Here is a 163101-nt window from a genome sequence, read left to right as displayed (position 1 = left end):
GTCCGATTTGTGACCCGCCTCAGTGGCGTGTCCCTCGAACGAGATGCGCATTCTACAGAGCCACGCGTATGTGTCAACGAGGTTACCGAACTATTTTTACACTGTCTCGGTTAGCACCTATACCGCTGATCAAACCGCGATCAAGATGCCTGTTTTCTGACCTTAATTTACGCCGACTGGCCTTCAGACTTACGCGATTTTCTGTAAAGTGCCAATACCGGTCCCGACAACGCGTAAGCAAGAAAACCGATAAACAGAACCGTTGCCGGGTCAAGGGCGACAACCACGAACACCAGAACCACCAGAAGAATGGCAGCGAATGGCACCCGACCTCGCATATCGAGGTCTTTGAAGCTCTTGTAGAGAATGTTGCTGACCATCAGCACCCCACAGCCACCGACGATGATGATCGTCATCAAGGTCAACCAGCTGGCCGGCTCCACTGAATGGAAACACCAGACCAGTCCGGCAACGCAAGCAGCCGCAGCAGGACTGGCCAGGCCAACAAAGAACTTTTTATCCACCGAACCGATCTGGGTATTGAATCGTGCCAGCCGCAGAGCAGCACCAGCCACGTAGATAAACGTTATCGCCCAGCCAACCTGGCCGAGGTTGTTCAGTGACCAGAAGAAAGCCACCAGACCCGGCGCTACGCCAAAGGCGACCATATCAGCGAGGCTGTCGTACTCTTCGCCAAACTTGCTCTGGGTATTAGTGAGCCTGGCGACGCGACCGTCTAGGCCATCCAGGATCATGGAGACAAAGATCGCAATGGCCGCGTTGTCGAATACGCCGTTGGCGGCGGCGACAATAGCATAGAAGCCGGAGAACAGTGACGCGGTAGTCAACGCATTGGGCAGAAGGTATATGCCCTTGCGACGCACCGGGGCACCTTCAACAAGCTCTTCCTCGACCACCTCCCCGGCCTCAATATCGAGTTCGTGCCCGGTAAGCCGACCCGACTCCTGGGCATCGTTTTTTTCAGTCTGCTTCTTCTCGTCAGTCATACCACTCACTCCGGAAAGCATTTAGGCGGAGTATATACGAAAAACGCGGCCACCCGGGCCGCGTTTTTCAAACCAGACCGGGTAACCGGCTCAGTTTTTCTCTTTGTCCACGATCTTGTTCGCAGAGATCCAGGGCATCATGGAGCGCAGCTTTTCACCTACGGTCTCGATCTGGTGCTCGGCATTGATGCGGCGACGGGCCGTCATCGACGGATAGTTGCTGCTGCCTTCCTGAATGAACATCTTGGCGTATTCACCGGTCTGGATGCGCTTGAGTGCATTGCGCATGGCTTCACGGGACTGCTCGTTGATGATCTCCGGGCCAGTCACATACTCGCCATACTCCGCGTTGTTGGAGATGGAGTAGTTCATGTTGGCGATGCCGCCCTCGTACATCAGGTCAACGATCAGCTTGAGCTCGTGCAGGCATTCGAAGTAAGCCATCTCGGGCTCGTAACCGCCATCAACCAGGGTTTCGAAAGCCGCTTTGACCAGCTCGACCGTACCACCACACAGGACGGCCTGCTCACCGAACAGATCGGTTTCGGTCTCGTCCTTGAAGGTGGTTTCGATGATACCGGTACGACCACCGCCAATACCGCTGGCATAGGACAGGGCGAGGTTCTTGGCACTACCGGATGCGTCCTGGAAGATCGCGATCAGGTCAGGAATACCACCGCCGCGGGTGAATTCCGTCCGCACGGTGTGGCCCGGCGCCTTGGGTGCGATCATGATCACGTCCAGATCCTTGCGTGGCACGATCTGGTTGTAGTGAATTGAGAAACCGTGGGCGAACGCCAGCGTGGCACCCTGCTTGAGGTTGGGCTCGATCTCCGCGTTGTAAAGCTGTGCCTGGAACTCGTCCGGTGTCAGAACCATAACCACATCTGCAGCGGCAACGGCGGCGGGCACGTCGCTGGTTTTCAGGCCATAGGCTTCTGCCTTGGCGATGGAAGAAGAACCCGGGCGCAGACCAACCGTGACATCAACACCGGACTCTTTCAGGTTGCACGCATGCGCGTGACCCTGTGAGCCAAAACCGATGATGGCAACTTTCTTGCCCTGAATGATGGAAAGATCGCAATCCTTATCGTAGTAAACCTGCATGTATAACCTCTATATATTTTGTATTGGCCTGTTGGTGGCCGTCATTGTACAGAATGATGTCAACGCCTGTTACAGGCTCAGTACCTTCTCGCCACGGGCTATGCCGGAGACGCCACTGCGGACGACCTCAAGTACACCGGATGTTCCGATGGCCTGAATGAAGCCATCCAGCTTTTCGCTATTGCCGGCCAGCTGGACGGTGTAAACAGAACTGGTGACATCCACAATCTGGCCGCGGAAGATATCAACGGTACGCTTGATCTCGGCCCGCTGGGAGCCGGTCGCCTTGAGCTTGACCAGCATCAGCTCACGCTCGATGTGCGCGCCTTCCGTAAGGTCCACCAGCTTCACCACCTCGATCAGCTTGTTGAGCTGCTTGGTGATCTGCTCGATAACCCTGTCGGAGCCACTGGTGGTGACCGTCAGGCGCGAGAGGGTCTCATCCTCGGTAGGCGCCACCGTCAGCGTTTCTATGTTGTAGTTGCGCTGTGAAAACAGCCCCACCACGCGGGACAGGGCCCCAGGTTCGTTCTCAAGCAAAACAGAAATGATTCGACGCATGATCAGACCCTCTCCGTCTTGCTGAGCCACATATCCTTCATCGAGCCGCGCGCCACCTGCATCGGGTAGACGTGCTCGAACCGGTCAACGTAGATATCAACGAATACCAGATCATCCTTCATCGCCAGCACTTCTTTGAGCTTGGGCTCCAGATCCTCCTTGCGGTCGATACGCACACCGACGTGGCCGTAGGCTTCTGCCAGCTTGATGAAATCCGGCAAGGATCCCATATAGGACTCGGCATGACGGGACTCATAGTTCATATCCTGCCACTGCTTGACCATGCCCAGAGCCTGGTTGTTCAGATTGATGATTTTTACCGGCAGGTTGTACTGCTTGCAGGTGGACAGCTCCTGAATGTTCATCTGGATACTGCCCTCACCGGTAATGCAGAGCACATCATCGTCCGGGTGCGTCAGTTTGACGCCCATGGCAGCCGGCAGCCCGAAGCCCATGGTGCCGAGGCCACCGGAGTTGATCCAGCGATTGGGCTTGTCGAATTTGTAGTACTGGGCCGCAAACATCTGGTGCTGCCCCACGTCCGAGGTCACAAACGCCTCACCGTTGGTGAGCCTGCAGAGCGCTTCCACCACTTCCTGCGGCTTGATCACATCCGGACTGGTCTCGTAGCGCATGCCGTGGAAAGCCCGCCACTCTTCAATCTGCTTCCACCAGGCAGCGATCGCGTCCGCATCCGGCGTTTCCTTGCTCTCCCTGACGAGGGTGATCATTTCCTTGAGCACCGCATCCACGGGACCAACAATGGGAACGTCCGCATCAATGGTTTTGGAAATGGAGGCCGGATCAATATCGATATGAACGATGCGGGCTCCGGGACAGAATTTCTCGGTGGCGTTGGTCACCCTGTCGTCGAACCGCGCGCCTACACACAGGATCAGGTCGGAGTGGTGCATGGCCATGTTGGATTCATAGGTACCATGCATCCCCAGCCAGCCCAGGTGCTGCTTGTCGGAAGCCGGATAGCAACCGATGCCCATCAGGGTATTGGTAATCGGGTAACCCAGCATCCGGACCAGCTCGGTCAGCTGGTCCGTGGCCTTGCCAAGAATGACGCCACCGCCGGCATAGATAATGGGGCGTTTGGCCGCCATCAGCATATCAACCGCTTTTTTGATCTGACCTGCGTGCCCACGAATGGCCGGGTTGTAAGAACGCAGCTTCACCTTCTTGGGAAAAACGTATTCGTAGCGCTCGTTGGGGGTGGTCATATCCTTGGGGATATCGACGACCACCGGGCCGGGGCGACCGGTTGCGGCGATGTAATAGGCCTTGCGGATGATTCCCGGGATTTCCTCCGGGTGACGAACGCTCAGATTGTGTTTCACGACCGGGCGGGAGACGCCGATCATGTCGGTCTCCTGGAACGCATCTTCGCCAATCAGCGTTGATGCAACCTGACCGCAAAGAACCACCAGGGGAATGGAATCCATAAATGCGGTGGCAATGCCGGTAATGGTGTTGGTGGCTCCAGGACCCGAGGTCACCAGTACGGTGCCCGGCAATCCGGTGGCACGGGCGTAGCCGTCGGCCATATGGACCGCCGCCTGCTCATGACGCACCAGAATGTGTTTGACTTTGTCCTGCCTGAACAGCGCATCATAAATATGCAGCGCTGCACCACCCGGATAGCCATATATGTATTCGATGCCTTCATCTTGAAGGGACCGGATCAGCATATCGGCGCCAGACAATAACTCCACGATGTTCTACCCTCTTCTACGAGTGAATGAGCCGGGAAAAGCCCCGGGTGCCTGGATGTCCGGGAATCAGGCTTCTTGTGAAAGCTGAACCGGATACTCCACCACACCAGCCGTAAGAGGTTGTCTCCTGGCCAGCCGCCCTCCTGAGGGTTGCGGAGAACGGCCAATCAACGGGTTGCATATAAGCAACAACCAGTCCGCGATCTGCGCGGGGCATTCAGTGTGGTCATTAACGGGGGATACTCGCACGGGATTGCCTGCCGTATTGGCCCCTGTCTTCAGGCGATCTGCAATTTTGACAGCGCGAAACTACCTGTCAATAGTGACGGCGGTATTTCTGCCTGTCACTGACAAAGGTCTAACCTGCTTTGCGCAAGTATTTGAACCAGCGCCAGGAATCTTACCTTTACAAATGGCATGATAAACATAGGCTAAACAGACGTGGTGCTGTTTAATGCAGCAATCCGACAAGGCTAACGTGGAATGAGTAGAGGTATGAACAGAAAAATTCTCACCCTGGCAGTACTTCTGGTTGCGGCACCAGCCATGTCTTCGGCTGCCTCCGTCTACAAATGGACCGATGAAAACGGGGTTACACACTTCGGCGACCGGCAGCCAACCGGGCAGCAGGCGGAATCCGTGAGCATACGAACCGGGAAACGCTCCGAAAACAGCCGCCCCAGCCCGCAGGAGCAGGTCGAAGCGCTTGAAAGCCAGGAAGCCGAAAAGGCTGAGCGGCAGCAGGAAAACGCCGTCGAAAAGGCGCGACGCAAACAACGAGAAGCAAACTGTGAAACCGCACGCAGCAACCTGGGCATCCTCAAGCGTAACAGCCGCATACGGGTGGAAGAGGATGGCGAACAGCGGTATTTGTCACCGGAAGAGATAGACGAGCAACGCGTAAAGTTTGAGGAAATCGCCGAAGAAAATTGCGGGCAACCGTCAGAAGCCTGAAGCGGGCCAGCGGTAGCAAGACATCAAGACGAAAAAGGCGGAGCAGGTTGCTCCGCCTTTTTTGCTTCAGTCATCACGCCTTGGAGAATTCCAGGGCGTGATCCTTCACCGTGCCACGAATGGTATCCCCGGAGAGGAAATCTCCCTGAAGCAGCCTTTGCGACAGCGGGTTCTCTATCATCCGCTGGATTGCACGCTTCAGGGGGCGAGCACCGTAGACCGGGTCATAGCCGACTTCCGCCAGAAGTTCCATGGCTTCATCGTCCAGCTCCAGCTTCATGTCCTGTTCTTGCAGACGCTTGTTGAGGATCTCGATCTGGACCCGGGCAATGCCCTGGATCTGGCCTTTCGCCAGCGGATGGAACACAACCACTTCATCCACCCGGTTAATAAACTCGGGCCGGAAGTGAGTGCCTACTTCGTCCATAACTGCCGACTTCATAGCCTCGTAGTTCTCTTCACCCGCTTTCTGCTGGATGATGTCGGAACCCAGGTTGGACGTCATCACGATGACCGTATTCCTGAAGTCGACGGTTCTGCCCTGGCCATCCGTTAAACGGCCATCCTCCAGTACCTGCAGCAGTATGTTGAAAACATCCGGATGTGCCTTCTCAACCTCGTCCAGCAACAACACCGAATAGGGCCGGCGACGCACGGCTTCGGTCAGGTAACCACCCTCTTCGTAGCCGACATAACCGGGAGGCGCACCAATCAGTCGGGCAACCGAGTGTTTCTCCATGAACTCGGACATATCGATTCTGACCATGGCCTCTTCGGTATCGAACAGGAACGATGCCAGCGCCTTGCAAAGCTCTGTCTTACCCACCCCGGTGGGGCCCAGGAACAGGAACGAACCGTTCGGACGGTGAGGATCTGAAAGCCCCGCGCGGGAGCGCCGGACTGCGTTGGATACCGCCTCGAGAGCTTCATCCTGACCAATGACACGGTCGTGCAGCGCCTCTTCCATGCGCATGAGCTTATCGCGCTCGCCTTCCAGCATCTTCGAGACCGGAATACCGGTCCACTTGGAGACAATTTCGGCGATTTCCTCATCGGTCACGCGGTTGCGGAGCAGTGTCATCTCCATCATTTCCGCCTGGCTTGCCATATCCAGCTGGCGTTCCAGCTCCGGAATCTGGCCATACTGCAATTCGGACATGCGGCCAAGATCGCCGGCACGGCGAGCGTTCTCGAGGTCAATCCGGGCCTGCTCGAGCTGGCTCTTGATCTTCTGAGAGCCGTGCAGAGCAGCCTTCTCCGTGTTCCATACCTCTTCCAGGTCCGCGTATTCGCGTTCAACGCCGGTGATCACATCGGAAAGCTCTGACAGGCGTTTCTTGGAAGCCGGATCGGTTTCCTTCTTCAGCGCCTCACGCTCGATTTTCAACTGGATCAGCCGGCGCTCAAGGCGATCCAGCGCTTCCGGCTTGGAGTCCATTTCCATGCGGATCTGGCTCGCCGCCTCGTCCACCAGATCAATGGCCTTGTCCGGCAACTGGCGGTCGGCAATGTAACGATGGGACAGCTTGGCAGCCGCGATGATCGCGCCGTCTGTCACTTCCACACCGTGGTGGACTTCGTAGCGCTCCTTGAGGCCACGAAGGATCGCGATGGTGTCTTCCTCGTTGGGCTCGGACACCAGCACCTTCTGGAAGCGGCGTTCAAGGGCCGCGTCTTTCTCGATGTTCTCGCGGTATTCATCCAGAGTGGTTGCGCCCACACAATGCAATTCGCCACGCGCCAGCGCGGGTTTAAGCATGTTGCCGGCATCCATGGAGCCTTCGGCTTTGCCAGCGCCCACCACGGTATGGATTTCATCGATAAACAGAATGATCTGGCCTTCCTGCTTGGCCAGCTCGTTGAGCACGGCCTTCAGGCGCTCCTCAAAGTCGCCACGGAACTTGGCACCCGCAATCAGCGAGCCCATATCCAGCGACAGTACACGCTTGTTCTTGAGACCTTCCGGCACCTCGCCATTCACGATGCGCTGGGCAAGCCCTTCCACAATGGCCGTCTTACCGACGCCGGGCTCACCAATGAGTACCGGATTATTCTTCCGGCGGCGCTGCAGTACCTGGATGGTGCGGCGGATTTCATCATCACGGCCGATAACCGGGTCCAGTTTGCCCGCCTCTGCACGCTCGGTAAGGTCAATGGTGTATTTGGACAGGGCCTGGCGATTTTCCTCCGCGGAGGCATCGTCTACCGGCTCGCCACCGCGAACTTCGTCGATGGCGCTTTCCAGGGCAGACTTGTCGACGCCCTGCTCCCGCAGCACCCGCCCGAGGCTGCCCCGGTCGTCCAGCGCGGCCAGCAACATCAGTTCACTGGAAATGAACTGGTCACCGCGCTTCTGTGCCAGTTTGTCAGCAATATTGAACAACCGCCCCATGTCGTTGGACATGGAGACATCGCCGGCCGAGCCGCGCACTTCCGGCAGGTTTTCGATCTCTTGGGCCACTGCCTGACGGACCCGGCCGGGCTCCGCGCCCGCCTGTTTCAGCAAGGGCTTAATGGAACCGCCCTGCTGGTCCATCAGTGCCTGCATCAAATGCACGGGCTCAATGAAGTTGTGATCCTTACCCACCGCCAGGGACTGGGCGTCCGCCAGTGCGGTTTGCAGTTTACTGGTCAGTTTGTCGATTCTCATGGTGCTGGATTCCCTAATATCTGTCGTGCCGCCCGGAATGTTTCTGGAAAGGCGGCATTTGGTCTGCTTTGACAGTTAATGTAAGGGCAATCGGCGGGACTTCAAGCGGCCAGACCGAAGAAGTGTCAGAAAATTGACGGGCATCATGAAATGTAGATCAGGCTTGCCATCCGTCCGGTTTGCCCGTCCCGACGGTAGGAAAAGAAGCGCTCATGGTCTGTCACGGTGCAGAAATCTCCGCCATATACCTCAAGCACACCGGCGGCCGCGAGTCGTTGCCTGGCCAGTTGGTATATATCCGCCAGGTAGTGCTTTTCCCGGCCAGGGCTGGGCACAAACGCAGAGGTCGCCAGCGGATCATTCAGCAAAAACGTCTCCCGCACCTCGGGGCCAACTTCGAACTGATCAGGACCAATGGCCGGGCCCAACCACGCCATCACCGAGGCAGGGTTTGCGAACCGGGCAACCACTTGCTCGAGTACACCGTCAGCCAGTCCCCGCCAGCCGGCATGGGCCGCCGCAACCTGGCCCGTTGAGGGGTCACAGAACAGAACCGGCAGACAGTCAGCGGTCAGGACCACGCAGATGTTCCCCGGCTGCGATGTCACACTGGCATCGGCGCGAACCGCCCCGGCTTCAGGCAACTCGACTACATCCGTTCCATGTACCTGGTTGAGCCAGCCAAAGCGCTCGTCCACGAACCCGAGGCGTTGATGCAGAACGTGGCGATTGCGCTCCACATCCTCTGGTGAATCGCCGACGTGAGTGCCGAAATTCAGGGTATCCCATGGGGGCCTGCTTACGCCGCCGGCCCTGGTGGTAGAGGCGGCTTTGACCCACGAAGGTGCAGGCCAGTCCGGAATAATGAGAGGCACCTCAGAAGTCATGATGCTCCATATCCTTGACGTGCTTGCGAAGCGCCGCCAGTAGCGTTTCCATGTCCTCGGGCAGGGGCACCTCCCAGGTCATTGTCTCGCCGGTTTGCGGATGCTGCAGTGTCAGCTGCCGGGCGTGGAGCGCCTGGCGCTGGAAACCCGCCAGCACATCGCGGAGCTCGTCGGTGGTGCCTTTCGGGAGACGAAGCCGTCCGCCATACTGCGGGTCGCCAACCAGGGGATGTTTGACATGGGCCATATGCACCCGTATCTGATGGGTGCGGCCACTCTCAAGCTTGCACCGCACATGGGTATGGGCAGCGAAGCGCTCGACCAGACGATAATGGGTAACCGCCGGCTTGCCCGTTGGCACCACCGCCATTTTCTTGCGCTCACGGGGATGACGGCCGATTGGTGCGTCTACCGTGGAGCCCCCGGTCAGTGTGCCCACCACGATGGCTTCGTACTCCCGCCCCATGGTGCGAGTCTGCAACTGGTCGACCAGAGACGTGTGAGCAATCAGGCTGCGCGCCACCACCATGATTCCGGACGTGTCCTTGTCAAGGCGGTGAACAATGCCGGCCCTTGGCAGGTTTTCCACTTCCGGGGCATGGTTGAGCAGGGCATTGACCAGGGTACCGTCGGCGTGGCCTGCGGCAGGATGAACAACCAGGCCTGCCGGCTTGTTGATCACCAGCAGGTGCTCGTCTTCATAGACGATATCCAGGGAGATCGATTCCGCCTGCCAGCTGACCTGCGCCTCCGGCTCGGCGTCCAGTTCAAGCCTGTCCCCCAGCATGACCTTGTCCCGAGGCTTGCAGGCTTTCCCGTTGACCGTCAGTACCCCGCTTTTGATCCAGCCCTGTAAGCGGGACCGGGAGTGCTCCGGCATCAGCTCCGCCGCAGCCTGATCCAGGCGGCGGTCGCTGTGTTCCGGCGGAACAGAAAAGCTGGCGATAATACGGTTTTCAGATGACATTGAGCCCCCGGGGCCGGTGTTAAGTGTTACGTTTGGGTCAGAAATTTCCATTCCACAGCGAGAGCCACTGCACAAGGGCATGGATCCCCGTTACAATGGCTCACCATTCGATTTTCGCCATTATACGGGATTCCGGCATGAGATCAGTTGTTCGATTACTGCTAGTGACTACTGCAGCACTGTTGATCAGTGCCTGCGCCTCAAATGAGCAGGAAGAAGTGCTGCCGGAAGAAACCTATTACGAAAACGCCCGGGACGCCATGAACTCGGGCAATTTCAACGAAGCGGAACTCAATCTCGACTACCTGGAAACCTATTACCCGTTTGGCCGCTATGCGGAACAGGCCCAGCTGGACCTGATTTATGCCCGCTATCAGAACCTGGATCTCGAGGGTGCCCGCGCTGCGGCTGATCGCTTTCTTCGCCTGAACCCGCAAAGCGATCATGCAGACTATGCACTCTATATGCGCGGCCTGGCATCCTACAACCTGGATATCGGTTTGGCGGCAAGATACTTCCCCATCGACGTTGGCGCCAGAGACCCCGGCGAGCAACGACAGGCCTTCCGTGATTTTTCCGAACTGCTGAACCGGTACCCGTCCAGCGAATACGCCCCTGATGCCCGCCAGCGCATGATAGCCATCCGCAACCGCCTGGCCGAACTGGAACTCTTTGCCGCCGAGTATTACATCAGCCGCGAGGCCTATATTGCAGCCAATAACCGGGCTCGCTTTGTGGTGGAAAACTATTCGACCACACCCTCCGTTGAGGATGCGCTGATCATCATGGCGGAAACCTTCCGCTTCCTGGATCTCAAAAAGGCTTCCGCGGATGCTGTTGCCATGCTCGAGGATAACTTTCCCAACAGCAGTGCATTTAACGAGGACGGAGAGTTTCAGGCGGACATTCTCAAACGCAAGGACCGTTCCTTGTCCAGCGTGGTCACCTTTGGCCTGATGGGCGACGAGTAAACCACTCAGTCACGGGCTGCGCCAGGCAGCCCGTGTTTTCTAATTACCGCTTTTCCAACCATTGGTGATCGGATAGCGGCGGTCCTTGCCAAACCCCCTCTCGGTTATGCGCACACCAATTGGCGCCTGTCTGCGCTTGTATTCGTTGATGTCCACCAGCCTCACGACCCTGTCCACGTCCACCTTGTCAAAACCCTGGGCCACGATGGCGTCAGCGCTCAGGTCACGCTCCACATACAGGTTCAGAATCTGGTCGAGCACGTCATAGCCCGGCAGGCTGTCCTCGTCTTTCTGGTCGGGCGCCAGCTCTGCTGACGGTGGGCGAGTAATAACCCGCTCGGGGATCACCGGGGAGAGACTGTTGCGGTACCAGGCAAGACGAAACACCAGGGTTTTGGGCACGTCTTTGAGGGCGTCAAAGCCGCCGGCCATGTCGCCATAGAGGGTCGAATAGCCCACCGCCATTTCGCTTTTATTGCCGGTTGTCAGCACCATTGATCCGAATTTGTTGGACAGGGACATCAGCAATACGCCCCGCAGCCGCGCCTGCAGGTTTTCCTCGGTCGTATCCGGCCGGGTGCCTTCAAACGGGCCTGCGAGGGTTTCCATAAACGCATCGTACAAGGGCTCAATGGAGTACACGTCATACCGAACACCCAGGGCAACGGCCTCCGCTTCAGCGTCTTCAATACTCATGCTGGCGGTGTACCGGAAAGGCATCATCACTGCCCGCACGCGGTCCGCGCCCAGGGCATCGACCGCTACCGCCAGGGTCACGGCGGAATCAATGCCCCCGGAGAGCCCCAGCACGACCGACTTAAAGCCATTTTTATTGACGTAGTCCCGCACGCCCAGAACCAGCGCCTTGTAGACATTCTCCTCCAGGGAGGGCTCGGCGATCGCAGGCTGTGAAATCGGCTGGCAATGGTGCTGAACGATGAAATCAACCGGGTAGAGCCCTTCACTGAACTGTGGCGCTTCGGCCGCAAGCACGCCGGAGTGATCGAAGACCATTGAACCGCCGTCAAAGACCAGCTCGTCCTGGCCGCCCACCAGGTTCACATAGGCAATACTGACACGGTTTTCACAGGCCTTGCGCTCGATCAGAGCCTTCCGGCGTGCCTGCTTGTCGATATCGTAGGGAGACGCATTGAGGTTGACGATCAGTTTCGCGCCGGCAGCCGCAGCGTCCTCCACCGGGCCGTCGCTCCAGATGTCCTCGCACACGGTCACACCCACGGGAACCCCATGAATGTCCACGACAAGGGTTTCGGTGCCATCGGCAAAATAGCGCTTCTCGTCAAACACCTGATAATTGGGAGGAAACTGCTTGAAGTAGCGGCCGGTTATTTCCCCACGCTCCACAATCACCGCGGCGTTATAGAGCAAAGCCCCTTCCCGTAACGGGGCTCCCACGATAATTGCGGGACCGAGCTTCTCTTCACGCAGGACTTCCAGCGCCTCTGCAATGCGCACCTCCATACTCGGGCGCAGCAGAAGATCCTCGGGAGGGTAGCCCGTCAGACACAGCTCGGGGAAAACCACCAGGTCCGCCTGATGCTCTCTCTCCGCGCGGCGGGTGGCCTCAATCACCTTGGCGGTGTTACCGGGAATATCGCCCACCAGAAAATCAAGCTGGGCCATAACCACTCTCAGTTTTCCCGGTACCTGGCCGCCGGGTGACTGATGCTTTTCCACGGACATAACGCAGCTCCTGTAACTCATTGCCATTAAAAGGCTATTATAACCCCGCAGGGCAACAGAATTCTCGCGGGATACCCATCGGATTATGGCAAAAACATCGACAACTGATCTTCAGCCCTACGCGGACGCCCCTCCCGCGAGTCAGAGGGGCAGACTGTTTCGCATCTACAATCATTACAGGGTGGTCGTCAGCGTTATCCTCGTCGCGCTGTTGTTCGTCGATCCGATCAACTTCGACTCCCGCTTCCGGGCCATGGACTATTACCAGGCCGGCGTCATCAGCTACCTGGCCATCAACGGTTTTCTCGCCATGGTCATGCTGGCGGGGTTCCAGCCACGAAGCCGTCACATCACCATCTCGATCCTGATGGATATTCTGATCCTGCATGGTCTTCTGCTCACCAGTACCGGCATTACCAACGGCCTGGCCAACCTGGTCATCGTTTCCGTGGCCGCTGGCAACATCCTGACACCGACCCGGATTGGCACCTTCTACGCGGCACTGGCTGCAATCTGTTCCCTGAGCATCTCCAGCTGGTCAGTGATGGTATTTGGCGACTCGGCTGATGAAATCGTCCGGGCCGGCTCGCTCGGCATCCTCTACTTCGCAGCCGCCTTCATCCTCCAGTACATTTCCCGGCGCATGCTGCGCAGCGAGGCATTGGCCAGCTCGCGAGCCCGGAGTATTGCGGAACTGGAACAGATCAACCGCCAGATCATACAGCGCATGCGCACGGGGATTCTTGTTCTGGACCGTTTCGGACACATTCGCCTGGCCAACGCGGCCGCCGAGGAACTGCTTTTCGGCATTGCCAGCGAGGAGGCCAGCCACCAGACCAGCCGCGGGCGCACCCTGCCCCAGCCGCTTCGCATGGGCCTGGAAGCCTGGCTGAAAGACCCCAGCCGCCGAACAGAGCCGTTCCAGGCCACACCCACCTCCCCCATGGTTCAGGTAAATTTCACCCAGCTTGACCAGGATCGCGGGGACCAGATCCTGGTGTTCATCGATGACATGAGCAAGGTGACACAGCAGGCACAGCAGATGAAGCTGGCCTCACTGGGGCGACTGACCGCCGGTATTGCCCACGAAATCCGTAACCCCCTCGGCGCCATCAGCCACGCCTCGCAGCTAATGGGGGAATCCCCCAACCTTGATCAGGGCGACCGCAAGATGCTGGACATCATTGAGCGGCACTCCCGCAGGGTCAACGGCATCATCGAAAACGTACTGGACCTGTCCCGGCGCCGGGCGGCCAATTCCGATCTCATCGACATCAGCCACTGGCTTTCAGCATTTCGTGATGATTACCTCCAGACCCAGGATAATGACCATCACCAACCGCCCCATATTGAATTGCGAACGGCCGCTAACCTGCCACAGGCGCGTTTCGATGTGAGCCAGATCGAACAGGTAATGGTGAACCTCTGCGATAACGGTTTGCGGTACAGTGAACAGGCCACCGGCGAGCGCAAAATCGTGATCTATGCCGGAGCAACCGCCGATGGTGAAAGAGCCTTCGTGGATGTTCGGGATTTTGGCCCCGGCATCGCACCGGAGCACCGGACTTCCGTTTTTGAGCCGTTCTTCACAACTGACAAAAGCGGGACAGGCCTTGGCCTTTATCTGGCACGGGAACTGTGCGAGGCTAATCAGGCTCACCTGTCCCTGGTGGACGACAACCAGCCCGGCTGTTGTTTCCGCATTACCTTTGCCCATCACGGGCGAATGATATGACCAATCCGGACACCGGTAGTCTGAACAACGACATGGACCCAACAACAATCCAATGACCACTCACACAGCGCTGATCGTAGACGACGAACCCGACATCCGGGATCTGCTGGAAATCACCCTCACCCGCATGGGCATTAACACGCTGACCGCGCCGGACGTTACCAGCGCCAGGAAACTTCTGGGTGAGCACCGACCACAGCTCTGCCTGACCGACATGAACCTGCCGGACGGCAACGGCATCGAGTTGGTGCAGTGGATCCAGCAGCATTCGCCAAACACCCCGGTGGCGGTCATCACGGCCTATGGCAACATGGACACGGCGATCGAATCCCTCAAGGCCGGCGCTTTCGATTTTGTTTCCAAACCCGTTGAGCTACCGCGCCTGCGCGAACTGGTCAACAGTGCCCTGAAGCTCTCGGAACCGGATTCCGGGACCGAAGCCTCCGCCGACGAGCCTGGCCTGTTGTTGGGCAATTCCGCTGAAATCAAACGCCTGAGAACCCAGGTACGCAAGCTCGCCCGCAGCCAGGCGCCAGTGTTCATCAGTGGCGAGTCAGGCAGCGGCAAGGAGCTGGTGGCACGCATGATTCATCTGCAAGGCCCGCGCCGGGACAAGCCCTTTATCGCGGTCAACTGCGGCGCAATACCGTCCGAGCTCATGGAAAGCGAGTTCTTCGGCCACAAGAAAGGCAGTTTTACCGGCGCCGTGGACAACAAGGACGGCCTGTTCCGATCGGCCGACGGCGGCACGCTGTTTCTGGACGAAGTCGCCGATCTGCCACTGGCCATGCAGGTAAAACTGCTGCGAGCCATTCAGGAAAAAGCCGTTCGGCCGGTTGGCGACACCAAAGAGGTGGCGGTGGATATCCGCCTGCTCAGCGCCACCCACAAAGACCTGCCGGGGCTTGTCCAGAACGGCGAGTTTCGCCAGGACCTGTTTTACCGCATCAACGTCATCGAGCTATCGGTACCCGCGCTACGGGACAGACCGGACGACATCAGCCTGCTTGCAAACCACATACTCCAGCGCATTGCCCGGGAATACGAGTGCGAACCCGCAGCGCTGACTCCGGATGCCATCGACCGCCTGAAAGATCATGACTTTCCGGGCAATGTGCGGGAGCTGGAAAACATTCTGGAGCGTGCCTTTACCCTGTGCGACGCCGACCTGATCGGCCCGGAAGACCTTCACATCGGCAACGGCCCTGCGCCCAGTGGATTATCGGGTGCAGGTAGCACGGGAACACCCGCCACAGAACACGAGCCGCTGACCCTGCCCGAAGGTGAGATTGATCTGGAAAACTACCTGGAATCCATCGAGCGCCAGGCCATTGAAAAAGCCCTCGCGGCAACCCGCTGGAACAAGACGGCCGCGGCCAAACGATTGGGGATCAGTTTTCGGGCGTTGAGGTATCGATTGAAGAAACTGGGGATGGAGTGAGAGAAATCCTACAGCTAGATAGTCGAAATGCCGCTGTAATAACAAAGCAACATCGGTAAATTGTTCACCGACGGTTTATGGCCGTCCGCAACGGAAATGCTCTCAACAGGAGTCATGGATGATTCCCTCTCATATTCAGCGTGGATTTACGCTGCTAGAACTTATGATTGTTGTCGCCGTGGTCGCGGTAATCACCGCCAGTGTGTCCGGGACCTGGAAAGCCCTGATAGAGCGGCACACTCGCTATGCGGTTCAGTCGACGCTCTCCCAAGCCTTTGCTTCAGCCCGCAGCAGTGCCGTGACAGTAAACGAGATCACCACCGTGTGCCCGCTTGACGAGAACCAGAACTGTTCCCAGAACTGGGACCTCCCGATAACGGTATTCCTGGATCCAATGAATGCGCGGGCTTTGACCGTTGGCACAGAGGTTATTCGAGTCTTTGACGTTCCGGACAATGGCTTTCTTACCGCCAGCAACTCAGGCCAGTCAGAAAGACGCTATTTTCAATACAATGCCAATGGTACTGCCAGGGGTACGCTAGGTAATCTGATCTGGTGTCCAATCAGTCATAACCCATCCGGGGCAATTCAGCTCAGAATGAATTTCGGAGGCAGGATTACGTGGGCCCGAGATTCAGATGAGGATGGCGTAAAAGAAAATTCTCAGGGACAACCTCTGGTGTGTCCGTGATCAACACGCGAAAACTATTGCCAACAACCGGTTTCTGAAGCAGTACGATTACCCTGCTCGTCGATTGTCATGGTGCCGCAGTCATCGCTCGACTGAATCGATCGGGGCACTGCCTGTAAGGTAAAGGAATCTGTTGTAACGTTCCCCGAGAATGATATGTCGTAAGCGGCTGGGTTTCCCTCTCTCGGCGAGACAGTGAAGGGAAGATCCGGTGCATTGCCATCTGCTTTTCGGTAATCAAACCCGTTCGAGTAGCGACGCTCCATCAGCTGAACAAGCTCAAGCAAGTCTGCCTGAGCCTGGCCTCGTCGGGTTTTCTCGACGTAGCTTTGGTAGGAAGGATAGGCGATTGCCGCCAGTATGCCGATGATGGCAACCACAATCATCAACTCAATCAGCGTAAATCCCTGCTGCTTCTTTGCCCTGTGATACATTTTTTTAAGACCTCTCAAATGAGCATTGCCGGCGACAACACCACCTGCCGGCAATGCTCCGGAGTTAGCGAATCTGTTCCCAGTTCTGCCGGCCGCGACTGATTGAGCCGGCTTCTGGCACGCTTATGATCTGGCCGGATGAGCCGGTGAAAATCTTTCGTTCATCACCAGTCTGTGGATCTGTCAAAACCGTTGGAGTGTTGATTATACCAATGTCGGGATCAAGACCAGACGGCGGAACCGTGAATTCTTCACCATCGATCGCGATGGTCACGAAGTCATTACTGTCGAATTTTCCATCGTTATTAATATCGAAAACCGAGTAGGACAGCCGACTTCCGCTCAGAGTATTAACTTCATAGAGCCAACTGGTGCCGCCGGCAGAGCATGCATCTGAAGACGGGATAAGACTGGTGAAGATCACACGATCACCTCTGACGAGCGCTCGGGATGTCACACGTTCGCCTTGGGGGCCGGGGCCGCCGTTCGCCGAATCCCAGACCAAGTCAATGTGCCAGCCCCTTTCATTAGTCAGCTGATTGTCAGAGATAAAGGTCAAGCCAACATCAAAGATGACGGGATTACCGTCTTCATCGGTTTGCTCAACCTCATCAACTCGCGTAAGTATCTCCTGTTCAAGCAGATCGCTCACCTCCAAGGTTTCTGGTGATTCATCATCATCAATGATGCCATAGAACGCCTGAATCTGAGGATCCACACCAACGACATTATCACCCTGGCGAAGGAAACTGCCCGTTCCGAAAAACACCATGTGTTCGCCTTCCTTGTTGAATGCCGAAGTCAGCGGAGCTGTGATTGGTTGACCAGACGGTGCAGTAAACAGTGGAACCAGTTCAGAGCTTACCCGGAGATCATTCGGAACCCCCCAATTGGATGGGCTCGTTCCCTCAGTATCGATTCGCCAGAGCTTGCCCAACGAGTCTCCCACGTAAATTCGATCCACGACCCGGTTGTTGTCCAGGTCGACGGCCAGCGGAGACCCAAGCTGACCGCTGTTAGGCAAAGAAAAGGTTTCAATCGGTCGTCCTGTTGCAGCATCGAGCACCCATATCTTGCCGCTGCCGGCAGCCGCCGAATCGGAAAACCCACTTGAGACAATGACTGCGAACTGGCCATTCGGCATCGGCGCAATGGACGGCTGCTGAAGCGTACGACCCATATCCGGGTGCGAGAACTCCCAGAGGAACTGATTTTCCGAGACGTTTTCCGGGGCGGTAATGTCCAACGCAAAAACGCTTTCACCACCGGCACCGGTCGAGCCGACTGCCAGGGTTCTCCAACCCAGCGTTGAGCCGAGCCACGCGTCCGCAACGCGTGGAGAACCGTCAACATAGTATCTATGGGTGTAGCCATTTTCAGTCAACTCAGCCAGATTCCCCATGATGTCGGATGGAACGTAAGCAAAGAGTTCTTTACCGGCATCTGCGCCTGAAGAAGCATTGAATCCATGCAGCATACCGTCATTGGCGCCAACGACCACCACAGGCGGACGGCTCTGATAGGCGGCAGATGCCCGGAAAGCGTTGTAGTCGGTCACCGTGGAGAAAGCAGAGATATTATCGAGGCCCGCATAGCCAAAGTTCTGCCGGAAAACGTACTGTGGATTGGAGTTGATGATATCTCCAAGTCGACTGTCTCGCTCCCTGAAAACACCACTCGGATTGGTCAGTGTTTGCTCATTAGAGCGGTCGCCACGAAGGTAATTAACCCGCTGCTCACCAATCGTTTCACTGGTCTGGGTACCGTCCAGGTTCTGGCGCAACGCAAGCTTCTGATCGGCATCCAGCTCATCCCACAGGAACGCCTTACCGGAGGCAGACAAAAGCTCCCCATCGACTGCATCCACATCGGACACAGGATCGTTGGTAATGATGTTCCTCGTATTTACTTCACCCAGGGAGAGGTTGTCCAATTCAGTGGCTGCGCTCCAATCAAAGATGTCGGCAACAGTACCATCCGACTCGATCGAGAAAGCACGCAGATCACCGCTCCAGTTTTCACTGTTGAATGAGGCCTGATAAACCGCCGTATCCGTGCTCAGGCTTGAGGAGCTTGCCGCTACTGACGCTGCGGCAGAAGAAGAACGCAGGATATCAGCAAAGACCAATTCCAGATCCGTGGCCAGCTTCGATGGGTCAATCGCAAAATAATAGTTGTCCGGCAGGCCGTCATTGTTGGCGTCCCAGGATTCAGGATCGGTCGGGAAATTCGCCTGCTTGTCGTACCCGCCCCATTTGGCAGCGTAAAACATCGGGTTTTGCAGAAGACCATCCGACGCACCACTAGTGTTCAGGTCGTAGGTTACTAACGTAGCCTCATCGTTAACCTGACAGTCATCGCATCCAAGCACGCCCGTCGGATCGGTGTAGTCGAATCCCAGAATACCGGAGTGCGCATGAAAACCGTCCTGAGTGGTACCACTGAGCACGTAACCAAAACCGAGTCGCCCGGATGTGGACTCCTGAGCGGTCCTGGTTGTAACCGCCAGCGTGCTATCAGTGATGGTGTAATCAATGACGCCCCACATGTCCTGGTCGTAGTCACCGCCCTGCTCACTGTCTTCCCAGTTCACCAGGAACTTCCCGGTGCCATTTTCCAGATCCTGGCGCACCACCTTGAAGTCCACAATGGCACAGTTACCACCAATGGAAGCGTTACGACACGCCGGCAATATAGTGACGGCGGTCTCCGACGTGCCGGGCAGAGGAATATCGATCCGGGGAACAGCCGGCGCCAACGCCACCGCAAAGGTTTTGATGTTCTGATCGCCCTGCAGAACTGGGCGCAAGTCTTCGGTATAGGCATGATGGGCCAGACCAACGGCGTCATAGCCACCTGACAGCCGGGGCGCTTCCGGACACAGACCAACGGCGTCGGCAAGGCTCCCCAAGGTTTTGGAAGTACAAAGCTGGTTGGTATCGGTGTCGTTTTCGCCGATAAACCAGTTGTTCCCGTTTATGCCTTCCGAGGCACCAATCTCATCGACAATACTGCGAAGTGATGCCACGTCTGTGAGCCCGGGAATGTCAGACACCGAACCCAGTTGATCTCGGTCATAAGAAGCAACGCTTCCATTGAAGTTGATTATATTCAGAGGCGCGCAATAATTGTCGGTGGAAAGAGTGTCGTTCCAGGACTGAACATTCAAACCAGTCAACTGGTCTGTGGTCCCAATGTCTTGGGTAAACGCCGGGCTGGGGTCACTTCCGGTAAAATACCGCACGGCTTCCAGAAAAATCTCGGACTGGGGGTTTCCCCATCCCATGCAGACGCCATCCTCGAAGGAGGCCAATTGGAATGGGCAGTTCTCAGAATCACGATCGTAAACACCATCTGTAGCGTACCCGTACATTCTGAGAACGCTCAGGGAGTCAACGATGTTACCGAGTGATGGAGGTGTCGTGAAAGTCCCGTCAGTGCCCACATTCACTTCATCACTGAATTCGGACACGTTCTTTCTGAGCACACCGCCCGATTTGTTTCTCTCGTAACTGCCGCTCAGTAGACCAAACAGGATTTCCTCGTCATCGCCATACTGCTGAAGCAGACCAACCGGCTTGTAATTGCCCCCCGGATACTGTTTGCAACGCTCCTTATGGATCAGGTCAGAATCGCAAACTTCAACTCGAACGGTGTAATCCTTTTCTCCCAAACCGACATCGTCTCGATCAGGGCTCCGGGCATTGGCGGCGAATTCTGAAATGCCGATGTTATTGCCGTTTACTCCCTGGTTACCCGAAACCTCACTAGACCAACGACACTGATATCGCTCGTTAGCATTCCAAAGACTGTAGTTGCCGCTGGCAACACTCATCCTTGGTGGTCTATCAGCAGGAACACGCTCACCATCATTCAGCGAAGAGTTGTTGGTGGTATTGCAGAAACTCACCCCACTGCGTGACAGGTTCACAACGGTCCAACCTGTAAAATCAGAGCCACTCTGATTGACACCCTTAACCTCAACGGTGATCCGATTGTTGCCAGAATCAGTTCCCGTTAATCGTCCCAACATCAGGGGCGTTGCGCCGGGATCTCCCAAGTCTGGTCTGACGACTCCAGATGTAGTTCCCTGATAGGCCAGTATCTGATCTCCGGTCTCGACGGAATCGAAAAATTCGGTCCGGTTAGTATCCAATGTTATGGTTTTGCTTCCAGTCCCGACGGTGAGCGTCGAAGCACTGGTCGAGATAACTTCATTGGGACTGGTGAACGGCGAAAGCTGGTTCAAGTCACTGCCATTGTAATAGCGAACCCAGGAGTGACCGTCGGTAGGAATATAGGCGCGTTCAAGTACAGTGAGTGAATCAGTATCTGTGCGGCGGAAGCCTCCGAAAAGAATTTTGCGCACCACATCCATTCTGGACATGGTCAGATAGTTGAGAAAGTTACCACTCCAGTTACCACTGACTGAATCACAGTATTTGTCGCTGGTGATGGCCGCAGGCTCGTACCGTGACGTACTGGCATCGTAGTTGTAGCACTTATAGCTGTCGAAATAACCGTAATAGTCGTTGTCATGATTGTAGGTCTGGTCCGCCTGCCCATTGCCGTCGAGATCCAGGTAGTCCGGATAGGCTTCGAAGAACAGCTGGTGGTCGTTGGACAGAGAGAGCATGACTTGGGGCTCTACGCCCTGAGTCAGGAACAGCGGGGTCTGAGCGACCGTTGCATTCGCCGTAGAGAAGGACGTCAACAAAAGCGCGGCGGCTGCGACCAATCCAGTCAGGGCGTGACCCGCTCTCATATAGATTGTTCGATTATCCATCACGAAATTCCTCTTCAAAGGTTTGCCGCCTCTGTCACTGAGTACGGTACACACTTGTTAAGACCACCTGCGTTGAGGCTGACCCGCCAGTGCCCAATGCCGTAATCCTGAAAAATGGCGGCGGCGGTGTAGCCGTGCCTGCTTCCGTTTCTGTTCCAGAGGGCTGCACAGTGCTGATTTCTTCAATATAATATTGTGGTTGCGCGGCCACACCCGGGAAATTACCTGCGTAAGTTTTTGCACCGTTGCCTGGGGCGGTGTTACGCGTGCTCCAATCCGGTGTGTTAATGGCATTTATCTGGTATAGCCCGTTGCTATTGTCGTAGATCGTCGCCGGTGTTGGATTATTCCGAATGAACGCTTCTGCCTCACGAAGCGCAGCTTCCGCTGCTTGGAATGCGAGATCCCTGTCCCGAAGGTTGCCCGTCATACGCTCCTGCAGGATGGTGCCTTGCATGCCCGCGACCGCGACAAGCGTAAGCAACAAAAGCATGATCAATGAAACCAGGAGCACACTCCCCTTCTGGCGCGCCATCGAACTATTCCACCGACACAAAAACCGATTCTGCATTGCGTTACTCCAACCTGTTCCGAATACCAACGGTAGACAAACCAACTACTCGTGACCGTCGGTCAGACTGCGTGGTAATTTCCGTCCCCGCAAGATTGAACGCGCGTGCCGATTCTTCGTCGGTAATGCGGTCGCCTGTGCGGAACAACAGAGCCATGCGTACACTGACGACCTGATCCCAATTGGTCACATTGGCTGCAGTCACGTAACGATCGGCTGCACGATCAGCGCCCGTCGCGACACCATAAAGAATCTGCATATTCTCGACGCCTTCGGCGAGTTCCACTGCGCCAGTGGCGCCCGCATCCAGGCGTTCACGGAACAGGGCAGGCTCTCCGCTGGCGCCTTCACCGATGAAATATGCGGTGCTGCTAAATATATAGATGCCGGCCTCGTCGTCATAATCACCATTAAATTTTTCATTGACGGGGGTAACGTTGCCTGGACTTCCACCGGAGCCTTTTGTGAGCCCACCAGAGTTGGTGTTGTTTGTTTTTTGAAAAAGGTCGCCTCCACTGCAGTCACTGGCGACGACCGTAAGAATTGTCCCAGCCGGAATATTGGAGTTGCCATCAGTTCCGAGAGTGTTACCGTCACCACCCGGATTACCATCCAGGTCGACATCAGCCCGTTGACCGCCGCTCAGCACCAGGAAATCAGTCCCCGGGATGATTTGACCCTGGATATCGGTAGGAATGGTATCGCCGGTCCCATTCGACCAGGCAGACCCACTCGCTTCGAGAGTGGTTATGGTGAATTCGTCGCCAAGTCCAGTGCTTGCCGCATCCCAGCCGATCACTGCACCGTTCTCATAGATAGTCGGATCATACGCAGCATCAGTCTGGTCCAAATTATTGAACGGTTCTCCAATCAAACAGCCGAAATGCCCAGCCATACGAGCGTCGAACTGCAGAGTGCCCAGCGAGAATCGAACGTTTTCCTGAACTTTGCCGAGAGCATCACTCAGGCGATAGGTCTGGCTGGAGCCCAGGAAAATCTGCACCACGCCTAGCGTCAAAACTAGACCCAGAGCCAGAGCGATCATCAGTTCGATCAGCGAGAGACCGGACTGACGCCGGGCGCCAACCAATGGTTTAGGAATTGTTTTCACAACGCGACCTCCAGAGTCAGCGCACCGTCATCCAGATCAGCCACGTCCTCTCGCGAGCTCCACATCAAATCCACGGTGACCCTGTTGCCATTCACAGACACTTCGCCGTTCCCCCCTGGTAATAAACAAGCAAGCGAGTTGCGCCATTCATCAAGGTCATCTTCTGCGACTCCGGAATTATCAATAGCAAAACCGGTGTTGCAGGCCACGGCATCGGGGTCTATAAGTGCATAATCGTTTATGTTCTGGCGATTTGCCCTGATGCGCTCTACGAGATCCTCCGCGAGAAAAATAGCTTGCGTTCGCGCTTGGCTGCCAGTTGTCTGCTGGAGGCTGGCAGTCTGTAGAGACGCCATACCTAGCAGCCCGATAGCAAGAATAAGTAGGGCTACCAATATTTCAATCAAACCAAAGCCGGATTGCTGAGTGGAAACAAAACGCAACGCGTGCCTACTTCTGCGAAAATTTTGACTCATGTACAGTCCCCCGCCTGAATCGACGCACGCCCGGACAGTGAGACCGTGACAGTTCGCATTTTGTCCGTTTCTCCTGTTTCACAGCCTACTGGTTCAAGACTCACCTGAAAGGCAGCATTGGTCATTTCACCCCGAGCATTAAACGTCAGCGTGCTTGCGCTTGCGGTGTAATCCAGTTGATTACCCGCATCAAATTGGCGAAGGATGTCAGTGCCCGAACAATCAGCGCCCAGATGCACGCACCAACCGGCGTCAAAACCGCCGGTCCTAGCACTCAGTGACACGTCATCACCAACCCGCACGGCTTCACTGCGGGCGAAACTCATTGCAGAAAAAAGGCGGTTGGATTCTGTGGCCAGGCGATTGTTCTCAATGACTTGCCGAAAAGACGGCACAGCAACCGTCGCAACAATTGCCAGAACAGCAACAACCACCATCAGCTCGATGAGAGTAAAACCTCTTAGGGCACTTCGGTCAGTCATGGCAGCATCCTAAATTTATCTTAATGGAGCATAAAAGAGCGGACATTCACTGACGAGGGCATTGCGACGAGCGGCAAAAGATAAAAGATAAGCGGTAGGAACTCACACTTATTTGTGAGCAGCATCAAATTTGGGGAGACAATTCGAATGAAGCGCTGGCATAGGCATGCCCAACCGGGCGGCTGGGCATGTAGTTATCTTATTGCACCTCTACCGCATCAATCCTGAGCTCCCGAGGCATGGAAAACACAATATTTTCCTCACGCCCGGCGATTTCTTGCGGTAGCTCCCCACCGAGCTCACGAAGCCTGGCAATCACATCATTCACCAACACCTCCGGTGCAGAGGCACCGGCCGTCACGCCAATAGAGGTTTTACCCTCCAGCCATTGCGGTTCAATCTGTGAGGCCTCGTCGATCAGGTAGGCGGGCGTGCCCATGCGCTCCGCCAGCTCACGCAGGCGGTTGGAGTTGGAGCTGTTCGGGGAGCCCACCACCAGCATCAGGTCGCAGTCGCCGGCCAGCTGTTTCACCGCGTCCTGGCGGTTCTGGGTGGCGTAACAGATGTCATCCTTGCGGGGGCCCTGGATCTCAGGGAACTTATCCCTGAGGGCATCAATCACGCGGGCGGTGTCGTCCATGGAAAGCGTGGTCTGGGTGACATAGGACAGTTTTGCGGGGTCTTTGACTGCCAGCTCGGCGACGTCTTTCTCATCTTCCACGAGATATATCTCACCACCGTTGCTGTGGTCATACTGCCCCATGGTGCCCTCCACTTCCGGGTGGCCATGGTGGCCAATCAGAATGCACTCGCGCCCCTCGCGGCTGTACTTCATTACTTCCAGGTGCACTTTGGTCACCAGCGGGCAGGTCGCATCGAACACCTTCAGCCCGCGGCGAGCTGCTTCGTTCTGAACCGCCTGAGACACCCCGTGAGCACTGAAGATCACCAGTCTGTCGTCCGGCACTTCTTCCAGCTCATCCACAAAAACGGCACCGCGCGCGCGCAGGTTATCCACCACAAACTTGTTGTGCACCACTTCATGGCGCACGTAGATCGGCGCGCCAAACACATCCAGGGCACGGTTCACAATTTCGATGGCACGGTCGACACCGGCACAGAAGCCACGGGGATTAGCGAGTCGAATTTGCATAAACATTGCCCTGAGATATCGAAAAAGTCGGCGAAAGCAAGTGGGGAGAGCTTTCAGGGATCGTCAAAAACAAGGATGTTTTTGTCGAGCGTACACGGACGTATTCACAGCGTATCCCTGAAAGCTCTTCCCACTTGCTGACATGAGCCAAGGCCGAGAGACCAGTCACTTAATGGGCAGCCCCCACAGGCTCCACATCAATAATTTCCACTTCAAACGTCAGTGTACGCCCCGCCAGAGGGTGATTAAAGTCCACCTCAACCTGGTCCCCCTCCACGCGGCTGACCATGCCCGGCAACTCACTCTGGCGAGCATCGGCAAACGAGATCATAACGCCCTTCTCCAGCACCATGTCCGCACTGAACTCGCTGCGTTTGAAGGTCTGCACATTGTTCGGGTTATGCTGGCCAAATGCTCTCTCCGGAGGCACTTCGTAGCTGTTCCGGTCGCCGGCCTTCATGCCCATGAGATAGGCTTCGAAATTCTCGGGCAGATTCTCGTCACCGATCTCCAGCGTTGCTGGCTCTTTCTCGAAAGTGGAATCAATGATCTCACCGTCACTGAATTTCAGTGCGAAGTTGAGTGTGACGCGGGTACCCTGATCTACGGGAAGTTCTTTCATTGGCAGCTATCGCTCCTGTCTTCCTTCACTCCGGATTACCATCTGGTTCCCGGGGCTTGCGGAAAATATCGAGAATCATCATGCAGGCACCAATGGTGATTGCGGTGTCGGCAATGTTGAAGGCGGGAAAGTGGTAGTTGTTCCAGTAGAAATGCAGGAAATCCACCACATAGCCATGAACAATGCGGTCATACACGTTGCCCAGGGCGCCACCGAGGATTAATACGATGGCAATGGCCGACCAGGTTTCATACCGGCGCAGGGATTTTAACCAGAACACCAGCACAACACTGACCACCAGCGCCAGGGTAATAAAGAACCAGCGCTGCCAGCCCGCCGCACCGGCCAGGAAACTGAACGCGGCTCCCGTATTGTGAAGCAACGTCAGATTGAACATGGGCATCACCGGCACCGGGTTGCCATAGCTCAGCATCGCGGTGGCCATGGCCTTGGTCCCCAGGTCCAGCACGATCACCAGAACCGCCAGCCAGAGCCAGCGGAGTTGGGAGCCGGTGGTTTCTGTATCCTTCATTACGCTTTCCACAGCCCGGCTTCCATCAGGCAAAAGAACGGGACTCGCCCTGCCCTTCCACGTTAATGACACAACGGCCGCACAGATCGCTGTACTTCTCGTTCTGACCAACATCCGGCCGATGATGCCAGCAGCGCTCGCACTTGGCATAGGTAGCCGGGGTCACTTGCACCCACAAACCTTCATGGGCGGTCTGTTCTGCATCAGCGGCTTCAGCCGCCGGTTTCACCGTGGCTTCAGAGGTAATGAGCACAAAGCGCAACTCTTCGCCCAGATAGTTGAGGTCGTTCGCCAGATCACCGTCGCAATACAGTGTGACTTCCGCACTGAGCGAACCCTTGATTTCACCACGGCCGCGGGCCTCTTCCAGGCGCTTGTTCACGGCTTCCTTGACGCTGGCGATACGGCTCCAGTAATCACGGCCGAGCTCCGCATCCGCCGGCAGCGGGGTCAGCCCCTCATACCAGGTTTCGTAGAACACGGTATCGCCTCGACTGCCCGGCAGGTGCTGCCAGATCTCGTCGGCGGTGAAGCTGAGGATCGGCGCAATCCAGCGCACCAGGGCTTCCGCCACATGATAAAGGGCGGTCTGGCAGGAGCGGCGCTCGCGGCTGTCGGCCTGGGTGGTGTACTGGCGATCCTTGATGATGTCCAGGTAGAAGCCGCCCAGGGTGGCCTCGCAGAAGTTGTACACTTTCTGGTAAATGCGCAGGAACGCGTAGTTCTCATAATCCTCATGCAGCTCCGCCTGCAGCTGCAGGGCCTTGTCGACCATCCAGCGATCGAGGGCAATCATGTTCTCCGGGGCCACGGAGTGCTGCTCCGGATCGAAACCGGTCAGGTTGCTGAGCAGGAAGCGGGCGGTGTTACGGATGCGGCGATAGCCGTCGGCCGTCTGTTTGAGGATATCCTTGGAAACCGTCATTTCACCGCTGTAGTCGGTGGCTGACACCCACAGGCGCAGGATATCCGCACCCAGTTCGTTCATTACTTCCTGGGGCGCAATCACATTACCCAGGGACTTGGACATCTTGCGGCCCTTGCCGTCCACGGTAAAGCCATGGGTCAGCACCTGCTTGTACGGGGCCACGCCGTTCATCGCAATGGAGGTTTTCAGGGACGACTGGAACCACCCCCGGTGCTGGTCAGAGCCTTCCAGGTAAAGGTCCGCCGGGAACTGGCCCAGCTCCTTGCGGGGGCGCAGTACGGACTCGTGGGTCACACCCGAATCAAACCATACGTCCAGGGTATCGGTGACCTTTTCATACTGCTCGGCGTCGCTGCCCAGGAGTTCTGAGGTGTCGATATCGTACCAGGCGTCAATGCCGCCCTTCTCGATTTCCTTCGCCACCGCCTCGATCAGGTTGCGGGTGTCCGGATGCAGTTCCTGGGTTTCCTTATGGATAAACAGGGTGATCGGCACGCCCCAGGTGCGCTGACGCGAGACGCACCAGTCCGGTGATTGCCTGAACATCGCCTCGATGCGGTTCTGCCCCCAGGCGGGAACCCAGCGCACGCCCTTGATCGCTTCCAGGGCGTCGTCACGGAGGTTTTCCTTATCCATGCTGATGAACCACTGGGGCGTGGCACGATAGATCAATGGCGTCTTGGTGCGCCAGCAGTGGGGGTAGCTGTGGCTGAACTTCTCGGCCCGGACCAGCTTGCCCTCCCTCTCCAGAGCGGAACAGACCGGGTCATCAGCCTTGTACACGTGCACACCTGCAAACTCACCGGCGGCCTGGGTGTAGGTGCCGTCAGCCTTGACCAGGCTGATGGTGCCAATGCCGTAGGCCTTGCCCACTTCAAAGTCTTCCATGCCGTGATCGGGCGCGGTGTGAACAACACCGGTACCGGCGTCCGTGGATACGTGATCACCGAGAATCAGCGGCACCTGCTTGTCATAAACAGGATGCTGGAGGGGCAGTTTTTCCAGACTGGCACCGGGAACCGTCGCCAGAACCTCATACGTCTCCACACCCCAGCGCGACATGATGTCATCGACCATTTCCGCCGCCACGATCATCCGCTCGGGGCCCTGGCCAGCATCTACCTGCACCAGGGCGTATTCCAGCTCCGGGTGGATGGAAACCGCCTGGTTGGCCGGGATGGTCCAGGGGGTGGTGGTCCAGATCACGACCGATACATCGCCCTCACCTTTATCCGTACCAAACAGGTCCAGCACCCGCGCCTGATCCACTACCGTGAAGCGAACGTCAATCTGTACCGAGACCTTGTCCTGGTACTCCACTTCGGCTTCCGCCAGCGCAGACTGACCCACCACGCTCCAGTAAACCGGCTTGAAACCGCGAACCAGGTGGCCTTTGGCAACGATTTTACCCAGGGCCCGCACAATACCCGCTTCCACTTTCGGGTCCATGGTCAGGTAGGGCTTGTCCCACTCACCCATCACACCCAGGCGGATAAAGTCCTCTTTCTGGCCGGCAATCTGCCTGGTGGCGTAGTCACGGCAGGCCTGGCGGAAGGTCTTGTAATCCACCTTTACCCCGGCCTTGCCAATCTCCTGCTCCACCTTGTGTTCGATAGGCAGGCCATGGCAGTCCCAGCCGGGCACGTAGGGCGCGTCAAAGCCCATGAAGCTGCGGGACTTGACGATCATGTCCTTGAGAATCTTGTTGACCGCATGACCGATATGAATGCTGCCGTTGGCGTAGGGAGGGCCATCGTGAAGGATGAACTTTTCCCTGCCTTCCCGCTGCTGGCGCAGGGTGCCGTAGACGTCCAGGTCCTGCCAGCGCTTGAGCATGTCCGGCTCCCGCTTGGCGAGGTTACCGCGCATGGGAAAGGCGGTTTCAGGCAGATTCAGGGTGTGCTTGTAGTCGCTCATGGTAAAGGTGCGTAGCTCAGGTTGTTAAATGTCGGTCAGTGTCCGGTGGCTGAGGAGCCATGGTTTGCAATCCACGCCCGGGCGTCGTCGAAATCACGGGCAATCTGCTGTTTCAGGTCATCCACCGAGTCGAATTTCACTTCGTCCCGCAGGGCATGGCGGAAGACCACATCCAGTCGCTGGCCGTAAAGTGTGCCAGCAAAGTCAAACAGGTGCACTTCCAGCGAGGGCTGTTTGCCGTCCACCGTGGGGCGCAGCCCGATGTTGGCAACGCCGTCCACGACCCGCCCGTCCGCCAGGGTCGCGCTTACCACGTAAACACCTTGCAAGGCCGGCATGTGCGGCAGCAACAGGTTCGCAGTCGGCGCGTCGATCTCGCGCCCAAGCTGGCGCCCGTATACCACCCTTCCGCGGATGCGGTAAGGATGGCCCAACAGCGCTTCGGCTTCTTCGATCCGGTTCTCAGCCAGCACCTTGCGGATGCGGGTGCTGCTGACTCGCTCACCATCAACGGTGACGGTGCGGGTGTTTTCAACCGTGAATCCCCGTTGCTCACCCACTTCCCGCAACAGCGCAAAGTCACCGGCGCGATCGCAGCCGAAACGGAAATCGTCCCCGACCACCAGGTGGCGGACACCGAGGCCGTCGATCAGAACATCCTCAATGAATCCCATGCCGGAATAACTGCGAAAGCGCTCGTTGAATCGCAGGCAAAGGACGATATCAATACCCGACGCCAGCAGCGCTTCAAATTTCTGCCTGAACGCCGTCAGCCTTGGAGGTGCCTCCCGGCCCTGGAAAAACTCCCGCGGCTGGGGTTCGAATACCATCACCACCGAGGGCACGCCCAGCTCCAGGGCTTTCTCGTGTACCTGGTCGATAATTGTCTGATGCCCCAGGTGTACGCCGTCGAAATTCCCGATGGTGGCAACACACCCGTTAGCCAGCGGCCCATCGGCCTGCTGTGCAAAGTGTTTCAGGTTGGTCAGGCCCCGGATCAGACGCATGTAAAGCGAACCCTTGTTTTGCCAGCGGTGCATGGTTTCACTGGTGAGAAAACGCGCGATTATAACCTACCTGTGACGGAAATGTCTTACCCGGACCCCGGCCAGTGCCAACACGGTAAAATACACCGCAACGCCCGAGACTACGAGAATACCCATATCCGTGGCCCGCTGGAGGCCACCCGCACCCAGCCACCGGTCAACCGGCGGCTGCAGCCAGAGAATGGCGCCAGCCAGCGCCGCGTTGGCAAATCCGATCTGCATCAGGAAACGGGGCCAGCCCGGCTGCCACTTCCAGGCGCCTTCCCTGATCAATCCCCGCCACAACAGCCCCGTATTCAGCCAGGCCGACAGCGATGTCGCCAGCGCCAGTCCTGCGTGGGCCAGCGGGAAGATCAGCGCCAGGTTGAACACCATATTAGCCACCATGGCAATGATGCCGATCTTGACCGGGGTTTTGGTGTCCTCGCGGGCGAAATAGCCGGGCGCCAGCACCTTGATAAGCATGAAGGCAAGCAGCCCTGCGGAATAGGCACGGAGGCTCTGGGCCGCCATGGTGACATCCCGGTCGGTGACTTCGCCATAATGGAACAGGGTTGCGACAAGAGGTTCCGCCAGCAGCGCCAGGGCCAGCGCCGCCGGCAGGCCGATCAGCAGTACCGCCCTCACCGCCCAGTCCAGCGTTGCCGAGAACTGGTCCGCCGATGCGGCGGCGTGCTTGCGGGACAGGCTGGGCAGTATCACGGTGGCAATAGCTATACCGAACACGCCCAGGGGTAGCTCGGCCAACCTGTCCGAGTAATACAGCCAGGAGACGCTGCCGGTCTGCAGAAATGAAGCGAGCACTGTGTCCAGCAGCAGGTTGATCTGGCTGACCGAGACCCCGAACAGCGCCGGAACCATCAGCTTCAGTATGCGGCTCACCCCCTCGTGCTTGTAGTCCACCTTTGGACGCGGCATCAGCCCCAGCTGCATCAGGAAGGGAATCTGGAAGAACAACTGCAACGCGCCGGCGATGAACACGCCCCAGGCCAGGGCAATGATGGGGGTTTCCATCAGCGGGGACAGGAAGATCGCGGCGCCGATCATTGCCAGGTTCAGCAATACTGGCGTGAACGCAGGTATGGCAAAGCGGTCGTAGCTGTTGAGGATACCGCCGGCGAAGGCCGTCAGCGAGATCAGCAACAGGTAGGGGAAGGTGATCCGCAGCATGTCGCTGGCCAGACCAAACTTGAGATCATCATCCAGGAAGCCCGGCGCGAAAACCGCGGTCAACAGCGGTGCGCCCACCATGGCAACGACGGTCACCCCGAGCAGGACCAGGCCCAGGGAACCGGCAACCGCATTGACCAGGCGCCGGACCTCGGTAACGGACTCCTGCTCCCGATAGGAGGAGAGCACCGGCACGAAGGCCTGGGAAAAGGCCCCCTCCGCAAACAGGCGGCGCAGGAAGTTGGGGATCTTGAAGGCGACAAAAAAGGCATCGGCACTGGCGCCGGCGCCAAAATAGCGGGCAATCACCATGTCCCGCACCAGGCCAAGGACCCGTGACAGCATGGTCATAATGCCCACCACACCGGACGACCTCAGCAGTCCCGGCGGCTTGGGCAGCGCCTTCTGTAGTTTTTCGGTCTGCTCAGGTTCGGATGACATTCGTGGCCTGGACAATGAATTGGAGGATTCTGGAGTTTTCCGGCATACCACGACCCTGGTTTCGGTATTTACGTAACCTCTGATGAGGGCGCTCCGGCAACGAGCGGCGAGTTTACCACAGGCCTTGTGGATACCGGGATGAAATAGCGTTGAGCCTTGACATTTTGGGGCGTTGGCGGCATAGTTCCGCGTCATTTATTTCGACGCGCTGGTTTTGGCGCGCCCGCGATTTTTACGAATCGTTTCACACGAATTTCGGATTTCACAGATCTCAGGAGTTATACGGTGGCAAATTCCCCGCAAGCCAAGAAGCGCGCACGTCAGAACGAGACAAACCGCAAGCATAACGCCAGCCTGCGTTCCATGGCGCGCACTTACATCAAGAAGGTCCAGGCCAACATCGAAGCTAACAAGCCGGAGGAAGCGCAAGCTGCTTTCCTGAAGGCCCAGCCGATTATGGACAGCATGGTTAACAAGGGCGTGTTCGCCAAGAACAAGATTGCTCGCCAGAAGAGCCGTCTGAGTGCCCGCATCAAGGCTCTGAAGAGCGCGTAAATCGCTTTATCAGAACTTGAATGAAAAAACCGGCCATCTGGTCGGTTTTTTTGTGCCTATTTATTGAGTCGCCTGCTCACCTGGGAGAACAGGCGGGGCCGACAGGGTTCTCCGAAAACACGCCGTGAACCCATCCATGGGGGCTCGGCATTGCCATCCCTGGCAATGCACGGTTTTCGGAGAACCCTGTCGGCCCCGCCTACCTTCACTCGGGAAAACGCTAGACGATCACCATGTTGTCGCGGTGGATCATTTCTTCGTCGGAGATATAGCCCAGTACTTCTGTGATGCGATCGCTGGAGCGGCCGGCGATGGCTCTGGCTTCGTCGGCGTCGTAGTTGATCAGGCCGCGGGCGATTTCTTTGCCAGTTTCGTCAACGCAGGAGACCATTTCGCCGCGGCGGAACTGGCCGGAGATGCTTTTTACCCCAACCGGCAGCAGGCTGCGGCCGCCCCGGCAGAGGACGTTGACGGCGCCCTGGTCGAGGGTGAGTTTGCCGCGGGTCTGGAGGTGGCTGGCCAGCCATTGTTTGCGGGCGGCGATTCGGCCCTGTTCGGGGAGCAGGAGGGTACCGATACTTTCGCCGTCGCGCAGGCGAGCGATAGCATTTTCGATGCGGCCACCAACGATGACAGTAAAGGCGCCGGAACGTGCGGCCAAGCGGGCGGCGCGGACTTTTGTCTGCATGCCGCCGCGGCCAAGGACTCCGGCTCCGCCCGCGGCCATGGCATCAAGCTCGGAGTCGCTGGCGCGGCGTTCGTCAACCATTTGCGCGTCGGGATTCTTGCGCGGGTCTTTGTCGAACAGGCCGAGCTGGTCAGTGAGTATGATCAGCCCGTCGGCCTCGATCAGGTTGGCAACCAAAGCACCCAGGGTATCGTTGTCACCAAAGCGGATCTCGTCGGTGACGACGGTATCATTCTCGTTGACGATGGGAACCACACCAAAATCGAGCAATGCCCTCAGGGTACTGCGGGCATTAAGGTAGCGCTTGCGGTCGGACAGGTCGTCGTGAGTCAGCAGAATCTGCGCAGTATGGCGGTTGTGGCGTTTGAACTGGGCCTCCCACGTCTGCACCAGGCCCATCTGGCCGACGGCCGCTGCGGCCTGTAGCTCGTGCAGCTGTTCAGGACGAACAGTCCAGCCCAGGCGGCTCATGCCCTCGGCAACAGAGCCTGAGGAAACAATGACTACTTCAACGCCAGCACTGACCAGTTCTGCAATCTGGTCCACCCACAGCCCGAGGGCAGCCACATCCAGCCCCCTGCCATCATTGGTGAGTAGTGCACTTCCTATTTTTACGACCAGGCGGCGAGCCTGGCGCAGCTGGATGCGTTTGCTCATTGTATTCCAGTCCACGGGGCGGGCGGGCAGGTACCCATGTCGGTGGATACGCTGTGAATACGTCCATGTTCGCTCGACAAAAACATCCCTGTTTTTGACGATCCACCGACATGGCACCTGCCCGTCCGACGATACTTTGGCGTTAGATCAAACAAAAACCCCTTACTCTGGGGCGTAAACCACTTCAACGTCGTAATCGTCATCATCGAAGTCGTCATCATCGTCATCCTGACGGGCTTCGCGACGGATCTGGCGCTCTGCTTCGATTCTTGCCCTTGCCTCTTCGTCCATCTGGCGGCGACGGGCAGCCTCGCGCTCGGCGAATTCTGGATTTTCCGCCTCTTCCCGGGCCTGATCCTCGATCCAGCGCATAACGGCCTGCGTGAGTGGCTTGGTGCCTTCGCCGCTAAGCGCGGAGATGCTGAACACGGGGCCTTTCCAGTCAAGCTCGTCGATGATGGCCTGGCAATGGGCGTCACGCTCTTCTTCCGCGACCATATCCACTTTGTTCAGCACCAGCCAACGCTCCCTGCCGGCCAGGGTTTCGCTGAACTTTTCCAGTTCGTGCTCTATGGCACGAACGCAGTCAACCGGTGAAGATCCGTCGTAGGGCGCCACGTCCACAAGGTGCAACAGCAGGCGGGTGCGAACCAGATGCTTGAGAAAGCGAATACCCAGACCAGCGCCTTCCGCCGCGCCTTCAATCAGGCCCGGGATGTCAGCAATAACAAAGCTCTGGTGCGCCTGCACGCTGACCACACCGAGATTCGGCACCAGGGTGGTGAACGGATAGTCTGCCACTTTGGGCCGCGCCGCTGATACGGAACGGATAAAGGTGGACTTGCCGGCGTTGGGCATGCCCAACAAGCCAACGTCCGCCAGCACTTTCAGTTCCAATCGCAGGTTGCGAAGTTCGCCTTCAGAACCCTTGGTGGTCTGGCGCGGAGCACGGTTTACCGAGGACTTGAAGCGGGTGTTACCCAGCCCGTGAAAACCCGCCTGAGCCACTTTCAGGCGCTCGCCGGCCCGGGTCAGGTCACCCAGTACTTCGTGGGTATCCATGTCCACAACCGTGGTACCTACCGGCACCGGCAACACCAGATCCTCACCCTTGATGCCGGTGCAGTTACGGCCGGAACCCGGCTGTCCGTTCTCGGCCTTGTGCTTGCGCTGGAAGCGGTAGTCGATCAGCGTATTGAGCGCGCTGTCAGCCTCCAGGTACACGGAACCGCCGTCGCCGCCATCACCACCATCGGGGCCACCTTTGGGCACGTATTTTTCACGGCGGAAACTCAGGCAACCATGGCCGCCCTTGCCCGCCTCAACAATGATGGTGGCTTCGTCTACGAACTTCATCAATCAACCCTTTGCGCACTGCGCATAAACTAAAAAGCCCCGCAGCCTCATGGAAGCTATGCGGGGCTCCAGGGGAACTCTGATATCAGATGATATCAGGGCCGCCCCAGGTTCGACAGAACCCGAGATCGCCGCTGCTTACGCAGCCGGAACGATGCTCACGAACTTGCGGTTCTCCGGACCCTTTACCTCAAAGATCACCTGGCCGTTTGCGGTTGCAAACAGGGTATGGTCTTTGCCGAGGCCAACGTGATTACCCGGATGGAAACGGGTGCCGCGCTGACGAACAATAATGCTGCCTGCAGTTACAGTCTCGCCGCCGAAGCGCTTCACACCAAGTCGTTTCGACTCGGAATCGCGACCGTTACGGGTACTACCTGCTGCCTTTTTATGAGCCATTACAAGCCTCCTTATATAGGGGGTTATTCGAGGGTCTTAACCCTGGATACCCGTGATCTTGACTTCAGTAAACCACTGGCGGTGGCCCTGACGTTTCATGGAATGCTTCCGGCGACGGAACTTGATGATCTGGATCTTGTCGTGACGGCCGTGGCTAACCACTTCTGCTGTCACTTTAGCACCATCAACAACCGGCGCACCAACCTGAACCTTCTCACCATCGGCGATCAGCAGAACGCGGTCAAACTCGACGTTGCCGCCAGTTTCCACTTCCAGCTTTTCCAGCTTCAGAGTTTCGCCTTCTTTTACACGGTGCTGCTTACCACCGCTAACAATAACTGCGTACATTAACGTTCTCCGCGATTGACCCATCCCTGCTCTTATCCACCTGGTTCTAAGGGAAGCGCTTTGGCAACCCTATAGCAGGGAGCGCAGGTTGGGATGAGTTGGGCGCGTGATTGTACGAAAACCGCTACTGCTTTACAAGCCAAGTTGACACTGATCACCGCAATACCTAGCATTGCGGCTCCTACCTATTTTCCAACGGAAACACCAGACAAGGGATCGGACCAGCCGCATGACAGCCCAGCCCATCTACGACACCGTCGCGGACGACTTCAGTCGCGTCAACGATCTGATCATCAAGCGGCTGTCATCAGACGTTCCCCTGGTGGAAAAAATCGCCCAGTACATCATTGAAAGTGGCGGTAAACGCCTGAGGCCACTGCTGGTTTTGCTCTCGAGCCGGGCACTGGGCTATAACAGGGATGATCATCTCAAGCTCGCAGCGGTGATCGAATTCCTGCATACCGCCACGCTCCTGCACGACGACGTGGTGGACACTTCCGACATGCGCCGGGGCCGCAGCACCGCCAATGCCCGCTGGGGCAATGCTCCCAGTGTACTGGTAGGTGATTTCCTCTACGCCCGGGCATTCGAGATGATGGTGGAACTCCAGGATCTGCGCATTATGGACGTACTTTCCCACGCCACCGCAGTCATCGCCGAAGGCGAAGTCCTGCAGCTGATGAACGTGAAGAACCCGGACCTCAGTGAAGACAAGTACATGGAAGTCATCCATAACAAGACCGCCATGCTGTTCGAAGCAGCCTCCCACACCGGCGCTCTGCTGGCCGGCGCAGATGAAACCCGGGAGCAAGCCCTCAGAGATTATGGTAAACATCTGGGACTGGCCTTCCAGCTGGTGGACGACGTTCTGGACTATCGCGGCGACGTCGAAGCCATGGGCAAGAACGTGGGTGATGACCTGGCGGAAGGCAAAACCACGCTGCCCCTGATTCACGCCATGGCCAAGGGCAGCGATGACGAAAAACAGCTGATCCGCCAGGCCATCCGTAAAGGCGGGCTGGATGAACTGCCGGCCATCCTGAAGATTGTGGCCAGTTCCGGGGCACTGGAGTACACCATGGCCAAAGCCAGGGAACAGGCCGCTCTGGCAGCTGCCTGTCTGAATACCCTTCCCGAATCAGATCATAAAGAAGCGCTGGCGTTGTTGACCGAAATTGCTGTTGCGCGGGTTAGTTAGCACCCCGTCGACAGCCATTTGACGGATTACGGCCCTTCGGGCTTAATCCGACAAGATTTACCCCAGAGCTTCCCTGCCATGAGGCGCCTCAAAATCCAGCGCCGGCCCTACCGGCACGATCTGCGTCGGATTGATCGTGCGCTGGCTTACAAAGTAATGACGCTTGATCTGCCGGATATCCACTGTCTCCGCCACGCCCGGCACCTGGTAAAGATCCCGCACATAGCCGGACAACGCCGGAAAATCCGAAATCCGCTGACGATTGCACTTGAAGTGGCTGTAATACACCGCATCAAACCGGATCAGCGTGGTAAACAGCCGCCAGTCCGCCTCCGTCAGACGGTTACCGGCCAGATAACGCTGCTCTGACAGCCGCTCTTCGAGCCAGTCCAGGGAATCAAACAGCGCTCCATAGGCCTCTTCATACTTATCCTGCGCTGTAGCGAACCCCGCCTTGTACACCCCATTGTTGACGGTGTGGTAAACCCTCTCATTCACCTCGGCAATCTCGCCCTGCAGCTCCTGCGGATGAAAATCCAGATCATTTCGCACCCCCTCAAGCCCATCGAATGCCGAGTTGAACATCCGGATGATATCCGCCGATTCGTTGCTGACAATCGTCTGCTTCTGCTTGTCCCACAGCGTCGGCACTGTCACCCGCCCGGAATAATCCGGCGCAGCCTTCAGGTACACCTCATACATATACCGCATGCCGTTAACATCATCCCGATGCGCCGCCTCATCCGGCCGGAACTCCCAGCCGTTCTCCACCATATCCGGATGCACCACCGACACCGAAATATGCTTTTCCAGACCTTTCAGAACCCGGAAAATCAACGTCCGATGCGCCCACGGACACGCCATGGACACATACAGGTGATACCGCCCCGACTCGGCCGGAAAACCACCCTCTCCGTTCGGCCCGGGCGAACCATCCGCCGTCACCCAGTTGCGAAATCTCGCGGCCTCACGCTCAAACTTGCCACCGGTTTTTGAGGTGTCGTACCACTGATCGTGCCATTTACCGTCGACAAGGAGTCCCATAACATCTCCGATTATCAATTTTAAAGGAAGAATACCGGCCACCCTGCTACGCTCTCAAACAATCAATTCTGGCCAACACAATCAGATAATTCGAACATGCACACAGCCATCACCATAGATGCCCTCAAAGTCCTCGATGCCATCGATCGCAAAGGCAGCTTTGCGGGAGCCGCCAACGAGCTCTTCCGCGTGCCTTCCGCTATCAGCTACACCGTCCAGAAACTTGAGGAAGACCTCAACGTTGCCATCTTCGACCGCACCGGGCACCGGGCTGCCCTCACCCCGGCCGGCCGTTACCTGCTGGAAGAAGGTCGCACCCTGCTGGAGGCCGCTGAAAACCTTGCTCATACCACCCGCCAGGTGGCCCAGGGCTGGGAAACCCGGTTGCGCATCGGATTCAATTCCCTGCTGCCCGCCGAATGCCTGTTTCCTGCGGTGAAAGAGTTTTACGAGCTCTGCGTGCCCGTGGAAGTGCAACTGGTGGAGGAGGTCTTTGCCGGTTCCTGGGATGCCCTGCAAAGCCGACGGGTGGACCTTGTGGTCGGTGCCGACCAGATCAGCAAACCGGCCGGCTCGTTCACGACGACACCGCTTGGGGAAATGCGGTTTGTCTATGCCGTGGCCTCCGGTCATCCCCTGGCGAGCGCGAGCCAGCCGCTGACCGAGGGGGACATCGCACGCTTTCCCGCGGCCGTGGCTGCCGACACATCGCGGTCACTACCGCCGGGCCATGCCGGGATATTCCGGCGACAGAGAACCATTACCGTCGCCAACATCGATCAGAAAATTGCCATTCAACAGGCCGGTCTGGCCGTTGGCTGGTTACCGGAAACCCGCATTCGCGAGCATTTGGCGAAAGGCACCCTGGTTGCACTGGATGTTCATGAACCCCGCCAACCCATCATGCTCCATCTCGCCAGACACTCCGAGGACCAGGGCAAAGCACTGATGTGGTTCTGGGAGAATCTGGGCAAATCAACCGCCATTGCGGCCTGGCTGGAAGCCTGACCCAAGCCAACGGGCGCTCTGGGCCCCGTTTCAGAAGCCCCTCGGATAAAACAGCCACCGGATTTCCCTTCGATTCGTCTATACTGCCCTCATTCAAGAAACTGTGAACGGAGTTCAAACCATGCGGCAGCTGTCTGAGCTGGATGCCTCATTCCTCTACCTGGAATCCGAAACCGCGCCCATGCACATTGGCGGCGTGTATCTCTTCGATGCCCGGGAAAGGGATGAGCCATTGGCCTTCAGTACCTTCGTGGACTACCTGCGCAGCCGCCTTCATGTGGTGCCGCAATTCCGTCAACGGCTCAAGGAAATCCCGCTGAGGCTCGGGCGCCCCTACTGGATTGACGACCCGGATTTCAGCATTGAGCGGCACCTTGCCTATGTGAACCTTGGCGAAAACGGTCAGGCGGGAAGTCTGATGGGGCTTGCTTCCCGCATTCTGGAGGAGCCGCTGAAAAGAGATCGCCCACTCTGGCACATTACCTTTGTCGATGGTTTTCAGCTCGATGAGGATGACCCCGGCCGCAGAAGCTTTGCGCTGATCGTCAAACTACACCATGCCGCCATTGATGCGTTCAGCGGTGAGGAGATCATGGGCAAGTTGCTGGAGTACACCCCGAGCGCCCGCCCCATAGAGCAGCCCCGGCCATGGACCCCACGACCGGAACCCTCGGAAGAGCGGGTCATGCTTCAGGCTGGCGCCAACCTGCTCCGCAAGCCGCTTCAAATGACCTCTCTGGCGGTTAACGCCGCCGAGGCAACAGCGCGCGGGCTGATCCAGAGACAGATGCGGAAACTGCCACTGCCGTTTCCATTTTTCTCCGCCCCCCACAGCCCCTTTAATCGCCAGATCACTGCCAACCGCCAACTGGTGTCTACCAGCCTCGACCTGGCGCGGCTCAAGGCCGTCAAGGCAACACTAGGGAATGTCACACTGAACGACGTGGTTCTCGGCCTCTGCGCTGAAACCCTGCGCCGATATCTGGCCAACCATGACGTCAGGACCGACCGCTCATTGGTTGCCATGACTCCCATTTCGGTTCGCTCCAGCAGCCTGCGTAAAGCGACCGGAAACCAGATGTCCGCGATGCTGCTGGACCTGGCCACCAGAGAACCCGACCCTGCAAAGCGGATTTACCGCATACACTGGAATGCGGTGGAATCGGAACCCTACCGGGAAGCCATTGCCGCAGACCGACTGACGGAACTGCTGCCTTCCACCATGCTGGCACTCTCGGCGCGGCTCTATTCGGAACTGCAGATAGCCCAGCGTTACCAGCCGGTATTCAACCTGCCCATCACCAACGTGCCAGGGCCTCAGGTTCCCCTGTACCTCCAGGGAGCGAGACTGGTTCGTCAGTTTAACTCTGCGCCGCTGTTTGACAGCCTGGGTCTGGTTATCGTGGCCGTCAGCTATCAGGGCAGCCTAACCGTCAACTTTACGCTCTGCCCTGATGTGGTGGCCGATGGCGACTCATTGACCGGCCTGCTTCAAGACAGCCTGTACGCTATCGAGGCCGCCGCCATCACTCTTACGCCAGAGAGCGAGGGACCGGATTACCATCCCGACAACCATAAAACCCTGACGGATGAAGCTCTCACGCTGATGGAAGGCACACTGAGAAAGGTGTTCAAAAACTTCCGGAATTAACCATTGGCGGGAAAAGCAGGGGCGGCATCAGAGCCGCCCCGGAAGGGTTATTCGAAAGCCCAACGTAAAAAGGTCCGTCGCTCCTCTTCACTGGCCTGGCCCCAGAGCGCTTTGAGCTCTTCCAGGGTATCCTGCCCCTCGGCCCCGTCGCTGCTGGAGCTCCCGGCTTCGCCAGTGCCGGAGCCAACAGGCGCCCTGGCAACCGCGGTCCTTCCTGCAGAACGTTCATCCCAGGCCCCGGCACTGGCGACAACCTCACCGGATGCGTTCACGATCTCTGCTGAAAAATCATTGGCAAAGACTTCTGCTTCAGTTCTGCTCGCTGGCGCTTCGAAACTGAAACGATAGGTCTCACCTGGCTGGGCATCGATGGTCACGGCCTGCGGCGCTGTTTCGATGACATGCACCTTGGATTCGCCATTTCGGACCACCCCGCTTTTCGCCCAGATGGTTTTATAGGTAAAGAGCACCTGGTTTTCGCCGGGCAGCAGCTCAAAGTCCAGCGCCAGGTCGTCCATCAGGAAATTGGTCAGCTTGAGGTCATTAACCTGCAACACGTCTATCTCGGAGGGAGACTTGAGTACAGCAGTGCGGGAGGCGTCTGCGTCCCCTTCCCAGGTTTTGACATTGCTCATGGTGGAGCTGCATCCGGAAAAAACGAGCAGCGCTGCCAGGGCTATTGCCGGGTAGCGTGCTTTGCTGAAAAACGCCGAGACGTGATTGATGTTCATGCTGGATCCTTTGCTGTTCAGGGATAATGCTCGATGAATGGTCGCCCGTGGTAGTTGGGCATTTTGAAGAGTGGCGAGACCAAGAGCAAGACATGCCTCTTTTTTACAGCCGCCAGATGACACTGCCATGACGCAACCAGGGCCGTGCAGGACCGATAAATGTAAAAAAATGTTGAATTCGGCGGGAATTGATTTAATTTTAGACAATCGGCCAACAAAAATTCCACTGCCCGCCACGAAAAAAACCATAAAGGGCCCAGGAGAAAACATGGACACCCAACGTCGGTCCGGAGAAGACGGTCGCGCGCCCTTCCGAAGCAGTCGGTTCTTCTGTGTTGGCAGCAAATGGTACTTCACCACCCGGGAGGGTTTTGACAGTGGCCCCTTCGCCTCGCGTCAGCGTGCTGAGACCGGCCTGCGACGTTTCCTGCACGTTGTGCGATTGCTACCGGAAGAGCAGCGGGTTCACTGAACCGGACTAACTACCCGCTTGAGGCTCATGCGCCAGCTCAGGTTCTGAAATGGTCATAGCCACCAGCGACCGGGCCTTCTGACTGACCGTCGCGCGTGAGGGCAAGGCCCTCCCCGGATCGCACTTCACCGATGATGGTTAACTGCCCGCGAGTGTCCTCTGGCAGATCCTCCCAGGCTTCCGGGCTAATGGTGATGCATAACTCGTAATCGTCGCCGGCGTTCAGCGCCTGGTTGACGGCGCCTTCGCTGCCAACAAGACGTTTCAGCGCGGCGAGCACCGGAAGCCTCGCAACATCAATGCAAGCACCCACTCCGGACGCTTCCAGTATATGCCCCAGATCCGCCACCAGGCCGTCGGAAATATCCACCGCAGCAGAGGCATGGCCACGCAGGCTGGCGCCAAGGTCCAGCCTTGGCTGCGGGTAATGATAGCGGGCCAGAAGCGCCTGTTCGTCAGGGCCCGGGTTATCGCTATCCAGATAATTCAGTGCCGCTCCAGCCTCCCCCAGGGTGCCCGAGACACAGACATAATCTCCCGCCTTTGCGCCGGTGCGTCGAATCGCCTGGCCCCGGGGAACAGTACCGTGAACCTGCAGACTCAGGGTCAGTGGCCCGCGGGTGGTGTCACCCCCGGCCAGCGCCAGGCCGAAATGCGCCGCTGCTGCTGCCAGTCCGCGGGCAAAAGCCTGAAGCCAGTCTGGATTGGCATCCGGGAGCGTTAAAGCAAGGGTAAAGCAGACGGGATCTGCTCCCATGGCGGCCAGGTCGCTCGCAGCAACTGCGAGGCCCCGCCAGCCCAGTTTTTCCGGATCATAATCAGGCGGAAAATGGACCCCCTCGACCAGAGCGTCCACCGAGAAAACCAGATCCAGACCCGGCTCGACCCGCTGAATGGCGCAATCATCGCCGGGCCCCAGGAGAATCGCAGAGGTGTTTCCCGCCTCGGCAATCGGAAAGAAATAGCGGCGGATCAGCTCGAATTCACCCATCACTCAGCGCGGGCGAATCTCGGCCAGCCGCAACCGGTGGCTGAGCTTGTCCAGCAGGCTGTTGACGAATTTATGGCCTTCGGTACCACCAAATCTCTTGGCCATTTCGATGCCCTCATTGATCACCACCTTATAAGGCACGTCCAGCCTGTGCTTGAGCTCGTAGGCACCAAGACGCACGATGGCCAGCTCAATGGCATCCACTTCGTGAATAGGGCGGTCCAGAAAAGGCTCCAGCAAACGATCCAGCTCGGCCTGCTCCCGGTGGACACCCCGAAGGAGATCGCGGAAGTAGGCGGTGTCCACCTTCGACATGTCATTGTCGACAATAAACTCGGACTCAATATCTGTGATCGAGCTCTTGCTGAAGTGGCGCTGATACAGGCCCTGCATGGCCAACGCCCGGGCCCTTCGCCTGTCGCCAGCCTTGGGCTTGCCCGAGGGGGCCGGCTGCACCGTGCTGTCTTCCGATGTGTTCATCATTCACCCAGCTTTTTGAAAAGGCTGACCATTTCCAGGGCCGTGATCGCCGCTTCGGCGCCCTTGTTACCAGCCTTGGTGCCGGCTCGTTCGATCGCCTGCTCAATGGAGTCAACGGTCAATACGCCGAACGCGACCGGCACGTCAGTCTCCAGGCTTACCGCGCCCAGGCCGCTGGATGCTTCTCCGGCGACATACTCGAAGTGGGGCGTGCCACCACGGATAACAGCTCCCAGCGCAATGATCGCATCGTGATTACCCGTTTCAGCCACGCGCTTGACCGCCAGCGGCATTTCATAGGCTCCGGGCACCCGCACAATGGTAATGTCGGCATCAGCAATGCCATGGCGTCGCAGGGTATCCACCGCGCCCTCGACCAGACTTTCCACCACAAAACCGTTGAAACGCCCCACAACCAGCGCGTATTTGCCGCTGCAGTGGGTGAAATCACCTTCAATTACTTTGATATCTGCCATGCATGGCTCCTTCGTTGGTAGCCCCGCCCTTTTGGTACGGCGCTGCCGGGGTTCATTATTCGGGGGTATAGGGCACGTATTCCACCACTTCCAGTTCGAAACCGGAAATCGCGGAGAACTTGATGGGCGGGCTCAGCAGCCGCATTTTCCCAACGCCAAGATCCCGCAGGATCTGTGAGCCGGTGCCAACGGTAAAATAGACGCCGGAACTGCCCTTGCCTGCCGATTTTTTGTCCTGCTCAAAGAATTCGTGGATCCGGTCTTCGAGGTTGTAGCTGTCTTCCGCGCTGTTCAGCAGTACCACCACGCCGCGTCCTTCATCGGCAACCTTCTCCAGGGCATGATGGAGCGGCCAGCTTCGGGAATCGGCACGACGGGCGCCGAGCAGATCACGCAGGGTATCTGTGATGTGCACGCGCACCAGCACCGGATCATCGGGAGAGATGTTCCCCATTACCATGGCCAGGTGAGTAGACCCCTGGATGCTGTCGCGATAGGTGCGCAGATTGAAGACGCCGTATTCGGTGTCGAGATCGTACTGCTCCACACATTCAATGGTACGCTCATTCAACGTACGGTAGTGAATAAGATCCGCAATGGTGCCAATTTTCAGGCCATGCGCCTCAGCGAACTTTTCCAGGTCCTCACGACGGGCCATGGAGCCGTCATCATTCATGATCTCGCAGATCACGCCAGCCGGCTCACAACCGGCGAGGGCCGCCAGGTCGCAGGAGGCCTCGGTATGGCCGGCACGACTGAGAACGCCGCCGGGATCCGACATCAGGGGAAAGATATGCCCCGGCTGGACCAGGTCGGATGCAGTGGCATTGCGGGCAACGGCGGCCTGGACCGTACGGGCACGGTCGGCGGCGGATATGCCGGTGGTTACACCCTCGGTGGCCTCAATGGACAGCGTGAACTTGGTGCCAAAGCCCGAGGCGTTCTGCTGCACCATCAACGGCAGGCCAAGTTGCTCGCAGCGCTGGCGGGTCATCGGCATACAGATCAGGCCACGACCAAACCGGGCCATGAAGTTGATGGCTTCCGGTGTACAGTGTTCGGCAGCCATGACCAGGTCGCCTTCATTTTCCCGGTCTTCATCGTCCATCAGGATGACCATCTTGCCCTGACGAATGTCTGCGATAATGTCTTCAATACTGTTCAGTGCCATACCGTTTTTGCACCCTTTTGGTCTGACCGCGCTGATACCGGCACCGGCCTACCATGAATTTAATACCCGTTAAGCCGGTGCCAGAATCAGTCTTTGATCCTCACCCAACTGACGGCGATCCAGCACTTTCCATTGTACCTTGTCCGCCATGGACTCCAGTGGCAGATTGGCCGTTGGCCGGCCGGTACTGCCAAGAAACACCGGCGCCTGGTAAAGCCAGAGTTCGTCCACCAGGCGCTCGTTAATAAAGGTTCCCGCCAATGTGGGACCGGCTTCCACCAGTAATTCGTTAATGCCCAGCTCGCCCAGGGAATCGAGCAGCTCGCGGACATCAATACCATTGTCTTTCCAGGCGACTCCGTTCAGGCCCACACCGAGTGCGGCAAGGTCCTGCGCGGGGGCTGTTGCCAGTGTCGGCGACGCACAATAAATCTGAACGTTACCACCCTGCAGGATTGTGGCCCCGGGTGGCGTGCGCGCATCACGGTCCGCAATGACCCGCAGCGGCTGGCGTGACGGCTCGGTTGCATCGCCGATATCCCCCAGCTCGCCCCTGCGCACTGTCAGCGAGGGGTTATCCGCCAGCACCGTTCCCACCCCCGTCAGAATGGCATCGCTGATCGCCCGCAGACGCTGCACATCACGGCGAGCTTCGGCACCGGTGATCCACTGACTCTCGCCCGAGGCCATGGCGGTCCTGCCATCCAGACTGGCAGCCATTTTAAGCCTGACGTAGGGCCGGCCAACGTTCATGCGCTTCATGAACCCGGGGTTAAGCCGCACCGCCTCTTCTGCCAGCAGGCCCTCGGTCACCCTAACCCCGGCCTCCCGCAGCATATCCAGGCCGCGGCCGGACACCGACGGATTGGGGTCCTTGGTGGCGGCAAACACATGGGCGACACCGGCTTCCACCAGGGCCTTGGCACATGGCGGGGTGCGACCGAAATGGCTGCAGGGCTCCAGCGTGACATAGGCGGTTGCACCTCTGGCATCCGGTCCGGCCTGGCTTAGCGCCCGGATTTCAGCGTGCGCCTCACCGGCACGCTCATGCCAGCCCTCGCCGAGAACTTCGCTGCCCCGGGCAATTACACAACCCACACGGGGATTGGGATGGGTGGAATAACGGCCGCGCCAGGCGAGCTGCAGCGCCCGCGCCATGAAAGCCGTATCCTGGGCGTCGATCATGCCTGCCCTTTGGGCGAATGGTTATCCGCCAGAGCCTTGGCCACGTCCACGGGGTCATCACCCGAGGTTGCGGAAAGCCGCTCAATCTCTTCCTTGAATTCGTTGACATCCTGGAAGCTGCGATACACCGAGGCAAAGCGCACATAAGCAACTTTGTCCAGCTGCCGCAGCTCGGTCATCACCTCTTCACCAAGCTGCATCGACTTCACTTCCCGCTCGCCGGTAGCCCGCAACCGGAACCGGATACGGTTAAGAGCCGCCTCGATTTCCTCAATGCTGACGGGGCGCTTCTCCAGGGCTTTCATCAGGCCGGCCCTCAGCTTGTCCTCGTCAAAGGGCTGACGGGTGCCATCCTGCTTGACGACACGGGGCATCACCAACTCGGCCGACTCAAAGGTGGTAAAACGCTCGCGGCAGGACAGACACTCCCTGCGGCGTCGCACCTGATCGCCCTCGGCCACCAGCCGCGAGTCAATCACTTTGGTATCCGCTTCACCACAGAAAGGACAATGCATACTCCGAAACTCCTGCAATCCGTCAGGCGTTGCTCTGCAAAGCGCCTGACGCTGCTTTGAGACTGATTAGCCGGCGTAGACCGGGAAACGCGAGCACAGGCTTCCTACCTGCTCACGGACCCGCTCATTGGTGGCGTCGTCTTCCAGGTTATCCAGGATATCGCACATCCAGCCCGCCAGATCTCGACACTCGGACTCTCCAAAGCCCCGGGTGGTTACGGCCGGGGTGCCAATACGCAAACCAGAGGTCACAAATGGCGAGCGTGGGTCGTTCGGAACCGCATTCTTGTTCACTGTAATGTGAGCGCGCCCCAGGGCAGCGTCGGCTTCTTTGCCGGTGATGTCCTGCTTGATCAGGCTGACCAGGAACAGATGGTTTTCCGTGCCCCCGGAAATCACGTCAAATCCGCGGGAGACAAATACCTCGGCCATCGCCTTGGCGTTCCTGATAACCTGTTTCTGGTAGGCCTTGAACTCGTCGCTCATGGCTTCTTTGAAGCAAACCGCCTTGGCGGCGATGACATGCATCAAGGGACCACCCTGGCCACCCGGAAATACCGCAGAGTTGAGCTTCTTCTGCAGGTCCGCGTCGTCACAGGCCAGGATCAGGCCGCCCCGGGGACCCCGCAGTGTCTTGTGGGTCGTGGTTGCGAGCACGTGGGCATGTGGCACCGGGTCCGGATACACACCGGCGGCGACCAGGCCGGCCACGTGTGCCATATCCACAAACAGGTAGGCGCCGACCTTGTCTGCAATCTCACGGAAACGGGCAAAGTCCAGCTTCTGGGAGTAGGCCGAGAAGCCGGCAATAATCATCTTCGGCTTGTGTTCAAGCGCCAGGCTTTCCACTTCATCGTAGTCAATCAGGCCGGTTTCCGGGTTGAGGCCGTACTGCACGGCGTTATAGATCTTGCCGGAAAAGTTCACACTGGCACCGTGGGTCAGGTGGCCACCGTGGGCCAGGCTCATCCCCAGCACAGTATCACCGGGTTTGAGCAGCGCCATGAAAACCGCGGAGTTGGCCTGGGAGCCGGAGTGGGGCTGAACATTGGCGTAAGCGGCACCGAACAATTCCTTGGCGCGGCTGATGGCCAGGTCCTCGGCGATGTCGACAAATTCGCAGCCACCGTAATAACGCTTACCGGGATAGCCTTCGGCGTACTTGTTGGTCAGTACACTGCCCTGGGCTTCCATCACCCGCGGGCTGGTATAGTTTTCAGACGCAATCAGCTCGATATGAGCTTCCTGGCGCTTCTCTTCCGCCTGCATGGCGTTCCAGAGCTCGTCGTCAAAGCCGGCGATTTTCATATCACGATTAAACATTGATGCGCTGCCTCTGTGTGCGTAGCTACCCGAAAAAATGGGCCGCTATTCTAGCTTACAAATGGGTGAAAAATCATCCTTTATGCCGTCCGCAGATACCGACACGCTGCCCGCTACGGTTTTCGCTCAATTGCTATCCCTAATCTGTTTCGATACCTTACTGGATCACGAGTACACAACCAGATTGAAAACAGCGGGGCAGACCTCCAGAGATTGTCAAAATCAGGGATGATTTTGTCGAGCGTACAGGGATGTAGTCACAGCGTATCCCTGAAGACCTGCCCCGCTGCTCGCGCCACCGGCGCCAGAACTCATCAGCCTGTTTTTAAAGAGGTTTAGCCAACATGGCCCAGTACGTATTTACCATGAACCGCGTGGGCAAAGTGGTCCCGCCCAAGAACCAAATTCTCAAGGACATCTCCCTGAGTTTCTTTCCTGGCGCCAAGATCGGCGTGCTGGGCCTCAATGGTTCCGGCAAGTCCACCCTGTTACGTATTATGGCCGGCATAGATCAGGATTACATTGGCGAGGCGCGCGCCCAGCCGGGCATCAATATCGGTTACCTGCCCCAGGAACCTGAGCTGGACGATAGCAAGACGGTCAAGGAGATTGTCGATGAGTCGGTCTCCGGCATTCACGATGCCCTGGCCGAGCTGGACCAGGTTTATGCGGACTACGCCGAACCGGATGCCGATTTCGACGCCCTGGCGAAAAAACAGGGCGAGCTGGAAGCCTTTATCCAGGCCAGTGACGGCCACGACATTGAGCGCAAGATGGAAGTGGCTGCCGATGCGCTGCGCCTGCCTGCGTGGGATGCCGCGGTCAAGAACCTCTCCGGCGGTGAGCGTCGCCGCGTAGCCCTCTGCCGCCTGCTGCTGTCCAGTCCGGACATGCTGTTACTGGATGAGCCCACCAACCACCTGGATGCAGAATCCGTCGCCTGGCTGGAGCGCTTTCTTCACGACTACACGGGCACCGTGGTTGCGGTTACCCACGACCGCTACTTCCTGGACAACGTCGCCGGCTGGATTCTGGAACTGGACCGCGGCCAGGGCATTCCTTTTGAAGGCAACTACAGCCAGTGGCTGGAAAACAAGGAAAAACGCCTGGAAGTTGAAGCCAAGCAGGAAGTCTCCCGCCAGAAGAGCATCAAGCACGAGCTGGAGTGGGTGCGCAGCAACGCCAAAGGCCGCCAGTCCAAGAGCAAGGCCCGCCTGGCCCGCTTCGAGGAAATGAGCTCCCAGGAATTCCAGAAGCGCAACGAAACCAATGAACTCTATATCCCGCCCGGCCCCCGACTTGGCGACAAAGTGATCGAGGTGGAAGGGATCAGCAAGTCCTTCGGCGATACCCTGTTATACAAGAATGTGTCTTTCAGCGTACCGCCCGGCGCGATTGTGGGCATTATCGGCGGTAACGGCGCAGGCAAATCCACCCTGTTCCGGATGATTGCCGGGTATGACGAGCCGGATACCGGCAGCATCACCGTAGGCGAGACCGTCAAGTTGGCCTATGTGGACCAGATGCGGGACCTCAACGGCGACAACACCGTGTGGGAAGAGCTCAGCGACGGTAACGACATCATCAAGATCGGCAATTACGAGACACCGTCCCGGGCTTATGTGGGCCGCTTCAACTTCAAGGGCTCTGACCAGCAGAAGCGTGTGGCTGACCTTTCCGGTGGCGAGCGCAACCGCCTGCACCTGGCGAAACTGCTCAAAGAAGGGGGCAACGTACTGCTGCTGGACGAACCCACCAACGACCTGGACGTGGAAACCCTGCGTGCCCTGGAAGAAGCCCTGCTCAACTTCCCCGGCTCAGCCCTGGTAATCTCCCACGACCGCTGGTTCCTGGACCGCGTGGCCACCCACATCCTGGCGTTTGAGGATGACGGCGAGGTGGTGTATTTCGAGGGTAATTTCAGCGAATACGACGAGGACCACAAGAAACGCAAAGGCGATTCAGCCATGGTGCCCCAGCGGATGAAGTACAAGAAGCTGGCATAATGGCAAAAGCGAGAACAGCCTACGTCTGCACCGAGTGCGGTGCCGACTATTCCAAATGGCAGGGCCAGTGCACAGCCTGCCAGGCCTGGAACACCGTCAGCGAGGTTCGCGGCGTCAGTGGCGCCAACGCCAAGGGTGCCCGCGGAGCGCGCTTTGAGGGCTTTGCAGGCAGCCTGTCAGAGGTCAAGAGCCTCGACGACGTCAGCCTTGCCGAGCAGCCTCGTATCAGTTGCGGCATGCAGGAGTTCGACAGGGTACTTGGCGGCGGTTTGGTGGAAGGCTCGGCCATCCTCATGGGCGGCCACCCTGGTGCCGGCAAGAGCACCCTGCTGCTGCAGGCCGTCTGCCATCTGGCATCCAGTGTTCCGGCACTCTACGTCACCGGCGAGGAATCACTGCAACAGGTCGCCATGCGTGCCAAACGGCTGGGCCTGCCCACCAAAGACCTGAAAATGCTGTCGGAAACCAGTGTCGAGCGGGTCATGCAGGTGGCGGAAATCGAAAAACCACGCATCCTTGTGGTGGACAGTATCCAGGTAATGCACGTAGCCGAAACCGAGTCCGCCCCGGGCAGCGTCACCCAGGTCCGCGAAAGCGCAGCCTACCTGACCCGCTTTGCCAAGCAGACCGGCACCATTCTGTTCCTGGTGGGCCACGTCACCAAGGACGGCAGTCTGGCCGGGCCCAAGGTGCTCGAGCACATGATTGACTGCTCCATCCTGCTGGAAGGCTCCAGTGACAGCCGCTACCGCACCCTGCGCGGCATCAAGAACCGCTTTGGTGCAGTCAATGAGCTGGGCGTATTCGCAATGCTGGAGCAGGGCCTGAAGGAAGTAAAAAATCCCAGCGCAATCTTTCTGAATCGTGGCGAGGAAGCCGCCCCCGGCAGCGTCGTCATGGTGGTGTGGGAGGGCACGCGGCCCATGCTCGTGGAAATCCAGGCGCTGGTAGACATGGCCCAGGGAGGCTACCCGCGGCGCGTTGCCGTGGGGCTGGACCAGAACCGGCTGGCAATGCTTCTGGCAGTACTGCATCGCCACGGAGGCATGCATGTGTCGGATCAGGATGTGTTTGTGAATGTGGTGGGCGGCGTCAAGGTCAACGAGACCAGTGCCGACCTGGCGCTGCTGGCGGCCATCGTGTCGTCATTCCGCGACCGTGCCCTGCCCCAGGATCTGGTCATTTTTGGCGAGGTTGGCCTATCCGGTGAAATCCGTCCTGTACCCAGTGGCCAGGAACGCATCTACGAGGCTGCCAAGCACGGCTTCACCCGCGCGCTGGTACCCAAGTCCAATGCGCCTCGCAAGGCTATTGACGGCATGAAGGTTATTCCCGTGACCAAGCTTAGCGATGCATTATCGGCTCTGGAGGAGCTTTAGGCTCTGGGGCCTCACTCAATCAAATGCGCAAACTCCCTCTCCAATAACGCCTGATCCCCCAGGTTCAGCTCCACCAGTCTCTTCAGATGCGTCGCACTCTCAAGATCAATATACTGGCACCGGAATCCCAACCGTTGATCCTCGATGTGCCGCAACTCAACCGCCATCACGATCGCGGTTTTATGATCGTCGAGGTGGATAATCACCTCGCACGGCTGCTTCAGCGGGGCTGCCCATCCGCTGGGCCGTTTTACCAGAACGCCTTTCAGTGATATGTCCAGCACTTCACTAGCCCACACTTCATCCTGGCAGTGCAACTCGCAATCGGCATCGAATGAGATTCTGTGGAAACGACGTTTTTCGGGGGATTTTGCGGGCAAGGGTTGCTCCTGTTTACCGGTCTTGTCTGATATGACTATAGACCGCACAGGAGCATGTATCTAGCGTTACAAGCAGTTCCCGGGCATCAGTCCTGCTGGTGGTACTCGGGGCTAAGCTCAGTTACGGCGCGAATAAACGCCCCTGCATGCTCAGGATCAACGTCCGGGGTAATACCGTGCCCAAGGTTGAAGATGTGCCCCGGCCCGGAACCGTAGCGGGACAAAATGTACGCCACTTCCTGGCGAATGCGCTCGGGCGACGCATGCAGCATGGCGGGGTCCATATTGCCCTGCAGGGCAACACGGTCACCAATGCGGGCACGGGCATCGCCAATGTCCGTTGTCCAGTCCAGGCCGACAGCATCAGCCCCGGAATCCGCGATCGACTCCAGCCACTGCCCGCCGTTCTTGGTGAACAGGATCACTGGCACGTGACGGCCGTCGTTCTCACGAATCAGGCCCGCCACGATTTTCTTCATGTAGTTGAGTGAAAACTCCTGGTACGCCCAACTGCTCAGCACGCCGCCCCAGGTGTCAAAAATCTGCACCACCTGGGCGCCGGCGCGAATCTGGCCGTTAAGGTAATCGATCACCGAATCCGCCAGATGGTCCAGCAGCTGATGCATGACCTCAGGCTGTCCATACATCAGTTTCTTGGCTTCGCGGAAATCCTTGGAAGAACTGCCCTCAATCATGTAGGTGGCCAGGGTCCACGGGCTGCCGGAGAAACCAATCAGCGGGACACTGCCATTGAGTGCGCCGCGGATGGTAGACACCGCGTTCATCACGTAATCCAGATCCACTTCCGCCTTGATCGTCGGCAGGGCGGCCACATCCGCTGCAGACCGAATGGTATGGCGGAATTTGGGACCTTCGCCGGTTTCAAAGTAAAGGCCAAGCCCAAGGGCGTCCGGAATGGTAAGGATGTCCGAGAACAGGATCGCGGCGTCCAGCGGGAAGCGCTCCAGTGGCTGCAGGGTCACTTCGCAGGCCAGTGGTGTATTCTTGCAGAGGCTGAGAAAATCGCCGGCTTTGGCACGGGTAGCGCGATATTCCGGCAGGTATCGGCCGGCCTGACGCATCATCCACACCGGTGTGCGATCAACAGGCTGACGCATCAGCGCGCGCAGGATTCGGTCATTTTTCAGCTCGGTCATAGAATTCCCAGTCTGCTATCGGTCAAAAGTTTGGAAGGCAATGATACCCGGTTTGTGGCAATAAAAAAGGGCGACCCGCCTTCAGCAAGCCGCCCTTCTGACCACGATCAAATCTTCTCAGGCCAGAAATACAGGCATAGTCAGATATCCAGGTAGTCCATGATACCTTCTGCTGCCTGGCGGCCTTCCCAGATAGCCGTTACGACCAGATCAGACCCGCGGACCATGTCACCGCCGGCAAAAATCTTGGGATTGCTGGTCTGGAAACCGAACTCCGTCTCCTCCGGTGCGGTGACGCGGCCAGAATCATCGGTTTTTACCTTCTGCTCGTCAAACCACTCAGCAGGGCTGGGGCGGAAGCCAAAGGCCACCAGCACCGCGTCTGCAGGGATGACTTCCTCACTGCCGGCAACCACTTCCGGACGCCGGCGACCGTTCTCGTCGGGCTCGCCAAGACGGGTCTGAACCACTTTCACGCCCTCGACCCGGTCCTCGCCAATAATGGCGATGGGCTGGCGGTTGAACATGAACTTGACACCTTCTTCCTTGGCGTTCGACACCTCCCGGCGGGAGCCCGGCATGTTCTGCTCGTCGCGGCGGTAGGCACAGGTGACACTCGCTGCCTGCTGGCGAATTGACGTTCGGTTGCAGTCCATGGCGGTATCGCCACCACCGAGTACCACCACGCGTTTGCCTTTCATATCAACGAAATCTTCGGCGTCTTTTTCGAATCCGAGCCGGCGGTTGACGTTGGACACCAGGAACGGCAAGGCATCATGCACACCTGGCAGGTCCTCTCCCGGAAAACCACCCTTCATGTAGGTGTAGGTGCCCATGCCCATGAACACGGCATCAAACTCCCCGAGAATCTCTGCCATCGCCACATCCTTGCCCACTTCCGTAGACAGGCGGAACTCTACTCCCATTTCCTCGAAGATCTTGCGGCGACGACTCATCACCGACTTCTCAAGCTTGAACTCGGGGATGCCAAAGGTCAGCAGGCCACCGATTTCCGGATAAATGTCGTAAACCACCGGCTTGACGCCGTTACGAACCAGCACATCGGCACAACCAAGACCCGCCGGCCCGGCACCAATCACGGCAACCCTCTTGTCTGTCCATTTCACCGCCGACATGTCGGGTTTCCAACCCAGAGCGAACGCGGTATCCGTAATGTACTTTTCCACGGACCCGATGGTTACCGCGCCGTAGCCGTCGTTGAGGGTGCAGGCACCTTCACATAAACGGTCCTGTGGACAGACACGGCCACAGACTTCGGGCAGGGAGTTGGTCTGGTGACACAGCTCCACGGCCTTCATGATGTTGCCTTCGGACACCAGCTTCAGCCAGTTCGGGATGTAGTTGTGTACCGGACACTTCCACTCACAATACGGGTTACCGCACTCCAGGCAGCGATGTGACTGCGATGCAGCGTGGTCCTGGGTGAACTGATGATAGATTTCACCAAATTCTTTCTTGCGCTTCCTTGCCGGTACTTTTTTCGGGTCAACACGCCCTACTTCAACAAACTGGAAGTCGTTACTCAGTCGTTCTTTCATTATGAAGCTCTCATCAGACTCAATTTCGACGCCAGCGTTGCCTCACAGGCAACGCCCCTGATCGTTCCATCCGCCATTACTCAGGACGTGCCCGGGTGCTGGCCAGCAGGCTGCGAAGATTCGCCGCCTTGGGTTTGACCAGCCAGAAACGGCCGATGTAGTCGTCGAAATTGTCAAGAATATGCTCTGCCCATTCGCTCGCAGTCTCGGAAATATGCTCCCGCACAACACCCCGGAGGTGATTCCGGTAGGATTCCATGTCCTCGCTGGAGATCCGCTGGATTTCCACCAGTTCGTGGTTGTATTTGTCCACAAAGGTGTTGTTCAAATCCAGCACATAGGCGAAGCCACCGGTCATACCGGCACCAAAATTGTGGCCGGTGCTGCCCAGAACGGTTATCAGGCCACCGGTCATGTATTCACAGCAGTGGTCGCCTGTACCCTCCACAACGGCATGGGCGCCGGAGTTGCGTACACCGAAACGCTCACCGGCGGTACCGGCAGCAAACAGTTTGCCTCCGGTTGCGCCGTACAGACAAGTATTACCCACAATCGAGGTGTCCTGGGACTTGAAGGCGCTACCGGAGGGCGGGCGAATCACCAGCTTGCCGCCGGTCATACCTTTACCCACATAATCGTTGGCATCCCCCTCCAGGAGCAGGTTGAGGCCCCCGACGTTCCAGACTCCGAAGCTCTGCCCGGCAGTGCCGGTCAGCTCGAGCGTCACCGGGGCCGAGACCATGCCCTGATTACCGTGGAGCTGGGCAATCTCACCGGACAGGCGGGCACCAATGGAGCGGTCGCAGTTGGTGACCCGGTAAGACCAGGTCCCACCAGCTTTGGCATTGATGGCTTCCGCAGTGTCCCTGACCATCTGCTCGGCCAGCTTGCCCTCGTCGAACGGGTGGTTGCGCTCGACCTGACAGGTGTTGGGCTTGTCTGCCGGTATATGGTCATTGGACAGCAGGCGGGTCAGGTCCAGCTTCTTCTGGCGCGGGGTATCACCCGGCAGGCGCTCCAGCAGGTCAACACGACCCACAAGCTCCTCCAGGCTGCGCACACCCAATTTCGCCAGCCACTGGCGGGTCTCTTCCGCCACAAAGCGGAAGAAATTCATGGCCATTTCCACCGTGCCCTTGAAGTGCTCTTCCCTCAGATGTTCATTCTGGGTGGCGACACCGGTTGCACAGTTGTTGAGGTGACAGATCCGCAGGTACTTACAACCCAGGGCCACCATCGGCGTGGTACCAAAGCCGAAGCTTTCGGCACCCAGGATTGCGCCCTTGACCACATCCAGGCCGGTCTTGATACCACCGTCGGTCTGCAGCCGGATCTTGCCGCGCAGGTCGTTGGCCCGAAGCGCTTGCTGGGTCTCACTGAGACCCAGCTCCCAGGGCGATCCCGCGTAACGGATGGAGGTCAGCGGGCTGGCCGCGGTGCCACCATCATAACCGGACACAGTGATCAGGTCGGCATAGGCCTTGGCCACACCGGCAGCGATGGTACCAACGCCAGGCTCCGATACCAGCTTCACCGACACCAGCGCGTTGGGATTGACCTGCTTGAGGTCGAAGATCAACTGCGCCAGATCCTCGATCGAGTAGATATCATGGTGCGGAGGCGGTGAAATCAGCGTTACGCCAGGTACTGAATAGCGCAGTCGTGCGATCAGGTCATTGACCTTGCCACCGGGTAACTGGCCACCTTCACCGGGCTTGGCGCCTTGGGCTACCTTGATCTGCATGACGTCGGCACTGCGCAGGTATTCCGCGGTCACGCCGAAGCGCCCGGAAGCCACCTGTTTGATCTTGGAGCGCTTCTCGGTGCCGTAGCGGGCGGGATCTTCACCACCCTCGCCGGAGTTGGACCGGCCGCCGAGAGTGTTCATGGCCACTGCCAGGGCTTCGTGAGCCTCTGGTGACAGAGCGCCGAGCGACATGGCCGCAGAATCAAAACGCGGGAAGATTTTCTCCACCGGCTCCACTTCCGCGAGATCGATCGGCTTGATGTCCTTCCGGAAACCCAGCAGATCCCGCAGCGTCGCTACCGGACGCTCGTTAACCAGCCCGGCATACTCCATGTAGTGCCCGTAATCACCACTGGTGACCGCCTCCTGCAGCTTGGCAATCACATCGGGATTGAAGGCGTGGTATTCCTGGCCGTGGACATACTTCAGCAGCCCGCCCTGTGAAATCGGCTTGCGATGTTTCCAGGCAACGGCCGCCAGTTGCTCCTGATCCTGCTGGAAATCAAAGAATCCGGCACCCTGGATGCGGCTGGGCACCCCGGTGAAGCACAGGTCCACCAGGTCATCCGCCAGGCCGATGGCCTCGAACAACTGGGCACCCCGGTAGGAGGTAATGGTAGAGATCCCCATTTTCGACAGGATCTTCAGCAGGCCCTTGTTGATGCCCTTGCGATAATTGTTCTTGGCATCGATCGGATCCATCATCAATTCGCCGGTTCGGATCAGGTCGTTGAGTACCTGGTACGCCAGATACGGGTAGACCGCAGTGGCACCAAAACCGAAAAGCACAGCGAAGTGGTGCGGATCCCGCGCCCAGCCGGTTTCGACCAGGATGTTCGAATCACACCGTAACCCTTTCTTGACCAGATGATGGTGCACGGCACCGGTTGCCATTAATGCATTGGCTGGCAGTTCACCTTCTTTCAGGTCCTTGTCCGTCAGAATCAGGATGACCTTGCCGCTGCGAACCGACTGCTCGGCATCGTCGCATATTTTCCGGACCGCCTGCTCAAGCCCCATTTCCGGGCTGTAGCTCATGCTGATACGGGCGACTTCGAAGCCGGGCCGATCGTTATTGGCGATCTTCAGGAACTTGGCCGGCGACAGTACCGGAGTTGTCAGGATGATGCGATTGGCGTGCTCCGGCGTTTCCTCAAACACGTTACGCTCGGCGCCGATGCAGGTCTCCAGGGACATCACGATGGATTCCCGCAAGGGATCGATAGCCGGGTTGGTTACCTGGGCGAATTTCTGACGGAAATAGTCCGCCACATGCCTGACCCGGCTGGACAGCACCGCCATGGGCGTGTCATCGCCCATGGAACCCACAGCCTCCTGGCCATTCTCGGCCAACGGCCGCAGCACTTGATCGCGCTCTTCGTAGGACACCATGAACATTTTCTGATGGACATGGAGCTCGTCTGACTGCATCAGTTTGAACTCGGGCGTGTCCTGGTTCAGGGTTGTCTCGACCCGAAGGGAGTTCTCCCGCAACCAACGCTTGTACGGCTGGGCGGATTTCAGGCGATTGTCCACATCTCTGGTATGCAGGACTTCTCCGGATTCGGTATCGATGGCCAGCATCTGGCCGGGGCCCACGCGACCCTTGGCGACAACATCTTCTGGCTTGTAACCGTAGGTGCCGATTTCAGAGGCCAGGGTAATGAAGTCATCTTTTGTGATGACCCAGCGTGCCGGGCGCAGGCCATTACGATCCAGCATGCAGACTGCATAACGGCCATCGGAGAGAACCAGGCCAGCCGGGCCGTCCCAGGGCTCCATGTGCATGGAATTGTACTCGTAGAAGGCTCGCAGCTCGGAATCCATGGTGTCCACGTTCTGCCAGGCAGGCGGAATCATCATCCGCACGGCACGGAACAGGTCGACACCGCCAGCCAGCAGCACTTCCAGCATGTTGTCCATACTGGAGGAGTCTGATCCGGTCAGGTTGACCAGGGGCTGGAGGGTCTGCAGGTCCGGCAACTGCGGTGCACTGAACTTGGCAGCACGGGCAATGGCCCAATTGCGGTTGCCGTCAACGGTGTTGATCTCACCGTTGTGGGCAAGGTAGCGGAACGGCTGGGCCAGCGGCCAGCGCGGCATGGTGTTGGTCGAGAAGCGCTGGTGGAATACGCAGATGGCCGTCTGCAGGTCCGGATCGCCCAGATCCTGATAGAAATTCGCCAGGTCTGCCGGCATCATCAGGCCCTTATAGGCCAGCGTGCGGTGGGACAGGCTACAGATATAGAATTCGGAATCGTCGGCCATGTCGCGCTCGGCATGGCGACGACCAACAAACAGGGCAATGGCAAATTCCTGCTCTGTCTTGCTGGCAGGCACCACAAATACCTGCTCAATCCATGGCAGGCAATCCAGTGCCATCGGGCCGAGGCAGCTGTCGTCGGTGGGCACCTTGCGCCAACCCATAATTTCCAGACCCTGCTCCGTCAGGCGCTTTTCCACGGCGGCCCGGCCTGCAGCGGCCTTGCCCTCCTCCGGGCTCAGGAAAACCTGGCCCACGGCAAACTGCCCGTCAGGTTCCTTGCCAAACTCAGCTTTCGCGGCCTTGCGCAAGAAGGCATCGGGGCTCTGGATCAGGAGACCACAACCATCGCCGGTCTTTCCGTCTGCAGCGATACCACCACGGTGGGTCATGCAGGTCAGAGACTCGATGGCAGTTTGCAACAACTTGTGGCTGGCCTCGCCCTTCATATGGGCGATCAGGCCGAAGCCACAGTTGTCCCTGAATTCATCGGGATGATACAAACCTGTCATCATAAGCGTTCTCTCACGTAGAAATGCTTTTCAATCAAAGGGTTATTTTTAATCGGACGATAGCTCCACCCTTTGACACTGAAAATGGGGGCTGGCCATTTTACACGCGTACAAATACGTACTCAAACCAAAGAGTTTTTATTTTAGGGCGCCAGGAGGCTGGTTGCGAGTATTGCCGCTGGCATCACCTGTACAACAGACTCACTTCAGGCAATTGTTTTTATTGGGATTAAAAGGCAAACAGGGGGCCGCGGCACGATCAGAAATCGCGCATTTGCCGGATCCAGGGGGACTGGTCCCGCAAAGCCTTGGGAAGACGCTCAACCGCCCTCCGGGCCTCTTCACGGGAGCTGAAGTTGCCATAGAAGCCAACAAACCAGTCCTGTTCCTGCCTCTTGGTATGGGTGTAACGAATACCTGGGACAGACTGGTACCGGTCAATAAGGCTCAAAACAGTTTGCTCGCGATTGCCGGCGATCAGCTGAACGGCCCAGCCCTCGCGGCCCTTAACCTCGTCAAGACTGATAAAATGAGACGGTCTTGAGGGTGAAAACTCTGGCTCTGGCTCTNGCTCTGGCTCTGGCTCTGGCTCTGGCTCTGGCTCTGGCTCTGGCTCTGGCTCTGGCTCTGGCTCTGGGACAGGCTGTGCCTCGGGCGCCTCCACCGTCAACCCGGCGGAAGGCTCCAGCGGCTCCGCTACCGGATCGATGGCCTCTGGCTCGGGATTATCGGGCCCGATGGTTATGCTCCTGCGGACGGTTTCCGGCTCGGTGACTGCCTGCCCCCTGGCTACGGAGTCATTGTACTGCTGAGCAACGAGCCACCAGGAGCCTGCCAGAAGCACCAACGCCAGCGCTGGCCATCGGAGGTTGAGCGCTACGGGAAATGATCGTCCGCGTCCGCTCCCACTTCCGGACGAGGTCATGTCCATCCACACCGCTGGCGTCACACGCTTCAGCCGTGAAAAGCTTCCCTGGCTGAGACTATGTATTCGCGACAGCCTGGCGGGCGCCAACAGAGCCTTGGCATCGCCGCCCGCTCGATGAATTCTGGGTGCCAGATAGGCTGCAATCTCTTCTTTGTTGAGGGGGCGAAGATGGATCTGATGCACCCTGTCACCATCACCCGAAAGCCCCAACATCTCAATCAGTTGGGCACTGCCACTGAATACCGGCACGGCGGCGGCCGAGCGATCAGCAGACTCGAAAGCCGCCAACAACAGCCTGACAACCTCCGCAGGCGCCCGATCCGCGTCGTCAACAAGCAGGACCATGCGCTGACCTTTACGGGCCCTGCTCTCTGACCAGCGAAAGAAGCCGTACACCGAGTCACGGACGCCCTCACCCGGCGTCAGCCCCTTGTGGGCTATGGCAAGTAATGCGCGGGCAAGCGACTGGGTGCTGGTCAGTGCGGCGGCGGGAAGCCGGTGAAAATCCAGGCGGGAAGATTCACTTCTGACCAACTCGGCCAGTAACCGGCTTTTCCCGGCACCCGCCTCGCCCGTCAGCAAAAGTGCAAGGTCACCAAACCCACAGAGGTGGCGAAGTGTTTCCAGAGCATGGTGACGGGACGCATCCGGGAAAAACGGCGTTTCCATGTCCAGGGGGTCTGCCTTTAATCCGTACCTTTCCTGCAACCGCGGAAAAAGGCCACCGCCATCAAGACTGTTAAGCCCCTGATCTGTCACTGTCATTCCCTTTGGGCGCCCCTGTGTGAGCGACTCTGGATTCGATTGCAATTCAGCCGTTCACGCCTTCTGAGGCCACGCAGAAGGCCCGCAGTGTTGCATCCAGCTGCGATACGTCTACCTGATCCGTCACCACGGCGTCCCCCAGAGCCCTGAGCAGAACCAGCCGCAGCGAGCCGTCGACATTTTTCTTGTCCACTGCCATCAGGCGACGGAAATCGTCCGGCGTCATTCCTTCCGGCGCCCTGGCGGGAAGGCTCGCGCGGTCAATAATACGTACCGCCCTGGTGCGATCTTCTTCGCTGATCATTCCCTGACGCAGGGAAAGATCGGCCGCCATCATCATGCCCGCCCCCACAGCCTCGCCGTGCAGCCAGTTTCCATAACCGGCGAAGGTTTCAATGGCATGACCAAAGGTATGCCCAAGATTGAGGATGGCTCTGACACCCCCTTCTCTCTCATCAAGGGCAACAACATCAGCCTTGCAGGCGCAGGACCGATAGATGGCCTCTACAAGAGCCGCGGTTTGCAGTTCAACGAGCGAGGCGATTTCCCGCTCTAGCCAGCCGAGAAATTCGGTATCCCGGATCAATCCATACTTGATGACTTCCGCAAGGCCAGCTGAAACTTCCCGGGACGGGAGCGTTTTCAGGGAATCCGTATCAATCAGCACCACTTCCGGCTGATGAAAGGCCCCAATCATGTTCTTGCCGAGGGGATGATTGATGCCTGTTTTGCCACCAACTGAAGAATCGACCTGTGACAGCAAAGTGGTGGGCATCTGTATAAAGGGCACACCTCGCTGGTAAGAGGCCGCAGCAAACCCGGTCATATCACCTACTACGCCACCGCCCAATGCTACCAGGGTGGTTTTTCGCGAATGGCGTTTTTCCAGCAAACCGTCAAATATAAGGTTCAGTGTTTGCCAATCCTTGTATTTCTCACCATCCGGCAGTACCACAGTGTCTACCTGCCTGCCGGGGAAGCAGGCCTTTGCGGACTCAAGATACAGGGGCGCGACCGTCTCGTTGGTCACAATCATTACCTGGCTTCCCTGAACGAAGGGGGTCAGGTCGTAACTCCCGAGCAGTCCCTGCCCAATGATAATCGGATAGGTTCTCTCGCCCAGATCAACGGTTAGCTCCCGCACTGAGTTACGCATGATTTCTGCCTTCCTTCCGTATCTGTCTTTGGTGCCGCGGCGTTTTGGGATTGATGCGGTTCACCAGCTGTCGCACCACCAGCCTCGGACTTTTACGATCAGTAAACATCACGATATCGGCAAGTTCGGTATAAATCGGGTCGCGGATGGCAAACAGGTTCCTGAGGACGGTTTCCGGGTCATCGTTCTGCAGTAGGGGACGATTTCTGTCCCGCCGGGTTCTTTCCACCTGCTGCTCAATCGAGGTTTTAAGGTATACCACGGCCGCATCCCGCTTCAGGAGGGCGTGGTTTTCCTCGCGCATGATGGCCCCGCCACCGGTTGCGAGAACCGTTTGTGGATGTTCCGATAACTCCGCCAGCATGGCAGTTTCACGCTGCCGAAAACCGTCTTCGCCCTCGACATCAAAAATCCAGGGGATATTCGCCCCGCAACGCTCCTCGATGATCCGGTCGGAATCCAGAAAACGATAGCCCAGCTCTCTGGCCAGCATGCGACCAATTGTGCTTTTGCCTGCCCCCATCGGGCCTACCAGGACAATTCGTTTTGGCAAGGACATAACTTCCGCTCATCTGTGTTCAGGCGGGTGAGAATAGCACAGGGTACCGTTTTCCATAAGTTTGGGAAAACCAACGGCCAAAAAAAACCGCCGCCCGGAGGCAGCGGTTTTTCTTGATTGCGACCGGATTACTGAATCAGATCGCTCTTGATGATCTTCGGTGTGATGAAGATCAGTAGTTCGCTGCGCTCATCGATTTTTTCCGTGCGCTTGAACAAACGTCCCAGGTAAGGAATATCACCAAGGAAAGGCGTCTTGGTCGTGGTGGTCGAAACCTCTGACTGGAAGATGCCGCCAAGCACTACCGTTTCGCCATTTCCAACCAGAACCTGGGTGGTTACCGAGTTGGTGTTGATCGCAGGAATGCCCGCCGTCACTTCGCCACGGGAGTCCTGGTTAACCACCAGGTCCATGATAATCTTGTCATCCGGGGTGATCTGCGGCGTCACTTCCAGTGACAGCGCAGCTTCCTTGAACGAGACCGAGGTTGCACCACTGGATGATGCCTCCTGGTAAGGAATCTCTTCGCCGGACTTGATCGAAGCAGTCTGTCGGTCAGCGGTTACCACGCGGGGCTGGGAAACCACTTCCGCCCGGCCATCACTCTCAAACGCCGAGAGTTCAAGGTCGATCAGCAAGTCGGTACCAATGTAGCCAAACGCCACCGAGGAAGAGTTTGCGCGAGTAACTCCCAGATCAACATTGAGATCAGAGGGGAAGGTTAGAGGATTACCATTGGTGTTGATGCTGCCCAATGTGCCTTGGGATCCACCAACCACGAAATCATCAGTGCCGCCATCAGCAGTCCCACGGCCTTGCGCGCCCCAACGAACACCCAGTTCTTCAGCCAGATTGTTCTGAGCACGAACGATACGCGCTTCAATCGAAACCTGACGCACCGCCACGTCCCAGGTTGCCACCAGTCGCCGGATCTGCTCCAGTTTCTCCGTGGTTTCCCGCACACTGATTGTGTTGGTGCGAGGGTCCGAGGACACAAATCCGCGGGATGAAATAAGCTCTTCGTCTGCCTTGATGAGCTCGACGATATCTGCCGCTCTGGCGTAATTGACCTGAATGATATCGAGGCGAACCGGCGCCAGCTCCGCAATCTGTTTACTGGTTTCCAGCTCAAGCCTTTCCCGGGCTGCAATCTCATCCGCTGGCGCAACCAGAAGCACATTGCCAATCTGGCGCTTATCCAGCCCCTGGGTTTTCAGAATCAGGTCCAAAGCCTGGTCCCAAGGGACGTTCTGAAGCCGCAAGGTGATGCTGCCATCGACTGTATCACTGGCCACCAGATTGAGACCGGTGAAGTCAGCGATCAGCTGCAATACCGATCGAACCTCAATGTCCTGGAAGTTAAGAGACAGCTTCTCGCCCGTGTAAGGGAACTTCTCCTCCCGGCGGGACTCGGCCTCTTCCTCAGTTAGCTTTTCAACGCTGACTGTAAACCGGGAACCAGACTGGTAGGCAATATAGTCGTAGTTGCCTTGCGGCCGGATTTCGACAACCGCATTACCATCCTCTGTGAAGGTGTCAATACGGTTCACCGGCGTTGCGAAGTCGGTCACATCGAGTCGGCGGCGGAGGTTGTCCGGGACACTGGTGCCATCCATCGTCAAACGAATTCGACCGCCCAGCTCAGAAAGATCAACCGGTGTTGTGGGGCTGCCAAGATCCACGATTACTCGGCCCTCACCATTCTCGCCCCTACGGAAATCCACACCCTCAAGGCTGTCTTCAGGTGCAGAAGAAGACGAGTCGGACTGCCCGTAAGATACTGAGGAGGTCGCAGTCGACGCCGGGGGCTCTCCCGCACTATCAGCGCCGATGGTCACAACCAGACTGTTCTGGTTGCGGACTGTCTGGTAGGGAGTCAATTCCGCGAGGTTGAAGATCAGCCGGGTACGATCCTTGGTTTCAACCACCGTCATGCTCTGGGCATTTCCGGAGCCCAGGGATATGTTGCGGCTGTCGAGCCCGCTGGTGGTGTCCCGAAGATCCACTGCGATCCGCGCCGGCCGCTCTATGGTGTAACCACTCGGTTCCGGTGGCTCACCGTCAAACTGTAGCGTCACTTCGACCCGGTCCCCGGATAGCGACGAAAACGACACGTCTTCCAGCGTGACCGCATTGGCCAGCCCGGACAACAACCCAAAAGCAATCACGCCGACGTATACATTGAGTTTTCTGAACATCGCTAGCCTCGACCCCAAACTTTTTTGTTCATGCATGTTTCTTTGAATAGTCATACTGCCGCTCCTTAGCCTTCATTCTCGTCAAGCGAAAGCGAGCGTGGACGCTCGACCCATCCGCCCCGGCCATTGGGAACGATCTCGATCAGTTCTACCCGGGTTTCGTTAACACCGATAATCCGTCCATAGTTCTGCCCCATGTAGTTACCCGTGCGCACCCTGTGAATACCGCCGGTGTTGTCCCTGATCAGGGCAAACAGGCTTCCTGAGGTATCACTCAGGGTCCCCACCATGGTGAGCTCCTTCAGATCAAAGTTCTCGAGGACTTCTCTTGGCCGATCCAGATCCGGCTCGACATCGCTCACCGGATCCTGGTCAACCATAGTGAGCTGAACGTCGATGGGTGGCTCAAAGGGCGCCCTGCGATCCGCCGCCGAATAACTGAAAGCCTCGTATGCCTTGAACTCCGGCAAAGGCTCCACGTATCCACGGGGCTTGGCCCGCGTGTCTGCCATAAACTGATCCAGATCGGAAAACCCGTTTCCCTGGGAACACGCCGTCAGAAAAGACACCAGACAAATACCCATCCAGGCTTTTGCCGCATGCTGTTTCACCATGCTCATTCTCCAGCCCGGTAGCGGTAGGTGCGCGCAAGAACCTGCATGTTGAGCTGCTCTCCATCACCGCCAGTTGGTGTTATCGTCAAATCGTGCAACGTCACGATACGCGGCAGGCTTGCCACGCTGCTGACGAAACTCGCCAGCTCATGGTAAGTCCCGGTTACCCGGATATTGATCGGAAGTTCCGCATAGAAGTCCCGTTGCTGTTCACCCTGAAGTTTGACTTCTTCCAGGTCCAGACCATTGCCCAATGCCGTATTGGTTATGTCCTCGAGCAGCCCCGGCACTTCGGTTTCGCTGGGAAGCTGTCTCACCAGGGCACCGAAGGTCTCTTCCATTTCTTCCATCTGGGCCTTGAAGACTTCAAGGTTGGCAACCTGGTAGGCCTTGTCCTCGTAGCGCTTACGAAGCTCCTGCTCGGTGTTTTCGACCCTTTCCAACTGGGCGTACTGGTCCTTGATAAAGAACCAGTAGCCACCGCCGAGAATCAGCCCGAACACGATGAGGACGACAATGGCCTTGATGGGCGCCGGCCAGATGCCGGCGTTGTTGACGTCCAGATCGTTGATATCAAATTCATTGAGACTTTTAAGTGAGTCCGCGAGGCTCATTACTTATCCTCCCCTTCGGGCTCTGGTGTTTGTTGTTGAACCGACAGGTTGAACTGGCTGTAACCGGCACGCGCGTTGTCGGCCGAAGCGACGTTCGAGAGATTGGGATCGGTAAACCAGTCGGAATCCTCAAAGCGCCTCATCAGCGACGATATGCGGCTGTTCGACTCCGACATGCCGACAATGTCCACGCGCTCTGCGTTTTTCTTGAGATTGGTGTAGTACAGACCGTCGGGAAGTGTGCGAACCAGCTCATCGAACACCCGCACAATGACCGGGCGCTTGCCTTGCAGGTCCTGAATCACCTGCATACGGGAAAGCAGCTCGTCACGCTTGCGCTTGAGGTTCTCGATTTCCTTGATCTGCTTGTCGAGCTGCCTGGTTGCGGTCTCGATGTAGGCGTTCCTGGACTCCTGGTAGGCGATACGGTTGTCCATATCCGTCTTCCAGAGAAAAGCCAGGCCGCCAGCAATGATCGCCGCACCCAGAATCATGACCACGAACTGTTTCTGTTTCTCTGCGCGGAGTTCTTCGCGCCAGGGCCTGAGGTTGATCTTTGCCATCAGTCAAAGCTCCTCATTGCCAGCCCGCAGGCGATCATCAGTGAAGGGGCATCGTTGCTCAACGCCGATGCATTCACCCGGGAGCCAACGGCCATATCTGCAAACGGGTTTGCAACCAGCGTTGGCGTGCCTGTCTTTTCCTCAACCATTTCTGTCAGCCCCTGGATAGATGCCGTACCGCCAGCCAGGACCACATAGTCGACCGCATTGTACTGACTTGCACCGAAGAAGAACTGGAGTGCCCGGGCTACCTGCTGGACAACCGCTTCACGGAAGGGCATCAGCACCTCGGATTCATAGTCGTCCGGAAGACCTCCCTGCTTCTTGGCAAGGCCCGCCTCTTCCAGAGACAGCCCGTAGCGACGCTGGATTTCTTCGGTAAGCTGCTTGCCCCCAAAGATCTGTTCGCGGGTGTAGACCGTCTTACCCTCCGCCAGCACACTGAGCGTGGTCATGGTTGCCCCCACATCAACGATGGCGACCACCAGCTCCTCGCCCTGGGAATCGAGTTGAGGCTCGATCAGATCAAAAGCGCGCTCAAGCGCGTAGGCTTCGACATCCACAATCCTGGTGGTCAGCCCGGCAATCTCGAGGGCATCTTCACGGATATCGACGTTCTCCTTTCTGCAAGCTGCAAGCAGAACGTCGACCTGATCAGGATTGGTTTCAGACGGCCCCTGGACCTCGAAGTCGATGGCCACTTCGTCCAAGGGGTACGGGATGTACTGATCAGCCTCAAGGGTGATCTGATCTTCCATCTCGAACTCGTTAAGACCACCATCCATCTGGATCAGCTTGGTAATAACGGCAGAGCCAGAGACAGCCACAGCGACCTGTTTGACGCTTGTGCGGGACTTGGATGCGACGCGCTTGAGTACCTCACCCACCGCCTCAACATCCGTGATGTTTTTTTCTACGACAGCGTTTGCCGGCAACGGCTCGACCGCGTAGCTCTCGACCTTATAGCGGTCGCCCTGCTTTGACAGCTCCAGAAGCTTGACCGAGCTGGAACTGATATCCACACCCAAGACAGCACTGGATTTCTTTCCGAACAATCCGAACACGCGCTCACCCTATACCTGGTTACATGCACCGGGTTATGAAAACTCCTGACGGAGTTCTTTCATATGTGTTTTTTATTTAAGAGAATTTCTTCAGTTTTCCGTCTACAATGCGTTTTCTTCTTTAATTGGGACATTGTACCCGGGAAGTGGCTCGCCCTTCCTAAAGCAATTTCTCAAATGATAGACCTATATCCAACTGTTGTCAGAAAAAAATGTCTCATCTACTGCGTACATCTCGCCTGTTTGCATGGCTCTTTCTCACTGGATTCAGTCTCGCCACAATCGTGGCATCAGGATTTTATCTGTATCTTCGTCCGGGGCTACCTCCTGTTGACCAGCTCCTGGACATCAAGCTGCAGACCCCTCTGCGGGTGTACAGCGCAGACGACAGATTAATAGCAGAATTCGGTGAAAAGAGAAGGGCACCGGTCACAATCGAACAGATCCCTACAATCCAGTTACATGCCTTCCTGGCGGCTGAAGATGCCCGTTTTTACGAACACTTCGGGGTCGACTTCAAAGGCCTGATGCGGGCTGCCATCGAACTGGTCTCCACCGGAGAGATCCAGTCGGGGGGCAGCACCATCACAATGCAGGTTGCAAAAAATTACTTTTTGTCACGCGACCGGACCTTTATCCGCAAGTTCAACGAAATACTTCTGGCTCTTCAGATCGAGCGTGAACTGGATAAAGATCGCATTCTTGAGCTTTACCTCAACAAGATTTACCTCGGCAATCGCGCCTACGGCATTGCCGCCGCCGCCCAGGTGTATTACGACAAGTCAGTAGCTGAACTCTCTCTGGCCCAGATGGCCATGCTGGCCGGCCTGCCAAAGGCTCCCTCCGCCTACAACCCCCTTGCCGACCCTGCTCGCGCAAAAATTCGCAGGAACTGGATACTGGGCCGCATGCGGGATTTGGGATACATAACGCCTGACGCCTACGAGCTGGCATCGGCAGCGCCGCTGACAGCAAGCTTCAACGCCGCTTCCACAGAGGTAGACGCCGACTACGTGGCGGAAATGGCGCGCGCAGACATGGTACGACGATTCGGAGATGCGGCCTATACCGATGGCTATTCCGTGCAGCTGACCGTGGACAGTGAAAAGCAGCGCGAAGCTACCGTGGCGTTACGGAAAGGCCTTGAAGAGTACGATCGGCGCCATGGCTTCCGCGGCCCCATCGGCCAGGTTGGTGAAGACGAGCTGGCCCCGGACAACCTCGATAACCTGATGGCCAATTACCCTCAGGTGGCAGAGCTTGTTCCTGCGGTTGTAACCAACGTAAGGGACCAAGACGGCGAAGTCGATCTTCATGCCCGCGGGCTCGGTGAGTCAGTCATGGCCTTCAGCACCATGACCTGGGCCAAGCGCTACAAGACCGAAAACCTGACCGGCCCTGAACCGGAAAAGCCTTCCGATGTCGTCGCACCGGGCGATATCGTTTACGTCAAACCCATGGTCATCATGACCCCTGAGCAGCAGACCGGAGAGAACACAGAGGATTCGGAAAACGAAGGGGAACGGCGCGTCGCTGAGATCCCGGACGTCAGGCGAGTGGCCCTGTCACAGGTTCCCCGAGTTCAGGGTGCACTGATATCACTTGACGCCAAAACCGGGGCCATTGAGGCTCTTGCCGGCGGCTACAGTTTCAGCCAGAACAAGTACAACCGGGCGACCCAGGCCAAAAGACAGCCCGGCTCAACCTTCAAGCCGTTTCTCTATCTGAGCGCGCTTGAACAGGGAATGACGCCGGCAACAATCTATAACGACGCACCGATTGTGTTTGACGACTCCGAGCTGGAGACCACTTGGCGCCCGCAAAACTCCTCCGGACAGTTTTACGGCCCCACCCGCCTGCGGGAAGCCCTGTATCGGTCCAGAAACCTGGTTTCCGTCCGCCTGCTGAGGGATCTGGGGGTACAGAACACCATTGATTACCTGGATCAACTGCAGATTCCCACGGAAGACATGCAGAAAGACCTGTCCCTGTCACTGGGAAGTGGCTTGCTGACCCCCATGGATCTGGCTCGGGGGTTTGCGGTCATCGCCAACGGCGGTTATGACGTTGACCCCTATCTCGTCAGCAGCATCACCGATGTCAATGACAAGAAGGTGTTCGAGGCGCCTGAGGTCATTCTTTGCGATAGCAACTGCGAGCGGGTGCAAGAGGAAATCAACGAAGAAGATCGCAATGCCCGCGTCGCCAGAAGACTCGCGGACGAGCGCTCGGTGTATATCCTCCACTCCATGATGCGGGACGTTATCAGACTGGGCACGGGCAGACGGGCCCTGGCGCTGGGAAGGGATGACATCAGTGGCAAGACCGGCACCACCAACGAGCAGCGAGACACCTGGTTTGGCGGCTTCAACCACGATATAGCCACGACGGTGTGGGTCGGTTTTGATCAACCACAGCCGCTTGGGCGCCGCGAGTTCGGCGCGAGCACAGCGCTGCCGGCCTGGCTTGATTACATGGAGGTCGCCCTCGAGGGCCAGCCTTCCTCGTTGATGGCAAGGCCCAATGGCATCGTGAACATCCGCATCGACCCGGAAACCGGTAAGCGCGCGCGTCCCGGGCAGGAAGGTGCAATGTTCGAACTGTTCAAAGAAGAGGATGCCCCACCACTACTCCCCCCCCAGGATGAGTCAGGTGGCGGCAGTGAAAACAGCGAAGACGGAGGTCTCTCCAGACAGATCTTCTGACCGCCCTGCAGGCCCTTCTCGGGACCACAAAAAAACCGGCGGGTTTCACACCGCCGGTTTTTTTGTGCCTGAAGCCTGGAGTCGTTATATCAGATGATATCGTCCATGGACTTAAGCGGGTAATGCGCCGGGTAGCCGTTGCGCGCAACACCCGAATCAACGGCAGCTCGCGCAACCGCGGCTGGAACAACTTCCAGCAGCCGCACATCCATCGGCTTGGGAATGATGTATTCGCGGCCAAACTCGAAGCTTGCAACGTCATAGGCTTCACAGATTTCCTGCGGAACCGGCTCTTTGGCCAGTTCGCGAATCGCGTGAACCGCCGCCACTTTCATTTCTTCGTTGATCGCCGTTGCCCGTACGTCCAATGCACCCCGGAAGATAAACGGGAAGCCCAGAACGTTGTTTACCTGGTTGGGGTAATCGGAGCGACCAGTTGCCATAATCAGGTCATCACGGGCAGCCAGGGCCAACTCGGGGGAGATCTCCGGATCCGGGTTGGAACAGGCGAACACGATCGGGTTCGGCGCCATCAGCTTGAGCTGATCAACTGTCACCAGATCCGGACCAGAGAGACCCAGGAACACATCCGCGCCGTCCATCGCATCGTCAAGCGTGCGCTTGTCGGTGTCATTGGCAAACATGGCCTTGTACTGGTTCAGGTCATCACGCCCAGAGTGGATTACGCCCTTGCGATCGAGCATGAAAATGTTCTCTGAGCGAACCCCACAGCTGATCAGCAGCTTCATGCAGGCAATCGCCGCGGCACCGGCGCCCAGGCATACAACCTTCGCTTCCTCGATCTTCTTGCCCTGAAGCTCAAGAGCATTGATCATGCCGGCTGCCGTTACAATGGCGGTGCCGTGCTGGTCATCGTGGAAGATGGGTACGCTGCAGCTCTCGATCAGGGCACGTTCGATTTCAAAACACTCAGGCGCCTTGATGTCCTCGAGGTTGATGCCACCGAAGGTATCGGCAATCCGCTCAACCGTTTCGATAAACGCCTGCGGGCTTTCGGAATTGACCTCGATATCAAACACATCAATTCCGGCAAAGCGCTTGAACAGTACGCCTTTGCCTTCCATGACCGGTTTGCTCGCCAGAGGACCGAGATTACCCAGGCCAAGAATAGCGGAACCGTCAGAAATAACGGCTACCAGGTTACCCTTGCCGGTGTATTTGTAGGCATTTTCGGGGTCCTTCGCGATCTCGCGGACCGGCTCGGCAACCCCGGGGCTGTACGCCAGAGAAAGGTCGCGGGAGGTTTTGGTGGGCTTGGTGATTTCAACACTCAGCTTACCAGGCCGCGGCTTGGCGTGATATTCAAGGGCTGCTTCTTTCAGATCTTGAGACATTGCCACTGTTCCGTTTGTCACGTTGTAAGAGGTAAAAGCCACCGGGCCTTGCCCAGCGGAGCGCGACATTATGGCGCGAAGGTCAGTATCAGACAAGGCCCGGCCGGTCATTTCTCGATCAGTCAATAAGCCTTTTTGCGTACACACGTGCAAAAAAGGGGGTTCACCAGGACAATCTCCGGACACAAAAAAAGCGCCTCGAAGGACGCTTTTTTTGAAGCCGGTGTGTAGATCAGCTTTTCTTGCCGCCGATACGACCACCGAAACGCTTCTGGAAGCGATCGATACGGCCACCGGTATCCATGACTTTCTGCTTGCCAGTGTAAAACGGATGACACTGGGAACACACATCGAGCTGCAGATCATGGGTATAGGTCGAGCGTGTTTTGAATTCGTTACCGCATGAACAGGTAACGTTGATTTCTTCGTACTTGGGGTGAATACCTTCTCTCATGGCGAACCTCGGTCGGGTCATGCCGCTACCAGATCACGGGAACTGTAAACGCTCCAGGTGTCGGGCACCGCATGTTTGAATCAATTGACAAGACGGGGCACAATCATGCCCTGCCGGAAACAGACCGCGAATCTTACTTGCAATTGTGGTATCAGGCAAGCCCCGAACCGCCTTATCATTCCGTCCTGGGACGCGGCTGGGCGACGCACAGGCATTAAGCCGGATAGGCAGATACCGTAACACCCTCATCCCCATGGAGCAGCATGTGCCCCGAACCGCGCGCATAGCACTGAACCGCCCTATCCGGCGGCTGTTTGATTACCTGGTACCGGACCACATCACACTGCAAAAGGGCCAGCGCGTGACGGTGCCATTCGGACCGCAATCTGCCACCGGACTTGTCGCCGACACAGACGCTCCCCCTCCGGAGGGCATCATCCTCAAACCCGTCAAGGCGGCCTGTGAACATTGGCCGGCATTGCCAGCGGAAACCTTCCAGCTGCTGAGCTGGGCGGCAGATTACTATCAACACCCTCTCGGCGAGTGCCTGTTTACAGCGCTGCCTCCGGCCCTTCGCCGCGGAAGAGCGGCGCTGGAACGAAAAGAAGCCTACTGGCAGGCCTGCGGCGATCCTGCAGTACTCGCCGGCAACGCGACACGCCAGAGAGAGCTCCTGGCCTGGCTGCAACGACAGCCCGGAAGCGTCAGCGGCAAACAGATCGTTCGGGCCGGCTTTACCCAGTCGCAGGTGAAAAGCCTTCTTGGCAAGGAGCTGATCTGCGAGGCACCGCCACCGGACCCAGCCGGTGTTCCTGAAGATGTCCGCAACCGCATCCCCGAGCTCTCTCCGGCACAGCGTGATGCAGCAGACCAACTCCCGCTGCCGGCAGATGGTTTTGCGGCCTCCCTGCTGTTTGGCATTACCGGCAGCGGCAAAACCGAACTGTACCTTTATTACCTGAAGCATTACCTGGGCGACGGGGATCAGGCCCTGGTCCTTGTGCCGGAAATAAACCTGACCCCCCAGACCGTTGCCCGCTTCCAGCATTACTTCGGTTCACGCATTGCCGTGTGGCATTCAGCACTGAACGATGGTGAGCGGCTCTCTACCTGGCTGAAAATCCGCAATGGCGAGCCGGTCATACTGATCGGCACACGTTCGGCGGTATTACTGCCCTTTACCGGCCTCAAAACGATCATTGTGGACGAAGAACATGACAGCTCCTACAAGCAGGGAGAAGGCTTCCGCTATTCAGGACGGGACACTGCGGTCTATCGCGCCCATCTCAACAACTGCCCGGTCATTCTTGGTTCTGCCACGCCCTCCATGGAGTCCTATCACAATGCCCTTAGCGGCAAATATTCCCTGATCAGGCTGGAAGAGCGGGCAGGCAACGCCAAACCACCTCATATCAAACTGCTGGATATCCGCAGCCGGCCGCTGGAAGGCGGACTGTCCCGCCCCGCCCTACAGGCGATCGAAAAGTGCCTGCAGGCCGGCCAGCAGGCGCTGGTGTTCGTGAACCGCAGGGGGTTTGCACCGGTGATGATGTGTTTTGACTGCGGCCACATGGTCGAGTGCCCCCGCTGCGACACCCGGCTTACCTACCATCGTCGCGATCGCGCCATGCGCTGCCACCACTGTGACTTCCAGACCGCCGCCACGGAACATTGCCCAAAGTGCAACAGCGATGCCTTCAAGCCCGTAGGCCAGGGCACCGAGCGCACGGAAGACATCCTGACGACACAGTTCCCTGACACGCCTGTGGTGCGTGTCGACCGTGACAGTACCCAGCGCAAAGGCAGCATCCAGGGCATTCTTGAAAAGGTGAACAGCGGCCGCCCCTGCATTCTGGTGGGCACGCAAATGCTGGCCAAGGGTCATGACTTTCCCAATGTCACCCTGGTGGTCGCAGTCAACGCCGACGGGGGGCTGTTCAGCGTGGATTTTCGCGCCCCAGAACAGCTGATTCAGACCTTGCTTCAGGTCAGTGGACGAGCGGGACGGGGTGAAAAACCCGGTGAAGTGCTGATACAGACCTGTCACAGCGACCACCCTCTGCTCAGGTCTCTGGCAGAGGGATCCTACCTCCCGGTCGCTGACCAGATGCTTGCCGAGCGGAAAGCCGGGCAATTGCCACCCTTCCGCGCGATGGCCATTTTCAGGGCAGAGGCGGAAACCATGGAGAAGAGCCTGAAGCTGCTGGACACCATCAAACCGCAGGCTCTCTCCAACAAGATTGAAATCTGGGGCCCCCTGCCCGCACTGATCGCTCGCCGGGCTGACAGACACCGGGCACAACTGGTCCTGCTCTGCAACAACCGCAGACACCTGAACCGCCAGCTTGCCCGGGTATGCGAGACGCTGGACCAGAGCAAGCAGCCGACGGGACTGAAATGGATGATTGACGTGGATCCGCAGGAGACCGGGTAATTCCATTACCGTCGGACTCGCGGCTTTTGCTTGCAGGCACACTTTCCGCGATAATAGCGCCCTTCGATTCTACGGCACGCTGCTTGCCGCCGAACTCCAATTCTCTTGCAAACCGAGTCATCCGACAGCATGAAAGAGACCGTATCCGAGCTTCTCCAGTCTGCGCTGGCAACCCTGCAATCCGAAGGCACACTGCCGGCAGATCAGACCTTTACACCACAGGTAGGCAACACCAAGGACAAATCCCACGGCGACTACGCCTGCAACATTGCCCTGGTAGCGTCGAAGGCAGCCGGGTGCCCGCCACGAAAGCTGGCGGAGGTTCTGGTGGAAAGGCTTCCGGACAGCGCTGCGGTGCATAAGGTAGAAATTGCAGGGCCGGGGTTCATCAACTTTTTCATGAGCACGGCCAGTGCATTTGAGGTGGTCAACACCATTCTTGATGAAGCCGGGCAGTATGGCCGCAACCGCAATGGCAAGGGCGAAAAGGTTCAGGTGGAGTTTGTGTCCGCAAATCCCACCGGGCCGCTGCACGTGGGTCACGGTCGCGGCGCCGCTATCGGGGACTGCCTGAGCCGCCTGCTGGAGGCCAATGGCTACGACGTTACCCGTGAGTTTTACTACAATGACGCCGGTGCCCAGATCAACAATCTGGCGCTGTCGGTTCAGTCACGGGTAAAAGGACTGTCGCCGGAGGACGAAAACTGGCCCGCCGACGGCTATCGTGGCGCATACATCACAGATGTCGCCAATGCCTATATGGCCGGCGAAACCGTCACCGCCGACGACCGGGAAGTAACCGGCAAGGCCGACCCGGAAGACCAGCAGGCCATCCGGGAATTCGCTGTTGCCTACCTGCGCCGCGAACAGGATCTGGACCTTAAAGCCTTTGGCGTTGAATTCGACGTGTATTTCCTGGAGTCGTCCCTGTATGAGGACGGCAAGGTGGAGCAAACGGTCAAGCGTCTGCAGGAAAACGGCTATACCTATGAACACGAAGGCGCCATGTGGCTGAAAACCACCGAATTCGGTGACGACAAAGATCGCGTCATGCGCAAAAAAGACGGTGGCTACACCTACTTCCTGCCCGATGTGGCCTACCACCTGGACAAGTGGCAGCGCGGGTTCACCACCGTGATCAACGAACAGGGCGCAGACCATCATTCCACCATTACCCGGGTTCGCGCAGGCCTGCAGGCACTGAAGGCTGGCATTCCCCAGGGCTGGCCAGACTACGTACTGCACCAGATGGTTATGGTGACCCGTTCCGGCCAGGAAGTGAAAATCTCCAAGCGTGCGGGCAGCTATGTGACCGTCCGTGATCTTATTGACGAAGTGGGCCGCGATGCCACCCGCTTTTTCCTGGCGGCACGGCGGGTGGACTCCCAGCTGACCTTCGATATCGACCTGGCCCGCTCCCAGACCAATGAGAACCCGGTCTATTACATCCAGTATGCCCACGCGCGGATCTGCAGCGTGCTGAGGAAACTGAAAGAGGAAGGCGTTGATCGCGGATTGAATGAGTGCGCGGGGGACCTGTCTCTGCTGACTCTCGATGAAGAGAAGGATCTGGCGAACCAGCTGGCCAAGTACCCCGAGCTGATCGAGAGCTCCGCCAGGCTGCGGGAACCCCATCACCTCACCCATTATCTGCGGGACCTTGCCGGGCAGTTCCACACCTACTACAACGCCCACAAGGTGTTGATCGAGGATACCGCCGTGCGGGATGCCCGGGTATCGCTGTACCTTGCCATCAGGCAGGTGATTGCCAATGGGCTTGCGCTGCTTGCCGTCAGTGCGCCGGAAGAAATGTAAGAGTTACGGCTCCGTGCCACAGATCTGATCACCCAGGCAAGCAACAGGAAACCATCCGGCATGTCCCGAGATTACGCCCGCAAACCCAAACCGGCCAGCAAGTCGGCAACGCCGACAAAACCCGCAAAGCCGGCACGGAAGCAGAAACAGCCGTCAAAGCGTCCGGCAGCAGCCAGAGCACAGCAAGGCGGCCTTTCGCTGCGGTGGATATTGTCCCTGGCAGCCGTCGGTGGCTTTATTGGCTTTATTGCCTATCTGAATTCACTGCCAGCCCCGGATCAGCGGCAGGAATCGAAAACAGCGCCGGCGCAACCGCCAGCAACAGAAAAACAGGTGCCAGACACCACCGCCAGCGATGAAAAGCCCGGCTTCCGCTTCTACGACATGCTTCCTGATTCGGAAGTGATTCCTCCGGAAGTCGAGGAGTACACCCCGGGGCCGGCGAGCCAGCAGACGTTCGATTATCTGGTGCAAACCGGCTCCTTCCGCCAACAGCAGGACGCTGAAAGGCAGCGTGCCGAGATTGCGTTCCAGGGCCTGCGGGCCAAAGTCCAACGCATTGATCTTGACAGCGGCAGTATCTGGTATCGCGTCAATGTGGGTCCGTTCAGCTCCCGCAGCCAGATGAATGCCGCCATCGACAAACTGGTCAACCTGAACATCCAGCCCCTGGTCCGGAAAATCCCCAAGGAGGGCTGAACCGCCCTCCGCCTTCTCTATTGCCTGCCGCCCTTGAAAACCGGACGCCAGCCTCCATAACTGCTGGGTACTCTTTTCTAACAGTCATGTTTTCTATCAGGCAAGTGGAGCCAGAATGACTACCATACTTTCTGTCAGGCGTGGCGACGAAGTTGCCATGGGCGGCGACGGCCAGGTCTCCCTCGGCAATACCGTAATGAAGGGCAACGCCCGCAAGGTGCGCCGACTCTATAATGACCAGGTGCTGGCCGGCTTTGCCGGCGGTACCGCCGATGCCTTTACCCTCTTTGAGCGCTTCGAGGCCCAGCTGGAAAAGCACCAGGGCAACCTGACCCGGGCCGCGGTTGAGCTGGCAAAGGACTGGCGAACGGACCGGGCCCTGCGCCGGCTGGAGGCCCTGCTGGCTGTCGCCGACAAAACCGCCTCACTGATCATCACCGGCAACGGCGACGTCATCGAACCGGAACAGGGCCTGATCGCCATTGGCTCCGGCGGCCCGTTTGCCCAGGCGTCGGCCCGGGCCCTGCTGGAGAACACCGACCTGAAGGCCAGCGAGATTGTGGAGAAGGGCCTGGATATCGCGGCCGACATCTGCATCTACACCAACCACAATCGCACCCTTGAAGTGCTTTCAGCCAACGACTGATCCGGAGCTAGCATGTCTGCAATGACCCCCCGTGAGATTGTCCACGAGCTCAACAAACACATCGTGGGCCAGGAAGAGGCCAAGCGTTCCGTCGCCATCGCCCTGCGCAACCGGTGGCGCAGGATGCAGCTGGAGGAAGGGCTGCGCGACGAAATCACGCCGAAGAACATTCTGATGATCGGCCCCACCGGTGTGGGCAAAACCGAGATAGCGCGCAGGCTGGCCAAACTGGCGGACGCCCCCTTCCTGAAAGTGGAGGCCACCAAGTTTACCGAGGTGGGCTACGTGGGCCGGGATGTGGAGTCCATCATCCGCGACCTGGCGGACATGGCCATCAAGATGCTGCGGGAAAAAGAGATGAAGCGCCACGAGCATCGCGCCATGGACGCGGCTGAAGAGCGCATCCTTGACGCCCTGCTGCCGCCACCCCGTGATCTCAAGGAAGACAGCCAGAGAACAGATGACTCCTCTACCCGCCAGCTGTTCCGCAAGAAACTGCGCGAGGGCGAGCTGGACGACAAGGAGATTGAAGTTGACCTGCGCAATAGTGGGGCCGGCGTGGAAATCATGGCACCTCCCGGCATGGAGGAGATGACCAGCCAGCTGCAGAACATGTTCTCGAACATGTCCTCCGACAAGCGCAAGACCCGCAAGATGAAGGTGGCCGATGCCCTGAAGCGGGTTCGCGACGAAGAAGCGGCCAAGCTGGTCAACGAGGAAGAAATCAAGCAGAAAGCCATTCTGAGTGTCGAACAGAACGGCATTGTCTTTCTCGACGAGATCGACAAGGTGGCCAAGCGCTCTGAAAACACCTCCTCGGACGTTTCCAGGGAAGGCGTGCAAAGGGATCTGCTGCCGTTGATCGAGGGCAGCACTGTCAGCACCAAGTATGGCGCGGTACGAACCGACCATATCCTGTTCATCGCGTCCGGTGCGTTCCACCTGTCCAAGCCGTCCGACCTGATTCCGGAGCTGCAGGGTCGGCTGCCGATCCGAGTTGAACTTCAGGCGCTGACTCCCGACGACTTCAAGCGCATCCTGACCGAGCCGGATGCGTCACTGGTGCAGCAATACGAAGCCCTGATGGGTACCGAAGGCGTGAAGCTGAGCTTTACAGAGGATGCCATTGCCCGTATCGCGGAAGTCGCCTACAAGGTCAACGAGACCACCGAGAATATCGGTGCTCGGCGCCTGCATACCGTACTGGAGCGATTACTGGAAAGTCTGTCCTACGAGGCGGGTGACCAGGTGACCGACAGCTTCGAGGTCACTGCGGCGTTTGTCGATGAAAAGCTGGGCGAACTGGCCGAAGACGAAGATCTGAGCCGCTACATTCTCTGACGCAAGCGTCATTCAGGCGGGGCGCACCTTTCCCGGGGCGCCCCGCCTGCTCTCTCTGATCCTTCCCTGACGCCCTACAACGCCTTGCTGAAAAGTTCCGTTACGTTATCAAGCCCGGTCGCCAAACGGCCTTTCTGAGCCTTCTTCTTACGACCCTTGGCCACATAAAGCGGAAGCATCTCGCCATACAGGCTGGTGCTGATCGTCCGCTGCTCATCCTCAAGACGGTCGCGGCGCAGGCGGATACCATACTTCGCCAGTTTCGGCTCCAGCTCATCCGCGCGGTTCAGCAGATCGCGCCGGGTCATCTGGTAGGCGTGCTCACAGATCATGCGCCGGGACTGGAAGCTGAATACGTTCGAGAAAAACAGTTTGGCATCGTCCCGGGTAGGCTCGAACAACAGAATGTCCTTGTCGGGGTAATCCCGCGCGTACTGGGCAATACCGGACTGCATACGGGAATAGACCATGGTGCGGAACATCTGGGATAACAGATGGGGCATACCGGAGCGGGTCAGCTCTCCCGGGGCCATGGTGCCGGCACGGACCGCCGCACTGGCATCGATCGGCACCTGGGGATTGACTGCGAACACCAGGTCGGCACCGTCCTCGAAAGCCACGGAGGCATGCAGGCCTTTTCTCAGAGTGCCATCCACGTAGTAACGGCCGTCAATGGTGACCGGCACATAGATGCCCGGGGAAGACATGCTGGCCTGGATCGCCCTGGAAATGGGCACATGGTCAAAACCCGGTGCTCCGAAGCAGACTGCCTCGGTACTCTCCACATCCGCTGCCACAATATACAGGCTGCGCCGCAGCTGCCTGAAGTCATTGGTACGGCCCAGCATGGTAAAGGCCCGCCGCAGGTATTCATGCAGGCCCTCGTTGTCGAACAGACCAGCCGGCGCCGCCTGCGCAAGAATGGTCATGGCTTCCAGCAGGCTCTGGTCATAGGGGTTGTTCACAAACCGGCGAACCGCAGTGGTGACCAGGCCCGGCACTGCCAGCATTCGGTTGGCAAATTCCCGGAACGCCGGACGATAGAACACTTCGGGATGGAACGGGTGCACTTCAGCCTCGTTGCGCACAAAAATCCGGCACAACTGGGCGGTGGTCATCTGGTTGGCCAGGTTGGCAGCCACGAAAGATCCGGCATTCACTCCCACATAGACGTCAATATCGTTGAAATCGAGCCCGTCCAGCGCTTCATCAAGCGCACGCAGTGCCCCGATTTCGTAGATTCCGCCCAAGGCACCGCCGCCGCCAAGTGCCAGGCCGATACGGGGGCGGGGCTTGATTGCTGTCGTCGTTGCCATTATTGGTTATCCCTTTGCGGGTGCTGTTGGCTCATGGTTGTTACCGTAGCAGTCCGTTTTAGAGTACACACCCTATATGGACGCCGCTGATGGCCAGCCATCAGGAAAGGGCCTTCTCGGCATGGGCGATAGCACCGGATTTACCGGGGCGCAGATAACGTCCGAAACCGGCGTTGCGTAGCGCCAGGTCCACACAGCTCTTGATCACGTGTGGCGAATCCAGAAGCAGTACGTCCTCAAGCAGCTGGACCGCCCATTCGCGACTGACACTGCGGATCACAGACTTGACCTTGGGCAGGCTGGCTGCGTTCATGGACAGGGAGTCGTACCCCATCGCCATCAGCAACAGCGCACCACCAGGGTCACCCGCCAGCTCACCACAGATGCCAACAGGCTTGCCTACAGCATGAGCATCCTGGGCAACCCGAACCAGCGCCTGCAGTACCGCCGGATGATAGGAGTGATACAGCTGGGCCACGCGAGGGTTGTTGCGATCCACCGCCAGCAGGTACTGGGTCAGGTCATTGGAGCCCACCGACAGGAAGTCCACACGATCCGCCAATTCACGGATCTGGTACACCGCTGCCGGAATCTCGACCATTACCCCGACCTTGGGCATATGGATGTTGTAACCCTCTTCCCTGACCTCGTGGTATACCCGGTAAATCAGGTGCAGGGACTCCTCAACTTCGGAAATATTGCTGATCATCGGCAGCATGATCTGCAGATTATTCAACCCCTCACTGGCCTTGAGCATCGCCCGCACCTGGACCAGGAAAATCTCCGGATGGTCGAGGGTTACGCGGATACCACGCCAGCCCAGGAACGGGTTTTCCTCCTGAATCGGGAAATAGGTCAGGGCCTTGTCGCCGCCGATATCCAGCGTGCGCATGGTGACCGGGCTGGGCGCGAAGGCCTCCAGCTGCTCCCGGTAGTACTCCCGCTGCTCCTGCTCGGAGGGAAAGCGGTCCTTGATCATGAAAGGCACTTCCGTGCGATACAGGCCGATGCCTTCGGCACCATGGTTCAGTGAGCGCACCACATCCGTCATCAGGCCGGTGTTTACCAGCAGCGACACCCGATGGTTGTCCGTGGTTTCGCAGGGCAGATCCCGGATGGCCTCCAGCCCTTTGATCAGCTCGTCTTCCTCTTCGCAGATTTCCTGGTAGTAATTCCGTAAATCCGCAGAGGGTGATGCGAATATCTGGCCCTCAAACCCATCCACAATGAGTTCTTTGCCATCCAGCTGGTTTACCGGGATATCCACCAGCCCCATGACCGTTGGCACCCCCATCGCACGGGCAAGAATGGCGACGTGGGAATTGCTCGACCCCTTCACCGATACCAGGCCAACCAGCTTCCCTTTCGGCACTTCACCCAGCATGGCCGGAGTCAGCTCTTCGCTGACCAGTACCGTGTTTTCAGGATAAACCGTGTCTTTCTGCTCACCCTCCTGCAGGTGGGACAGCAAGCGGCGGCCCAGGTCGCGGATATCCACCGCCCGCTCCTGCAGGTAATGGTCCTCCATCATTTCAAAGTGACGGACGTACTGCTGAACCACCTGCTTCAGGGCACCCTGGGCCCAGAAGCCCTCCTTGATGCGGTTGGCCACTTCCCCCGGCATGGCATCGTCGCCAAGCATGCGAAGATAAACATCAAACAGTGCCTGCTCTTCAGGGCGAAGCTGGGACGCCAGCCGCGCCGCCACCCGCTCGATGTCTTCGCGAACCGCAGTGACCGCGCCATCAAACAGCGACAACTCCAGGTTGACGTCGTCAGTCGGTTTTTCCGGCACAACATCCAGGTCCGCCGCGGGGTAGACCACAACACCCTTGCCGATGGCCACGCCCGGAGCACCGGGCACACCGCTGAAGCTGACGTCCGTTGCCTCTTCGCCAGTCAGGGAAAGGCCGCTGATGGCCCCGGTCGCCTCACTGTGGGCAATAACGCCGGCCAGTTGTGCCGAAACCGTGACCAGAAAGGCTTCCTCACCCTCATCAAAGCAACGCGAGCTTTCACGCTGCTGAACCACCAGCACGCCCAGCACCCGACGGTGGTGAATGATGGGCACACCCAGGAACGAGCGGAAGCGCTCTTCGCCTGTCTCCGGAAAATAACGGTAGCGGGGATGAGAGGGGGCGTCCTCTAGGTTGATGGGCTCCTCGCGGGAGCCCACCAGGCCGATCAGGCCTTCGGAATAAGCCAGGCTGACCTGCCCCACGGCCTGCTGATAGAGACCCTCGGTGGCCATGAGTATGTAGCGGTTCGTCGCCGGATCCAGCAGATAGACCGAGCATACTTCGGTGTCCATGGCTTTCTGCACCCGCGAAACAATGATAGCCAGCGCCTCCGGCAAATCCCGGGCGCTGTTTACCTCTTGTACAAGACTTCGCAGTATGCTCAGCATGGCGGCTTCAATCCGTCATTTCTGTTGATCTTTCGTGCCCTGGGACTGTTCGCTCCGGTGCCACTGTTCCATGTTATAGAACAGTCGCGGCGCGAGCTCCCGCAGCGCACGTCGATAGACTTCACGTTTGAACGAGACGACCTGCCCAAGCGGGTACCAGTAACTGACCCACTGCCAGCCGTCGAATTCCGGCGAGTCCGTGCCGTCCACGCGCACCTGCGCATCCGGCGATAGCATCCTCAGCAGGAACCATTTCTGTTTCTGCCCCACACAGATCGGATGCGAATTGTGCCGCACCATCCTGCGAGGGAGGCGGTATCTCAGCCAGCCACGGGTACAGCTGATGACTTCCACATCGTCTGTACCGAGACCAATTTCCTCTGCCAGCTCCCTGTAGAGAGCTTCCTCCGGTGACTCGTTGTGCTTGATGCCACCTTGCGGGAACTGCCAGGAGTCCTGCCCTATTCGCCTTGCCCAGAGGACTTCCCCCCTGTGATTGGCCAGAATGATTCCGACATTGGGTCTGAAACCGTCTGAATCGATCACGGCACAGTCCTCTTAAAAAGTCGGTAGGCCGGATTAAAATTCACCGGCCGGATTTATCCAAGTTGCTCTCATTCTTACAGAATCCCAAGGCTTCGGCAAACGAAGCCTGCGGCCGCCTGTCATGGTAGACTCTGGCACCTGTAACATTCGCCATTCCGCCCGGAGGTACTGACGTTGACGCTCGCGATTTTTGACCTTGATAACACCCTGCTCGCCGGGGACAGCGACCATGCCTGGGGTGAATTCCTGGTGGAAGAGTCAATCGTGGACGCGGAAGAATACCGACAGGCCAATGACCGGTTCTACCAGCAATACCTGGACGGCGAACTGGATATCATGCACTACCTGAGCTTCGCCCTTCAGCCGCTGGCGCGCCACGACATGAAGCAGCTGCTGGCCTGGCGTGAGCAGTTTGTGGAGAAAAAAATCCGGCCGATGCTGCAGGCCAGTGCCAAGGAACTACTGGATAGCCATCGCAATCAGGGGCACACGCTATTGATAATTACCGCCACCAACCGCTTTGTCACCGAGCCCGTGTCGGAGCTGTTAGGCATTGAGCACTTGATTGCCACCGAACCGGAGCTGGTCAATGGGCGTTACACGGGGGAAGTTGCGGGCGTTCCAAGCTTTCAGGATGGGAAAGTGACCCGTTTGCATGACTGGCTCAAATCAACTGGTGAATCTCTTGAAGGGGCATGGTTCTACAGCGACTCCCACAATGATGCCCCTCTACTTCGCAAGGTCGAGAATCCGGTAGCGGTCGATCCGGATCCAACACTTGAAAAAATTGCGAAAGAGAGCGGCTGGAAAATCATGAGCCTTAGAAGTTAACTGCCATGTACTGGCCATTCAGCGGGGGCGCTACTCCGGGATCGTCAAAAACATGGATGTTTTTGTCGAGCGTACAGGGATGTATTTACAGCGTATCCCGGAGTAGCGCCCCCGCTGAATGGCTTCCCCCGAGGCTTAAAGAAAGCCCGTCAAAGACCGAACAAAACAGCTTTTTATGTAATCCGTCTCCGGAATCCCCGGGACAACCGGATGATCCGGCGCCTGGTGGCCCTGCTCCAGCAACTGAACAAACCGGTCGATCTTGCGCCCGCTGCTGCGAATAATATCAGTCAGCTTCTCCTGGGAAAGATGCATGGAACACGACGCCGACACCAGCAGCCCATCCCGGTCCAGCAACCGCAATCCCAACTGGTTCAGGCGCGCATAAGCCTCTTCGCCGGCCTTCTGGTCGCGGCGCCTTGGAATCAGTGCCGGCGGGTCCAGCACGACGATGTCGAACTTTTCCTTCTCCTCGCACAACGCCTTCAGCGCGTCGAAGGCGTCGCCCTCGATGGTTTCGATATTATCGAGACCATTGATCTTCGCATTGTGATGGACAGACTCGATGGCACTGGCGGAACTGTCCACGCAGGTTACCTGCGTCGCTCCGGCACAGGCCGCCTGGATACCCCAGCCGCCCACATAACTGAAAACGTCCAGAACCCGCTTGCCGGGCGCATAGGCCTGCAGCCGCTGGCGATTCATCCGATGATCATAGAACCAGCCGGTTTTTTGTCCGCCTTCCATGGGGACCTCAAAGCGCACCCCGTTTTCCTCGACCGCAAGAAGATCGACCTCCGGCCCATGGGCCTGCTCAACGTAGGTATCCAGTCCCTCCACCTGACGCATCTTGCCGTCGTTCTTGAGAATAATCGCCCGGGGATGGGCCAGACGCTGAACCGCCCTGACAATCGCGTCCTTCATCTGTTCCATGCCGGCGGTGGAAATCTGAACGACTACCACATCATCAAACCGGTCAATCACCAGTCCGGACAAGCCGTCGCTGTCACCAAACACCCAACGATAGAACGGCTTGTCAAACAACCGCTCCCGCAACACCAGTGCCGTCTCCACCCGGTCAGTAAGACGCTGGGGCGTCATGCCATGGGCCGAATTCCGGCTGATCAGGCGGCCGCAAATCAACGCGTGGGGATTCACAAACACTGTCCCCATCGGTTTGTCATTGGCGGCACGCAACTCCGCCTGCACACCGGCCTCAAAATCCGTCAGGGGCGAGCGACGGGTGTCCACTTCATTGCTGTAAACCCACAAATGGCCAGCCCTGAGCCTGCGCTCGGCGCCTTTGCGTAGGTATAAAACCGGGAAATTCATAGATAACCGCCTGAAGAAATAATAAAAGGAAGGCCTAGTCGTAACTGGCTCGGCACTAAGGTCCGGGGATTAGGCTGGACGGGCTTTCCAAAACTGTGCGGAGCCATGGATGGCGGAGCTCAAGCCGCACAAGGACGTCTCGAGGCGTGTTTTGGAAAGCCCGTCCAGCCTAATCCATGCTCCAAAACAAATCAGTATCACTCCTCGGCAGCAACATGCTCCGCATAAGCCGCAGCATCCATCAGGCCGTCCAGCTCGCCCTGGTCTTTCAACAGCACCCGGAACAACCAGCCGTCCCCATAGGGATCCTCATTGACCTTCTCAGGCTCATCCTCAAGGCTCTCGTTAACCTCAATCACCTCACCGGTCACCGGGCTGAACACATCGGAAGCCGACTTCACAGACTCAGCCACGCCGGCCTCCTCGGCGCCCGTGACTGTTGCGCCCACATCCGGCACACCGATATAAACGATATCCCCAAGCTGGTCCTGGGCAAAGTCCGTAATGCCGACGGTCGCAGTGCCATCGTCAGCCAGCCGCACCCACTGGTGGGTCTCGATATACTTCAGGTCTGCGGGTGTTTCGCTCATGATCAGATTCCCCGATGAATAATTTCGCGCATTTTAACCGAAGAGCGAGGCCCCGGCTAATAACCGGAGCTATTGCAGTTCAGCTCGAATGCAAAATCCGTTGCCCTGCTGACTTCGGTGGCGAAGTCGCCCGAGGGCAGCAACTCGAACCAGCGGTAGCCGGGCGCTTTATCTTCAACCGAAAACTCGACCGAACCGGCGGTGAACTGGATGCAGGTGGACGGTGTTGCCAGCAGACGCACCCCCTTGCGGGACTGATCCAGATCCTGGTGAATGTGCCCCCAGAGCACGATTCTTACCTGCGAAAAACGGTCGACCACCTGCCAGAAGGCATCGCGATTTCGCAGCCCGATAGGCGACATCCATTCGGTATCGATTTCAACAGGATGATGATGGAGGGCAATCAGCGCCGGTGTGTCGGGATTTTCGAGGAGAGTGCTCTCAAGGAATGCCAGTTCGGAATCCGCCAAATGGCCAAATACTTTTCCGGGCACCGAGGTATCCAGCAACACAAACTGCCACCCCCCCTGAATAACATGGCGCTGGTCAGCCCTGTTTTCGGCGGCTATCCGGGCCAGTAATGGTGAGTCGTCGTGGTTGCCGGCTATCCAGACAGAGGAAGAACGAAATGCCTTCAACTTGTCGCCGAACAGACGATAGGCTTCTTCGCTGGCATCCTGAGCGATATCCCCGGTTGCGAGAATGAGATCCGGCTGTCCATGGTCGTGAAGAACCTGAGCGATAACGGCGTCCAGACTGTCCCTGGTATTGACGCCCAGCAGCTCACCCCCCGGATCGGCCATCAGGTGCGGGTCAGTCAGCTGCAGCACCCGAAGGGCAAGGGGGCGATCAATTTTTGTCATGGCATGGATATTAGCAGACATGAAAACCTAGTCCACGCCTTCTCCGGCAGACCAGGCGGCGTGCTCCATGGGCAGGTGGCCGAATCGCAGGCAGTAATCCAGCCAGTCGGCGAGGAAACTGTTGACCTGAACTTTCTCGTCCGGATGATGCATATACCGGTTCGGGTAGTCGTTCACCGGGGCAATGTGCCGGTCTCGGTAGCAGCTGATCACTTCTGCCATGTTGGCGTCGTGATACACCCTTACGGTCAGCTGGGGATTGTTCAGCCAGCGCCCGGAGTTATGCACCTGTTCCAGAAGCAGGGTTTCGGTGAATTTTGTGGTTTGCAGCACTTCAATGCGCACACGGCCAAGGTATTGATCCTCACGATGAAGCTCAAAATCGCAGACGGGCTGGCCTTGGGCCTCCAGCTTCCGCAAGCGGTGAAGCCGCATGTAATTGCTATCGCACAGCGCTCCGAAACGTCGCAAATCCGGAACGTAGCGCCGGCGTTTCATCACCCACTCCGTCATATCAGCTCCAACCTTCCCGCAACCGCGGGCGATTCAACTGCAACCACTGCAGCGCAATAATGGCGGCAGCGTTATTGATACGTCCATCGTAAATCATTGCGATGGCCTCGTCGGCGCTGAACACGTGGGCACGGATATCTTCATGCTCGTGCTCCACACCAAAAAGCCCGCCTGCGGCTTCGGTGCTGATACGACCACAGTACAGGTGAATCAGTTCCGTGCTTCCCCCCGGAGATACCAGGTAGTCGCAGATCTTGTCCAGCGGCTTGAACGTCAGGCCGGCTTCTTCCTGGCCTTCGCGCTGGGCCACTTCTTCCGGCGACTCGCCGTCTTCGTTCATGCCCGCCACCAGCTCCAATAACCAGGGAGACTGGTCTCGGCCGAGGGCACCTAGACGGAATTGTTCCAGCAGAACGACTTCGTCCCGATCAGGATCGTAGGGTAGTACGCAGGTGGCGTCGCCGCGGATGAAGAGTTCGCGGGTAAATGTGGGCATTTCCTTGCCGTCAAAGCGCCGGTGGGTCAGCCAGAGCTTGTCCATGCGAAAGAAGCCCTGGAAGACGGTTTCGCGCTTTTCGATTTTTACGTCGCTGTCTTTGAACTGGAACGGTTCGGTCATGTCAGGTTTCAGATCCGTTTTTGAGAACGATTCTGAACGATAGCCCTTGTTTCAGCTTGGGTGCAAGCCTTGCACTCAGACTTCTCGACAATCTGACTTCGGTGCAAGACAGTCATGGGGGGCTCCCTCCCAAAACACGCTCGAGCCCCTCCATGGGGCGCTTGGGCTCCGCCATCCATGGCTCCGCACAGTTTTGGGAGGGAGCCCCCAATGACTGCCCCGAAAACAAATACGGGCCAACCGATGCTCACATGCCAAGCGACTCGAACCAGGAGTTCAGGCTAGACCTTGTCATAAAGCTTAGACCCGGCCTCCACAAACTCCCGGGACTTCTCCCTCATGCCGGCATCCACCGCGGACACCTCGTCAAGACCGTGTTCTTTTGCATACTCCCGCACTTCCTGGGAAATCTGCATGGAGCAGAACTTGGGGCCGCACATGGAGCAGAAGTGTGCCACTTTGGCGGAGTCTTTCGGCAGGGTTTCGTCGTGGTAGGCGCGGGCGGTGTCCGGGTCCAGGCCGAGGTTGAACTGGTCTTCCCAGCGGAACTCGAAGCGAGCCTTGGACAGCGCATTGTCGCGAATCTGGGCGCCGGGATGGCCCTTGGCCAGGTCGGCGGCGTGAGCGGCGATCTTGTAAGTGATGATGCCGGTTTTGACATCGTCCTTGTTGGGCAGGCCCAGATGCTCCTTGGGAGTGACGTAGCAGAGCATGGCGCAGCCAAACCAGCCGATCATCGCCGCGCCGATGCCGGAGGTAATGTGGTCATAGCCAGGAGCAATGTCGGTGGTCAGTGGCCCGAGGGTATAGAACGGGGCCTCGTCGCAGCACTCCAGCTGCTTGTCCATATTCTCCTTGATCAGCTGCATGGGCACATGGCCGGGGCCTTCGATCATCACCTGCACATCTTGCTTCCAGGCGATCTTGGTGAGTTCACCGAGGGTCTCCAGCTCACCGAACTGGGCTTCGTCGTTGGCATCGGCGATAGAACCGGGGCGCAGGCCGTCGCCGAGACTGAAAGATACGTCATAGGCTTTCATGATTTCGCAGATGTCTTCGAAGTGCTCATACAGAAAGCTTTCCTGATGGTGGGCAAGACACCACTTGGCCATGATGGAGCCGCCCCGGGACACAATGCCGGTGGTGCGTTTGGCAGTCATGGGCACATGGTGCAGGCGTACACCAGCGTGGATGGTGAAATAATCCACGCCCTGCTCTGCCTGTTCAATGAGGGTGTCACGGAAGATCTCCCAGGTCAGGTCCTCGGCCACGCCGCCGACTTTTTCCAGGGCCTGGTAGATAGGCACTGTGCCAATGGGGACCGGTGAGTTGCGGATAATCCATTCGCGGGTTTCATGGATGTTCTTGCCGGTCGAAAGATCCATGATGGTGTCGGACCCCCAGCGGGTGCCCCAGGTCAGTTTTTCCACCTCTTCCTCGATCGAGGAGCTGACTGCGGAGTTGCCGATGTTGCCGTTGATCTTCACCAGAAAGTTGCGGCCGATGATCATCGGCTCGGTTTCCGGGTGATTGATGTTGGCAGGTATGATGGCGCGGCCGCGGGCAACTTCATCGCGGACGAATTCCGGCGTAATTTCCTGCGGCAGGGATGCACCAAAGGACTGCCCCGGATGCTGGTCTTCAAGCAGACCCTGCTCCCGCGCTTCCTGAAGCTTCATGTTCTCGCGGATGGCGATAAACTCCATTTCCGGAGTAATGATGCCTTGGCGGGCGTAGTGCATCTGGCTGACGTTTCTGCCGGGCCTGGCCCGCAGCGGCTTGCGCTCGTCCATAAAACGCAGCGGATCGAGCAACGGATCTTTCATGCGGCGACGGGTAAATTCCGAGGTGTAGTCCGCTAACGGCTCCACGTCTCCACGTTCTTCGATCCAGGCGGACCGGATGGGCTTGAGCCCCTTTCGGAGGTCAATGATGGCCTCGGGATCGCTGTAGGGACCGGAGGTATCATAGACGGCAACAGGAGCATTCTTTTCGCCGCCCATTTCCGTCGGCGTGTCCCCCACGGTAATCTCCCGCATGGGCACCCGCAGATCGGGCCGGCTACCCTGTACGTAGATCTTACGGGACTGTGGCAGCGGTTTGATGGCTGCTGAATCGACTTTGGCTGAATCGCTGAGATAGGAAGGTACTGTTGTCATCTTGCGTCCCCGATTTCTTTGGATTAAGAGGGTCGCGTATGACGGAGCAGTGATCACAGAGGGTTCTGTGTCTTTGCAGCATATTGTCTCAAATCCCTACGCCGGTATTATCCGGATCAGGTTGCGGGTTCTGCCTGGCAATCTCAGCCGGCGGTCAGATGCTCTGACGCCAGCACCCCGTCAAGACGCGAATTCGATATCATTGACACAAACACCCTGTGTCAAATGCAAGTGTAGAGCTGGGGCGGTTTATTGTCCATAATGCCACCTCGCCGGGCGAATCATAAACAGGAGATATCATGAAGAAACGACTGCTTTCGGGGCTGATTGGACTGCTCGCAGCCCAGCCTGCACTTTCCATGGATCTGGTAGAGACGTACGAGAAAGCAATCTCCTATGATTCCGGCATTGCTGCCGCGCTCGCCAGTTTCCAGGCACAGCAGGCGGCCAGCGATGTGAGCCGCAGTGACCTGCTCCCCCAGATCGGCGCATTCGGCGATGTCAGCCACACCGACGTTGATGGCCCCATCCAGGACGCCGCGTATGAAACCTACGCCTTCGGCGTTGAACTGACTCAACCACTGTTCGAGGCTGCGGCCTGGTTTGATTACGATGCCAGCAAGTTCCAGACAGAATCTGCCCGGGCCGAATACAACCTCGCCCAGCAGCAGCTTATCCTCGACGTGGCCTCGGCTTATTTTAATGTTCTTCGGGCAGCCGATGCGCTTACCACCGCGCGGGCAACCGAAGCCGCTATCCAGCGGCAGTATGAGCAGGCCCAGGAACGGTTTGACGTGGGCCTGATCGCCATCACGGAAGTTTATGAGGCCCGCGCCAGCTACGATGACAGCAAGAGCCAGCGCATTGCTGCGGAAAGCGAGCTGGATATTGCCCGTGAGCAGCTGGCGCGGCTGACCGGTGAATACACCGAAGAACTCGACAACCTGCGCAGAAGCTTCCCCCTGAGCCGCCCAGAGCCCATGGATCCGTCGGCATGGGAAAATACTGCCTTGAACCAGAACTGGCAGATTCAGTCAGCGATGTACGATCTGAACACCAGTGAAGCCAACCTGAAAAGCGCGAAATCCGAGCACCTGCCAACACTAGATCTGAACGCCTCCTACGGCAAAACGGATATTGAGGGCCTGGAGGATCCTACTCTGCGCCAGCGGGATGGCACCACTACGGAAGGACGCATTGCTCTCCGATTGAACGTGCCTCTCTACATGGGCGGAGGAATCCAGGCCGGCGTTCGTCAACAACGCTCACTGGTCAATGTTGCCGAGCAATCTCTGGAAACGGTTCGTCGGGATGTGAGGGTGAATACCCGCAGCCTGTTCCGCACAGTAAACACCAACATCGAATCTGCCTCTGCCCTGGCGCAAACGATTATCTCCCGCCGCAGTGCTCTGGACGCAACACTCGCAGGGTACGATGTTGGCACACGTAATATCGTGGAGGTGCTCGACGCGGAACGAAACTTTTATGTCGCCCTGCGTGACTTTGCCAATGCCCGCTACGACTATGTGATCAACACCCTCAGCCTGAAGCAGGCGGCGGGCACCCTGAGTCCTCGGGACCTGGTCATTCTGAATAACTGGCTCAGTGCCTCAGCGCCCGGCATCGAAGCGCTCGCTGAGGAAAAAGAAACCATAGAAGATCCAATGCAATAACAAACCGGTGTGGTGAGCGGGCCCCGGGGCCCGCTCTAGATCCGCTCAACGATTCCGTCCACCACTTTCTCCAGCGCACCACGGTTGGCATTGACCACCGCCAGTGCGTTATGCCCGGCACTTTCTGCCGCCTGTTTATCTGCAACCAGATGTACCACACATTCCGCCAGAGCGTTTGAAGAGGGGGTGATATAAACCCCTTCCCCTGCCTCAAGGCGGTTGTAAATGGTTTCGAAGTTGAAAATATGGGGACCGGAAAGCACCGGAATACCCCAGGCAGCTGGTTCCAGCGGGTTGTGGCCACCCCGCTCAATCAGCGACCCGCCCACGAAGGCAATATCGCAGGCGCCATAGAGCATCAGCAGTTCCCCCATGGTATCGCCAACATACACCTGAAAAGGCTGTTCATCGTTATCGCTGGTGTCACCCGCGGCTGAGCGGCGCACTACCTCCAGCCCCATTGAGCCTGCCAGTTCGGCCACATTATCAAATCGTTCCGGGTGACGAGGCACAATAACCAGCAACGCGTTCGGGTACTGGGCCAGTATTTGTTGATGGGCTTCCAGGATCTGACGGTCTTCGCCTTCGTGGGTACTGGCGGCGATCCAGACAGGTCGATCCGTCCCAAGCTTCAGTCTCAGCCGCGCTGCCGCAGAGCGAACCTCGTCCGATATTTCCACGTCGAACTTGATGCTACCGGTCACCGATACCGACTCGGGCCGGGCGCCAATGCGCAGGAAGCGACCGGCATCCTCATCCGCCTGCGCAGCTATCCAGCTGATACTGCGCAGAAGGGGCTTTACCAGGGAGGCCACCCGTTCATAGCCCCGCGCGGATCTCGCGGAAAGTCGGGCGTTAATCAAAAAAATGGGGACATCGCTCTGCTTGCTCAGGGCGATCATGTTGGGCCAGAGTTCGGTTTCCATGATCACCAGCGCACGGGGGCGAACCCGGTCCACGAAGCGGCGCACTGCACCTGGCGTATCGTAGGGTGAGAACGCATAGCGAATCTGGTCGCCAAACAGGGCCTTTGCCCGGGCTGAGCCCGTGGAAGTCATCGCTGTCATCAGTACCGGAATGTCCGGGTTACGGCGCAGCAGGGCCTTCACCAGAGGTGCGGCAGCAATGGTTTCACCGACGGACACTGCATGGACCCAGATCACCGGCTCTTTGGAGGGTTCTGCGTAACCCAGCCGCTCCCGCCAGCGCACGAAAGCATCTGGTTTGGTGCGGCCATTCCACCACAGGCGCAGCAGCACGAACGGCAGCGCGATGCGAAAGAACAGGGAGTAAAAAAAATGAAGCATACTAACTCCGGGCCGGGTCGGTGCGGCGGTCATTCTACATAAAGCGCGTACGCGAGTCTGCTGCAAGAAAGCCGTCCAATTCCGCAACTAGCGGATATTGCGGCTTTAGTCGACGAGAACCGTCCTGCTAAACTTCCGTGCTTGTGGCACCTACAGCATCAGGCAATTAAACGAGTGAAGAAAAGCAAGCAGAAAACCCGCGACACCCGTTACTCCCGCTATCTCCACCCGCGCTGGTGGCCCACCTGGGCAGGGATCGCTGCCATGTGGCTGGCGGCCCGGCTCCCAATCAAGCTTCAGTGGTGGCTCGGCAGGCGTATTGGTGATCTCGCCTATCGCTTGGCAGCCCGCAGGCGCCACATCACCCAAGTAAACATTCGCCTGTGCTTCCCTGACCTGTCCGAGCAGGAACAGCAGGTCCTGGTGAAACAATCGTTCCAGGCCAATGGCATAGGGGTGATGGAGATTGGCCTGGCCTGGTTTCGCAACCCTGCCTCATTCATTCCCATCACCGAGGTGCACGGCCTGGAACACGTGGATGCGGCTCTCGCGAGAGGCAAAGGCATTCTGCTTCTTGGCGGCCATTACAGCACCCTCGACCTGGGCGGCAGCCTGGTCACGGAATACATTGAGGCCGATGTCATGCAGCGCGATCACAACAACCCGCTGATGAACGCTGTGATGACCCGCGCCCGGGAGCGTCGCTATGGCATGGTGCTGGACAGCAAAAATCTGCGCGGGCTACTCAAGCAGCTGAAGAAAAACCGCATTGTCTGGTACGCCACGGATCAGGACTATGGCCGTAAGGACATCGTGTTTGCCCCCTTCTTCGGTGTGCCCGCCGGTTCCATTACCGCCACATCGCGTATTGCAGATCGCAGCGGCTGTGCTGTGGTGCCGTTCAGCCATTTCCGCCGGCAACATGAGCCAGGGTACGATATCTATTTTCACCCTCCGCTGGAGGACTTTCCCTCGGGTGACGACCTGGCAGACGCCACCCTGGTAAACAGAACCATCGAGAATGAGATCCGCAGGCACCCGGACCAATACTTGTGGATGCACCGGCGCTTCAAGACCCGTCCATCCAGCGACGATCCGGATCTTTACAATGAGGACGGACATTGAGAACTCTCAAATGGCCAATGGCCAGGTCAGCCAATGACCTCTGAACGATTTGATTCACCCGCACCGATTATCTGGCTGTTGACCGACAAAAAGCCCGGGCATCGAAACCAGCTGAAAGGACTGGGTAACCGTCTCCGGGTTCTGGCCGGTGCCAGCGTGTCTGAGATTGACGCAATGGAAATTCCGGTCTCTCTGTGGCGCGCGCTGCTGGGTATTGCACCGGCCATGGATGCAACCCTGCCCTCACCAGACCTGATTATTGCAGCTGGCAGCGTAACCCATCGACTGCTGCTCTCCCTCCGGCGGCGCCGGAACGCAAAAACCGTGGTGTTGATGAAGCCGGGGTTTCCCGTCAGTTGGGTCGACGCCGCCATTATTCCCGAACATGACGGCGTCACCCCGGCTCAACATGTCCTCACAACCGAAGGCGTGATCAACGCCATCACGCCACTGGCCCGCATCACCGACAAGCCCGAGGGCCTGGTACTGATCGGCGGGCCGTCGCCTCATTTTGACTGGGACGACGATATGGTACTCGATCAGATATCACAACTCATGGGCCGCTACCCAGAGTGGCGATGGACCATCAGCGGCTCCCGCCGCACACCGGGAGTCCTGCTGGAAAAACTGGGGGAACTGACAGGCCCCAAAGTCACGGTTGTGGACCCGCAGCGAACCCACGCCAGCTGGCTGTCCCATCAACTGGCCGCCTCCCGTGCAGCCTGGGTGACACCAGACAGCACCTCCATGGCCTGCGAAGCCGCCACCTCTGGCGTCCCTACCGGCCTGTTTGAACTGGCCCCCAAACGCAACAGCCGAGTTGCCCGCGGCATGGCCAGTCTGGTGGAAAAAGGATACGTTGCACGTTGGCGTGATCATGCTTCGGTAATGACGGGCAAACTGTCTGAATCCCGCAGCCTCTGGGAAGCTGACCGGGCAGCGCGATGGCTGATCAACCATTTTCTGAAGGGAGGCAAGCGTTGAGAATTCTACAGGCTTTGCCCGCGCTCTATAGCGGGGGCGTTGAGCGGGGAACCGTTGAGTTTGCGGCCGACCTGGTCAAACGCGGACATAAATCGTTTGTCGTCTCAAAAGGCGGACCCATGGCCGAGCAACTTCGCGGACAGGGCTCGGAACACATTTTCATGCCCATACACCGCAAGACGCCGGCATCTTTCGGCCAGATTCTGCCCATGCGAAAACTGCTGCTGGCGCTGAAACCGGATATTGTGCATGTCCGCTCCCGGATGCCAGCGTGGATCATTTTCCTGGCCTTAAAAAGCATTCCGGCAAATCAGCGGCCGGCCATTGTCTCGACGTTTCATGGCATGTATTCCGTTACACCCTACAGCGCCATCATGACCCGGGCTGACCACATCATCGCCGTCTCCGGGTGCGTAAAGGATTATGTTCTCAACAACTACCCGGTGGCGGAAGAGAAGCTGACAGTCATCCAGCGTGGCGTGGATGTGGACGCATTCCGGCAACGGGAGCTCAGCTGCCAGTGGCTGGACCGCTGGTTGCGGCAGTACCCGCAGCTGGCCAACCAGAAAATCATCATGATGCCCGGGCGTATTTCGCGCTGGAAAGGCCAGCTGGATTTCCTGGCCATGATGGCACAACTGGTTCAGCAACGGCCGGATTGTCACGGCATCATTGTAGGCGGCGCAGAGCCCGGCAAGGAGAGTTTCCTGGAAGAACTCGAAAAGGAACGGGCCCGGCTGAACCTCACCGACAAGGTGAGCTTTCTGGGCCAGCGCAATGACATGACCACCCTTTACCTGCTGGCGGATGTGGTCTGCCACATGTCCACCAAACCCGAGCCGTTCGGGCGCACCGTTACCGAGGCCCTGGCCTCTGGCACGCCGGTGGCCGCGTTCGATCGTGGTGGCGCAGCTGAAACCCTGCGTGCCTGCTTTCCCGGGGGGCTGGTGCCCCCCGATGATATAGAAACGTTTGCGCAGACGGCTCTGTCCCTAATTGATAACCCCAGACCAGAGATCGAGATTCCCTGGCGATTCCGGCTGCAAGCACAAACAGAAACCACGCTGAAAGTTTACGAGAACGTCCTTGCATCCAGGCAGAAGCAATAATGAGGGTACAGGGTCCGCTGACCGTTGCCCTGGTTATTGCCACCCCCGGTACCGGCTGGGGTGGCATGGAGAAGCATACGGCGGACCTTGCGGACGCGCTCTCAGCAAAGGGCCATCAGGTTCACGTGCTGGCTCACCCCGCTTACAGCGAACGCTTTACCACCCCTGTCCATTTCCACCCGCTGCCCTTCCGGCTCGGCCGGCGCAACCTGTGGCTTCGACACCGCCTGCGCCAAACACTTGATTTCATCCACCCGGACGTTCTCCACGCCCAGGGCAACAAGGCTGCCAGCCTGGTCACTGCCGTTCGCCGGAAAGTTCCGGTCACCCTGGGCACGATTCATGGCACCAAAAGCTCCCACAAAGATTTCGACAAACTGGACGGCGTGATCGGTGTCAGCCGTGAAATCACCGATTCGGCTGTGCACCCGAACACGCGACTGATCTTTAATGGTCTTCAGCCTCTGGAAAAAACCAACGGTAGCGCCCTTCAGGTGCCGAAGATTCCCATCCCCGCGGAGCGCCCGCTGTTGCTGGCGGCAGGTCGCCTGGAACCGGTCAAGCAGTTCGACAGGCTGATCCGGGCCTGGGCCCAGGCAGATTGTGAAGGCAAGCTGGTGATTCTGGGCGCTGGCAGCCAACGGGCGCAACTCAACGCATTGATCCGGGAACTGGGCGCCGAAGACACCGTTGAGCTGCCGGGTCACGAACCCCGGATCTTTCCCTGGCTGCAGGCGGCAACAGCCTGCATCATCAGCTCCAGCCGGGAGGGTTTTCCCTACATCATGGTGGAGGCGTTGATGGCAGAGTCTCCGGTTCTGTCGACACCGGTCAGTGGTGTGGGAGATTTTCTGTCGCAGAACTGTATCGCCGCCTCTGACAGCGTCGAGGACATCGCCACGCTGATCAGCACTCACCTGGCTCAGCCAGACTTGCTGGCCGCGAGCCAACGCCAGAGCTTCGCATGGGCCCGCGAACAACTCAGCCTGGAGACTATGGTGTCGGAAACCGAAGCGTTTTATCGGGAGCTGCTTGAAAATGATTGACCTGTCGAGCCTTGCACCTTTTGCTTCAGGCTCCAACCGGCACTGCTACCGGCACCCGGACGATCCTGCATTGTGTCTCAAAGTCCTGCGCCCTGAAAACATCGAAGCCCGCTTTCAGCGCCAGGCCTGGCCTAAAAAAGTGCTCGGCAAGGCCAGAATCGATGACAACCGCCAGGAGATGAGGGCCCACCAGCAGCAAGCCATCAGGAAACTGCTTGCAGAGGGCCGGAGCTCCCTGGTCTGGGCACATCTGCCCCGATTCCATGGCACGGCTGACACCTCCCTCGGCACTGCCAACGTCAGCGAATTTATCAGCGCAAGCGATGGCGCATCGGCAGAAACCCTCGAGCACTACCTGCAACGCGCCGGATTCGATCAGCCCATCCGGGAGGCCGCGGAAAGATTCTGTAACTGGCTTCTGGAAACCGGCATCCTTACCCGAAACCTGTTGCCCCACAATCTGGTCATTGCGGACAGAAACGGCCAACCGGAGCTGTTCCTGGTAGACGGCCTTGGCGCACCCACCATACCCGACACACTCGCCCGGATACCCGCATGGCGAAAACGCTATATAAAACGCCGTATCAGGCGGTTTTACCTGCGAATCCACTGGGAAACCGGTAGCCGTAATGAAAGCTGGGAAGCTTCGCAGAAGCTCTGACTGACGACGAGCAGTACGACTAACCTTGCCGCACACCCCGGATGGTGGTAGCTTCCGCTAACTCTGTTTTCTGTTGATTGTCCTGCGAATTATGTCCCTTTCCAAAGCAACGTTTCTGATCCCCGCCCTCCGGCTTGCCGGCAAACTGCCTTTGCGTGGCGCGCAGCTTATTGGTCGCTTCCTGGGCATGATCAGCTGGGCATCCAAATCACAACTTCGCAAGGTCACTGAAATCAATCTGAGAATCTGCTTCCCGGAACTAACCAACGAACAGCGTCAACGCATGGCACGCTCCAGCCTTCGCCATACCGGCCAGACCATGATGGAAATTCCCCTGATATGGGAATGGCCGGTAGAACGCTGCCTGGAGCTGATCCGGGAGATCGAGGGTGAGGAACTCCTCGTCGAGGCTAAAAAAGACGGTCGGGGCTTGCTGCTGCTGGCGCCACACCTGGGGAACTGGGAACTCACAGGCCTGTATTTTTCGTCCAGATACCGCATGGCAGCCCTCTACAGCCCACCCCATATCAAGGAATTTGAAGACTACATGATCCGGGTACGTGGCCGCATGGGTTCGGAGCTGGTTCGGGGTGACCGCCGCGGACTTGCAAAGCTAATCACTCTGCTGCGTGAAGGCGAAGTTGCCGGCATCCTCCCCGATCAGAGCCCACGAGGAAAAGGCAACGCCTACGCGCCTTTCTTCGGGATAGATGTACGCACCATGACCCTGGTGTCCAAGCTGCTACGGAAATCCGGCGCCAAGCCTTTGATTACCTACTCTGAACGACTGAAAGACGGACAGGGATTCCGGCTGGTGATTCGTGAGTGCGAACCTGGCATTGCCGACCCCGACCCGGTAACCGCCACCACGGCCCTGAACAAGTCCATCGAGTCAGTGGTGCGGGAAGCTCCTGAGCAGTATCAGTGGGAATACAAGCGTATGCGGCACAGACCTCCCGGTGAAATCAACCCCTATTACCCGAACCGGACTTGCTAGGCATGAACATCAGACACAGAATCACCCATGGCCTGGCTGTTGCTGGCCTGGGCGGGGCACTGGCTTCGTCCAGCATCCTGGCCGGTGTCGCGCTGTTGCTGGCCGTCCTGGGCGGCTACGCCATCTGGAAAAAAGAAATGCCGCGCAGGAACTGGGACACCCCCAAAGAATTGCGCCTTCTGCACTTTGCATTCTGGTTCTTTGTGCTGGTCAGCTTGCTGAGCTGGGCCTTCGAAGGGTTTGAGTATGAAGGCGGCAAAACCCTCGGCACCCACGCCCGCCTCATCCTATTCTGGCCCATCGCCATTGCCCTGATTGCCGCCCGTGTTCGGGCGACCACTGTGTTTTCGGCATTTGTGGTGGGCGGTCTGGTGGTCATCGGATTGTTCGCGCTGCATGTAATTGACCTCTCGGGCAACCTGAATGTGCTCTGGCGGCTACGTTTTGGTGCCGGAATCAACCCAATCCAGTTTGGCAATCTGGCGATGCTGACGTCGCTGCTGTGCCTGATTGGCGGGTTTTACTTCAAGGCAGCACGGCGCGGCAAACTGGCCATTTTTGCGGTTATCGTGGGACTCGCCACTCTTGCCATTGCACTAATGAGCCAAACGCGCAGTAACCTGATTGCCCTGCCCGCCGCACTTGCACTGCTGCTGTTTCTGATACCACGTAAACTGATCATCCCGGGCATAATTGTCCTGGCGATGGTCGGCACCTTATCCGTCATGAATAGCGAGCGCTTCACTAACAGTCTTGATGCTCTGGTTGAAGGCAACCTCGATAAAAGCCTAGAACTTCGGTTGCAGGCCTGGAAAGTAGCAGGATCAGCTTTCGTGGCGAATCCCCTGTTGGGTGCCGGCTTGAGCGGCTATCACGAAATCGCTGAGGCGCAGGAATCCAAAGCCTTCCGTGACTGCTGCACTGACCACGCCCATAACGATACCATGCAACAGGCCGCGACCAAGGGCCTTCCAGGCATCCTTAGCTGGATCTTTCTGATGTTTATACCCCTGGTCACAGCGCTACGTCTTGTGCGTTCTGGCAATCTTGAAATTGCTTGTCTTGCCGGAGGCGGGGCAATGATTCCCGCCAGCTACCTGATCTTTGGACTGACCGAAGCCACGCTGGACCGGAGCCTGTTTCTGACTTTTTACCTTCTGTCCGTGTCCGCAACCTTTGCCGCACTATTCAACGCGCTCTCAGCATCCTACACCCGCCAGCGCGCAGTAAAGGTGTCCGCAACGGTGATTACCAAAGATGAAGAGGATCACATTGTCGATTGCCTGAAGTCCGCGAGATTGATCGCCGATGAGATCATCGTCCTGGACAGTGGCAGCAGCGACCGCACGGTGGAGCTTGCGAGGCAATACGCGGACGTTGTCGAGCAGACCGACTGGCCGGGGTTCGGCATACAGAAACAGCGGGCTCTCGAGCGTGCTACTGGAGACTGGGTACTGTCGATTGATGCAGACGAACGCATAACCCCGGAGCTGGCCAGAGAAATCAACCACACCCTCGCCGATGCCCGTGCAGATGCCTACAAGCTGCCCTGGGCTGTAACAATCTACGGAAAACGTCTGGACTTTGGCCGCAGTGGCCGGGCCCCCCTGAGACTTTTCCGTAAGGAAGGCGTTCGCTTTTCTGATGCCCTGGTGCATGAGAAAATTCTGCTACCCCGCGGAAGGGTCGTCAAAACGATGCGGGGAAGGCTAACCCACTACACCCATCGCAATTTCGGTCATGCCCTTGAAAAAAGCGCCAAGTATGCATGGCTGGGTTCGCAACAGAAATACCGTAGGGGCAAGCGCACGCGATCGCTGATTTACCCTACCATCCGTGGCATCATGACCTTTGTCCAGGTTTACTTCATACGTTTTGGTTTTCTCGATGGCGCCGTCGGATATCTTGTCGCGGTGACCTACGCTCAGGGCTCATTCAACAAATATGCCGGTCTGTGGACGCTGACCCGAACCGAGCGTCGAATGCGAGGTTGATTATTGCAATCATCGCCGGTGGCCTTTAGTTATCGCGACTCAGCCCTCGATCTATGCGGGCCTGTTTGGCCTGCTCGCTCCGGAATTTCCACCACAGCCTGAGCCGGCGCAGCAGGTTAAATGGTTTTTTCCTCAGCCGCGGCGGGTTATCAAGAATGTCCTCAACGGCATCAAGCACCCGCCGCGAAGAGTGTCCGTCGTTAAAGGCATGCAAGGATCCGAAAAATGCCCGCATGGCAGTTTTGAGGTGATCATGATTCCCCAGCGCCTGGTTAAGCGAGAGCTCGATCTCTTCGGCCTGTTGAACGTTTATAACCTCAGGCCCAGGCATGCGAGTCCGGAAGGTGACGACCGGAATATCGAGGGCCATGAACTCATACATTATTGAAGACGTGTCGCAAAGCATGACATCTGCAAGCCGCATGTAAGGCACGAAGTCTTCTGTGCTTTCCAGGAAAAGGCATCGATTTCCCGCAAGGTGCCGGTACTGCGAGACAATTTCTCTAGACATCTTCGGATGGAGAGTCACGATCAGGTTCCATCTGCCCGAGTCCCGAAGATTCTCCAGAGTTTTTAACAGATAGGGTGCGGACGAAACGCCTTCGGAAAAGGTGGATGCGTAGAACACCACGGGCAGCTCTGGCTGATTGAACAGGTCTTCTTTGGCAAAAGTCCGGCTTGGCCTGAGAACCGCGTCAAGCTTTGGCCAACCGGTTTTCCTTACCATAAAGTGCGGGTGCTCGACGGCTTTCATTCCAAAACGCTCTGTGTCCACCTCCGCCATGGTGCAATAGAGATCAAACCAGCCACGAATACGGTAGTGGGACTGCCTTGCCGGGTTCATGCCTCTTTTATTGATAGGAAAGCCATGGAAAATCTTGACTTTCAGGCCTGGGAACGAGGGCGGCACCCAGTCGCCAGGCGCAAAAACAGCGTCTGGATTGTAGTTCTTGACCTCCTCAAGACTGTGCAGCCGGGTCTCGGAGAACTCCAGTGTCCCGGCGCTACAGCCAGCAATGAACCATGCTGCCTCGTCACCCCGCCTGGTTATCTCGTCTTGTAGCGGCCTCAGAATGGCGTAAGCGTAGGATTGGTTTACAAAGAAAAGATAGCGCCTCATACTTTGAGCTCATCGGTTAGCTCCTGAATCAGGCTGGCAGTCTGGCGGATTGTTGACTCAATGGAGAAGTCCCTCTCGATTCGCTGTCTGCCGCACTCACCCATCCAAGTGGCAAGCTCCGGATCATTCGCCAGGCGCACCAAAGCCTGGGCCAGCGCCTGTGGGTGCCGAACGGGCACCACAAATCCCTCCACCCCATCATCAACCAACTCCGGCATACCTCCCACTTCTGTAACCACCACCGGACGACTGTAAGCCATTGCCTCAATCACCACCCGCGGCAACCCTTCACTTTCGGAAGGCAGAACCAGGGCACTGCAGGCTCCTGCCACCTGAGGCGCATCATTGCGAAAACCGGCGAAATGGATCCGGTCGCGGTGGCGACTCGTCTCTACTCGGCGGGCTAAATCCGGATTACCCTGGAGTTCACCAACCAGCAACAGATGGAGCGGCGATGTTTCCGGCACATGTTCCATTGCTTCAATCAGCGTTGCGAAGCCCTTGCCAGGACGATCCCTGCCAATACAGGCAACAACAAATGCGCCGGCAGGGAACTTGAAAGAATCCAGATCGGCTGGCGGTGCTTCATACCAGGATAAATCGTGCCCTTTATAGATCGTGACGGCTTTGCCTTCACGAAGTTTGAACGGCCCCCAGCCAAGGCTTTCAAAATAACGCTGAACGGCGCGGGAAACACAGACCACCCGATCAAGCCGGGGGTGCAGAAAAGTAATCCACGATTCGGGCTTCAGTAGGCCAACATTCCCAATCACTCCTCTATATCCCATAACCTTGACCTTCAGCCCTCGACTGGCCCTTAACCCGCAAGCAATGGCTCGGGGATTAAATCCATAGATAACGGTATAACCGCCGGACTCAAGTTCCCGGCGAATGGCCCTAGTCCCCGACCGATCAAACCGACCAGCGAGTCGCAAAGGAATAGCTCGCACCCCGGCATCGAGCAACAGCCGGTAATTGGGGCCTGTATCGTTAGCCATTACTGTCACTGGCAGCGGCAGGGCCGCCAGGCCTATGATCAATTGCGTCTCTGCCAGATCGGAACGATCCGTGATGATAAGAACTTTTGGTTGCATTATAATCGTGACACTCGAGAGTTTAAGGGCTGCCTCTCCAGCCAGCGGAAAAAAACTGAGAATAACATGAATCGAAGTGTTCAAAGTCCCCCGGCCTGGCATCCGGATGAAATTTCCTTCCTGGAACAAGAGGGGGCACTGGCTCCAGGCATCAATGCCATTCCACTCGAGCGGGTTCGCGAACGGTGGATCCACAGAACACTTCGTGAAGTATTTCTCAGTCCGACCGGTTACGTGGCCAAACGCTACTGTCATTTCCCTGGTCGCAAGGACTACCGAAAGGTATGGCAGCGGGAACACAGGGCCCTGGTGCGTCTCCGGGGATTGAATGTGCCGCAATCAGCCGGTTTTATAACCGTGCAACATTCAGCGAATGTCACCGGCATTCTCCATGTACGAAGCCTTTTACCGGGTTCTGGTGTGCAATGGCGTTCAAACAGCGACATTGAAAGACTGGCTGATCTTCTGTCTTCTTTCCACTCGAGGCTGGTTGTTACCCTTGACCCACAAAAGGAAAACTTCATTTTCACGAGCCTTCGAGACAGGGATATTGGCTTCATTGACTTTGGCCGGGCTCGAGTCTTTCATAGTCGCAATCCACTTATGCTCTTCAATATCGGCAAGGAGCTTGCGAAGCTTGGTATCGAGGGTGGCCTCACTGAGCCTCAGTTTGCCGCATTCATTGGCCATTATGACAAAAAAACGACTTACAGCCGTGGCCAGAAAGCGATTATCTCCGCCAGCATGAGATACTGGCAACGCCGCCATAACCGCAGGCTGAAGCAAACAAAAAACCACTAAGCCCCTTGGTAACCCTCAAGCAGCGCGCTCCACAGCTCTTCCCGGACCCTATCCGACAGGTTATGGCAACGCTTTTGCACCGATCTCCAGAGCCTGGAAAGATTATCCCTTTTCCAGGGCGCATCGGGTGCAGCTGTCTCTAATAGCCGGCACTTGTCAAAATCGATCAGATAGACCTGACCGGAAGCAATCAGAATGTTGTCGCAGTTCAAGTCAGCGTGATTAAGCCCCGAATCATGAAAGCGCCGAATCACGCGACCGATTTCACGCCAAAGCGAGCTGCTTTCCAGGGGCTTAACCTCGGGTAATGGTCTCGCACCCTGTATCCGTCTGATCAGTATCGCGGCTTCATAAAATAACCAATGGTGTCGCCTGGCGACTGCCGCTACCGGTTGCGGAACCGGCAAACCGAAGTCAATCATTTTCTCCAGCAATCTGAACTCGCAAAAAGATCTGCTGCGATCGTATCCTGTGAACAGGTAGTTGCTTCTCGATATCTTCGACATCAAACCGCCCCGGAGATACTGGCGAAGCACTAGCTCGCCAACCGGCGTCGCTGCGAACCACGCCCCCCCTCGACCACCGGCGTCCACCGGTCGGGCATCGTTTCCCCAGTAAGCGGGGCAGCACCACTCGGGAGTAATTCTGTCAGCGCAACCCGGCGTAACCAAAAGACGCGTTGCGCCGCCTCCATTTCCATCATCTGACTGAGCGTTCAAAGATCACCTTCCGACATCGCACCCGGAACCATCAAAGACGATTGAGGGTGACTCAGGTATAATTCCACGACTTTATCAAGGTGGACCCATACGACTCCACAACATAATTTTTTATCAATAATTTCGGCGGCCAAATTGAGTTTATCAATCTGTATCCTGCGCTTGTCAGCCATTGGCGACGTAACTCATGTCGTTCCAGTTGTTTTAAGCCTCCAGCAACAGATCCCGAGTGTGCAAATCACCTGGATTATCGGGAAAGTTGAAGCGAAACTGATTGGCGACTTGCCAGGAGTTGAGTTTATCGTTTTCGACAAAACCTCGGGGCTTAACGGTTACAGGCGACTCCGAAACACCCTGAAAAGCAGGCGCTTCGACGCGCTACTGCACATGCAGGTAGCCTTTCGCGCCAACCTTGCATCCGCCTGCGTCCGGGCGAATCAGCGAATTGGCTATGCCCGTGCCCAGAGCAAGGACCTTCACGGCCTGTTCATCAACCAACGGATACCTGACATGAGCGGACAGCATGTCCGCGACTGCCTGGCCGGTTTCATCGAGCCTCTCGGGCTGAAGCCTGCGCCACCAGTCTGGAGGATTCCGCTGGCCGATGCAGATTACGATCTTGCCAGGAGGCACCTGGCGGTCGATCGAAAGAACCTGGTTATCAGCCCATGCGCAAGCCATCCCCTAAGAAACTGGCCCGCAGAGAGATACGCCGAACTTGCCGATTACGCCGTACAAACTCACGGCATGCAAGTAACTCTCGTCGGCAGCCCCTCTCAATACGAACAGAACTTCTGCAGGTCAGTAGTTGAGGCAATGGAAGAGAGCGCAACCAACCTGTGCGGGCAGGATACCCTCAAGGAACTTGCTGCAATACTGGATTTGGCAGACCTGGTAGTGGCCCCGGACACTGGCCCGGCCCACATTGCCAACGCCATGGGCACTGATGTCCTTGGGTTATACGCCGCCAGCAATCCCGACCGCTCCGGCCCTTATAATTCAATTCCGTGGTGCGTGAACCGATATCCCGAAGCGATAAAACGGTATACCGGGAAAACTGTCGACACCGTTCGGTGGGGAGCCAGAGCGGAGTTTGAGGGGGCCATGAAACTGATCCAGACCTCCGACGCAACCATCATGCTTGATCGCTGGACTGAGGCGTTCGCTGCCCCGAATTCGGACGCGAACCATGTTTAACCCGAAAAACCAGAGGTTACAGGCCCTGGCACACTATCCGAAGAGCACCCTTTCAGCTATCGGTGTTGGCGCGTGCATGGTCTATGCCTTATTCGAGCTGTCACTTCCCTACATCGGCCGCCTGGCCGAAACTGTGCTGATTCTGTTGACTCTTCTGGCCTTGGCAAAAGGCGAACGGAACAAACTGTTATTCATCCCGTTGCTGGGTTTGGGGGCCGCGATTGCGGTATCGACAACCTCCTGGGTTGCCTCCTTTTCGGCAACCTCGTATGGGTTCCAGCCTGAGACCGCACCCAGAATTGACGAAATTGCCAAATGGTTTCTCTTTATAGTGCCTGCATTTTGGCTCAGTGGGAAAAGGCACGCTCCAGCCTTATTCTGTGCATCTGCCGTTATTGGCTTGATTGCGCTCCCCTGGATCTCCGGCGACGGGCTCTCTGAGTTCACCCAGGCCCTCGAAAACCGACGAATTGATGCCGGGGCCATGAATGCCCAACACGCAGCCATGCTTGCCGGACTTACCCTCATACTTGCCTGCTGCCTGATCTTGCCCGGCAATACAGCGGTAAGCTCATCGGCATTGCCTTTGATGGCTGGCACCATCCTGGCAATTCTGAGCCTTCTCCTTCTGTACGCCACGCAAACCCGGGGAGTGTGGCTTGGATGTACGATAGCCGCAATTGTGATGCTCATTACATCAATATTGGGAAAGAGAAACGCTACTGTCAGAAAGGACCGAGGTCTGATCACGGCCGCCCTGGTTGCCCTGATTTTATCAGGCATTCTTTGGACCGCCACAAGCTCAAGCGTCGTTGACCGCTTTACAAGAGAAACCGGCACCATCTCCCTTGCCCTGGCAGGGGAGTTTGACAATCTACCCGCAGATAGCGCAGGCGTGAGACTTCGCTCCTGGCATCACGCACTGCCCTGGATAAGAGAAAAATTCTGGTTCGGCTGGGGGCCAGACGGCAGCGAAGTTATCATGCAGGAATCCGGCGCTCTGCCAGCAGCTCTGAGGGACCATTTTGGACATCTGCACAACACTTACCTGGATATTATGGCAAGGTACGGTTTCGTCGGCCTGCTTCTATATCTGCTCCTGCTCGCCTGGTTTGCACGCCTCATTGTGCGCAGCTATCGAGAAGACGCGCTATCGCCCGGGGCATATCTGTTTGGCATCGGTTTTCTTGCCTACTGGCTTACAGTGAACTTTTTCGAGTCTTACATGCTGTTCTCAAGTGGCAAGTATGCGTTTACAGTAGTAGTGGCCTGTCTGATATCTCTCGCCAACGTTCGATCTGAAAGCACCAATGGAGCACTTCAATGACAAGCCCGGTAACGAAAGGTGAGCCTATTCATGCCGCACTGTGTTGTGATGAAAACTACACGGCCTACGCGACGGTGGTGATGATATCGACCATTGCTCACGCAAGTAGTCCCCAACGGCTGGTATTTCACCTGATATCCAATGGTATAGAATCCGAAACCCAAAAACGCATGCAAAGGGAAATAACCAGCCGGGGGAGCACGCTCCACATTTACGAGGCCACAAACCGTACCTTCGATGGTTTGCCCGTTCACAGATTTGGCCAGGCGGTTTATCAGCGGATTTTACTGAGCGAGTATTTGCCAGAGGACATCTCACGAATCATCTACCTGGATTCGGACCTGCTGGTAAGAGACGACCTCGCCAAACTGGCAACACTGGATCTGGAGGGCCTCCCGCTTGGTGCTGTCGAGGACCTTTCGAGGTCCGCTTGCACGACAATCGGTGTTCCGCGCCGAGAATACTTCAATTCCGGCGTTCTTGTAATGGATCTGACGCTGTGGCGCTCCGGTGGCATCCACTGGAAAGTCGCAGAATACGCAGCTGAGCATGCCCACCGTCTACACTACGTGGATCAGTGCAGCCTGAATGCCGTTCTTCACAAGGATTGGCTGCGGCTCACGCCACGCTGGAATGCTCAGGCGAATATTTACAAGATTCTGAGAAAATACAGCGCAGGAAGCGGCTACCCCATCGAGCAACTGAAGGATGCCATAGCCTGGCCCGCAATTGTTCACTTTACGGGCAAGAAAAAACCATGGCTTCGGTTCTGCTTTCATCCATACCGGCACGAGTTCCTTGCGATTCTGAAAACACTAGAATGGGCTGAACCTCATCCATCCTGGAGCGACCCGAAGGAAAGGAGGCGATACCTTCTGGCAATCCGAGATCACCTGAAAAATGTCTCTCGCAGGCGCCAGGCAGCAGGACTCCGCAGGACACGACAGATGCCTTACGACTGAGCAAGGCTCCGGTTAATGCCCACAAAACTCTGGTTTGGACTCACGACTTATACCGATTACCACACTTATCCTTGATGGTGAATGTCATGTTCAATTACCAAGACTATCTGGTCGAGAGCTCTCTCGATAAAGCCGAGGCGACGCTGCTGATAAAGGACTATCTGCGGGGTGATCTGGAGATTATCGAGGAGTTAAAGAACAATGATCACAACTATGTGGTTCGGATAAATCGTTATCAGCGCCCCGATATAGTCATAAAAGAACCCAGAAAAAGAAATAGACGTTACTGGGAAAGGCTGCTCACATGGTTCCGTAAAGGAGAGGCAGGACGCCTCTACGAAAGCCATATACAGCTGGAAAAACTTGGATTCGCCTGCCCTTCTGCGGTGCTCGCCGCGGAATCAAGAAAGCTTGGCGTGGTCACCAGGAGTGTCTTCATGTATGAGTACATGGACGGTGAACCAGCCTCATCCGCCGACGCTGGGATCGTCGCCCGGGAGCTCAGGCGCCTTCACGAAGCCGGCTACACAAGGGGAGACCCCAAGGCACAGAACTTTCTGATAAAAGACGGCGCCGTCATTTTCATCGATTTCAAGCTTTCCCGAGCGAGGCTGTGGCACAGACATTCTGCTAGAATGGAGTTTGCCCACCTGCTTCACACCATGCCCGAAGCCCTGGCGTTTGTCCCGAGCGATGAACGAAAGTCAGCTGGATTTCTAGTAGCGGTCCGGCTACGCCGGATGCTTTCAGACCTTAAGCATATGAAGCGAGAATTGCGCAACTACCGGCAACATCCGGATTACCGGTATAAAAGAAGGGCGATATTGCTCCTGTTGGGTACAATCATAAGTTACGACCTAATGATTGCCACGCTGTCCCGCTAGCGTCGCGAGTCGGAATGTCGTGAAAGAAGCAGCAGCCATTCCATGGTTGACCGACGCTCCTCACTCAGCAAAATTTTTCTTTCGGGCAAAGAGAACTTCTCCAGTTCAGGGTATTGGTAACGCTGGGCTTTGTGAATATCATCGACGCTCTCAATAACCACAGCATCGTGAGTCGAGGAGAAGATATTCTTCAGATACCCGGATATATGGATATCAACCATATCGTGAGCCTCAATCAGAAAATCATGTCGAGCCATGAATCCGGGCGTTTCTGGAGCAAACAGCTCTTTCTCGAAGCCCTCACAATCACTAACGATTAGCGCGCAGCCAGCGAATTCAAATGCGTGCAAGCTGCTGCAGTCGAGCTTGCCGGCCACCCGCAGACGGTTTGCATCGATACCATTGAGTTCTGCCATTTCCCGACAGAGTTCCCTGGCCTTACCATTCACATCGTATGCGTGCAGCATGGCGTCCGGAAAACGCAACCCCAGCCCCACAGCGTAATAACCTTCGGCACACCCAACATCAACAATATCGGTGTACTCCCTTGCGAACACGGTTTCCAGGATCGGATGAAGCTCAGATTCGTAGGACCCCAGCAATTTGGGGAACAGGGTACTACCTACCGAGTCAGCACAGGGGTATTTCATGCCACGAAATGGGCCGTGCCTCACTTCAAGATCAGGAAAATCCTGCCGGATTACCGAGCGGACAAATTGTTTTTCTTCCGCCTTCGCCGCTCTTTGCCTGGCCCGCTTTCGGCTACTTGCGAAAAAACCCATACCATACCTCCTCACAACCGCTATTTGCGGGCGGTGTAGTCCTGGTAGGACTTTTCTTCCACGAAGCGGGAGCCCAGCGCCAGGTTGACTTCTTTTTTGATGGCGGCGCGCTTGTCGTTGGTCACGTAGACGGCGCGGGCCAGTTCGATAAACTTCGGGCCGAAATCCTGGGCGGCTTCCTGGTCGCGGATGTCGTCTTCGATTTCCCAGAGCTCCTCGTTAACGGCCTTCAGCTGCTTGCGCAGATCCGCAATTGCGGCCGGATCCTGCACTGCCTCGTTCCAGGTGGAACTCAGCTCATCCAGTTCCAGACGAACGTTCTTGACCTTCTCCGGGTCGGCAATCCGTTCGGATTTGATTTCCAGGATGGTGATCTTGTCCAGCACTTCGCCGAAGGAGACCGGCACTTTGATAACGTCTGCCATTTGCTCTTCCTGCAGGTGTAGTTAATGAAATAAAGGGTTAGCCGTTTACCGGTGTCAGCCAGTGGCTGTGCTCCGCCGACTTGCCCTTCACCGCATCAAAGTACATACCCTGCAGCTTCTCGGTCAGCGGGCCACGCTTGCCAGCACCGATAACACGGCCGTCCAGTTCCCGGATCGGCAGCACTTCGGCGGCGGTGCCGGTAAAGAAGGCTTCGTCAGCGATGTAGACTTCGTCTCGGGTAATGCGGCGCTCTTTGACCGGAATATTCAGCTCTTTCGCAAAATCCAGGATGGTCTGGCGGGTGATGCCTTCCAGGCAGGACGTCAGCTCCGGCGTATGGAGCACACCGTCACGCAGGATGAAGATGTTCTCACCGGAACCCTCGGCCACATAGCCTTCGTTGTCCAGCAACAGGGCTTCTTCGCAGCCACTGGCAATGGCCTCGTTGAGCGCCAGCATGGAGTTGATGTAGTTGCCGTTGGCCTTCGCCTTGCACATGGTGATGTTGACGTGGTGACGGGTGTAGGACGAGGTGCGAACCTTGATGCCCATTTCCTTGGCTTCCGGCGACATATAGGACGGCCAGCTCCAGGCGGCCACCATCACGTGAACCTTCAGGTTGTCAGCGCGCAGACCCATACCTTCCGAACCCAGGAATACCATCGGGCGCAGGTAGGCTTCGTCCAGATTATTGTCCCGGACCGCCGCGCACTGGGCCGCATTGATCTCGTCTTTGCTGAACGGCATTTTCATGTTCAGGATATGGGCAGAGCGGCACAGACGGTCGGTGTGCTCTTTCATGCGGAAAATCGCGGCGCCCTTTTCGGTGCTGTAGGCTCGCACACCCTCGAAGCAGCCCAGACCATAATGCAGGGTGTGGGTCAGCACGTGGGTTTTGGCTTCCCGCCAAGGAACCATTTCACCGTCCATCCAGATGAAGCCATCACGATCAGCCATCGACATTGTTTCTGCTCCTAAAGCGCTCTTTTCGGGGATCCGGCATTCTAGCAGGAAAACCCCGGCTTACGAAGAGGTGCGATCACCCCAGCATGACCCGATTCCACATACTCCGGATGTAGTCACGTTCTTCGGAAAAGGCATCCCCTGCCACCTGGCTGTTCAGGTTCTGAAGGGCCCGGCGGTGGATAGTGGAGCGCAGGGTAATAAAGGCCTCCCGCAGTTTCTCGGTATCCTCAACCGGCAACACCCCGGCCCGGCCCAGCTCCTCCATCTGGCGGATGTTATCGGACCATTGGGTCAACTCTGGATGCTCGGAGCACCAGGCCAGCATCAGGTACTGCACCATAAACTCGATATCTATAATGCCACCGAAATCGTGCTTGATATGGAAAACCTCCGGCTCCCTGCCCTCGACCTGCGGGGTGCCCAGCGCGGTGCGCATTTTCTCGCGCATGCCGACCACCTCTTCCCGCAACTTGTCCCGGTCCCGCGGCTGACAGAGTATGTCACTGCGTAGTTTTTCAAAGGCGTCCAGGGTTTCCTCGCAGCCGGCCACACCGCGGGCGCGGGCCAAGGCCTGGTGCTCCCAGGTCCAGGCATCGTTGCGCTGGTATTTCTCGAACGCGGTCAGGGTGCTGACCAGAAGCCCCGAATTGCCGGACGGGCGCAGGCGCATATCCACCTCGTAAAGCTGCCCGGAGGGCGTCTGCGTATTGAGGATGTGCACGATGCGCTGGCCCAGCCGGGTATAGAACACCGCGTTGTCGATGGACTTGTCGCCGTCCGTTGACTGCTCTGGGTCCGCATCGTGAATAAACACCAGGTCCAGGTCCGAGGTATAGCCCAGCTCGATACCACCCAGCTTGCCGTAACCGACAATGGCAAAATCGGTATCGCAGGCGGAACCGTCCTTGCGCCGGGGATACCCGTGGCGGCTGACCAGGTTGGCGAAGGCAACGTCCACCACATGGTCCAGCACCACTTCGGCGATCCAGGTCAGATAGTCGCTGACCTTCATCAGCGGCAGGGTTTCGCGGATTTCCGAGGCGGCCACGCGCAAAATGTGCGCCTTCTTGAAGTGCCGCAGAGTTTCCATCTGCTCTTCGAGATCCTCGAAGGGGATCCGCAGCATCTGCTGGCGCAGATCGTCCTGGAGCTCGACTTTCGCGGGCGGGCTGTACAGGCTCTCAGCATTCAACAGTTCGTCAAGCAGCAGGGGCGTCTCCGCCAGCTGGCTGGCAATCCAGGGGCTCTCGCTGCACAGCCGGACCAGCTGGGTTCGCGCGCCCGGGTTCTCCAGCAGCAGCACCATGTAGGCGGTTCTGCGCAGGATAGCCTCCACCAGTTGCAACACCCGGGCCAGGGTCTGGGACGGCGCGTCCACGTGAGTGAGCGCTTCCAGCAACACCGGCATGAACTTGTTGAGCCTTTGCCTGCCCTGGGTCTGCAGGGTTTGCAGGGTGCGGGTTCCGCGCAGCTCACTCAGCAGGGAATAGCTGCTCTCCGGTTCTTCGAACCCGTGCTCACCAAGCCAGGCGGTCGCGGCTTCCTGGTCCATTTCACCCAGCCAGAGTTCCTGCCAGCCCTCATCAAGCTCCGCGGCTTCGTGTTCCTCATCATCGATGGTGATAATGTCCGCGAAGTGGGTTGCGACCCTTTCGCGGTGTTTTTCCAGCTCGTCGATGCAGGACGCCCAGTCGTCAAATCCCATGATCAGCGCCACACGGGCGCGGGACAGGTCATCATCCGGCAGCAGCTGGGTCTGTTTGTCTTCGATACCCTGGAGGGCGTGCTCCAGGTTGCGCAGGAAGATGTAGGCCGCCTTCAGCTCTTTCACCACCGGTGACGGCAGCAGCTCCAGCTCTTCCAGTTCTTTGAGGATCACCAGCAGTTCCCGCTGCTGCAACTCCCGGTCCCGGCCGCCCCGGATCAGCTGGAAAGCCTGTACCACGAATTCGATCTCGCGAATGCCACCATTGCCGAGCTTGATATTGTTCTCCAGGCCCTTGCGACGCACCTCGCGGCTGATCATGGATTTCATGCTGCGCAGGGACTCAAACGCGCTGAAATCAATGTACTTGCGGTAGACAAAGGGTTTGAGGCTGTCCATCAGCACCTGCCCGGCCTGCTGGTCGCCGGCCACTACCCGGGCCTTGACCATGGCGTAGCGCTCCCAGTCGCGGCCCTGGTCCTGGTAGTAGGTTTCCAGCGCGGCAAAGCTCAGGGCCAGCGCCCCGCTCTGCCCGTAGGGCCGGAGGCGCATATCTACCCGGAACACGAAACCATCGGCGGTAATCTGGTCCAGCGCCTGAATCAGCCGTTGCCCCAGGCGGATAAAGAACTGCTGGTTATCGATCGACCGGCGCCCACCGCGGGTTTCGCCCTTACCCGGAAACGCGAAGATCAGATCAATGTCGGAGGACACGTTGAGCTCATGGCCACCCAGTTTCCCCATGCCCAGGACGATCAGGGGCTGAGGGCCCTCCTCACCGGTGGCCGGATTGACACCCCAGGGTGTTCCCGACTGCTCGCAGGTATCGTCATACAGCCAGTCCAGGGCGCCCTGGATGCTGATGTCGGCAAAATCACTGGTAGCAGCAATGGTTTCAGCCATGTCCGACCAGCGCATCAGGTCCCGCCAGATAATCCGGAACTGGATTTCCATGCGGAAGCGTCTGAGCTTGGCGTGGAGGCTGCTTTCATCCGTCACCTCGGCGAGGAATTCCTGCCAGCGCTGGCGCAAATAGTCGGCGGTAGTGGGTTCGGTCAGCGGCCGCGACTGGCACAGGTACTGCACCTGCTCCGGATGCCGCTCCAGGGTTTGTCGCAGAAACAGGCTACGAGCCAGGGCCTGGGCGACGTCCTCGTCGGATACGCCACCAGAGGCGCTCAGGAAATCCGGCACACCTTCCGGGAACACCGAGTGCCAGGCGGCAGCGACGTCCTCCGCCAACATCGTCGGTAGTGAGCGCCAAGGCTCGGACATAATGCAAACCCCTGTGTGTCTGTTATATTTCCCGTACTGTATAACGAACTCTCCCCCGACTGAACCGTTGTAAGGACACCGATGCAGAGGAATCGCCGGCCGCTGAACCCGGAACACCAGCTATCCCACCTGCCCATGGCCGGGCTTATCCAGTCTCGCATCAAGCGGCTCTTTGTTATCCTTACCGGCCTGCTGGCCGCCCAGATACTGATTATCTGGGCGGCTGAAGATCTTAACCTGTTTGAATCCACCTGGATGACCATGACCACGCTGGTGACCGTGGGTTATGGCGACTTTGCCCCGAAAACCTACGTGGGCAGGATCAGCACGATCCTGATGATGTTCGTGGGGGCCATCACCCTGCTGACACTGATTGTCAGTGATTACATCGAATACCGGTTCTACCGCCGGGAACGCATCTTAACCGGACGCTGGATATACGCCATGAAAGACCACATCGTCATCATCAACACACCGCAAACCGGCGGCGAGCAGTACTTTTCACGCCTTGCCTCCCAGATGCGCTCGGTGCCGGGCTATGAAACGATTCCCATCATGATACTGACGCGGCACTTCCCCGGCGGGCTACCCCCGGAACTGAAGGATTGCGGGCTGGTGCACTTCCACGGTACCGGCAGTGATCCGCTCGCGCTCAAGGCAGTCCACGCCGGCAGCGCCCGGCACATCATCATTCTGGCCGCCGACGAGGCCGACCCTTCCTCCGACAGCCTGACCTTTGATATCGCCCACCGGTTGAGCGAGTCCAATCTGGGACAGAAAATCACGGCTGAATGCGTCCGCGATGAGAACCGGGATCGCTTCACCGCCATGGGCGTGCGCACGGTGATCAGACCGGTTCGAACCTACCCGGAAATCATGGTGCGTTCGGTGGTGGCGCCGGGCTCGGAAAAAGTGCTGGAGGACCTGTTCAACTATCAGAACGACCACCCCCATCGTTATGAGATCGACCTGGACGACCTGACCTGGGCAGACATCGTCAGCGCGCTCATTCGTCATGGCATAGGCACGGCCCTGGCCTACATTGACGAAAACAACGAGGTGGTCTGCCATCCGCCGACCGACCAGGAGGTTGAAGGCAAGGGCCTGATCGTTCTGGTCAAGTCCAGCGAGACCCCCAACGTGAACGTGGTCGAGGAAGCCCTGGATCGCTATCGCGAATTTATCAAGAAATGGCACGACCTGCAGGACCAGGCAGCGGAAGAGGAAGACATAGCCGCCAAAACAGCCGGCCAGTAGCTTGGCGAACGCAACACACTAACCGGCAGCAATGGCCAGCTGCAGCTGGCCGAGCTCCCTGCCAGACAACAGCTCACGGACAGATCTGCCCTCGGCCAGGGCAGCAGTCACATGCTGATACAACGCCCTGACACCACGCTCATCCGCCAGCTGTTCAATTACGCCAAGCTCGTCCTGGTGAATCGGGACGGGCTCACCGGTCAGCCATGAAACACTCAGCTGGAACAGGAAATCATTCACCGCCAGCTCTGAATCCGTCCCGGCGTTCATGGCCGGCTTATAAAGCCCCGCCTGGAAATAGCCCTGCTCTGCCTTACTGACCAGGTTCAGGAAGACCGGCACCTCGTCCGCCAGCCTTCGTGCCCAGGTGAGCAGTGCAGCGGCGTCCCCGCCCTTGAGCTCGAATTCAATCTCATTGAGCGGGCGTGCCTCGCCTCCGGCAACAATCTCACCGGAATCAATGGCCACCTCGATCAGGGTTTCCCCCTGCTCGATCATGACCACGCGGCGCTCGAAATTGGTCTCGAATACCGGCCGTAGCTCGGCAAGGTTCACACTTTGCCCCACCGGGGTATCCGCAATCAGCCCCATCCTGAGTTTTGTGCCAATCAGCGGCCACTCCCATTCCTGCCTGCGGTGCGCGCCGCCCACAAACTCGCCACGGGTTTTCAGGGTCTGGATATACCGGTCGCCCATCTTGCGAATACGCAGGGCTATTTTCTGCCGATTAAGATCACCGGCCGGCGTGTCGTAATAGGTATTGCCCAGCTGCAGGGTCTCCGACTCGCAGGTGTTGGGCTGGCCCAAAAGCCAGCTCACGGCCCGGTCGAGATCCGCTTGCGCCACGCTGAGCTTGATTTCCAGTTCCTGGGCCATTGCCGCTCCTCACAGGGGGGAATTTGATATCAGCATACATAAAAAAACCGGCAGCCCGAAGGCTACCGGTTTTTCGACTACGTTTTGACTAGCTGGTTAGCTGATCAGAAGTAGTAGACAGCGCCTACTGCCAACTGAGTAGTGTCTTCATCAGTAGTGCCGTTGTCATCATTGCGCAGATAACCTTCGGTGTAGACATAAAGGTTGTCAGACACGTTGTGCAGGGCTTGCAACGTCAGCACAGTGGCTTCGTCATCACCGGCATCAGCTTCAGACATTTCGTACGATGCGGCGAAGCCATTCGCACCTAAGCTGTAACGCGCGTAAATTTGAGCATTTTTCTGACCTTCAGTAATAGCTAGCCCGCCAACTTCTTTGGAACCACGCATGCTATAGAGCGCACCGACCGTAAGCTCATTCGTAACGTCAGCAGAAACGTTTACGCCGTATGTGTTCTCACTGCTAGTGCTATCTGCGTCGTTTGAATCCATTGCGACAGCAATCGTTAGCATGTCAGCACTGTACTTGGCACCAAGCTGGTAAGGATAAGCCTTCTCATCGTACTGAGGGTCACCGTCACCCTGAAAGGCAACTGCACCGTGGAAAGTAAAGCCACTGAAAGATGGCGACACATACTGAATAAGATCACCCTCTCCAGTTGTGTAATCCAAACCAGTATTCAGACCCGCTACTTCATAGTACTCGACAACACCGCCAATCAACTGCTCATACTGCGAATCATCAGAGCCTACCCAGATCTGACCGAAGCTGTCGCCTTTAATACCAATGTAGGCTTCATCCAGCTCGTTCAGACCGCCGCTGTCATCACTTCGTGTCACGTTACCAGCGGAATCAATCTCGGCGGTATTGTTTTTATTGCCAGCTTTATTGTCGGCACTGATGCCCTCGAGCTCCAACTTCAAAAATGCTGTGATGCCAGGTGCAACCTCGTGGTCATGCTTGATCCCGATGGTCGATCCGTTATCAAAATGGCTGACTTCAGAGCCGCCATTCTCAAAGTCTGTGTGGGTAATGGCATACTGGATGTTGCCATAAACCGTTGGCATGGAATCCATACGAGCAGCCAGCTCAGATGCGGAAGCTTCCATCTGTGCCAGCGCGCTACCAGAGAATGTAGCAGCTGCAATAGCGGATGCGATGAGCGTTTTTTTCATGTTGCGTTTTCCTTCTTGAGTTAACTCAGGTTTTAGCGTCGGGTTTGGATCCCGCTCTTCAGACTTCACCAGTCGGGCTGGTTGGGCCCTATTCTGTGTACTCACCATGTCAGTTTTATGACACAGCGATAACAATTCGTTTTTTCTTCTTATTCAAGGAGCGAGCAGGCTCCTTTTCTCGTCAATCACTTACAGCCATCTTTTAATGCGTAAAGTGATGAACCTGTTTTAATACAATGACCGCTTTTTTGCAAATTTTTAACTTGGGCTTTTTAGCGTAATTCGGTTCAGGAAAGCAAGTCTTTATGCTTATAAATGCTCTAACGTTCCAGGACGGCTAACATTCAAATCCGAGGCCAAACTGGCATTATGTCCTTATAATCATAAAGTTAAAAACCAAAACCCTCTTCTTTTGGCCGAAACGCCTTCCACATTACGGTTGAGTTGCACCAGCGCAGACCAGCTGCGAGCCATGCGCACAAAGCTGGTGCGTGCCATTATTTTTGCGAATTATCGCCGCCAACCTCGAGAAGAAACGTGACAGGCCCGTCATTTTCCAGCGCTACCTTCATATCCGCGCCAAACTGTCCCTGACCTACTCTGGTTTTCCCCAGATGCTGCTCTGCGACAGCCACAAACTCCCGGAACAACCCGTTCGCTAAATCCGGGGACGCCGCGACAGAAAAACCGGGACGTGTGCCCGATCCGGTATCGGCTGCAAGGGTGAACTGGGGGACAACAAGGAGGGAGCCGCCGATATCGAGCAGGCTGCGGTTCATTCGTCCATGGTCATCGGGAAACACCCGATAACGGATCACTTTGCTGCAGAGTTTTGCTGCGGCCGATGCATCATCCGGCTTCTCGACCCCCAGCAGCAGCAAAAGCCCCGTGCTGATTTCAGAGAAGATCTCCTTATCGACGGTAACTCTGGCGTAGCTAACTCGCTGAATCAGCCCTTTCATTCGGCTCCCCGGGAAGGACTCAAAGATCTGCCGAAGTCTATCCACGGGCCAGATTGGCCGCAACCCCACTTAGGGGGTATTCGCCGCCGATTCGGTTGCAGCGTTATGAGGCATCGTCATCAAGCTTTGCCGCCACCTCATCAATGCCTCGCATCAAGGCATCAACAATCGCCGGCTCGGAGGCTGAATGCCCGGCATCCCGAATGATCCTCAGGTCTGCCTCGGGCCATGCCTCGCTCAGGGCGAGGGCGTTATCCAGGGGGCAAACCATGTCGTATCGGCCATGCACAATCAGCCCCGGAATGTCTTTTAGTGCCGCGGCATCACGAACGATCTGGTTATCTTCCAGAAACGCGTTATTCATGAAGTAGTGGCATTCGATACGGGCCAGTGCAATCGCCACATGGGGATGGCCGAAGTGCTCAACCACCCGGGGATTCGGATGCAGTGTGGCGCACCGCCCTTCCCAGATGGACCAGGCCTTTGCAGCCTGGATCTGTTCAAGCTCGTTGGTGCTGGTCAGGCGTCGATAGTAGGCGGACACCAGGTCGCCCCGCTCACTCTCGGGAATGGGTGCAACGAAGTCCTGCCAGTAATCGGGGAATACCCGGCTGGCACCATCCTGGTAAAACCACTGGATATCCCTGGGACGGCACAGGAAGATGCCCCGTAAAACCAGGCCGAGCACTTTGTCCGGGTGCGTTTGGGCGTAAACCAGGCTCAGGGTGGAGCCCCAGCTGCCGCCAAAGAGAATCCACCGGGAAACACCAAGAAACGAACGCACCGTTTCCATGTCTTGCACCAGCTTCTGTGTGGTGTTGCCGTCGAATTCCGCCAGCGGGGTTGAGCGGCCGGCGCCACGCTGGTCCATCAGAATGATCCGGTACCGCTCGGCATCAAAAAAACGCCGGTAATAGTCCTCGCACCCGCCGCCGGGGCCACCGTGAACGACGAGCACAGGAATACCGTCCGGATTGCCGCTTTCTTCCACATAGAGTTCGTGGGGCGGGTCCACCGCAAGACGATGCTGGGCGTTAGGCTTGATCTCGGGATAAAGGGTGAGCATAGAACGCTCCGGAAAAAGAATGTAACCGGAGTTTAGCTGAAGTGAACGAAAAAAGGGGCAGATCCGCTCTGCCCCTTTCTGGTTACCGTTCTGTTCTTTACTCCACTACGGCTTACTTCTTGTTCGCGCGCTTACGCTCGTTCTCGGTAAGCAGCTTCTTGCGCAGACGGACCGACTTCGGCGTTACTTCCACCAGCTCGTCTTCATCAATGAACTCCAGCGCCTGCTCAAGGGTAAACTTGATGGGCGGCACCAGAGCGATCACTTCCTCTTTGCCAGAGGCGCGCATGTTGTCCAGCTTCTTGCCCTTGGTGGGGTTTACCACCAGGTCGTTGTCGCGGCTGTGAATGCCGCACAACTGGCCTTCGTAAACTTCCTGCCCCGGATCCAGGAACAGCTTGCCCCGGCTCTGGAGTGTTTCCAGCGAGTAGGTGAGCGCAGTACCGGTTGCCATTGATACCAGTACGCCGTTCTGACGGCTGGTCATATCACCACTCTTGATCGGGCCGTAATGGCTGAACGTCGAGGTCAGGATACCGGAGCCGGAGGTCATGGTCAGGAAGGAGTTACGGAAGCCAATCAGGCCCCGCGCCGGAATTGTGTAATCAAGGCGCATACGCCCTTTGCCATCCGGCACCATATTGGTCAGCTCACCCTTGCGAAAGCCCATCTGATCCATCAGGGCACCCTGGTGCTGCTCTTCAATGTCGATGATGACGTTCTCGTAGGGCTCCTGCTTTACGCCGTCGATCTCGCGGATGACCACTTCCGGGCGACCCACGGCAAGCTCGAAGTTTTCCCGGCGCATGTTTTCGATCAGTACCGACAGGTGCAATTCACCACGGCCGGACACTTTGAACTTGTCAGCGGAATCACCTTCTTCAACGCGCAGAGCAACGTTATGCAGCAACTCCTTCTCCAGACGCTCCTTGATGTTGCGGCTGGTGACGAACTTGCCTTCGCGGCCACAGAACGGCGAGTCATTGACCTGGAAAGTCATGGACACGGTTGGCTCGTCCACCGTCAGCGGCGGCAGGGCCTCAACATTGGCCGGGTCACACAGGGTATCGGAGATGTACAACTCATCCATACCGCTTACGCAAATGATATCGCCCGCCTGTGCCTCATCGACCTCAACACGCTGCAGGCCGGAGTGGCCCATGATCTTGAGAATGCGGCCCTGGCGCTTCTTGCCGTCGGCACCGATAGCAGCCACCGGGGAATTGGTTTTTACCTTTCCGCGCCTGATGCGGCCGATTCCGATAACGCCCAGAAAGCTGTTGTAGTCCAACTGGGAAATCTGCATCTGGAACGGGCCGTCGCGATCAACGTTTGGTGCCGGCACGTGGTCAACGATGGCCTGGAAAACCGCATCCATGTTGTCGTCCAGCTTCTCGTGATCCATACCGGCAATGCCGTTCAGGGCACTGGCGAACACGATCGGAAAATCCAGCTGCTCGTCACTGGCGCCCAAGTTGTCAAAAAGGTCGAACACCTGGTCCACAACCCAGTCCGGGCGGGCGCCGGGGCGGTCGATCTTGTTCACCACCACAATCGGGTGCAGACCGGCGTCAAAGGCTTTCTGGGTGACAAAGCGGGTCTGGGGCATCGGGCCGTCGATGGAATCGACCACCAGCAGCACACAGTCCACCATGCTCATTACCCGTTCTACTTCACCACCGAAGTCGGCGTGGCCCGGGGTGTCGACGATGTTGATGTCGTAGTCGTGCCATTTCAGCGCGGTGTTCTTGGCCAGGATGGTGATGCCCCGTTCCTTTTCCTGGTCATTGGAATCCATGACGCGCTCATTTTCGAGCTCTTTGCGGTCCAGCGTACCGGACTGGCGCAACAACTGGTCTACCAGCGTGGTTTTGCCATGGTCAACGTGGGCGATGATGGCGATATTACGAAGTTTATCTATCACAACAATATTCCTGCAGCATGCACTGAATGACCTGAGCGGTCTTCAGCAGGCGCTATGCCCCTTACATGCCGTCTCAAATCCGTAAAATGAATTTCATTTGCCAGGCCGGGCAGCCCGGGTGCACCCTGACGAGACTCAGCGGTTGCGCTGAATTTCCGGGTCTAAAATGAAGTGGCGCGCAGTATATAGCAAACTTCATTGCGTTTATATGAAGAAAAACGCCTATGGCGCTGGCAGACCTCGCGCACAGGTCTGGTGCATTTTTTCAGTGCGCGCACTCTTTTAATGCACCACAAGAGGGCGAGTCAGCCACTGTTATAACGGTGATCGCTCCAAAACAGCCCGGGAACCCTGTAATTGCGCTCTTGTGGAGCATGCCTTAAAAACTGGCAAGCCTATTGCTTCACTTAAGGCAGCCGAATTTGCAGGTAACTGGGAACAGCTTTTGATAAGCTTCCCGACCTGAAAGAAAGATCGGAATTCAGCAGCGCTGAACGATCCGGCAACAACGTACACAGAAATCGCCCGCCGAGCGGGATAACTGACGGAGCTTGCACAATGTCCAAGACGATTGATCTGATCAAAGAACACGAAGTCAAATGGGTCGACATGCGATTCACTGACAGCCGCGGTAAAGAGCAGCACGTCACTCTGCCCGCCACCGAGGTCGACGAAGACTTTTTTGCCGACGGCAAGATGTTCGACGGTTCCTCCATCTCCGGCTGGAAAGGCATCAACGAGTCCGACATGATCCTGATGCCGGTGGACGAAACCTCCGTTCTTGATCCGTTCACTGAAGAAACCACCGTCAACATCACCTGCGACATCGTGGAGCCTTCCACCATGCAGGGCTATGAGCGTGATCCGCGCTCCGTTGCCAAGCGTGCCGAAGAATACCTGAAGTCCACCGGCATTGCCGACGGCGCACTGTTCGGCCCGGAGCCGGAGTTCTTTGTATTCGACTCTGCACGATGGAAAATCGATATGCAGGGCGCGATGTATGAACTGCACTCCGAGGAAGCAGCCTGGGTATCCGGCGACGAGTTTGACCGCAACAACATCGGTCACCGTCCCGGCGTTAAAGGTGGCTACTTCCCGGTTCCACCGGTTGACAGCCTGCACGACCTGCGTGGCGCCATGTGTGCGGCCATGGAGTCCATGGGCCTGGAAATCGAAGTGCATCACCACGAAGTGGGCACTGCCGGCCAGTGTGAAATCGGCGTTGGCGCCAACACCCTGACCAAAAAAGCTGACGAAGTTCAGATCCTGAAGTACTGCGTGCACAACGTCGCCCATGCCTACGGCAAAACCGCGACCTTCATGCCCAAGCCGGTTGTCGGTGACAACGGTTCCGGTATGCACGTGCACATGTCCCTGAACAAAGATGGCAAGAACCTGTTCGCCGGTGACGGCTATGCCGGCCTGAGCGAGATGGCGATCTACTACATCGGCGGTGTGATCAAGCATGCCAAGGCCATCAACGCCTTCACCAACGCCTCCACCAACAGCTACAAGCGTCTGGTTCCGGGTTTTGAAGCTCCGGTCATGCTGGCCTACTCCGCCCGCAACCGTTCAGCCTCTATCCGTATTCCGTACGTCAACAGCCCGAAGGGCCGTCGTATCGAAGTCCGCTTCCCGGACGCGTCCGCCAACCCGTACCTGGCTTTCGCGGCACTGATGATGGCCGGCCTTGACGGCATCCAGAATAAGATCCACCCGGGCGATGCCATGGACAAGGATCTGTACGATCTGCCGAAGGAAGAAGCCCTGGACATCCCCACCGTTGCCGAGACCTTCCAGGAAGCCCTGGACAGCCTGGAAGCGGACCACGAGTTCCTGACCCGTGGCGGCGTGTTCACCGAAGACATGATCGGCGGCTACATCGACCTGAAGCGTGGCGAAGTTGAACGCCTCAACATGACCACCCACCCGGTCGAGTTCGAGCTGTACTACTCCTGCTAAGCACGCTCTGCTGACGCGCCCCCGGGCGCCAGCAGTCATCAAAGCCCTGCCCCGTGCAGGGCTTTTTTGTGCCCGACATCACACCACCGCCACACCCTTAACGGAATGTAACCTGTCACGACAGGAATGGCGTTGAATTACAGCAGGCTGGCGCTGATAATCGGGTAAAACAACAGACAGGTTGTACCTATGAAACCACGGCTCCCATTTGTCGCAGGCATTCTCGCCTTTATCGCTTTTCCGCTTTCTGCCGAGGTATACCGCCAGGTTGATGCCCAGGGCAACGTCACCTACACCGATGAGCCCACCGAAGGGACCGACGCCGAGGTGGTTGACGTCAAACCGGTGACCACCGTGACCCTGCCAAAACCCGAAGTCGTCCGGGAGCCCGAGAGGCTCAGGGAACAGGTGGAGCAGGAAGGCGCGACCTATGAGAGCGTGACCTTTGTTGCGCCCGACGACGAGGAGGCTTTCTACAGCGGCAGCGGCGACGTGGAATTCCAGGTGACCAGCTCACCTTCCCTGCGGGACAATCATAAATACGAGGTCACCCTGGATGGCCAACCCGTGGGCCAGAGCCAATCCGACACTGTTATGGTGCGCAACATTTATCGCGGCACCCACGAAGCCGGCGTCAGCATCGTTGACAGCGACGGCGTCACCATTAAAAGTGGCGAAACCATCACCTTCACTGTTCATCGGCCCAGCGTTCTCAACTGACACGGCCATTCCAACACTCCTGCAAAGCCGCCTCTAGCCGGGCCTGACCCGGCGTAATCGTCTGAATTCTGCGCCGGCCCTACCTCGCCCCTGACCATACCTGTTAAGGTATCGCACTATTTTAGTGCACCCGCACTACAAAGCAGCCATACTCTGATCATTCACAGGGCGCTCAGCTGGCATTCTGGCGGCCAAACGACCGCTGATGCACTACACAACGGCGCGTGAACCGGCCGTCAAACCGCAATGCCCGCAAAATGCGCATTTTCAGCGGAGCAGCCATCCAATGTGGTTCGCTTTTTGCAATTTGCTTTCTTGCAAAAGTGCGCGAGTACTCAGCGTTGCCCACCAACAGGATGGAAGCATGGCAATACCGGCCGGATATAAAAGCATACTGGACAGCCTTACCACAGCGGTCATTGTGCTGGGGGAAGGCTTGAGAATCCGGTACCTGAATCCGGCGGCTGAAAGCCTGTTTGAAACCAGCATTACCCGCAGCCGGGGGGCATCGATCAGAGACACCCTGATCGACTCGGAAGACGCCCTCAAGACCCTGCATGCCGCCGCGAGGAACGGCCAGTCCTACACTCGCCGCGAGGCGGAGTTCGTGCTCACAAGTGGCCTGCGGCTGACCGTCGACTACTCGGTCTCGCCCATCAGCCTGGACCCCACGGAGTTGCTGATCGAGATACAGCCCCGGGACCGGCTCCTGCGCATCAGCCGGGAAGAGGAAATCATCTCCCAGCAAGAAACCACGCGGATTCTGGTGCGGGGCATGGCCCACGAGATCAAGAACCCGCTCGGCGGCATTCGCGGCGCGGCCCAACTGCTGGACCGGGAACTGACCAGCGAGGACCAGCGAGAATATACCCAGGTCATCATTGCCGAAGCCGACCGTCTGCGTTCCCTGGTGGACCGGATGCTGGGCCCCAACAAGGCGCCGAAACTGGCCTCCACCAACATTCACGAAGTACTTGAGCGGGTGAAAACCCTGCTGGAAGCGGAGAGCCGCGGCCGACTGAATTTCGAGCGCGACTATGACCCCAGTCTGCCGGAGTTTCAGGGTGACAAAGAACAGCTGATCCAGGCCTTTCTCAATATCGCACGCAACGCCATGGAAGCGGCCTTCGAGAATCAGCGGGAGATGACCGGCGATGAGCAGCCGACCATCACCTTCCGCACCCGCGCACTGCGGCAGTTCACCATCGGCCATAAACGCCATCGCCTGGTGTGCCGCGTGGATGTGATCGACAACGGGCCCGGCATACCGCCGGAGCTGCTGCAGAACGTTTTCTACCCGATGATCAGCGGACGGGCGAGCGGAACCGGCCTCGGCCTGTCCATCACCCAGAGCATCATCGGGCAACATCACGGGCTGGTTGAATGTGAGAGCCAGCCCGGCGAAACCGACTTCATCATCTTCCTGCCCCTGGAGGACAATCAATGAGCCAACCGGCAAACGTCTGGATAATTGACGATGACCGCAGTATACGCTGGGTGCTGGAGCGCGCCCTGAACCAGGCCGGTATGCAACCCCGGGTTTTTGAAAGCGGCGAAAGCATCATGATGCGGCTGGAACACGAACAGCCAGACGCCATCATCAGCGACATCCGCATGCCCGGTGTAGACGGCATCACCCTGCTGTCGCAGATCGTGGAAGCCCATCCGGACCTGCCGGTAATCATCATGACCGCCCATTCCGACCTGGAAAGCGCGGTAACCAGCTACCAGACCGGCGCCTTCGAATACCTGCCCAAGCCCTTTGATGTGGACGACGCCGTCGCCCTCGTGAAGCGGGCCGTGGCCCATAGCCACGAACGCAAAGCCACCGCCGAACCCCAGGCAGAGAGCGCCCAGCGCAACACCGAGATCATTGGTGAAGCGCCGGCGATGCAGGAAGTGTTCAGGGCCATCGGCCGGCTGTCCCACTCCAACATCACCGTACTGATCAACGGCGAAAGCGGTACCGGCAAAGAACTGGTGGCCCAGGCCCTGCACAATCACAGCCCGCGGGCCAGCCGCCCGTTTATCGCACTGAACATGGCCGCCATCCCCAAGGACCTGATCGAGTCCGAGCTGTTCGGCCACGAGAAAGGCGCCTTCACCGGTGCCGCGGCCGCCAGGCAGGGACGGTTCGAACAGTCCAACGGTGGCACCCTGTTCCTGGACGAAATCGGCGATATGCCCGCCGACACCCAGACCCGGCTTTTACGAGTATTGGCGGACGGCGAGTTCTACCGGGTTGGCGGCACCACGCCCATCAAGGTGGACGTGCGCATCATCGCCGCCACACACCAGGACCTGGAAAAACTCGTCCAGGCCGGCACCTTCCGGGAAGACCTGTTCCACCGCCTGAACGTGATCCGGGTGCACCTGCCGAAACTGTCTGAACGCCGGGAAGACATCCCCCGGCTCATGGCCCACTTCCTCAAGAGCGCCGCCCGGGAACTGGCGGTGGAAACCAAGCTGCTGCGCCCCGAAGCGGAAGAATACCTCACCACCCTGCCCTGGCCCGGCAACGTCCGCCAGCTGGAAAACACCTGCCGCTGGCTGACGGTAATGGCCAGCGGCCGCGAAGTTCACATCGACGACCTGCCCCCGGAGCTGATGCAACAGGCCGAAGCACCACCCACCGGCCAGACCTGGCAAGAAGGCCTGCGCAACTGGGCCGAGCAGGAATTAAAGCGGGGACGCAAGGGGATTCTGGATACGGCGGTGCCCGAGTTTGAGCGGATCATGATTGAGACCGCATTGAAGCATACCGGGGGTCGGCGGCGGGATGCGTCTATTCTGCTTGGATGGGGGCGAAATACGCTGACGCGGAAGATTAATGAACTGGGGATGGATCATCCGGAGAATGAGGACGATTGACGATCGGCGAGCCTCCGGGGTTCGTTGATGTTTGGGGACAGAACTCAGGTTCTGCCCCCATTTTTTTATTTGGCCCGTCAGTTCAAAACTTCTTGCCAGTAGATGATGCGGTCGTTGCCGCGGTAGACTCCGAAGGTGGCGGTGGCCGAAGGGTCATCCAGTGAGTCATCACCATCAGTATCATCTCGAAGCCAGTCACCAATGCCCGTCCAGGCTAACGTATCCGTCCCTTGCTCCCCCGAGGGAATCAGCTCGAGCGGCTCGGCCTCACCGCCATCAAACTCACCACCGTCGGGAGTCAATTCATGATATTTCTCTGGGTTTTCGATGTCACCCGTCGACCAACGCGTGCAACTGTCTAATGAATTTACTATAAAACTATTTCCATCCCAGTACTCAACCCTGAAAGGCATGGAGAGAGCTTCAACATCCTCAGGCCCATAGACATTTTCTGCCGTCAATCGCCCATAAAAGATTTCGCCGCTGACGCTCGGGTTAATGGAAAAGGGGTCAATTAGATTATCCACTCTGTCATCATCATCCCTTACCTCGATGATTTCGAATGTAAGTCTTGGCGTAAACTGTTTAACCCTAGAGGTTGCATCATTCTTTTGGTACCGGATGATATCCGCGTTGAAATCTCCATAACGATAAATAATTGGCTCGCCATCGGCACGACTTTCTATCGCGCCCAATTCACTCTCCACGACGACTGGATACGCAGTAGCCTCATCACGCAATAGTTGGTCATCATCTGTTGATGGCAACTCCCTGACAATCTGATCACTGGGAAGGCGCATGAAAGGATTGTACAGGTAGTTCAGTGTCGGCTCATCAATGGTATTTCTTGCAATAATCTTTACTCTGGGTACAGCGGCCCACCCGGTATCCTGACCACTGTAGGTGAATCCACTGAGGCCACCACACGCCATGTTAATAGCTCCAGGATCCTCATCGACCAGTTCAAGCGCAAAGTGATCTGGGACAAATCGTCCGACATAATCTAGACGCTCACCGGTTACTGGCTCTGATGCCAGATATGGCGAATCTACCAAAGCTGGCTCGATCGCGAGGGCCCCCACTTCTGACCAAGAGAATTCGCCACATGCTTTGCCCCCTTCCGGGGTTGCACACGACTCACCGAATGAACCCAACGCACCGTCCAGTTCTGGCAGGTTAGGCACCGGTGCGGACGGAGCTATCTCCACGTTTAAAACAACATCTTCTGCTATGGGCAACTCATTCCCAAAATTAGGAGTTAATTGACCCAGACTATTCAAAGACCGGACCTCAACACCAAAACTCTGTCCTGCGATTCTGAATTGCCCGTCCATGGTCAAATCCAGAGTATCGGAGCTTTCTGGAACAACGACTTCAAAGCGGTCTGGACGGGCCACAAAATCGTCCTGACCGGTCATCACGAGACCGGCTTCTTCACCAGCTCCCTCGTACCTTGCCCTCAGCAAAACGCTCCCAACATCCCTATACTGAACTGGGAAAGTTGCCAAGCCGGAGTTATTAAAATCCAAAGACAGGTTTGTTCCGTTGAGATCATTATTTGAGTGTTCAACGAATAGTGTTCCTGAATTCGGGTTCTGATAGGAGGTACTGAACTGGATTTCCTTTTCACCCGAAAACGCCGGCACACACTGGCCGGGATCTTCCTCACCGGCTTTTACGGCAGTAATGGATACTGGCACTTCCTGGCCGGAAACATGGTCATCGATGTAAAGGTAAAACCCAGACTCGGAGAAGTTAATCTGGCAGTCGCTCTGGGTTGCTGCACCGTCAGCAAAACAACGCACTTGTGGACTACCAGTGGGCACTTCACTTGCCCCTGATATTCCAAGCTGCACCGGCTGGTCCGTTTCAAACGAACGCAAATTCAAGTCGCCCGAATCCCCGACAAAGCTGAAGGGGTTAGAGCGCGACCAACCGCTTTCCGGTGAAAGCTCAACTGAGACCGGTTCATCAAAGAGCTCTGTACAACCGCTATTGGCGCACGCCTGAACTCTGATATCGCCCGCTGGGGTGCAGGTTAAACCCTCAGAGGGGTGAAATATGCGGAAGTGGTCGACTTCACCCTGTCCATTTCCACGGCCGCACACGCCTTCAATAGATAACCCCGGAGCCAAATCCGGCTCCGCATCAAAGCTTGGCTTGCCGCCACCGTCGATAGAAATATCGCCTGCCGCTGACAGCATACCCTGAATTTCTGAACCATTTTTTATTGAGATGGAACCAGAGGCATAAACAATTCCGTTTAAATTTAGATTGTTATTAGCTACAAAATCGCCATTGACCACAATGACTAAGTTTTCGGGATCTCCGGAGTTTAAATTACTCTTATTATTGAAATCTACTGAGCCATTTACAAATATTACTACCCGCTCACCGGGAACCACATTGAGCGTGTAGCTCGAAAGGTCTTCGCCCCGATAGCGGTAAATCCCCTCCGCTAGCGTAGCTCCGGTCTCCGGCCAACGAGCGTTGCCAAACCGCGCACCACTCAGGTCAAGGCGACTGTTGGGATTTTGGCCATTTGATGCTGAAAACGCATCGGTACAAACTGGTTCTTGCGCTAACGATTGCTCCTCACATCCGGATGTCTGTCGCGAGCATGTCCCTAACACAATGCTCCCTTCGCTGAGTTCAATCGAGCCGTTCTGGGTGGTGACATCTCCACTTACCGTGGTGTTTTCAATCTCGATAAGCCTGTTTGGAGCGGTAACAGAGCCGCCCACCGTTACTTGTTCAAGCCTAATTCCGCCATTCTGGGTGCCAACATTTCCCGCAATGTTTGAGGACTCCACAGCAATACTGCCATTCTGTGAGGACAAGCTTCCTCCAATCGCAGAATCGTCAACGTCAATCTCGCCATTCTGAGATGTAACATCGCCGGTAATGTACGACCCATCGATATCGATTGAATTGTTAGATTGAACCGAACCGCTGACTTCGCTGTCTTCGATAGTTACGTCACCGTTTTGTGCGGTCAAATTAATTGGATAGCTGCTATCACCAATCACAGACTCACTGACATCAAAGCCATTGGAAGCAAACAGCTCGAAGGGCTCATCCGCTGTAATGGTTCGCTCTTCGATATCAAAACTGCCATTGCGACACGTAATAGTGGTGCCATTAACGGATATATCCTTACTACTGCAGAGGGCCTCCAGTTCTGCAACAGGCACCTGTCCCTGGGAGAGAGAAATTCCAGCATGAGCATCCAGAGGTAACAAGCAAAATGCGGCAATAATAAAGAGCCGTCGAGAAACTCGCCTAAAGACAGAGCCAACCAAAGTAACAACGAAAGCGGAGAGCCATAAAAGGTTCAGCCAAACGAAGCTACGTGAGCGTTTATGTGTCATTTTTCAGCCTGACTTCTATCGTTCGGCGAGCTTCTTCTGGAGATTCTTTTCCGCAAACGCCCATGCTCTTAATGGTCACCACTCCATCACCGCCTTTGCATTCCACATCCACGTTGCATCCCGATAACCCAGAAGCTCCAAAGGTATTGCTATAAATTTCTTCGAAGCTTGCAGGGCAGTTTATGGGGTTACCGTCCGCTTCCTTTTTGAGTAAATCGGCGATAGCGACCTGGGTTCCACTTTCTGCCGCGAAAAACGCCCGCTGGGATTGGATCTGCAGGCTGATCGCGCTCCCCGAACTTTCCTGGAGCTGGCTCATACTCAGCACGATCAAGGACAGCACCGTAATGATGAATATTGCAATGGGCAAACCAGCGCCTGTTTGCCATCTTGGGCTGCGTTCAAGGTACATTGCGAATCTGCACCTCTTGGCTGACTCGGGTGGTCTCGGCACTGTTGAGTGCTTTCAAAACAAAGGCAAAATTTACGACTGCTGAGCGCCTAAGCAATGGAGGTGTTACTTGCCACTCCACTAAACTTCTGTCGTCGAGATTGGCACTCATAACTTCACGGGTTAGGTTTAGGTCAGCCTCTAACTCAGCACTCGTGGGTTGATCTGTTCCATGATTATAGTTGCTGTAACGGTATAACCTTTCACTATTGATGCTTTGGCAAATGCTAACGCGACCATCCACGGCATAGATTCGCTTTTGAGGAGAACGTTCGCGGAAGCGGTGCGTTTGACCTCCAGAAAAAGTGATAGTAGTAGCATCCACATCATCTATTTCTTCAATTTCGGGAGAAACTGGCCCCGGATTGGGAAGGTTGCTGCCTCTTCCAGACTCATAAAGGTCTGATGGTGCAGATCCGTAGCCGTAAACAATCACCCGAGCACCCGCTCGGATCTTTTGACCAAAAGGTGCGACTTCCACCGAACTGTCGTTTGAACCAGTTGGCAAAGCACCGTAAGTGGTTGCTCCCAAGATGGGCAACCACTCTAGACACTTACCGTTTTCCCGCACTGATAACGGAAATGCTTCGCGAATTTCCCGTGTGATCTGCTCGCTGATGACAATGCCTTGCAGTGCGCGCTGCTGTCGGTCGCCCAGATCAATCGCCCCGCGAACTGATAAGCTTACGAATTGGGTGGAGATAGTGGCGACTATACCCAATAGGACAATGACCATCACGAGCTCTACCAATGTAAAGCCCTGTTGCCGCTGAATCACAAGTTCCCCCGGTAGGCGCTGAATAGATAGCTATTTCCAGAAGGATCAGTGATGGTTATATCTATTCGTTTGGGCTCAGGAGTTGTACTCAGACTGCTATCGCAAACGACTGATATAGCAACGCTGAACTGAACGTAACCGGATTCATTGTCTCCAGTACCCCAGTATTCTGACGGGGCCTCGTCCAACTCATCGTAATCATCGACGTCTCTGAACTGATCCCTGTCGCGGCTAGAGGTTGAAGTTATTTCGCATGCCCCGTCATAACGCTTGCCCGCAGGAGCACGCTCGTCATACGGCTTCGACAGGATCTCATCCATATATCGCTGAGCAAGTGCGACAGCTCGGGTCTGATTAAGCGGATCGGCACTGCGTCCGGCAATAAGGGAGAACGCTCCTACTACGCCGGCAATTGCCACACTGATGATGACAATGGTAATCACCAGTTCTACCAGCGTTGCGCCATCAGTCTTGTTAATATCTGATAGAGTTTCCGGGCGCCTTGAACTCATTGGCAAATTCCCGCGTAAACGGCACCGAGCGAACTCAGGCAAAGGTCAAACTGACTCTCGCCGGAGATTCGGAAATCAATGCTTTCCCTGGCAACCGGACCACCTACTCGGCCCATCGGGCTGAACTCGATTTCAAAACCCGTGTCGGGCACGTTTGTATAACTGCCACCCGCAATACGGTAGGACAGTGTTGCCCCCTCGCGGGTGACCTCAAACTGACTAACACCCGAATCAAAAACCAGCCGGTCACCGGTCTGGCTGATGGTCAGTGTATTAAAGGGATTGCCCGCCAGCGCTGCCTGTTGAACAAGCAGCGTGGCGGAGGCAAGTTGCTGGGTGGCCAGCAAGGGAGAGAAGGCAGAGCTCCTGGTGGACAGCCCGATACCGAGTGCTGAGAGCACGCCGATCAAGATGATGACCATAACGAGCTCTACTAAAGTAAATCCCGACATCCGGAGGACATTCTTAATATGCATGTCCTTCTTACTATCATTTGAAAGCGCCAACAGATCTCCCCGGGCGTTGTTATCTAAGGAGCTGGCACGGTTTCACTACAAGATGCTCCATTAGTGTCGTCAGCAGTAGCGGTTCCAATATCGCTCACTCTTGCAGGGGCAGTAAGATCCCCATCAGAGTCAGCAGTTGCCTCCGCAAAAGAAAAACAGGGTTTTCCGTCTTCATTTTCTATAGCGACAACAGTTCCATCATCAGATACATGAAAATCGCCAAGCTGAGCTGCATCGTTGAGGGAGGTTGCTGCTAAGTGTCCCTCTTCTAGGCTAATAGACGCACCCTCTAATGTTACGGATCCAGTGCTTGATGATCCTAGGCCTTCTGCCAAAGCTTTTGCTCTCACTATACCGATCGCCGACTTGACGCTACCGCGAGCACCCTCAATCGATGCTTGCTCTGCATCACCACTTAAATCCGCAAACCGCGGCAACGCAAACGCCGCCAAAATCCCTAAAATCACAATCACCATGACCAATTCGATCAGGGTGAAACCTTTCTCTTTTCTTGCCGAAATTGCTGTCATCGCTCTCATGGTAATACTCCACTCTACCTTTTGGGTTCGCTAATTTAGTTGATCGTACTCGTGATTTCGCCGGTGTCGGCGTCGTAGACGATGGTGCTTCCCTGATCATCTAGCTGATAGGTAAACACGCAATCATCGCCAGGATCACCGTCGACATCGCCCTGTATGGTCACTGCGTAATCCGGAGTCGCTCCAGAGATCGTTGGCGCGTTCGACTGCAAAACGCCCTCCCATACCTGTCGGCAGCGCGCCTCCGTCATATTGGCACTGTTAACGTCATTGGTCGCTGTAGGCCACCCGTCATCACTGACATCAACGTCGTCGTTGCCAAAGCCCACTACATCATCCGCAGCGGCTGTAAGACCATTTGAGACCCACTGTGTCTTGGTCAGCGCGACGCCAGCCGCCAAAGCTCCAGCAGTTGCTTTAATGGAGGACTCATGCGCCTGCTCCGAAAGCTGCGCAAACCTAGGCAACGCAAACGCCGCCAAAATAGCCAGGATAGCAATCACCACCACCAGCTCGATCAGGGTAAAGCCCCGTTGTTTCTCTTCTCTGTTTGCCTGTTTCATACTCAGCCTCTTTCCCGGTTTCTGATTCGTTTCGTCAGCGTGCCGCGCTCTGCGTATCCGCTGATTCTTCTGTTAACGACACTGGCATCAGTCTGAGGCCAGTTGATCGTTCGTTTTGCTCCCGCTGTCCATTCTGGTTGCGGTCGGCAAATTCGGTTGCGACTGTCCAGGCCAGGGGCTCACCTGCGTTTGCTTGCCGGTCCTGTAGGGTTATCGGCTGATTCGGGTTGTAGATTAACCACCCCCTGCTTTGCTTTACTGTTTCTTTTTGTGTTCCGTCCCTGAAGCACCAGTTACTTGGCTCCGGAATATCTCCCTCGCACTGACCGGCGTAGCTACCCCACTGATGGTCAATCAGCTCGAAGGGGTTGATGCCTTCGTGGTCTTCCAGGCTTTGCTGCCGGTCAAGCATGACTTCCGCGCCCTTGATCACCAGTGCCGATCGCAACTGGCTGATCACCATGTTGGCGGACTGCTCTTCGGCCCGCTGCAACTCCCGTTCAAGCACGCCCAGCAGGAACCACCAGAGGGCGAACAGTATGGCCAGTGCCACCAGGTGTCGGAACCAGCGGGCACTCTTCAGGCTGCCGGAATCCGATATTGCCCGCCGGGCCAAGGTCTACCCGCGCCCCATGGCGGCCGACCCCAGGTCCCAGATGGGCAGAAAAACACCCAGCGCCAGTATCAGCACTAGAATACCCATGGCCACGATCAGTATCGGCTCGATGGACTCTGCCAGCCGCTTGAGGCCGTAATCTACGTCTTCATCGTAAAAATCGGCCACGTTGACCAGCATGTCATCCACGGAGCCGGTTTCTTCGCCGACGGCAATCATCTGCAAAATCAGGGGCGTGAACATATTGCTCTGGCGGGCTGTACGCAACAGGCTTTCGCCACGTTCAATGCCGGCACGCATATCCTTGATGTGCCTGGATATCCAGGCGTTGTCCGTGGCATCGGCAACCACCGTGAGCGCGGTGGTCACGGGCATGCCCGCCGCCAGCATGCTGGCGAAGTTGCGGGCGAAGCGGCTCAGGGTAATGAGTTCCAGCAGCGGACCGATGATGGGCATTTTCAGTTTGTAGCGGTCCCAGGTCAGCTGACCCTGCTCGGTCTGCTTCCACTGGCGCACCAGCACCACGGTCGCGGCGACGCCGAACAACAGGACGTACCAGTAGTTGAGCAGGAAGTTGGAGGTGCCGACCAGCACCTGGGTCAGGAACGGCAAGTCGGCGCCCAGCTTGTTGAACACGGATGCAAACTTGGGGATCACCAGGAAGTTCACCACCATCAGGGCCGCAAGCAGGGCAATCACCACGAACATGGGATAACGCATGGCCTGCTTCAGGCGGCGCTTGGTGTCGCGCTCCAGCTCCAGGATGTTGGACAGGCGCTTGAAGGCGTCGTCCAGTTGGCCGGTGTTCTCACCCACGTGGATCATGGCGATGAACAGTTCGGAAAACACCTTGGGATGCGCCTGCATGGCCATGGCCATGGTGGAGCCGCCCTCCAGGCGGTCGGTCACATCATCCAGCACTTCGCTGAGTACCTGTGAACGGGTGGTGTCCGCCAGGCCGCGCATGGTTCTTATCAACGGAATGCCTGCCTTGGTCAGCGCGTACATCTGGCGGCAGAAGACGATCAGTTCATCCAGGGTGATCTTCTTGCGGAAAATCGGCAGCCGGTTCAGCCGTTCGATCACGGATTCGCTCTGATCCTGCTCACGGATGGACAGCGGCGTGATGCCGCGGCGCATAAGTTCGGACGCCGCAGCCTCAGGGCTTGGCGCCGCCAGCGCACCCTGCTGTACCGCACCCCTGCTGTCCTTGCCCCGGTAGCTGAACTGCATCAGACGTCGCCCTCACTTTCCGCATAATAAGGCGCAGCGGTGCTCTGCGACCGGGAGAGCACGGGTGCTTCCTCCAGGGAAATGTCACCCTCTGAGGTGGCGGCTACCCGGGCCACTTCCTCCAGGGTGGTGATGCCAAGCAGGGCGAAATCCATGGCACACATTCCGAGCGGGCGGTAGAGGTGGCTCTTGCGGGCTTCACGGGTAAAGCCTGAGAGGTCTTTGCGTCGCAGGGCGTCCAGCATGCCTTCGTTCATTTCCAGCATCTCATACACACCCATCCGCCCGCGGTAACCACTGTTGCCACACTGGTAGCAACCGCGGCCGTGCACGAAGCCGGCTTCCAGGTCCAGCGGGTCGAGATCAAACTGGTCCAGCCACACCTTTTCCTGGCTGGTGGGGTCGTAGGATTCGCTGCAGTTGTCGCACACCTTCCGTACCAGGCGCTGGGCCACAACGCCCAGCAGAGAACTGGCCACCAGAAAGGGCTCCACGCCCATATCGATCAGCCGCATGGCGCTGCTGATGGAGTCGTTGGTGTGCAGGGTAGATAGCACCAGGTGGCCGGTCATGGCCGCGCGCAGGCCAATCTCGGCGGTCTCATGGTCCCGCATCTCGCCCACCAGGATGATGTCCGGGTCCTGACGCAGGGCGGACCGCAGCACGCTGGCGAATTCCAGGCCGATTTTCGGGTTCACCTGCACCTGGGTGATACGGGGCAGGCGGTATTCCACCGGGTCTTCCGCGGTGATGATTTTCACTTCCGGGCGATTCAGTTCCGTCAGCGCGCCGTACAGAGTGGTGGTTTTGCCACTGCCGGTGGGGCCGGTGACCAGAATCATGCCGTGGGGCTTCTTGATCATGCGGCGGAAGTTCTGCAGCAGCACAGGCGGCATACCGGTGACATCCAGATTGAGTATGCCCTGGCTCTGGTCGAGCAAACGCATCACTACCGACTCGCCATACTGCACCGGCATGGTGGATACCCGCACGTCGATACTGCGGCCCTTGACCCGCACGTTGAACCGGCCGTCCTGGGGGATGCGTTTCTCGGAAATATTGAGGCCGGCCATCAGCTTCAGGCGGAGCACCAGGGCGGAATTCACCCGCTTCTCCTTCATCACCTGTTCCTGCAGCACGCCGTCCACCCGCTGGCGGATACGCACCACAGTCTCGTCCGGCTCGATATGGATGTCGGAGCTGCGGGCCTGCACAGCATCCTCGAACAGGGTTTGCAGCAGCTTGACCACCGGGGCTTCTGCGCTTTCGGATTCGGCACTGAGGTCAGCCAGGTCGAAGGCGTCATCCCCCAGCTCGTCTTCCAGTTCTTCCGCCAGCGAGGCGATTTCATCGGTGCGGCGGTACACCAGGTCGATGGTGTTGAGCAGCTCGCTTTCCCGCACGACCGCCTGCTTGATCGGCTGTTTGAGCACCCGTACCAGCTCGTCATAGGCAAAGATGTCGAGAGGGTCAGCCATGCCCACAAGCAGCTCACCACTCTGTTCCGCCAGCACAATGCTGCGGAAGCGGCGCGCCATGGCTTCCGGCAGTTTCTTGACCAGGTCGTTGTTGAACTGGAAATGGCGCAGCTGCACAAAAGGCACATCCAGCTGGCGTGAGAGGATATTGAGAAGGTTGTCCTCTTCCACATAGCCCAGGTCGATCAGGGTGCGGCCCAGCTTCCGCCCGGTGCTTTTCTGCTCGCGCAGAGCGGTCATCAGCTGTTGCTCGGTGATGACGTCGTTCTGGACCAGCAGGTCACCGATACGGATTTTTTTCTTTGCCTCAGCCATGACTCATCCTGCTCGCAATGCCTGTAGCCGCTGGCGCACATAGTCCGCCAGCGAGCGGGGTAACCCAGGTAGTTCAGCGGCCTGCCGGTAAGCCCTGGCGGCGCGGGCCGGCTCACCCTGGGCCTCCAGTGATATCGCCAGCCCGACCCACCAGGGGGCATGACTGTCATCCCAGGCAATCAATTCCGCCCAGTGGCGGGCGGCTTCGGTATTCTGCCCCTGCTGCTGAAGCAGCGTGGCAAGGGTGACCCGGTATTCGGCATGGTCCTGCACCGGCGGCACGTCTGAACTGAGGGTATCGACGGCAGCTGCCAGATCGCTGTTGGCGTGCAGCGCCCTGGCTCTCAACAACCGTAACCTCGGGTGCGCGGCAGCAATCTCCGGGGGCAACCAGCCCAGGGCCTGATCCTGTTTGCCGTCCACCAGCAGCGCCCTGGCCACCACATAGCGGCTGCGGGGCGCGGTTTGGGCCTGGGTCAGTGCCGCAAGGCCACGCTCTGCGCTGGTGATGTTGCCCGCAGAGACCAGCCGTTCCAGCTCCCTCGCGGTGCTTCGATCGGTCGCGGCCGGAGTTTCCGGAACCCGCTTGACGCCAGCGGTGGAGACCTCCTCAGGCTTTTCGTCTTCTTTTTCAGCTTCAGCAGGCCTGGTTTCCTGCTTGGCGGGAGCTTTTGCCACCACAGGCGCAGGCTCTGCTTCCAGTTCGAGGGCGGCGGATTCAGGCTCGGAGGCTTTGGGCTCTGCCGGCGCGGGTAACGGTTCGGTCGTTACCTGCGCGACGATAATCGGCTCGGGGTCGGGTTCCGGCCTCTGGGCTGGTTCGGGCTCGGCCACTTCTGGCTGCTGATCACTTACAACAGCAGCCGTTCTCTGCACCCGCTGATCCTGCGACGGCTCGCTCTCCACAACCATCGGCTGCGGTGATGAGCTGTTTGTGAGCATCCAGTAGCCACCCATGAAGGCAATGACCAGCGCCAGAAGCACCACGACGATTAGCAGTAAAGGCCTGCTGCCGCGAGACGATGACTGCCCACCCATATAGGCGGCAGGCTGCTCTGGCCGGTCCTGCCGTTGCTCGGCTGCTCTCAGGGCATCGTTGAGCAGGCTCATAACCACCTCACCAGCAGATTGGGCAAGTGGGCGCTGTCGGTATCGCGGATCGCATGGGTTACGTGCCAGCGGCTGACCTGATGATCACCGCGACCCCAGGCAGATAGCAGGGCCTTGTGGGCGATGATATTGACCAGCCGTGGGATGCCGCCGGAGGAACGGGAGATCAGCCTCAGTGCCGAGGGTGCAAACAGATCACCGCCGTTGTAGCCCGCCTGGGCCAGTCGGTGCCTCAGGTACTGCGCCACGGAAATCCTGTCCAGGGGCGAGAGGCGGAACTGGAAGGTAATGCGTTGTTGCAGCTGCCGCAGGCTTTCCCGCTTCAGCTGCACATCCAGCTCGGGCTGGCCGAACAGGACCACCTGCAACAACCGTGTACTTTCGGTTTCCAGGTTGGTCAGCAATCGCAGTGCCTCGATGGTTTCCTCGGGCATGGCCTGGGCTTCGTCGATCACCAGCACCACCTGCCGTTGTTCCATGGCCAGGGCAATCAGGCGTTCGTTCAGCGCCTTGAGTATCTGGTGGGTGTTGGCACAGCGGGCCACATCCACGCCCAGTTCTTCGGCAACCGCTTCGTAAAGGGTGTCGGGGGTAAGATGCGGATTGGGGATGTAGGCGGTGTGGGCGCTCTGCTCAAGCTCATTGAGCAGCAGCCGGCATAGCAGCGTCTTGCCGGTACCCACCTCCCCGGTAATTTTTATAAAGCCCTCGCGCTCACGCAACGCCACCAGCAGCAATTCCAGGGCATCGCTATGGCTGCGGGCCCGCAGGAAATAGCGGGTGTTGGGCGTCAATGCAAACGGTGCTTCCTGCAGTCCGAAATGGGCTTCGTACATGCTAGCGCGCGGCTTTCTCCGGCTGGGGTTTGACGGACTCGGATGATTCCAGCAGTTCCCGCAGCACCTGCATTCGCTCACGACTGGCCGATACATCGGCGCTCATCTGCTCGCTGCCGGCAACCACCGGCCGCAGCAGGATAACCAGCTCGCTCTTGCGGGACTGGAAGCGACGCTGTTTGAACAGCTCTCCCAGCAGCGGGATTTCGCTGAGAAAAGGCACGGCCGAGTTGCTGTCTTCACTGGTATCCTGGATCAGCCCGCCGATCACCACGATCTGCCCGCTCTCGGCGCGAATCACACTGTCTGTCTCGCGAACGGTGCTGCGGGCCAGCGGCAGGGTTACATCCCGGTCGCCCACGGTGATGACCTTCTGCTGATCGCTCACTTCGCTGACCGCAGGATGAACGTGCAGCGTAATGGCGCCGTCTTCAGCAATCTGCGGGGTCACATCCAGGGAAATACCGGAGAAAAACGGGGTCAGTTCCACCGAGGTGGAGGTACGGTCCGTGGCGGTGACCGCCGAGTTGTTGTCATCGAAGTCGATGTCGGTCACGAAGAACTCGTCGGTGCCCACCTTGATCACGGCTTTCTGATTATTCACCGTGGAGATCCGCGGGCTGGACAGGATCTGCACGTTGCCCTGTTCGCCCAGCAGTTCAATAAGCCCCGTGAAGGTGCCCTCGCGGAAGGTGGCCGAGAACAACCCGCCAATATCGGATGTCTGGATTGCCTGGCCCGCCAGTGACTGGGCGGTAAAATCGGCCGGCAAGCCGTCGCTCGCGACTACCGAGGAGGCACTCTGTATATCGGACCAGTTAACTCCCTGCTGGTAGCCTTCGTTCAGACCGATTTCCAGGATCTTCGCCTCCAGCACAACCTGTCGCTGCATGATCAACTGGGTGCGGCGCAGATACTCGTCCACCTGCCTGAGAGACTTGCCGTCGGAACGGACCATGACCAGGCCCGCCCCCGCGTTGACGATCACCTGATTGCCATTGTCGGTCCCGATGATCATCTTCAGGGCGCGTTCGATGTCCTGCCAGAAATCCGATTCAGTCTCCGTGGAAATCCGCGTACCCACCAGGTTGGCGGTGCTGCTGTCGCCGGAGCTGCCGGCGCTGGAGCCGGCCCCGGTTGAGCTGTCGCGGGAACTGGTGACCTGCCCGGAACTGACACGGGTTTCGGAACTGCCGCTGCGCTTGAAATGCAGGTAGTCGATCGGGAACATCTGAGTTTGAATACCGTCCGCCCTCACCCGGAACAGGCGCCCACTGCGCTGGATATCCAGGCCATACAGGTCGCCGGCAATATCCATGACTTCCGGAACCGTTACGTCATTCAGCCGCAGGTCGATGATAGCCTCGACCTCGGGGTGGATCACCACGTTGTAACGGCTACCCTCCACCAGCGCCTCAAAGAAAGGCGCGGCAGCGAGCCCCCGCGCGTTGACATCGAACCGGTCTTCGTCATCGGTCGCGGAGGATAGCGAAGGCATCAGTGCGGCGCTGACGTCCTCGGGCACGTTCGGGGACAGGTCCTGTGTCCTGGCGCTTCTGCGCTGCTCAGCCTCAGCTTCGGCCTCGGCCAGGGCATCGTCAATCGCTGCCGCGGCATCGGTGGAGGTGGCCTGACTGGTGCGCATCAGCGGATTATTGCTGCAGGCAGTCAGAAACATGGCCAGCAGCAGAGTCAGAAACGTTCGGTTCAGTGTCATAGCGGCTCGTTTGTCTGTCATTGCGAACTCCGCACCTGCGGAAGTGGTTCCAGTCTTAAAACGCGCGCTCTTCCCTGATCCACCAGCTCTACCCGGTCCGGATGGATCCGCCTGAGGCGAACCCCGTCGAATGTCTGTCCCTCTCTGCGGGCCACGCCATCGATAACCGCTACCCTGCGATCACTGCCAATAAAGATCGACGCCAGCGTAAATTCTTTTTGCGGCGCCTGCATCTGCTCGGACCCACCGAAGCCGCTGGGGCGGGTCGGATCCTGCAAAGCGAAAGCCTGGGAGGCTACCAGAGCCAGCACTGCGATCAACAGAAACTTCATATCACACTCCCAGCCATGCGCGATCGAGGCTCAGGGTTCGAACCCGGATACGGACTTCGTTATCGGGATAGTCGCCGGAGTCGTACTCCAGCAATACCCAGCCCAGGCGGGTATCCATGGCCTCGAGTGTCTCCAGGTAGGCAAGCACGTCCATATAGCCCCCACGCAGGATGATTTCTGCGTCGTGAGCAAACAGCAGGGGTTCGGCGGGCTCGTCGCTGCCACTGCTGCTGCCATCACCGGCACTGTCGGGCTGGCCGTCAAACACGGGCACTGGCGCCAGCAGCTCCAGGCCCAACAGCTCCAGCTTGTCCTGGGCCGCCAGAATATCCCGCAACAGCACCATCATGGCCTGGGGCGCAATCAACCTGCCGGTGGTTTCAGCGAGCTCGTTGTTCAGCCGCTCCAGTCGCTGCTGTCGGGCCGCAAGCTGATTTCTCAACACCTGTGACGGGTCCGACGCCAACTGTTCGTTCAGCCGCTCCTGCTGGTCGATCAATGATGCGCGGGTATCAGACAGAGACACCTGACGGGAGCGAAGCTGCTCGTTGCCTGCCATAACCGGGGCAATCGCAAGCTCCCAGCCGGCAAACAGCACTACCACAAACGCCGTTATGGTCAACAACGCCCGTTCGCGAACAGGGCGTGCGTTGAACCAGGCGGCACCCCTGCCAAACTGCTGACGGAAAGCCTGAGTCATCGGGCGACCTCCCCGTCAGTATCCGTGGCCACCCGGAATTCGATCGAGGCGCCGTCTTCTTCCCGGTCAAGGCGGAAGCTGCCAAAGGTCTTTCCGGCAAAGGCCGGCTCATCGCCCAGCTGTTCGAGATACACCGGCACCAGTCGGCCTGACTGCGCCTTGCCTGCCAGGCCAACATTGCCCTGGCGGGCATCAAGCCGGATCTGCGTCAGCCACAGCCCCTCGGGCACCTGGCGGGCCAGAGCTGAGAGTGGTGACGAAAATCCGGTCGTCTCCGTGGCAATCAGGTTTTCCACCCGGTCCAGCAATCGCTGCCTGCGCGCCAGCGTTGCCGTCACGCGCTCAAGGGCGGCTTTGACATCGGGATCGGGCTTGCGAGCTTCCACTTCGCCGGTCAGTTGTTCGACGGAGTTCTGCAACTGCTCATTCTGTTGTTGCAGGCCGACAACCTCGGCCTGCAAGCGGGATTCCTGGTAATGAACAACACCCGCAGCCACGGCAATGACCAGCAGAGCGAACACCAGTGCAGACAGGGCCGCTCCAGCCTGCAGTTTTTCCCGGCGAGGCCGCAGTTCATCGGTGTAGAGATTTACCTGCTGCAGTGCGTCATCGCCTTTCCGGTCAGTTGCCAGGCTGGCACCCCAGGCCACCAGACAGCGGCTGTCCAGGGGCTGCTCAAGACCGAAAGGTTCCCAGTCAAGCGTCTCTACCGTGGCAGCCACGTAGGTTGCCAGCATGGATGACAGCGGCAGTACGTTATCCCGGGCCACCAGCCTGATGACGGCGGGCGGCACCTGCCCCAACTGGCTTTCGTAATAGTCGAGGGAGCGCTGCATTTCCAGCGCCAGTGACTGCACTGCATTCTCCTGGCTCGATGCGTCCCGCAGATCATCGGAGGTGACGTCCAGGCGCCGGGACAGGTACAGCGTGTCGCCCTTGCAGACAATCATCTGCCCGAAACGCTCACGCATGTGAACGAGAGCTGCGCCCCTGCGCTCAGGGTCAATGCGGGGAGCCAGGTTACGCAACGCCAGTTCGGCAATATCGATGGACACCAGTGCCAGGCCGCAGTTCTCTGTCAACGCCACCAGTTCGCTGACCAGGGACTTGCGCGCGGCAACCACATTCACCAGGTTTCCCCGTCCGCGGGACGCATCCTGTGGGAATGGAAACACATCGGATACGGCATCGGAGGGGTTGAAGTCGAGAAAATCCTTGAGCTTCCATTTCAGGGCATCGCCAAGCTCAGACTCATCGACGCCTTCCGGGCGCTCCAGCTGGAACACCTGGTACTGGTCAAGCGGCAGGACCAGCGTGGTATCTGCCCCGGACCATCCGCGCTCGCTTGAGAGGGCACCGAGAACGCTTTCCCGCTTTGCCGGCGAGCAATCCAGAAACCCGGCCTGGCCTCCTGATTCCGCCCACGCTATCCCGTCTGGTCGAACCTCCAGGCAGACGCGTTGCCGTTCACGGGAGCGGCGCAGAATGTTTGCTATAAAGCTTGGAGCCACTCGCCAGCCTCGATGTCTAAAAAATAAGCGGATTTCACAGGGATTTGCATACTAGTTCACAAAGTGAACGTAATTCTATGTTTTATTGTAAAATTTGACGTCTTTTTGCAACTCGGTAACAGAAAAAGCCCTCGACAGGGCGAGGGCTTTTTAGCGATCCGGTGTAACCGCTAGAACGGTATATCGTCGTCAAAGTCATCAACCGGTTCTGGCATGCTGCCCTGTGAAGGCTGGTTGTAACCACCACCGCCAGACTGCTGATTCGATTGACTTGCAGCAGCAGGCGCTGCGTTACCCGACTGTTGCGGGCGGCCCGCAGGTGCGCCCTGGCTTGCGCCACCGCCTTCACCGCCGCGGCTGTCGAGCATCTGCATCTGGCCGTTGATATCAACCACAACCTCGGTGGTGTAAACGTCCTGGCCTTCCTTGTTCTGCCATTTGCGCGTCTGCAGCTTGCCCTCAATGTAGACCTTGGAGCCTTTGCGCAGGTACTGGCCGGCAACTTCGGCAATCTTGCCGAACATCACAACCCGGTGCCATTCGGTTTTTGGCACCAGCTGACCTGTCTGCCTGTCCTTATAGCTTTCATCTGTCGCAAGGTTCAGGTTTACTACCGCGTTGCCGTTCGGGGTATAGCGGGTGTCCGGGTCCTGCCCCAGGTTCCCGATCAGAATAACCTTGTTTACGCCTCGTGCCATGATCCGCTCCTGACTCTGTTTTCAGGGATAACCTGCCTTCCCTGCAGGTTTCCGATTTTCAAGAACTGCTACCCTGCCGGACAAACGCAAAGTCCGCAAGCGACAGTTCATCAAATTTCTGACGATCCACCTTCAGGTAGGCCGTCTCCGCCTCTTCCATGATGACGACGTCCTGTACCCCGGGAAGTCCCCGCAGGGCGTCGTCAATTTCATCAAACTGGCTGTACGCCACATGCTGCAACTGTACCACGAAACTGGCCGTGTAACCCGGGCTGGGCATGGTCAGTGCCACTGCCAGCCAGATCACCAACACGATGACCATGAACCAGAGCACACCTTGTAATCCCAGCTGCTCCAGGAGCAGTCCGCCCACGGCGCCACCGAGAAACGCACCGAAGAACTGGGAGGTGGAATAGACCCCCATGGCGGTACCTTTTGCCGCTGCGGGAGATTCCTTGCTGACCAGCGATGGCAGGCTCGCCTCCAACAGGTTGAACGCCATAAAGAAGAAAAACAGTACGGCCCACGCCGCCGTCAGGCTGTCGGAAATCCCGCCAATGGCAGCGGTTGAAATGGCCAGCAGGGCAATCGCTCCGCAAAGCACCGATTTCATCCTGCGCTTTTTCTCACCAACAATGATAAACGGCACCATAGCGAAGAACGACGTCACCATGACCGTGAGGTAAAACCACCAGTGGGATGACGACGGCAGCCCCAGCCCATCCTGAAGCAGGGTCGGAAACACCAGGAAAATGGCCGTCAGTACCAGGTGCAGGGCGAAAATTCCGAAATCGAGCCGCACCAGTCGTTTATCGGCAATGACCTTACCCAGCATCTCCCGCGCCGGATGGGTATCGGCACTGGCCTTGTGTTCATGGGGCGTGGGGACCAGCCGATGGACAATCACCATCGCCACCACCGCCAGAACCGCGGTGGTATAGAAGATGCCGGAAAGGCCAAATGCCGAACCCAGCAATGGACCCAGCACCAGGGACACGGAAAAGGACAGGCCAATGGAGATGCCGACAGTGGCCATGGCCTTGGTCCGCTCCTCTTCCCGGGTCAGGTCACTGAGCAGCGCCATCAACACGCTGGCGATGGCTCCGGAGCCCTGAAGAATCCGCCCGGCAATTACGACGTATATGGAGTCTGTGGACGCGGCCAGCAAACTTCCGGCAGCGAACAGGACCAGGCCGATATAGATCATGCGCTTGCGTCCGACCCGATCCGACAACATGCCGAACGGAATCTGCAACAGCGCCTGGCTCAGTCCATAGGCGCCGATGGCGAGGCCTATCAGGGCCGGCGTTGCGCCCTTCAAGTCGCCGCCGAGAAGGACGAACACCGGCATAACCATGAAGAGCCCCAGCATCCTCATGGCATACACGGATGCCAGTGATGCAACAGAGCGTCTTTCCAGTGAATTCATGCAGTGCCTTGCCTGGTATGGGTTCCGGGAACGTGAGTTCGGAAGGGGAGCTGCCCTTCACAAAATCGCTGCGCATTGTAACAGAAGCCACACAGGCAGGGCATATTGCATTTAGCGGCCTAAAAGCACTCAGGCCTTAGCCGGCCGGGGCCCAAACACGGTATAATTTCCGTTTTTTCCGACAGTGAGGTGTTATGGACCATATCCAGATCAAAGGGGCGCGAACCCACAATCTGAAAAACATTGACCTGGATATACCGAGGGACAAGCTGATCGTAATCACCGGCCTGTCCGGTTCCGGGAAATCGTCCCTTGCGTTCGATACGCTCTATGCGGAAGGCCAGCGCCGTTATGTAGAATCCCTGTCCACCTATGCCCGCCAGTTTCTGTCGATGATGGAAAAGCCGGATGTGGACCACATCGAGGGCCTTTCACCGGCCATCTCCATCGAGCAGAAAAGCACCTCCCACAATCCGCGCTCGACCGTCGGCACCATCACCGAAATCTACGATTACCTGCGCCTGCTGTTCGCCCGCGCCGGTGAACCGCGATGCCCGGACCATGATCTGCCTCTGGAAGCACAGACCGTCAGCCAGATGGTCGACCAGGTTCTGGCCATGCCGGAGGACAGCAAGCTGATGATTCTTGCGCCGGTGATCCGCGATCGTAAGGGCGAGCACCTGAATGTTATCGATACCATGCGCAGCCAGGGCTTCATCCGCCTGCGGGTGGATGGCCGGGTTTACGACATCGACGACGTGCCGGACCTGGACAAAAAACGCAAGCACCAGATCGATGTGGTGGTGGACCGTTTCAAGGTAAAGCCGGGGCTTGAGCAGCGGCTTGCGGAAAGTTTTGAAACCGCACTGGGGCTGGCCGACGGCATTGCCCTAGTCGCTCCCATGGATAACGAGGGCGAGGAACACACCTTCTCCGCCCGCTACGCCTGCACCCAGTGTGGCTACGCCATCAGCGAGTTGGAGCCGCGACTGTTCTCCTTCAACAATCCCGCCGGCGCCTGCCCCACCTGTGATGGGCTTGGCGTGAAACAGTTTTTCGACGCGGAGAAAATCGTCCAGCATCCTGAAGCCACCCTGGCAGAGGGTGCCATCAAAGGCTGGGATCGCCGGGCGGTGTACTATTTCCAGATGCTGAGCAGCGTGGCCGACCATTACGATGTGGATATGGACACCCCGTGGGAAGACCTGCCGGATGATTTTCGCCAGGTTCTGCTCTATGGCTCAGGTACGGAAGATATCCCCTTCCGCTATGTGAATTCTCGCGGCCACATCATGGAAAAGGCTCACCCCTTCGAGGGCATATTGCCCAACCTGGAACGTCGCTATCGGGAAACCGAGTCCCAGAGCATGCGGGAAGAGCTGGCGCGTAATCTCAGCACCCAGCCCTGCAAGGAGTGCAAGGGTTCGCGGCTTCGCCGCAGCGCCCGGCACGTGTTCATTGAGAAGAACAACATCTCCGATGTCACTCATATGCCGGTCGGTGACGCCCACAACTATTTCGGAACACTGGCGCTGCCCGGCCGCAAAGGCGAGATCGCGGAGAAGATCCTCAAGGAGGTTCGCCAGAGGCTTCAGTTTCTGGTCAACGTGGGGCTGGAATACCTGACACTTGAGCGCAGCGCAGACACCCTCTCTGGCGGCGAAGCGCAGCGTATCCGGCTGGCCAGCCAGATCGGCGCGGGCCTTGTGGGTGTAATGTACATTCTCGATGAGCCCTCTATCGGTTTGCATCAGCGGGACAACGATCGCCTGCTGGGCACCCTATTCCACCTCCGGGACCTGGGCAATACGGTCATTGTTGTGGAGCACGACGAAGACGCCATTCGCGCTGCGGACCACGTCATCGATATCGGGCCGGGCGCCGGCGTTCACGGCGGCCATATCATTGCCCAGGGCACACCGCAGGACATCATTGACTCGGACGCCTCCCTCACTGGCCAATACCTGTGTGGCAAGAAAGAAATCGCTATCCCGGAACAGCGCCATACCAGCAACGGCAAAAGCCTGGTCCTGAAAGGCGCCACCGGCAACAACCTGCGCGACGTGACACTCACACTGCCCCTGGGCGTGATGACCTGCGTCACCGGCGTGTCCGGCTCCGGCAAGTCCACCCTGATCAACAGCACCCTGTATCCGGTTTGCGCAGCAAAGCTGAACAAGGCCACGAGCCTGACCCACGCCCCCTATGAATCCCTAAAAGGCCTGGACCAGCTCGACAAGGTTATCGACATTGATCAGAGCCCCATTGGCCGCACACCGCGTTCGAACCCCGCAACCTATACCGGGCTGTTCACACCCATCCGTGAGCTCTTTGCTGGCACTCAGGAAGCCCGCTCACGGGGCTACAAGCCGGGCCGCTTCAGCTTTAACGTCAAGGGGGGCCGTTGCGAAGCCTGCCAGGGCGACGGCGTTATCAAGGTTGAAATGCATTTCCTGCCGGACGTGTACGTGCCCTGTGACGTCTGCAAAGGCAAACGCTACAACCGCGAGACCCTGGAGGTCCGCTACAAGGGCAAAAGCATTCACGAAGTGCTGGCGATGACGGTAGAGGAAGCCAGGGAATTTTTCGACCCGGTTCCGTTTCTTGCCCGCAAGCTACAGACCCTGATCGATGTCGGGCTGTCCTATATCCGGCTCGGCCAAAGTGCGGTAACTCTCTCTGGCGGCGAAGCCCAGCGCGTGAAGCTGGCCAAGGAACTGTCCAAGCGCGATACCGGCCAGACCCTGTATATCCTTGACGAGCCCACCACCGGCCTGCACTTCTACGACATTCAGCAATTGCTGACGGTGCTGCAGAGATTGCGGGACCATGGCAACACCATCGTGGTCATTGAGCACAATCTGGACGTGATCAAGACGGCGGACTGGATCATTGATCTTGGCCCCGAGGGCGGCTCCGGTGGCGGCGAGATTGTGGCAAAAGGGACACCTGAAGCGGTGGCCGAGGTTGCCGGGTCGCATACCGGGCGGTATCTGAAGGGGGTTCTGGAGCGGAAAACGCAATAGTCGTTGACGGCTGGCTCCTTGATGTCGGTTTACGGCCCTGTTGAGCCTAAACCGATCTACCCAGTGTAAAAGAAAGAGGCATAAAAAAACCGGAGGCGTTGGCCTCCGGTTTTTTTTGAACCTGGCGAAAGCTTACGCTTCGCTTTCGTCCACTTCTTCTGCTTCGATGTCCAGCGGACGACCGACCAGCTCAACAAATGCCATGGGGGCATTGTCACCGGCGCGGAAGCCACACTTCAGGATACGAAGGTAACCACCCGGACGCTCGTTGTAGCGAGGACCAAGCTCATTGAAAAGCTTGGCAACCGCTGCATCGTCACGCAGGCGTGAGAACGCCAGACGACGATTCGCGACCGAATCATTTTTTGCGAGCGTGATCAACGGCTCGGCTACACGACGAAGCTCTTTGGCTTTCGGCAGCGTTGTTTTGATCAGCTCGTGATCAACCAGTGACGCAGTCATGTTACGAAACATGGCCTTGCGATGCGCACTGGTCCTGCTGAACTTACGACCACTCTTACGATGACGCATTGCTCTGATTCCTTACCTTAAACTAATCGGCGATTAACCGCCCAATACCCGGTCGTCACCACGAAGGCTAGCCGGCGGCCAGTTATCAAGACGCATACCCAGTGACAGACCACGGGACGCGAGCACGTCCTTGATCTCGGTAAGCGACTTTTTACCAAGGTTAGGCGTCTTCAGCAGCTCAACTTCTGTGCGCTGGATCAGATCGCCGATGTAGTAAATATTCTCAGCCTTCAAGCAGTTAGCTGAACGCACTGTCAACTCCAGATCATCGACCGGACGCAGGAGAATCGGATCAATTTCTTCCTCCTCCTCTACACGCTCGGGCTCTTTCTCGTGATCGAAATCAACAAACACAGCCAGTTGCTGCTGGAGAATGGTTGCCGCCCGGCGAATCGCTTCTTCCGGATCGATAGTACCATTGGTTTCCAGATCAATAACCAGCTTGTCCAGGTCAGTGCGCTGCTCAACCCGTGCACTTTCCACGGCATAGGCAACACGACGAACCGGACTGAAGGTTGCGTCCAGTTGCAGACGTCCAATGGCGCGAGTCTCGTCCTCGTCCAGACCCCGCTGATCGGCCGGCTCATAGCCGCGACCACGGGCAACCTTCAGACGCATGTTCACTTCACCTTTATCACTCAGGTGGCAGATCACATGATCCGGGTTGGTGATTTCGACATCGTGATCCAGCTTGATATCACCGGCAGTGACAACACCCGGGCCTTTCTTGCTGAGTGTTACCTCAACTTCGTCCCGGCTGCCCATTTTCACGGCGACGCCCTTGAGATTCAGTAGAATCTCGATGACGTCTTCCTGAACACCCTCGATCGCGCTGTACTCGTGCAGAACGCCGTCGATCTGTGCTTCGGTAATCGCACAGCCCGGCATTGAGGACAAGAGTATACGACGCAGTGCACTACCGAGGGTATGGCCGAAACCTCTTTCCAGAGGCTCCAGCGTCACCTTGGCGCGCATGGCGCTTGATTCTTTCACGTCAATGGTACGAGGTGTCAATAACTCATGTACTGAACGCTGCATAGACGCCCCTAATTGCTCTCGTTGCTAACTGGGCTTTACTTGGAGTAAAGCTCGACGATGAGGTTCTCGTTGATGTCGGCCGGCAATTCAGTACGCTCGGGTACTGACCTGTAAACGCCGGACATCTTGCTGGCGTCGACCTCTACCCAGCTCACCGGTGCACGACTGGAAGACAGATCCAGAGCGCCTTTGACGCGAAGCTGGTTTTTTGCCTTCTCACGCACACTCACAACATCACCTGGCTTGACCTGATAAGACGGAATGTTCACCAGCTTATCGTTGACCAGGATCGCCTTGTGAGAAACGAGCTGACGGGACTCAGCACGGGTAGAACCAAAACCCATGCGATATACAACGTTATCAAGACGACCTTCCAGCAGCTGCAACAGGTTTTCACCGGTTGCGCCTTTGCCGCGGGCGGCCTCTTTGTAGTAATTGCGGAATTGCTTTTCCAGTACGCCGTAGATACGACGGACCTTCTGCTTTTCACGAAGCTGCACGCCATATTCGGACAGACGGCTGCGACGCGCGCCGTGCATACCTGGCGGAGTCTCAATGTTGCACTTTGTATCGAGCGCGCGAACACCGCTCTTCAGAAAAAGATCTGTCCCTTCACGACGAGACAGCTTGCACTTCGGGCCTATGTAACGAGCCATAATTCACTGTCTCCTGTGTTAGACGCGGCGCTTTTTGGGCGGACGACAACCGTTATGGGGAATCGGCGTCACATCAGTGATGTTAGTGATCTTGTACCCGCAGCCATTTAGCGCGCGTACAGCGGATTCACGTCCGGGCCCCGGACCTTTAACCTCTACGTCCAGGTTTTTAAGGCCGTATTCAGCAGCCGCATTACCGGCTCTTTCAGCTGCTACCTGCGCAGCAAAAGGTGTGCTCTTGCGTGACCCACGAAAACCGGAACCACCAGAGGTGGCCCAGGACAATACGTTGCCCTGACGGTCAGAAATGGTCACGATAGTGTTGTTGAAGGACGCGTGAATGTGCGCGACGCCATCAACAACCGTCTTTTTCACCTTTTTACGGGTACGTGTACCTGGCTTTGCCATGATTGCCTACCTGTTACTTACGAATAGGTTTGCGAGGACCTTTACGGGTGCGTGCGTTGGTCTTTGTGCGCTGGCCACGGACCGGAAGGCCATGACGGTGACGCAGACCACGGTGACAACCGAGATCCTTCAAACGCTTAATGTTCATCTGAACTTCACGACGCAAATCGCCTTCAACGGCCAGCTTGCCTACTTCAGTACGAAGTGATTCAAGCTGCTCGTCGGACAGGTCCTTGACCTTGACGTCCGGCTTGACGCCGGTTGCATCGCAAAGCTTCTGGGCTGCTGTCCGGCCGACTCCAAAAATGTAAGTCAGCGAGATAACAGCATGTTTGTGATCGGGTATATTGACACCGGCTATACGTGCCATCCAAATTACTCCGCGTTCAAAGCTTTGCTGTGTGAATTTTCCGCCACTATAAAAGGGCGCGAAATAATAGCGCCTGACCCCACCTGAGGTCAAGCGCTATTGAACGTACCCTTTGCAATGCCAGTGCTGAATCCCTGAGGATTAACCCTGGCGCTGCTTGTGACGGGGCTCCGAGCAAATGACCCTTACTGAGCCATTGCGACGAATTACTTTGCAGTTACGGCAAATTTTCTTTACCGAAGCGCGTACTTTCATTGTCGACTCCAGTTTTCAAGGGGAACGGGATTAACCGTTCCGACCATAGCCCTTGAGATTGGACTTCTTCATCAACGAATCATATTGATGAGACATCAGGTGCGACTGAACCTGCGCCATGAAATCCATCACCACGACTACAACAATCAGCAGTGACGTGCCGCCCAGATAGAACGGTACATTCCCGGCCACCATCAGGAACTGAGGGAACAGGGAAACTGCTGCTATGTACATTGCACCGAACAGTGTCAGGCGGGTCAGTACACCATCAATATACTTGGCGGTCTGATCGCCCGGACGGATGCCCGGAATAAACGCGCCTGAGCGCTTGAGGTTATCCGCAACTTCTTTCGGGTTGTACATCAACGCTGTGTAGAAGAAGCAGAAGAATACCACTGCTGCCGCAAACAGAATGATGTACAGAGGCTGACTTGGTGCCAGTGCCTGGGATATATCACTCAGCCACTCCATACCTTCGCCCTGGCCGAACCACTGTCCCAGTGATGCCGGGAACAGCAGAATGGAAGATGCAAAGATCGGCGGGATAACGCCGGCCATATTTACCTTCAGAGGCAAATGGCTGGATTGCTGGGCAAACACCTTTCGACCCTGTTGCCGCTTGGCGTAGTTAATGGTCAAACGGCGCTGTCCGCGCTCCATGAACACCACAAAACCGACAACCGCAATTGCCAGGATTGCGATACCCAGAACCACCAGCAGGCTCATCTCGCCATTCCTCGCCTGCTCCAGCGTCTGGCCGATCGCCCCGGGAAGACCCGCAACGATACCAGCGAAGATCAGCAACGAAATGCCGTTGCCAACACCGCGCTCAGTAATCTGCTCACCGAGCCACATCATGAACACGGCGCCACTGACGAAGGACACAACCGCCACAAAGTGAAAGCTGAAGCTGTCGTTGAAGGTTACGCCCTGTGACGCCAGCCCGACAGAAATACCAAAGCCCTGAACCAGGGCCAGGATAACCGTACCATACCGCGTGTACTGACTGATCTTGCGACGGCCAGCCTCGCCCTCTTTCTTCAGCTGCTCCAGCGTCGGATTAACCGCCGTCATGAGCTGCATGATAATAGAGGCCGAGATGTACGGCATGATACCGAGTGCGAAGATACTCATCCGCTCAAGCGCACCACCGGAAAACATGTTGAACATGCTCAGGATCGTGCCCTGATTCTGTTCAAACAGTGCTGCCAGACGATCGGGGTTGATACCCGGCACCGGAATGTGGGCACCGATCCGGTACACCAGCAATGCCAGGAAGACAAACCAGAGCCGCGATCGCAGCTCTGCCAGTCCTTTACCCGCGCCCGCAGGCAATGATGCGTTCTTGGCCATTTAGTCCTCGACTCGCCTTAGTCTTCGACTTTACCGCCCGCGGCCGTAATCGCCTCGCGTGCGCCTTTGGTCACTTTGAGACCCTTGACGGTCACCGCACGGCTCAGTTCGCCGGACAGAATGACCTTCGCTTCGCGGATTTCTTCGCGAACGATGTCAGCTTTCTTCAGGGACTCAAGATCGGCGACATCGCCGTCCACTTTCGCCAGTTCGTTGAGACGAATTTCGGCAACATAGCGCTGTTGGCGCGACGTGAAGCCAAATTTCGGCAAACGACGGGCCAACGGCTGCTGACCACCCTCGAAACCGGGAGCAACGCTGCCGCCGGAACGGGCTTTCAGACCCTTGTGGCCACGACCGCCGGTCTTGCCGAAGCCGCTACCGATGCCACGACCCACGCGCTTGGCAGCGGGACGTGAACCAGGCTCCGGACTAAGTTCGTTCAGACGCATCTTAGTTCTCCTGTACCTGCACCAGGTAGTTAACCCGGTTGATCATGCCGCGGATGGAGGGAGTATCTTCCACTTCCACGGTGTGACCGATTTTACGGAGACCCAGGCCTTTTACACACAGTTTGTGCTTGGGCTGACAGCCGATGGGGCTGCGGGTCAGTGTTACTTTGATCGTTTTTGCGTTCGCCATGACTTCAACCCAGAATCTCTTCCACGGATTTACCGCGCTTGGCTGCAATATCTTCAGGCGCTTGTGTTGCCTGGAGACCCTTGATGGTGGAACGTACCACGTTCACCGGGTTGGTAGACCCATAACACTTGGACAGTACGTTCTGCACACCCGCAACTTCCAGTACCGCACGCATCGCACCACCGGCGATGATTCCGGTACCTTCCGATGCCGGCTGCATGTAGACCTTGGAGCCACCATGCTGCGCTTTTACGGAGTATTGCAGGGTCGTTCCGTCCAGCGGAATATCAACCATGTTTTTACGCGCAGCTTCCATTGCCTTCTGGATCGCAACCGGCACTTCACGCGCCTTGCCCCGACCGAAACCAACGCGACCTTTACCGTCACCCACTACAGTCAGTGCGGTGAAGGCAAAAATACGACCGCCTTTAACAACCTTGGCGACGCGATTGACCTGAACCAGCTTCTCCTGGAGCTCAGGCGCCTTCTGTTCGTTAACGCTCATCTTCTCCACCTCTTAGAATTGCAAGCCAGCTTCACGGGCTGCGTCGGCCAGAGCCTGAACGCGACCATGATAACGGTAACCGGAGCGGTCAAAAGCGACCTGCTCTACACCTGCTGCCTTGGCACGCTCAGCAACCAGCTGACCGACCTTTTTGGCAGCGTCCACGTTACCGGTTGCACCCTGGCGCAGGTCCTTATCCAACGTGGAGGCAGCCGCCAGCACCTTGCTGCCGTCTGCAGTAGTAACCTGGGCATACATATGCCGCGGTGTACGGTGTACACACAGGCGGTTGGTGCCCAACTTACGGATCTTCATGCGCACTTTACGTGCGCGACGCAATCTTTCGTTATTCGCGCTCATAGTCCCGCCTTATTTCTTCTTGGCTTCTTTGCGTCTGACCTGCTCATCCGCATAACGCACACCCTTGCCCTTATAGGGCTCTGGCGGACGGAATGCACGGATCTCAGCAGCGACCTGGCCAACCTGTTGCTTGTCGATTCCGCGAACGACAACTTCCGTATTGGACGGAGTTTCAGCGGTAATCCCCTCGGGCAGCTCATATACGACCGGGTGTGAAAACCCCAGTGTAAGATTGAGCTTCTTACCTTGCGCCTGGGCACGGTAGCCTACGCCCGTCAGCGCGAGCTTGCGCTCGAAGCCTGTTGTCACACCGGTCACCATGTTATTGACCAGTGCGCGGGTAGTACCAGCAAGAGCGCGGGACTGTTTGGCTCCATCACGGGCGGCGAATCGCAGGACGTTTTCTTCCTGCGTTACATCGACCACGTTGTGGATGGTGAATTGAAGCGATCCCTTGGACCCCTTCACATTAATTTCCTGTCCGTTCAGCTTAACCTCAACACCGGAAGGCAGCACGACAGGATTATTGGCAACCCTGGACATGTGTATCTCCTAAAATACGGTGCAGATGACTTCGCCACCCACGCCGGCAGCACGTGCAGCGCGGTCTGTCATTACGCCCTTGGACGTAGAGACAATCGCGACTCCCAAACCACCGGATACCTTCGGTAGCTCCCCAGCGCCATTGTACCGGCGCAGACTCGGACGGCTGACCCGTTTGATTTCCTCAATAACCGGCTTGCCGCCGAAGTACTTGAGGTTAATGGTCAGCTCGGGCTTCGCGTCAGCTGAGACGGAAAAATCGCCTACGTAACCTTCGTCCTTGAGGACCTGGGCCACGGAGATTTTCATCTTTGAAGACGGCATGGCCACGTCGGCCTTCTGTGCCATCTGTGCATTACGGATACGAGTAAACATATCCGCAAGCGTATCTTGCATACTCATTGGTATGAGGCTCCTGATCTTTTTAGTTGTGCAGCGGCGCGCCGCACCGCTTACCAACGGGTACCTGACCTGCGGCCAGAGTACCTGCCTTACCAGCTTGCTTTGGTCAGACCCGGGACATCACCGCGCATGCCAGCTTCACGAAGTTTGATACGTGACAGCTTGAACTTGCGCAGAACGCCGTGGGGACGACCTGTAACCTGGCAACGATTACGAAGACGCGAGGGAGACGCATCACGAGGAAGCTGTTGCAGCTTCATCTGTGCATCCCAACGGTCATCATCGCTGGTATTCGGGTTTTTGATAATCGCCTTGAGTTCCGCACGCTTCGCTGCAAACTTCGCAACGGTTTTCTCGCGCTTGAACTCGCGGTTCTTCATGGAAACCTTAGCCATTACACTCGTTCCTTATTTCTTGAACGGAAAGCCGAAAGCTTTCAGCAGTTCGCGACCTTCATCGTCGGTGCCGGCTGTGGTGGTAATGGTGATGTCAAGCCCACGGATCTTGTCGACTCTGTCGTACTCGATCTCCGGGAAAATGATCTGCTCACGCACACCCATGCTGTAGTTACCACGACCATCAAAGGACTTGGGATTCAGACCGCGGAAATCACGAATGCGGGGTACCGCAATGTGAACCAGACGATCAAAGAAGTCCCACATGCGCTCACCGCGCAGGGTAACCTTACAGCCGATCGGCCAACCTTCACGGATTTTGAAACCCGCGACGGATTTACGAGCCAGGGTAACAACCGCTTTCTGACCAGCCAGGCGCTCAAGATCCGCCACGGCATTCTCAATCAGCTTCTTGTCACCGACCGCTTCGCCAACACCCATGTTCAGGGTGATCTTTTCGATACGCGGTACCTGCATGATGTTCTTGTAGCTGAACTCTTTCTGCAGGGCGGGTACCACTTCCTTACTGTACTGCTCTTTCATGTTAAGCATCGTAACCACCACCGCTTACTGGTTATCGACGACTTCTTTCGTGGACTTGAATATCCGCACCTTGGCGCCGTCTTCCTTGATCTGGAAGCCTACGCGATCGGCTTTGCCGGTCTGCGGATTAAAAATAGCCACGTTGGAAGCCTGGATAGGTGCTTCTTTTTCGACGATGCCACCTGGGGAGCCCGCCATCGGGTTTGGCTTGGTGTGCTTCTTGATCATATTGATCCCTGAAACAACAACCCGGCCATCGTCCTGAACCTTCAGGACTTTACCACGTTTGCCTTGGTCTTTCCCCGTAGTGACGATTACTTCGTCATCGCGTTTGATCTTTTTCATAACCGGCCTCTGGTCCTTAAAGTACTTCGGGTGCCAGTGAAATAATTTTCATGAACTTCTCATTTCGCAGTTCACGGGTAACCGGTCCGAAGATACGGGTACCAATTGGTGCGTCCTGATTGTTCAGAAGTACCGCCGCGTTTCCGTCGAAACGAATCAGCGACCCGTCGGGACGACGTACACCTTTACGGGTACGCACAACGACTGCTTTCAGGACCTGGCCTTTTTTCACTTTACCGCGGGGGATGGCTTCCTTGACGGTCACCTTGATAATATCCCCAACGCTGGCATAACGCCTGTGTGAACCGCCCAGGACCTTGATGCACATAACCTGACGTGCACCACTGTTGTCCGCGACATCAAGCATTGTTTGAGTCTGAATCATGGTTGTTCTCCGGGCGAATTACACCTTGGATGCACGCTCGATGACCTCAACCAGGGCCCAGCTTTTGGTCTTTGAGACCGGGCGGGTTTCCTGGATTGTAACGGTGTCACCGATGCTGCACTGATTGCTCTCATCGTGAGCGTGGATTTTGGATGAGCGCTTCATGTACTTACCGTACAGAGGATGCTTAACCTGGCGCTCAACCAGAACCACAATGGATTTCTCCATTTTGTTGCTCACGACCTTGCCGCTCAGGGTTCTGGCAGTTTGGGTAGCTTCAGTCATGTTACTGTCCTGCCTTTTCATTCATAACCGTTTTCACGCGAGCAATGTCACGCTTCACCTTCGGAAGAAGATGAGACTGATTCAGCTGACCTGTCGCCTTACGCATGCGCAGGTTGAACTGCTCCTTCAGGAGGTCGATCAGCTCTTTGTTCAGCTCCTCGACTGACTTGTCACGCAGCTCTGTTGCTTTCATCACATCACCGTCCTCGTAACAAAGGTGGTCTGTACGGGCAGCTTGGCCGCAGCAAGAGTGAATGCATCGCGAGCGATTTCCTCGGAGACGCCTTCCATCTCATAAAGCATCCGGCCAGGCTGAATCTCAGCCACCCAATACTCGACAGAACCCTTACCTTTACCCATTCGTACTTCCAGCGGCTTGCTGGAGATCGGCTTGTCCGGGAAAATCCGGATCCAGATCTTACCGCCCCGCTTGATGCGACGAGTCATGGTACGACGCGCTGCTTCGATCTGGCGCGCAGTTATACGCCCACGGGTCGTCGCCTTCAATCCGTATTCACCGAAGCTCACCTTGTTAGCACGGTGAGCAAGACCGGTGTTACGGCCTTTCATTACCTTGCGAAATTTGGTGCGTTTTGGTTGCAGCATTTGAGTGCCCCTTTACTTAGAACCTTTCTTCCCAGAGGCTTTCTTGTCAGCACGGACCTGCTCCATACCACCAAGAATCTCACCTTTGAAGATCCATACCTTGACGCCGATAATGCCGTAGGTGGTCTTCGCTTCGTAGGTCGAGTAATCAATATCTGCACGCAGTGTGTGCAGCGGTACACGACCTTCGCGATACCACTCGGAACGGGCAATTTCAGCACCCCCGAGACGACCGCCTACCTGGATCTTGATGCCTTTCGCACCCTGGCGCATGGCGTTCTGTACCGCTCGCTTCATAGCGCGACGGAACATCACACGACGCTCCAGCTGACCGGCAACGTTCTGCGCGACCAAGCGGGCATCCAGGTCCGGCTTGCGGACTTCTTCGATGTTGATGTGCACGGGCACACCCATCATGTCGCTCACTTCGCGACGCAAACGGTCAACATCTTCACCCTTTTTACCGATAACAATACCGGGACGGGCTGTATGGATCGTGATACGGGCGTTCTGAGCAGGGCGCTCGATCACAATCTTGCTGACAGACGCCTTCACCAGACGCTTGTCAAGGAATTCGCGAACCTGAATATCGTTCAACAGGTTGTTCGCGTATTCCGCTTTTTCGGCGTACCACACTGAGTTGTGCTCTTTGATCACACCCAGGCGCATGCCGGTTGGATTTACTTTATGACCCATCTGAGCATCTCCTACTTGTCGGCGACCTTGACGGTGATATGACAGGTGCGCTTGAAAATCCGGTCAGCGCGCCCCTTGGCTCGAGCTTTGATTCGCTTGAGCGTCGGACCTTCATCCACCATAACGGTGGAAACCCGCAGATCATCTACGTCCAGACCTTCGTTGTGCTCAGCGTTGGCAATGGCAGACTCAAGAGCTTTCTTGAGAATGACCGCTGCCTTCTTAGGGCTGAAAGTCAGAATGTTCAGGGCGTCCTCAACAGCCTTGCCGCGTACTTGGTCAGCGACAAGACGCGCTTTCTGAGCTGAGAGGCGAGCGCCCTTATACTTGGCTGCTACTTCCATTTCTAATACCTCACAATCAGCGTTTAGCTTTCCTGTCGGCCGCATGACCACGATAAGTACGCGTTGCCGCGAACTCACCCAGTTTATGTCCGACCATATCTTCGGTGACATAAACCGGCACGTGTTGCTTGCCGTTGTGAACTGCAATGGTCAGGCCTACCATCTCCGGAAACACTGTCGACCGGCGGGACCAGGTTTTGATCGGCCGCTTGTCATTCGCTTCCAGAGCTGCCTCGACCTTCTTCAACAGATGCAGGTCTATAAAAGGACCTTTCTTTAAAGAACGTGGCACAGCATTTACCTCTATGTAGTCGTTTACTTGGCTGAACGACGACGTACTATCATCTTGTCAGTACGTTTGTTCTTACGAGTCTTATGCCCTTTGGTCGGAACACCCCACGGAGTAACCGGGTGACGCCCGCCAGAGGTACGCCCTTCACCACCACCATGTGGGTGGTCAACTGGGTTCATAGCAACACCACGTACTGTTGGACGTTTACCGCGCCAACGTGATGCACCCGCTTTGCCAAGCTGCTTGAGGCTGTGTTCGCTGTTGGACACTTCGCCCAACGTTGCACGACAGTCAACAAGCACCTTACGCATTTCACCTGAACGCAGGCGGATGGTGGCATACGCCCCTTCCCGAGCAACCAGCTGTACGGATGCGCCCGCGGAGCGAGCCAGCTGGGCACCTTTGCCAGGCTTGATTTCGACGCAGTGAATCACCGAACCGACCGGAATATTCCGGAGCGGAAGCGTGCTTCCTACTTTAATCGGCGCGTCGATGCCGGAGCGCACAGGATCACCGATCTGCATGCCTTTGGGAGCGATAATGTAGCGACGCTCGCCATCGGCGTACTTGACCAGCGCAATGTGCGCAGAGCGGTTAGGATCGTATTCCAGGCGCTCGATTGTCGCCGGGATACCATCTTTGGTCCGCTTAAAGTCGATTACACGGTAGTGCTTCTTGTGGCCACCACCAATATGACGGGTAGTGATGCGACCAAAATGGTTGCGTCCACCCGATTTGCTCAATGTTTCTACCAACGGCTCGTAAGGGCGCCCCTTGTGAAGATCAGGGTTAAAGAGCTTAACAACGTGACGGCGGCCGGCAGATGTTGGCTTGGTTTTGACGATCGGCATTTTACGACCCCTTTACCTTATTCCACATCCAGAAAATCAATGTCCTGACCTTCCGCAAGCTGCACATAAGCCTTACGGATGTCAGAACGCTTGCCGAAGCCGCGAACGGTACGCTTGAGCTTACCCTTACGGTTCAGAACCTGAACACCTTCGACGGTGACGTTGAACAGCTGCTCAACGGCTTTTTTGATCTCGGGCTTGGTTGCGTCAGGGGCGACACGAAACACCACCTGACCGCTTTCCGCTACCAGAGAGGACTTCTCTGATACGTGGGGCCCAAGAAGAATCTTGTAAATACGTTCCTGATTCATCCCAGCATCTCCTCGATTTTCTTCAGAGCGGGAACAGTCACAATGACCTTCTCGAAGGCAACCAGGCTAACCGGATCCAGACCGGCAATATCACGCACGTCAACGTGCGGAATGTTGCGCGAGGCCAGGTGCAGATTCTGCTCGACGTTCTCGGACAGAATCAGTGCATTGGTCACACCGAGATCTTTCAGCTTGGCACTGAATGCCTTGGTCTTGGGGCTGTCAACATTGATGTCGTCAACAACGACCAGACGCTCCTGGCGAACCAGCTCTGAAAAAATGGAGCGCATCGCTGCGCGGTACATCTTGCGGTTAACTTTCTGCTCAAAGCCGCGAGGCTTGGCAGCAAAGGTAACACCACCGGAGCGCCAGATCGGGCTGCGGATTGTACCGGCACGGGCACGACCAGTGCCCTTTTGACGCCATGGCTTCTTGCCACCACCAGCGACTTCGGAACGCGTCTTTTGAGCCTTGGTTCCCTGGCGGGCGCCTGCCATATAAGCAGTAACCACCTGGTGAACCAGCGACTCGTTAAAATCTTTGGCGAAAGCAGCATCGGAAACAGAAATTCCTTCGCCGCTACCTGTAATAGTCAATTCCATCGCACCGCTCCTCAGGCTTTAACTGCAGGCTTGATGACAACATTTCCGCCCGTCGCGCCGGGAACGGCACCACGAATCAGCAGAATATTGCGCTCGGCGTCGACACGGACAACTTGCAGGTTCTGCACAGTCACCTGAGCATTGCCCATCTGGCCCGCCATCTTTTTGCCCTTGAATACCTTGCCCGGAGTCTGGTTCTGACCGATGGAACCCGGTGCACGATGAGAAAGGGAGTTACCGTGTGTGGCGTCCTGCATGGCAAAGTTCCAGCGCTTTACACCGCCCTGGAAGCCCTTACCCTTGGACTGACCCATCGCATCCACGACCTGGCCATCTTCAAAGATGGAAGCAGTGATCTCACCGCCTGCGGCCAGATCCTCACCTTCGCCATCGGCAAGGCGGAATTCCCACAGACCACGACCAGCTTCTACACCGGCTTTGGCGTAATGGCCCGCTTCGCTTTTGGTCACACGAGAGGAACGACGCTTTCCAACGGTTACCTGAACCGCACGATAGCCATCGTTTTCAAGAGTTTTCAGCTGGGTAATGCGGTTGGGTTCAACCTCAATTACCGTTACGGGCAGCGCCTGCCCGTCTTCCGTAAAAATACGGGTCATACCGGCCTTGCGACCGACAATTCCAATTGCCATGTTTCACCTCTTAAGTGTACGGGGCTCTCACCCTCTATGGCCTTATGACAGTTACACAGACTAACCGGTCCGGTTAGCCGAGGCTGATCTGAACGTCTACACCTGCTGCCAGATCCAGCTTCATCAAAGCATCTACTGTCTTTTCCGTCGGTTCGACGATGTCCAGCAAACGCTTGTGTGTGCGAATCTCATACTGATCACGCGCGTCCTTGTTGACGTGCGGGGAGATCAGGATGGTGTACTTTTCCTTCCGCGTCGGCAGAGGGATTGGCCCACGCACTTGAGCGCCGGTCCGCTTGGCGGTATCGACGATCTCCTGCGTTGACTGGTCGATCAGGCGATAATCAAACGCCTTCAACCGGATTCGAATTTTTTGGCTTTGCATGATGCACCCAAACTCCACTCGTAGCAGCTACTAACTAGTTAGCCGACCTTCAAAAAAAGGAGCCGCATTGTATGCATAATACCCAGCAGTGTCAACTGCGATAAGCAGTGACGCTACCGGGTCGGATTGTGCGGCTGAAAAAGAAAAAGGGGCTGAGTGCCAGCCCCTTTTTCTCAGACCGATCGAGTAACTTACTCGATGATCTTTGAGACCACACCGGCACCAACGGTACGGCCGCCTTCACGAATCGCGAAGCGC

General features: G+C 57.4%; 154 protein-coding genes and 1 riboswitch. Of the genes, 38 read left to right on the top strand and 116 right to left on the bottom strand.

The features are described from left to right. Window positions 1-167: 167 nt before the first annotated feature. The 4 genes from pssA to DIT71_RS15965 all read right to left on the bottom strand — a co-directional run bounded on the left by pssA (window position 168) and on the right by DIT71_RS15965 (window position 4396). A complete protein-coding gene (gene pssA, locus DIT71_RS15980) occupies window positions 168-1007 on the bottom strand; it encodes a CDP-diacylglycerol--serine O-phosphatidyltransferase (RefSeq protein WP_114614221.1) in 840 nt (279 codons plus the stop codon). Window positions 1008-1097: 90 nt separating this feature from the next. Further along, window positions 1098-2114 (bottom strand): ketol-acid reductoisomerase, encoded by a 1017-nt coding sequence (gene ilvC, locus DIT71_RS15975; protein WP_114614220.1) that lies wholly within the window; start codon window positions 2112-2114, stop codon window positions 1098-1100. Window positions 2115-2183: 69 nt separating this feature from the next. Continuing rightward, window positions 2184-2675 carry an acetolactate synthase small subunit gene (ilvN, locus tag DIT71_RS15970; RefSeq protein WP_114614219.1) on the bottom strand — a complete coding sequence of 164 codons (492 nt, stop codon included), beginning with the start codon at window positions 2673-2675 and terminating at the stop codon, window positions 2184-2186. Window positions 2676-2677: 2 nt separating this feature from the next. Next, entirely contained in the window at window positions 2678-4396 is a 1719-nt protein-coding gene (locus tag DIT71_RS15965; protein ID WP_114614218.1) for an acetolactate synthase 3 large subunit, read from the bottom strand. A 495-nt stretch (window positions 4397-4891) separates the two neighbouring features. Here DIT71_RS15965 and DIT71_RS15960 point away from each other — a divergent pair, with 495 nt between their 5' ends. Then, window positions 4892-5350 (top strand): DUF4124 domain-containing protein, encoded by a 459-nt coding sequence (locus DIT71_RS15960; RefSeq protein WP_114614217.1) that lies wholly within the window; start codon window positions 4892-4894, stop codon window positions 5348-5350. Window positions 5351-5423: 73 nt separating this feature from the next. Here the strand turns inward: DIT71_RS15960 and clpB are convergent, their stop codons facing one another. The 3 genes from clpB to rluD form a co-directional block, all read right to left on the bottom strand. Then, window positions 5424-8000, bottom strand: a complete 2577-nt coding sequence (gene clpB / locus DIT71_RS15955) for an ATP-dependent chaperone ClpB (protein ID WP_114614216.1) — start codon at window positions 7998-8000, stop codon at window positions 5424-5426. A 143-nt stretch (window positions 8001-8143) separates the two neighbouring features. Further along, entirely contained in the window at window positions 8144-8887 is a 744-nt protein-coding gene (pgeF, locus tag DIT71_RS15950) for a peptidoglycan editing factor PgeF (RefSeq protein ID WP_114614215.1), read from the bottom strand. After that, entirely contained in the window at window positions 8877-9854 is a 978-nt protein-coding gene (gene rluD / locus DIT71_RS15945; RefSeq protein ID WP_114614214.1) for a 23S rRNA pseudouridine(1911/1915/1917) synthase RluD, read from the bottom strand. Before rluD ends, pgeF begins: the two co-directional genes overlap by 11 nt. Before the next feature lie 137 nt (window positions 9855-9991). On the opposite strand from rluD, the gene DIT71_RS15940 reads away from it, so the two are divergent. Next, on the top strand, window positions 9992-10825 hold the full coding sequence (locus tag DIT71_RS15940; RefSeq protein ID WP_114614235.1) for an outer membrane protein assembly factor BamD: 834 nt from the start codon (window positions 9992-9994) through the stop codon (window positions 10823-10825). Between the two features lie 39 nt (window positions 10826-10864). On the opposite strand, the gene DIT71_RS15935 is transcribed toward DIT71_RS15940, so the two are convergent. Beyond that, window positions 10865-12529, bottom strand: coding sequence for an NAD+ synthase (locus DIT71_RS15935; RefSeq protein WP_114614213.1), 1665 nt, complete (start codon window positions 12527-12529; stop codon window positions 10865-10867). Window positions 12530-12614: 85 nt separating this feature from the next. On the opposite strand from DIT71_RS15935, the gene DIT71_RS15930 reads away from it, so the two are divergent. From DIT71_RS15930 to DIT71_RS15920, 3 genes are all read left to right on the top strand, one after another. Beyond that, on the top strand, window positions 12615-14264 hold the full coding sequence (locus DIT71_RS15930) for a sensor histidine kinase (RefSeq protein ID WP_114614212.1): 1650 nt from the start codon (window positions 12615-12617) through the stop codon (window positions 14262-14264). 52 nt (window positions 14265-14316) lie between these two features. Beyond that, window positions 14317-15705, top strand: coding sequence for a sigma-54-dependent transcriptional regulator (locus DIT71_RS15925; protein WP_114614211.1), 1389 nt, complete (start codon window positions 14317-14319; stop codon window positions 15703-15705). A gap of 118 nt (window positions 15706-15823) precedes the next feature. Then, the gene (locus DIT71_RS15920; RefSeq protein ID WP_114614210.1) at window positions 15824-16396 is read left to right on the top strand and encodes a GspH/FimT family pseudopilin; all 573 of its coding nucleotides are present in this window, start codon (window positions 15824-15826) and stop codon (window positions 16394-16396) included. 14 nt (window positions 16397-16410) lie between these two features. On the opposite strand, the gene DIT71_RS15915 is transcribed toward DIT71_RS15920, so the two are convergent. From DIT71_RS15915 to murJ, 12 genes are all read right to left on the bottom strand, one after another. Beyond that, window positions 16411-16884 (bottom strand): type IV pilin protein, encoded by a 474-nt coding sequence (locus tag DIT71_RS15915; RefSeq protein WP_280114364.1) that lies wholly within the window; start codon window positions 16882-16884, stop codon window positions 16411-16413. Window positions 16885-16894: 10 nt separating this feature from the next. Then, on the bottom strand, window positions 16895-21616 hold the full coding sequence (locus DIT71_RS15910; protein ID WP_114614209.1) for a pilus assembly protein: 4722 nt from the start codon (window positions 21614-21616) through the stop codon (window positions 16895-16897). 34 nt (window positions 21617-21650) lie between these two features. After that, complete coding sequence (locus DIT71_RS17945; protein ID WP_199491036.1) at window positions 21651-22151, bottom strand: pilus assembly PilX family protein; 501 nt, start codon at window positions 22149-22151, stop codon at window positions 21651-21653. 40 nt (window positions 22152-22191) lie between these two features. Then, a complete protein-coding gene (locus DIT71_RS15900) occupies window positions 22192-23298 on the bottom strand; it encodes a PilW family protein (RefSeq protein WP_199491035.1) in 1107 nt (368 codons plus the stop codon). Beyond that, window positions 23295-23774 (bottom strand): type IV pilus modification protein PilV, encoded by a 480-nt coding sequence (pilV, locus tag DIT71_RS15895; RefSeq protein WP_114614208.1) that lies wholly within the window; start codon window positions 23772-23774, stop codon window positions 23295-23297. The genes DIT71_RS15900 and pilV overlap by 4 nt, the downstream gene beginning before the upstream one ends. Then, on the bottom strand, window positions 23771-24256 hold the full coding sequence (locus DIT71_RS15890) for a GspH/FimT family pseudopilin (protein ID WP_114614232.1): 486 nt from the start codon (window positions 24254-24256) through the stop codon (window positions 23771-23773). The genes pilV and DIT71_RS15890 overlap by 4 nt, the downstream gene beginning before the upstream one ends. A gap of 199 nt (window positions 24257-24455) precedes the next feature. Continuing rightward, window positions 24456-25409: a 4-hydroxy-3-methylbut-2-enyl diphosphate reductase gene (ispH, locus tag DIT71_RS15885; RefSeq protein WP_114614207.1), complete on the bottom strand. Its 954-nt coding sequence runs from the start codon at window positions 25407-25409 to the stop codon at window positions 24456-24458. Window positions 25410-25578: 169 nt separating this feature from the next. Continuing rightward, entirely contained in the window at window positions 25579-26031 is a 453-nt protein-coding gene (fkpB, locus tag DIT71_RS15880) for an FKBP-type peptidyl-prolyl cis-trans isomerase (protein ID WP_114614206.1), read from the bottom strand. Window positions 26032-26056: 25 nt separating this feature from the next. Continuing rightward, the gene (lspA, locus tag DIT71_RS15875) at window positions 26057-26563 is read right to left on the bottom strand and encodes a signal peptidase II (RefSeq protein WP_114614205.1); all 507 of its coding nucleotides are present in this window, start codon (window positions 26561-26563) and stop codon (window positions 26057-26059) included. A gap of 25 nt (window positions 26564-26588) precedes the next feature. After that, window positions 26589-29408 (bottom strand): isoleucine--tRNA ligase, encoded by a 2820-nt coding sequence (gene ileS, locus DIT71_RS15870; RefSeq protein ID WP_114614204.1) that lies wholly within the window; start codon window positions 29406-29408, stop codon window positions 26589-26591. A gap of 35 nt (window positions 29409-29443) precedes the next feature. Then, complete coding sequence (ribF, locus tag DIT71_RS15865; RefSeq protein ID WP_114614231.1) at window positions 29444-30415, bottom strand: bifunctional riboflavin kinase/FAD synthetase; 972 nt, start codon at window positions 30413-30415, stop codon at window positions 29444-29446. A 66-nt stretch (window positions 30416-30481) separates the two neighbouring features. Next, a complete protein-coding gene (murJ, locus tag DIT71_RS15860) occupies window positions 30482-32065 on the bottom strand; it encodes a murein biosynthesis integral membrane protein MurJ (RefSeq protein ID WP_114614203.1) in 1584 nt (527 codons plus the stop codon). Between the two features lie 285 nt (window positions 32066-32350). On the opposite strand from murJ, the gene rpsT reads away from it, so the two are divergent. Then, the gene (rpsT, locus tag DIT71_RS15855) at window positions 32351-32620 is read left to right on the top strand and encodes a 30S ribosomal protein S20 (RefSeq protein WP_114614202.1); all 270 of its coding nucleotides are present in this window, start codon (window positions 32351-32353) and stop codon (window positions 32618-32620) included. A gap of 220 nt (window positions 32621-32840) precedes the next feature. Here the strand turns inward: rpsT and proB are convergent, their stop codons facing one another. The 4 genes from proB to rplU all read right to left on the bottom strand — a co-directional run bounded on the left by proB (window position 32841) and on the right by rplU (window position 36068). Beyond that, entirely contained in the window at window positions 32841-33965 is a 1125-nt protein-coding gene (gene proB, locus DIT71_RS15850; protein ID WP_114614201.1) for a glutamate 5-kinase, read from the bottom strand. A 162-nt stretch (window positions 33966-34127) separates the two neighbouring features. Beyond that, window positions 34128-35321: an Obg family GTPase CgtA gene (gene cgtA, locus DIT71_RS15845; RefSeq protein WP_114614200.1), complete on the bottom strand. Its 1194-nt coding sequence runs from the start codon at window positions 35319-35321 to the stop codon at window positions 34128-34130. A 138-nt stretch (window positions 35322-35459) separates the two neighbouring features. Next, entirely contained in the window at window positions 35460-35720 is a 261-nt protein-coding gene (gene rpmA, locus DIT71_RS15840) for a 50S ribosomal protein L27 (protein ID WP_114614199.1), read from the bottom strand. 36 nt (window positions 35721-35756) lie between these two features. Further along, window positions 35757-36068: a 50S ribosomal protein L21 gene (gene rplU / locus DIT71_RS15835; RefSeq protein WP_036203642.1), complete on the bottom strand. Its 312-nt coding sequence runs from the start codon at window positions 36066-36068 to the stop codon at window positions 35757-35759. A 229-nt stretch (window positions 36069-36297) separates the two neighbouring features. On the opposite strand from rplU, the gene ispB reads away from it, so the two are divergent. Further along, window positions 36298-37266: an octaprenyl diphosphate synthase gene (ispB, locus tag DIT71_RS15830; RefSeq protein ID WP_114614198.1), complete on the top strand. Its 969-nt coding sequence runs from the start codon at window positions 36298-36300 to the stop codon at window positions 37264-37266. Between the two features lie 57 nt (window positions 37267-37323). Here the strand turns inward: ispB and DIT71_RS15825 are convergent, their stop codons facing one another. Further along, window positions 37324-38310, bottom strand: a complete 987-nt coding sequence (locus tag DIT71_RS15825) for a glutathione S-transferase family protein (protein WP_114614197.1) — start codon at window positions 38308-38310, stop codon at window positions 37324-37326. Window positions 38311-38406: 96 nt separating this feature from the next. Between DIT71_RS15825 and DIT71_RS15820 the strand changes: the two genes are divergently transcribed. Both DIT71_RS15820 and DIT71_RS15815 read left to right on the top strand, forming a co-directional pair. Beyond that, window positions 38407-39318, top strand: coding sequence for a LysR substrate-binding domain-containing protein (locus DIT71_RS15820; RefSeq protein WP_114614196.1), 912 nt, complete (start codon window positions 38407-38409; stop codon window positions 39316-39318). 121 nt (window positions 39319-39439) lie between these two features. Next, a complete protein-coding gene (locus tag DIT71_RS15815) occupies window positions 39440-40969 on the top strand; it encodes a WS/DGAT/MGAT family O-acyltransferase (RefSeq protein ID WP_114614195.1) in 1530 nt (509 codons plus the stop codon). A gap of 47 nt (window positions 40970-41016) precedes the next feature. On the opposite strand, the gene DIT71_RS15810 is transcribed toward DIT71_RS15815, so the two are convergent. Then, window positions 41017-41700 (bottom strand): DUF2057 family protein, encoded by a 684-nt coding sequence (locus DIT71_RS15810; RefSeq protein ID WP_114614194.1) that lies wholly within the window; start codon window positions 41698-41700, stop codon window positions 41017-41019. A 268-nt stretch (window positions 41701-41968) separates the two neighbouring features. On the opposite strand from DIT71_RS15810, the gene DIT71_RS15805 reads away from it, so the two are divergent. Then, window positions 41969-42172 carry a DUF6316 family protein gene (locus DIT71_RS15805; RefSeq protein WP_114614193.1) on the top strand — a complete coding sequence of 68 codons (204 nt, stop codon included), beginning with the start codon at window positions 41969-41971 and terminating at the stop codon, window positions 42170-42172. Between the two features lie 37 nt (window positions 42173-42209). On the opposite strand, the gene thiL is transcribed toward DIT71_RS15805, so the two are convergent. The 7 genes from thiL to glyA form a co-directional block, all read right to left on the bottom strand. After that, window positions 42210-43163, bottom strand: a complete 954-nt coding sequence (gene thiL / locus DIT71_RS15800) for a thiamine-phosphate kinase (protein ID WP_114614192.1) — start codon at window positions 43161-43163, stop codon at window positions 42210-42212. A 3-nt stretch (window positions 43164-43166) separates the two neighbouring features. Further along, window positions 43167-43646: a transcription antitermination factor NusB gene (nusB, locus tag DIT71_RS15795; protein ID WP_406565112.1), complete on the bottom strand. Its 480-nt coding sequence runs from the start codon at window positions 43644-43646 to the stop codon at window positions 43167-43169. Continuing rightward, on the bottom strand, window positions 43643-44119 hold the full coding sequence (ribH, locus tag DIT71_RS15790; RefSeq protein ID WP_114614191.1) for a 6,7-dimethyl-8-ribityllumazine synthase: 477 nt from the start codon (window positions 44117-44119) through the stop codon (window positions 43643-43645). Before ribH ends, nusB begins: the two co-directional genes overlap by 4 nt. 55 nt (window positions 44120-44174) lie before the next feature. Next, window positions 44175-45290 (bottom strand): bifunctional 3,4-dihydroxy-2-butanone-4-phosphate synthase/GTP cyclohydrolase II, encoded by a 1116-nt coding sequence (gene ribBA / locus DIT71_RS15785; protein ID WP_114614190.1) that lies wholly within the window; start codon window positions 45288-45290, stop codon window positions 44175-44177. Between the two features lie 69 nt (window positions 45291-45359). Continuing rightward, a complete protein-coding gene (gene ribD, locus DIT71_RS15780) occupies window positions 45360-46475 on the bottom strand; it encodes a bifunctional diaminohydroxyphosphoribosylaminopyrimidine deaminase/5-amino-6-(5-phosphoribosylamino)uracil reductase RibD (RefSeq protein WP_114614189.1) in 1116 nt (371 codons plus the stop codon). Then, a complete protein-coding gene (gene nrdR / locus DIT71_RS15775) occupies window positions 46472-46990 on the bottom strand; it encodes a transcriptional regulator NrdR (RefSeq protein ID WP_114614188.1) in 519 nt (172 codons plus the stop codon). The genes ribD and nrdR overlap by 4 nt, the downstream gene beginning before the upstream one ends. A 66-nt stretch (window positions 46991-47056) precedes the next feature. Next, on the bottom strand, window positions 47057-48313 hold the full coding sequence (glyA, locus tag DIT71_RS15770) for a serine hydroxymethyltransferase (RefSeq protein ID WP_114614187.1): 1257 nt from the start codon (window positions 48311-48313) through the stop codon (window positions 47057-47059). A gap of 344 nt (window positions 48314-48657) precedes the next feature. On the opposite strand from glyA, the gene ettA reads away from it, so the two are divergent. After that, window positions 48658-50319 carry an energy-dependent translational throttle protein EttA gene (gene ettA, locus DIT71_RS15765; protein WP_114614186.1) on the top strand — a complete coding sequence of 554 codons (1662 nt, stop codon included), beginning with the start codon at window positions 48658-48660 and terminating at the stop codon, window positions 50317-50319. Further along, entirely contained in the window at window positions 50319-51698 is a 1380-nt protein-coding gene (gene radA / locus DIT71_RS15760; protein WP_114614185.1) for a DNA repair protein RadA, read from the top strand. Before ettA ends, radA begins: the two co-directional genes overlap by 1 nt. Before the next feature lie 11 nt (window positions 51699-51709). Here radA and DIT71_RS15755 read toward each other — a convergent pair whose 3' ends face one another. From DIT71_RS15755 to DIT71_RS15700, 12 genes are all read right to left on the bottom strand, one after another. Continuing rightward, the gene (locus tag DIT71_RS15755) at window positions 51710-52078 is read right to left on the bottom strand and encodes a PilZ domain-containing protein (protein WP_114614184.1); all 369 of its coding nucleotides are present in this window, start codon (window positions 52076-52078) and stop codon (window positions 51710-51712) included. A gap of 86 nt (window positions 52079-52164) precedes the next feature. Then, the gene (hemE, locus tag DIT71_RS15750) at window positions 52165-53235 is read right to left on the bottom strand and encodes a uroporphyrinogen decarboxylase (protein WP_114614183.1); all 1071 of its coding nucleotides are present in this window, start codon (window positions 53233-53235) and stop codon (window positions 52165-52167) included. 140 nt (window positions 53236-53375) lie between these two features. After that, window positions 53376-54794 (bottom strand): FAD-dependent oxidoreductase, encoded by a 1419-nt coding sequence (locus DIT71_RS15745; RefSeq protein ID WP_114614182.1) that lies wholly within the window; start codon window positions 54792-54794, stop codon window positions 53376-53378. A gap of 76 nt (window positions 54795-54870) precedes the next feature. Beyond that, the gene (gene gltB, locus DIT71_RS15740) at window positions 54871-59319 is read right to left on the bottom strand and encodes a glutamate synthase large subunit (RefSeq protein ID WP_114614181.1); all 4449 of its coding nucleotides are present in this window, start codon (window positions 59317-59319) and stop codon (window positions 54871-54873) included. 256 nt (window positions 59320-59575) lie between these two features. Then, the gene (locus tag DIT71_RS15735) at window positions 59576-60913 is read right to left on the bottom strand and encodes an AAA family ATPase (RefSeq protein ID WP_114614229.1); all 1338 of its coding nucleotides are present in this window, start codon (window positions 60911-60913) and stop codon (window positions 59576-59578) included. 142 nt (window positions 60914-61055) lie between these two features. Further along, window positions 61056-62165, bottom strand: a complete 1110-nt coding sequence (gene aroB, locus DIT71_RS15730; protein WP_114614180.1) for a 3-dehydroquinate synthase — start codon at window positions 62163-62165, stop codon at window positions 61056-61058. Continuing rightward, a complete protein-coding gene (gene aroK / locus DIT71_RS15725) occupies window positions 62158-62724 on the bottom strand; it encodes a shikimate kinase AroK (RefSeq protein WP_114614179.1) in 567 nt (188 codons plus the stop codon). The genes aroB and aroK overlap by 8 nt, the downstream gene beginning before the upstream one ends. 128 nt (window positions 62725-62852) lie before the next feature. After that, the gene (pilQ, locus tag DIT71_RS15720; protein WP_114614178.1) at window positions 62853-64922 is read right to left on the bottom strand and encodes a type IV pilus secretin PilQ; all 2070 of its coding nucleotides are present in this window, start codon (window positions 64920-64922) and stop codon (window positions 62853-62855) included. A gap of 65 nt (window positions 64923-64987) precedes the next feature. Then, complete coding sequence (locus DIT71_RS15715; protein ID WP_114614177.1) at window positions 64988-65536, bottom strand: pilus assembly protein PilP; 549 nt, start codon at window positions 65534-65536, stop codon at window positions 64988-64990. A 2-nt stretch (window positions 65537-65538) separates the two neighbouring features. After that, the gene (locus DIT71_RS15710; protein ID WP_114614176.1) at window positions 65539-66150 is read right to left on the bottom strand and encodes a type IV pilus inner membrane component PilO; all 612 of its coding nucleotides are present in this window, start codon (window positions 66148-66150) and stop codon (window positions 65539-65541) included. Then, the gene (locus DIT71_RS15705; RefSeq protein ID WP_114614175.1) at window positions 66150-66713 is read right to left on the bottom strand and encodes a PilN domain-containing protein; all 564 of its coding nucleotides are present in this window, start codon (window positions 66711-66713) and stop codon (window positions 66150-66152) included. Before DIT71_RS15705 ends, DIT71_RS15710 begins: the two co-directional genes overlap by 1 nt. Next, window positions 66713-67777, bottom strand: a complete 1065-nt coding sequence (locus tag DIT71_RS15700; protein ID WP_114614174.1) for a pilus assembly protein PilM — start codon at window positions 67775-67777, stop codon at window positions 66713-66715. The genes DIT71_RS15705 and DIT71_RS15700 overlap by 1 nt, the downstream gene beginning before the upstream one ends. Before the next feature lie 212 nt (window positions 67778-67989). Between DIT71_RS15700 and DIT71_RS15695 the strand changes: the two genes are divergently transcribed. After that, window positions 67990-70482: a penicillin-binding protein 1A gene (locus DIT71_RS15695; protein ID WP_114614173.1), complete on the top strand. Its 2493-nt coding sequence runs from the start codon at window positions 67990-67992 to the stop codon at window positions 70480-70482. Window positions 70483-70571: 89 nt separating this feature from the next. On the opposite strand, the gene DIT71_RS15690 is transcribed toward DIT71_RS15695, so the two are convergent. Both DIT71_RS15690 and rpmE read right to left on the bottom strand, forming a co-directional pair. Beyond that, window positions 70572-71837 (bottom strand): malic enzyme-like NAD(P)-binding protein, encoded by a 1266-nt coding sequence (locus tag DIT71_RS15690; RefSeq protein WP_114614172.1) that lies wholly within the window; start codon window positions 71835-71837, stop codon window positions 70572-70574. A 232-nt stretch (window positions 71838-72069) separates the two neighbouring features. Continuing rightward, window positions 72070-72291, bottom strand: coding sequence for a 50S ribosomal protein L31 (rpmE, locus tag DIT71_RS15685; protein ID WP_114614228.1), 222 nt, complete (start codon window positions 72289-72291; stop codon window positions 72070-72072). Between the two features lie 265 nt (window positions 72292-72556). Between rpmE and DIT71_RS15680 the strand changes: the two genes are divergently transcribed. From DIT71_RS15680 to hslU, 5 genes are all read left to right on the top strand, one after another. Next, window positions 72557-74725, top strand: coding sequence for a primosomal protein N' (locus DIT71_RS15680; RefSeq protein WP_227538169.1), 2169 nt, complete (start codon window positions 72557-72559; stop codon window positions 74723-74725). Window positions 74726-74854: 129 nt separating this feature from the next. Next, a complete protein-coding gene (gene argS, locus DIT71_RS15675) occupies window positions 74855-76540 on the top strand; it encodes an arginine--tRNA ligase (protein WP_114614227.1) in 1686 nt (561 codons plus the stop codon). 60 nt (window positions 76541-76600) lie between these two features. After that, window positions 76601-77239, top strand: coding sequence for an SPOR domain-containing protein (locus DIT71_RS15670; protein ID WP_114614170.1), 639 nt, complete (start codon window positions 76601-76603; stop codon window positions 77237-77239). A 115-nt stretch (window positions 77240-77354) separates the two neighbouring features. After that, the gene (gene hslV / locus DIT71_RS15665; RefSeq protein ID WP_114614169.1) at window positions 77355-77885 is read left to right on the top strand and encodes an ATP-dependent protease subunit HslV; all 531 of its coding nucleotides are present in this window, start codon (window positions 77355-77357) and stop codon (window positions 77883-77885) included. A 12-nt stretch (window positions 77886-77897) separates the two neighbouring features. Continuing rightward, the gene (gene hslU, locus DIT71_RS15660; protein ID WP_114614168.1) at window positions 77898-79226 is read left to right on the top strand and encodes an ATP-dependent protease ATPase subunit HslU; all 1329 of its coding nucleotides are present in this window, start codon (window positions 77898-77900) and stop codon (window positions 79224-79226) included. 74 nt (window positions 79227-79300) lie between these two features. On the opposite strand, the gene DIT71_RS15655 is transcribed toward hslU, so the two are convergent. From DIT71_RS15655 to DIT71_RS15645, 3 genes are all read right to left on the bottom strand, one after another. Further along, entirely contained in the window at window positions 79301-80542 is a 1242-nt protein-coding gene (locus DIT71_RS15655) for a patatin-like phospholipase family protein (protein ID WP_114614167.1), read from the bottom strand. Between the two features lie 100 nt (window positions 80543-80642). Next, complete coding sequence (ptsP, locus tag DIT71_RS15650) at window positions 80643-82949, bottom strand: phosphoenolpyruvate--protein phosphotransferase (protein WP_114614166.1); 2307 nt, start codon at window positions 82947-82949, stop codon at window positions 80643-80645. 15 nt (window positions 82950-82964) lie between these two features. Further along, window positions 82965-83495 (bottom strand): RNA pyrophosphohydrolase, encoded by a 531-nt coding sequence (locus tag DIT71_RS15645; RefSeq protein WP_114614165.1) that lies wholly within the window; start codon window positions 83493-83495, stop codon window positions 82965-82967. A gap of 174 nt (window positions 83496-83669) precedes the next feature. Between DIT71_RS15645 and DIT71_RS15640 the strand changes: the two genes are divergently transcribed. After that, window positions 83670-84326, top strand: a complete 657-nt coding sequence (locus tag DIT71_RS15640) for a histidinol-phosphatase (protein WP_114614164.1) — start codon at window positions 83670-83672, stop codon at window positions 84324-84326. 135 nt (window positions 84327-84461) lie between these two features. On the opposite strand, the gene DIT71_RS15635 is transcribed toward DIT71_RS15640, so the two are convergent. From DIT71_RS15635 to thiC, 6 genes are all read right to left on the bottom strand, one after another. Further along, window positions 84462-85658 (bottom strand): class I SAM-dependent rRNA methyltransferase, encoded by a 1197-nt coding sequence (locus tag DIT71_RS15635; protein WP_114614163.1) that lies wholly within the window; start codon window positions 85656-85658, stop codon window positions 84462-84464. Between the two features lie 197 nt (window positions 85659-85855). Further along, on the bottom strand, window positions 85856-86248 hold the full coding sequence (gene gcvH, locus DIT71_RS15630) for a glycine cleavage system protein GcvH (RefSeq protein WP_114614162.1): 393 nt from the start codon (window positions 86246-86248) through the stop codon (window positions 85856-85858). Window positions 86249-86304: 56 nt separating this feature from the next. Beyond that, complete coding sequence (gene cpdA / locus DIT71_RS15625; RefSeq protein ID WP_227538168.1) at window positions 86305-87132, bottom strand: 3',5'-cyclic-AMP phosphodiesterase; 828 nt, start codon at window positions 87130-87132, stop codon at window positions 86305-86307. Window positions 87133-87138: 6 nt separating this feature from the next. Further along, window positions 87139-87624, bottom strand: coding sequence for a DUF1249 domain-containing protein (locus DIT71_RS15620; RefSeq protein ID WP_114614161.1), 486 nt, complete (start codon window positions 87622-87624; stop codon window positions 87139-87141). Between the two features lies 1 nt (window position 87625). Further along, the gene (locus tag DIT71_RS15615; RefSeq protein WP_114614160.1) at window positions 87626-88243 is read right to left on the bottom strand and encodes an NUDIX domain-containing protein; all 618 of its coding nucleotides are present in this window, start codon (window positions 88241-88243) and stop codon (window positions 87626-87628) included. Between the two features lie 281 nt (window positions 88244-88524). Beyond that, a complete protein-coding gene (thiC, locus tag DIT71_RS15610; RefSeq protein ID WP_114614159.1) occupies window positions 88525-90402 on the bottom strand; it encodes a phosphomethylpyrimidine synthase ThiC in 1878 nt (625 codons plus the stop codon). Between the two features lie 75 nt (window positions 90403-90477). Beyond that, window positions 90478-90592, bottom strand: a riboswitch (TPP riboswitch). Between the two features lie 109 nt (window positions 90593-90701). On the opposite strand from thiC, the gene DIT71_RS15605 reads away from it, so the two are divergent. After that, the gene (locus DIT71_RS15605) at window positions 90702-92075 is read left to right on the top strand and encodes a TolC family outer membrane protein (RefSeq protein ID WP_114614158.1); all 1374 of its coding nucleotides are present in this window, start codon (window positions 90702-90704) and stop codon (window positions 92073-92075) included. A gap of 35 nt (window positions 92076-92110) precedes the next feature. On the opposite strand, the gene waaA is transcribed toward DIT71_RS15605, so the two are convergent. Beyond that, complete coding sequence (gene waaA, locus DIT71_RS15600) at window positions 92111-93382, bottom strand: lipid IV(A) 3-deoxy-D-manno-octulosonic acid transferase (RefSeq protein ID WP_114614157.1); 1272 nt, start codon at window positions 93380-93382, stop codon at window positions 92111-92113. 174 nt (window positions 93383-93556) lie between these two features. On the opposite strand from waaA, the gene lpxL reads away from it, so the two are divergent. The 7 genes from lpxL (at window position 93557) to DIT71_RS15565 (ending at window position 101298) form a co-directional block, all read left to right on the top strand. Then, window positions 93557-94507 carry an LpxL/LpxP family Kdo(2)-lipid IV(A) lauroyl/palmitoleoyl acyltransferase gene (gene lpxL / locus DIT71_RS15595; protein WP_114614156.1) on the top strand — a complete coding sequence of 317 codons (951 nt, stop codon included), beginning with the start codon at window positions 93557-93559 and terminating at the stop codon, window positions 94505-94507. Window positions 94508-94540: 33 nt separating this feature from the next. Continuing rightward, a complete protein-coding gene (locus tag DIT71_RS15590; protein ID WP_114614155.1) occupies window positions 94541-95491 on the top strand; it encodes a mitochondrial fission ELM1 family protein in 951 nt (316 codons plus the stop codon). Then, window positions 95488-96600, top strand: coding sequence for a glycosyltransferase family 4 protein (locus tag DIT71_RS15585; protein ID WP_114614154.1), 1113 nt, complete (start codon window positions 95488-95490; stop codon window positions 96598-96600). Before DIT71_RS15590 ends, DIT71_RS15585 begins: the two co-directional genes overlap by 4 nt. After that, complete coding sequence (locus DIT71_RS15580) at window positions 96600-97646, top strand: glycosyltransferase (RefSeq protein ID WP_114614153.1); 1047 nt, start codon at window positions 96600-96602, stop codon at window positions 97644-97646. The genes DIT71_RS15585 and DIT71_RS15580 overlap by 1 nt, the downstream gene beginning before the upstream one ends. After that, on the top strand, window positions 97639-98307 hold the full coding sequence (locus tag DIT71_RS15575; RefSeq protein WP_114614152.1) for a YrbL family protein: 669 nt from the start codon (window positions 97639-97641) through the stop codon (window positions 98305-98307). The genes DIT71_RS15580 and DIT71_RS15575 overlap by 8 nt, the downstream gene beginning before the upstream one ends. A 91-nt stretch (window positions 98308-98398) precedes the next feature. Then, window positions 98399-99304 carry a lysophospholipid acyltransferase family protein gene (locus tag DIT71_RS15570; RefSeq protein ID WP_114614225.1) on the top strand — a complete coding sequence of 302 codons (906 nt, stop codon included), beginning with the start codon at window positions 98399-98401 and terminating at the stop codon, window positions 99302-99304. Window positions 99305-99306: 2 nt separating this feature from the next. After that, on the top strand, window positions 99307-101298 hold the full coding sequence (locus DIT71_RS15565; RefSeq protein ID WP_114614151.1) for an O-antigen ligase family protein: 1992 nt from the start codon (window positions 99307-99309) through the stop codon (window positions 101296-101298). A gap of 25 nt (window positions 101299-101323) precedes the next feature. On the opposite strand, the gene DIT71_RS15560 is transcribed toward DIT71_RS15565, so the two are convergent. After that, on the bottom strand, window positions 101324-102418 hold the full coding sequence (locus DIT71_RS15560) for a UDP-N-acetylglucosamine 2-epimerase (RefSeq protein ID WP_114614150.1): 1095 nt from the start codon (window positions 102416-102418) through the stop codon (window positions 101324-101326). Continuing rightward, window positions 102415-103512 carry a glycosyltransferase family 4 protein gene (locus DIT71_RS15555; protein WP_114614149.1) on the bottom strand — a complete coding sequence of 366 codons (1098 nt, stop codon included), beginning with the start codon at window positions 103510-103512 and terminating at the stop codon, window positions 102415-102417. Before DIT71_RS15555 ends, DIT71_RS15560 begins: the two co-directional genes overlap by 4 nt. On the opposite strand from DIT71_RS15555, the gene DIT71_RS17940 reads away from it, so the two are divergent. After that, window positions 103507-104313, top strand: a complete 807-nt coding sequence (locus DIT71_RS17940) for a BUD32 family EKC/KEOPS complex subunit (RefSeq protein WP_227538175.1) — start codon at window positions 103507-103509, stop codon at window positions 104311-104313. The two genes, DIT71_RS15555 and DIT71_RS17940, sit on opposite strands and share 6 nt — an antisense overlap. Here the strand turns inward: DIT71_RS17940 and DIT71_RS15545 are convergent. Beyond that, window positions 104310-104984, bottom strand: coding sequence for a 3-deoxy-D-manno-octulosonic acid kinase (locus DIT71_RS15545; RefSeq protein WP_227538173.1), 675 nt, complete (start codon window positions 104982-104984; stop codon window positions 104310-104312). The genes DIT71_RS17940 and DIT71_RS15545 overlap by 4 nt on opposite strands. Window positions 104985-105167: 183 nt before the next feature. On the opposite strand from DIT71_RS15545, the gene DIT71_RS15540 reads away from it, so the two are divergent. The 4 genes from DIT71_RS15540 to DIT71_RS15525 all read left to right on the top strand — a co-directional run bounded on the left by DIT71_RS15540 (window position 105168) and on the right by DIT71_RS15525 (window position 109402). Then, window positions 105168-106229 carry a glycosyltransferase family 9 protein gene (locus DIT71_RS15540; protein WP_114614146.1) on the top strand — a complete coding sequence of 354 codons (1062 nt, stop codon included), beginning with the start codon at window positions 105168-105170 and terminating at the stop codon, window positions 106227-106229. Next, on the top strand, window positions 106222-107556 hold the full coding sequence (locus DIT71_RS15535) for an O-antigen ligase family protein (RefSeq protein WP_114614145.1): 1335 nt from the start codon (window positions 106222-106224) through the stop codon (window positions 107554-107556). Before DIT71_RS15540 ends, DIT71_RS15535 begins: the two co-directional genes overlap by 8 nt. After that, complete coding sequence (locus DIT71_RS15530) at window positions 107553-108518, top strand: glycosyltransferase family 8 protein (protein WP_114614144.1); 966 nt, start codon at window positions 107553-107555, stop codon at window positions 108516-108518. Before DIT71_RS15535 ends, DIT71_RS15530 begins: the two co-directional genes overlap by 4 nt. 86 nt (window positions 108519-108604) lie before the next feature. Further along, window positions 108605-109402, top strand: coding sequence for a lipopolysaccharide core heptose(II) kinase RfaY (locus DIT71_RS15525; RefSeq protein ID WP_158538979.1), 798 nt, complete (start codon window positions 108605-108607; stop codon window positions 109400-109402). On the opposite strand, the gene DIT71_RS15520 is transcribed toward DIT71_RS15525, so the two are convergent. From DIT71_RS15520 to glnE, 4 genes are all read right to left on the bottom strand, one after another. Beyond that, entirely contained in the window at window positions 109399-110184 is a 786-nt protein-coding gene (locus DIT71_RS15520; protein WP_114614142.1) for a class I SAM-dependent methyltransferase, read from the bottom strand. The two genes, DIT71_RS15525 and DIT71_RS15520, sit on opposite strands and share 4 nt — an antisense overlap. Window positions 110185-110204: 20 nt before the next feature. Continuing rightward, entirely contained in the window at window positions 110205-110609 is a 405-nt protein-coding gene (locus DIT71_RS15515; protein ID WP_114614141.1) for a DUF6165 family protein, read from the bottom strand. 37 nt (window positions 110610-110646) lie between these two features. Beyond that, window positions 110647-111573 (bottom strand): branched-chain amino acid transaminase, encoded by a 927-nt coding sequence (locus DIT71_RS15510; RefSeq protein ID WP_114614140.1) that lies wholly within the window; start codon window positions 111571-111573, stop codon window positions 110647-110649. A gap of 76 nt (window positions 111574-111649) precedes the next feature. Further along, on the bottom strand, window positions 111650-114556 hold the full coding sequence (glnE, locus tag DIT71_RS15505) for a bifunctional [glutamate--ammonia ligase]-adenylyl-L-tyrosine phosphorylase/[glutamate--ammonia-ligase] adenylyltransferase (RefSeq protein WP_114614139.1): 2907 nt from the start codon (window positions 114554-114556) through the stop codon (window positions 111650-111652). Window positions 114557-114637: 81 nt separating this feature from the next. On the opposite strand from glnE, the gene DIT71_RS15500 reads away from it, so the two are divergent. Beyond that, complete coding sequence (locus DIT71_RS15500) at window positions 114638-115813, top strand: potassium channel protein (protein WP_114614138.1); 1176 nt, start codon at window positions 114638-114640, stop codon at window positions 115811-115813. Window positions 115814-115831: 18 nt separating this feature from the next. Here DIT71_RS15500 and DIT71_RS15495 read toward each other — a convergent pair whose 3' ends face one another. The 5 genes from DIT71_RS15495 to typA form a co-directional block, all read right to left on the bottom strand. Then, window positions 115832-116689 (bottom strand): CYTH domain-containing protein, encoded by an 858-nt coding sequence (locus DIT71_RS15495; RefSeq protein WP_114614137.1) that lies wholly within the window; start codon window positions 116687-116689, stop codon window positions 115832-115834. Between the two features lie 104 nt (window positions 116690-116793). Continuing rightward, on the bottom strand, window positions 116794-117864 hold the full coding sequence (locus DIT71_RS15490; RefSeq protein WP_114614136.1) for a porin: 1071 nt from the start codon (window positions 117862-117864) through the stop codon (window positions 116794-116796). 497 nt (window positions 117865-118361) lie between these two features. Next, window positions 118362-118826: a D-aminoacyl-tRNA deacylase gene (gene dtd / locus DIT71_RS15485; RefSeq protein ID WP_114614135.1), complete on the bottom strand. Its 465-nt coding sequence runs from the start codon at window positions 118824-118826 to the stop codon at window positions 118362-118364. 103 nt (window positions 118827-118929) lie between these two features. After that, window positions 118930-119892: a prolyl aminopeptidase gene (pip, locus tag DIT71_RS15480; RefSeq protein ID WP_114614134.1), complete on the bottom strand. Its 963-nt coding sequence runs from the start codon at window positions 119890-119892 to the stop codon at window positions 118930-118932. A gap of 112 nt (window positions 119893-120004) precedes the next feature. Continuing rightward, complete coding sequence (typA, locus tag DIT71_RS15475; protein WP_114614133.1) at window positions 120005-121816, bottom strand: translational GTPase TypA; 1812 nt, start codon at window positions 121814-121816, stop codon at window positions 120005-120007. A 558-nt stretch (window positions 121817-122374) separates the two neighbouring features. On the opposite strand from typA, the gene glnA reads away from it, so the two are divergent. The 4 genes from glnA (at window position 122375) to glnG (ending at window position 127369) form a co-directional block, all read left to right on the top strand. After that, window positions 122375-123778 (top strand): glutamate--ammonia ligase, encoded by a 1404-nt coding sequence (gene glnA / locus DIT71_RS15470; RefSeq protein WP_114614132.1) that lies wholly within the window; start codon window positions 122375-122377, stop codon window positions 123776-123778. Between the two features lie 189 nt (window positions 123779-123967). Further along, a complete protein-coding gene (locus tag DIT71_RS15465; RefSeq protein WP_114614131.1) occupies window positions 123968-124498 on the top strand; it encodes a DUF4124 domain-containing protein in 531 nt (176 codons plus the stop codon). Between the two features lie 364 nt (window positions 124499-124862). Further along, entirely contained in the window at window positions 124863-125945 is a 1083-nt protein-coding gene (gene glnL / locus DIT71_RS15460; protein WP_114614130.1) for a nitrogen regulation protein NR(II), read from the top strand. Then, window positions 125942-127369: a nitrogen regulation protein NR(I) gene (gene glnG, locus DIT71_RS15455; protein ID WP_114614129.1), complete on the top strand. Its 1428-nt coding sequence runs from the start codon at window positions 125942-125944 to the stop codon at window positions 127367-127369. Before glnL ends, glnG begins: the two co-directional genes overlap by 4 nt. Window positions 127370-127446: 77 nt before the next feature. Here glnG and DIT71_RS15450 read toward each other — a convergent pair whose 3' ends face one another. The 18 genes from DIT71_RS15450 to DIT71_RS15365 form a co-directional block, all read right to left on the bottom strand. Continuing rightward, window positions 127447-130740, bottom strand: a complete 3294-nt coding sequence (locus tag DIT71_RS15450) for a polymer-forming cytoskeletal protein (protein ID WP_144114504.1) — start codon at window positions 130738-130740, stop codon at window positions 127447-127449. Further along, window positions 130730-131152, bottom strand: a complete 423-nt coding sequence (locus tag DIT71_RS15445; RefSeq protein ID WP_114614127.1) for a pilus assembly PilX family protein — start codon at window positions 131150-131152, stop codon at window positions 130730-130732. Before DIT71_RS15445 ends, DIT71_RS15450 begins: the two co-directional genes overlap by 11 nt. Next, window positions 131142-131969 (bottom strand): PulJ/GspJ family protein, encoded by an 828-nt coding sequence (locus DIT71_RS15440; RefSeq protein WP_227538166.1) that lies wholly within the window; start codon window positions 131967-131969, stop codon window positions 131142-131144. Before DIT71_RS15440 ends, DIT71_RS15445 begins: the two co-directional genes overlap by 11 nt. Then, window positions 131966-132481, bottom strand: coding sequence for a type IV pilus modification PilV family protein (locus DIT71_RS15435; protein ID WP_114614126.1), 516 nt, complete (start codon window positions 132479-132481; stop codon window positions 131966-131968). Before DIT71_RS15435 ends, DIT71_RS15440 begins: the two co-directional genes overlap by 4 nt. Further along, window positions 132478-132987 carry a type II secretion system protein gene (locus tag DIT71_RS15430; protein ID WP_227538165.1) on the bottom strand — a complete coding sequence of 170 codons (510 nt, stop codon included), beginning with the start codon at window positions 132985-132987 and terminating at the stop codon, window positions 132478-132480. The genes DIT71_RS15435 and DIT71_RS15430 overlap by 4 nt, the downstream gene beginning before the upstream one ends. A 23-nt stretch (window positions 132988-133010) precedes the next feature. After that, complete coding sequence (locus tag DIT71_RS18435) at window positions 133011-133526, bottom strand: type II secretion system protein (RefSeq protein ID WP_114614124.1); 516 nt, start codon at window positions 133524-133526, stop codon at window positions 133011-133013. A gap of 35 nt (window positions 133527-133561) precedes the next feature. Further along, window positions 133562-134089, bottom strand: coding sequence for a prepilin-type N-terminal cleavage/methylation domain-containing protein (locus tag DIT71_RS18430; protein WP_114614123.1), 528 nt, complete (start codon window positions 134087-134089; stop codon window positions 133562-133564). Window positions 134090-134123: 34 nt separating this feature from the next. Further along, window positions 134124-134705: a hypothetical protein gene (locus DIT71_RS15415; RefSeq protein WP_227538164.1), complete on the bottom strand. Its 582-nt coding sequence runs from the start codon at window positions 134703-134705 to the stop codon at window positions 134124-134126. A gap of 3 nt (window positions 134706-134708) precedes the next feature. After that, entirely contained in the window at window positions 134709-135938 is a 1230-nt protein-coding gene (locus DIT71_RS15410; RefSeq protein ID WP_114614122.1) for a type II secretion system F family protein, read from the bottom strand. Next, the gene (locus DIT71_RS15405) at window positions 135938-137731 is read right to left on the bottom strand and encodes a GspE/PulE family protein (RefSeq protein ID WP_114614121.1); all 1794 of its coding nucleotides are present in this window, start codon (window positions 137729-137731) and stop codon (window positions 135938-135940) included. Before DIT71_RS15405 ends, DIT71_RS15410 begins: the two co-directional genes overlap by 1 nt. A 3-nt stretch (window positions 137732-137734) precedes the next feature. After that, entirely contained in the window at window positions 137735-138841 is a 1107-nt protein-coding gene (locus DIT71_RS15400; RefSeq protein WP_114614120.1) for a tetratricopeptide repeat protein, read from the bottom strand. Further along, complete coding sequence (locus DIT71_RS15395; RefSeq protein ID WP_114614119.1) at window positions 138838-139677, bottom strand: ExeA family protein; 840 nt, start codon at window positions 139675-139677, stop codon at window positions 138838-138840. The genes DIT71_RS15400 and DIT71_RS15395 overlap by 4 nt, the downstream gene beginning before the upstream one ends. 1 nt (window position 139678) lies before the next feature. Beyond that, window positions 139679-141415 carry a pilus (MSHA type) biogenesis protein MshL gene (mshL, locus tag DIT71_RS15390; protein ID WP_227538163.1) on the bottom strand — a complete coding sequence of 579 codons (1737 nt, stop codon included), beginning with the start codon at window positions 141413-141415 and terminating at the stop codon, window positions 139679-139681. Further along, window positions 141412-141726, bottom strand: coding sequence for a hypothetical protein (locus DIT71_RS15385; RefSeq protein WP_114614118.1), 315 nt, complete (start codon window positions 141724-141726; stop codon window positions 141412-141414). Before DIT71_RS15385 ends, mshL begins: the two co-directional genes overlap by 4 nt. A gap of 1 nt (window position 141727) precedes the next feature. After that, window positions 141728-142426 carry a type II secretion system protein M gene (locus DIT71_RS15380; RefSeq protein WP_114614117.1) on the bottom strand — a complete coding sequence of 233 codons (699 nt, stop codon included), beginning with the start codon at window positions 142424-142426 and terminating at the stop codon, window positions 141728-141730. Then, window positions 142423-143937, bottom strand: a complete 1515-nt coding sequence (locus DIT71_RS18250; RefSeq protein ID WP_227538162.1) for a PilN domain-containing protein — start codon at window positions 143935-143937, stop codon at window positions 142423-142425. The genes DIT71_RS15380 and DIT71_RS18250 overlap by 4 nt, the downstream gene beginning before the upstream one ends. A 170-nt stretch (window positions 143938-144107) precedes the next feature. Then, window positions 144108-144635 (bottom strand): single-stranded DNA-binding protein, encoded by a 528-nt coding sequence (gene ssb / locus DIT71_RS15370; RefSeq protein WP_114614116.1) that lies wholly within the window; start codon window positions 144633-144635, stop codon window positions 144108-144110. Window positions 144636-144693: 58 nt separating this feature from the next. Then, window positions 144694-146064 (bottom strand): MFS transporter, encoded by a 1371-nt coding sequence (locus DIT71_RS15365; RefSeq protein ID WP_114614115.1) that lies wholly within the window; start codon window positions 146062-146064, stop codon window positions 144694-144696. 194 nt (window positions 146065-146258) lie between these two features. Here DIT71_RS15365 and uvrA point away from each other — a divergent pair, with 194 nt between their 5' ends. Further along, complete coding sequence (gene uvrA, locus DIT71_RS15360) at window positions 146259-149090, top strand: excinuclease ABC subunit UvrA (RefSeq protein WP_114614114.1); 2832 nt, start codon at window positions 146259-146261, stop codon at window positions 149088-149090. Window positions 149091-149222: 132 nt separating this feature from the next. On the opposite strand, the gene rplQ is transcribed toward uvrA, so the two are convergent. The 29 genes from rplQ to DIT71_RS15215 form a co-directional block, all read right to left on the bottom strand. Further along, window positions 149223-149621 (bottom strand): 50S ribosomal protein L17, encoded by a 399-nt coding sequence (rplQ, locus tag DIT71_RS15355; protein WP_114614113.1) that lies wholly within the window; start codon window positions 149619-149621, stop codon window positions 149223-149225. A 33-nt stretch (window positions 149622-149654) separates the two neighbouring features. After that, the gene (locus DIT71_RS15350; RefSeq protein ID WP_114614112.1) at window positions 149655-150659 is read right to left on the bottom strand and encodes a DNA-directed RNA polymerase subunit alpha; all 1005 of its coding nucleotides are present in this window, start codon (window positions 150657-150659) and stop codon (window positions 149655-149657) included. Between the two features lie 35 nt (window positions 150660-150694). Further along, a complete protein-coding gene (gene rpsD, locus DIT71_RS15345; protein WP_114614111.1) occupies window positions 150695-151315 on the bottom strand; it encodes a 30S ribosomal protein S4 in 621 nt (206 codons plus the stop codon). 18 nt (window positions 151316-151333) lie between these two features. Further along, complete coding sequence (rpsK, locus tag DIT71_RS15340) at window positions 151334-151723, bottom strand: 30S ribosomal protein S11 (RefSeq protein ID WP_004580767.1); 390 nt, start codon at window positions 151721-151723, stop codon at window positions 151334-151336. Window positions 151724-151736: 13 nt separating this feature from the next. After that, window positions 151737-152093 carry a 30S ribosomal protein S13 gene (gene rpsM, locus DIT71_RS15335; protein WP_027830890.1) on the bottom strand — a complete coding sequence of 119 codons (357 nt, stop codon included), beginning with the start codon at window positions 152091-152093 and terminating at the stop codon, window positions 151737-151739. Between the two features lie 141 nt (window positions 152094-152234). Next, on the bottom strand, window positions 152235-152348 hold the full coding sequence (rpmJ, locus tag DIT71_RS15330) for a 50S ribosomal protein L36 (RefSeq protein WP_008174902.1): 114 nt from the start codon (window positions 152346-152348) through the stop codon (window positions 152235-152237). A gap of 30 nt (window positions 152349-152378) precedes the next feature. Continuing rightward, window positions 152379-153701, bottom strand: coding sequence for a preprotein translocase subunit SecY (gene secY / locus DIT71_RS15325; RefSeq protein WP_114614110.1), 1323 nt, complete (start codon window positions 153699-153701; stop codon window positions 152379-152381). Window positions 153702-153718: 17 nt separating this feature from the next. After that, window positions 153719-154153, bottom strand: a complete 435-nt coding sequence (gene rplO / locus DIT71_RS15320; RefSeq protein ID WP_114614109.1) for a 50S ribosomal protein L15 — start codon at window positions 154151-154153, stop codon at window positions 153719-153721. A gap of 1 nt (window position 154154) precedes the next feature. Then, a complete protein-coding gene (gene rpmD, locus DIT71_RS15315; protein ID WP_114614108.1) occupies window positions 154155-154343 on the bottom strand; it encodes a 50S ribosomal protein L30 in 189 nt (62 codons plus the stop codon). A gap of 4 nt (window positions 154344-154347) precedes the next feature. After that, on the bottom strand, window positions 154348-154848 hold the full coding sequence (gene rpsE / locus DIT71_RS15310) for a 30S ribosomal protein S5 (protein WP_114614107.1): 501 nt from the start codon (window positions 154846-154848) through the stop codon (window positions 154348-154350). Window positions 154849-154860: 12 nt separating this feature from the next. Next, entirely contained in the window at window positions 154861-155208 is a 348-nt protein-coding gene (gene rplR / locus DIT71_RS15305) for a 50S ribosomal protein L18 (protein ID WP_114614106.1), read from the bottom strand. A 9-nt stretch (window positions 155209-155217) separates the two neighbouring features. Then, window positions 155218-155751 (bottom strand): 50S ribosomal protein L6, encoded by a 534-nt coding sequence (gene rplF / locus DIT71_RS15300; protein ID WP_114614105.1) that lies wholly within the window; start codon window positions 155749-155751, stop codon window positions 155218-155220. A gap of 9 nt (window positions 155752-155760) precedes the next feature. Further along, on the bottom strand, window positions 155761-156153 hold the full coding sequence (gene rpsH / locus DIT71_RS15295) for a 30S ribosomal protein S8 (protein ID WP_114614104.1): 393 nt from the start codon (window positions 156151-156153) through the stop codon (window positions 155761-155763). Window positions 156154-156242: 89 nt separating this feature from the next. Continuing rightward, window positions 156243-156548 (bottom strand): 30S ribosomal protein S14, encoded by a 306-nt coding sequence (gene rpsN, locus DIT71_RS15290; RefSeq protein ID WP_114614103.1) that lies wholly within the window; start codon window positions 156546-156548, stop codon window positions 156243-156245. A 12-nt stretch (window positions 156549-156560) separates the two neighbouring features. After that, window positions 156561-157100 (bottom strand): 50S ribosomal protein L5, encoded by a 540-nt coding sequence (gene rplE / locus DIT71_RS15285; protein ID WP_036203346.1) that lies wholly within the window; start codon window positions 157098-157100, stop codon window positions 156561-156563. 15 nt (window positions 157101-157115) lie between these two features. After that, entirely contained in the window at window positions 157116-157436 is a 321-nt protein-coding gene (gene rplX / locus DIT71_RS15280; protein ID WP_114614102.1) for a 50S ribosomal protein L24, read from the bottom strand. Between the two features lie 16 nt (window positions 157437-157452). Beyond that, window positions 157453-157821 carry a 50S ribosomal protein L14 gene (gene rplN, locus DIT71_RS15275; RefSeq protein WP_114614101.1) on the bottom strand — a complete coding sequence of 123 codons (369 nt, stop codon included), beginning with the start codon at window positions 157819-157821 and terminating at the stop codon, window positions 157453-157455. Between the two features lie 18 nt (window positions 157822-157839). Further along, the gene (gene rpsQ, locus DIT71_RS15270) at window positions 157840-158106 is read right to left on the bottom strand and encodes a 30S ribosomal protein S17 (protein ID WP_114614100.1); all 267 of its coding nucleotides are present in this window, start codon (window positions 158104-158106) and stop codon (window positions 157840-157842) included. 1 nt (window position 158107) lies between these two features. Next, window positions 158108-158299, bottom strand: a complete 192-nt coding sequence (rpmC, locus tag DIT71_RS15265; protein WP_007154007.1) for a 50S ribosomal protein L29 — start codon at window positions 158297-158299, stop codon at window positions 158108-158110. Next, the gene (gene rplP / locus DIT71_RS15260) at window positions 158299-158712 is read right to left on the bottom strand and encodes a 50S ribosomal protein L16 (protein ID WP_027830882.1); all 414 of its coding nucleotides are present in this window, start codon (window positions 158710-158712) and stop codon (window positions 158299-158301) included. The genes rpmC and rplP overlap by 1 nt, the downstream gene beginning before the upstream one ends. A 12-nt stretch (window positions 158713-158724) precedes the next feature. Continuing rightward, window positions 158725-159408, bottom strand: coding sequence for a 30S ribosomal protein S3 (gene rpsC / locus DIT71_RS15255; RefSeq protein ID WP_007154009.1), 684 nt, complete (start codon window positions 159406-159408; stop codon window positions 158725-158727). An 11-nt stretch (window positions 159409-159419) separates the two neighbouring features. Then, on the bottom strand, window positions 159420-159752 hold the full coding sequence (gene rplV / locus DIT71_RS15250; RefSeq protein ID WP_007154010.1) for a 50S ribosomal protein L22: 333 nt from the start codon (window positions 159750-159752) through the stop codon (window positions 159420-159422). Between the two features lie 16 nt (window positions 159753-159768). Continuing rightward, window positions 159769-160044: a 30S ribosomal protein S19 gene (gene rpsS / locus DIT71_RS15245; RefSeq protein ID WP_114614099.1), complete on the bottom strand. Its 276-nt coding sequence runs from the start codon at window positions 160042-160044 to the stop codon at window positions 159769-159771. A gap of 23 nt (window positions 160045-160067) precedes the next feature. Continuing rightward, window positions 160068-160895: a 50S ribosomal protein L2 gene (gene rplB / locus DIT71_RS15240; protein ID WP_114614098.1), complete on the bottom strand. Its 828-nt coding sequence runs from the start codon at window positions 160893-160895 to the stop codon at window positions 160068-160070. A 17-nt stretch (window positions 160896-160912) separates the two neighbouring features. Beyond that, the gene (rplW, locus tag DIT71_RS15235) at window positions 160913-161206 is read right to left on the bottom strand and encodes a 50S ribosomal protein L23 (protein WP_114614097.1); all 294 of its coding nucleotides are present in this window, start codon (window positions 161204-161206) and stop codon (window positions 160913-160915) included. Further along, the gene (rplD, locus tag DIT71_RS15230) at window positions 161203-161808 is read right to left on the bottom strand and encodes a 50S ribosomal protein L4 (protein WP_114614096.1); all 606 of its coding nucleotides are present in this window, start codon (window positions 161806-161808) and stop codon (window positions 161203-161205) included. The genes rplW and rplD overlap by 4 nt, the downstream gene beginning before the upstream one ends. A gap of 11 nt (window positions 161809-161819) precedes the next feature. Continuing rightward, window positions 161820-162458 carry a 50S ribosomal protein L3 gene (gene rplC / locus DIT71_RS15225; RefSeq protein ID WP_114614095.1) on the bottom strand — a complete coding sequence of 213 codons (639 nt, stop codon included), beginning with the start codon at window positions 162456-162458 and terminating at the stop codon, window positions 161820-161822. Window positions 162459-162531: 73 nt separating this feature from the next. Beyond that, window positions 162532-162843, bottom strand: a complete 312-nt coding sequence (rpsJ, locus tag DIT71_RS15220) for a 30S ribosomal protein S10 (RefSeq protein WP_077529290.1) — start codon at window positions 162841-162843, stop codon at window positions 162532-162534. 191 nt (window positions 162844-163034) lie between these two features. After that, on the bottom strand, window positions 163035-163101 hold a 67-nt coding region (locus DIT71_RS15215), incomplete at its 5' end, for an EF-Tu C-terminal domain-related protein (protein WP_199491037.1).

The sequence above is a fragment of the Marinobacter vulgaris genome, assembly GCF_003344045.1.
GTDB classification, from domain to species: Bacteria; Pseudomonadota; Gammaproteobacteria; order Pseudomonadales; family Oleiphilaceae; genus Marinobacter; species Marinobacter vulgaris.
This window is presented reverse-complemented; position numbering and strand designations above follow the sequence as displayed.

What these genes read in the sequence shown, in the direction of transcription:
- pssA (WP_114614221.1), bottom strand. Translation starts at nt 1,007, where the DNA reads ATGACTGACGAGAAGAAGCAGACTGAAAAAAACGATGCCCAGGAGTCG.
- ilvC (WP_114614220.1), bottom strand. Translation starts at nt 2,114, where the DNA reads ATGCAGGTTTACTACGATAAGGATTGCGATCTTTCCATCATTCAGGGC.
- ilvN (WP_114614219.1), bottom strand. Translation starts at nt 2,675, where the DNA reads ATGCGTCGAATCATTTCTGTTTTGCTTGAGAACGAACCTGGGGCCCTG.
- DIT71_RS15960 (WP_114614217.1), top strand. Translation starts at nt 4,892, where the DNA reads ATGAACAGAAAAATTCTCACCCTGGCAGTACTTCTGGTTGCGGCACCA.
- clpB (WP_114614216.1), bottom strand. Translation starts at nt 8,000, where the DNA reads ATGAGAATCGACAAACTGACCAGTAAACTGCAAACCGCACTGGCGGAC.
- pgeF (WP_114614215.1), bottom strand. Translation starts at nt 8,887, where the DNA reads ATGACTTCTGAGGTGCCTCTCATTATTCCGGACTGGCCTGCACCTTCG.
- rluD (WP_114614214.1), bottom strand. Translation starts at nt 9,854, where the DNA reads ATGTCATCTGAAAACCGTATTATCGCCAGCTTTTCTGTTCCGCCGGAA.
- DIT71_RS15940 (WP_114614235.1), top strand. Translation starts at nt 9,992, where the DNA reads ATGAGATCAGTTGTTCGATTACTGCTAGTGACTACTGCAGCACTGTTG.
- DIT71_RS15935 (WP_114614213.1), bottom strand. Translation starts at nt 12,529, where the DNA reads ATGTCCGTGGAAAAGCATCAGTCACCCGGCGGCCAGGTACCGGGAAAA.
- DIT71_RS15930 (WP_114614212.1), top strand. Translation starts at nt 12,615, where the DNA reads ATGGCAAAAACATCGACAACTGATCTTCAGCCCTACGCGGACGCCCCT.
- DIT71_RS15925 (WP_114614211.1), top strand. Translation starts at nt 14,317, where the DNA reads ATGACCACTCACACAGCGCTGATCGTAGACGACGAACCCGACATCCGG.
- DIT71_RS15920 (WP_114614210.1), top strand. Translation starts at nt 15,824, where the DNA reads ATGATTCCCTCTCATATTCAGCGTGGATTTACGCTGCTAGAACTTATG.
- DIT71_RS15910 (WP_114614209.1), bottom strand. Translation starts at nt 21,616, where the DNA reads ATGGATAATCGAACAATCTATATGAGAGCGGGTCACGCCCTGACTGGA.
- DIT71_RS17945 (WP_199491036.1), bottom strand. Translation starts at nt 22,151, where the DNA reads ATGGCGCGCCAGAAGGGGAGTGTGCTCCTGGTTTCATTGATCATGCTT.
- pilV (WP_114614208.1), bottom strand. Translation starts at nt 23,774, where the DNA reads ATGAGTCAAAATTTTCGCAGAAGTAGGCACGCGTTGCGTTTTGTTTCC.
- DIT71_RS15890 (WP_114614232.1), bottom strand. Translation starts at nt 24,256, where the DNA reads ATGACTGACCGAAGTGCCCTAAGAGGTTTTACTCTCATCGAGCTGATG.
- ispH (WP_114614207.1), bottom strand. Translation starts at nt 25,409, where the DNA reads ATGCAAATTCGACTCGCTAATCCCCGTGGCTTCTGTGCCGGTGTCGAC.
- fkpB (WP_114614206.1), bottom strand. Translation starts at nt 26,031, where the DNA reads ATGAAAGAACTTCCCGTAGATCAGGGTACCCGCGTCACACTCAACTTC.
- lspA (WP_114614205.1), bottom strand. Translation starts at nt 26,563, where the DNA reads ATGAAGGATACAGAAACCACCGGCTCCCAACTCCGCTGGCTCTGGCTG.
- ileS (WP_114614204.1), bottom strand. Translation starts at nt 29,408, where the DNA reads ATGAGCGACTACAAGCACACCCTGAATCTGCCTGAAACCGCCTTTCCC.
- ribF (WP_114614231.1), bottom strand. Translation starts at nt 30,415, where the DNA reads ATGCGTCTGATCCGGGGCCTGACCAACCTGAAACACTTTGCACAGCAG.
- murJ (WP_114614203.1), bottom strand. Translation starts at nt 32,065, where the DNA reads ATGTCATCCGAACCTGAGCAGACCGAAAAACTACAGAAGGCGCTGCCC.
- proB (WP_114614201.1), bottom strand. Translation starts at nt 33,965, where the DNA reads ATGAGCAAACGCATCCAGCTGCGCCAGGCTCGCCGCCTGGTCGTAAAA.
- cgtA (WP_114614200.1), bottom strand. Translation starts at nt 35,321, where the DNA reads ATGAAGTTCGTAGACGAAGCCACCATCATTGTTGAGGCGGGCAAGGGC.
- rpmA (WP_114614199.1), bottom strand. Translation starts at nt 35,720, where the DNA reads ATGGCTCATAAAAAGGCAGCAGGTAGTACCCGTAACGGTCGCGATTCC.
- rplU (WP_036203642.1), bottom strand. Translation starts at nt 36,068, where the DNA reads ATGTACGCAGTTATTGTTAGCGGTGGTAAGCAGCACCGTGTAAAAGAA.
- ispB (WP_114614198.1), top strand. Translation starts at nt 36,298, where the DNA reads ATGACAGCCCAGCCCATCTACGACACCGTCGCGGACGACTTCAGTCGC.
- DIT71_RS15825 (WP_114614197.1), bottom strand. Translation starts at nt 38,310, where the DNA reads ATGGGACTCCTTGTCGACGGTAAATGGCACGATCAGTGGTACGACACC.
- DIT71_RS15820 (WP_114614196.1), top strand. Translation starts at nt 38,407, where the DNA reads ATGCACACAGCCATCACCATAGATGCCCTCAAAGTCCTCGATGCCATC.
- DIT71_RS15815 (WP_114614195.1), top strand. Translation starts at nt 39,440, where the DNA reads ATGCGGCAGCTGTCTGAGCTGGATGCCTCATTCCTCTACCTGGAATCC.
- DIT71_RS15810 (WP_114614194.1), bottom strand. Translation starts at nt 41,700, where the DNA reads ATGAACATCAATCACGTCTCGGCGTTTTTCAGCAAAGCACGCTACCCG.
- DIT71_RS15805 (WP_114614193.1), top strand. Translation starts at nt 41,969, where the DNA reads ATGGACACCCAACGTCGGTCCGGAGAAGACGGTCGCGCGCCCTTCCGA.
- thiL (WP_114614192.1), bottom strand. Translation starts at nt 43,163, where the DNA reads ATGGGTGAATTCGAGCTGATCCGCCGCTATTTCTTTCCGATTGCCGAG.
- nusB (WP_406565112.1), bottom strand. Translation starts at nt 43,646, where the DNA reads ATGATGAACACATCGGAAGACAGCACGGTGCAGCCGGCCCCCTCGGGC.
- ribH (WP_114614191.1), bottom strand. Translation starts at nt 44,119, where the DNA reads ATGGCAGATATCAAAGTAATTGAAGGTGATTTCACCCACTGCAGCGGC.
- ribBA (WP_114614190.1), bottom strand. Translation starts at nt 45,290, where the DNA reads ATGGCACTGAACAGTATTGAAGACATTATCGCAGACATTCGTCAGGGC.
- ribD (WP_114614189.1), bottom strand. Translation starts at nt 46,475, where the DNA reads ATGATCGACGCCCAGGATACGGCTTTCATGGCGCGGGCGCTGCAGCTC.
- nrdR (WP_114614188.1), bottom strand. Translation starts at nt 46,990, where the DNA reads ATGCATTGTCCTTTCTGTGGTGAAGCGGATACCAAAGTGATTGACTCG.
- glyA (WP_114614187.1), bottom strand. Translation starts at nt 48,313, where the DNA reads ATGTTTAATCGTGATATGAAAATCGCCGGCTTTGACGACGAGCTCTGG.
- ettA (WP_114614186.1), top strand. Translation starts at nt 48,658, where the DNA reads ATGGCCCAGTACGTATTTACCATGAACCGCGTGGGCAAAGTGGTCCCG.
- radA (WP_114614185.1), top strand. Translation starts at nt 50,319, where the DNA reads ATGGCAAAAGCGAGAACAGCCTACGTCTGCACCGAGTGCGGTGCCGAC.
- hemE (WP_114614183.1), bottom strand. Translation starts at nt 53,235, where the DNA reads ATGACCGAGCTGAAAAATGACCGAATCCTGCGCGCGCTGATGCGTCAG.
- DIT71_RS15745 (WP_114614182.1), bottom strand. Translation starts at nt 54,794, where the DNA reads ATGAAAGAACGACTGAGTAACGACTTCCAGTTTGTTGAAGTAGGGCGT.
- gltB (WP_114614181.1), bottom strand. Translation starts at nt 59,319, where the DNA reads ATGATGACAGGTTTGTATCATCCCGATGAATTCAGGGACAACTGTGGC.
- aroB (WP_114614180.1), bottom strand. Translation starts at nt 62,165, where the DNA reads ATGCGTAACTCAGTGCGGGAGCTAACCGTTGATCTGGGCGAGAGAACC.
- aroK (WP_114614179.1), bottom strand. Translation starts at nt 62,724, where the DNA reads ATGTCCTTGCCAAAACGAATTGTCCTGGTAGGCCCGATGGGGGCAGGC.
- pilQ (WP_114614178.1), bottom strand. Translation starts at nt 64,922, where the DNA reads ATGTTCAGAAAACTCAATGTATACGTCGGCGTGATTGCTTTTGGGTTG.
- DIT71_RS15715 (WP_114614177.1), bottom strand. Translation starts at nt 65,536, where the DNA reads ATGGTGAAACAGCATGCGGCAAAAGCCTGGATGGGTATTTGTCTGGTG.
- DIT71_RS15710 (WP_114614176.1), bottom strand. Translation starts at nt 66,150, where the DNA reads ATGAGCCTCGCGGACTCACTTAAAAGTCTCAATGAATTTGATATCAAC.
- DIT71_RS15705 (WP_114614175.1), bottom strand. Translation starts at nt 66,713, where the DNA reads ATGGCAAAGATCAACCTCAGGCCCTGGCGCGAAGAACTCCGCGCAGAG.
- DIT71_RS15695 (WP_114614173.1), top strand. Translation starts at nt 67,990, where the DNA reads ATGTCTCATCTACTGCGTACATCTCGCCTGTTTGCATGGCTCTTTCTC.
- DIT71_RS15690 (WP_114614172.1), bottom strand. Translation starts at nt 71,837, where the DNA reads ATGTCTCAAGATCTGAAAGAAGCAGCCCTTGAATATCACGCCAAGCCG.
- rpmE (WP_114614228.1), bottom strand. Translation starts at nt 72,291, where the DNA reads ATGAGAGAAGGTATTCACCCCAAGTACGAAGAAATCAACGTTACCTGT.
- argS (WP_114614227.1), top strand. Translation starts at nt 74,855, where the DNA reads ATGAAAGAGACCGTATCCGAGCTTCTCCAGTCTGCGCTGGCAACCCTG.
- DIT71_RS15670 (WP_114614170.1), top strand. Translation starts at nt 76,601, where the DNA reads ATGTCCCGAGATTACGCCCGCAAACCCAAACCGGCCAGCAAGTCGGCA.
- hslV (WP_114614169.1), top strand. Translation starts at nt 77,355, where the DNA reads ATGACTACCATACTTTCTGTCAGGCGTGGCGACGAAGTTGCCATGGGC.
- hslU (WP_114614168.1), top strand. Translation starts at nt 77,898, where the DNA reads ATGTCTGCAATGACCCCCCGTGAGATTGTCCACGAGCTCAACAAACAC.
- DIT71_RS15655 (WP_114614167.1), bottom strand. Translation starts at nt 80,542, where the DNA reads ATGGCAACGACGACAGCAATCAAGCCCCGCCCCCGTATCGGCCTGGCA.
- ptsP (WP_114614166.1), bottom strand. Translation starts at nt 82,949, where the DNA reads ATGCTGAGCATACTGCGAAGTCTTGTACAAGAGGTAAACAGCGCCCGG.
- DIT71_RS15635 (WP_114614163.1), bottom strand. Translation starts at nt 85,658, where the DNA reads ATGAATTTCCCGGTTTTATACCTACGCAAAGGCGCCGAGCGCAGGCTC.
- gcvH (WP_114614162.1), bottom strand. Translation starts at nt 86,248, where the DNA reads ATGAGCGAAACACCCGCAGACCTGAAGTATATCGAGACCCACCAGTGG.
- cpdA (WP_227538168.1), bottom strand. Translation starts at nt 87,132, where the DNA reads ATGTCTGCTAATATCCATGCCATGACAAAAATTGATCGCCCCCTTGCC.
- DIT71_RS15620 (WP_114614161.1), bottom strand. Translation starts at nt 87,624, where the DNA reads ATGACGGAGTGGGTGATGAAACGCCGGCGCTACGTTCCGGATTTGCGA.
- DIT71_RS15615 (WP_114614160.1), bottom strand. Translation starts at nt 88,243, where the DNA reads ATGACCGAACCGTTCCAGTTCAAAGACAGCGACGTAAAAATCGAAAAG.
- thiC (WP_114614159.1), bottom strand. Translation starts at nt 90,402, where the DNA reads ATGACAACAGTACCTTCCTATCTCAGCGATTCAGCCAAAGTCGATTCA.
- DIT71_RS15605 (WP_114614158.1), top strand. Translation starts at nt 90,702, where the DNA reads ATGAAGAAACGACTGCTTTCGGGGCTGATTGGACTGCTCGCAGCCCAG.
- waaA (WP_114614157.1), bottom strand. Translation starts at nt 93,382, where the DNA reads ATGCTTCATTTTTTTTACTCCCTGTTCTTTCGCATCGCGCTGCCGTTC.
- DIT71_RS15590 (WP_114614155.1), top strand. Translation starts at nt 94,541, where the DNA reads ATGACCTCTGAACGATTTGATTCACCCGCACCGATTATCTGGCTGTTG.
- DIT71_RS15580 (WP_114614153.1), top strand. Translation starts at nt 96,600, where the DNA reads ATGAGGGTACAGGGTCCGCTGACCGTTGCCCTGGTTATTGCCACCCCC.
- DIT71_RS15575 (WP_114614152.1), top strand. Translation starts at nt 97,639, where the DNA reads ATGATTGACCTGTCGAGCCTTGCACCTTTTGCTTCAGGCTCCAACCGG.
- DIT71_RS15570 (WP_114614225.1), top strand. Translation starts at nt 98,399, where the DNA reads ATGTCCCTTTCCAAAGCAACGTTTCTGATCCCCGCCCTCCGGCTTGCC.
- DIT71_RS15565 (WP_114614151.1), top strand. Translation starts at nt 99,307, where the DNA reads ATGAACATCAGACACAGAATCACCCATGGCCTGGCTGTTGCTGGCCTG.
- DIT71_RS15560 (WP_114614150.1), bottom strand. Translation starts at nt 102,418, where the DNA reads ATGAGGCGCTATCTTTTCTTTGTAAACCAATCCTACGCTTACGCCATT.
- DIT71_RS15555 (WP_114614149.1), bottom strand. Translation starts at nt 103,512, where the DNA reads ATGCAACCAAAAGTTCTTATCATCACGGATCGTTCCGATCTGGCAGAG.
- DIT71_RS15535 (WP_114614145.1), top strand. Translation starts at nt 106,222, where the DNA reads ATGTTTAACCCGAAAAACCAGAGGTTACAGGCCCTGGCACACTATCCG.
- DIT71_RS15530 (WP_114614144.1), top strand. Translation starts at nt 107,553, where the DNA reads ATGACAAGCCCGGTAACGAAAGGTGAGCCTATTCATGCCGCACTGTGT.
- DIT71_RS15525 (WP_158538979.1), top strand. Translation starts at nt 108,605, where the DNA reads ATGTTCAATTACCAAGACTATCTGGTCGAGAGCTCTCTCGATAAAGCC.
- DIT71_RS15520 (WP_114614142.1), bottom strand. Translation starts at nt 110,184, where the DNA reads ATGGGTTTTTTCGCAAGTAGCCGAAAGCGGGCCAGGCAAAGAGCGGCG.
- DIT71_RS15515 (WP_114614141.1), bottom strand. Translation starts at nt 110,609, where the DNA reads ATGGCAGACGTTATCAAAGTGCCGGTCTCCTTCGGCGAAGTGCTGGAC.
- DIT71_RS15510 (WP_114614140.1), bottom strand. Translation starts at nt 111,573, where the DNA reads ATGTCGATGGCTGATCGTGATGGCTTCATCTGGATGGACGGTGAAATG.
- glnE (WP_114614139.1), bottom strand. Translation starts at nt 114,556, where the DNA reads ATGTCCGAGCCTTGGCGCTCACTACCGACGATGTTGGCGGAGGACGTC.
- DIT71_RS15500 (WP_114614138.1), top strand. Translation starts at nt 114,638, where the DNA reads ATGCAGAGGAATCGCCGGCCGCTGAACCCGGAACACCAGCTATCCCAC.
- DIT71_RS15495 (WP_114614137.1), bottom strand. Translation starts at nt 116,689, where the DNA reads ATGGCCCAGGAACTGGAAATCAAGCTCAGCGTGGCGCAAGCGGATCTC.
- DIT71_RS15490 (WP_114614136.1), bottom strand. Translation starts at nt 117,864, where the DNA reads ATGAAAAAAACGCTCATCGCATCCGCTATTGCAGCTGCTACATTCTCT.
- dtd (WP_114614135.1), bottom strand. Translation starts at nt 118,826, where the DNA reads ATGAAAGGGCTGATTCAGCGAGTTAGCTACGCCAGAGTTACCGTCGAT.
- pip (WP_114614134.1), bottom strand. Translation starts at nt 119,892, where the DNA reads ATGCTCACCCTTTATCCCGAGATCAAGCCTAACGCCCAGCATCGTCTT.
- glnA (WP_114614132.1), top strand. Translation starts at nt 122,375, where the DNA reads ATGTCCAAGACGATTGATCTGATCAAAGAACACGAAGTCAAATGGGTC.
- DIT71_RS15465 (WP_114614131.1), top strand. Translation starts at nt 123,968, where the DNA reads ATGAAACCACGGCTCCCATTTGTCGCAGGCATTCTCGCCTTTATCGCT.
- glnL (WP_114614130.1), top strand. Translation starts at nt 124,863, where the DNA reads ATGGCAATACCGGCCGGATATAAAAGCATACTGGACAGCCTTACCACA.
- glnG (WP_114614129.1), top strand. Translation starts at nt 125,942, where the DNA reads ATGAGCCAACCGGCAAACGTCTGGATAATTGACGATGACCGCAGTATA.
- DIT71_RS15450 (WP_144114504.1), bottom strand. Translation starts at nt 130,740, where the DNA reads ATGACACATAAACGCTCACGTAGCTTCGTTTGGCTGAACCTTTTATGG.
- DIT71_RS15445 (WP_114614127.1), bottom strand. Translation starts at nt 131,152, where the DNA reads ATGTACCTTGAACGCAGCCCAAGATGGCAAACAGGCGCTGGTTTGCCC.
- DIT71_RS15435 (WP_114614126.1), bottom strand. Translation starts at nt 132,481, where the DNA reads ATGAGTTCAAGGCGCCCGGAAACTCTATCAGATATTAACAAGACTGAT.
- DIT71_RS18435 (WP_114614124.1), bottom strand. Translation starts at nt 133,526, where the DNA reads ATGAGAGCGATGACAGCAATTTCGGCAAGAAAAGAGAAAGGTTTCACC.
- DIT71_RS18430 (WP_114614123.1), bottom strand. Translation starts at nt 134,089, where the DNA reads ATGAAACAGGCAAACAGAGAAGAGAAACAACGGGGCTTTACCCTGATC.
- DIT71_RS15410 (WP_114614122.1), bottom strand. Translation starts at nt 135,938, where the DNA reads ATGCAGTTCAGCTACCGGGGCAAGGACAGCAGGGGTGCGGTACAGCAG.
- DIT71_RS15405 (WP_114614121.1), bottom strand. Translation starts at nt 137,731, where the DNA reads ATGGCTGAGGCAAAGAAAAAAATCCGTATCGGTGACCTGCTGGTCCAG.
- DIT71_RS15400 (WP_114614120.1), bottom strand. Translation starts at nt 138,841, where the DNA reads ATGAGCCTGCTCAACGATGCCCTGAGAGCAGCCGAGCAACGGCAGGAC.
- DIT71_RS15395 (WP_114614119.1), bottom strand. Translation starts at nt 139,677, where the DNA reads ATGTACGAAGCCCATTTCGGACTGCAGGAAGCACCGTTTGCATTGACG.
- mshL (WP_227538163.1), bottom strand. Translation starts at nt 141,415, where the DNA reads ATGACAGACAAACGAGCCGCTATGACACTGAACCGAACGTTTCTGACT.
- DIT71_RS15385 (WP_114614118.1), bottom strand. Translation starts at nt 141,726, where the DNA reads ATGAAGTTTCTGTTGATCGCAGTGCTGGCTCTGGTAGCCTCCCAGGCT.
- DIT71_RS15380 (WP_114614117.1), bottom strand. Translation starts at nt 142,426, where the DNA reads ATGACTCAGGCTTTCCGTCAGCAGTTTGGCAGGGGTGCCGCCTGGTTC.
- ssb (WP_114614116.1), bottom strand. Translation starts at nt 144,635, where the DNA reads ATGGCACGAGGCGTAAACAAGGTTATTCTGATCGGGAACCTGGGGCAG.
- DIT71_RS15365 (WP_114614115.1), bottom strand. Translation starts at nt 146,064, where the DNA reads ATGAATTCACTGGAAAGACGCTCTGTTGCATCACTGGCATCCGTGTAT.
- uvrA (WP_114614114.1), top strand. Translation starts at nt 146,259, where the DNA reads ATGGACCATATCCAGATCAAAGGGGCGCGAACCCACAATCTGAAAAAC.
- rplQ (WP_114614113.1), bottom strand. Translation starts at nt 149,621, where the DNA reads ATGCGTCATCGTAAGAGTGGTCGTAAGTTCAGCAGGACCAGTGCGCAT.
- DIT71_RS15350 (WP_114614112.1), bottom strand. Translation starts at nt 150,659, where the DNA reads ATGCAGCGTTCAGTACATGAGTTATTGACACCTCGTACCATTGACGTG.
- rpsD (WP_114614111.1), bottom strand. Translation starts at nt 151,315, where the DNA reads ATGGCTCGTTACATAGGCCCGAAGTGCAAGCTGTCTCGTCGTGAAGGG.
- rpsK (WP_004580767.1), bottom strand. Translation starts at nt 151,723, where the DNA reads ATGGCAAAGCCAGGTACACGTACCCGTAAAAAGGTGAAAAAGACGGTT.
- rpsM (WP_027830890.1), bottom strand. Translation starts at nt 152,093, where the DNA reads ATGGCACGTATAGCCGGTGTCAATATACCCGATCACAAACATGCTGTT.
- rpmJ (WP_008174902.1), bottom strand. Translation starts at nt 152,348, where the DNA reads ATGAAAGTACGCGCTTCGGTAAAGAAAATTTGCCGTAACTGCAAAGTA.
- secY (WP_114614110.1), bottom strand. Translation starts at nt 153,701, where the DNA reads ATGGCCAAGAACGCATCATTGCCTGCGGGCGCGGGTAAAGGACTGGCA.
- rplO (WP_114614109.1), bottom strand. Translation starts at nt 154,153, where the DNA reads ATGCGTCTGAACGAACTTAGTCCGGAGCCTGGTTCACGTCCCGCTGCC.
- rpmD (WP_114614108.1), bottom strand. Translation starts at nt 154,343, where the DNA reads ATGGCGAACGCAAAAACGATCAAAGTAACACTGACCCGCAGCCCCATC.
- rpsE (WP_114614107.1), bottom strand. Translation starts at nt 154,848, where the DNA reads ATGAGCGTTAACGAACAGAAGGCGCCTGAGCTCCAGGAGAAGCTGGTT.
- rplR (WP_114614106.1), bottom strand. Translation starts at nt 155,208, where the DNA reads ATGAGCGCGAATAACGAAAGATTGCGTCGCGCACGTAAAGTGCGCATG.
- rplF (WP_114614105.1), bottom strand. Translation starts at nt 155,751, where the DNA reads ATGTCCAGGGTTGCCAATAATCCTGTCGTGCTGCCTTCCGGTGTTGAG.
- rpsH (WP_114614104.1), bottom strand. Translation starts at nt 156,153, where the DNA reads ATGAGTATGCAAGATACGCTTGCGGATATGTTTACTCGTATCCGTAAT.
- rpsN (WP_114614103.1), bottom strand. Translation starts at nt 156,548, where the DNA reads ATGGCTAAGGTTTCCATGAAGAACCGCGAGTTCAAGCGCGAGAAAACC.
- rplE (WP_036203346.1), bottom strand. Translation starts at nt 157,100, where the DNA reads ATGCTTAACATGAAAGAGCAGTACAGTAAGGAAGTGGTACCCGCCCTG.
- rplX (WP_114614102.1), bottom strand. Translation starts at nt 157,436, where the DNA reads ATGAAAAAGATCAAACGCGATGACGAAGTAATCGTCACTACGGGGAAA.
- rplN (WP_114614101.1), bottom strand. Translation starts at nt 157,821, where the DNA reads ATGATTCAGACTCAAACAATGCTTGATGTCGCGGACAACAGTGGTGCA.
- rpsQ (WP_114614100.1), bottom strand. Translation starts at nt 158,106, where the DNA reads ATGACTGAAGCTACCCAAACTGCCAGAACCCTGAGCGGCAAGGTCGTG.
- rpmC (WP_007154007.1), bottom strand. Translation starts at nt 158,299, where the DNA reads ATGAAAGCAACAGAGCTGCGTGACAAGTCAGTCGAGGAGCTGAACAAA.
- rplP (WP_027830882.1), bottom strand. Translation starts at nt 158,712, where the DNA reads ATGCTGCAACCAAAACGCACCAAATTTCGCAAGGTAATGAAAGGCCGT.
- rpsC (WP_007154009.1), bottom strand. Translation starts at nt 159,408, where the DNA reads ATGGGTCATAAAGTAAATCCAACCGGCATGCGCCTGGGTGTGATCAAA.
- rplV (WP_007154010.1), bottom strand. Translation starts at nt 159,752, where the DNA reads ATGGAAGTAGCAGCCAAGTATAAGGGCGCTCGCCTCTCAGCTCAGAAA.
- rplB (WP_114614098.1), bottom strand. Translation starts at nt 160,895, where the DNA reads ATGCCGATCGTCAAAACCAAGCCAACATCTGCCGGCCGCCGTCACGTT.
- rplW (WP_114614097.1), bottom strand. Translation starts at nt 161,206, where the DNA reads ATGAATCAGGAACGTATTTACAAGATTCTTCTTGGGCCCCACGTATCA.
- rplD (WP_114614096.1), bottom strand. Translation starts at nt 161,808, where the DNA reads ATGGAATTGACTATTACAGGTAGCGGCGAAGGAATTTCTGTTTCCGAT.
- rplC (WP_114614095.1), bottom strand. Translation starts at nt 162,458, where the DNA reads ATGGCAATTGGAATTGTCGGTCGCAAGGCCGGTATGACCCGTATTTTT.
- rpsJ (WP_077529290.1), bottom strand. Translation starts at nt 162,843, where the DNA reads ATGCAAAGCCAAAAAATTCGAATCCGGTTGAAGGCGTTTGATTATCGC.